Origin of the sequence: Nonomuraea fuscirosea (assembly GCF_003001935.1) — a bacterium.
Classification (GTDB): Bacteria; Actinomycetota; Actinomycetes; order Streptosporangiales; family Streptosporangiaceae; genus Nonomuraea; species Nonomuraea fuscirosea.
This window is the reverse complement of sequence record NZ_PVNG01000013.1, coordinates 1-228,331: the sequence shown is the minus strand read 5'-3', so window position 1 is coordinate 228,331 and position 228,331 is coordinate 1. Positions and strand designations below refer to the sequence as shown.

198 protein-coding genes and 1 riboswitch (1 of these 199 cut by a window edge) are annotated in these 228,331 nt (G+C 71.6%); of the genes, 103 read left to right on the top strand and 95 right to left on the bottom strand.

Translation table 11 applies throughout. The features are described from left to right. A protein-coding gene (locus B0I32_RS29240; RefSeq protein WP_146178351.1) for a DUF6493 family protein crosses the window boundary here: on the top strand, positions 1–299 show its final stretch. 2,749 nt of this gene lie to the left of the window's left edge; 299 of the gene's 3,048 nt are visible here — the last part of the coding sequence; its start codon lies off the left edge, out of view; the stop codon is at positions 297–299. A 404-nt stretch (positions 300–703) separates the two neighbouring features. Here B0I32_RS29240 and B0I32_RS29235 read toward each other — a convergent pair whose 3' ends face one another. Together B0I32_RS29235 and B0I32_RS29230 are read right to left on the bottom strand one after the other, a co-directional pair. Continuing rightward, a complete protein-coding gene (locus tag B0I32_RS29235; RefSeq protein ID WP_106245222.1) occupies positions 704–1,813 on the bottom strand; it encodes a DUF5925 domain-containing protein in 1,110 nt (369 codons plus the stop codon). A 58-nt stretch (positions 1,814–1,871) separates the two neighbouring features. After that, positions 1,872–3,596 carry a serine/threonine-protein kinase gene (locus tag B0I32_RS29230; protein WP_181307898.1) on the bottom strand — a complete coding sequence of 575 codons (1,725 nt, stop codon included), beginning with the start codon at positions 3,594–3,596 and terminating at the stop codon, positions 1,872–1,874. A 95-nt stretch (positions 3,597–3,691) separates the two neighbouring features. Here B0I32_RS29230 and B0I32_RS29225 point away from each other — a divergent pair, with 95 nt between their 5' ends. The 6 genes from B0I32_RS29225 (at position 3,692) to B0I32_RS29200 (ending at position 12,429) form a co-directional block, all read left to right on the top strand. Next, positions 3,692–5,557, top strand: coding sequence for a CASTOR/POLLUX-related putative ion channel (locus B0I32_RS29225; protein ID WP_106245220.1), 1,866 nt, complete (start codon positions 3,692–3,694; stop codon positions 5,555–5,557). Positions 5,558–5,589: 32 nt separating this feature from the next. Beyond that, positions 5,590–6,528 carry an S-methyl-5-thioribose-1-phosphate isomerase gene (gene mtnA / locus B0I32_RS29220; protein WP_106245219.1) on the top strand — a complete coding sequence of 313 codons (939 nt, stop codon included), beginning with the start codon at positions 5,590–5,592 and terminating at the stop codon, positions 6,526–6,528. A gap of 82 nt (positions 6,529–6,610) precedes the next feature. Beyond that, positions 6,611–7,369 (top strand): peptidoglycan recognition protein family protein, encoded by a 759-nt coding sequence (locus tag B0I32_RS29215; protein ID WP_106245217.1) that lies wholly within the window; start codon positions 6,611–6,613, stop codon positions 7,367–7,369. 90 nt (positions 7,370–7,459) lie between these two features. After that, positions 7,460–9,295 carry a methylmalonyl-CoA mutase subunit beta gene (locus tag B0I32_RS29210; protein WP_106245215.1) on the top strand — a complete coding sequence of 612 codons (1,836 nt, stop codon included), beginning with the start codon at positions 7,460–7,462 and terminating at the stop codon, positions 9,293–9,295. Then, positions 9,292–11,445, top strand: coding sequence for a methylmalonyl-CoA mutase (gene scpA / locus B0I32_RS29205; protein ID WP_106245214.1), 2,154 nt, complete (start codon positions 9,292–9,294; stop codon positions 11,443–11,445). The genes B0I32_RS29210 and scpA overlap by 4 nt, the downstream gene beginning before the upstream one ends. Before the next feature lie 30 nt (positions 11,446–11,475). Beyond that, entirely contained in the window at positions 11,476–12,429 is a 954-nt protein-coding gene (locus tag B0I32_RS29200; RefSeq protein ID WP_106245212.1) for a hypothetical protein, read from the top strand. 28 nt (positions 12,430–12,457) lie between these two features. Here the strand turns inward: B0I32_RS29200 and B0I32_RS29195 are convergent, their stop codons facing one another. Then, on the bottom strand, positions 12,458–14,497 hold the full coding sequence (locus B0I32_RS29195) for a serine/threonine-protein kinase (RefSeq protein WP_106245210.1): 2,040 nt from the start codon (positions 14,495–14,497) through the stop codon (positions 12,458–12,460). 111 nt (positions 14,498–14,608) lie between these two features. Between B0I32_RS29195 and meaB the strand changes: the two genes are divergently transcribed. The 4 genes from meaB to B0I32_RS29175 all read left to right on the top strand — a co-directional run bounded on the left by meaB (position 14,609) and on the right by B0I32_RS29175 (position 19,714). After that, on the top strand, positions 14,609–15,568 hold the full coding sequence (gene meaB / locus B0I32_RS29190; RefSeq protein WP_219912044.1) for a methylmalonyl Co-A mutase-associated GTPase MeaB: 960 nt from the start codon (positions 14,609–14,611) through the stop codon (positions 15,566–15,568). A 282-nt stretch (positions 15,569–15,850) separates the two neighbouring features. Continuing rightward, complete coding sequence (locus tag B0I32_RS29185) at positions 15,851–17,971, top strand: CehA/McbA family metallohydrolase (RefSeq protein WP_245956100.1); 2,121 nt, start codon at positions 15,851–15,853, stop codon at positions 17,969–17,971. A gap of 52 nt (positions 17,972–18,023) precedes the next feature. Continuing rightward, entirely contained in the window at positions 18,024–18,644 is a 621-nt protein-coding gene (locus B0I32_RS29180) for a TetR/AcrR family transcriptional regulator (RefSeq protein WP_106245206.1), read from the top strand. After that, positions 18,632–19,714 carry an acyltransferase family protein gene (locus B0I32_RS29175; RefSeq protein ID WP_106245204.1) on the top strand — a complete coding sequence of 361 codons (1,083 nt, stop codon included), beginning with the start codon at positions 18,632–18,634 and terminating at the stop codon, positions 19,712–19,714. Before B0I32_RS29180 ends, B0I32_RS29175 begins: the two co-directional genes overlap by 13 nt. A gap of 151 nt (positions 19,715–19,865) precedes the next feature. On the opposite strand, the gene B0I32_RS29170 is transcribed toward B0I32_RS29175, so the two are convergent. Then, complete coding sequence (locus B0I32_RS29170; protein WP_106245202.1) at positions 19,866–21,632, bottom strand: AMP-dependent synthetase/ligase; 1,767 nt, start codon at positions 21,630–21,632, stop codon at positions 19,866–19,868. A gap of 337 nt (positions 21,633–21,969) precedes the next feature. On the opposite strand from B0I32_RS29170, the gene B0I32_RS29165 reads away from it, so the two are divergent. After that, entirely contained in the window at positions 21,970–23,655 is a 1,686-nt protein-coding gene (locus tag B0I32_RS29165; protein ID WP_106245200.1) for an ABC-F family ATP-binding cassette domain-containing protein, read from the top strand. Between the two features lie 37 nt (positions 23,656–23,692). Then, positions 23,693–24,673: a hypothetical protein gene (locus B0I32_RS29160; RefSeq protein ID WP_146178350.1), complete on the top strand. Its 981-nt coding sequence runs from the start codon at positions 23,693–23,695 to the stop codon at positions 24,671–24,673. Between the two features lie 86 nt (positions 24,674–24,759). On the opposite strand, the gene B0I32_RS29155 is transcribed toward B0I32_RS29160, so the two are convergent. The 3 genes from B0I32_RS29155 to B0I32_RS61050 all read right to left on the bottom strand — a co-directional run bounded on the left by B0I32_RS29155 (position 24,760) and on the right by B0I32_RS61050 (position 26,590). Continuing rightward, on the bottom strand, positions 24,760–25,026 hold the full coding sequence (locus B0I32_RS29155; protein WP_106245197.1) for a TFIIB-type zinc ribbon-containing protein: 267 nt from the start codon (positions 25,024–25,026) through the stop codon (positions 24,760–24,762). A 58-nt stretch (positions 25,027–25,084) separates the two neighbouring features. Beyond that, a complete protein-coding gene (locus B0I32_RS29150; protein ID WP_106245195.1) occupies positions 25,085–25,942 on the bottom strand; it encodes an aminoglycoside phosphotransferase family protein in 858 nt (285 codons plus the stop codon). A 519-nt stretch (positions 25,943–26,461) separates the two neighbouring features. Next, positions 26,462–26,590: a hypothetical protein gene (locus B0I32_RS61050; RefSeq protein ID WP_281262624.1), complete on the bottom strand. Its 129-nt coding sequence runs from the start codon at positions 26,588–26,590 to the stop codon at positions 26,462–26,464. Positions 26,591–27,225: 635 nt separating this feature from the next. On the opposite strand from B0I32_RS61050, the gene B0I32_RS29145 reads away from it, so the two are divergent. Further along, entirely contained in the window at positions 27,226–28,113 is an 888-nt protein-coding gene (locus tag B0I32_RS29145; RefSeq protein WP_106245193.1) for a TIGR03619 family F420-dependent LLM class oxidoreductase, read from the top strand. Between the two features lie 60 nt (positions 28,114–28,173). On the opposite strand, the gene B0I32_RS29140 is transcribed toward B0I32_RS29145, so the two are convergent. Genes B0I32_RS29140 through murQ form a run of 3 tightly spaced genes read right to left on the bottom strand, consistent with a single transcriptional unit; the run spans position 28,174 to position 30,605 of the window. Next, positions 28,174–28,554, bottom strand: a complete 381-nt coding sequence (locus tag B0I32_RS29140) for a VOC family protein (RefSeq protein ID WP_106245191.1) — start codon at positions 28,552–28,554, stop codon at positions 28,174–28,176. 9 nt (positions 28,555–28,563) lie between these two features. Then, a complete protein-coding gene (locus B0I32_RS29135; protein WP_106245189.1) occupies positions 28,564–29,670 on the bottom strand; it encodes a serine hydrolase domain-containing protein in 1,107 nt (368 codons plus the stop codon). Between the two features lie 35 nt (positions 29,671–29,705). Further along, positions 29,706–30,605, bottom strand: coding sequence for an N-acetylmuramic acid 6-phosphate etherase (murQ, locus tag B0I32_RS29130; protein ID WP_106245188.1), 900 nt, complete (start codon positions 30,603–30,605; stop codon positions 29,706–29,708). 57 nt (positions 30,606–30,662) lie between these two features. Between murQ and B0I32_RS29125 the strand changes: the two genes are divergently transcribed. Next, a complete protein-coding gene (locus tag B0I32_RS29125) occupies positions 30,663–31,775 on the top strand; it encodes an exo-beta-N-acetylmuramidase NamZ family protein (protein WP_106245186.1) in 1,113 nt (370 codons plus the stop codon). Between the two features lie 2 nt (positions 31,776–31,777). On the opposite strand, the gene B0I32_RS29120 is transcribed toward B0I32_RS29125, so the two are convergent. The 8 genes from B0I32_RS29120 to B0I32_RS29085 all read right to left on the bottom strand — a co-directional run bounded on the left by B0I32_RS29120 (position 31,778) and on the right by B0I32_RS29085 (position 40,700). Beyond that, the gene (locus B0I32_RS29120) at positions 31,778–32,635 is read right to left on the bottom strand and encodes a GNAT family N-acetyltransferase (RefSeq protein ID WP_106245184.1); all 858 of its coding nucleotides are present in this window, start codon (positions 32,633–32,635) and stop codon (positions 31,778–31,780) included. Further along, the gene (locus B0I32_RS29115; RefSeq protein ID WP_106245183.1) at positions 32,635–33,645 is read right to left on the bottom strand and encodes an ABC transporter ATP-binding protein; all 1,011 of its coding nucleotides are present in this window, start codon (positions 33,643–33,645) and stop codon (positions 32,635–32,637) included. The genes B0I32_RS29120 and B0I32_RS29115 overlap by 1 nt, the downstream gene beginning before the upstream one ends. After that, on the bottom strand, positions 33,642–34,640 hold the full coding sequence (locus B0I32_RS29110; RefSeq protein WP_245956099.1) for an ABC transporter ATP-binding protein: 999 nt from the start codon (positions 34,638–34,640) through the stop codon (positions 33,642–33,644). Before B0I32_RS29110 ends, B0I32_RS29115 begins: the two co-directional genes overlap by 4 nt. A 2-nt stretch (positions 34,641–34,642) precedes the next feature. Then, positions 34,643–35,548 carry an ABC transporter permease gene (locus tag B0I32_RS29105; RefSeq protein WP_106245179.1) on the bottom strand — a complete coding sequence of 302 codons (906 nt, stop codon included), beginning with the start codon at positions 35,546–35,548 and terminating at the stop codon, positions 34,643–34,645. After that, positions 35,545–36,552, bottom strand: a complete 1,008-nt coding sequence (locus B0I32_RS29100; protein ID WP_106245178.1) for an ABC transporter permease — start codon at positions 36,550–36,552, stop codon at positions 35,545–35,547. The genes B0I32_RS29105 and B0I32_RS29100 overlap by 4 nt, the downstream gene beginning before the upstream one ends. Before the next feature lie 3 nt (positions 36,553–36,555). Then, positions 36,556–38,388, bottom strand: coding sequence for an ABC transporter substrate-binding protein (locus B0I32_RS29095; RefSeq protein ID WP_245956098.1), 1,833 nt, complete (start codon positions 38,386–38,388; stop codon positions 36,556–36,558). Between the two features lie 145 nt (positions 38,389–38,533). Then, entirely contained in the window at positions 38,534–39,511 is a 978-nt protein-coding gene (locus B0I32_RS29090; protein WP_106245174.1) for a zinc-dependent alcohol dehydrogenase family protein, read from the bottom strand. Position 39,512: 1 nt separating this feature from the next. Next, entirely contained in the window at positions 39,513–40,700 is a 1,188-nt protein-coding gene (locus B0I32_RS29085; protein WP_106245420.1) for a M20 metallopeptidase family protein, read from the bottom strand. 53 nt (positions 40,701–40,753) lie between these two features. On the opposite strand from B0I32_RS29085, the gene B0I32_RS29080 reads away from it, so the two are divergent. After that, entirely contained in the window at positions 40,754–41,542 is a 789-nt protein-coding gene (locus B0I32_RS29080; protein WP_219912043.1) for an HAD-IIA family hydrolase, read from the top strand. 147 nt (positions 41,543–41,689) lie between these two features. Then, positions 41,690–42,100: a hypothetical protein gene (locus tag B0I32_RS29075; protein ID WP_146178349.1), complete on the top strand. Its 411-nt coding sequence runs from the start codon at positions 41,690–41,692 to the stop codon at positions 42,098–42,100. A gap of 21 nt (positions 42,101–42,121) precedes the next feature. On the opposite strand, the gene B0I32_RS29070 is transcribed toward B0I32_RS29075, so the two are convergent. The 3 genes from B0I32_RS29070 to B0I32_RS29060 all read right to left on the bottom strand — a co-directional run bounded on the left by B0I32_RS29070 (position 42,122) and on the right by B0I32_RS29060 (position 45,928). Next, positions 42,122–42,655 carry an NADPH-dependent FMN reductase gene (locus B0I32_RS29070; RefSeq protein WP_181307896.1) on the bottom strand — a complete coding sequence of 178 codons (534 nt, stop codon included), beginning with the start codon at positions 42,653–42,655 and terminating at the stop codon, positions 42,122–42,124. A gap of 175 nt (positions 42,656–42,830) precedes the next feature. Beyond that, entirely contained in the window at positions 42,831–44,861 is a 2,031-nt protein-coding gene (locus B0I32_RS29065; RefSeq protein ID WP_106245170.1) for an ABC1 kinase family protein, read from the bottom strand. A gap of 137 nt (positions 44,862–44,998) precedes the next feature. Then, positions 44,999–45,928, bottom strand: a complete 930-nt coding sequence (locus B0I32_RS29060) for an acyl-ACP desaturase (RefSeq protein WP_106245168.1) — start codon at positions 45,926–45,928, stop codon at positions 44,999–45,001. 77 nt (positions 45,929–46,005) lie between these two features. On the opposite strand from B0I32_RS29060, the gene B0I32_RS29055 reads away from it, so the two are divergent. Beyond that, entirely contained in the window at positions 46,006–46,446 is a 441-nt protein-coding gene (locus tag B0I32_RS29055) for an NUDIX domain-containing protein (RefSeq protein WP_106245167.1), read from the top strand. 15 nt (positions 46,447–46,461) lie between these two features. On the opposite strand, the gene arfB is transcribed toward B0I32_RS29055, so the two are convergent. Next, positions 46,462–46,869 (bottom strand): alternative ribosome rescue aminoacyl-tRNA hydrolase ArfB, encoded by a 408-nt coding sequence (arfB, locus tag B0I32_RS29050; protein WP_106245165.1) that lies wholly within the window; start codon positions 46,867–46,869, stop codon positions 46,462–46,464. Positions 46,870–47,037: 168 nt separating this feature from the next. Between arfB and B0I32_RS29045 the strand changes: the two genes are divergently transcribed. The 3 genes from B0I32_RS29045 (at position 47,038) to B0I32_RS29035 (ending at position 50,105) form a co-directional block, all read left to right on the top strand. Then, positions 47,038–47,865, top strand: a complete 828-nt coding sequence (locus B0I32_RS29045; RefSeq protein WP_106245164.1) for a hypothetical protein — start codon at positions 47,038–47,040, stop codon at positions 47,863–47,865. Further along, entirely contained in the window at positions 47,862–48,461 is a 600-nt protein-coding gene (locus tag B0I32_RS29040) for an HAD family hydrolase (RefSeq protein WP_106245162.1), read from the top strand. The genes B0I32_RS29045 and B0I32_RS29040 overlap by 4 nt, the downstream gene beginning before the upstream one ends. An 87-nt stretch (positions 48,462–48,548) precedes the next feature. After that, the gene (locus tag B0I32_RS29035; protein WP_106245161.1) at positions 48,549–50,105 is read left to right on the top strand and encodes an alkaline phosphatase D family protein; all 1,557 of its coding nucleotides are present in this window, start codon (positions 48,549–48,551) and stop codon (positions 50,103–50,105) included. A 772-nt stretch (positions 50,106–50,877) separates the two neighbouring features. On the opposite strand, the gene B0I32_RS61045 is transcribed toward B0I32_RS29035, so the two are convergent. Next, entirely contained in the window at positions 50,878–52,869 is a 1,992-nt protein-coding gene (locus B0I32_RS61045) for an efflux RND transporter periplasmic adaptor subunit (RefSeq protein WP_106245160.1), read from the bottom strand. A 196-nt stretch (positions 52,870–53,065) separates the two neighbouring features. Between B0I32_RS61045 and B0I32_RS29025 the strand changes: the two genes are divergently transcribed. From B0I32_RS29025 to B0I32_RS29000, 6 genes are read left to right on the top strand one after another with little or no spacing between them, the layout of a single operon-like run. Further along, positions 53,066–54,154, top strand: a complete 1,089-nt coding sequence (locus tag B0I32_RS29025) for an efflux RND transporter periplasmic adaptor subunit (protein WP_245956097.1) — start codon at positions 53,066–53,068, stop codon at positions 54,152–54,154. After that, entirely contained in the window at positions 54,151–54,906 is a 756-nt protein-coding gene (locus B0I32_RS29020) for an ABC transporter ATP-binding protein (RefSeq protein WP_106245158.1), read from the top strand. The genes B0I32_RS29025 and B0I32_RS29020 overlap by 4 nt, the downstream gene beginning before the upstream one ends. Next, on the top strand, positions 54,903–56,153 hold the full coding sequence (locus tag B0I32_RS29015) for an ABC transporter permease (RefSeq protein WP_106245157.1): 1,251 nt from the start codon (positions 54,903–54,905) through the stop codon (positions 56,151–56,153). Before B0I32_RS29020 ends, B0I32_RS29015 begins: the two co-directional genes overlap by 4 nt. Positions 56,154–56,163: 10 nt before the next feature. After that, positions 56,164–56,700, top strand: coding sequence for a hypothetical protein (locus B0I32_RS29010; protein WP_106245155.1), 537 nt, complete (start codon positions 56,164–56,166; stop codon positions 56,698–56,700). After that, positions 56,697–57,389, top strand: a complete 693-nt coding sequence (locus B0I32_RS29005) for a response regulator transcription factor (protein ID WP_106245153.1) — start codon at positions 56,697–56,699, stop codon at positions 57,387–57,389. The genes B0I32_RS29010 and B0I32_RS29005 overlap by 4 nt, the downstream gene beginning before the upstream one ends. A gap of 10 nt (positions 57,390–57,399) precedes the next feature. Continuing rightward, positions 57,400–58,962 (top strand): sensor histidine kinase, encoded by a 1,563-nt coding sequence (locus B0I32_RS29000; protein ID WP_106245152.1) that lies wholly within the window; start codon positions 57,400–57,402, stop codon positions 58,960–58,962. Between the two features lie 92 nt (positions 58,963–59,054). Here the strand turns inward: B0I32_RS29000 and B0I32_RS28995 are convergent, their stop codons facing one another. Then, positions 59,055–60,434: an FG-GAP-like repeat-containing protein gene (locus B0I32_RS28995; RefSeq protein ID WP_106245150.1), complete on the bottom strand. Its 1,380-nt coding sequence runs from the start codon at positions 60,432–60,434 to the stop codon at positions 59,055–59,057. Between the two features lie 269 nt (positions 60,435–60,703). On the opposite strand from B0I32_RS28995, the gene B0I32_RS28990 reads away from it, so the two are divergent. Beyond that, positions 60,704–61,933 (top strand): cytochrome P450, encoded by a 1,230-nt coding sequence (locus B0I32_RS28990; RefSeq protein ID WP_106245148.1) that lies wholly within the window; start codon positions 60,704–60,706, stop codon positions 61,931–61,933. Here the strand turns inward: B0I32_RS28990 and B0I32_RS28985 are convergent. From B0I32_RS28985 to B0I32_RS28975, 3 genes are all read right to left on the bottom strand, one after another. Further along, complete coding sequence (locus tag B0I32_RS28985; RefSeq protein ID WP_219912042.1) at positions 61,921–62,136, bottom strand: hypothetical protein; 216 nt, start codon at positions 62,134–62,136, stop codon at positions 61,921–61,923. The genes B0I32_RS28990 and B0I32_RS28985 overlap by 13 nt on opposite strands. Positions 62,137–62,373: 237 nt before the next feature. Then, on the bottom strand, positions 62,374–63,795 hold the full coding sequence (locus B0I32_RS28980) for an MFS transporter (RefSeq protein WP_106245415.1): 1,422 nt from the start codon (positions 63,793–63,795) through the stop codon (positions 62,374–62,376). 78 nt (positions 63,796–63,873) lie between these two features. After that, positions 63,874–64,470: a TetR/AcrR family transcriptional regulator gene (locus B0I32_RS28975; RefSeq protein ID WP_106245147.1), complete on the bottom strand. Its 597-nt coding sequence runs from the start codon at positions 64,468–64,470 to the stop codon at positions 63,874–63,876. 140 nt (positions 64,471–64,610) lie between these two features. Here B0I32_RS28975 and B0I32_RS28970 point away from each other — a divergent pair, with 140 nt between their 5' ends. From B0I32_RS28970 to B0I32_RS28945, 7 genes are all read left to right on the top strand, one after another. After that, the gene (locus tag B0I32_RS28970) at positions 64,611–65,615 is read left to right on the top strand and encodes a LacI family DNA-binding transcriptional regulator (RefSeq protein WP_106245145.1); all 1,005 of its coding nucleotides are present in this window, start codon (positions 64,611–64,613) and stop codon (positions 65,613–65,615) included. Positions 65,616–65,829: 214 nt separating this feature from the next. Next, positions 65,830–67,182, top strand: coding sequence for an ABC transporter substrate-binding protein (locus tag B0I32_RS59005; RefSeq protein WP_219912041.1), 1,353 nt, complete (start codon positions 65,830–65,832; stop codon positions 67,180–67,182). Then, complete coding sequence (locus tag B0I32_RS59000; protein ID WP_219912040.1) at positions 67,179–68,078, top strand: carbohydrate ABC transporter permease; 900 nt, start codon at positions 67,179–67,181, stop codon at positions 68,076–68,078. Before B0I32_RS59005 ends, B0I32_RS59000 begins: the two co-directional genes overlap by 4 nt. Position 68,079: 1 nt before the next feature. Further along, a complete protein-coding gene (locus B0I32_RS28960; RefSeq protein WP_106245144.1) occupies positions 68,080–69,048 on the top strand; it encodes a carbohydrate ABC transporter permease in 969 nt (322 codons plus the stop codon). Positions 69,049–69,084: 36 nt separating this feature from the next. After that, positions 69,085–71,571, top strand: a complete 2,487-nt coding sequence (locus tag B0I32_RS28955) for a CBM35 domain-containing protein (RefSeq protein WP_106245142.1) — start codon at positions 69,085–69,087, stop codon at positions 71,569–71,571. 66 nt (positions 71,572–71,637) lie between these two features. Next, on the top strand, positions 71,638–73,272 hold the full coding sequence (locus B0I32_RS28950) for a glycoside hydrolase family 13 protein (protein ID WP_181307892.1): 1,635 nt from the start codon (positions 71,638–71,640) through the stop codon (positions 73,270–73,272). 89 nt (positions 73,273–73,361) lie between these two features. Continuing rightward, complete coding sequence (locus B0I32_RS28945) at positions 73,362–74,828, top strand: SulP family inorganic anion transporter (protein ID WP_219912063.1); 1,467 nt, start codon at positions 73,362–73,364, stop codon at positions 74,826–74,828. 33 nt (positions 74,829–74,861) lie between these two features. On the opposite strand, the gene B0I32_RS28940 is transcribed toward B0I32_RS28945, so the two are convergent. Further along, on the bottom strand, positions 74,862–75,512 hold the full coding sequence (locus tag B0I32_RS28940; protein ID WP_106245410.1) for a biliverdin-producing heme oxygenase: 651 nt from the start codon (positions 75,510–75,512) through the stop codon (positions 74,862–74,864). Between the two features lie 431 nt (positions 75,513–75,943). Here B0I32_RS28940 and B0I32_RS28935 point away from each other — a divergent pair, with 431 nt between their 5' ends. The 6 genes from B0I32_RS28935 to B0I32_RS28910 all read left to right on the top strand — a co-directional run bounded on the left by B0I32_RS28935 (position 75,944) and on the right by B0I32_RS28910 (position 81,872). Next, a complete protein-coding gene (locus B0I32_RS28935) occupies positions 75,944–76,783 on the top strand; it encodes an STAS domain-containing protein (RefSeq protein WP_245956096.1) in 840 nt (279 codons plus the stop codon). Continuing rightward, positions 76,783–77,148 carry an STAS domain-containing protein gene (locus tag B0I32_RS28930; protein WP_106245139.1) on the top strand — a complete coding sequence of 122 codons (366 nt, stop codon included), beginning with the start codon at positions 76,783–76,785 and terminating at the stop codon, positions 77,146–77,148. The genes B0I32_RS28935 and B0I32_RS28930 overlap by 1 nt, the downstream gene beginning before the upstream one ends. After that, positions 77,145–77,546 (top strand): anti-sigma regulatory factor, encoded by a 402-nt coding sequence (locus B0I32_RS28925; protein ID WP_106245137.1) that lies wholly within the window; start codon positions 77,145–77,147, stop codon positions 77,544–77,546. The genes B0I32_RS28930 and B0I32_RS28925 overlap by 4 nt, the downstream gene beginning before the upstream one ends. Positions 77,547–77,652: 106 nt before the next feature. Then, positions 77,653–78,666, top strand: coding sequence for an ATP-binding protein (locus B0I32_RS28920; RefSeq protein ID WP_106245136.1), 1,014 nt, complete (start codon positions 77,653–77,655; stop codon positions 78,664–78,666). After that, positions 78,653–80,311, top strand: a complete 1,659-nt coding sequence (locus B0I32_RS28915) for an ATP-binding response regulator (RefSeq protein WP_106245134.1) — start codon at positions 78,653–78,655, stop codon at positions 80,309–80,311. Before B0I32_RS28920 ends, B0I32_RS28915 begins: the two co-directional genes overlap by 14 nt. Then, the gene (locus B0I32_RS28910; protein ID WP_106245132.1) at positions 80,304–81,872 is read left to right on the top strand and encodes a fused response regulator/phosphatase; all 1,569 of its coding nucleotides are present in this window, start codon (positions 80,304–80,306) and stop codon (positions 81,870–81,872) included. The genes B0I32_RS28915 and B0I32_RS28910 overlap by 8 nt, the downstream gene beginning before the upstream one ends. A 53-nt stretch (positions 81,873–81,925) precedes the next feature. Here B0I32_RS28910 and B0I32_RS28905 read toward each other — a convergent pair whose 3' ends face one another. Together B0I32_RS28905 and B0I32_RS28900 are read right to left on the bottom strand one after the other, a co-directional pair. Continuing rightward, entirely contained in the window at positions 81,926–82,936 is a 1,011-nt protein-coding gene (locus B0I32_RS28905; protein WP_106245131.1) for an ABC transporter ATP-binding protein, read from the bottom strand. After that, complete coding sequence (locus B0I32_RS28900; RefSeq protein WP_245956095.1) at positions 82,920–83,921, bottom strand: ABC transporter ATP-binding protein; 1,002 nt, start codon at positions 83,919–83,921, stop codon at positions 82,920–82,922. The genes B0I32_RS28905 and B0I32_RS28900 overlap by 17 nt, the downstream gene beginning before the upstream one ends. A gap of 130 nt (positions 83,922–84,051) precedes the next feature. Here B0I32_RS28900 and B0I32_RS28895 point away from each other — a divergent pair, with 130 nt between their 5' ends. Genes B0I32_RS28895 through B0I32_RS28865 form a run of 7 tightly spaced genes read left to right on the top strand, consistent with a single transcriptional unit; the run spans position 84,052 to position 91,691 of the window. Further along, on the top strand, positions 84,052–85,260 hold the full coding sequence (locus B0I32_RS28895; RefSeq protein WP_106245407.1) for a dipeptidase: 1,209 nt from the start codon (positions 84,052–84,054) through the stop codon (positions 85,258–85,260). Next, the gene (locus tag B0I32_RS28890) at positions 85,260–86,837 is read left to right on the top strand and encodes an ABC transporter substrate-binding protein (protein ID WP_106245127.1); all 1,578 of its coding nucleotides are present in this window, start codon (positions 85,260–85,262) and stop codon (positions 86,835–86,837) included. The genes B0I32_RS28895 and B0I32_RS28890 overlap by 1 nt, the downstream gene beginning before the upstream one ends. 5 nt (positions 86,838–86,842) lie before the next feature. Next, entirely contained in the window at positions 86,843–87,796 is a 954-nt protein-coding gene (locus tag B0I32_RS28885) for an ABC transporter permease (protein WP_181307889.1), read from the top strand. After that, positions 87,793–88,647 (top strand): ABC transporter permease, encoded by an 855-nt coding sequence (locus tag B0I32_RS28880; protein ID WP_106245126.1) that lies wholly within the window; start codon positions 87,793–87,795, stop codon positions 88,645–88,647. The genes B0I32_RS28885 and B0I32_RS28880 overlap by 4 nt, the downstream gene beginning before the upstream one ends. Continuing rightward, positions 88,644–89,813, top strand: a complete 1,170-nt coding sequence (locus B0I32_RS28875) for a M24 family metallopeptidase (RefSeq protein WP_106245125.1) — start codon at positions 88,644–88,646, stop codon at positions 89,811–89,813. The genes B0I32_RS28880 and B0I32_RS28875 overlap by 4 nt, the downstream gene beginning before the upstream one ends. 23 nt (positions 89,814–89,836) lie before the next feature. Continuing rightward, positions 89,837–90,676, top strand: coding sequence for an alpha/beta fold hydrolase (locus B0I32_RS28870; protein ID WP_106245123.1), 840 nt, complete (start codon positions 89,837–89,839; stop codon positions 90,674–90,676). 19 nt (positions 90,677–90,695) lie between these two features. After that, complete coding sequence (locus B0I32_RS28865; RefSeq protein WP_181307888.1) at positions 90,696–91,691, top strand: Lrp/AsnC family transcriptional regulator; 996 nt, start codon at positions 90,696–90,698, stop codon at positions 91,689–91,691. A gap of 13 nt (positions 91,692–91,704) precedes the next feature. Here B0I32_RS28865 and B0I32_RS28860 read toward each other — a convergent pair whose 3' ends face one another. Further along, complete coding sequence (locus B0I32_RS28860) at positions 91,705–93,066, bottom strand: phenylacetate--CoA ligase family protein (RefSeq protein WP_106245120.1); 1,362 nt, start codon at positions 93,064–93,066, stop codon at positions 91,705–91,707. Positions 93,067–93,205: 139 nt separating this feature from the next. Here B0I32_RS28860 and lon point away from each other — a divergent pair, with 139 nt between their 5' ends. From lon to B0I32_RS28825, 7 genes are all read left to right on the top strand, one after another. Then, positions 93,206–95,569 (top strand): endopeptidase La, encoded by a 2,364-nt coding sequence (gene lon / locus B0I32_RS28855; protein ID WP_106245118.1) that lies wholly within the window; start codon positions 93,206–93,208, stop codon positions 95,567–95,569. Between the two features lie 571 nt (positions 95,570–96,140). Next, complete coding sequence (locus B0I32_RS28850) at positions 96,141–97,103, top strand: methionine ABC transporter ATP-binding protein (RefSeq protein ID WP_106245116.1); 963 nt, start codon at positions 96,141–96,143, stop codon at positions 97,101–97,103. Continuing rightward, a complete protein-coding gene (locus B0I32_RS28845) occupies positions 97,100–97,756 on the top strand; it encodes a methionine ABC transporter permease (RefSeq protein WP_106245114.1) in 657 nt (218 codons plus the stop codon). Before B0I32_RS28850 ends, B0I32_RS28845 begins: the two co-directional genes overlap by 4 nt. Before the next feature lie 8 nt (positions 97,757–97,764). Further along, on the top strand, positions 97,765–98,598 hold the full coding sequence (locus B0I32_RS28840; protein ID WP_106245113.1) for a MetQ/NlpA family ABC transporter substrate-binding protein: 834 nt from the start codon (positions 97,765–97,767) through the stop codon (positions 98,596–98,598). Between the two features lie 135 nt (positions 98,599–98,733). Next, positions 98,734–99,315 (top strand): hypothetical protein, encoded by a 582-nt coding sequence (locus B0I32_RS28835; RefSeq protein WP_146178348.1) that lies wholly within the window; start codon positions 98,734–98,736, stop codon positions 99,313–99,315. 183 nt (positions 99,316–99,498) lie between these two features. Then, positions 99,499–101,034 carry an AMP-binding protein gene (locus B0I32_RS28830; RefSeq protein ID WP_106245110.1) on the top strand — a complete coding sequence of 512 codons (1,536 nt, stop codon included), beginning with the start codon at positions 99,499–99,501 and terminating at the stop codon, positions 101,032–101,034. 152 nt (positions 101,035–101,186) lie between these two features. Further along, a complete protein-coding gene (locus B0I32_RS28825; protein ID WP_106245109.1) occupies positions 101,187–102,437 on the top strand; it encodes a S1C family serine protease in 1,251 nt (416 codons plus the stop codon). A gap of 66 nt (positions 102,438–102,503) precedes the next feature. On the opposite strand, the gene B0I32_RS28820 is transcribed toward B0I32_RS28825, so the two are convergent. The 8 genes from B0I32_RS28820 to B0I32_RS28780 all read right to left on the bottom strand — a co-directional run bounded on the left by B0I32_RS28820 (position 102,504) and on the right by B0I32_RS28780 (position 111,172). After that, complete coding sequence (locus tag B0I32_RS28820) at positions 102,504–103,244, bottom strand: ABC transporter permease (protein WP_106245107.1); 741 nt, start codon at positions 103,242–103,244, stop codon at positions 102,504–102,506. Then, positions 103,237–104,118, bottom strand: a complete 882-nt coding sequence (locus tag B0I32_RS28815; RefSeq protein ID WP_106245105.1) for an ABC transporter ATP-binding protein — start codon at positions 104,116–104,118, stop codon at positions 103,237–103,239. The genes B0I32_RS28820 and B0I32_RS28815 overlap by 8 nt, the downstream gene beginning before the upstream one ends. Next, positions 104,115–104,543, bottom strand: a complete 429-nt coding sequence (locus B0I32_RS28810) for a winged helix-turn-helix domain-containing protein (RefSeq protein ID WP_245956094.1) — start codon at positions 104,541–104,543, stop codon at positions 104,115–104,117. Before B0I32_RS28810 ends, B0I32_RS28815 begins: the two co-directional genes overlap by 4 nt. Next, complete coding sequence (locus tag B0I32_RS28805; protein ID WP_106245103.1) at positions 104,540–105,160, bottom strand: hypothetical protein; 621 nt, start codon at positions 105,158–105,160, stop codon at positions 104,540–104,542. The genes B0I32_RS28810 and B0I32_RS28805 overlap by 4 nt, the downstream gene beginning before the upstream one ends. An 82-nt stretch (positions 105,161–105,242) precedes the next feature. Next, positions 105,243–107,168, bottom strand: coding sequence for an amino acid ABC transporter ATP-binding/permease protein (locus B0I32_RS60100; protein ID WP_245956112.1), 1,926 nt, complete (start codon positions 107,166–107,168; stop codon positions 105,243–105,245). Positions 107,169–107,176: 8 nt separating this feature from the next. Then, a complete protein-coding gene (cydD, locus tag B0I32_RS28790; protein WP_245956093.1) occupies positions 107,177–109,213 on the bottom strand; it encodes a thiol reductant ABC exporter subunit CydD in 2,037 nt (678 codons plus the stop codon). A gap of 6 nt (positions 109,214–109,219) precedes the next feature. Next, positions 109,220–109,987 carry a cytochrome d ubiquinol oxidase subunit II gene (locus B0I32_RS28785; RefSeq protein ID WP_106245101.1) on the bottom strand — a complete coding sequence of 256 codons (768 nt, stop codon included), beginning with the start codon at positions 109,985–109,987 and terminating at the stop codon, positions 109,220–109,222. 12 nt (positions 109,988–109,999) lie between these two features. Beyond that, positions 110,000–111,172, bottom strand: coding sequence for a cytochrome ubiquinol oxidase subunit I (locus B0I32_RS28780; protein ID WP_106245099.1), 1,173 nt, complete (start codon positions 111,170–111,172; stop codon positions 110,000–110,002). Between the two features lie 88 nt (positions 111,173–111,260). On the opposite strand from B0I32_RS28780, the gene B0I32_RS28775 reads away from it, so the two are divergent. Then, positions 111,261–111,596 (top strand): helix-turn-helix transcriptional regulator, encoded by a 336-nt coding sequence (locus tag B0I32_RS28775; RefSeq protein ID WP_106245097.1) that lies wholly within the window; start codon positions 111,261–111,263, stop codon positions 111,594–111,596. Positions 111,597–111,620: 24 nt separating this feature from the next. Here B0I32_RS28775 and B0I32_RS28770 read toward each other — a convergent pair whose 3' ends face one another. After that, a complete protein-coding gene (locus B0I32_RS28770) occupies positions 111,621–112,295 on the bottom strand; it encodes a permease prefix domain 1-containing protein (RefSeq protein ID WP_106245096.1) in 675 nt (224 codons plus the stop codon). A gap of 100 nt (positions 112,296–112,395) precedes the next feature. Here B0I32_RS28770 and B0I32_RS28765 point away from each other — a divergent pair, with 100 nt between their 5' ends. From B0I32_RS28765 to B0I32_RS28755, 3 genes are read left to right on the top strand one after another with little or no spacing between them, the layout of a single operon-like run. Next, positions 112,396–112,749, top strand: a complete 354-nt coding sequence (locus tag B0I32_RS28765; RefSeq protein WP_106245402.1) for a VOC family protein — start codon at positions 112,396–112,398, stop codon at positions 112,747–112,749. Continuing rightward, positions 112,746–113,081, top strand: coding sequence for an ArsR/SmtB family transcription factor (locus B0I32_RS28760; RefSeq protein WP_106245094.1), 336 nt, complete (start codon positions 112,746–112,748; stop codon positions 113,079–113,081). The genes B0I32_RS28765 and B0I32_RS28760 overlap by 4 nt, the downstream gene beginning before the upstream one ends. Continuing rightward, entirely contained in the window at positions 113,065–113,505 is a 441-nt protein-coding gene (locus B0I32_RS28755) for an SRPBCC family protein (RefSeq protein WP_106245093.1), read from the top strand. Before B0I32_RS28760 ends, B0I32_RS28755 begins: the two co-directional genes overlap by 17 nt. Before the next feature lie 60 nt (positions 113,506–113,565). On the opposite strand, the gene B0I32_RS28750 is transcribed toward B0I32_RS28755, so the two are convergent. Further along, on the bottom strand, positions 113,566–114,951 hold the full coding sequence (locus B0I32_RS28750) for a pentapeptide repeat-containing protein (RefSeq protein WP_181307886.1): 1,386 nt from the start codon (positions 114,949–114,951) through the stop codon (positions 113,566–113,568). Positions 114,952–115,055: 104 nt separating this feature from the next. On the opposite strand from B0I32_RS28750, the gene B0I32_RS28745 reads away from it, so the two are divergent. Beyond that, positions 115,056–116,744, top strand: coding sequence for an ExeM/NucH family extracellular endonuclease (locus B0I32_RS28745; RefSeq protein ID WP_106245090.1), 1,689 nt, complete (start codon positions 115,056–115,058; stop codon positions 116,742–116,744). A 171-nt stretch (positions 116,745–116,915) separates the two neighbouring features. Beyond that, on the top strand, positions 116,916–117,290 hold the full coding sequence (locus B0I32_RS28740) for a thioredoxin family protein (protein WP_106245088.1): 375 nt from the start codon (positions 116,916–116,918) through the stop codon (positions 117,288–117,290). A 66-nt stretch (positions 117,291–117,356) separates the two neighbouring features. On the opposite strand, the gene B0I32_RS28735 is transcribed toward B0I32_RS28740, so the two are convergent. From B0I32_RS28735 to B0I32_RS28725, 3 genes are all read right to left on the bottom strand, one after another. Then, positions 117,357–118,124 (bottom strand): SAM-dependent methyltransferase, encoded by a 768-nt coding sequence (locus B0I32_RS28735; RefSeq protein ID WP_106245086.1) that lies wholly within the window; start codon positions 118,122–118,124, stop codon positions 117,357–117,359. Positions 118,125–118,308: 184 nt separating this feature from the next. Beyond that, positions 118,309–119,646 carry a class II 3-deoxy-7-phosphoheptulonate synthase gene (locus B0I32_RS28730; RefSeq protein WP_106245085.1) on the bottom strand — a complete coding sequence of 446 codons (1,338 nt, stop codon included), beginning with the start codon at positions 119,644–119,646 and terminating at the stop codon, positions 118,309–118,311. A 91-nt stretch (positions 119,647–119,737) separates the two neighbouring features. Then, the gene (locus B0I32_RS28725; protein WP_106245083.1) at positions 119,738–120,934 is read right to left on the bottom strand and encodes an FAD-dependent oxidoreductase; all 1,197 of its coding nucleotides are present in this window, start codon (positions 120,932–120,934) and stop codon (positions 119,738–119,740) included. Positions 120,935–121,053: 119 nt separating this feature from the next. Here B0I32_RS28725 and B0I32_RS28720 point away from each other — a divergent pair, with 119 nt between their 5' ends. Together B0I32_RS28720 and B0I32_RS28715 are read left to right on the top strand one after the other, a co-directional pair. Then, positions 121,054–121,908, top strand: a complete 855-nt coding sequence (locus B0I32_RS28720) for an anti-sigma factor (protein WP_106245081.1) — start codon at positions 121,054–121,056, stop codon at positions 121,906–121,908. A 154-nt stretch (positions 121,909–122,062) separates the two neighbouring features. Next, on the top strand, positions 122,063–124,303 hold the full coding sequence (locus B0I32_RS28715) for a M64 family metallopeptidase (protein ID WP_219912039.1): 2,241 nt from the start codon (positions 122,063–122,065) through the stop codon (positions 124,301–124,303). Here the strand turns inward: B0I32_RS28715 and B0I32_RS28710 are convergent. From B0I32_RS28710 to B0I32_RS28675, 8 genes are all read right to left on the bottom strand, one after another. Beyond that, positions 124,247–125,242, bottom strand: coding sequence for a phosphotransferase family protein (locus B0I32_RS28710; RefSeq protein ID WP_106245080.1), 996 nt, complete (start codon positions 125,240–125,242; stop codon positions 124,247–124,249). The two genes, B0I32_RS28715 and B0I32_RS28710, sit on opposite strands and share 57 nt — an antisense overlap. A 20-nt stretch (positions 125,243–125,262) precedes the next feature. After that, positions 125,263–126,261 carry a LacI family DNA-binding transcriptional regulator gene (locus tag B0I32_RS28705; RefSeq protein WP_106245078.1) on the bottom strand — a complete coding sequence of 333 codons (999 nt, stop codon included), beginning with the start codon at positions 126,259–126,261 and terminating at the stop codon, positions 125,263–125,265. Then, positions 126,242–127,654, bottom strand: a complete 1,413-nt coding sequence (locus tag B0I32_RS28700; protein ID WP_106245077.1) for a GH1 family beta-glucosidase — start codon at positions 127,652–127,654, stop codon at positions 126,242–126,244. The genes B0I32_RS28705 and B0I32_RS28700 overlap by 20 nt, the downstream gene beginning before the upstream one ends. Continuing rightward, positions 127,651–128,481 carry a carbohydrate ABC transporter permease gene (locus B0I32_RS28695; protein ID WP_106245075.1) on the bottom strand — a complete coding sequence of 277 codons (831 nt, stop codon included), beginning with the start codon at positions 128,479–128,481 and terminating at the stop codon, positions 127,651–127,653. The genes B0I32_RS28700 and B0I32_RS28695 overlap by 4 nt, the downstream gene beginning before the upstream one ends. Then, positions 128,478–129,434 carry a carbohydrate ABC transporter permease gene (locus B0I32_RS28690; protein WP_106245074.1) on the bottom strand — a complete coding sequence of 319 codons (957 nt, stop codon included), beginning with the start codon at positions 129,432–129,434 and terminating at the stop codon, positions 128,478–128,480. The genes B0I32_RS28695 and B0I32_RS28690 overlap by 4 nt, the downstream gene beginning before the upstream one ends. Positions 129,435–129,494: 60 nt before the next feature. Then, entirely contained in the window at positions 129,495–130,832 is a 1,338-nt protein-coding gene (locus B0I32_RS28685) for an ABC transporter substrate-binding protein (RefSeq protein ID WP_106245072.1), read from the bottom strand. Positions 130,833–131,099: 267 nt separating this feature from the next. Beyond that, positions 131,100–132,566, bottom strand: a complete 1,467-nt coding sequence (locus B0I32_RS28680) for an RNA polymerase sigma factor (RefSeq protein ID WP_106245070.1) — start codon at positions 132,564–132,566, stop codon at positions 131,100–131,102. Positions 132,567–132,618: 52 nt separating this feature from the next. Continuing rightward, entirely contained in the window at positions 132,619–133,059 is a 441-nt protein-coding gene (locus B0I32_RS28675; RefSeq protein WP_106245069.1) for a YciI family protein, read from the bottom strand. A 294-nt stretch (positions 133,060–133,353) separates the two neighbouring features. Between B0I32_RS28675 and B0I32_RS28670 the strand changes: the two genes are divergently transcribed. Then, positions 133,354–135,345 carry an ATP-binding cassette domain-containing protein gene (locus B0I32_RS28670; protein WP_146178347.1) on the top strand — a complete coding sequence of 664 codons (1,992 nt, stop codon included), beginning with the start codon at positions 133,354–133,356 and terminating at the stop codon, positions 135,343–135,345. 110 nt (positions 135,346–135,455) lie between these two features. Continuing rightward, positions 135,456–137,441, top strand: coding sequence for an ABC transporter ATP-binding protein (locus B0I32_RS28665; RefSeq protein WP_106245067.1), 1,986 nt, complete (start codon positions 135,456–135,458; stop codon positions 137,439–137,441). A 116-nt stretch (positions 137,442–137,557) separates the two neighbouring features. Here the strand turns inward: B0I32_RS28665 and B0I32_RS28660 are convergent, their stop codons facing one another. From B0I32_RS28660 to B0I32_RS28630, 6 genes are all read right to left on the bottom strand, one after another. Beyond that, complete coding sequence (locus tag B0I32_RS28660) at positions 137,558–138,322, bottom strand: DUF6928 family protein (protein WP_106245065.1); 765 nt, start codon at positions 138,320–138,322, stop codon at positions 137,558–137,560. Between the two features lie 160 nt (positions 138,323–138,482). Then, complete coding sequence (locus tag B0I32_RS28655; protein ID WP_106245063.1) at positions 138,483–139,079, bottom strand: hypothetical protein; 597 nt, start codon at positions 139,077–139,079, stop codon at positions 138,483–138,485. Positions 139,080–140,114: 1,035 nt separating this feature from the next. Further along, on the bottom strand, positions 140,115–140,429 hold the full coding sequence (locus B0I32_RS28645) for a hypothetical protein (protein ID WP_106245062.1): 315 nt from the start codon (positions 140,427–140,429) through the stop codon (positions 140,115–140,117). Between the two features lie 516 nt (positions 140,430–140,945). Then, positions 140,946–141,647, bottom strand: a complete 702-nt coding sequence (locus B0I32_RS28640) for a CHAP domain-containing protein (protein ID WP_181307884.1) — start codon at positions 141,645–141,647, stop codon at positions 140,946–140,948. A gap of 12 nt (positions 141,648–141,659) precedes the next feature. Next, positions 141,660–141,796, bottom strand: a riboswitch (cyclic di-AMP (ydaO/yuaA leader). Between the two features lie 117 nt (positions 141,797–141,913). Then, positions 141,914–142,867: a Gfo/Idh/MocA family protein gene (locus B0I32_RS28635; RefSeq protein WP_219912038.1), complete on the bottom strand. Its 954-nt coding sequence runs from the start codon at positions 142,865–142,867 to the stop codon at positions 141,914–141,916. 97 nt (positions 142,868–142,964) lie between these two features. Next, the gene (locus B0I32_RS28630; protein WP_106245059.1) at positions 142,965–143,786 is read right to left on the bottom strand and encodes an aldo/keto reductase; all 822 of its coding nucleotides are present in this window, start codon (positions 143,784–143,786) and stop codon (positions 142,965–142,967) included. A gap of 98 nt (positions 143,787–143,884) precedes the next feature. Here B0I32_RS28630 and B0I32_RS28625 point away from each other — a divergent pair, with 98 nt between their 5' ends. Together B0I32_RS28625 and B0I32_RS28620 are read left to right on the top strand one after the other, a co-directional pair. Continuing rightward, complete coding sequence (locus tag B0I32_RS28625; RefSeq protein ID WP_106245057.1) at positions 143,885–144,829, top strand: hypothetical protein; 945 nt, start codon at positions 143,885–143,887, stop codon at positions 144,827–144,829. 2 nt (positions 144,830–144,831) lie between these two features. Next, positions 144,832–146,001, top strand: a complete 1,170-nt coding sequence (locus B0I32_RS28620; protein WP_245956111.1) for a DUF6716 putative glycosyltransferase — start codon at positions 144,832–144,834, stop codon at positions 145,999–146,001. Positions 146,002–146,054: 53 nt separating this feature from the next. Here the strand turns inward: B0I32_RS28620 and B0I32_RS28615 are convergent, their stop codons facing one another. The 5 genes from B0I32_RS28615 to B0I32_RS28595 form a co-directional block, all read right to left on the bottom strand. Continuing rightward, on the bottom strand, positions 146,055–147,299 hold the full coding sequence (locus B0I32_RS28615; RefSeq protein ID WP_219912037.1) for a polysialyltransferase family glycosyltransferase: 1,245 nt from the start codon (positions 147,297–147,299) through the stop codon (positions 146,055–146,057). Beyond that, positions 147,296–148,279: a glycosyltransferase family 2 protein gene (locus B0I32_RS28610; protein ID WP_106245053.1), complete on the bottom strand. Its 984-nt coding sequence runs from the start codon at positions 148,277–148,279 to the stop codon at positions 147,296–147,298. The genes B0I32_RS28615 and B0I32_RS28610 overlap by 4 nt, the downstream gene beginning before the upstream one ends. Before the next feature lie 25 nt (positions 148,280–148,304). After that, entirely contained in the window at positions 148,305–150,341 is a 2,037-nt protein-coding gene (locus tag B0I32_RS28605; RefSeq protein WP_106245051.1) for an N-acetylneuraminate synthase family protein, read from the bottom strand. 71 nt (positions 150,342–150,412) lie between these two features. Further along, positions 150,413–151,090 (bottom strand): response regulator, encoded by a 678-nt coding sequence (locus B0I32_RS28600; RefSeq protein WP_106245049.1) that lies wholly within the window; start codon positions 151,088–151,090, stop codon positions 150,413–150,415. Next, on the bottom strand, positions 151,087–152,568 hold the full coding sequence (locus B0I32_RS28595) for an ATP-binding protein (RefSeq protein WP_106245047.1): 1,482 nt from the start codon (positions 152,566–152,568) through the stop codon (positions 151,087–151,089). The genes B0I32_RS28600 and B0I32_RS28595 overlap by 4 nt, the downstream gene beginning before the upstream one ends. Positions 152,569–152,676: 108 nt before the next feature. Here B0I32_RS28595 and B0I32_RS28590 point away from each other — a divergent pair, with 108 nt between their 5' ends. Continuing rightward, positions 152,677–154,020, top strand: coding sequence for a cation:dicarboxylate symporter family transporter (locus B0I32_RS28590; protein WP_106245046.1), 1,344 nt, complete (start codon positions 152,677–152,679; stop codon positions 154,018–154,020). 15 nt (positions 154,021–154,035) lie between these two features. Here B0I32_RS28590 and B0I32_RS28585 read toward each other — a convergent pair whose 3' ends face one another. Both B0I32_RS28585 and B0I32_RS28580 read right to left on the bottom strand, forming a co-directional pair. Beyond that, a complete protein-coding gene (locus B0I32_RS28585) occupies positions 154,036–155,403 on the bottom strand; it encodes a sensor histidine kinase (RefSeq protein ID WP_106245044.1) in 1,368 nt (455 codons plus the stop codon). A 114-nt stretch (positions 155,404–155,517) separates the two neighbouring features. Further along, positions 155,518–157,011: a glycoside hydrolase family 13 protein gene (locus B0I32_RS28580; RefSeq protein WP_106245043.1), complete on the bottom strand. Its 1,494-nt coding sequence runs from the start codon at positions 157,009–157,011 to the stop codon at positions 155,518–155,520. A 416-nt stretch (positions 157,012–157,427) separates the two neighbouring features. On the opposite strand from B0I32_RS28580, the gene B0I32_RS28575 reads away from it, so the two are divergent. Next, on the top strand, positions 157,428–158,681 hold the full coding sequence (locus B0I32_RS28575; RefSeq protein ID WP_245956091.1) for a right-handed parallel beta-helix repeat-containing protein: 1,254 nt from the start codon (positions 157,428–157,430) through the stop codon (positions 158,679–158,681). Positions 158,682–158,713: 32 nt separating this feature from the next. Further along, positions 158,714–159,013, top strand: a complete 300-nt coding sequence (locus B0I32_RS28570; protein WP_146178346.1) for a hypothetical protein — start codon at positions 158,714–158,716, stop codon at positions 159,011–159,013. 13 nt (positions 159,014–159,026) lie between these two features. On the opposite strand, the gene B0I32_RS28565 is transcribed toward B0I32_RS28570, so the two are convergent. Next, positions 159,027–159,704 (bottom strand): response regulator, encoded by a 678-nt coding sequence (locus tag B0I32_RS28565; protein ID WP_106245038.1) that lies wholly within the window; start codon positions 159,702–159,704, stop codon positions 159,027–159,029. 18 nt (positions 159,705–159,722) lie between these two features. Further along, a complete protein-coding gene (locus B0I32_RS28560; protein WP_106245037.1) occupies positions 159,723–161,066 on the bottom strand; it encodes a sensor histidine kinase in 1,344 nt (447 codons plus the stop codon). 157 nt (positions 161,067–161,223) lie between these two features. Here B0I32_RS28560 and B0I32_RS28555 point away from each other — a divergent pair, with 157 nt between their 5' ends. Further along, positions 161,224–161,895, top strand: a complete 672-nt coding sequence (locus B0I32_RS28555) for a DUF998 domain-containing protein (RefSeq protein ID WP_106245035.1) — start codon at positions 161,224–161,226, stop codon at positions 161,893–161,895. Here the strand turns inward: B0I32_RS28555 and B0I32_RS28550 are convergent. Continuing rightward, on the bottom strand, positions 161,867–162,580 hold the full coding sequence (locus tag B0I32_RS28550; RefSeq protein WP_106245033.1) for an SDR family oxidoreductase: 714 nt from the start codon (positions 162,578–162,580) through the stop codon (positions 161,867–161,869). The two genes, B0I32_RS28555 and B0I32_RS28550, sit on opposite strands and share 29 nt — an antisense overlap. Beyond that, entirely contained in the window at positions 162,577–163,737 is a 1,161-nt protein-coding gene (locus B0I32_RS28545; RefSeq protein WP_106245032.1) for a thiolase family protein, read from the bottom strand. Before B0I32_RS28545 ends, B0I32_RS28550 begins: the two co-directional genes overlap by 4 nt. A gap of 296 nt (positions 163,738–164,033) precedes the next feature. Here B0I32_RS28545 and B0I32_RS28540 point away from each other — a divergent pair, with 296 nt between their 5' ends. The 9 genes from B0I32_RS28540 to B0I32_RS28500 all read left to right on the top strand — a co-directional run bounded on the left by B0I32_RS28540 (position 164,034) and on the right by B0I32_RS28500 (position 171,542). Then, complete coding sequence (locus tag B0I32_RS28540; RefSeq protein ID WP_106245030.1) at positions 164,034–164,636, top strand: ACT domain-containing protein; 603 nt, start codon at positions 164,034–164,036, stop codon at positions 164,634–164,636. A 68-nt stretch (positions 164,637–164,704) separates the two neighbouring features. Then, positions 164,705–165,253, top strand: a complete 549-nt coding sequence (locus B0I32_RS28535; protein ID WP_245956090.1) for a MaoC family dehydratase — start codon at positions 164,705–164,707, stop codon at positions 165,251–165,253. A 10-nt stretch (positions 165,254–165,263) separates the two neighbouring features. Then, entirely contained in the window at positions 165,264–166,427 is a 1,164-nt protein-coding gene (locus tag B0I32_RS28530) for an acyl-CoA dehydrogenase family protein (protein WP_106245029.1), read from the top strand. Between the two features lie 50 nt (positions 166,428–166,477). Continuing rightward, positions 166,478–167,665, top strand: coding sequence for a cation diffusion facilitator family transporter (locus B0I32_RS28520; RefSeq protein WP_181307882.1), 1,188 nt, complete (start codon positions 166,478–166,480; stop codon positions 167,663–167,665). An 81-nt stretch (positions 167,666–167,746) separates the two neighbouring features. Further along, entirely contained in the window at positions 167,747–169,261 is a 1,515-nt protein-coding gene (locus B0I32_RS28515; protein ID WP_245956089.1) for an acyltransferase family protein, read from the top strand. Beyond that, positions 169,245–169,382 (top strand): hypothetical protein, encoded by a 138-nt coding sequence (locus B0I32_RS57920; RefSeq protein WP_181307880.1) that lies wholly within the window; start codon positions 169,245–169,247, stop codon positions 169,380–169,382. The genes B0I32_RS28515 and B0I32_RS57920 overlap by 17 nt, the downstream gene beginning before the upstream one ends. Positions 169,383–169,687: 305 nt before the next feature. After that, positions 169,688–170,872: a hypothetical protein gene (locus B0I32_RS28510; protein ID WP_106245026.1), complete on the top strand. Its 1,185-nt coding sequence runs from the start codon at positions 169,688–169,690 to the stop codon at positions 170,870–170,872. A gap of 146 nt (positions 170,873–171,018) precedes the next feature. Continuing rightward, positions 171,019–171,285, top strand: a complete 267-nt coding sequence (locus B0I32_RS28505; RefSeq protein ID WP_106245390.1) for a type II toxin-antitoxin system Phd/YefM family antitoxin — start codon at positions 171,019–171,021, stop codon at positions 171,283–171,285. Continuing rightward, entirely contained in the window at positions 171,282–171,542 is a 261-nt protein-coding gene (locus tag B0I32_RS28500; RefSeq protein WP_106245024.1) for a Txe/YoeB family addiction module toxin, read from the top strand. The genes B0I32_RS28505 and B0I32_RS28500 overlap by 4 nt, the downstream gene beginning before the upstream one ends. Before the next feature lie 40 nt (positions 171,543–171,582). Here B0I32_RS28500 and B0I32_RS28495 read toward each other — a convergent pair whose 3' ends face one another. Next, positions 171,583–172,866, bottom strand: a complete 1,284-nt coding sequence (locus B0I32_RS28495) for an ABC transporter ATP-binding protein (RefSeq protein ID WP_106245022.1) — start codon at positions 172,864–172,866, stop codon at positions 171,583–171,585. Positions 172,867–173,250: 384 nt separating this feature from the next. On the opposite strand from B0I32_RS28495, the gene B0I32_RS28490 reads away from it, so the two are divergent. Next, on the top strand, positions 173,251–174,276 hold the full coding sequence (locus B0I32_RS28490) for a LacI family DNA-binding transcriptional regulator (protein ID WP_106245021.1): 1,026 nt from the start codon (positions 173,251–173,253) through the stop codon (positions 174,274–174,276). After that, positions 174,273–175,214: a carbohydrate kinase family protein gene (locus tag B0I32_RS28485; RefSeq protein ID WP_106245019.1), complete on the top strand. Its 942-nt coding sequence runs from the start codon at positions 174,273–174,275 to the stop codon at positions 175,212–175,214. The genes B0I32_RS28490 and B0I32_RS28485 overlap by 4 nt, the downstream gene beginning before the upstream one ends. Before the next feature lie 28 nt (positions 175,215–175,242). On the opposite strand, the gene B0I32_RS28480 is transcribed toward B0I32_RS28485, so the two are convergent. Further along, entirely contained in the window at positions 175,243–176,454 is a 1,212-nt protein-coding gene (locus B0I32_RS28480; RefSeq protein ID WP_181307878.1) for an MFS transporter, read from the bottom strand. A gap of 164 nt (positions 176,455–176,618) precedes the next feature. Between B0I32_RS28480 and B0I32_RS28475 the strand changes: the two genes are divergently transcribed. From B0I32_RS28475 to B0I32_RS28465, 3 genes are all read left to right on the top strand, one after another. Then, positions 176,619–177,533, top strand: coding sequence for a sugar kinase (locus B0I32_RS28475; RefSeq protein WP_106245016.1), 915 nt, complete (start codon positions 176,619–176,621; stop codon positions 177,531–177,533). A gap of 140 nt (positions 177,534–177,673) precedes the next feature. Beyond that, entirely contained in the window at positions 177,674–178,294 is a 621-nt protein-coding gene (locus B0I32_RS28470; protein WP_106245015.1) for a bifunctional 4-hydroxy-2-oxoglutarate aldolase/2-dehydro-3-deoxy-phosphogluconate aldolase, read from the top strand. Positions 178,295–178,489: 195 nt separating this feature from the next. Next, positions 178,490–179,395 (top strand): D-isomer specific 2-hydroxyacid dehydrogenase family protein, encoded by a 906-nt coding sequence (locus B0I32_RS28465; protein WP_106245013.1) that lies wholly within the window; start codon positions 178,490–178,492, stop codon positions 179,393–179,395. A gap of 27 nt (positions 179,396–179,422) precedes the next feature. Here B0I32_RS28465 and B0I32_RS28460 read toward each other — a convergent pair whose 3' ends face one another. The 7 genes from B0I32_RS28460 to B0I32_RS28430 all read right to left on the bottom strand — a co-directional run bounded on the left by B0I32_RS28460 (position 179,423) and on the right by B0I32_RS28430 (position 188,703). Further along, complete coding sequence (locus B0I32_RS28460; RefSeq protein WP_181307876.1) at positions 179,423–181,534, bottom strand: serine/threonine-protein kinase; 2,112 nt, start codon at positions 181,532–181,534, stop codon at positions 179,423–179,425. Positions 181,535–181,682: 148 nt separating this feature from the next. Further along, complete coding sequence (locus B0I32_RS28455) at positions 181,683–182,825, bottom strand: cytochrome P450 (protein WP_146178345.1); 1,143 nt, start codon at positions 182,823–182,825, stop codon at positions 181,683–181,685. A gap of 333 nt (positions 182,826–183,158) precedes the next feature. Further along, positions 183,159–183,959 (bottom strand): IclR family transcriptional regulator, encoded by an 801-nt coding sequence (locus tag B0I32_RS28450; protein WP_181307874.1) that lies wholly within the window; start codon positions 183,957–183,959, stop codon positions 183,159–183,161. A gap of 99 nt (positions 183,960–184,058) precedes the next feature. Beyond that, positions 184,059–184,802, bottom strand: a complete 744-nt coding sequence (locus B0I32_RS28445) for an XdhC family protein (protein WP_219912036.1) — start codon at positions 184,800–184,802, stop codon at positions 184,059–184,061. A gap of 229 nt (positions 184,803–185,031) precedes the next feature. After that, entirely contained in the window at positions 185,032–187,380 is a 2,349-nt protein-coding gene (locus B0I32_RS28440) for an aerobic carbon-monoxide dehydrogenase large subunit (RefSeq protein WP_181307873.1), read from the bottom strand. Further along, on the bottom strand, positions 187,377–187,838 hold the full coding sequence (locus B0I32_RS28435) for a (2Fe-2S)-binding protein (RefSeq protein WP_106245005.1): 462 nt from the start codon (positions 187,836–187,838) through the stop codon (positions 187,377–187,379). Before B0I32_RS28435 ends, B0I32_RS28440 begins: the two co-directional genes overlap by 4 nt. Before the next feature lies 1 nt (position 187,839). Then, positions 187,840–188,703 carry an FAD binding domain-containing protein gene (locus B0I32_RS28430; protein ID WP_106245004.1) on the bottom strand — a complete coding sequence of 288 codons (864 nt, stop codon included), beginning with the start codon at positions 188,701–188,703 and terminating at the stop codon, positions 187,840–187,842. A gap of 85 nt (positions 188,704–188,788) precedes the next feature. Between B0I32_RS28430 and B0I32_RS28425 the strand changes: the two genes are divergently transcribed. After that, the gene (locus B0I32_RS28425) at positions 188,789–189,697 is read left to right on the top strand and encodes a LysR family transcriptional regulator (protein ID WP_106245002.1); all 909 of its coding nucleotides are present in this window, start codon (positions 188,789–188,791) and stop codon (positions 189,695–189,697) included. A 66-nt stretch (positions 189,698–189,763) separates the two neighbouring features. Here B0I32_RS28425 and eda read toward each other — a convergent pair whose 3' ends face one another. From eda to zwf, 4 genes are all read right to left on the bottom strand, one after another. Next, entirely contained in the window at positions 189,764–190,375 is a 612-nt protein-coding gene (gene eda / locus B0I32_RS28420; protein ID WP_106245000.1) for a bifunctional 4-hydroxy-2-oxoglutarate aldolase/2-dehydro-3-deoxy-phosphogluconate aldolase, read from the bottom strand. A gap of 121 nt (positions 190,376–190,496) precedes the next feature. Beyond that, positions 190,497–191,462 (bottom strand): glucokinase, encoded by a 966-nt coding sequence (glk, locus tag B0I32_RS28415; RefSeq protein ID WP_106244999.1) that lies wholly within the window; start codon positions 191,460–191,462, stop codon positions 190,497–190,499. A gap of 216 nt (positions 191,463–191,678) precedes the next feature. Beyond that, positions 191,679–193,622, bottom strand: coding sequence for a phosphogluconate dehydratase (gene edd / locus B0I32_RS28410; RefSeq protein ID WP_106244997.1), 1,944 nt, complete (start codon positions 193,620–193,622; stop codon positions 191,679–191,681). Between the two features lie 35 nt (positions 193,623–193,657). After that, positions 193,658–195,169 (bottom strand): glucose-6-phosphate dehydrogenase, encoded by a 1,512-nt coding sequence (gene zwf, locus B0I32_RS28405; protein WP_106244995.1) that lies wholly within the window; start codon positions 195,167–195,169, stop codon positions 193,658–193,660. Positions 195,170–195,312: 143 nt separating this feature from the next. Between zwf and B0I32_RS28400 the strand changes: the two genes are divergently transcribed. Then, complete coding sequence (locus B0I32_RS28400; protein ID WP_106244993.1) at positions 195,313–196,539, top strand: ROK family transcriptional regulator; 1,227 nt, start codon at positions 195,313–195,315, stop codon at positions 196,537–196,539. Positions 196,540–196,685: 146 nt separating this feature from the next. Here the strand turns inward: B0I32_RS28400 and B0I32_RS28395 are convergent, their stop codons facing one another. After that, a complete protein-coding gene (locus B0I32_RS28395) occupies positions 196,686–197,387 on the bottom strand; it encodes a DUF2470 domain-containing protein (protein ID WP_106244992.1) in 702 nt (233 codons plus the stop codon). A 74-nt stretch (positions 197,388–197,461) separates the two neighbouring features. Between B0I32_RS28395 and rpsD the strand changes: the two genes are divergently transcribed. Together rpsD and B0I32_RS28385 are read left to right on the top strand one after the other, a co-directional pair. After that, positions 197,462–198,076, top strand: coding sequence for a 30S ribosomal protein S4 (gene rpsD / locus B0I32_RS28390; protein ID WP_106245387.1), 615 nt, complete (start codon positions 197,462–197,464; stop codon positions 198,074–198,076). Positions 198,077–198,078: 2 nt separating this feature from the next. Further along, positions 198,079–199,293 (top strand): low temperature requirement protein A, encoded by a 1,215-nt coding sequence (locus B0I32_RS28385; RefSeq protein ID WP_106244990.1) that lies wholly within the window; start codon positions 198,079–198,081, stop codon positions 199,291–199,293. A 97-nt stretch (positions 199,294–199,390) separates the two neighbouring features. On the opposite strand, the gene B0I32_RS28375 is transcribed toward B0I32_RS28385, so the two are convergent. Next, positions 199,391–200,272 (bottom strand): ion transporter, encoded by an 882-nt coding sequence (locus B0I32_RS28375; protein WP_106244988.1) that lies wholly within the window; start codon positions 200,270–200,272, stop codon positions 199,391–199,393. A gap of 115 nt (positions 200,273–200,387) precedes the next feature. Between B0I32_RS28375 and B0I32_RS28370 the strand changes: the two genes are divergently transcribed. After that, entirely contained in the window at positions 200,388–200,696 is a 309-nt protein-coding gene (locus B0I32_RS28370; protein ID WP_106244986.1) for a DUF4190 domain-containing protein, read from the top strand. 12 nt (positions 200,697–200,708) lie between these two features. Here the strand turns inward: B0I32_RS28370 and B0I32_RS28365 are convergent, their stop codons facing one another. Then, on the bottom strand, positions 200,709–201,332 hold the full coding sequence (locus tag B0I32_RS28365; RefSeq protein WP_106244984.1) for a TetR/AcrR family transcriptional regulator: 624 nt from the start codon (positions 201,330–201,332) through the stop codon (positions 200,709–200,711). Positions 201,333–201,410: 78 nt separating this feature from the next. Between B0I32_RS28365 and B0I32_RS28360 the strand changes: the two genes are divergently transcribed. The 4 genes from B0I32_RS28360 (at position 201,411) to B0I32_RS28345 (ending at position 206,606) form a co-directional block, all read left to right on the top strand. After that, positions 201,411–202,157 carry an ABC transporter ATP-binding protein gene (locus B0I32_RS28360; RefSeq protein ID WP_245956088.1) on the top strand — a complete coding sequence of 249 codons (747 nt, stop codon included), beginning with the start codon at positions 201,411–201,413 and terminating at the stop codon, positions 202,155–202,157. After that, on the top strand, positions 202,157–202,882 hold the full coding sequence (locus tag B0I32_RS28355) for an ABC transporter permease (RefSeq protein WP_106244981.1): 726 nt from the start codon (positions 202,157–202,159) through the stop codon (positions 202,880–202,882). Before B0I32_RS28360 ends, B0I32_RS28355 begins: the two co-directional genes overlap by 1 nt. 97 nt (positions 202,883–202,979) lie before the next feature. Beyond that, positions 202,980–205,019 (top strand): spermidine synthase, encoded by a 2,040-nt coding sequence (locus B0I32_RS28350; RefSeq protein ID WP_106244979.1) that lies wholly within the window; start codon positions 202,980–202,982, stop codon positions 205,017–205,019. Positions 205,020–205,409: 390 nt separating this feature from the next. Further along, positions 205,410–206,606, top strand: a complete 1,197-nt coding sequence (locus B0I32_RS28345) for a cytochrome P450 family protein (RefSeq protein ID WP_106244978.1) — start codon at positions 205,410–205,412, stop codon at positions 206,604–206,606. Between the two features lie 96 nt (positions 206,607–206,702). Here B0I32_RS28345 and B0I32_RS28340 read toward each other — a convergent pair whose 3' ends face one another. Beyond that, the gene (locus B0I32_RS28340; RefSeq protein ID WP_106244976.1) at positions 206,703–208,283 is read right to left on the bottom strand and encodes an LCP family protein; all 1,581 of its coding nucleotides are present in this window, start codon (positions 208,281–208,283) and stop codon (positions 206,703–206,705) included. A gap of 133 nt (positions 208,284–208,416) precedes the next feature. Continuing rightward, positions 208,417–209,508 (bottom strand): neutral zinc metallopeptidase, encoded by a 1,092-nt coding sequence (locus B0I32_RS28335; protein ID WP_106244974.1) that lies wholly within the window; start codon positions 209,506–209,508, stop codon positions 208,417–208,419. A gap of 570 nt (positions 209,509–210,078) precedes the next feature. Between B0I32_RS28335 and B0I32_RS28330 the strand changes: the two genes are divergently transcribed. Beyond that, entirely contained in the window at positions 210,079–210,948 is an 870-nt protein-coding gene (locus tag B0I32_RS28330; RefSeq protein WP_106244972.1) for a LysR family transcriptional regulator, read from the top strand. 274 nt (positions 210,949–211,222) lie between these two features. Here the strand turns inward: B0I32_RS28330 and B0I32_RS28325 are convergent, their stop codons facing one another. Together B0I32_RS28325 and B0I32_RS28320 are read right to left on the bottom strand one after the other, a co-directional pair. Then, positions 211,223–212,572 carry a sensor histidine kinase gene (locus B0I32_RS28325; RefSeq protein WP_106244971.1) on the bottom strand — a complete coding sequence of 450 codons (1,350 nt, stop codon included), beginning with the start codon at positions 212,570–212,572 and terminating at the stop codon, positions 211,223–211,225. Then, positions 212,565–213,239: a response regulator transcription factor gene (locus B0I32_RS28320; RefSeq protein ID WP_106244969.1), complete on the bottom strand. Its 675-nt coding sequence runs from the start codon at positions 213,237–213,239 to the stop codon at positions 212,565–212,567. The genes B0I32_RS28325 and B0I32_RS28320 overlap by 8 nt, the downstream gene beginning before the upstream one ends. Before the next feature lie 127 nt (positions 213,240–213,366). Between B0I32_RS28320 and B0I32_RS28315 the strand changes: the two genes are divergently transcribed. From B0I32_RS28315 to B0I32_RS28305, 3 genes are read left to right on the top strand one after another with little or no spacing between them, the layout of a single operon-like run. Then, the gene (locus B0I32_RS28315; protein WP_106244968.1) at positions 213,367–214,548 is read left to right on the top strand and encodes a LolA family protein; all 1,182 of its coding nucleotides are present in this window, start codon (positions 213,367–213,369) and stop codon (positions 214,546–214,548) included. Further along, positions 214,545–215,516 carry an ABC transporter ATP-binding protein gene (locus B0I32_RS28310; protein ID WP_245956087.1) on the top strand — a complete coding sequence of 324 codons (972 nt, stop codon included), beginning with the start codon at positions 214,545–214,547 and terminating at the stop codon, positions 215,514–215,516. Before B0I32_RS28315 ends, B0I32_RS28310 begins: the two co-directional genes overlap by 4 nt. Beyond that, a complete protein-coding gene (locus tag B0I32_RS28305; RefSeq protein ID WP_106244966.1) occupies positions 215,503–216,492 on the top strand; it encodes an ABC transporter permease in 990 nt (329 codons plus the stop codon). The genes B0I32_RS28310 and B0I32_RS28305 overlap by 14 nt, the downstream gene beginning before the upstream one ends. 160 nt (positions 216,493–216,652) lie before the next feature. On the opposite strand, the gene B0I32_RS28300 is transcribed toward B0I32_RS28305, so the two are convergent. Further along, the gene (locus B0I32_RS28300) at positions 216,653–217,375 is read right to left on the bottom strand and encodes a YcnI family copper-binding membrane protein (RefSeq protein ID WP_106244964.1); all 723 of its coding nucleotides are present in this window, start codon (positions 217,373–217,375) and stop codon (positions 216,653–216,655) included. A gap of 48 nt (positions 217,376–217,423) precedes the next feature. Then, the gene (locus tag B0I32_RS28295) at positions 217,424–217,960 is read right to left on the bottom strand and encodes an MFS transporter (RefSeq protein ID WP_245956086.1); all 537 of its coding nucleotides are present in this window, start codon (positions 217,958–217,960) and stop codon (positions 217,424–217,426) included. A 148-nt stretch (positions 217,961–218,108) separates the two neighbouring features. On the opposite strand from B0I32_RS28295, the gene B0I32_RS28290 reads away from it, so the two are divergent. After that, a complete protein-coding gene (locus B0I32_RS28290; RefSeq protein WP_245956085.1) occupies positions 218,109–218,564 on the top strand; it encodes a hypothetical protein in 456 nt (151 codons plus the stop codon). On the opposite strand, the gene B0I32_RS28285 is transcribed toward B0I32_RS28290, so the two are convergent. The 3 genes from B0I32_RS28285 to B0I32_RS28275 are packed head-to-tail and all read right to left on the bottom strand — an operon-like array spanning position 218,561 to position 220,933. After that, positions 218,561–219,322: an ABC transporter ATP-binding protein gene (locus B0I32_RS28285; protein WP_106244961.1), complete on the bottom strand. Its 762-nt coding sequence runs from the start codon at positions 219,320–219,322 to the stop codon at positions 218,561–218,563. The genes B0I32_RS28290 and B0I32_RS28285 overlap by 4 nt on opposite strands. Before the next feature lie 5 nt (positions 219,323–219,327). Next, positions 219,328–220,116 (bottom strand): ABC transporter permease, encoded by a 789-nt coding sequence (locus tag B0I32_RS28280; protein ID WP_106244960.1) that lies wholly within the window; start codon positions 220,114–220,116, stop codon positions 219,328–219,330. Continuing rightward, positions 220,109–220,933, bottom strand: coding sequence for an ABC transporter permease (locus B0I32_RS28275; RefSeq protein WP_245956084.1), 825 nt, complete (start codon positions 220,931–220,933; stop codon positions 220,109–220,111). Before B0I32_RS28275 ends, B0I32_RS28280 begins: the two co-directional genes overlap by 8 nt. Before the next feature lie 226 nt (positions 220,934–221,159). On the opposite strand from B0I32_RS28275, the gene B0I32_RS28270 reads away from it, so the two are divergent. The 3 genes from B0I32_RS28270 (at position 221,160) to B0I32_RS28260 (ending at position 224,962) form a co-directional block, all read left to right on the top strand. Beyond that, positions 221,160–222,161 (top strand): alpha/beta hydrolase, encoded by a 1,002-nt coding sequence (locus B0I32_RS28270; protein WP_181307871.1) that lies wholly within the window; start codon positions 221,160–221,162, stop codon positions 222,159–222,161. A gap of 100 nt (positions 222,162–222,261) precedes the next feature. After that, positions 222,262–223,098 (top strand): siderophore-interacting protein, encoded by an 837-nt coding sequence (locus B0I32_RS28265; RefSeq protein ID WP_106244958.1) that lies wholly within the window; start codon positions 222,262–222,264, stop codon positions 223,096–223,098. Between the two features lie 142 nt (positions 223,099–223,240). Further along, complete coding sequence (locus B0I32_RS28260; RefSeq protein ID WP_106244957.1) at positions 223,241–224,962, top strand: protein kinase domain-containing protein; 1,722 nt, start codon at positions 223,241–223,243, stop codon at positions 224,960–224,962. A 186-nt stretch (positions 224,963–225,148) separates the two neighbouring features. Here the strand turns inward: B0I32_RS28260 and aceA are convergent, their stop codons facing one another. Next, a complete protein-coding gene (gene aceA, locus B0I32_RS28255) occupies positions 225,149–226,435 on the bottom strand; it encodes an isocitrate lyase (protein ID WP_106244955.1) in 1,287 nt (428 codons plus the stop codon). Positions 226,436–226,692: 257 nt separating this feature from the next. On the opposite strand from aceA, the gene B0I32_RS28250 reads away from it, so the two are divergent. Next, positions 226,693–228,165 carry a helix-turn-helix transcriptional regulator gene (locus B0I32_RS28250; protein WP_425438117.1) on the top strand — a complete coding sequence of 491 codons (1,473 nt, stop codon included), beginning with the start codon at positions 226,693–226,695 and terminating at the stop codon, positions 228,163–228,165. Positions 228,166–228,331 lie beyond the last annotated feature (166 nt).

Genomic DNA, 228,331 nt, shown 5'->3' with positions numbered 1-228,331 from the left:
TGCTGGTTCGCAGGGCGGGGCTGAGGACGGGGCCGGTGTTCGAGACGCTGGAGGGGGCGGCCGGGCTCGGGGCGCATCGGGAGGTGTGGGGGATCATGACGGGGTTCCTGACCGCGTATCTGCCCGGGCCTGGGGAACGGTCGCATACCCGGCACACGCAGGCGCTCACGTTCGCGCTGCGGGCGGCGCGGTGGGCGGGGGCGCGAGGAGCGGTGGGTTGCGTGGCGGAGATCGCGCGGCGCAGGGCCTCGAACAACTTCGTCCGAGAGGCGCGTCGGCTGCACACCTATCTCACCTGACCCGCCTCTCGAACAACTTCGACCGCGAGGCGCGCCGGCTGCACACCTACCTCACCTGACCCGCCTCCGGACCCCGGCCTGGCGCTCATCCCGCCCTCCCCGGTGCCCGCCCGGCTTGGCGTCTGTCTGCCCCAGCGCACCCCTGCCCCGATAAGGACATCCGCCGCCGACCGTCGGAGCGCAAGTGGGCCCGTCCGGGATCCGGCGGGAGCGCGGGCTGTGCCGGGCACCGGCCGTGCGGGGCCGTGCGGGGCCGTGGTGTCCGGGATCCGATGAGACCGGTCATGCCGGGTGGTGCCCGACGTCCGGTGGGACCGATCGTGTCGAGCCGGGCGACCCGCGGTTGGAAGAGTCCCGCGCTCTGGGTAGGAGCGCGGGAAGCGGAGTTCAGGCGGGGTGGGGGGTCAGAGGTAGAGGCCGGTGGATTCGTCGCCGGGGGTCGGGACGATGTCGCGGCCCGCTCGCAGCGCGTACAGCTGCGCCAGGGTCGCGCCCGACGGGCCCACGCCCTCCTTCGAGCCCAGCCACGTGACCGCCTCCTCCTTGCTCAGCGGGCCCACCTCGATCTGGGCCAGGCAGCGGCCCGGGCGGACGACGGCGGGGTGGAGGCGGGCCAGGTCCTCGTTCGTGGTGATCGCCACGAGGACGTCGCGGCCCTGGCCGAGCAGCCCGTCGGTCAGGTTGAGCAGGCGTGAGAGGCCCTGCCCCGCCTGTGCCTTGGCACCCGAGCTGATCAGCTCGTCGCAGTCTTCGAGCACCAGGAGGCGCCAGCGCTGCGCGTCCTCGTCGGTGTCGTAGCCGACGGCCACCTCCATGAGGTAGCCGGGCTCGTTGAACAGCCGCTCCGGGTCGAGCACGCAGTCGACCTGGCACCAGTCGCGCCACTGCTTGGCCAGCGAGCGCAGCAGGGTGGTCTTGCCGGTGCCCGGCTCCCCGTGGAGCAGGATGAGGCGGCCGTTGACGTCGGCCGGGGTGATCGACATCAGCCGGTCGAGGGCGGGGCGGACCTTGGCCGAGTAGTTGGCGCTGATCTCGGGCCACGGCTGGGCCGTGATCGGCTTCTCCGACCGGGTGCCGCCGTGCATGCCGCGCCACCAGAAGCCCATCTCGATGTGGTCGACGTCGGGAGCGGCCTCCTCCGCGCCGTCGATGCTCTCCGCCAGCACGGTCTTGGCCAGGTCCTCGTCGACCGCCGTGACGCTGACGGTCGCGGTGCGGTTGCGGTGGCGTACGACGCGCAGAGTCCAGCCGTCGCCGCAGATCAGCCGGGATTCGGAGCCGTCCTCGACCCGCGCGGTGCGCAGCACGCGACCGCCCGCGGGGGTCAGCGTGGCGTCGGGCCGCACCCGCTCCAGGTTGGCCAGCCGCGACCACGGCTGCGTGCCGGTCGCGAACGGTGACAGCGCCAGCGCGTCGATGACGTCGATGGCGGAGTCGGCGTCGTCGATCCAGATGTTCATCGGAAGCTCGGAGGAGTCCGGGCTGGCGAACGGCACCTCCCTGATCACAGACATACCGTTAATGATCTCCGTCTCGGCGCCGGATGTCGAAGGGTTTTGACTGCGAAACCGCTCAGTTCTTCTCGAGCTTACCCGTCTGGGTCACCAATCCGAGGCCCGGCACGTCGCGCCAGGTATAGGTGAGGGCGTCTCCGTCCCGATCCAAGGTGATCGTCCCGGGGACGCAGCCGCCCTCGTTCGCGCCCAGGGAGAAGGTGAGACGGGTCTGCTCCACCTTGGTCAGCGTGATGGTGCCCTTGCAGTCGGCGCTCGCCCCCTTCTCCGCCCATCCCGCGGTGGATTCGCCCTCCCGCAGGTCCACCTCGTTGTCGGCGCCGCCGGGGCTCATCGGGTTGGTGCTGGTGGTGTGCCCGCGCCAGTCGCCCTCGAAGGCGGCGGGGATCTTCAGGTCGGGGTCGGCCGTGGGCGTTTCGCTCTCGCCTGAATCCGTCGGCGTGTCACTGGCCGTCGGACTCGCCGTCTCACTGGGAGTGGGCTCCGGGGTCGTCTCCTCCTCCGTCGTCGTCCGGGAGTCCGCAGGAGAGGGGGAGGTGTCGGTGGTGGAGGTGGCCGGCGGCGTGCGTTCCGCTCTCGTGCCGGACGAAGGGTTCAGCATGAGGACGGTGCCGCCGGCCACGCCCAGGGCGATCACCGCCACCACCACTCCGATCAGCACGTTGCGCCCAGGAGGTCGGCGCGAGGTGCCCGCCGTGGTCTCCGCCGGGGACCGCGGACCGGCCGGCCCTCCGTCCCGTGGACCAGTACCAGTAGGTCCTCCGCCCTGCGGACCGGTCGGCCCTCCGTCCTGTGGACCAGTACCGGTAGGTCCTCCGCCACGCGGACCGGTAGGTCCGCCGTCCCGAAGTCCCGTCCTCTGTCCCTGGAACGCGGCGGGCGGAGGACCCGGATGATGCGGATGACCTTGAACGGAGCCGGGGCCGACCGCGGTGCCAGGGGTAACGATGCCGGGAGCGACGGTGCCGGGAGCGACGGTGCCGGGAGCGACGGTGCCGGGGCCGACCAGGGACATCATCAGGTCCCGTGCGGAAGGCCGCAGCGCCGGATCCTTGGCCAGGCACGACCCGATCACCTCCCGCAGCCGCGCCGGCAGCGGCGACAGGTCCGGCTCGGCGTGCAGCACCCGATGTAACACGGCCGGTACGGTGTCGGCGCCGAACGGGCTCGTCCCCGACGCCGCGTACACCATCGACGTCGCCCACGCGAACACGTCGGAGGCGGGCGAGGCGGGCACGCCGGAGATCTGCTCGGGCGCCAGGTAGGCGGGCGTGCCGATCAGCCCGGACGTCATGGTGGCCGCGCCCTCGGCCCTGGCGATGCCGAAGTCGACCACGCGCGGCCCGTCGGGCCCCAGCAGCACGTTGGCCGGCTTGAAGTCGCGGTGCACGATCCCGGCCGCGTGGATGGCGGCGAGCGCGGTGGCCGTGCCGACGACGAGCCGTTCGAGGTCGCCGCCGCGCAGCGGGCCGCGTTCCCGCACCCGGTCGGCCAGCGAGGGGCCGTCGACGTATTCGCTGACCACGAAAGGCCGCGGCCCGTCGGTCGAGACGTCGAGCACGCGCGCCGTGCAGAACGAGGCGACGCCCTCCAGGGCGTCGAGCTCGCGCGCCAGGCGGGCCCGTGTCTCTCGGTCACCGGTGTTGAGCAGCTTGATCGCGACCGGTTCGCCGTCGCCGGAATGGGCGAGGTAGACCACGCCCTGCCCGCCTTCGCCGAGGCGCCCGGACAGGCGGAACCCGCCCAGTGACGCCGGATCGTCGGGGGTGAGGGGCTGCGCCATGGCCGATACGTTACCTGTCGTCATGCGGAAGGAAAGATCCACCGGTACCTTGTGTCGTCGGGTGAAATCACTCCTTACGCGGAGGTATCGGGGAAGTGTCCAAGGTCACGTTCCGTGAACGGGCGCGTTACTGGTTCGACAACACCATGTCCAAGGGCACGGCCTCGCTGATCGGCTGGCTCGCGGTCGTCTCGGTGGGTCTGATCGTGCTGGTGACGGCGTTCACCCTGTGGCTTGCGCCCAATGAGCCGGACGGCGTGTCCCACGCCGGCGAAGTGCTCTGGATCGCTCTCATGCACGCGCTCACCCCGAGCCGGGTGGCCAGCGACAAGGGCTCGCTCGGGTACATGGCGGTGATGTTCGCCGGCTCGCTGGGCGGGCTCTTCATCGTGAGCATGCTCGTCGGCCTGCTGTCGAACGGGCTCAAGCAGAAGGTGGACCGCCTGCGCAGGGGGCGCTCGCGGATCGTGGAGTCCGGCCACACGGTGGTGCTCGGGTGGTCGGACCAGATGTTCACCATCGTGACCGAGCTGGTCAAGGCCCAGGCCAGCCAGAAGGGCTCGGTCATCGCCGTGCTGGCGGACCGTGACAAGCTCGCCATGGAGGAGGACATCCGCGAGCACGTCGGCGACCTCGGCAGGACCCGCCTGGTGTGCCGTACGGGCAGGCCGACGGAGCCGCGCGACCTCGACCTGATGAACCTGGCCGCGGCCCGTTCCGTCGTGGTGCTCTCGCCCGAGGGCGACGACCCCGACGCCCATGTCATCAAGATCCTGCTCGCCCTCGCCAAGCGCGACGGCATCCACCCGCCGGTCGTGGCCGGGCTCACCTCCAGCCGCAACGCCGCCGCCGCCCGCCTGGCCGGCGGGCCGGACGTGCATCTGGTCGACTCCGACGACACCGCCTCGCGGCTCATCGTGCAGTCCTCGCGCCAGTCGGGCATGTCCGTCGTCTGCATGGACCTGCTCAACTTCGACGGCGGAGAGATCTACCTGCGCACCCCCAAGAAGCTCGTGGGGGTCACGTACGGGGACGCGCTGCACGCGTACCAGACGGCCTCCGTCATCGGCCTGCGCCGGCCGACCGGCGTCGTGCTGAACCCGCCGGGCGACACCGTGATCAACGTCGACGACCAGGTCGTCGTCATCGCGCACGACGACTCCCACGTGCGCCTGGCCGCCGGCAAGCCCAGCATCGACGAGTCCGTCATCGCCGAGGCCCCGGCGACGCCCACCGCGACCGAGCGCACGCTCCTGCTCAACTGGAACGGCCGCGCCGAGCAGATCGTGCGCTACCTCGACGGCTACGTCGCCCCGGGATCGGTCCTGGAGATCGCCGCCGACCATCCCAAGGCGGGCACGAACCTGGCCGGGCTGCGCAACCTCACGGTGAACGTCAAGGACTGCGACACCACCGACAGGTTCGCCCTAGAGTCGCTCGGCGTCGGCCTCTTCCAGCACGTCATCGTGTTATCCGACGACCGCTTCGACGCCCACCACTCCGACACGCGCACCCTCATGACGCTGCTGCAGCTGCGCGACATGCAGAGCACGCTCGGCGAGCACTACTCGATCGTCAGCGAGATGCACGACGAGAGCAACCGCGCCCTGGCCGAGGTGACCGAGGCCGACGACATCGTGATCAGCGACACCGTGATCGGCCTGCTGCTGGCCCAGCTCGCCGAGAACCGGCACCTGGCCGACGTCTTCGGCTACCTCTTCGACTCGCGCGGCTCGGAGATCTACCCGCGGCCCGCCGGCGACTACGTCACGCCGGGCTCGGAGGTGACGTTCTCCACCGTCGTGGAGGCGGCGCGGCGCAGGGGCGAGACCGCCATCGGCTACCGCGACGCCGCGACCAGGAACGATCCGCCCCACTACGGCATCGTGCTGAACCCGGACAAGACGCGGCCCATCGTCCTGGCGGAGCAGGATTCCGTGATCGTCCTGGCCGAGCGCTGAGCCCGGGCGCCGGGTGGGTTAGCGTTCCTGCTGTGAGGACCATCGACTGGGTCGACGGGGCCGTCGAGCTCGTGGACCAGACCCTGCTCCCCGACAAGTGCGTGATGCTGCGCATCAGCACCGTCGCCGAGCTCGTCGCCGCCATCAAGCGGCTGGCCGTGCGCGGCGCCCCCGCGCTCGGCGTGGCCGGGGCGCTCGGCGTGGTGCTGGCCGACGGCGACCCGGTCCTGCTGGCCGAGCTGCGCGCCGCCCGGCCCACCGCGGTCAACCTCGCCTGGGGCGTCGACCAGGCCGCCGCCCACCTGGACGAGGGCAGCGAGGCGGTGCTCGCCGCCGCGCTGCGCGTGCGCGACGACGACCTCGCCGCCTGCGTGGCCATGGGCGAGCGCGGCGCCGACCTGCTCGAAGGCGACCGGCTGCGCGTCATGACCGTGTGCAACACCGGCGGCCTGGCCGCCGTCGAACGCGGCACCGCACTCGGCGTGGTCCAGACGCTGCACGAACGCGGGCGGCTGGCCGAGGTGCTCGCCCTGGAGACCCGGCCGCTGCTGCAGGGAGCCAGGCTGACGACCTGGGAGCTGGCCAGGATGGGGGCGCCGCACCGGCTCATCGCCGACTCCGCGGGGCCGTACCTGCTGGCCAGGGGCGAGGTCGACGCGGTGCTCATCGGCGCCGACCGGATCGCCGCCAACGGCGACACCGCCAACAAGATCGGCTCGTACGCGCTCGCCCTCGGCGCGGAACGGGCCGGCGTGCCGTTCATCGTGGTCGCGCCCGAGTCCACCATCGACGCGAACACCCCCACCGGCGACCAGATCGAGATCGAGGACCGCGGCGCAGACGAGATCGTGTCCGTCAGGGGCGTCCGGGTGGCGCCCGAGGGCACGCGGGCGCTGAACCCGGCGTTCGACGTGACGCCGCACGACCTGATCAGCGCGATCGTCACGGACCGGCGGGTCATCAGGCCCTAGACGAAATCGCCGATCTCCAGGACCTGTCCGCGCCCGCCACGTTACGCTCAGTGGTCCCGGCAGCGACCCTTCGGAGATCACCGTGGCCATCGACCTGGTGTTACGGCGCGATTGGAACGCACGCGCTCCGCGCGGCGACTACACACAGCTCGACTCCACCAAAGGGGTCAAGGTTCACTACACGGGTGGAAGGGTCGATCCGGACATCGTCTCCGACCACGCCCGCTGCGTCGCCCTGGTGCGGTCGATCCAGGGCTCCCACATGGACGGCAACGGCTGGATCGACATCGGCTACTCCTTCGTGGCCTGCCCGCACCGCAAGGTCTTCGAGGGACGCGGCCTGCACCACCTGCCGGCCGCGAACGGCCCAGGGCTCAACGCCGGCCACTACGCCGTGCTGGGCCTGGTCGGCAACGCCGGTCTCGTCCAGCCGCCCGACGGGATCCTGCACGCCGTCCTGGACGCGATCCAGCACGTACGCGACCGCGGCCGCGCGGGCAGGGAGATCAAGGGACACCGCGACGGCTATGCCACCGACTGCCCGGGCGAGCCCCTCTACGCCTGGGTCAGGCGCGGCGCCCCACGCCCAGGGCAGAGCGGGCCTTCCGCGCCTCCGTTCCCCGGCCGGCTGCTGACCTACCCGCCGGTGACGCGCGGGCAGGACGTGCGCACCTGGCAGGAGCAGATGCTGCGGCGGGGCTGGGAGCTTGAGGTGGACGGCGCGTACGGGGCCGAGTCCCGTGACGTGTGCCGTCGTTTTCAGCGCAGCCAGGGCATCGACGACGACGGGGTCGTGGGGCCGGTCACGTGGCGGCTGACGTGGGAGGCGCCGGCCCCCTGAGCCACCGGTCGTCCGAGGCGCGGGTGACCTGGAACACAGGGGGTGGCCCGGGATTACTCCTATTCCGGCATTCCGCCTACTATCCGAATCATGGAACTGGCAGCGGGATTCGCGTCCATCTCGCGGGACGACTGGCGCGCGCTGGCGGCCGAGGTCCTGCGCAAGTCGGGGGCCGAGGCCGGCGCGCCGGAGGAGGTGCTGTCCAGGACGACGTACGACGGGATCACGGTCGCGCCGCTGTACGACGCGGACGACCTGCCGGGCGCCCCGGGGGTGCCCGGCGCGACCCCCTACGTACGCGGTTCCGCGACCGCCGCCGGCTGGGACGTCCGGCAGCGGCACGCCGTGGCCGACCCCGAGGCCGTGCTGGCGGACCTGGAGAACGGCGTCACCTCGCTCTGGCTGGTCGTCGGCCCGGACGCGATCCCGGTGGGCGAGCTTGGCACGGTGCTGCAGGACGTCTACCTCGACCTCGCCCCGGTCGTCCTGGAGGCGGGCGAGCTGACGGCGGAGGCCGCCGAGGCCCTGTTCGAGCTGGCCGCCGCCCGGGACGTCACGCCCAGCGGCAACCTGGGCGCCTCCGCCGCGCGCGGCCCCGCCGGGATCGAGCTGGCGCGGCGCTGCGCCGCCGGGTTCCCCGGGCTGCGGGCCGTCACCGTGGACGCCACGCCCTACCACGACGCCGGCGGCAGCGACGCCGAGGAGCTGGCCTGCTCGATCGCGGCGGGCGTCGCCGAGTTGCGGGCGCTCACCGGCGGCGGCCTGTCCGCCGGGCAGGCGCTCGGGCAGATCGACTTCCGCTACGCCGCCACCGCCGACCAGTTCGCCACCATCGCCAAGCTGCGCGCGGCCCGCCGCCTGTGGGCCAGGGTCGCCGAGGTCTGCGGCGCGCCCGAGGCCGGTGGCCAGCGGCAGCACGCCGTCACCAGCGCGGCCATGATGACCGCGCGCGACCCGTGGGTGAACCTGCTGCGGACGACCCTGGCCTGCTTCGCCGCCGGCGTGGGCGGGGCGCAGGCGGTCACCGTGCGGCCGTTCGACGCCTGCCTCGGGCTGCCCGACGCCTTCTCCCGGCGGATCGCCCGCAACACGCAGTCGCTGCTGCTGGAGGAGTCGGGGCTGGGGCGGGTGCTCGATCCCGCCGGCGGCTCCTGGTACGTCGAGCGCCGCACCGCCGACCTCGCCGAGGCGGCCTGGACGTTCTTCCAGGAGATCGAGGCGGCCGGCGGGATCGCCGCGGCCGGTGACCTGGTGGCCGGCCGGATCGCCGCCACCCGGGAGCGCCGCGCGGACGACATCGCGCACCGGCGCTTCCCGATCACGGGGGTGAGCGAGTTCCCCGACCTGCACGAACGCCCGCTCCGCCGCCCGGCCTCACCAGAAGGCCCGCCATCGGAAAGCGGCGCGCCCCAGGGCGGCGCGCCCCAGGGCGGCGCGCCCGAGGAAGGCGCCCGGCTGAGGGAGGGCGGCGGGCCGCTCGCAGGTCGCGACGGCCTTCCGGTGATCCGGTACGCCGAGCCGTTCGAACGGCTGCGCGACCTGGCCGACGCCCTGCCCGAGCGCCCCAAGGTGTTCCTGGCCACCATCGGCCCCCTGTCCGCCCACACCGCCCGCGCCGCGTTCGCGGCCAACCTGTTCCAGGCGGGCGGCCTGGCCACCGAGACCTCCGGCCAGGGCACCGACCCCGAGCAGATCGCCACCGCCTTCGCCGTCAGCGGCGCGTCGGTGGCCTGCCTCTGTTCGAGCGACAAGCTCTACGCCCAGCACGCCGCCGCCGTGGCCGCCGCCCTGCGCAAGGCGGGAGCGAGAAAGGTGTGGCTGGCGGGGAAGGGACACTACGAGGGCGTGGACGCCAACCTCCACGCCGGTTGCGACGCGCTGGCCGTCCTGCACGAGACCTACGACGACCTGGAGGTGACCCGATGATCCCCGACTTCTCCGGCATCCCGCTGACCCCGCTGCCGGGGCGGGCGGCCGAGAGCGCGGACGCGGAGGGAGAGGTCTGGGAGACCCCGGAGGGCATCGCGGTCAAACCCCTCTACACCGCCGCCGACCTCGACGGCCTCGACTTCCTGCGCACCTACCCGGGCGCCGCCCCCTTCCTGCGCGGCCCGTACCCGACCATGTACGTCAACCAGCCCTGGACGATCCGCCAGTACGCCGGCTTCTCCACGGCCGAGGACTCCAACGCCTTCTACCGGCGCAACCTCGCGGCCGGCCAGAAGGGCCTGTCGGTGGCCTTCGACCTGGCCACCCACCGGGGCTACGACTCCGACCACCCCAGGGTGGCGGGCGACGTGGGCATGGCGGGTGTGGCCATCGACTCCATCTACGACATGCGGCAGCTGTTCGACGGGATCCCGCTCGACCGGATGTCGGTCTCCATGACCATGAACGGCGCCGTGCTGCCCGTGCTCGCGCTCTACATCGTGGCGGGCGAGGAGCAGGGCGTCGCGCCCGAGCAGCTCGCGGGGACCATCCAGAACGACATCCTCAAGGAGTTCATGGTCCGCAACACCTACATCTATCCCCCGGCGCCGTCCATGCGCATCATCTCCGACATCTTCGCCTACACCAGCGAGAAGATGCCGAAGTTCAACTCCATCAGCATCTCCGGCTACCACATCCAGGAGGCCGGAGCCACGCTGGACCTGGAGCTGGCCTACACCCTCGCCGACGGGGCCGAATACCTGCGCGCCGGGGTCGGCGCCGGCCTGGACGTGGACCGGTTCGCGCCGCGCCTGTCGTTCTTCTGGTGCATCGGCATGAACTTCTTCATGGAGGTCGCCAAGCTGCGGGCCGCCCGGCTGCTCTGGGCCAGGATCGTGTCCGGTTTCGGGGCGGAGAACCCGAAGTCGCTGAGCCTGCGTACGCACAGCCAGACCTCCGGCTGGTCGCTGACCGCGCAGGACGTCTACAACAACGTCGCCCGCACCTGCGTCGAGGCCATGGCCGCGACCCAGGGCCACACCCAGTCGCTGCACACCAACGCCCTGGACGAGGCGCTGGCGCTGCCCACCGACTTCTCCGCCCGCATCGCCCGCAACACCCAGCTGCTGCTGCAGCAGGAGTCCGGCACCACGCAGGTGATCGACCCGTGGGGCGGCTCCTACTACGTCGAACGCCTCACCCACGACCTGGCCGAGCGCGCCTGGGCCCACATCGAGGAGGTCGAGGCGGCGGGCGGGATGGCGCGCGCCATCGAGGCGGGGTTGCCCAAGCTGCGCATCGAGGAGGCGGCCGCGCGCACGCAGGCCCGCATCGACTCCGGCCGGCAGCCGGTGATCGGGGTGAACAAGTACCGGGCCGACGGTGACGAGGTCATCGACGTGCTCAAGGTCGACAACAGCGCCGTACGGGCGCAGCAGCTCGCCAAGCTGGCCCGTCTCAGGGCCGAACGCGACCCCGAGGCCGTGGCGCGCGCCCTCGACGCGCTCACCAAGGCCGCCGGGCATCCCGCGCCCGGCCTGGAGCACAACCTGCTCAAGCTGGCCGTGGACGCCGCCCGAGCCAAGGCCACCGTGGGGGAGATCTCCGACGCGCTGGAACGGGTGTTCGGCCGGCACGCCGAGCAGGTGCGTACCATCACAGGGGTGTACCGCGACGAATCGGGCACGGCCGGCAACATCGAGCGCGCCCGTGCCGCCTGCGACGACTTCGCCAAGGCCGAGGGGCGCCGCCCGCGCATCCTGGTGGCCAAGATGGGCCAGGACGGTCACGACCGCGGCCAGAAGGTGATCGCCACCGCCTTCGCCGACCTGGGCTTCGACGTCGACGTCGGCCCGCTGTTCCAGACGCCGGAAGAGGTCGCCAGGCAGGCGGTCGAGGCCGACGTGCACGTGGTGGGCGTCTCGTCGCTGGCCGCCGGGCACCTGACGCTGGTGCCCGCGCTGCGCGCGGCGCTGGCCGAGCTCGACGCCGCCGACATCATGATCGTCGTGGGCGGCGTGATCCCGCCGGGCGACCACGACGAGCTCCGGGCCGCGGGCGCCGCCGCGATCTTCCCGCCCGGCACGGTGATCGCCGACGCCGCCCTCGACCTGCTCCGGCAGCTCACCGCCCGCCACGCCGCCTGACCCCCGCCGCCGGCGGCTATCATCCTGCAGATGATCGAGGAGCTGATACGCCGCGCGGCGGCCGGCGAGTCCGCCGCGGAATACGAGCTCGAACAGCTGGCCGCCGAGACTCCGGCAGCGCTCACCCCGCACCTGCCGGACCTGCTCGCGGCCGGCTCCTGGTTCTCGCCGAAGCTCTACCGCACCGCCGGCGACGACATCCAGCAGGCCGTGGTCACCATGATCGACGAGGGCGGGTCAGACCTGAACGCGTTGCTGCTGATCCTGGCGCACGCGCGCGGCCCCGTCGCCGAGAACGCCTTCCGCCGCTGGCGGGACCAGCCGCCGCCCGGCGCCGGCGAACTCTTCATCGGCCCGGCCGACTACATGGTCGAAGGCGGCTGGACACTGGAGGACGGCCGGGTTCGCGACCTGTGCGGGCGGACCGCCTACGCGCTGCGGCCCGATCCCGACCGGACGGTGGAACCTCCGGACCAGGGCGAGTGCCCGTGGTGCCGCGCCCCGCTGTGGACGGTGCTCGACGTCGACACCGGCGACCCGCGGGTCGCCGAAGCGCTCGCCCACACCGGCTGGGACGGCCGGCTCAGGATCGTCACCTGCCAGGGGTGTTACGCCTACACGACCCTCTACTCCACGGTGAGCCCCGATGGCCGATCCGGTCTCTCCGGCCATTCGGCGGCACCCGTCCGCGTCATCGACGACCAGAGCCCGCCCATGACCCTGCGCAAGGTGCCGGCAGAGCTCCTCACCGATCCCGGCATGTCCGCCGGCGGCTGGGACATGACGACCCCGTCCATCGGCGGACACCCCGGATGGATCGGCGACGCCGAGTACCCCGCCTGCCCCGCCTGCGCGCGGACCATGGACTACATCGGGATGGAGGAGGCGCAGGACCCGGAAGGCGAGCCCGTCGCCGAAGGCACCACGTACCTGTTCCTCGACGCGTCCTGCGGCCTCGCCGCCACGATCTACCAGCAGACCTGACCCGCGCAGCGGCGCCGCCCCGGTGCGGTCAGAACGTGCTCTGGTCGCACATGGCGACCGCGATCGTCCGCTGGGCGGTGACGGGGGAGGTGATCCGCAGCGTGACGCTGTGGGTGCCTCCCGTGCTCCGCAGGGGGCGCGGCGCGTTGAGGTAGCGGCGGCCGTTCTCGGCGATGAGCGCCGTGGCGCGGCCGGTGGCGGTGCCGTCGACGAGCCAGGTGTAGCTGAACGTCACCGGCCCGCCCGTACGGCGGATGATCGCGCGCAGCGTCGCCTGGCCGCCGGCCCAGCAGTCGCCGTTCCTGGTGCCGCCCGCCCGCAGCGAGGTGACCCTGAGCCCGTCGGGCCCGCCGGTGGCGGTGCCGTCGGGCAGGATGCTGGGCGTGCCGTCCGTCTGCGGGGTCGGCCTGGTGGCGCGGGTACGGCGGGGGGACGACGTGCCGACCGGCTCGGTCGTGGCGCCGGTGGTGGTCACCGGCGCGCTCTTCGACTTGGGGGTGGGCTCGGTGGGGGTGAGCCAGATGATGGCCGCGGCCAGCGCGCACACGCACAGGCCCGAGATCGCGGCGATGATCACCGTCTTGACCCGGCGTCCCTTCGCCCGGCGGGCCGGCGCCCGTCCTTCGCCGGTCCCGGGAGGCGCGCCCCCGCCGCCGTTCGCGGCGGGCCCGCCGTCGTAGGCCGGGGCCTGCTCGAACGCCCCCGCACCCGCTCCCCGTCCGTGCTGTCCCTCGAACGGCCGGTCGTGACGGACCTCGTGCTGCCCGGTGGCGGGCGAGTAGGCCAGGCGGTCCTGGGCCGAGGCCGCGGGGGAGTACGCCAGCCGGTCCTGCGCCCCTGTGTCCCTTCGCCCGGCCGCGGGTCCGGCCGCGGGTCCGGCCGAGGGCCCGGCGGAGGGAGCGGCGGAGGGAGCGGCGACCGGGGCGGAGAGCGGCGTCGAAGCCTGCCGTTCCTGCGGCCCGAACCCGGCGGGCGGCTCGACAGGGGAGGAGAGGTCGAACAGCGCCTGCATCGGCGACGTGGCCGCCCCTGGCCCCTCATGCCCGGCCCCGGGCGACGGGTGTGCGCCCTGACTCGCGCTTCCAGGCGCGGCGTGGCCCCGGCGGGTGGAGCGGCGGTCGCGTGCGGGGAGGCCGTGCGCCGCCCCGGGGTCCTGGGCGCCCTCGTGCGGCTGGTCGAGGGTCTGCTGCCAGGACGCCGAGACACGATCGGGTGTGTGCTCGCCCACGAGCGGCCCGGCGGCCGCCTGGGACGCCTGCGTACCCGCGTTCGAAGGGGAGGGCCGGCGGGAGGGCGCGGCCAGGCGGAGCAGGACGTCGCGCATCGCGGGCCGCAGCGACGGATCCTTGGCCAGGCAGGCCGGCACGATCTCGCGCAGCGGCCCGCTCACCTCCCCGAGCTGCGGCTCCTCACGGAGGATGCGGTTGATCACCGCGGGCAGCGAGTCGTCCCCGAACGGCGGCACGCCGGTGGCCGCGTACACGAGGACCGACCCCCACGAGAACACGTCGGCGGCGGCCCCGACCGGCTTCCCCGCGAGCTGCTCCGGCGCCATGTACGCGGGCGTCCCCACGATGTTGCTGGTCGCCTTCATCCCCGAGCCCAGCGCCCCGGCGATGCCGAAGTCGACCACCCGCGCCCCGTCGGGCCCGAGCAGGACGTTGGACGGCGTCAGGTCACCGTGGACGACGCCCGCCTGATGGATCGCGTCGAGCGCGGTGGCGGTCGCCACGGCGATGCGCTGCAGCTCCGCCGCGCCGCGCCGGCCGGCCTGCTGCAGCGAGGGCCCGTCCACGTACTCGGACACGATGTACGCCCGCCCGCTGGTCGAGGCGTCGAGCACCTGCGCGAGGCAGAACGGCTCGACCCGGCGCGCGGCGGCGATCTCGTTCGCCAGGCGTTCGCCCACGGCCAGCCCCTCGCGCAGCACCTTGACGGCGACGGGGGTGCCGTTGCGGGCCTGACCGAGGTAGACGACACCGTGGCCGCCCGCGCCGAGCCGCCCGACCAGCCGGTAGGGTCCCACCGCTGCCGGGTCGCCCTCGCGGAGGGGTTCGACGTTGGGCATGAGGGGAGTGACTCCTGTGACGGCTGAGACAGAACTCCAGCACCCTACTGGCAAAAGTCAAGACTTGTCAGAAGTTAGGCTGATCTAACTGGGAAGAAAGGGGCGATTCGGGTGCATTCGCTGGAGAACTACGCCGACGGCGTACGGGCCGGTTCGCGTACCTGGATCGCCCGCGCCATCACGCTTGTCGAGTCGGCCAGACCCGATCACGTGGCCCTGGCCCAGCGGCTGCTGATCGAGCTCACCCCGCTTTCCGGACAGGCCCGCCGCGTCGGCGTGTCGGGCGTGCCTGGCGTCGGCAAGTCCACGTTCATCGACGCGCTCGGCACGCGCCTGACCGGCGAGGGTCACAAGGTCGCGGTCCTGGCCGTGGACCCGTCCTCGACCAGGACGGGCGGCAGCATCCTCGGCGACAAGACCCGCATGGCCCGCCTGTCCGCCGACCCCGCCGCCTTCATCCGCCCCTCCCCGACCTCGGGCACCCTCGGCGGCGTCACCAAGGCGACCAGGGAGGCCATGGTCGTCGTGGAGGCGGGCGGCTACGACGTCGTCCTGGTCGAGACCGTCGGAGTGGGCCAGTCGGAGACCGCCGTGGCCGACATGGTGGACACGTTCCTGCTGCTCACCCTGGCCCGCACCGGCGACCAGCTGCAGGGCATCAAGAAGGGCGTGCTGGAGCTGGCCGACGTCGTCGCCGTCAACAAGGCCGACGGCGAGTACGAGCTGCCCGCCAGGAAGGCGGCCCGCGAGCTGTCGGGGGCCCTGCGCATGCTCCGCTCCGACTCCGCCCCGCCGCCCGTGCTGACCTGCAGCGGCCTGACCGGCGACGGACTGGACAAGCTCTGGCGGCAGGTGCTGGCCCACCAGGACGGCCTCGACCTGGCCGCCAAGCGCCGCCGCCAGCAGGTGGGCTGGACCTGGACGCTGGTGCGCGAGCGGCTGCTGGCCGAGCTGCGCGACGACCCGGCGGTCACGGCGATCGCGGCGCAGGTGGAGCGGGCGGTGCTGGCGGGCGACCTCACGCCCGCCCTGGCCGCCGACCGGCTCCTGTCGGCGTTCAAGCGCCCCTGACACCTCGCGTCCACGCCGGCCGCCGACCGGCTCCCGTCGGCGTTCAAGCGCCCCTGACGCGTCGCGCTCCGCTCGGCGTTCGAGCGCCTCCGACACCGCCCGACCGGCTCCTCCCGGGCATTCAACCACCCCTTGTACGCCCCCTCGGAGCAGCATCGAGCACCCCCGGGTGGAGATACACTCTCCCGGGGGTGAACTTTCCCCCACCCCCTCTTCCCGGCCGCCCGGACCGTTCCTGTGATCCATGCCACGATGGCGCGCAACGACGTGGGAAGGGCTCATATGAGTGCGGATTCGATGCTGCCCGGAGGGGTGACGGACGCTCTTGAGGAGTACGGGCGCCTCCTTGAGGAGCACGGCATCACCTGGGGTGAGCCGGAGATCCATTACGTGAAGTTCTTCGCCCGGCGCAGGGTGTTGCGCCCCGCGCTGTTCGACCGGTTCTGGGAGCTGGTCCATCAGGCCGTCGCCGAGACCCATCCGGACGAGCCGAGAGACCGGCTCGCCGCCCGGCTGGCCGAGCCCGACTACGACCGCGTCCTGCGCGACACCCTCGACGGCGAGCTGCCCGCGCACCTCTACGCCATCAGGATCGGGGAGGAGGGCGCCGTCCTGGAGGGAGCGGCGCGCACGGTCCTGCTGCCCTCGCCGAGGCTGCCGCCGCTCGCGGGCGACGAGGACGGCCCCGGCCCGCGCCGGGCCGCTGAGGAGCGGATGTCGCTGCTCATCGACTCGCGGCGGGACGAGCCCTGCCTGGTCGGCGTGGACGACACCCAGCGGCTGCTGCCCGCCCGCGGGGCCTGGCTGGTCGAGGTGGACCAGGACAGCATCGTCGTCGTGGACGGCGTCCGCGTCCGCCTCGACACCCTCCTGTGCCCCATCCCGTCGTCCCGGCTGCGCCTGGTGTCCGGGACGCCCTGCCGCTGGAGCGTGGTGAGCGCCGACGGCGCCGGCTGGTTCCCGCCCGGCGTCCCCAACCGCCACGACTACCACGACCGCCCGTACTTCCACGGCGACGACCTGCTCGTGGACGTCCCGTGCATGCCGCTGACGATCACCGTGGCCAGGGGCATGGAGTACGGCGCCGCCACGCACGAGCTCACTCCGATGCCCGGTGAGGAGCACGTGGTCGAGCTGGCCCCCGAACGCCTCTACGACGCCGCCGCGGCCGGCTGGTACGGCGGCGACCTGCACGTCCACCTCAACTGGGCGGGCGACCTGGTGGCCGAGCCCGCCGACGCGGCCGCCGCCCAGCACGGCGAGGACCTGCACGTGCTCAACCTCCTGGCCGGCAACGTCTCCGGCCGCCGGGTGTACGACCGCGAGGCCCTGGAACACTGGACCGGCAAAGACCTGCCGTGGTCCGACGCCACGCACGTGGCCAGGATGGGCGTCGAATACCGCAACGACCTGCTCGGCCACATCTACGCCTTCGGGCTGCACTCGGCCCCCGGCCGCTACCACACCGGCTTCGCGGGCGACGCCGACTGGCCGCCCAACGCCGACGGGCTGCGCGAGCTGCGCGGGCTCGGAGCGCTGGTGGGCTACAGCCATCCCTTTCGCACGCCCATCGGCGACGGCGACCCGCCCAGGGGCGTCGTCTCGCCCGTGCCACGCAACTGCGCCGCCCGCGAGCTGGTCGCCGACGCCGCGCTCGGCCTGGTGGACAGCCTCGACGTGCTCACCCACGCCTCGATCCCGGCCACGGCCGCGGTCTACCGGCGGCTGATCGGCGCGGGCAACCGGATCGCCGTGACGGCGGGCACCGACGCGATGATCTCCTTCACCCGCTCCGACAACCAGTCGAACCCGCCCGGCTGGGCCCGCGTCTACGCCCGCGTCAAGGGGGAGCTGAGCGCCAGGTCGTTCGCGGCGGCCGTACGCGCGGGCCGCACGTTCGCCACCACCGGCCCGTGGCTGGAGCTGACGGTGAACGGGCACGGTCCAGGCCACGTGATCCAGGCCCGCAAGGGGGACCGGATCAGCGTCACCGCCAGTGCTGTGGGGCCCGAGGTGGCGGCCGTGCGCATCCGAACCGCGGACGGGGTCAGGGCGGGGGCCGAGCGGCTGCCGCCCGAGCCCGGCCGGCAGGGGCACGAGCGGCTGACCGTGACGGCCGAGCTGGAGGTGGACGCGCCGACGTACGTGGTGGCCGAGGTCCTGTGCGACCCGCATCCCCGTACGCTGACCTCGACCGGATACGCCCTGACCAGCCCCGTGTACGTGGACGTCGGCGGCCGGCCGGTCGCCAGGCGCGAGGACGTGCTCTGGTGCCTGGAGTGGCTGGACCTGCTGGAGGACCTGATCAGGCAGCACGGGCGGCTGGCCAGCGCCTACCAGTTCGGCGACCACATGTCCCTGCTGCAGCAGGCCAGGAGCATCTACCAGGCGCGGCTCGGCTGACCCACCGAAGCCGTAAAAAGGGCGATTCATCCGTGTGTGCTAGATTTTGGCCATGCGGTCAGAAAATGAACCGTTCGGCCAGAAGCCGCGGTCCTTCATCGAGGAGGCCAGGCGCGCGCAGATCGTGGGCTCCGCCGTCGCCGTCATCGCGGAGGCGGGGTTCGCCAAGGCGTCGCTCGCCCGGATCGCCGAGCACGCCGGCGTCAGCAAGGGCGTCATCTCCTACCACTTCGCCGGCAAGGACGAGCTGATGGAGGAGGTGGTGCGGCATTCGTACGAGGGCGCGGCCGAGCACGTGGCGGCGCGGATGGAGGGGCTGAGCACGGCGACCGAGCTGGTCAGGACGCACATCCTGGCGGTCGCCGAGCACATGCGCGGCCACCGCGACCAGATCAAGGCGCTGGGGGAGATCTTCAACAACCTCAGGACCGCCGACGGATCGCCCCGCTTCGGGATCAACGGCAACGAGGAGCTCTACCGGATGCTGGAGCACCTCTACCGGCTCGGCCAGGCCGCCGGCGAGTTCAGGCCGTTCGACACCCGCGTCATGGCCGTCACCCACCAGGCCGCCGTCGACACCATGTTCGCCTACTGGGTCGCCAACCCCGATCACGACCTCGCCGCACACGCGCGCGAGCTCGCCGACCTCATCGAAAGGGCATGCCGCGCATGAAGGCGGAGACCACGACCAGGCTCTACGCCGTCGACAACCTCAGGATCGTGCTGACCGCGCTGGTGGTCACGCACCACGTCGCGATCACGTACGGCAACCTCCCCCTCTGGTACTACGTCGAGCCCGCCAAGGACCCCAGCGGCCTCCTGCTCGACCTGCTGGTGATGTTCAACCAGGCGTTCTTCATGGGGTTCTTCTTCCTCGTCTCCGGCTACTTCACCCCCGGCTCGCGCGACCGCAAGAGCGGCGGCGCCTTCGTGCGCGACCGGCTGCTGCGGCTGGGCGTCCCGCTGCTCGTCTTCGTCCTGCTGCTGCGCCCGCTGCTGAACGCCGCCGGGTACGCCGAGGCCGACGGGATGTCGTACGCGGAGTACTACCTGCGCACGTGGGACCCGGGGCCCATGTGGTTCGTCGAGGTGCTGATCGGGTTCGTGCTGGTCTACGCGGCGTGGCGGAGCCGGCGGCAGCCGATGGAGGCGCGCGTCGTCCCGCTGCGGCTGTCCTGGGTCGTGGCCTTCGTGCTCGGGCTCGCGGCCGTCACCTTCCTGTGGCGCATACCGGTGCCCACCGGGACGTACGTGCCGGTGCTCGGCCTGCCGTCGCCGCAGTACCTGCCGCAGTACGCCGCCATGTTCGTGCTCGGCTGCGTCGCCTACCGCCGCGGCTGGTTCGAGACGCTGCCCGTGCGGGCGGGCCGGGCCGGGCTCGTCGCCGCCGGCGTGGTGAGCGTGGTGCTGGTGCCGGCGGCGCTGACGACCACCGGCGCGCTGTCCTCGGCCCTGATGACGCTCTGGGAGTCGGCCTTCGCGGTCAGCATGATCATCGGCCTGACGGTGCTGTTCAGGGAGCGCTTCGGCGAGCAGGGACCGCGCGGCAGATTCCTGTCGCGGCACGCCTTCACCGTCTACATCATCCACCCGCTGGTGCTGGTCGGGCTGGGCTGGGGCCTGCGCTGGCTGGACGCCGTCGCGATCGTGAAGTTCGTCATCATGCTCGCGCTCGCGCTGCCGCTGTGCTGGTCGCTGGCCTACCTGGTGCGCTCGCTGCCCGGGGCCAAGAAGATCCTCTGACCCGCCCGGGCCACGGATCGGGCAGCGGATCCGGTCCGCGCGTCCGAGCCGCGGATCCGGGCAGCGAGCGGGGGAGGAGCCGGGCGGTGCTCGCGGCCGCCCGGCGTCCGTGCCCGGTCAGGTGTAGAACAGTCGAGCACCTCACGCCCGGTCAGGTGTAGAAGGAGTCGAGCACCTCCGCGTTCCGCTCCTCGACGGCCTTGCGCTTGATCTTGAGGCTGGGTGTCAGCTCGCCCGTCTCCACCGCGAAGTCGGCCGCCAGGATCGCGAACTTCTTGACCGTGGCGTAGCTGGCCTCGCCCGCGTTGACCTGGTCGATCGCCTTCTGCACCTCCTCGCGCATGCGCGGATGCTCGCGCAGCTGCTCCGGGTCGTCCGGCAGCGACTCGGCCCGCGCCCACGGCCCGGCCACGTCCATGTCGAGCGTGACCAGCGCCGTGACGTAGTTGCGCCGGTCGCCGTGGACGAACACGTGCGACACGTACGGGCAGGCCGCCTTGATCCGGCCCTCCAGGTACGTCGGCGCGACGTATTTCCCGCCCGAGGTCTTGATCAGCTCCTTCTTGCGGTCGGTGATGCGCAGCCGCCCGGCCTCGTCGATCTCGCCGATGTCGCCCGTGTGCAGCCAGCCGTCCCGCAGCGCGGCGGCCGTCTCCTCGGGCAGCCCGTGGTAGCCGCGCATGATGCCGCGCCCGCCGATCAGGATCTCCCCGTCGTCGGCGATGCGCACCTCGGTGCCGGGGAACGGCGGGCCGACCGTGCCGAACTGTACCGACTCCGGGCGGTTGAGGAAGCTGCCCGCCGACGACTCCGTCAGGCCGTACCCCTCGTAGATGGTCAGGCCCGCCGCGTCGAAGAACTCGGCGATGTCCTGCGACAGCGGGGCGGCGCCGGAGATGAACAGGCGGATCCGGCCGCCGAAGCGCTCGCGCAGCTTGGCGAAGACCAGGCGGTCGGCCAGGGCGTACTCGGCGCGCATGGTGATCGGCAGCTCGGCGCCGCGCTGGCGGGCCCGGCTGACCCGCAGCCCCGTCCTGCGGGCCCAGGTGAAGATGCGCAGCTTGAGGCCGCCTTCGCGGTGCATGTTCGCCACGACCGTGTTGTGGATCTTCTCGAAGATGCGCGGCGCGGCGGCCATGAGCGTCGGCCGCACCACGCCGAGGTTCTCCGCGATCTTGTCGAGGCGGCCGTCGATCACGGTGGGCACGCCGAGGTCGATCATCACGACCTCCAGCAGCTTGCCGAACGAGTGCGACAGCGGCAGCCACAGGAAGTGCAGGTCGTCGGGGGAGATCAGGTCGAGCTCGCGCACCGCCTGGCCGGTGTAGAGCCAGTTGTCGTGGGTCAGCTCGACGCCCTTGGGCCGCCCGGTGGTGCCCGAGGTGTAGATCAGCGTGGCCAGGTCGTCCTGGGCGATGGCGTCCACCATCGCGTCGTAGTCGCGCCCGCCCGCGGCCGGGGCGCGGCTCACCGAGTCGAGCGTGATCACCCAGCCGTCGTCACTCGGCGAGCCGTCGACGACGATCACGTGGGTGACGTCGGGGAGCTCCTTGCGCACCGATTCGAGCTTGGCGACCTGGTCGTCGTTCTCGGCGATGACCAGGGTGCTGCCGGAGTCGGTGATGACGAAGGCGGACTCGGCGGCGGTGTTGGACGGGTAGATCGTGGTCGTGGCCGCACCGGTCGCCAGGACCGCCAGGTCGCAGAGGATCCATTCGAGGCGGGTGGAGCACAGGATCGACACGCGGGCGCCCGGGCCCGCGCCCAGCTCGGCCAGGCCCAGCGCCAGACCGCGTACGCGCTCGTCCACCTCCCGCCAGGTCAGCGAGGTCCACCCGTCGCCTTCTGGCACACGGTACGCCTCGGCGTCGGGGGTCGCCGCGATCCGGTCGCGGAGCAGGGAGGGAATGCTCGACATGCCTGACCTCCAGGGGTGTTGGCCCCGACTCTAGGACCACGGCGGCGTCCCAGTCGATGGGTCGCGCTCACGGACGGGCCGGTTGCCAGGTGATCGGGAGGTCGCATAGGCTGCTGCCGTCTTATCGCCGAGCCGTGGGGGCAGCCGACGTGAGGATCTGAGGTCGCGGGCACCGCGCCGTTCCGCCCTGTCGTGGGCATGCGCGCGTACACTCCTGGACCTCTCGCGGATCTTCTCCGTCGTCCCGCCGGCCTGTTCCGGCTCCCTGGTGTCGCGTGCGTCTGCGGTGTTTCCCGCCAAGTCACGAAATTTCGACTTTTGTGATGGGAATCGCCTTATGTCTATGTCCATCGTCGTCGATCAGGTCTCCTTCGCCTGGCCGGACGGCACCACCGTGCTCAACAGGCTCGACGCCGCGTTCCCCGCGGGCCGCACCGGGCTCATCGGGCTGAACGGGTCGGGCAAGTCGACCCTGCTCAGACTGATCGCCGGGGAACTCACCCCGGCCTCCGGGTCGGTGTCCGTCCAGGGAGTCGCCGGCTACCTGCCGCAGAACCTCCCGCTCGGCGCCACCCGTACGGTGTCGGACCTGCTGGAGATCAGCCGCACCCGGGCGGCCCTGCACGCCATCGAGACCGGCGACGCGGCGGAGGAGAACTTCGCCGCCGTCGGCGACGACTGGGACGTCGAGGAGCGCGCCAGGGCCGAGCTGGACCGGCTCGGCCTGCCCCACGTCGGGCTGGACCGCACGGTCGGCACGCTGTCCGGCGGCGAGACCGTCATGGTCGCGCTGGCCGCGCGGCTGCTGAAGCGGCCCGACGTGCTGCTGCTCGACGAGCCCACCAACAACCTCGACCTGGACGCGCGGCGCCGCCTCTACGACGCCGTCTCCGCCTGGCAGGGGGTGCTGCTCGTGGTCAGTCACGACCGGGCGCTGCTGGAGCTGGTCGACCAGATCGCCGAGCTGCGCGAGGGCTCCGTGCGCATGTACGGGGGCAACCTCACCTCTTATGAGGAGCAGGTCGAGGCGGAACAGCAGGCCGCGGAGCGCTCCGTGCGCACCGCGGAGGGCGAGATCCGCCGCCGGAAGCGCGAGATCGCCGAGACCGCGATCAAGATCGACAGGGGGCGGCGTTACGGCAGGAAGGCGTTCGAGAACAAGAAGGTGCCGAAGATGGCGGCCGGCGCGCTCAAGCGCAAGGCCCAGGTGAGCGCGGGCAAGCAGCGCGCGCTGCACGCGGAGCGGCTGGAGGAGGCCCATGAGCGGCTGAGCGAGGCCGAGCAGGCCGTGCGCGACGACGCGGAGATCCGCATCGAGCTCCCGGGGACGGAGGTGCCCGCGGGCCGCACGGTCCTGACCCTGCCGCTGGAACCCCGTCCCGCTCCCGCCGAAGGCCCGGATGCCGACCCGGATGCCGACGCGGGTGAGGGTGCGGGTGACGGCAGGGATGCCGACGCGGGTGGCGGCGCGGATGCCGGTGCGGGTGACCGCAGGGCGGCCGTTCTGGAGACGCTGGTCGTGCGCGGGCCCGAGCGGATCGCGCTGGTCGGCCCCAACGGCTCGGGCAAGACCACGCTGCTCAAGCGGATCGTCGCGCACGGCGCGCACGTGCCGGTCCGCTACCTGCCGCAGCGGCTCGACCTGCTGGACGACCGGCTGAGCGTGGTGGACAACGTGCGCGCGATGGCCCCGTCCGCCTCCGTGAACGAGGTACGCGCCCGCCTGGCGCGCTTCCTGTTCCGGGGCGAGCGGGCCGAGCGGGCCGCGGGCACCCTGTCGGGAGGCGAGCGTTTCCGCGCCACGCTGGCCGCCCTGCTGTCGGCCGAGCCGCCGCCGCAGCTCCTCCTGCTCGACGAGCCGACCAACAACCTCGACATGGCCAGCGTCAGGCAGCTCGCGCAGGCGCTGGCGGCCTACCGGGGCGCGCTCATCGTGGCCAGTCACGACCTCCCGTTCCTGGAGGAGCTGGGGATCACCCGCCGGCTGAGGCAGGATCGGGACGAGGGACTGGCGGAATCGTAATTGACGGTTGGGGATCAACCCGACGATAGTGTGGCAGGTGGCTACACCCCGTTTGATCTCCTGTGTTCTCGCGCTGGCGACGCTCACGACCGTCGGGGCATGCTCCACGGGCCCGGCGTCGCCGACCGGTGGCGAGCCGAGGGTCACGGGTGTCGCGGGCGGCCAGGGCGCCGCCCCCGCCGGCACCGAGGCCGGGGCGCCGAGCCCGGCGGCGCTGACGCCCGAGGCGTACAAGAGCGAGCTCGAGACCCGGCACAAGGCGATGTCCGGCGCGATCACCTCACTGGCGGGGGCGCGCGGCGTCAAGGCGCTGGACAAGCGCGTGGGCCGGGCCGAGGAGGCGCTGAGCGGCGCCGCCGACGCGCTGTCCGCGCTCGCGCCGCCCGAGACCGTGCGCGCCCAGCACGAGGCGTACGTGAGCAGCCTGCGTGACTTCGCCACCGCGCTCGGCGCCACCGCGGGCAAGGTCGGCGCCCGCGACCTGTGCACGTCCTCGGCCGTGTTCACCGACATGGACGACAAGCTGACCGCGCTCGACGAGGCGGGCCAGGCGCTCCAGGAGGCCGGCGACTACCCGGCCGACATCGTCAGCGTCAAGGCCGCCGGCAAGAAGAGCAGGCGGCTGGGCAACGGCTCGTTCCTGCGCAAGGGCACGCTCAACGGCCGCGGCTCACTGGAGATCGACAACGGCGGCAGCCGCGACGCGGTGGTCACCGCCGTGCGCGGCGGCAGCAAGGCGTTCAGCGTCTATGTGCGCAGGAAGGCGAAGTTCAAGGTCAAAGGCGTGCGCGACGGCAGCTACAAGATCTACTTCACCCACGGCTCCGACTGGGAGGGCAAGACCAAGGCCTTCACCCGCGACTGCAGCTTCGAGCGGTTCGAGAAGACGGTGAAGTTCAAGACCACGTTCACCGCCACGCAGATCCGCTGGCACGACTGGCGGATCACGCTGCACGCGATCACGGGCGGCAACGCCCGCACCAAGCCCGTGGACCCGGACGACTTCCCCGGCGGCTGAGCGACGGAGCGCGGCGCGGCGGCGGGGGCACCGGCCGGGAGGCCGCGCACCTCGCGTGCGCGGCCTGTCCGATCAGAGGGAGCCGATCAGGTGGAGAACAGCATGCCCACCCAGCTGCGCTGACCGCGGCGGTGGCCGTAGTGGCCGCCTCCGTGGTGCGGCGCGCCCCAGGCGGGGCCGGGGCCGGGGCCGGGGGCGGGCGGGGGAGCGGCGTGGTACTGCGACTCCATCCGGGTCAGCGTCTCGAGCTCGCCGTAGTCGAGGAAGATTCCGCGGCAGTTGTCGCACTGCTCGATGTGGACGCCGTTGCGCTCATAGGTCCGCATGCTTCCGCGGCACTTAGGGCACTGCATCTAAGTCGCACTCCTTGGCTTCGAGGTCTCAGGGTGAAACCTACCGCGCGCAACCCCGTCACGCTCGGACGATTCTGTTGCACGATTCGACCAACGAATGTTCGACCTCGTCGAGTTCCCGATGTTCGCGCCAGGCGTTGACCACGGCCACGGCGGCCAGTTGCACGGTCAGCGCCCTGGCGGGCACGTCGAGCCGCTGCCAGGGGTCGTCGCCCTGGCCGAGCGCGGGCCCGCCGGAGGCCAGATAGGCGCCCAGGAACCGCTCCCACACGGTGGGGGCGAGCAGCCCGGCCGCGTACCAGGCGGCCGGCCTGGCCAGGTCCCAGGCCGGGTCGCCGAGGCCCAGGTCGTCGACGTCGATGAGCAGCCAGCGGTCGCGGTGGACGAGCTGGCCCAGGTGCCAGTCTCCGTGCGTGAGCAGGGCCGGCATCGGCCGCGGCTCGGGCAGCTCCTTGAACGCCCGCCTGACGAGCTGCTCGACCGGCCCGTCGCCGGGCATGCGGGCCACCGCGCGGGCGGCCCTGGCGGGCCCTCCGGCGGCCGGCAGGCCGGGCATCAGCGTCAGGGGGACGGCGTGCAGCCGGGCCAGCAGCCTGGCACCCTCCTCCCACGGCGCGTCCACGGGGTCGTCCTCCTGCGCCACGGGCCGGCCCGCCGGCCACACCGTGACCGCGCGCCCGCCCGCCGACAGCACCTCGGGCTCCAGCGGGGCCAGCATCACGCCGCTCACCGCGGCCGACGCCGCCGCCTTCAGCCTCGGCCGTAAGTCCCCGGCGTCGTCACGCGCCGAGTGGGCCTTGACCACGACCTCTCCTCTGCGCAGCACCACGACGTCGGTGCGCGTCGGATGTAACACGGGCTCGCCCGCGCCGCCGTACGCCGCGGCGATGCCCGCGAGCTCCTCCTCCAGACCCACCCGTACAGAGTAAGGGGGCGGTGGCCCGGCTCAGGTCCGGCGGCGGGGTCGTGGTTCCCGGGCGGCGAGAGTGAACCTACTCGTTGGTATGATCCTTTACCGCACCAGGCAAGCGCTCTCCGGGACGACCTCGATAAAAGGTCGAATGCGGAGGTGAAGCGCGATCCACCGAAATATGTCGTGATGCTGTGACGAAGATGCCCCTTTCGAAAAATGTCTTGGTATCGACATAATGGGATTCGGCTGGCTGGCAAATTAGACATTTCGCAACACCTTGCCAGTTCGCACCGTGACCTTGTAGTCGGGTCTGTACGTTGCGTAGATCTGAAGAGGCGCGTGAAACGGCGAGGCGAGGCCGGCGACGGGCGAGCACGGCCGCTTCCGCGACTCTCCGAGGGGTAACTCAAAGGGGGAAGGGGCCCACCGTGGTCCGGCCGGGCGATGGCCGGGGTGAACCCCTTCCGGGTTATCTGGCGGCCCTGCGGCCGCGCCGGCGGTAACCGGTGCGGCCCGGGGCCGTCAGCTCCGCCACTTGTCCACCAGGTCCATGATCAGCCTGGCGACCGCGGCGGCGGCGGCGACGATCGTGGCGCGCCGCGTCGTGTTGTCCTTCCCCGGATCCTCGGGCCTCTTCCTGTGGCGGCACATGGCCACCTCCCTGATCTCAGCTCTCTTGGGGGAGAGCGGGCGAGGCCGACCCCATGGGGGCGGTCGGCCGGGCCACCGCGCGGCGACCCACCGGTGAGATCACCGACGGACTGGTGCAGATCAGGGAGTGTCGCAGGATGTCCTGCAGCACGGCAGAAACCTACCGTGTGTGAGGGACGAACTCCGGGAGCGAGCGGGTGTGAAAGGTCCTCGCGACGGCGGTAGAATCCGGGACCTTCGCGGGTGGTCGCGCGGCGATGCGGCCGACGGACGATTTCCCTCCAGAAGGCACCGACCAGGGCGATCCTGGCCAGAGCGGTAATAGTGATCTTCGCCCCGAGAATCGGCGGTCATTGCTGTCGGGCCCTCGGGCCATTCGGTGTGAGCTGTGTCACATCTGCCGGCTTCGGCGTGTCGCGGCCGGATGACAGGGTCGCGAACAAAAGAGCAGAGCCGGGCTCATCTCTGCGCCCACCGGATGAGCGGCCCTTTTGCACGTGCAGATGAAATTGTCAGAGCGACGGACACCCGTCAAGCACGTTTCCAGGACGATCACATCGTCTCAGGACATGAGATGGCCATCGGGTGAAGCAGGCGCCTGTCGGCGGCGAACGCGCGTCGGACAAGATAGGACCATGAGAGTCGGTTTCGCCGTACCGCAGTCAGGGGCGTGGGCCACGCCGGGAAACATGCGCCGGGTCGCCGTCCGGGCCGAGGAGTTGGGCTACGCCGAGCTCTGGACGTTCCAGCGGCTCCTCTACCCCGTCGGGCATCCCATGGGCCCCACCTACCGCGCCGTGCACGACCCGCTGATCACGCTGGCCCACCTGTCGGCCGTGACCGGCAGGATCGGGCTCGGCGTCGCCGTGCTCAACGCGTACGCGCAACCGGTGGCGCTGGCCAAGCAGCTGGCCACGCTGCAGACGCTGTCGGGCGGCCGGGTCACCGCCGGGCTGGGCCTGGGCTGGCTGCCCGAGGAGTTCGCCGCGGCCGGCGTCGACATGGCCGGGCGCGGGCGCAGGGGCGAGGAGTTCGTCGAGGTGCTGCGTGCGGCGTGGCAGGACGACGTGGTCGCGCACGAGGGCGAGTTCTACCGGGTGCCGCCCGCCCACATCGACCCCAAGCCCGAGCCGGGCCCGCCGCGGATCCTGCTCGGCGGCACCGCCGACGTCGCGCTGCGCCGCGCGGCCCGGCTGGCGGACGGCTGGGTCAGCTCCAGCAGGGAGGACCTGTCGGCCATCGCCGGGCGGATCGCGCTGATCAAGGATGAGCTGGCCGCGGCCGGGCGCGACCTGGACGCGTTCAGGTTCGTGGTCCGCGGGGTCACGCGGGTGCGGGCGGCCGACGAGGACCGTCCGCTGAGCGGCACGTACGACAAGATCCGGCGCGACGTGGCCGAACTGGCCGGGAAGGGCGTCACCGACGTCTTCCACGACCTGAACTTCGACCGCGAGATCCCCGAGTCCGATCCGAAGGAGGCGCTGCGCCGGGCCGAGGAGGCGCTCGAAGCCCTGGCGCCCTGAGGCGGGACGTCGCCGGCCGCACGCTTCATGGCGGCTACCGGCCCCACGCCTCGGGGGCGGCTACCAGCCGCCGTACGGCACCGTGATGATCTCCAGGTTGTGCCCGTCGGGGTCGGACCAGTAGAGGCCGCGCCCGCCGTCGTTGGTGTTGATCTGCCCAGGCCGCTGATGGTAGGGGTCGGCCCAGAAGGTCAGGCCGCGCTCCTTGATCCGGCCCCAGATCTCGTCGAACTCGGGCTCGCTCACCAGGAACGCGTAGTGCTGCGGCGGCACGTCGCCGTCGGCCCTCGCGACGTCGAGCGAGACGCCGTTGCCGAGGGAGACGACCCGGAACGGCCCGTAGACCGGTGCGGGCTCCAGCCCGAGTATCTCGACGAGGAAGGCGGCGGTCGCGTCCCTGTCGGTGGCCGGCACGATCGTGTGGTTCAGATGCACGGGCATGCCCGCAGATTACGCCGGACGGGTCTCCCGCGCCGGGAGGTGGCCTGCCAGGCGCGCGGCGAGTTCCGCCACCGCCCCGCGCAGCTCCCTGACGCCGTCGCGGCCGCGTACCGGGTGCACGGCGTTGGTCAGCAGCACCATGGTCAGCCGGCGGGCGGGGTCGACGACGAGCGAGGTGCCGGTGAAGCCCGAGTGCCCGTACGCGTCCGCCAGCGGACCGGCGATGCCGGGATCGCCGATGCGCACGCCGAGCCCGTGCCGGAACGGCGCCCCCGCCACCCCCTGGTCGCGCGTCATCTCGGCCACGCTCTCCGGGCGCAGCACGCCCTCGCCGCCCAGCCGCAGCGCCTCGCCGAAGGCCAGCAGGTCGGCGGCGGTCGCGAAGACCCCGGCGTGCCCGGCCACGCCGCCCAGCGCGTACGCGGTCTCGTCGTGCACCTCGCCCCTGACGCAGCCGGGTCCGGGCCGCTCGGGTTTGAACTCGGTGGCCGCGATCCGCTCCAGCAGCGCGGGCTGCGGCCGGTAGCCGGTGTCCGGCAGCCCGAGCACGCTCGTGATCCGGTCGCGGACCAGCACGTCCAGGGACGCGCCACCGGCCAGCTCGGCCAGGCGGCCGGCCATGACCATGCCGACGTCGCTGTAGAGGTAGGGCCCGCCTGCCGGGTGCGCGACCGGCGTGCTCAGCATGGCGGCCATCCTGGCCCCGGCGAGCCGCTCCGCCGTCGCCGGCGTGAGCGGGCCGGGCAGCTCGTCACCGATGCGGCGGCCCGCGGGCAGGCCCGCCGTGTGGGTGAGCAGGCGCCGCGGCGTGATGCTCCGATCGGCCGCCGCGATCCGGCCGCTCACCGGCTCGTCCAGGTCCAGCCGGCCCTCCTCGGCCAGCGAGAGCAGCACGACCGTGGTGAACAGCTTGCTGATCGAGGCCAGGTCGAAGATCGAGTCGTGACCGACGGGAGGCCGGTCCGCGGCCAGGCCGCCTTCCGCGCCGGCGTACCGGACGAGCTCCCCGGCGGCGGCCGCGGCCACCACGGATCCGTCGACGGCGATCAGCGCGACCGCGGCCGGGCAGACGCGCGGCACCGCGTCCGCCAGGATCGCCTCAAGGCGATCGGACATCCCCACCCCCATGAAGAAATCGGCCGCCCGGGACCTCAGCCGCTCAAGGCGTCGCTGAGGCGTTCCCCGTGCGACTCCAGCAGCGCGCGGGCCGCCTCGGCGTCGATGCCGTGCTGGATCATCAGGACCGCGATCTTCGCCTGGCCGCCAGCCGCGTCCAGCGCCGCGACCGCGCTCTCCTGGTCGGCCCCGGTGATGTCCCTGACCATGCGCAGCGCCCGTCCCGCGAGCTTGCTGTTCATCGCCGACATCTCGATCATCTGGTTCCCGTACGTGCGGCCGAGCTTCACCATGGAGATCGTCGAGATCATGTTCAGGACGAGCTTCTGGGCCGTGCCCGCCTTCAGCCGGGTCGAGCCGGTCACCACCTCGGGCCCCACCACGACCTCCACGGCGTGCTCGGCGGCGGCCGACAGCGGCGCGCCCGCGTTGCACGACAGGCCCACGGTCAGCGCGCCCCTGGCGGCGGCCTCGGCCAGCGCGCCCAGCACGAAAGGAGCCCGCCCGCTGGCGGACACGCCCACCACCGAGTCGAGCGGTCCCACCTCCAGGTCCTTCAACGCGGCCGCGCCCGCCTCCGGGTCGTCCTCGGCGCCCTCGACGGAGCGGGTCAGCGCGTCGGGCCCGCCGGCGATGATGCCCTGGACCAGCGACGGATCGGTGCCGAAGGTGGGCGGGCACTCGCTGGCGTCGAGCACGGCCAGCCGGCCGGACGTGCCGGCGCCCACGTACAGGAGCCGGCCGCCCTCGGCCATCCTGGCGGCGATCGCGTCGATCGCGGCCGAGATCGCGGGGACGGCGGCGGCGACCGCGGCGGGCACGGCGGCGTCGGCCTGGTTCATCAGCCGGGCGATCTGCTCCGTCGGCAGCCGGTCGATCTGGCTGTAGCGGGGATCGCTCTGCTCGGTGGACAGCTCGGGTAGCGGATCAATCATGTCGCTAATTTCCACCCTCTACTTCTCTCTTGTAAATATCTTTCAGACAATGGGTTCATGCAACATGTGAGAACCGGAGCAGAACGGCTGGCCGCGGATCCCTCCCTCGCCGGAGGCTCCCGCCTCGGCCTGATCACCAACCCGACCGGCGTGCTGCCCGACCTGACCGCCACCCCCGACGCCCTGCTGGCCGCGGGGCTGAAGCTGACCGCCCTGTTCGGTCCCGAGCACGGCATGCGCGGCACCGCCCAGGCGGCGGGCAGCGAGGGCGACACGGTCGACCCCAGGACCGGGCTGCCGGTGTACGACACCCACAAGCTGTCCGGCGAGCCCCTCGACCGCGTGGTGGCCGCCTCCGGCGTCGACACCCTGGTCTTCGACATCGCCGACGTGGGCGCCCGCTTCTACACCTACGTGTGGACCATGTACGACCTGATGGAGTCGGCCGCCCGGCTCGGTCTGCGGTTCGTGGTGCTCGACCGGCCCAACCCGCTGGGCGGCGAGGTGCAGGAGGGGCCGCTGCTCGACCCGGCGTTCGCCAGCTTCGTCGGCCGCTTCCCGCTGCCGCTGCGGCACGGCAGGACCGTGGGCGAGCTGGCCGGGCTGTTCGGGTTCGACCTCGACCTGACCGTGGTGACCATGGAGGGCTGGCGGCGGGACATGACCCACCACGACACCGGGCTGCCCTGGGTGATGCCGTCGGTCAACATGCCGACTGCGGACACCGCGCTCGTCTACCCGGGAACCGGGCTGTTCGAGGGGACCAACTTCTCCGAGGGGCGCGGCACGACCCGGCCGTTCGAGCTGATCGGGGCTCCGTACGCCGACGACAGGTTCGCGCCGGCGCTGGCGGCGCTCGGCCTGCCGGGCGTGCGGTTCAGGGAGACGTGGTTCACCCCGACCTTCCACAAGCACGCCGGCACCCCCGTCCGCGGGGTGCAGCTCCACGTGCACGACCGCCGGGCCTTCAGGCCGGTGCTGACCGGTCTGTCCATGCTGCACGTGGCCCGTACGCTCTATCCTGACGACCTGCGCTGGTGGGGCCCCGACCTGTTCCTCGACCACCTGTGGGGATCCGACACCCTCACCAGGGGCCTGGAGGCCGGTGAAGATCCGCGCGAGCTGTGCCCGCCGCCGGGCCGCCCTGAGGGACACCTGCTCTATACGTGACATCACGCCAGATCGCGCCGGTAGAGCCAGAAGACGCGTTCCGCTCGCGCGCCGACGGCGCGCGAGTAGAACCGCAACGGCCCCACCCACCCGATCTGGGCGCTGTCCTGCCCGGCGGCCCGCTGGTCGGCCAGGCACCGGCGCAGCAGCACCCGGCCGAGACCCAGCCCGCGCGCGTCCTCGGCGGTGCCCATCGGCCCGAACCAGGCCGGGCGCGACCCCCACGCGGCGAAGCCGAGGATCCGGCCGTCGCGCTCGGCGTAGTGCAGCCCGGCGGCGTTGACCGCCTCCCAGGCCCACCGCTCGTTCCAGTGCTCCTCGACGAACGCGGCGACGCGCTTCCTGTCGTCCCCGGCCGCGTGGACGGTGACCCCCGACTCCGCCAGCCGGGCCACCTCGTCCGCCACGGATAGGTCGGCGGCCCGGAGATCCGCCGTCATGTTCCAGGCCACGTGGTAGCGCTCGTAGCCGAGGCGCTCGGCCAGGCAGGCGGCGGCGGTGTAGCGCACGTCGATCCCCGGCCAGGCGTAGCACGGCGGGTTCCCGGCGAAGCGGGCCTGGCGCGCGCCCTGCTCGCGCAGCCACTCCTCGGCCGCGCGCACGAGCGCCGTGCCGCGGCCCTCGCCCTGCGCGGAGGGGTGCACGGCGAGCAGGTCGATGTGCCCGGCCTGCGGATCCTTCTGCGAGATCGAGGCCATCACCACGCCGCCGTCAGTGGCCAGCGCCGTCCACCGCCGCCCGGCGGGAGGCCGCCACAGCGCCTCCGTCAGGGCCACGGCCTCGCCGGCGTCCAGCGTCAGCGCGGCCGCGGCGGCGCGGGCCGCCTCGGCGGGCTCCGCGGCCCGTACGGCGTGGGACATCACACCTCGCTCATCGGCCGGGCGATCACGTCGCGGCGCTCGGGGTAGAAGCACGCGTGCTCCTGCGGCGCCCCCTCGGTGATCCGCAGCAGCGGCCGCTCCTCGGCGCACCGCTCGCCCCTGAACGGGCAGCGGCGGGCGAACAGGCAGCCCGCGTCGGACTGGCTCTCGTCCAGCGACTCCAGCGGCATCACGGGCTGCTCGCCCGGCTGCTCCAGGCCGTGCAGCACGGGGATGGCCGACAGCAGCGACTGCGTGTACGGGTGCACGGGATCGGCGATGATCGTGTCCACGGCGCCGCGCTCGACGACCTGCCCCCGGTAGATGACGTACAGCTCGCCGTCGGCGCCGATGTAGCGGGCGGTGGCCACGTCGTGCGTGATGAACAGCACGCTGACCCCGAGCCGCTCGCGCAGGTCCTTCAGCAGCGCCAGGATGCCCAGCCGGAGCGAGACGTCGATCATCGACACGGCCTCGTCGGCGACCAGCATCTCGGGGTCCACGGTCAGCGCGCGGGCGATGACCACCCGCTGGCGCATGCCGCCGGACAACTGGTGCGGATAGCGCGACAGCACCGTGCCGGGATCCAGCCCGACCAGCGACAGCACCTCGGCCGCCCGCTCCTCGATCCACGCCCGCGAACGCCCGGTCTGCCCGGCCCGCAGGGTCAGCGGGGCGTGCAGCGTCTGGTGCACGGTCCTGGTCGGGTTCAGGGCCGAGTACGGGTCCTGGTGGATCATCTGGATCTTGCGGAAGTGCGGCTGGCGCTGCTTGTGCTTGAGCCCCGACATGGGGACGCCGCCGATCTCGATCTCGCCCTCGTCGTACGTCTCCAGCCCCGCGATGATCCGCCCCAGCGTGGTCTTCCCGCACCCGGACTCGCCGATGAACGAGGCCGCCCCGCCCTTGGGGATGGCGAAGTCCACGCCCCGCAGCGCCCGCACCTCGCGCGCGCCGAGCATCTTGCCCCGCTGCTTGAAGGTCTTGACGACCCCGGTCCCGGTGATCATGCGTGCTCCTTCACCGTCACGGCGTGGCAGGCGACCGTCCTCGGCCCGCGCTCGCCTTGGTCGACCTGGGGCGCGGGGTCCACGTCGTCGCACACGTCCATGCGCAGCGCGCAGCGCTCCCTGAACACGCAGCCCTGCTTGGGCACGGTCGCCAGCGTCGGCGGGCGTCCCGGCAGCGCCCGCGCCTCGTCGATGTCGCCGACGAGCCGGGGGATGGCTTTGATCAGCCCCTTCGTGTACGGGTGCTGCGGCGCGCCGAGGACCTCCCTGGTGGGGCCCTGCTCGACCAGGCGGCCGCCGTACATGACGGCCAGCCGGTCGGCCACCTCGGCCACCACGCCGATGTCGTGCGTGATGACCAGCGTGGTCAGGCCGCGCTCGGCGTGCACCTCACGGACGATCTTCAGGATGTTCGCCTGGGTGATCATGTCCAGCGCGGTCGTCGGCTCGTCCAGCACCACCAGGTGCGCGTTGAGCACCAGCGCCAGCATGATGCCGACCCGCTGGCGCATGCCGCCGGACAGCTCGTGCTGGTGCGAGTCGAGCACCCGGGCGCCGTCGAGACCCATCCGGCCGAGCAGCTCCTGGGCCTCGCGCACCAGCCCGCGCAGGTCCTCCACGCCGTGCGAGCGGCCGAGGTCGAGCAGCTGCTTGCCGACCGTCTTGAGCGGGTTGAGCGAGTTCTGGGCGGCCTGGAAGACGTAGCCGATGTGCCGGCCCCTGGCCTTGCGCAGCTCCTCGCCGGCCAGGCCGACCACGTCGCCGAGCCCGTCGATCTCGACGCTGCCCGCCGCGATCCTGCCGGGCGGCTGGACGGCGTTGAGCAGGGACAGCGCCAGCGTGGACTTGCCCGAGCCCGACTCGCCGACGATGCCGGTGATCGTGCCGGGCTCCAGCGTCAGGCTGATGTCCCTGACGGCGGGCAGCTCGCCCGCCGGGGTCTTGTAGACGACCGTCAGGCCGCCGATGCGCACTCCCGGCGCTTGTGTACCCACCGTTACTCCTCGCGCAGCCGGGGATTGAAGATCTCGTCCATGGCGTCGACCACGAGCACGATGCCGAGCGTGAGCAGCAGGATCGCCAGCAGCGGGGCCAGCAGGTAGCCGAGCGCGTTCGGTGTGATCATGGCGCCGGCCTGGAACACGGCCAGGTTGAGCATGACGCCCCAGTTGTCCGACTCGTACGGCAGCACGCCCAGGAAGAACAGGCCCACCTGGGAGTACACCGCACCGGTCACCGAGATGAGCATGTTCATCGCGATGTACGGCGCCATGCTCGGCAGCAGTTCCTTGCCGATGATGTGCCTCGTGGACAGGCCCAGCCCGCGCGCCGCCTCGATGAAGCCGCGCTCGCGCAGCGACAGCGTCTGGGAGCGCACCGCCCTAGCCACGCCGCCCCAGCCGAGCAGGCCCAGCACCAGGCCCATCTGCAGCGGGCTGCCGAACTGCCACACGGTGGCCAGCACCAGCAGCAGCGGCAGGCCGGGGATGGTGAGCTTCATGTCGGTGAACCGCATCAGCACGGTGTCCCAGCGGCCCCGCTTGAAGCCGGAGAACAGGCCGATCGCGGTGCCCACGACGACCGTGATGACCGCGGTCACCGCGGCGGTGAGCAGCACGTACCGCGAGCCGGTGATGACCAGCGCGAGCACGTCCCTGCCCTGCGGGTCGGTGCCGAACCAGTGCTCCCAGCTGGGCGCCTGGGTGATCGCGTTCGTGTCGGAGGGCAGGTGCTCGGGCAGCACCATCGGCCCCACGACCCCCATGAGGATGAAGCCCGCGATGATGACGACCCCGACCAGGCGGCTGGGCTTGCGCCGCATCACCCGCCACACGCCGCGCCAGAAGTTGCGGCGCATCTCCGAGGCGGCCGAGCCGGTCTCGGGAATCAGCGTGGCACTCACGACGCCTCCTCTCCGCTGCGCACGCGCGGGTCGATGACCGTGTAGAACAGGTCGGCCACGATGTTGGCCAGGATGGTCCCGACGGTGATCAGCAGGAACGCCCCGCCCATCAGGGCGTAGTCGCGGTCGGTGACGCTGCTGATGAGCAACCAGCCGAGCCCCGGATAGTTGAAGATCTTCTCGATGAAGACCGCGCCGCCGAGCAGCAGGCCCAGCGACAGGGCGAGCATCGTGAACAGCGGCAGGATCGCGTTGCGCGCGATGTAGCGGAAGACGATCGAGCGCTTCACCCCGCGCAGCTCGGCGGCCAGGATGAAGTCGTCGCCGAGCACGGTGACCACGCTCGACTTCATCGCCAGCACCCATCCGCCGTAGGCCGACAGCGCGTACGTGAGCACCGGCAGCACCGCGTGCTCGACCAGCGAGCCGATGTACGGGCCGTTGAAGCCCGGCTCGTACAGGATGTCCACCGAGCCGTCGGCGGGCAGGATGGGGATGAGCGTGGCGAAGATCACCACCAGCAGCATCGCCAGCACGTACTGCGGGATGCCGTGCAGCAGCGAGCCGGAGATCGACAGGGCGTCGCCGAGCTTGCCGGTGCGCTTGATGGCGGCGTACACGCCGAAGATGATCCCGACCAGGAAGCTCAGCAGCGTGCCCACCAGCACCGGGACGATGGTCCACTTGGCCGCGTCGGTCAGCACGTCGAGCACGGGCGTCCCCGGCCTGGTCACCGAGACGCCGAGGTCGAGGCGGAGCAGACCGGAGATGTAGTCGGAGTACTGCTGCCAGAGCGTGCCGTCCGGCTGGAAGCCGTAGAGCACCTTCACGGCCTGCTGGGCCGCCTCCGGCGCCATCCCCTGCTCGATCAGCTTCTCGTAGCGGGCGGCCATGGGGTCGCCGGGGATGTTGTTGACGATGAAGAAACTGATCGTCGCGACGACCAGGATCATGACGAACCCGCGGGCCAGGTGGCCCGCGAGTCGCCGTGTGATGAGCGTCATAGGCTACTGCTTCGCCTTGATCAGACCCTGCTGGATCCACACGCCCGAGGGCAGGACGCCGGTGCCCATGCGCAGCACTTCGTCGTCGTGCGGCCAGCCGGTGAAACGGTTGTTGTTGACGAACTGGGCGTTGATGTAGTCCCAGAGCTGGATGACGGGCAGGTCCTGGTTGGCGGCCTTGGCCAGCTTCGCCATGATCGGCTTGGCGGCCTGCTCGTCGGCGGAGTTCAGCTGGCCGGTCAGCTCACCGGGGTTGATCTTCTCGCCGTCGACCTCGATCTCCTCGGGGCCGCCCATCCAGTTGTTGTTCTTGCCGGGGGCGCTGTGCGTGACCTTGCCCGCGACGTTGCTCCAGCCGTTGGAGGCGCCGTAGAGGCGCTGGAAGATGTCGTACGGCGCGGGGCCGAGCGCCATCAGCCAGAAGCCGACGTCGTACTTGCCGGCGGCCAGTTCCTCCAGGTAGAGCGGGTAGTCGGCGGTCGTCACGACCTCGGCGTCCACGCCGGCCTTGACGAGCTGGCTCTTGATGTTCTCCTGGGCCGACAGCCAGTCGGAGAACCCGGACGGCGCGTGCATGGACACCTTCCACGGCGAGCCGTCGGAGAGCGTCCACTTGCCGTCCTTCTTGACCAGGCCGGCCTCCTTGAACTCGGTCTCGGCCTTGGCCACGTCCGGCTTGTACTGCTCAAGCTGCGGCACGGTCTCGGGGATCCACGCCTGCGCCGCCTTCTGGTGGATGCCGCTCGTCGTCGCGGCGGGCGTGCCGCCCTCGGGCGAGGCGACCTTGGTGACCTGGTCGCGGTCGATCAGGTAGGCCAGGCCCCTGCGCACGTGGACGTTGTCGTACGGCTTCTTGGTCTGGTTGAAGGCCATGCCGACGGCGACGGGGGAGTAACCCTTGATGACCTCGTTGCCGGAGGCGGCCTTGATCCGGTTCATCACGTCCGTCGGGGCGGCGGTGAAGCCGGCGTGGTCGAGCTTGCCCTGGGTCAGGTAGTTCCAGATCTGCTCGTTGCCGGTGTAGTTGAGGAACTTCACCTGCGCCGGCGCGACGTTGGCGGCGTTGAAGAAGTACTTGTTCCTGACCAGCAGCGCCTCGGAGGGGTTGACCCGCTCCAGCACGAACGGGCCGGCGGAGACGTCCTTCGGCGGGGCGAAGGAGATCACCTTCTCGCCCAGGCCGGTGATCTCCTCGCGGGCCTTCTCGGCGTCGGCGCCCTCACCGCGGGCGGCCTTCAGCTTGTCCCAGAAGTCCGCGGGGAGCACGCTGCTCCACACGTGCGCGGGCAGGATCGTGGTGTCGAGCACGCCGCGGGCGAACTTCGGACTGGGGTTGGCCATGTCCTGGGTGATCTTGACGGTCTGCGGGTCGACGACCTCGACCTCCGCGGCGGCGCCCGCCGCTCCCGGCGTGGTCGAGAAGGCCGTGCTGCCCTGCGTGTAGGCGATGCCGATGGACATCTTGACGTCCTCGGCGGTGACCGGCTTGCCGTCGGACCACTTCGCGTTCGGCTGCAGCTTCAGCGTGATCGCGGAGTTGTCGTCCGCGAGCTCCCAGCTCGCCGCCAGACCCGGCAGCGCCTTGTTCGGGTCGGTCAGGTGGTTGACCACCCAGCCCAGCTTCATGGAGCTGTAACCCGGGAAGGAGTTGCCCTTCGGGTTGTACGGGTTGGCCGGGGCCGAGGCCTCAAGGCCGGGCCGGTTCACGTCGATCGTGGTGAAGAGTCCGCCTCCACCGCCGCCCGAGCCGCCGGACTTGTTGGTCGTACCGCCGCTGCACGCCGCTGTCGCGGTGGCAAGGCCCAGCAACGCCACTACCGCTGCCAGTCGCTTCATTTGCCGCTCCGGGGGATGTCTCTAGGGATTGACCGGACATTACGATCGCGTCGAACCAGCGTCAATAATCTCCAGTGGTTGTGAGGCTAATGTAACTTTCCTTCATGAGTGTACGAAGTGGTGCTAAGCGCCATCAAGCATTCGGTCAGGTCTTTACCAGCACGGCCGCGCCGTTGACCTGGTCCGCGGCCAGATCGGCCAGTGCCCGCCCGGCCTCCTCGAAGGGGTAGGGCGTCGTCGTCACCCGCGGCGGATGCGCCAGCGCGAGCTCCAGATACGCCCGCCCGTCGGCCCTGGTGTTGGCCGTCACGCTGCGCAGCGTCCGCTCCTGGAACAGGTGCCGCTCGTAGTTCAGCGACGGCACGTCGGTGAGGTGGATGCCCGCGACGGCGAGCGTGCCGCCCCGGTCGAGTGCTTCGAGCGCCGGTGGTACCAGGGTACCCACGGGCGCGAACAGAATGGCCGCGTCGAGCGGCTCGGGCGGCCGGTCCCCGGCCGAGGCCGCGCCCAGCTCAAGGGCCAGCCGCCGGGAAGCCTCCGACCTGCTCACCGCGTGCACGGTGGCGCCCTGCGCGATGGCCGCCTGCGCGGTCAGATGGGCCGAGGCGCCGAACCCGTAGATGCCCAGCCGCCCGCCGGAGGGCAGGTCGCACCGCGCCAGCGCCCGGTAGCCGATGATCCCGGCGCACAGCAGCGGGGCCAGCCACTCGGCGGGACGGTCGTCGGGCAGGGGATAGACGTAATCGGCCGGCGCCACGAGATAGTCGGCGTAGCCGCCGTCGGCGTCCCACCCGGTGTAGGTGGAGTCAGGGCACAGGTTCTCCATGCCGCGCAGGCAGTAGCGGCACCGGCCGCACGTCGAGCGCAGCCAGGCCACGCCCACCCGCGCGCCGGGTGTGCCGGCCCCGCCCGCGACGCGGCCCACCACCTGGTGCCCGGGGGTGGTCCTGGGCCGCCGCGGTGCCAGGTCGCCCTCGGCCAGGTGCAGGTCCGTCCGGCACACGCCGCACGCCTCCACCTCCACCAGGACCTCGCCGGGCCCCGGCTCGGGCACCTCCCGCTCGATCAGCGCCAGCGGCCGGGACGCCATCGGCCCCGGCCGGTCCACCACCCAGGCCCGCATGTCAGGACAGCCGGGAGAAGGCCAGCGACGCGTACAGCGCGGCCCCGTCGGGCAGCACCGCGTCGTCGAACTGCGCCTCGGGGGAATGGTTGTAGGGCGCCGTCGCCGGGTCCCTGCCGGGCGGGCAGGCCCCCAGGAAGACGAACGCGCCCGGCACGTTCTCCAGCACGTACGAGAAGTCCTCCGACCCCATCACCGGCTGCGGCGAGACGAAGTAACGGCCGGGACCGAACAGCTCGCCCGCCGTCGCGCCGACGAACTCGGCCTCGCCCTGGTCGTTGACCGTCACCGGGTAGCCCATGCCGAGCGCCGTCTCCACCTCCAGCCCGTGCGCCGCGGCCACGCCCCGCACGACCTCCTCCAGCCGCCGCTTGACCAGCGCCCGGTTCTCCTTGCTGAACGTGCGCACCGTCGCCTCGAACCTGGCCTCGTCGGGGATCACGTTGTCCGCCGACCCGCCGTGGAAGCTGCCCACCGTCACCACGACCGGGTCGAACACGTTGAACGTCCTGGTCACCATCGTCTGCATCGCGGTCACCATCTCGCAGCCCGCCTGGATCGGGTCCAGCGCCATGTGCGGGGTCGAACCGTGCCCGCCGCGCCCCTTCACCGTCACGGCGAACACGTCCGCCGCCGCCATGATCGGCCCCGGCCGCGACGCGAACAGGCCCGGCGGCAACATCGACGACACCACGTGCATGCCGTACGCCGCCACCGGCCGCGCCCCCGCCGCGTCCAGCACGCCCTCGCCGATCATCTGCTTGGCGCCGTCGTGCCCCTCCTCGCCCGGCTGGAACATGAAGATCACGTCACCGGCCAGCTCGTCGCGCCGCGCGCTCAGCAGGTGCGCCGCCCCGGCCAGCATCGCGGTGTGCAGGTCGTGCCCGCAGGCGTGCATCTGGCCGGGCAGCTGGGAGACGTAGGGCAGGTCGTTCTTCTCGGTCACGGGCAGGGCGTCCATGTCGCCCCGCAGCAGCACCGCCGGCCCCGGCCGGCCGCCCCGCAGCACGGCGGTGACGGAGCTGAGCGTCTTCCCCGTGGTGATCTCCAGGGGCAGTCCCTCCAGCGCCGCCAGCACCTTCTCCTGCGTACGCGGCAGGTGCAGGCCGAGCTCGGGGGTGGTGTGCAAGGAGTGCCTGAGCCGGACGAGCTCGTCCCGCATGTCCTGGGCGGATTCGATGAACGACATGAAGAACATTGTTCACGTGCCGGGCGGGAAGTCGATAAGGCGCGCTCGGTACCATGGGCCGCGTGACTCAGCGTAAGCGGATCGACTCCTGGTTGTCCGACATGGACGGCGTGCTCGTCCACGAGGGACGTCCGGTCCCAGGTGCGGACGAATTCATCAAAAGGCTCAGCGAGTCCGGCCGGAAGTTCCGGGTCCTGACCAACAACTCGATCTACACCCAGCGGGACCTGTCGGTACGCCTGGCCGGCGCCGGACTCGACGTGCCCGCCGAGTCCATCTGGACCTCCGCGCTGGCCACCGCCCAGTTCCTCGACGACCAGCGGGCGGGCGGCTCGGCGTACGTGATCGGCGAGGCCGGCCTGACCACGGCGCTGCACGAGGTCGGCTACATCCTGACCGACCTCGACCCCGACTACGTGGTGCTCGGCGAGACCCGCACCTACAGCTTCACCCAGATCACCCGTGCCATCCGCCTCATCGAGGGCGGCGCCCGCTTCATCGCGACCAACCCCGACCCCATCGGCCCCTCCACCGAGGGCTCGCTGCCCGCCTGCGGCGCCGTCGCCGCGCTCATCACCAGGGCCACCGGGGTCGAGCCCTACTTCGTCGGCAAGCCCAACCCGCGGATGATGCGCAGCGCGCTCAACGAGATCGAGGCCCACAGCGAGACCACGGCCATGATCGGCGACCGCATGGACACCGACATCGTCTCCGGCATGGAGGCGGGGCTGTTCACCATCCTCGTCCTCACCGGGGTCACCCAGCGGCACGAGATCGACCGCTTCCCCTACCGCCCCTCCCTGATCGTCGACTCCGTGGCCGACCTCATCGAGCTGATCTGAGGCCGCCGGGGGAGAATCCTCTACCCCGCTGAGATGGCGGGTGGACAGATCCGTACCCGCCGTTCTCCTCCGGGTGGGCAGCACCGCTCACCGGCTGCGACGATGTCCTTACAGGTACCTGGACGGCCGGCAAAGGGGGAGGTGGCGGTGGACATGCGGGCGGAGATCCTCGACTTGAAACTCCGCGTCGATGATCTTGAAACCACGATGGAACACGGTGGCGAACTCGAACGGCAGGCGCTTCTCCTGCACGACATCGCCGAACGGTCGCTGAAGCTGCAGGAGGGGATCGCGCAGCTGCAGGCCAGGCTGGACCAAGGCATGATGCTGACCAGCGAGGAGTTCGCCGCGTTCGGCATCGAGATCGCGGGCGTGCGCAGGGAGGTGTCGCAGCCGGCGGTGATGGAGAGCGTCGAGGACATCCGGATCTGGATCGCCGGCGAGGTCGACGCCTTCAGGCAGCAGTGGCGGCGCGAGATGGACTTCCTGCGCTCCGAGACGATGGACATGAACATCAAGCTCGACCGGCTGCTCAAACGCACGCCCTGGGACACGTGACGGCTGCGGGGGCGGTCCCGGCTAGAGCGACAGCACCGGTTCCATGACGTCCGACGGGCACAGCCGCCGGATCACGGCGCGCACCTGGTCACGCAGGTCGGGGACGATCAGCTGGCCGTCGTCGCCGAACAGCGGCCAGGCGGGTGAGATCACCAGCTCGGCGCCGCTCACGACGGCGCCCGCCCCCAGCAGTTGCTTGTAGAGCTCCGCCTGCGCCCACATGGCCCCGCAGGCGCGCGCGCTCGCGCTCATCACCGCCACGTGCTTGCCCGACAGCCCGTCCCTGGCCGACATCCAGTCCAGCGTGTACGTCAGCTCCAGCGGCAGCAGACTGTGCTCGGGAGCGGTCAGCAGCACCCCGTCACCGCCCGCGACCAGGGTGAGCAGCTCGCGTGCCGCGGCCGGGACCGGCCCGCTCCGGTACGGCGGGATCTCCTCCAGCCCGCGCCACACCTCGAAGCCGACACCGTCCGGCAGTTCGCCGCCCGCCGCGTCCAACAATCTGGTGATGAATGACCCCGCGTGGAGACTGGCGGCGATCCCGATGATTTTCACCCACTGCTCCCAAGGGGTTCCGGTGTTACCGAGAACCTGCCCGATGCCGCGGATGTCCAAGACCACGGCCGGGTCAAGAGGCGCACAGCCTTTGCCGTCCGCGGGGACACGCTGGTAGATCCGTCTACCGGGCGCCCGTCCCGCGCGCTCGCCTGCCGGGTGCTCGCGCGTTCGCCTACCGGGCGCTCATGCGTTCGTCGGACGCCCGGGGGCGGCGGAAGACGAGCGCCAGCACCCGCAGCCCCAGGATCGCCGAGATCACCAGCAGGTTGTAGCCGATGAGGTGGAGCAGGCCCGTCGAGCCCACCACCGGGGCCCCGCCGTCGGTGCCGAGGAGGATGACCGCCATCAGCCCGGCCGTCGCGCCCAGCACCGTGAGCAGCACCTGGTGCAGCAGTCCCGTCACGTAGCGGCGGTCGCGCTCGTCGGCCAGCAGGCGCACGTTGACGGCGAAGCGGCCGTGCTCGGCGGCGCTGGCGATCCGCTCGACCCGGCGCGGCAGGCGGCGCAACATCGGCACCAGCGCGGTCAGCTCATGGGTGAGCGACTCCTTGATCGTCTCGGGGGTGACCTGCTCGCTGAGGTAACGGCCGGCGAACGCGCGGGCCTCGCCGATCAGGTTGAAGCCGGGCGACAGGCGCACCAGCGTGCCCTCCAGGGTGGCCAGGGCGCGGAAGACGGCGGCCACCTCGGGCGGGATCGACAGGCCGTACTCCGAGACGATCCTGAACAGGTCGGTGAACATCCGCGCGCTGTCCATGCCGGGCCCCAGGTGCCTGGCCATGAACTGGCCGAGGGCCCGTTCGAGGGCGGGCTCGTCGATCTCCTCCGGCCTGGGCACGACCTCCAGCAGCGCGTCCGTGACGCCCAGGGGGTCCTGGCGGTTCATCGCGAGCAGGAAGCGCTGGAGCGCCGAGCGCACGGAGCCGTCGAGCCGGCCGACCGAGCCGAAGTCGAGCAGGCCCAGCGTGCCGTCGTCGAGCAGCATGAGGTTGCCCGGGTGCGGGTCGGCGTGGAAGACGCCCTCGACCAGGATCTGCCTGAGCAGGCAGTCGAGCAGGTCGCGGGCCAGGCGCGGACCCTCTTCCGGCCCCGCCGCGGTGACCGGCCGCCCCGACAGGCGCTCCATGACCAGCACCCGCTCCGAGCACATGGCGCCGACCGGCGCGGGATAGGCGACGGCCGCGCCGCCTCCGTTCCGGAGGTCGCCTGCGCCTGCGAGGTCGGCGGGTTCGGCGGAAGTGCCGCGGGAGGCGGAGACGGCGGCCATGTTGGCGGCCTCGACGCGGAAGTCGAGCTCCTCCCTGATCGCCGTGGCGAACCCCTCGGCCAGGTCGCGCAGGCCGAGCGAGCGGCCCCACCGGGTCCTGCTCTCCAGCGTCGCGGCCAGCCGCCGGACGATCTCCAGGTCCTTGCCCACGACCGCCTCGATGCCCGGCCGCTGCACCTTGACCACGACGTCCGCGCCGGAGCGCAGCCGGGCGGCGTGCACCTGCCCGATCGAGGCGGCGGCCAGCGGCGTCCGGTCGAACTCGGCGAACACCTCGTCCACCGGCCCGCCCAGCTCCGCGCGCAGCACCGGCTCGATCTGCTCCCACAGGGCCGGGGCGACCTGGTCCTGCAGCCGTCCGAGCTCCTCGACGAACTCGGCGGGCAGCAGGTCACGCCGGGTGGACAGCACCTGCCCGAGCTTGACGAACGTCACCCCGCCGTCGTCCAGCGCCGCGCGCAGCGACGCGGCCAGGCGCAGCTTGCCCGAGCGGTCGTCCAGCCGCTCGCCCCGCCCGCGCAGATAGGGGCCGAGGCCGTGCCTGACGGCGATCCTGGTGATCTGGGAGTAACGCCGGCCCCGGGACAGGCGGCCGCGTACGGACCTGGCCAGCTCCAGCGGCCCGGGCAGCGAGCCGGGCGGCACCAGCGCCTCGGCCACCACCAGCAGCGTCATCGGGATGAGCACCATGCACATGAGGACCAGCAGGAGCATGCCCAGGGCGGCCGCGTCGGGCGGCCGCGTGCCGTCCATCGGGCCGATCGTGCCCAGGATCGGCTCCAGCACCGGCTGCGCCAGCCCGAACGCGAGCAGCGCGGCCAGGAACGTGCGCAGCGCGCCGAACCTGACATCCAGCAGCCGCTGCGTCGCGACCGCGAGCAGGATGATGGTCAGCAGTGTGGCGATCCCGACGACCACAGCGGTGGGAATGTCCATGGGCCAGGATCCTCCCACGCCGACACGAGTGTCCCGTCATGTTCCTTGTCAGGGGAAATCGACGTGCTCGTACCGGTATCGCCGGGCGAGGGCGCGCACGCCCGGCGGTTCGCCTCTGTTCGGTCTCGTCCGTTCGCTCAGCCTCGGGCGGCGGCGCGGGCGCGGCGCTCCTCGCGGCGCTCGACGAACTTGGCGGCGGTGGCCTCGGTCCTGGCCAGGAACGCGGACAGCTCCTCGCGTGCCTTCTCACCCTCGGCGTCGAGCCCGCTCTTGTCGAACACCGACCACTGGCGCAGGACCGGCATGAGCACGTCGTCGAGGTGCAGCCGCAGGTCGTAGATGCCCTCGTTGGCGATGATCAGGGCCTTGCGGGCGAAGCCGTCCATGCCCTGGCCGGGCATCTGGAAGGTGGTGACCACGTCGGTCACCGCGCGCATCGTCTGGTTGGGGTCGAGCTCGAAGGCCGCCTTGAGCAGGTTGCGGTAGAAGAGCATGTGCAGGTTCTCGTCGGCGGCGATCCTGGCCAGCAGCCGCTCGCAGCCCTCGTCGCCGGAGGCCCGGCCGGTGTTGCGGTGCGCGATGCGGGTGGCCAGCTCCTGGAAGGAGACGTACGCCAGCTGCTGCAGCATCGTGTCGTACTCGGTGACGAACCCGCTCTCCATGTGCGCCATGCGCGCCCGCTCCAGCGCCACCGGGTCGACGGCGCGGGTGACGGTGAGGTAGTCGCGGATGGCGGTGCCGTGGCGGTCCTCCTCGGCCGTCCACCGGTGCACCCACGTGCCCCAGGCGCCGTCACGGCCGAAGGTCGTCGCGATCTCGTGGTGGTAGCTGGGCAGGTTGTCCTCGGTGAGGAGGTTGACGATGAGCGACACGCGGGCCGCTTCCGGGATCTTGGAGTCGGCGTCCTGCCACGCCTCGCCGCCGTAGATGCCGTCGAAGTCGCGGCCCTGGCTCCACGGTACGTACTCGTGCGGGAACCACTCCTTGGCCATCTTCTCGTGCCGGTCGAGCTCTCCCGCGACCACCGGCTCGAGCTCGTGGAGGAGTTCCGTCTGAGTCATCGCCATCTATGATCTTCTCCTTCAGGTTACGGTACCGTAGGTTAGGCTACCCGAAGGACATACCGGTCAAATAGGGTGGTTGTATGCGACCCAGTGTCCGTGGTGTCCTGCTCGACCATGACGAACGGCTGGTCCTGTTCCGGCGCACGGTGCCGGGGCGCCCGCTCTACTGGTCGGTGCCGGGCGGGCACGTCGAGCCGGAGGACGGCTCGCTGGAGGACACCCTGCACCGGGAGCTGCTGGAAGAGCTGGGCGCGACGGTGTACGCGGTGACGCCTCTGGTCACCGTGTCGTACCCGTGGCGGGGCGAGGTCAAGACGCAGCATGTTTTCGGCTGCAGGTTGAAGACGATGGACCCGGAGCTGCGTCACGGGCCGGAGTTCGAGGACCCGGCGTACGGGCTGTACGAGGTGGAGCACGTTCCCCTGGCCCGCTCCGAGCTGCACGCCAGGAACCTGATCCCGCAGGCCGTGGCGGGCTATCTCGCCGCCCTGGTCACCCGGTTGCCGCGCCTGATCCCCTGATCTCGTACCGGGGACTCAGGGGTCGCGGCGCAGGCGCTTGACGTCGGAGCGGTGCTTCTTGGACTTGATCCGCCGCTCGACGGCGCCCCTGCTCGGCTTGGTGGCACGGCGGCGCTTGGGCGGCGGGGCCACGGCCTCGCGCAGCCGCTGCGCCAGCCGGTGCAGGGCGGCCTCCCGGTTGCGCAGCTGGGAGCGGTATTCGGAGGCGGCGATCGTGATCGTGCCGGAGCCCAGCCGCTCGATCGCCCGCGCCTTGAGCGCAGGCGTCAGCGCGGTGGTCGCGGCCACGTCGAAGGTCAGCTCCACCCGGCTGTCGGTGGTGTTGACACCCTGGCCGCCCGGACCTGAGGAGCGGGAGAAGCGCCAGACGAGCTCGACGTCGGGGATGACGATCGAGTTGTTGACGACCAGCGGGCCGGGCATGGGTGGGGCTCCTGTTCGGGAACGAGCGTTCTTCAGTGACATGTCACCGTATCGGGGCGACCTATGCCGCCCCCAGTGGTTTTCTCCCGCCGGCACCTGGTTGACGGCCGGGTGCAAGCGGCGTATGCCAAAATCGCGCGAGAAGATCACGGGGCAGGGGAGGCGCGGATGGCGGGCATCGTCGGCGTTCACGGGATCGGCAAGTACAACTATTACCTCCAGGCCGGCCGGTCCGCCACGGGCGCGGCCGAGGCGATGCGGCGCAAGTGGGACCGCTACCTGCACGCCGCGCTCGGCGGCGAGGCGCGGGCGTACTTCGCCGAGATCGCCTACTTCTCCCACCTGCTGTACGACGACGACGGCCGTGACGCGGCCGTGCCGCGCCGGGCGGCCGCCGCCATGGAGCTGCAGGCCCAGCAGGTGCTCATCGGCTGGGCGCGCAACCTCGGCGTGGGCGAGCACGTCACCGGCGTGCTGAAGTCGGCCACCGGCTGGCTGCTCAACCGGCTGGACGGCAGGTCGGCGGCGTTCGCCAAGCTGTTCGCGCCGGAGGTCGCCGCCTACCTCACCGACGCGGCCAAGCGGGAGAAGTCCCGGCAGGCGGTGGCGGAGGTGATCAGGCGGAACCGGCCCAAGGTCGTCATCGCCCACTCGCTCGGCAGCGTGGTCGCGTACGAGGCCCTGTGGGCGAACCCGGACCTCGAGGTCGACCTGCTCGTCACCCTCGGCAGCCCGCTGGGCATGCGCAACGTCGTGTTCGAACGCCTCCTGCCCGCCCCCGTCAACGGCCGCGGCGAGCGGCCCGCGGGCGTCGGCCGCTGGGTGAACATCGCCGACAAGGACGACATCGCCGCCATCCCGCCCGCGCTGGCCGCCAGCTTCACCGGCGTGGACGTCGAAGAGCTGGTGAACCTCGACTGGATCGACTTCCACACCGTGGAGAAGTACCTGGGCTGCCCGGCGCTCGACCCGCATCTGCGACCATTCGTGGCATGACGTGGATTGTCTTCGACTACGGCGGTGTCCTGTCCCTGCCCCAGCCCGAGTCCGACGCCGACGCCATGGCGCGGGCCGTGGGAGCCGAGCCCGGCCCGTTCAAGCTCCGCTACTGGGAGCACCGCCTGGAGTTCGACCGGGGCGGCCTCAGCCCGCACGCCTACTGGTCGGCCGTCCTGGACAGACCCGCCACCACGACCGAGGTCGCCCGGCTGGTCGCCAGAGACGTGGCGAGCTGGGCCTACCCCGACGAGGGCACGGTCGCCCTGCTCGACGACCTGCTCACGGCGGGCCGCGACGTGGCGCTGCTGTCCAACGCGCCCGTCTGCGTCGGTGACGGCCTCGACGAGCTGCCCTGGATCGCCGCGATCGGGCACCGCTTCTACAGCGGCAGGATGGGGCTGGTCAAGCCCGACCGGGCCATCTACGACCACCTGGCCGCCGCGCTCGGCGCCGACCCCGCCGAGATCGTCTTCATCGACGACCGGGAGGAGAACGTCGAGGGGGCGCGGCTGGCGGGCATGACCGGCGTGCACTTCACCGACGCCACCGCGCTGCGCGCCGCCCTCCCGGACGTCCCCGGTCCCGTCCACTGACCGCACGTTCGACCGTACCGATGCTGTTCACCCGCGCTTGACTCCGCTGTCACGGCGGAGTCAGCGCGGGCGGCGATACCTGATGACGTGGACCGCAGAGCCTTCCTGACAGCGGCGACAGCCGGCCTCCTCCTCCCGCAGCCCGCCGCCCCGGCGGCGGCCTCCTCGTCCAGAGCGCTCAGAGCCGACCCGTTCACGCTCGGCGTGGCCTCGGGCGACCCCTCGGCCGACGGCTTCGTGCTGTGGACCAGGCTCGCCACCGACCCGATGAGCGGGGACGGCCGCGGCGGCATGCCCTCCCGCGACGTGGCGGTGGACTGGCAGGTCGCCACGGACGAGCGCTTCTCCAAGATCGTCGAATCCGGTACGGCCACCGCCAGGGCGCGCGCCGCCCACAGCGTGCACGTGGAGCTGAAGGGGCTGCGGCCGGGGCGCGACTACTTCTACCGGTTCAGGAGCCAGGGCCGCCTCTCACCGGCCGGCCGCACCCGGACGACGCCGGCGGGGGAGACGCCGCTCACGTTCGCCGTGGCCGCGTGCGCGCACTACGAGCACGGCTACTACACCGCCTACCGCCGCCTGGCCGAGCAGGAGCCCGACCTGGTGGTCTTCCTCGGCGACTACATGTACGAGTACGGCCCCAGCGGCTACACCGCCCTGGCCGGCCGCGTCCGCACCCACACGCCGGGCAAGTGCCGCACGCTCGCCGGCTACCGGCTGCGGCACGCCCAGTACAAGAGCGACCCCGACCTGCAGGCCGCGCACGCGGTGGCGCCGTGGCTGGTGTCGTTCGACGACCACGAGGTGGAGAACAACTGGGCAGGCCCCGTCTCCAGCACCGGCGCGGCGGGGTTCGAGCAGCGCCGGGCGCAGGCGTTCCGCGCGTACTACGAGAACATGCCGCTGCGCGGGGGCAGCCTCCAAGGGGCGGTGCTGCGCGTGAACCGGCGCGTCTCCTGGGGCACGCTGGCCCGCTTCCACCTGCTCGACACCCGGCAGTTCCGCGACGACCAGGCGTGCCTCGACGGCGTGCGGGCGGGCTGCGACGAACGCCTCTCCGACCGGCGCACGCTCCTCGGCGCCGACCAGTGGCGCTGGCTGGAGAGCGGCCTGAACGGCTCCACCACCCGCTGGAACCTGCTCGGCCAGCAGATCCTGATGGCACAGCGCGACTTCAAGGTCGGGCCGGGGCGCGAGGTGAACCTCGACTCCTGGGACGGCTACGCGGCCGAGCGCACCCGGCTGCTCGGCTCGCTCTCGCGTACCCCGAACCCGGTGGTGCTGACCGGGGACGCGCACATGCACCACCTGGCGGAACTCAAGACCGACTTCGACGACCCCGGCTCGCCGGTGGTGGCCAGGGAACTGGTGGCGTCGTCGATCGCCAGCGACGGGGACGGGTACCGGGACCGCACGTGGATCGCGGAGGCCCTCCAGGAGAACCCACACATCTCGTACATCGACCAGCGGCGGGGGTATCTGATGGCGCGGCTGACCAGGGACGAGCTGTCGGTGGACTTCCGAACCCTGGACTACATCTCCCGCAAGGGCGCCCCCGCCAAGACCTCCCACCGCATCACCATCCCGTCCGCCAGCGCCACCACGGCCGCAGCCGCCCACGCCGCCCCACCCCGCACCGACTGAAATCCCACCCGCCCGTCGGGTCGCCCGCGTGCTGCGTGCGGGTCTCCTGTGTGTCCGGCCGCCCTACCTCCGCACGGGGCGCGCGCCCGCGCTCCACGCCTGCGCCGCGTGCCGGGTCTCCCGCGCGCCGAGTCTGCGCGCGGTCTCCGTGCTCGGCCCTACCTCCCGCACGTCTGCGCGCCTCACGTCTGCGCTGGGTGCCTGCGCCGCGTGCTGGGTCTCCCGCGCGCCGAGCCCTGTGCGCAGGTCGGCGCTACCTGCCGCACGTCTGTGCCTCACGCCTGCGCTGCACGCCTGACTGCACGCCCGGGCTGCGTGCCTGCGCTCCACGCGCGCGGTGGACTCCTGCGCTGCGTGCTGCGTCGCCCGCGCGTCGAGCTTGCGTGCGGGTCTCCGTGTCCGGCCGCCCTACCTGCCGCACGCCTGCGCCGCGCGCCCGCAGTGCACGCCTCCGTCTCACGCCCGCGCTCCACGCCCATCCCTGCGTTCGTCCGCACGCCCGGCTGGGTCTTGGCCGGGCGGGTGGTCTTGGGGTGGCTGAATGTCGGCTGGGAGGAAGCTGAGGGTTTGCTCAACCGCTTCGGGCCCTCCGAGGTTCTTCGGCGGTCCTTGGCGGGTCCTTCGAGGGCGGTAAGCGGATCGTCTGAGGCACTTCGGGGGCTTTGGTGGGTGTGGTGGGACCCGGCCGGACTCCGGATGGCAGGTGGTTGGAGTCCGGCCGGGTCGGTGACCGGGCCGGGCGGGCGGGTGGTTGCCGTCCGGGCCGGTCGGCTCAGGTGCCGGGCCAGTTTCCCTCCGGGAACTCGCCCGACGTGCCATCCGACAGGACCACCTGGTCGCTTTCGACCAGGCCCGAGACGACCTCCACGTACTGGTCGCCGCGCACCCCGGTCCGCACCACCTTGGCCGTGTCCTGATCGCCGGATCGTACGGTGACCACCTGTGTGCCGTCGGAGCGGCTGCGTACCGCTGCGGCGGGGACGTAGATCGTGTCGCTGGCCTGGTCCGTCGTGATCGTCACCGACGTGGTCTGACCGAGCATGAGCCCGGTCGGCGGGTCGTCGAAGGCGACCGTCACCGGGTAGCGGACGAGCCGGCCGTCGACGGTCGCGGTGGGCGCGATGGCCGTGACCGTCCCCTCGTGGCGTTCGTCGCCGCGCGTGGCCAGCGTGACCACGGCCTTCTGGCCGAGTTTGAGCCGGCCCACGTCGGATTCGGTGACCATGGCCTGGACCTGCAGCTCGTCGAGGTCGCCGAGGCTGATGAAGGTGCCGGTGCCCGCTCTGTCTCCGGTCCCGCCCGCGACCGAGAGGACTGTGCCGGCTGCCGGGGCCACGATTCTGGTCGCCCGTACGGCGTCGGCCGCCTGCTGGAGGGCGGCCTCGGCGCGCTCCACCTCCACCGCGGCCTGCTCCTCGCTCAGGCCGCCCTTGGCCTGCGACCCCGCGCTCCCCTCAGCACCGGTGGTGTCGGCATACGTGGCACCGGTCCCCGTGCTGCCTGTCCCCGTGGTGCCGGTTCCAGCAGCACCGGTTCCTGTGGTCCTGGTCTCTGTGTCACCTGTGCCAGTGTCACCTGTGCCTGTGGTGCCCGCGGCCTTGGTGGTGCCCGCAGCGCCCGTGCCGCCGCACGAACCCTGGGAGGGGTGGCCGGAGCCGGTCGATGGCTTGCCGCCGCGTGTGGGTTTGCCGGTCGCCGATGGCTTCGTGCCGCCCGTGGGTTTGCCGGTGGCCGTGGGCTTCTTGGTGGACGGCTTGGCGCTGGTGGGCGGCCCAGCAGGGGGTCCGGTGGGGGTTGTGGTGGCGGGCCGGTCGGGTGGGGCGGCGGTCATGGAGGGGTGGCTTCCTGGGTGCTCGGTGCCGCCGTCCGAGGAGCCACCGGTCGGCCTGGTGGTGACGGTCGCGGTCACCGTTGCTGTGGCTGTGGCCGTGACGGTCTCGGTCACGGTGACCGTCACCGTGGGCCGGGGCTCGGGTTCCGTGGGGTCCGGCGTCGGCGTAGGTGTCGGCTTGGGCGTCGGGTGCGGGCTCCTGCCTCGTGCCGGGCCCGCCCCAGGATCCGCCTTCGCGCCGTACGGCTCCTCGGGTCCGTAACCCCCGCCGGCGCCCCGCGCGGTGCCCGCCGCCACGTCAACCGGGCCGTTCCCGGTCACGTCCACCGGCCCGTCTGCGGGCCCGTTCACCGCACGGTCTGCTGAGCCGTTCGTCGGGACGGACGTCGTCGAGCCGCCGGACGGAGCGGGCGTCGCGCCGGTGGGGACCGGTGTCGTGCCGGTGGGAATCGGGGTAGCGCCGGTGGGGACGGGCGTCGCACGGCCCGTGCTCGCGGGCGTCGTCGCGTTCTTCCCGGGACCGGCCGTGGGCACGCAGGTGGCGGGAGTCCTGTCACCGCCACCAGTCGTGGGGGCCGCCGCGGCCTCGTCCCTGGCTTCCTCGGCCGCCGCCAGGTCGGCCTTGGCCGCCGTGTACGCCTCCCTGGCCGCCCGCCCGTCGATCCTGGCCAGCACCTGGCCCTTCTTCACCTTGGCCCCGACCTTGACGGACACCTTCGTCAGCGTCCCCGAAGAGCCGAACGCCAGCTCCCTGCGCGAGCCGTCCACGGTGTCACCCGCCGCGCTCACCGCGGCCGTGACCTGCCCGCGCTGGGCGGCGGCCAGCCGTACCCGGACGGCGGGCGGAGTGTCGTCGCGCAGGGCCAGCGCCAGGCCGGACCCGGCCACGAGCACGGCGAGGGCGAGCCCGCCCAGCGCGAAAGTCCGTCTCATGAGGGGCCATCCTGACCCAGCAGGATCGCGCTGAGCTGTCAGCACCCTCAGAGTCTCCTGAGTGCCCGCGCGGGACGCCGGCTTGTCAGCGAACGTTCAGGCTGCTCGCGGCTGCGGCGCAGCATCGTGTGCAAGGGTCACCGCCGTGAAGGTGTCGATCAGGCGCAGAGCGCTGATTACCAACGGAGTGCTCACGGTGCTCCTTCTGGGCGGCGCCGGGCTCGCCTACTCCCAGCTCGGCACGGGCCAGGCGTCGGGGGAGAGCGCCGTGCGGACGGTGACCGCCTCCCGCGGCTCGGTGACCGCGTCGGTGTCCGCCTCGGGCGCGGTCGAGAGCTCCCGGTCCAGGGCGCTCTCGTTCGGTACGAACGGAACAGTGGCGAAGATCTACGTCAAGCCCGGGGACAAGGTGGCCAAGGGCGACCTGCTCGCCAAGCTGGACGACACCGCCGCCCAGGAGAGCCTATCGGCGGCCAAGGCCGCGTACGACAGCGCCCTCGACGACGGGACGGACACGGCCCGGCTCTACGCCGCCTTCGTCAAGGCCCGCAACGCCTACCGGGAGGCGCGACGCACGGTCGCGGCCACCGTGCTGAAGGCGCCGTTCAAGGGCACGATCACGGCGGTGAACGGCTCGGTCGGCGGCACGAGCACAGGCTCCGGCGACGGCTCGGGATCAAGCTCAGGTTCGGGGGCCGGCTCCGGGTCGGGTGGCGCGACGTCGGGCGGTACGACGTCCGCCGGCTTCGTCGAGCTGGCCGACACCACCAAACTGCGGCTCGTGGGCACCTTCACCGAGTCGGACGTCGGCCGGCTCAAGCAGGGCCAGGAGGCCACGATCACGTTCGACGCGCTGCCCGGCGTGACGGCCGCCGGCAAGGTCACCCAGATCCAGCCGGTCGCCTCGACCAGCGACAACGTGGTCCGCTACCCGGTCACGGTCACCTTCGGCGAGGTCCCCGGCCAGGTCAGGCTGGGCCAGACGGCCACCGTCGAGGTCGTGGTGGGCCGGGCCGACGACGTCGTCACCGTCCCCTCGACGGCGCTGTCCACCAGCGGCGGCCGCAGCACCGTCACCGTGCTCCGCGACGGCCGCCAGAGCAGGGTCCCGGTCGAGGTCGGCGTGCGGGGGAGCACGCTGACGGAGATCGAGTCCGGCGTGTCGGAAGGCGATCTGATCGTGCCCCCGGCGCCCGCGAACGGCACGACGGGCGGCCAGCGCCAGTTCGGCGGCGGGGGCGGCTTCCCCGGTGGCGGCGGCGTGCCGGGCGGAGGCAGGCGATGACCGTCCAGGAGGAGAGCCCCGCGCCCGTGCTGCGCGTACGCGACCTCGTCAAGGAGTACGGCGAGGGCGACGCCCGGGTACGCGCCCTGCGCGGCGTCAGCCTGGACGTCGAGCGGGGCGACTACGTGGCCGTCATGGGCGCGTCCGGCTCGGGCAAGTCCACGCTGATGAACATCCTCGGCTGCCTCGACGTCCCGACCTCGGGCACGTACCTCATCGACGGCGCCGACGCCGGCCGTCTCGACGAGCACCAGCTCGCCGTCCTGCGCAACCGCAGGGTCGGCTTCGTCTTCCAGTCGTTCAACCTGATCCCGCGCATGAGCGCGCTCGCCAACGTCGAACTGCCTCTCGTGTACGGCGGCATCCCCCAGGCCGCCCGGCGCGAACGGGCCCTGGCCGCGCTGGAGCAGGTCGGCCTGACCGACCGCGTGCACCACGAGCCGAACCAGCTCTCCGGCGGCCAGCAGCAGCGCGTCGCCGTGGCCAGGGCGCTGGTCACCGCCCCCGCGCTGCTGCTGGCCGACGAGCCGACCGGCAACCTCGACACCGCCTCCACCGGCGACGTCCTGGAGATCATGGACCGGCTCAGCGCGTCCGGCCGCACGATCGTGCTGATCACGCACGAGGACGACGTGGCCGCGCACGCCAAGCGGGTGATCAGGCTGGTGGACGGCGAGGTCGTCGAGGACCGCAGGCAGGCGCCGGTGGACGGCCCGCCGCCGCGGCTGCCCCAGGGCGAGGACGCCGCGTGAACCGGATCGAGATCCTCCGCTTCGCCCTGCGCGGCCTGCTGGCCAACAAGCTGCGCAGCGCGCTGACCACGCTCGGCATCCTCATCGGGGTGGCCGCGGTCATCATGCTGGTCGCCGTCGGAGAGGGCTCCTCGCGCAGCATCCAGCAGAACATCCAGCGCCTCGGCGCGAACACGCTCACGATCTCCCCGTCCTTCTCGGGCGGCGGGGGTGGTGGCGTACGCGGTCCGTCGGGCGGCGGCGGGAACACCGGGCCGCGTACCCAGGCCAGGCAGCTCAGCCTGGCCGACGCCAAGGCGCTGACGGACCGGACGCTCGCCCCGTCCGTCAAAAGCGTCTCGCCGATCGTCAACGCCCCCTCCGCCACCGCCGCGTACGGCGCCGCCAGTCACACGATCGCGCACTTCGTCGGCACCTACCCCAGCTACTTCGAGGCCGTGAACAAGCCCGTGTCCGAGGGCACGTACTTCTTCAACGACGACGTCCTGGCCGCCAGGAAGGTCGTGGTGCTCGGCCGGACCGTGGCCGGGGAGCTGTTCGGCGACGCCGACCCGATCGGGCGGCGGATCAGCGTGTCCGGGGTGCCGTTCACGGTGGTCGGCGTGCTGAAGGCGTCGGGCTCCACCGGCATGCAGGACGCCGACGACGTGGCCGTCGCGCCGCTGCCGGCCGTGCAGCAGAGCCTGAGCGGGTTCGGCCCGCTCGGCCAGATCGTCGTGCAGGCCACCGGGGCGGGCACCACCACGACGGCCCAGGCCGAGGTCACGGCTATCCTCAACCAACGACACGGCATCACGAACGACAATCCCGACTACCGCATACTCAACCAGGCCACGTTGCAGGAGACCGTCAGTGAGGCGACCGGCACCTTCACCGTGCTGCTCGGCGCCGTCGCCGCGATCTCGTTGCTGGTCGGCGGCATCGGCATCACGAACATCATGCTCGTGACGGTCACCGAGCGCACGCGCGAGATCGGCATCCGCAAGGCCATCGGGGCGCCCAGGAGCGCGATCCTGGGCCAGTTCCTGATGGAGGCCACGTTGCTGAGCCTGGTGGGCGGGCTGTCCGGGGTGCTGGTGGCGTTCGTGGGGACCAGGTTCAGCGTGGCCGGCATCGAGCCGGTCCTCGTGCCGTCGTCGGTCGTGCTGGCGCTGGGCGTCTCCCTGGCGATCGGGCTGTTCTTCGGCAGTTATCCCGCCAACAGGGCGGCCAAGCTCAGGCCGATCCAGGCCTTGCGCGACGAGTAAGGAGAAGGACATGTCCCACCTGGACTCCTCGCCGTTCCCCGGCGACCTGCGGGAGGAGCTGGCCGTCCGGCCCGTCAGGGGCCCGTCGAAGCTGACGATGACGCTGGGCGCGGGCGTGGTGCTGGTGGCCGGGATCCTCGTCGGCATCCAGGCGCAGAACCTGTTCGGCTCCGCCGGCGCCGCCGCCCAGCTGGGCGCGCAGCAGCGCTTCGGCGGCCAGCCCGGCGCCGCCCGCCAGCCGGACGCGAGCCGTCAGCCCGGCGGACGGCAGCGCATGGGCGGTGGCGGGGGAGGAACAGCCGGCACCGTGGAGAAGGTCGAGGGCGGCAACGTCTACGTCAGGACCACGGACGGCGCCACCGTCACGGTGAACACCACCGATCAGACCACGGTGCGGATCTCCCGCCCGGCCAAGGTCGCCGACCTGCGGAAGGGCAGCACGATCGTGGTACGCGGCCAGCAGGGCGCCGACGGAGCGGTCACCGCCGACTCGATCAGCGAGGGCGGTCAGGGCTTCCAGCGCCCCCAGGGAGGAGGCCCGCGATGAACGCACCCGAGGCCAGGCTGCTGGTGGTCGACGACGAGCCCAACATCAGGGAGCTGTTCTCGGCCAGCCTGCGCATGGCCGGGTTCGAGGTGCTGACCGCGGCCGACGGCAAGGAGGCGCTGCGGGTGGCCGAGGAGAGCTCGCCCGACCTGGTGATGCTCGACGTGATGCTCCCCGACCTCGACGGCCTGACGGTGGCCGGCCGGCTGCACTCGCGCGGCCGGCGGGTCCCGGTGCTGTTCGTGACCGCCAAGGACACGCCCGAGGACAGGATCGCCGGGCTGGGCCTCGGCGAGGACTACGTGACCAAGCCGTTCAGCCTGGAGGAGGTCATCGCCAGGATCAGGGCCGTGCTGCGCAGGACCCGGCGCGGCACGCCGCCGCCGAACCGGATCCGGGTCGCCGACCTGGAGCTGGACGAGGAGAGCCACGAGGTCTGGCGAGACGGCGTGCCCGTTCGGCTGTCGCCGACGGAGTTCAGGCTGCTGCGGTACTTCATGCTCAACACCGGCCGGGTCCTGTCGAAGACGCAGATCCTCGACCACGTCTGGAACGGCGACTGGCGCACCGACGTCGGGCTCGTGGAGTCGTACGTGTCCTACCTGCGCCGCAAGGTCGACACCGGCGAGCGCAAGTACCTGCACACGCTGCGCGGGGTCGGCTACATCCTGCGCCCGCCCCGCATATGACCGCCCGCATATGACCGCGCCCAAGAAGCCGCCGCTCCCGCCGCGTCCCGGGAAGAAGCCGCACGCGCGGTCCGGGAAGAAGCCGCGCCCGTACGCGCGGCTCAGGAAGCAGCTGGCCAGGGCGCCGCTCTGGCTGCGCCTGGTGTCGGCGACCCTCCTGCTGGTCACCCTCGCCATCACGCTGACCGGCCTGTTCGCCGTACGACTGCTGCGCAGCTACCTCGTCGAGCGCGTCGACCAGCAGCTCCGCGTGGCCGCGCTGCCGCGAGACCCGCCCCCGCCGGCCGAACCGCGTCCCGACGGGCGCACTCAGCGCTTCTTCGGCCTGTTCCACGGCGTCGTGCTCAGCCCGGGCGGTGATCTGGTCCGGATCATCAGCGAGTCCACCGAGACGAACACCCCCGACCTGCCCCGGCTCACCGCCGCCGACGTGATCGCCATGCGAGGGCGCCCCTTCACGGTGGAGTCGCGTTACGCGGACGGCCCCAGCTGGCGGGTCGTCGCCGTGCCGACGCGCGGCGGTCTGACCCGGATGACCGCCATCAGCCTCGGCGACGTGGACGCCACCGTCTCCCAGCTCTTCGTCATCGTGGCCGCGGCCGGTGGGGGCACGCTGGTCGTGCTCGGGTTCGCCTGCTTCTGGCTGGTACGCAGGAGCCTGCGCCCGCTGGGCGAGATCGCGCGTACCGCGAAGGACATCGCCGGCGGCGACCTGTCGCGCCGCGTGCCGATGTGGGCCGGCACCACGGAGGTCGGCAAGCTCGGCCGCTCGCTCAACGCCATGCTGGCCCAGATCGAGGTGGCGGTGCGCGAGCGGGAGGAGGCCGCCGAGTCGGCGCGCGAGTCCGCCACCGCCGCCCGGCGCTCCGAGGAGGTGATGCGCCGCTTCATGGCCGACGCCTCGCACGAGCTGCGCACGCCGCTGACCTCGATCAGGGGGTTCGCCGAGCTGTTCCGGCTGGGGGAGGAGAAGGAACTCGCCGAGGCGGTACGGCTGCTCAGCCGCATCGAGGGGCAGGCGGCGCGGATGGGGCTGCTGGTGGAGGACATGCTGCTGCTGGCCCGGCTCGACCAGCGACGCGAGCTGGCGACCCGGCCCGTGGACCTGCTCAGCCTGGCCGCCACCGCCGTGATCGACGCCCAGACGCTCGCCCCCGACCGGAGGATCGAGCTGGTCCGGCTCTTCGGCGGCGAAGGCGACGTCGTCGTGACCGGCGACGAGCCACGCCTGGCCCAGGTGATCAACAACCTCGTCGCCAACGCGCTCACCCACACCCCGCCCGGCACCGCGTTCCAGGTGCGCGTGGGCGTGGACGGCGACCGGGCCGTGGTGGAGGTGGCCGACGAGGGGCCCGGGTTCGCGGAGGAGGTGGCGGAGCGGGTGTTCGAACGCTTCTACCGCGCGGACCCGGCGCGGGCGGCGGGCGGGGCGGGGCTGGGGCTGTCGATCGCGGCCACGCTGGTGGAGGCACACGGCGGTATCGTCGTCGCCGAGAGCGAACCGGGCAAGGGCGCCCTCTTTCGGATCATCCTTCCGGCACGTGACGGCGAACCTCGGCCGAAGGGCGCGTGACGGCGACCTCAGCCGAAGGGCGTGTTATGGCGAACCTCAGCCGCAAGGCTCGTGACGGTGAGCCTCAGCCGAAGGGCTTGTGGCGGCGGGCCTCAGCCGAAGGCGTAGCCGTACAGGCCGGTGCCCTCGCTGAGCGGGCGCACCTTGCCCAGTTCCAGCCCTGACCGGCGCCGCCCGGGGGCGTACATGACGAGCCCCTGATCCGGCGCCGCCACCACCAGCCCGTCGAGCGCGGGCCTCCCGGCCGTCAACGACCGGTACCGCCAGCCTCCCGGCAGGGCGGTCACCTGGGCGCCGAAGTCGCGTCCTTCGCCCTTCACCAGCAGGTTCCCCGCCCGCGTCAGCCCACCCGAAGACCGCCCGGCCAGCACCTGGACGGCCTTCTCGCCCGGCACGCCGACGGCCAGCTCGTCGTTGCCGTCGCCGTTGAAGTCCCCGGCGGCCAGCGACGCCCCGAACCGGTCGTAGTAGCGAGGTTTCCCGTCGAGCGAGTTCTGCGACCACGCCTGGGTCCTGTCGGTCCTGAGCCCGCCGGACGAGCCGTACAGCACGTCCACCGTGCCGTCGCCGTAGTCCATGGCCCGCTGGTTGGCGCTCAGTCCCTCGCCGGGCACGCCGATGGCCAGGTCGTCGTCGCCGTCGCCGTTGAAGTCCCCGGTCGCGAGGGCGGCCCCGAAGCCGTCCCACTTCTCGGCGGCGCCCTTGATCCCCGGCGTGCTCTGCGTCAGCAGCCGCGCCCGCCGCCCGCGCACGTCGATCACGGTGACCGAGCCCTGCCCGTCCGCCGTCACGCTGTCCGCCGGCGCCCCGACCACCAGCTCGTCCCGTCCGTCGCCGTCGAAGTCACCGGTCGCCAGCGACGCGCCCCACTGGTCGGTGACGGCCGCCGCCTGCCGTACCCACGACGTCTTCTGCGTGATCTGGTACGGCCCGCGCCCCTTCATCCAGTACACGGTCACCGCCCCGCCCGGCCGGTGGCTCGGCGCACCCACGACCAGCTCGTCCCTGCCGTCCCCGTCGAGGTCGCCCGCCGCCAGCGCGGCCCCGAACCGGTCGCTGGACGGCTTCGCCAGGGCCAGCTCCGCACCGGCCACGAGCCCGTCCGGAGAGCCCTTGAAGATCTGCACGACCCCGTTGCCGTCGCCGCCCGGCACCCGCTCGCCTGCGAACTCCTCCGACACCCCCACCGCCAGGTCGGCGCACCTGTCGCCGTCGAAGTCCCCGACGGCCAGCGCGGACCCGAACGCGTCACCCGGCTCGGCGCCGTCCTGGGTGAGCTTCACCTTCGCGCCGGAGCCGTACATGACGGTGACCGAACCGGCTCTGGCGGAGTCGTACGGGGCGGCCACGGCGAGGTCGGGCCGGCCGTCGCCGTCGAAGTCGAGCGGATGGCCGCCGCACGCGCGGGTGGCGGCCGGGGAGACACCTGAGGCGAGCGGAAGAACCAGACAGGCGACGAGCAAAGCATTCATACCGGAAGTAATGACCAACCAGCTCGAACCCCACCTGAACAGCACGAGAACGGCCCAAGAGGCCAGGATGCACATCCCACTCGCCGGCATCCAGACCGAACTCCACCCCCGTTCCCAAGGCCCAGCGTTCCTGCTCCCGGGGCCCGCGCGCCGCCACATCCGAGCGCCGCGCTCCTTGGTCAACTCAACCGGGTGACGGCCGGCACTTCTGGCCCGGTCGCCCGGTTCTGCGGGCCTTTCGAAGGGCGGGAACGTGCCAGGATAGACGGGTGGACATCGACCTCGCGGATCTGAACTTCTGGCGGAAGAGCCTCAAGGAGCGTAATGAGGCTTTCGCCCAGCTTCGGCAGTTGGAGCATCCGGTGTTCTTCCCGGAGAAGAAGGTGCCGTTCCTCCGTTCCGGCAAGGGCTTCTACGCCCTCGTCCGGCACGCGGACGTGATCGAGGCCAGCCGCAACGCCAAAATCTTCTCCAGCGAGCCCGCCGTCACCAACCCCGAGCCGCCCGGCTGGGTGAAGCAGGTGTTCGGCGAGTCGATGGTCAACATGGACGACCCCCGCCACGCCCGCCTGCGCCGCATCGTCACCCGCTCCTTCAGCCCCAAGATGCTGGCCGGCCTGCAGAGCGACATCGAGACGGCGTGCGCGCGCATCGTCGACGACGCCGTCAAGGAGGGGCCGGGCGACTTCGTCACGCAGGTGGCGGCCAGGCTGCCGATCCACGTCATCTGCGACATGCTCGACATCCCGCAGGAGCTGCGCGAGCAGGTGCACAAGCATGTCGACATCTCCACCGCCTACACCGGCGTGCGCCCCAGCCTGGCCCGCAGCGTGCAGATGGCCGGCCAGAACATGCTGGCCCTGCTCGCCCTGCAGCGCATGGTCATCAAGCTCGGCCACGAACGCATCGCCGAGCCCAAGGGCGACCTGGTCTCGCTGCTGGTCAACGCCAACCCCGACGGGGAGAAGCTGACCGACAAGGAGCTCGGCTCGTTCTTCGCGCTGCTGCTGGTCGCGGGCAACGAGACGGCCAGGAACACGATGGCGCACGGCATCAGGCTGCTCACCGAGAACCCGGCGCAGCGCGAGCTGCTCATGAGCGACTTCGACGCCCACATCAACAACACCATCGAGGAGATGGTCCGCTACGTGTCGCCCATCATGCAGTTCAGGCGCACGGTCACCGAGGACTACTCGCTACGCGGGCTGGAGCTGAAGAAGGGCGACAAGGTCGTGCTCTTCTACGGCTCCGCCAACCGGGACGAGTCGGTCTTCCCCGACCCCGACACGTTCGACATCACCCGCGAGACCAAGCCTCACGTCGGTTTCGGCGGCCCCGGGCCGCACTTCTGCCTCGGCGCCAACCTGGCCAGGCAGGAGATGCGCACGATGTTCCGCGAACTGCTCACCCGCCTGCCGGGCATCCGCTCGGTGGGCGAGCCCGAACTCCTGCTGTCCAACTTCGACAACAGCGTCCGCAGCCAGTCCTACACCTTCTGACCCCGCCCCCCGGGGGCGTCGGGACCGCCGAGCCGGGTCCGGTTGTGGCCGGGGTCGATGAGCAGCTTGGTGTGGCCGTCGCCCGCGTGGCGGGTGGCGTAACTGCGCATCAGCTGGTTGAGCGCGGCGTTCGCGAAGAGCGGATCGAACCTGCGCCCGGCGAGGCGTTCCCGCAGCGCCGCCGGCTGTTCTGGGCTGGTCATCTCCAGCGTTTCTGCCTCGACGCCGTCGTCCCAGGCCGGGGCGCCCTGACGGGTCGTCGCGATGCCCCGCCAGCCACGTCGGGCTTGCGTCTAGAAAACGTGACACGCGACACTACGAGAACGCGCCGGGGCCTGCCGAGGGCCTGTCACGGGCTGGGGCTGGGGGTATGCCGATGGGTGTCGTGAGTCGGCCGGGGTCCGGCGGGGGACGCCGGAGGTCTGGCGACGATCCTGAGATCAGGAACGGTCGTCGTCATCGTCGGCGGTCAGGACGTTCGTCCTGATGGTGAAGAAGGTGATCAGGGCCGCCACGACCATCAGCGCGGCACTGATCAGCATGGCCATGCGGAAGCCCGCGTCGAACACCGCCGGCTGCTGGAACGCGTCGCCCACCAGGCCGACCAGGGGCGGGACCGCGGCCACCGCCAGGAGGCTGCCGGTGCGGGCCACCGCGTTGTTGACGCCGCTGGCCGTGCCCGCGTAACGCTCGTCGGCGGTGGCCAGGACGGTCGCGGTCAGCGGGGCGACCGTCGCCGACAGGCCGAGCCCGAACACGAACACCGCGGGGAGCACCTGGAACGGGTAGGACGCGCCGAACCCGATCGTGCTCATCGCCAGGAACCCGCAGCCCGCCACCAGGATGCCGAGCGTCATGGGCCAGCGCGGGCCCACGCGTTTGGCCAGCTCGCCGGCCCGGGCCGACAGCAGCATCATCAGGATCGTGGTCGGCAGCATCGACAGGCCGGCGGCGATGGGCGAGAACCCGGAGACCACCTGGAGCTGCACCACCAGCAGGAAGAACACCACGCCCATGGCCGCGTACATGATCAGCGTCACCACGTTGACCGCCGTGAAGACGCGGTCGCGGAACATGCCCACCGGCACCAGCGCGTCGGGTGACCTGCGGATCTGGACCGCCACGAACGCCGCCCCGGCCACCGCCCCCGCCAGCAGCGGCAGCCACGCCCCCTTCCCGATCAGCCCGTAGGTGATCCCGGCCAGCGCCAGCGCCGCCAGCACCGCGCCGAGCACGTCGAAGCGCCCCACCGCCTGCTCGTCCCTGCTCTCCGGCACGTGCCGCAGCGTGACGAAGACGATCAGCGCCGCGAACGGCAGGTTGATCAGGAACGCCCACCGCCAGCCGGCCGTCTGCACCAGCCAGCCGCCCAGCAGCGGCCCGATCGCGCTGGCCACGCCGCCCAGCCCGGACCACACCCCCACGGCCTTCGGCCGGTCGTGCCGGACGAACGACGCCTGGATGATCGCCAGCGACCCCGGCGTGAGCAGCGCCCCGCCGATGCCCTGGAGGGCGCGGGCGGCGATGAGGAACTCGATGTTGGGCGCCAGGCCGCACAGGGCCGAGGCGATCGCGAACCAGACGGTGCCGATCAGGAAGAGCGTGCGCCGGCCGTAGCGGTCGCCGAGCGAGCCGCCGAGCAGGATCAGCCCCGCGAGCGTGAGCGTGTACGCGTTGATCGTCCACTGCAGGCCGGCCATGCCCGCGTCGAGCTCGCGGCCCAGGAACGGCAGCGCCACGTTGACCACGGTGCTGTCGAGCAGCGCCAGCCCCGACCCGAGCACGGTCGCGCCGAGGATCCACCGGCCGCGCGCCGACTTGAGCTCGACGTGGTCGTGCGCCGCGTCCGGGAGGTTGGTCATGGAGCCCATCCTGTCATCGGCCCCCGACACTTCCATCGCCCGGCCCGGCCCTCGCGCCCGCCGTGCCGGTGGACGGGGTCAGTCGCTGGCCAGGGCGCGCAGGACGAACTCCGACACCGCGGCGGCGGCCGCCTCGACCGTCACGTCGCCGCTGATCAGCGGGAGCCGCTCGGCGCCGATGACGGCGAGGACCATCCGGGCCGTGGCGGGCACGTCGAGCACCCGGAAGTCGCCGGCCTCGACGCCGCTCTCCAGGATGCCGGCCAGGATCCGCTGCATCGGCGCGACATGCTCGGCCAGCCGCTGGTAGGCGTCCGGCCCCAGGGCGGCACTGAGGTCGGCCGCGCCCGGATGCGGGTGGGCCAGCAGCCCCGCCAGCTGCAGCCGGACGAACACCCGCAACCGGTCGGCGGGACCGGCCCCGGCGGGCAGCTCCTGCTCGTAGGCGTCGATGAAGTACTGGGTCACCCGCTCGGTGAACGCCAGCAGCAGCGCCGCCTTGTCGGGGAAGTAGTTGTAGAGGACGGTCCGGGTGATGCCGGCCTCGCTCGCCACCTCGGTCAGGGAGATGGCGTCGATGCCCTGCACTCTCGACAGGCGCGAGACCGCCTGGAGGATCCGGTCGCGCGTCTGGGCGCGGTGCTCGCCGATGGTCGCGGCCTGGATGCGGGGCATGCGTCCATCGTAAGCCGGGCGCCCGCCGGCGTTCCCGGCACTGCGCCGATCAGAGCTCCGGCTCGGCCTGCCCTCAACCGGTTGTCGATTTCTTGCGTAACTCATTCCCATTCTTGCAGTACACGTTGTAACATCGCCTCATGCCGAGACGACTCTCCGACGTGGCCGCCTTCGCCGGCGTCAGCGTGGCCACCGTCAGCCGGGTGCTGCACGACAAGCCGGGCATCGCCCAGGCCACCCGCGACTCCGTGCTCACCGCGCTCGACGTCTTCGGCTACGAGCGGCCGCAGAAGCTGCGCAACCAGCGCGCCCCGCTGATCGGGCTCGTGCTGCCCGAGCTGCAGAACCCGATCTTCCCCGCCATGGCCGAGCTGGTCGTCACCGAGCTGATCAGGCGCAACCTGCTGCCCGTCCTGTGCACCCGCACCGCCGACGGGCTGCCGGAGGCGCACTACGTGCAGATGCTGCTGGCCCAGGACGTCGGCGGCATCGTCTTCATCGGCAGCAGCTACGCCGACGCGGGCGCGGCGCAGGTCAAGGAGCTGCGCGCGCGGAAGCTGCCGATCGTGCTGATCAACGCGGCCGACGAGAACCTCGACGTCCCCCGCGTGTGCGTGGACGACGGCGTCGCCGTACGGCAGGCGCTCGGCCACCTGCGTGCCCTGGGGCACGAGCGGATCGGGCTGATCCTGGGCCCGGTCGGTCATGTCCCGTCCGCGCGCAAGCTCGCCGCCTTCGGGAGGGAGGCCGCCGAGCGCGGTGATCCGGGGTGGCGCGCGCTCGTGGCGCACACGATCTTCACCATGGAGGGCGGCGCCACCGCCGCCGCGCGCCTGGTGGGCGAGGGTGCGACGGCGCTGGTGTGCGCCAGTGACGCGCTCGCGCTCGGCGCCATCAAGGCCGTGCGCAAGCAGGGCCTGCGCGTGCCGGCCGACGTGTCCGTGGTCGGGTTCGACGATTCGAGCCTGATGAGCGTCACCGATCCGCCCTTGACCACCGTGCGCCAGCCCGTCGCGGCCATGGGCGGCGCGGCGGTCGCCGCGCTGATGTCGCAGATCAACGGCCATGTGGTGCCTGTCGACGAGGTGCTGTTCGACCCTGAGCTGATCGTGCGGGGTTCCACGGGGATGTGTCCCGCCCGCTAGCTCTGAGCCGCTGTCAGTAAATTTCATATCACAGCAAGATTCTTGCGGCACGCTATGGACATCCGGCGAGCGCGGTCCTACGGTTCTGGCAACACCTCGGCGCTCGGAAACCTCCAGGCGACATGCCGGTCATCACCACGTGACACCAGCGCGCACCGCTGGCGATCCGGGCTGCCCAGGTGCGGAAGTTCCCCCACGGAAGGGATCGCTTGGGATGAAGCGCGGCAGAGCCCTCGGGCTGTCACTGGCCGTCTGCGCGACGCTGGCCTGCGCGGCATGCGGCGGCGGGGCGCCGCAGGGGCAGGAGCCCGCGGGCGGTCCGGTGACCATCACGGTGAACGGCCTGCCCCCGGCCACCGACGAGTACAACCGGGCCGTCTTCGAGGAGAACGTCAAGGCGTTCGAGGCCCGCTACCCCGACTACCGGATCGAGGCCAAGGAGGGTTTCATGGACCCTCAGACGTTCAGCGCCAAGATCGCCGGCGGTCAGCTGGAAGACGTCTTCTACGTCTACCTCACCGACGCCCAGAACCTCATCGCCCGGCGTCAGGTCTCGGACGTCAGCCCGTACCTCGCGGACTTCCCCGTCACCAAGGCCTACAAGCCGGGCCTGATGCGGGTCTTCTCCGACGACAAGGGCAAGGTGTACGGCCTGCCCGACGACAACTACTCCCTGGGCCTGCTCTACAACCGCGCCCTGTACAAGAAGGCCGGCCTCGACCCCGACAAACCCCCGCTCACCTGGGCCGAGGTCCGCGAGAACGCCAAGAAGCTGACGGCGCTCGGCGACGGCGTCGTCGGCTACGGCGACTACAGCAAGTCCAACATCGGCGGCTGGCACTTCACCGCCGAGATCTACTCCGTCGGCGGCGACGTCGCCGTCAAGGACGCCACCGGCGCCTGGAAGCCCGCCTTCAACAGCGACCAGGGCCGACAGGTGCTGCGGCAGCTCAAGGACATGCGCTGGACCGACGACACGATGGGGAAACGGCAACTGCTGGAGTACGACGACCTGGTCAAGCTCATGGCCTCGGCCAAACTCGGCCAGATGGTCGGCTCGACCGGCGACCTGACCAACACCGTCACCCGGTTCAAGGCCACGTACGACGACTTCGGCATGGGCCCGATCCCCGGCGGCCAGGGCACGCTCGGCGGCGGCTCCGGCTACATGTTCAAGGCCGGCCTCAGCCCGGAGAAGATCAAGGCGGGCCTGGCCTGGCTGACGTTCAGGAAGAACCCCGACCGCATCGACGCCGACAACGCGCGGGCCGCCGCCAAGGGCCTGCCCGTCGGCCTGCCCGAGCCGAACGTGTGGACCGGCGACTCCGAGCGCAAGCAGCGTGCGGCGACCGAGAAGCACGCCACCGTCCCCACGAAGAACTTCGCCCCGTTCGCCGCGGCGCTCGGCCGCGTCCCGGTCAAGCTGGAGCCGCCGAACGCCCAGCAGATCTACGCCGTGCTCGACACCGCCATGCAGAAGGTCCTCACCGACGCGAACGCCGACGTCGAGGCGCTGCTGGCGGACGCCGAGAAGCAGGTCGGCCAGATCCTGGCCACGGTCAAGTGACGGCCGTCCCCGCGCACCGCGGCCGCCGCAGGGGGGCCTGGCTGCGCCGCAACCTGCACGCCTGGGCCTTCCTGGCGGCCGGCGTCGCCTGCTTCGCCCTGTTCTCGTGGTACCCGCTGGTCAGGGGGATCGTCCTCAGCTTCCAGCAGGTCAACTTCGTCACCGACGCGGTCTGGGTGGGCTGGGACAACTTCCGCGCCCTGTTCGACGACCCGCTGTTCTTCACCGCCTGGGCCAACACGCTGGAGTTCACCGGGCTGGCGCTGCTCTTCGGGTACGCGGTGCCGTTCGTGGTGGCCGTCGTGATCAACGAGTTCCGGCACCTCAAGGGCTTCTTCAGGATCGCTGTCTACACGCCGGTCATGCTGCCGCCGATCGTCAGCGTGCTGCTCTGGCAGTACTTCTACGACCCCGGCAACGGCCTGTTCAACTCGATCCTGACCGGTCTCGGCCTGCCCGCCTCCGACTGGACGCAGTCCCCGAAGATGGCCATGATCTCCCTGGTCCTCGTCTCGACCTGGGCGAACATGGGCGGCGCCACGATCATGTACCTGGCCGGCCTGGCCACCATCCCGAGCGAGCTCTACGAGGCCGCCGAGCTTGACGGCGCGAGCGTGCGGCAGCGCGTCAGGCACGTCGTCCTGCCGCAGATGCGCTTCATCCTGCTGGTGCTGCTCCTGCTGCAGATCGTGGCGACCATGCAGGTCTTCATCGAGCCGTACCAGCTGACCGGCACCACCAACCCGGACACGATCACGGTGCTAGTGCTGGTCTACCGCTACGCCTTCACCGTCAACAACGACTTCGGCCTGGCCGCCGCGATGAGCGTGCTGCTGTTCGTGGTGCTGGGCGCGTTCTCGGCCGCGTACCTGCGCCTGACCCGCGACAAGGATTGAGATGACCCTCACCACCGTGCGCCGCCCGGCCGCCGTCACGGGGCCGCCGCCCCGGCGGGCCCGCCGGTCACGGCCGGCGCGGCGCGAACCCGCCGCCAGGACGCTGATCTCCGAGGCCGACCTCAACCGGGGCCACCGCCGCGTCCTCTACTGGGCCGCGCTGACGGCGATGGCCGCGCTGTTCCTGCTGATCTTCCTCTTCCCCCTGTACTGGATGATCACCGGGGCCATGAAGGCGCCCGCCGAGCTGGCCGAGCCGGTGCCGACGCTGGTGCCGCGCGCCTGGCACCCCGAGACGTTCGCGGTCGCGTGGGAGCGGCTGGACCTGGGCCGGTTCCTGCTCAACACCGCCTTCTACACGGCCGGCGTCTGGCTCGTCACCCTCGTGGTGGACGTGGCGGCGGCGTACGCGCTGTCGCGGCTGCGACCCGTGCTCGGCAAGCTGGTGCTGGGTCTCATCCTGGCCAGCCTCATGCTGCCGGCCGACGCGCTGCTCGTGCCGAAGTACCTGGCCGTGGTGGACGTGCCGATCTTCGGGGTCAACCTGGTCGACTCGCCGTGGGCGCTGTGGCTGCCGGCCGCGGCCAACGCCTTCAACGTCTACGTGCTCAAACGTTTCTTCGACCGGATCCCCGGCGAGCTGCTGGAGGCGGCGGCCATCGACGGGGCCGGGCGGCTGCGCACCCTGTGGAGCGTCGTGCTGCCGCTGTCGCGGCCGGTGCTCGCCGTCGTGTCGATCTTCGCGATCATCGGCTCATGGAAGGACTTCCTCTGGCCGCTGCTGGTTTTGCGTGACCCGCAGGCGCAGACGCTCAGCGTGGCGCTGAGCCGGCTGGCCATGACCGGGTACGTGCCCCAGAACGAGATGTTCGCGGCGCTCGCCATCGCCTCCGTCCCGATGATCGTCATCTTCATGATCTTCCAGCGCGGCATACTCAACGGCCTGTCGGCCGGCGCGCTCAAGGGCTGATCCACCCCCCACCCCGAGTAAGGAGCCCGGTCCGCCATGCCAGAGAACACGCTGCCCGGAAACACGCTCACATCACTGTTACTTGCCCTCCTCCCCGCCATCGCGCTCGCCTTCGTGGCCCTTCCGGCCGCGCACGCCGCCACCCGCACCTACCAGGCCGAGTCGGCCGCCCTGTCCGGCGGCGCGGCCGTCAGCACCGAGCACGCCGGCTACACCGGCAGCGGCTTCGTGGCCGGCTACACCGACGGCAACAAGGGCCGCGCCGCCACCACGTTCACCGTCACCGCCGCCACCGCGGGCCCGGCCACCGTCGGCCTGCGCTACGCCAACGGCACCACGGCCACGATGTCGCTGTCCGTGTACGTCAACGGGACGAAGATCCGGCAGATCTCCCTGCCGGCCGTCGGCGCCTGGAACGCCTGGGCCACCAGGGACGAGACGTTCACCCTCAACGCCGGCCAGAACACCATCGCCTACCGCTTCGACGCCACCGACCTCGGCAACGTCAACCTGGACAGCATCACGGTCGCCGACCCGGTGGCGGCGCTGCCGTACGAGATGGAGACCGCGTTCCTGTCCGGCGGCGCGAGCGTGGCCACCGCGATCGGCGGCTACGCCGGAACGGGGTACGCGACCGGGTTCACCACGCCGGGCGCCCGGGCCATCCGCACCGTGACCATGCCGGCCGCCGGCTCGGCCGCCACCACGCTGCGCTACGCCAACGCCACCGGCGGCGCCAGGACGCTCACCGCGTACGTCAACGGGCTCAAGGCCGGCCGTCTCACCCTGCCCGCCGGCTCCGGCTGGCTCACCCTCACCCACACGCTCGCTCTGCGCGCGGGCCTCAACCTGATCGGCTACCAGTACGACAGCGGCGACACCGGCGGCGTCGCCCTCGACGGCATCACCGTCGCCGGCGCCGGCACCCTCGCCGCCAGGGGAGCCACCGTCCCCTACACCGAGTACGAGGCCGAGCAGGGCACGACCAACGCCTCCGTCATCGGCCCCGATCGCGCCTACCTCACCCAGGCCGCCGAGTCGTCCGGCCGCCGCGCGGTCAAGCTCGACGCCACCGGCGAGTACGTCCAGTTCACCCTGACCAGGCCGGCGAACTCGATCGTCGTGCGCCACATCGTCCCCGACAACGCGGCCGGCACCGGCACCACCGCGCCGCTGGCCCTCTACGCCGACGGCGTCAAGCTGCAGGACCTCACGCTGAGCTCTGCCTACAGCTGGGTGTACGGCGCCTACCCCTACGGCAACGACCCGGCCGGCGGCAGCCCGCACCACTTCTACGACGAAGTCCGCGCCCGCATCCCCGCCCAGCCCGCCGGCACGGTGCTGAAGCTGCAGAAGGACGCCTCGTCCAGCGCCGCCTACTACGTCATCGACCTCGTCGACACCGAGCAGGTCGCCGCCGCGCTGCCCATGCCCGCCGACCACCTGTCCATCACCTCCTACGGAGCCGTCGCGAACGACGCCGGCGACGACACCGCCGCGCTCAACGCCGCCATCTCCGCCGCCCGCGCCCAGGGCAAGGGCGTGTGGATCCCGCAGGGCACGTTCGTCATCGGCGCCCGCGTCAACGTGGCCGGGGTCGCGGTGCGCGGCGCGGGTCAGTGGTACAGCACCGTGCGCGGCACGAACGGCAAGGGCGGCTTCTTCGCCACCGGCTCCGGCGTGCAGATCGCCGACCTGACCATCGCCGGCGACGTCCGTTACCGCGACGACGCCGCCTTCGACACCGGCATCGAGGGGAACTTCGGCACCGGCTCGCTGGTGCACAACGTCTGGATGGAGCACGTCAAGGTCGGCATGTGGATCGACTCCGGCACCGACGGCCTCTACGTCGCCGGGGTGCGCATCCGCGACACGTTCGCCGACGGCGTCAACATCCACGCGAACGTCCGCGACACCCGCTTCGACCAGAGCGTCGTCCGCAACACCGGGGACGACGGGCTGGCCATGTTCTCGCAGGGCGCGGCGGTGACGAACTGCGCGTTCACCTTCAACACGGTCACGCTGCCGATGCTGGCCAACGCGGTCGGCGTCTACGGCGGCTCCGGCAACCGGGTCGAGGACAACCTGCTGTCCGACACCGTGACCGCCTCCGCCGGCATCGCGATCAGCACCCGCTTCGCGCCGGTGCCCTTCAGCGGGACCACCTCCGTCCGGCGCAACACGCTGACCAGGACCGGCGGGTACGAGCCCAACTGGGGAGCCCAGCTCGGCGGCCTGTGGATCTACGCCGACACGGCCGACATCACCGCGCCCGTCGTGGTCCAGGACGTCACCGTCAGCGACAGCCTCCACCAGGGGCTGCTGCTGAGCTGGCAGCGCACCATCTCGGGCCTCACCCTCGACAACCTCACCATCGCCGGGGCCGGCACGTACGGCATCGAGGCCGCCGCGGCCGGCAGCGCCGTCGCCGGCGGCGTCAGGGTCACCGGGGCCGCGTCGGGCGGCCTGAACAACCTCACCGGCTACACCTTCGTCCGAGGCCAGGGCAACAGCGGCTGGTGACAGCCACACCCAGGGGGCGTCCCGCGGGACGCCCCCTTCCCCCTCCGTCCGACAGTCAGGAGCCACGTGTCCCACCCCCAGCCGTCCGTGCCGTCCGCCGCCTGGTGGCGTACCGCCGCGATCTACCAGATCTACGTGCGCAGCTTCGCCGACGGGAACGGAGACGGCGTCGGCGACCTCGCCGGGCTCCGGCGGCGCCTGCCCTACCTGCGCGACCTCGGCGTGGACGCTCTCTGGCTCACCCCCTGGTACGTCTCCCCGATGGCCGACGCGGGCTACGACGTCGCCGACTACCGCGACATCGACCCCGTCTTCGGCACGCTGGCCGAGGCCGAGCGGCTCATCGCCGACGTGCACGCGCACGGCCTGCGCCTGCTCATCGACCTGGTGCCCAACCATTGCTCGGCCCGGCACCCCTGGTTCGTCGAGGCGCTGGCGGGCGGGCCGGCCCGGGAGCGGTTCTGGTTCCGCCCGGGACGGGGACGCGACGGCGAGCTGCCGCCCAACGACTGGCGCTCCTACTTCGGCGGGCCCGCGTGGACGCGGATCGAGGACGGGCAGTGGTACCTGCACCTGTTCGCCCCCGAGCAGCCGGACCTGAACTGGGAGCATCCCGAGGTGCGGCGCGAGTTCGAGGACATCCTGCGCTTCTGGCTGGATCGCGGGGTGGACGGGTTCCGCGTGGACGTGGCGCACGGGCTGGTCAAGAAGGGCGGGCTGCCGGACGTGGGGGAGGAGCCCGACCCGGCCGACCTGCCGTACCAGGACGTGGACGGCGTGCACGAGATCTACCGGTCGTGGCGGCGGGTCGCCGACTCCTATCCGGGTGAGCGGGTGTTCGTCGGCGAAGTGTGGCTGCCGACCCCCGCCCAGTACGCCCGCTACCTGCGGCCCGGCGAGCTGCACTCGGCGTTCAACTTCGAGTTCCTGTGCGGCGCATGGGAGCCGGGACCCGTCCGCGAGGTGATCACCGCCACCCTGGCCACGCACGAGAGCGTCGGCGCGCCGCCCACCTGGGTGCTGTCCAACCACGACACGATCCGCCACGTCACCCGGTACGGCCGGGAGGAGACGGTCTTCGACATGGGGGACAAGCGCCACGGCGCGCCCAGCGACCTGGAGCTGGGCGTCCGCAGGGCCCGCGCGGCCGCGCTGCTCACGCTGGCGCTGCCCGGCGGCGTCTACGTGTACCAGGGCGACGAGCTCGGGCTGGCCGAGGTGGAGGACCTGCCCGATGAGCTGCTGCAGGACCCCACGTGGGAACGCTCCAGCCACACGGACCGGGGCAGGGACGGCTGCCGGGTGCCGCTGCCCTGGTCGGGCGATGAGCCGCCGTTCGGCTTCTCGCCGCCAGGCGCGTTCCGCGCCCCCTGGCTGCCGCAGCCGCTGACCTGGAAGGGCCTGACCGCCGCCGCCCAGGCCGCCGACCCCCGCTCGATGCTCTCCCTCTACCGCGCCGCGCTGGGGCTGCGCCGCGACCTGCTCGCCGGGCTGACCCCAGAGCTGACGTGGCTGGACACGGAGCCCGGCGTGGTGGCCTTCGCCAGGGAAGGGAGATTCGCCTGCTTCGTGAACTTCACCGGCGCTCCCGTGCCGCTGCCCGGCCAGGTCCTGCTCGCCAGCGCGCCGGTCGAGGACGGGCTGCTGGCCCCGGACGGCTGCGCCTGGGTACGGCTCAACCCGCGCCGACCCGTACGGTAAAGTCGCCGGGGCTCTGAACAGGAGCGCTCGTCTCGCGCAGAAGGAACTTCTTGCCCAGCCCCGCACCCGCAGCAGCAGTCCGCAAGCCCGTGTTCGCCCGCCCGGCCTGGCTCCACCCCAGGGTCGCCCGTACCGAGTTCCTCGCCGGGCTGGTCGTGGCCCTCGCCCTCATCCCCGAGGCGATCTCGTTCTCGATCATCGCCGGCGTCGACCCCAGCGTCGGCCTGTTCGCCTCCTTCACCATGGCGGTCGTCATCGCGGTGGCCGGCGGACGCCCGGCGATGATCTCGGCGGCCACCGGCGCCATCGCCCTGGTCGTGGCGCCGCTGGCGCGCGAGCACGGCTTCGGCTACCTGATCGCGACCGTCATCCTCGGCGGCCTCATCCAGATCGTGCTCGGCGCCCTCGGGGTGGCCAAGCTGATGCGGTTCGTCCCGCGCAGCGTGATGGTGGGCTTCGTCAACTCCCTGGCCATCCTGATCTTCATGGCGCAGGTGCCGGAGCTGGTCGGCGTGCCGTGGGCGGTCTATCCGCTGCTGGCCGGCGGGCTGGCGCTGATGGTCTTCTTCCCCCGCCTGACCAGGGCCGTTCCCGCGCCGCTGGTGTCCATCGCCGCGCTCACCGCCATCACCGTCGGCGCCGGGCTGGCCGTCCCGACGGTCGGCGACCGCGGCGCGCTGCCTTCGGCGCTGCCCGTTCCCGGCCTGCCCGACGTGCCGCTCACCCTGGACACGCTCACCCTGCTGGCCCCGTACGCGCTCGCCTTCGCCCTGGTCGGCCTGATGGAGTCGCTGATGACGGCCAAGCTCGTCGACGACATCACCGACACCCGCTCCAGCAAGACCCGCGAGTCCATCGGCCAGGGGGTGGCCAACATCGTCACCGGCCTCTTCGGCGGCATGGGCGGCTGCGCCATGATCGGCCAGACCATGATCAACGTGAAGAACGGCGCCCGCACCCGGCTGTCCACGTTCACCGCCGGGACGATGCTCATGGTGCTGTGCATCGTCTTCGGGCCGTGGGTGTCGCAGATCCCGATGGCCGCCCTGGTCGCGGTGATGGTGCTGGTCTCGTTCGGCACCTTCGACTGGCACTCCGTCGCCCCGGCCACGCTGCGGCGCATGCCCGCAGGGGAGATCACCGTCATGGTCGTCACCGTGGCCGCCGTGGTCGCCACGCACAACCTGGCGATCGGCGTCGTCGCCGGGTCGCTGACCGGTCTGGTGATCTTCGCCCGCCGTGTCGCGCACCTGGCCCAGGTCTCGGCCGTCGTCGACCCCGACGGCGAGCAGGCCGTCTACGCCGTCACCGGGCAGCTCTTCTTCGCCTCCACCGGCGACCTGGTCACCCGGTTCGACTACGCCGGCGACCCCCCGCAGGTGGTCATCGACCTGTCCGGTGCCCACATCTGGGACGCCACCTCGGTCGCCGCCCTGGACGCCGTGCAGGCCAAGTACGCCGCCCGCGGCAAGACCGTGCGGATCGTCGGCCTGAACGAGCCGAGCGCGGAGATGCACGCCAAGCTGTCCGGCGAACTGTCCGGAACAGCCCATTGAGCACCGGCCCGCCGCTACCGGCGGGCGGGTGCGTCAGGCCGCCGCCCTGGCCAGGTGCGCCAGGTCGCCCAGCACCTCGGTGTTGAGCTGGTAGGCCAGCTTGACCTCGCCGATCATCCGCTCCCGCTCCCGCTCGCCGAGCCCCGTGCCCAGCTCGTCGAGCCGGGAGCGGTACTCGGTCTTGAACCGCGGCAGGCTGCCCAGCTCGTCGAAGAGGTAGAAGTCGACGCCGCCGCCCTTGGCGTAGCCGTAGATCTTCTGCAGCTCCATCCGGATGAACTGCCCGCCCGAGAGGTCGCCCAGGTAGCGGGTGTAGTGGTGGGCCACGTAACCGGCCGGCCAGTCGGCCACCTGCTGGATGCGGGCCACCAGCGTGCGGGTGGACTTCGACGGGGCGATCCGCTCCCGCCAGCCGGAGCCGTAGATCGTGGCGAGGTCGCGCTCCAGCGCGGGCTCCCGGTAGAGCTCGGGAAAGACGAAGCGGCCGGCCACCGGGTGGTCGGCGAGTGCGCGCGAGACGCCGTCGAGCGCGGTGTAGGCGAAGTAGTGTTGAGCCACCATCTCGCCGTAGTCGTGCTCGCTCAGCCGGCCGGCCATCAACGCCGAGAGGTAGCCCTCCGACTCGGCGGACTCGTGGTCGGCCCAGGTGGCGGTTCGCAGGGTCTCGGAGAACGACGCGGTCACGCGGCCCACCTCTCGTGCTGACGTTTCATGACGAAGTGTCACAAACGCTGGTATCCGGCGTCAAGCTGATGACGACACCATGTCAGCAAATCCGGCCTCTCCTCTTCAGTACCCATGAACGGCGCCGTCAAGTGCTCGGCGCTCCGAGGACCCTGTGTGACGGGCACTTCACCGGCTCCGAGGGCGGAGGAGCATTCGTCCGCCCCGCATATAGTGAAATCCGTCCCGGATACGGGACGCTCAACGGCAAAACCTCCATTTGTCGGGCGGTCCACAAGTAAGAGATCGTTTTTCGCGGATGTCGTGAAGGCGGCCCGGAGCGCACGGTCGTACACGGTCGGTGACGCTGGAGAGCCCCCCAATGGAGTGCCTGATGCCGATAAATCGCACTAGCATACGAGCATTGCTGACCGCCCCTTCTGGAGTGATCCTTGTCCGTTCAAGCCGACACAGCCAGGCGACGTATAGAAGAACTGCTCAGAACCAATGAGGAGCAGATCATCGGCCGCTGGGCCAAGATCGCCAAGGCGTCCTCTGAGGAGCTCTCGGAGCTCTACCGGGCGCTGCTCGCCTCGCTCGACGAGGGCAAGAACGACCTCGCCGACATCCGCGGACTGCTGGCCGACCTCTCCCGGTCGCGGGCCCGCGCCGGCTTCGCGCCCTCCGACACCGCCAGGGCGGTGTTCGGGCTGAAGGAGGTCGTCTTCGAGCTCGCCGAGTCCGACGCCGACTGGGCCGAGGCGGCCGGCGGGCTGGTCTGGTTCTCCCGGCTGATCGACGACCTGGGGCTGTACACGTTCGAGACGTACACCGACGCCCGTGAGAAGATCATTCTGGACCAGGCCGAGCAACTGCTCGAACTGTCCACCCCGGTGGTCAAGATGTGGGACGGCATCGTGGCGGTGCCGCTGATCGGCACCCTCGACTCCGCCCGCACCCAGGTCGTGATGGAGAAGCTGCTGCAGACGCTGGTCGACACCGGCGCCGAGCACGCGATCATCGACATCACCGGCGTCCCCGCCGTCGACACCCAGGTCGCCCAGCACCTGCTGAAGACCGTCGTCGCCGCCCGCCTGATGGGCGCGGAGTGCGTCATCTCCGGCATCCGCCCGCAGATCGCGCACACCATCGTCACGCTCGGCGTCGAGTTCGGCGACATCGTGACGAAGGCCTCGCTGGCCGACGCGCTCGCGCACACCTTCAGGCGCGCGGGCATCGAAGTGGGCCGGGCGCGTCAGGCGCACGTCTCCATCCGGGCGGAGAACGCCTAGTGCAACGCGTTCCCGTACTCAAACTCGGTGACGTCCTCATCGTCTCGATCCAGATCGACCTGGAGGACCAGAGCGTGCTCGCCCTCCAGGAAGACCTCGCCGACGCCGTGGTGGACCACGGCGCCAGGGGAGTGATCATCGACATCACCGCCGTGGAGATCGTCGACTCCTTCATCGGCCGGATGCTGGCCACGATCGCCGGGATGTGCCGCATGCTGGACGCGCAGACCGTGGTCGTCGGCATGCGGCCGGCCGTGGCCATCACCCTCGTCGAGCTCGGGCTGTCGCTGGGCGGCGTCCGTACCGCACTCAATCTGGAGAAGGGGGTCGCGCTCCTGGACCATATCCGGAGCGCGACGCCGTGACCGGTGAGCGCGAGGTCGTCATCACGAGCAGCGCCGACGTCGTCGCCGTGCGCCAGCTCGTACGGAGCGTCGCCATCGAGGTGGGCCTGTCCCTCGTCGACCAGACCAAGATCGTCACTGCCGCCAGCGAGCTGGCGCGCAACGCCCTGGTGTACGCCGGCGGCGGTGACGTACGCATCCTGGTCGTCGAGAACGGCCACCGGCGCGGGCTCAAACTGATCGTCACCGACGACGGCCCCGGCATCCCCGACCTCGAACTGGCCCTGACCGACGGCTGGACCACCGGGAACGGCCTCGGGCTCGGGCTCAGCGGGTCGCGCCGGCTGGTCGACGAGTTCGACCTGCTGTCCGGGCCGGGAAAGGGCACGACCGTGACGGTGACCAAATGGGCCCGATGACACGGGACGCGGTGACCTGGGATCCGGCGGTCCGGGATCGGGCGGTCCGGGAAGCGGTGACCTGGGATCCGGCGAGCCGGGATGCGGTGGCCTGGGGCGGGGTGACATGGGCGCGGTGACCGGCCCCCGCGTGGACGACTGGATCCGCGCCGAGGACCCCAGCGCCGTCGGAGCGGTCCGCCGCAAGGCCGTCGGGCTGGCCGAGGCGGCCGGGTTCGACCCGGTGCTCGTCGGGCAGACCGCCGTGGCCGTCAGCGAGGCGGTCTCCAACCTGGTCAAGCACGCCGTCGAGGGCACGGCCATGGTGCGCCCCCACCCGGAGGCCCCCGCCACCGTGGAGCTCATCTGCCTGGACCGGGGGCCCGGCATGGCCGACGTGGCCCGCGCGCTGCGCGACGGCTACTCCACCTCCGGCACCCTCGGCATCGGGCTGGGCGCCATCTCCCGCATCGCCTCCGGCTACGACGTGCACTCCCTGCCGGGCCGGGGCACCGTTCTGGCCATGTACTTCACCGCCACCGGCACGCCCCCGCCGCCCCTGCGGGCCAGCGGCGTGACCCGGCCGATCGGCGAGGAGCCCGTGTCCGGCGACGGCTTCGCGATCGTCAGGTCGGGCCCGGCGACGACCGTGCTGGTCTGCGACGGGCTGGGGCACGGCCACATCGCCGCCCAGGCCTCGAACCGGGCGGTGGAGCTGTTCCGCGACGCGAGCGAGCAGGAGCCGCTGGACATCGTGGCACGCCTGCACGCCGGCATGTCCGGCACCAGGGGCGGCGCGGTGGCCGTCGCCCGCGTCGATCCGGGCGGCGTGTCCTACGCCGGCCTGGGCAACGTCTCCGGCTGGGTCGCGCACGCGGAAGGACGGCAGGGCATGGTGTCGGTTCCCGGCATCGCGGGGCATCGAGGAGGCCGGCTGCGCCAGTACTCCTACGAGCTGCCCCCGTACGCCATCGTGATCATGCACACCGACGGGCTGACCGACCGCTGGGACCCGGCGACGATCCCCGGTCTGTTCACCCGCACCCCGGCGGTGATCGCCGCGGGGCTCATGCGGGAAGCGGGCAGCAGGCGCGACGACGCCTGCGTGGTGACGGTGAGGCCGGCCCATGGCGCCCGCTGAGCTCGTCCGCGTCCGGCTCGACGCCGACCAGGACGTCTTCGTCCTGCGCCGCATCGGCCGCGCCGCCGCCGAGCTGGCCGGGCTGGACCAGCAGGACCAGATCCGGGTGGCGACGGCGCTCAGTGAGGCCGGCCGGGAGGTCTACGGCCCCGGATCGATCGCCACGATCGCCCTCGACCACCAGCGGCTGCTCATCACCCTGGAGCACACCGGGCGCTCCGACCCGGCCGGTTCCGAGGGCCTGACGCTGGCCGGCCGGCTGGTGGACTCGGTCGTGCTCGGCGAGCACAGCGTGACGCTGTCCAAACGGCTGCGCTTCCGCCCGCGGGGCGTCCCCGTCGAGGAGATGCGGGCCAGGCTGGCCCGCCTCTCGCCGGTCTCCGCGCTGGACGAGCTGCGCGAGCAGAACAAGGAGCTGGCCGGCGCCCTGGAGGACGTGCTGCGGCTCAACGCCGAGCTGCAGGAGACCAACTCCGGCGTGCTGGCGATGTACAACCAGCTCTCCGACGAGCTGGAGGAGACCAACAGGGGAGTGGTCGCCCTCTACGCCGAGCTGGACGAGAAGTCCAGCCTGCTGCGCGAGACCACCGACGCGCGCAACCGCTTCTGGGCCACCGTCAGCCACGAGCTGCGCACGCCGCTCAACTCGGTCATCGGCCTGGTCAGGCTGCTGACCGGCCCCGGAGGCGACGACCTCACCGAAGAGCAGGAGCATCAGGTACGGCTGATCGGCAGCTCCACCGAGACGCTGCTGGAGCTCGTCAGCGAGCTGCTCGACATGGCCAAGGCGGAGTCGGGCCGCCTGGACCCGCAGCCGGCGCACGTGAACCTGCCCCAGCTGGCCGAGCAGCTGCGGATGACGATGCGCCCGACGAGGGAGCAGGCCGGCGTCGAACTGCGCCACGACGTCGCCCCCGAGGTCGCCGAGCTGTACGCCGACGAGGGCATGCTGGTCAGGATCCTGCGTAACCTGCTGTCCAACGCGCTGAAGTTCACCGAGCGCGGCGAGGTGGCGCTGGCGGCCCGCCTCGACGACGGCAAGAACGAGGCCGTCATCACGGTGCGCGACACGGGCATCGGCATCCCGCCCGACCACATCGACCGCGTCTTCGAGGACTTCTACCAGATCCCCGGCTCCCTGCAGGTCAGGTACCGGGGGACGGGGCTCGGCCTGCCGTACGCGCGCAGGCTCGCCGAGGCGCTCGGCGGCACGCTGGAGCTGGCCAGCGCGGAGGGCCAGGGCACCACGGCCACGCTGCGCCTGCCTCACTACAGCGGGCCGCCCGAGCTGGAGCGGGTGCTGGTCGCCGACGACGACGAGGTGTTCCGCGCCGCGGCCCGCCGCATGCTGTACGGCTTCGCCACGCACATCGACGAGGCCCCCGACGGAGCCGTCGCGCTGGAGCTGATGGCGGCGGACCCGCCAGACGCGGTCCTGGTCGACCTGCTCATGCCCCGCCTGGACGGCAACGTGCTGCTCCAGCGGATGGCCGAGGACGACCGGTTGCGCGAGATCCCCGTGGTCGTGGTGACGATCGCGCCGCAGCACGCCCCTGACAACAAGAAGGTGTTGTCCAAGCACGGTCTGCGCAGGGAACAACTGCTGCACGCCATCCGCGGCGCGAGGGGGGCGAAGGATGCCTGAGACGGCGACCGTCATGGTGGTCGACGACACGCCGACGAAGCGGTACATCCTGTCCAGCTGGCTGCGCCGGTCGGGCCATACCGTGATCGAGGCGAGCGGCGGCGAGGAGGCGCTGACACTGCTCGCCGCGCAGCACGTCGACCTGGTCGTCCTCGACGTGCGGCTGCCCGACATCCCCGGTTACGAGGTGTGCGAGCGGATCAAGGCCGACCCCGCGACCGCCGCGATCCCGGTGATCCAGGTCTCGGCCAACGCCATCACCGTGGCCGACCGGGCCGAGGGGCTGGAGCGCGGCGCGGACGCCTACCTGGCCGAGCCGATCGAGCCGGCCGAGTTCGCCGCCACGGTCGAGGCCATGCTGCGGTACTACCGGGCGCGCTGGCGGGCCGAGCTCATGGCCAGGCGCCTGGCCGGGCTGGCGGAGGTGACGCTGCGCATCAACGAGTCCGAGACCTTCGACGAGCTGCTCACGGTGGCCGTCGAGGGCTCGGCCGAGCTGCTCGGCCGCTACTGCGGCACCCTGGCGCTGATGCCCGACGGGCGGACCCGCCGCTACCGTGCCCGGCCGGGCGAGCGGGCCGCCGCCGCGCCCGCCGGGCCCGACCTGCTCGACCGGCTCAGCCGGATGGTGCAGCGGGAGGCGGCCCGCACCCACGTGTTCACCCTGCACGCGGAGGAGTGGCGCGGCCTGCTGCCCGACGTGCGGATCGAGGGCAGCAGCACGGGCGTGCTCTGCCGGACGAAGAACTCGGAGGCGCCCCTCTACCTGGGGGTGGAGGCCGAGCCGCCGCTGGACACCGACGAGGTGAACCTGCTGCGCCAGCTCGGCCAGGAGCTGGCCCTGGCGGTGGACGCGCGGCGCGCGTACGCCGAGGAGCACACGATCGCGCTCACGCTGCAGCGCAGCCTGCTGCCCACCCGCATCCCCGAGGTGCCCGGCCTGCAGGTGGCGATGCGCTACCAGCCGGCCGCGGACAACATCGAGGTGGGCGGCGACTTCTACGAGGTGCTGCCGATCGACGAGCGGGTGCTGGTGGCGATCGGCGACGTGGAGGGCCACTCGCTGCACGCCGCGACCGTGATGGCCGAGCTGCGGCACGCCATGCGGGCCTCGTTCATCGGCCAGGTGGACCTCAGCGCCTCGCTCGACCTGCTCAACCAGATGATGCGGCGCTACCACCCGCGCATGACCGCCACGCTGTGCCTGGTGCTCATCGACCCGGCCACGGGGGAGATGGAGGTGGCCAACGCCGGGCACATCCCGCCGCTGTTCGCCGGTCCCGGCTGCGCCTACCACAACCTGGGCAACCTGCTGCTCGGGGCCCTGCCCGAGTCGTACACGGTGGACCGGTTGAAGCTGCCGCCCGGCGGCACGCTGCTGCTGTTCACCGACGGGCTCGTGGAGGACCGGCACATCTCGCTGGACGAGAGCATGGAGGCGGCCAGGCGGCTCGCGGAGGTCGTCGAGGACGACCTGGAGGAGTTCGCCGACCGGATGCTGGCCGCGTTCGGGGCCCGCGAGGACGACGTGGCCCTCGTCGTCGTCCGCCGGGACCCCTGACCCGGGACGCCCGACGGGGCCCCTGACCCGGGACGCCCTACGGGACCCGTGACTCAGGAGGCCCGCTCCGCGTAGTGGCAGGCGGCGTGGTGGTCGCCGCCGTCCGGTCCCGGCTCCAGCACGGGCTCCACCTCGGCGCACCGCTCGGTGGCCTTCCAGCAGCGGGTGTGGAACCGGCACCCGGGCGGCGGCGCGACCGGGCTCGGCGGATCCCCGGCGAGCATGATGCGCGAGCGCCCCTTCAGCCGCGGCTTCGGCACGGGAGCCGCCGACAGCAGCGCCATCGTGTACGGATGCGCCGGCGCCCCGTACACCCCGGCCGCCGGCCCGGTCTCGGCCACCCGCCCGAGGTACATCACCCCCACCCGGTGCGACACATGCCGCACCACGGCCAGGTCGTGCGCGATGAACACCAGCGCCACCCCGAGTGTGCGCTGCAACTCCGCGAACAGGTTGACGACCTGCGCCTGCACCGACATGTCCAGCGCCGAGACGGGCTCGTCGCAGACGATCACGTCGGGCTCGGTGGCCAGGGCCCTGGCGATGCCGATGCGCTGCCGCTGCCCGCCGGAGAACTCGTGCGGGAACCGGTTCATCCGGTCGGGGGACAGGCCCACCAGCGTCAGCAGCTCCCCGACCCGGTCGCGCATGGCGCGCGAGCCCTGCGCCAGCCGGTGCACGCGCAGCGGCTCGGCCACGATGTCGTGCACCGTCATGCGCGGGTTGAGCGAGGTGAGCGGGTCCTGGAAGACCATCTGGACCCGCCGCCTGATGTCGCGCGGCACGCCGCCCCTGGTGAAGAACGGCCGGCCGCGGAAGGTGACCTCGCCCTGGTCGGGACGTTCGAGGCCGACGAGCATGCGGGCCAGGGTGGACTTGCCGCAGCCGGACTCGCCGACGATGCCCAGCGTCTCGCCGGCGTACAGCTCCAGGTCCACGCCCGCGACCGCGCGCACGCCGCCGCCCCTGGACAGCAGGCCGCCGCGGTAGGTCTTGTGCAGGTCGACGGCCCGCAGCACGGGCTCGCGGGCCTCAGGCTCACGGACGTCAGGCGAGGGCGCCATCGAGCATCTCCTCCGAGTGGTGGCAGGCGGTGTGCCGGCCCGCGCCGGTCCGCAGCGGCGTCAGGGCGGGCCTGGTGGTCACGCACACCTCGCTCGCGCGCTCGCAGCGCGGCGCGAAGGAGCAGCCGGGCGGCGTCTCGGCGGGGCTGGGCGGCGCGCCGGGGATGGCGCGCAGCTCCGAGGCGGGGGTGTCGAGATCGGGGATGGCGGCGAGCAGAGCCTCCGTGTACGGATGCGCGGGCAGGTCGTAGATCGCCTCGACCTCGCCCCGTTCGACGATGCGGCCCGCGTACATGACCGCCACCCGGTCGCTGACCTCGGCGGCGACGCCGAGGTCGTGGGTGATGAGCAGCACCGCGGTGCCCAGGTCGCGGCGCAGCCGGTCGATCAGCTCCAGGATCTGCGCCTGCACGGTCACGTCGAGCGCGGTCGTCGGCTCGTCGGCGATGATCAGATCCGGCTCCAGCGCCACGGCCATGGCGACCAGGATCCGCTGCCGCATCCCGCCGGAGAACTGGTGCGGGTAGTCGTCGACGCGCCTGGCCGCGGCCGGGATGCCGACCAGGTCCAGCATCTCGATCGAGCGGGCCCTGGCCTGCCGCCGGGACAGGCCGCGGTGCACCCGGTACAGCTCGCCGATCTGGTCGCCGATGCTGAGCACGGGGTTGAGCGCCGACAGGGCGTCCTGGAAGACGAGCGTCATCTCGCTGCCGCGCAGGGCGCGCAGCTGGTCCTCGCTCATCGCGAGCAGGTCGCGCCCGCCGAGCCTGGCCCTCTCGCAGCGAACCCGGGCGCCGGGCTGGTCGAGCAGGCCCATGACGGCCTTGGCGGTGACGGATTTGCCCGAGCCGGACTCGCCGAGCAGGGCGAGCGTCTGGCCGCGCTCGATGGTCAGGTCCACCCCGCGCACCGCCGGGATCTCGCGTCCGTGGGCGGTGAACGTGACGTGCAGGTCGCGTATCTCCAGGACCGGTGGCTCGTTCACCGCACCCCCTCCTATGATCATGACGAAACGTGGCGTTAACAAAGTCTGTGATGCCGGAAAACAACTCCAATATTGTCTTTCGCGCCTGATTCTGGCAAGCTGCCCGCAATTGGACAAGAGGGGTTACCAGATGCTGGAAGCTGCGAAGAGCTACAAGGGCTACCGTTCGTACGAATACCTGGAGGCGGGTGTCGACTACCGCCGGTTCGACCTGGCGCCGGAGCTCGGCCGGGTGCCGGCCTACCAGGGGCCCGAGCTGACCTCCGAGCAGAGCGAGCGCGTCCGTCGCCTGCTCACCGACAGCCTGGTCGTCTCCCTGCACGACCACCCGTCGATCTTCCCCGACGACATCGGCCAGACCGTGGACTACAACCGCACGGCCCGCCACCACACCGGCTACGAGGGCCTGGCCCGCTCCGGCATGACCGTCGTCTTCGACAACCTCATGGACGGAACCTGCTGCATCACCAGCCAGGCCGGCTGGAAGTGGAACGACGTGGTGGCCGACATCGGCATGCGCCTGTCGGACCTGGCCCACCAGGACTACCTGATCAAGGTCGAGCGCCTGGCCGACGTGCGCGAGGCGCACGCCAGCGGCCGGATCGGCCTCGTGCTCGCCCTGGAGGCGGCCACGATGATCGAGAACGAGGTCGACCGGATCGACATGCTGTACGGCTTCGGCGTCCGCCAGATGGGCATCGCCTACAGCGAGGCCAACACCCTGGGCAGCGGCCTGAAGGAGCGCGGCGACGGCGGGCTGACGCTGTTCGGCGAGAAGGCCGTGCGCCGGATGAACAAGCTGGGCATCGCCATCGACGTCTCCCACTCCGGCGACCAGACCTCGCTCGACACGATCCGCCACTCCGAGCGGCCGATCCTCATCACCCACGCGGGCGCCCGCTCCGTCTGGCCGACGAACCGGATGAAGCCGGACTCGGTCATCAAGGCCGCGGCCGAGCGCGGCGGCGTGATCGGCCTGGAGGCGGCCCCGCACACCACGCTGTCGCCCGACCACCCCCGGCACAGCCTGGAGTCGGTGATGGACCACTTCACGTACTGTGTAGACCTGGTCGGCATCGACCACGTGGCCTTCGGGCCCGACACGCTGTTCGGCGACCACGTGGGGCTGCACGACACGTTCGCCGAGCACCTGTCGCTCAACGAGGCCCACGCGGGCCAGGCGTACGAGAAGGTCCCGTACGTGGACGGCCTGGAGAACCCGGCCGAGTGCTTCTGGAACATCATCTCGTGGCTCGTCACCCACGGTTACTCCGACGACGAGATCACCAAGGTCGTCGGCGGCAATGTCATGCGCGTGCTGGAAGAGGTCTGGATCTGATGAGACGTGCGGTCCTTCTCACCGCGCTGGCCGTCGCGCTTACGGCCTGCGCTCCCAGCGTGCCCGGCTCCTCTGGCTCCTCCGGCTCTCCCGGCGCGCAGGCGCCCGCCAGCGCCGACCGGCTGACCATCGGCACGACCGCCGACGTGGTCAACTACAACCCGCTGGTCGGCAACAGCCGGACGGACTCGTGGGTCACCGACCTCATGTACCCGAAGCTGACCCAGATGGACGCCACCGGCAAGCGGATCCCGTACCTGGCGACCGAATGGTCCTACTCCGAGGACGGCAAGACCGCCACCGCCAAGCTGCGCGACGACATGAAGTGGTCCGACGGCAAGCCGGTCACCGCCTCCGACGTCGTGTTCTCGGTGACGGCGGTGCAGAAGGAGAAGTTCGGCGTGGTGGCCGGGCTCATCACCGCGCTGGACGAGGCCGAGGCGGTCTCGCCGACCGAGGTGCGCTTCAAGCTCAGCCGCCCCGACGGGACGTTCCTCGACAACGTGGGCTTCTGGCTGCCCGTCGTGCCCGAGGACGTCTTCTCCAAGGCGCCGAGCGTGCAGAAGTTCGCCAACGACAAGGACTGGGTCAGCGCCGGCCCGTTCAAGCTGACCAAGGTCGAGCGCGGCCAGCGCTACATCATGGACCGGGTGGACGACTTCGGGCCCGGCAAGCCCACGGTCAAGCAGGTCGTCTTCCGCGTCTTCCCCGACGTCAACACCGAGGTCCTGGCGCTGCGCAACGGCGAGATCGACATGATCGGCAACGTGCTGCCGCCGGCCACCGCGACCGAGCTGAAGAGCGACACCGCGGTCAAGCTGCAGGAGATCCCGTCGCTGGGCTGGGCGCACCTGCAGTACAACACCAAGCGCAAGCCGCTCGACGACGTCCGCGTCCGCCAGGCGCTGGCCCACGCCGTGGACTACGAGGCGATCAGGAACATCGCGCTGAAGGGCTTCGCCAAGTCCTCCAACTCCAGCGTGCTGACGCCCTCGCTGCCCCAGTGGACCGACCAGGCCTCGAAGGAGTACGCCTTCGACCCCGAGCAGTCCAAGAAGCTGCTGGCCGAGGCCGGGCAGACGAACCTGCGCCTGGGCATGATCTACGACCAGGCCGACCCGAACATCGCCCGCTGGGCGCCCATGGTCCGCGACGCGGCCAAGAAGGCCGGGATCACGATCGAGTTGCAGGGCCTGGAGCGCAACACGTACCTGGACAAGACCACCAAGCGGGACTTCGACATCTACGCTGGCTCGTGGGCGGTCATGGACAACCCGCCCGCCAACCTGGGGCTGGCCTTCAAGAGCGGCGGGTTCATCAACTACGCCCAGGTCGAGGATCCCAAGCTGGACGACCTGATCGACCAGGCGCAGCGGGCGCTCACCCAGGAGGAGGCCAAGCCGCCGATCCAGGAGGCGGCCCGGATGATCCACGACCAGGTCTACGACAACGTCCTGTACGTCGAGACGTTCAACGTCGCCCACTCCGCCAAGTGGACCGGGTTCCAGCCGATGCCCAGCGAGCTGCTGTCCATCCTGAACCCGCTCTCCCTGGCCGCGGCGAAGCCGGCGGGCTGATCGGCATGCGCTTCATCGGCCTCCGGCTGGCCCGCGGCCTGCTCACCCTCTGGTTCGCGGTCACGGTGACGTTCTTCCTGGTCCGTCTGCTGCCAGGAGATCCGGTGCTGGCCGTGGCCGATCCGAACATGACCGAGGAACTGCGTCAGAAGCTGCTGGCCGACTTCGGCCTGGACAAGCCGCTGGCGGCGCAGTACCTCGACTATCTCGGCCAGCTCGTGCAGGGCAACCTCGGCATGTCCTTCCGCCAGTCGATCCCCGTGACGACCGTGCTCATGGAACGGCTGCCGTGGACGCTGATCCTGACGATCTCGGCCATGGTGGTGACGATCGCGCTGGGCATCCCGCTCGGCGTGCTCGCCGCCACCAGGGCCAAGGGCTGGCTGGACCGCGTCATCCAGCTCACCGGCGTCACCGCGCAGTCGCTGTTCGTGCCGAGCGTCGGCATCCTGCTCATGTACGTGCTGGGCGTCTGGCTCGGCTGGTTCCCCATCGGCGGGGCGGTCGACCTCGACGCCACCGGCCTGGGCGCCACGCTCAGCATGCTGCACCACCTGGTGCTGCCGTGCCTGTCGCTGGTCTTCATCCAGCTCGGCGGCTACGTGCTGACGATGCGGACCACGCTCATCGAGGCGCTCGGCGAGGACTACGTCTCCCTGGCCAAGGCCAAGGGCGTGCGGCGGGGGAAGGTCGTGTGGAAGCACGCGCTGCGCAACGCGTTGCTGCCCACCACCACGATCGCCGGGCTGCAGCTCGGCACCCTCGTCGGCGGCGCGGTGCTGACCGAGACGATCTACGCCTATCCCGGCATCGGCCGCGCCATCTACGAGGCCGTCGGCCAGCTCGACTTCCCCGTCCTGCAGGGCGCGTTCGTGCTGCTCGCGGCCGCCGTGGTGGCGGCCAACCTGATCACCGACGTGGCCTACGGAATCCTCGACCCCAGGGTGCGTACCTCATGACGGCAGCCGCCGTGGAACTCACGCCGCGCCGGCGGACCTGGTCCTCCTTCCGCCGCAACCCTCTCGGCGTGGCCAGCGGGCTGCTGCTGCTCCTGCTGGCCCTGGTCGCGATCTGCGCGCCGCTGATCGCGCCCTTCCCCGAGGGGTACGGCGCCGACACCTCCCAGCCGCCCTCCTCCGCCCACTGGTTCGGCACCGACGACATCGGCCAGGACGTCTTCGCCCAGGTCGTCTGGGGCACCAGGGTCAGCATGGCGGTCGGCGTCAGCGCCTCCGTGCTGGCCATCGTCATCGGCCTGCTCATCGGCGTCTGCGCCGCCTACTTCCGCCGCCTGGACACCCCGCTCGGCGTGCTGGTGGACCTGTCGCTGTCGCTGCCCGTGCTGCCGCTGATGATCCTCGTCGCGGCGCTGGCCGGGCCCAGCGTGCGCACGCTGGCCGTGGTGATCGCGCTGTTCAGCTGGCCCGAGGTGGCCCGCGTGGTGCGCTCGCAGGCCCTGGCCATCGTGCCGATGCCGTTCGTGTCGGCGGCCAAGGTCGTCGGCGGCTCGTCCCTGTGGATCGTGCGCAAGCACCTGCTGCCCGGCGTCGTCCCCGTCGTCGGCGTGTCCGTCGTGCTGACCACCTCCCGCGCCGTGCTGTCCGAGGCCGGGCTCTCCTTCCTCGGGCTCGGCGACCCGAACAGCTGGTCGTGGGGCACGATCCTGCACAAGGCCCAGCAGTCCGGCGCGCTGGCCTCCGCCTGGTGGACCACCCTGTTCCCGTCGCTGGCCATCCTGCTGCTCGTCCTGTCCACGACGCTGCTCTCCGTGGCCTACAACGACGCCCGCAACCACAGGAGCGACACATGACCTTCTCCCAGCGGCTGCCCGGCGCCTTCTACGCGGGCGCGCTCGACCGGGTACGAGCGGAGATGTCCCGCGAGGGCCTGTCCGCCCTGATCCTCGACGACCCGCTCGACGTCGCCTACCTCACCGGCTTCCACCACTTCCCGAACGAGCGGCCGGTCGCCTGCTGGCTGCCGCTCGACGGCGAGCCCGTGCTGCTCGTGCCCGACCTGGAACGCGAGTACGCCCTGGACCAGCGGGCGCGGGCCGAGATCGTGGCCTACCCCGAGTTCCCCGGCGTCAGGTCGCCGTTCGCGGTCCTGGCCGCGCACGTCCCCGCTCCCGGCGCCGCCGCGTACGCGCCCTCGACCAGCGTGGGCCGGGTGGAGGCGCTGGCCGAGGCGTTCCCCTCGACCCGCTGGAGCGCCTCGGGCGCGCTCGGCCGGGTGCGGCTGCGCAAGCTGCACGAGGAGATCACGCTGCACGAGGAGGCCGCCCGCATCGCCGACCAGATGATCGAGGCCGGCGTCGAGCTGGTCAGGTCGGCCGTCGAGGCGGGCGGCGAGCTGCCCACCGAGACCGAGCTGGCCGGGCACGTCATCTCCCACGGCTCCCGCCTCATGTACGCCAGGCACGAGGACGTCGTCGTCGTGCCCATGCTGACCGGCGGCCTCGTCTACGGCGGTCCCAACTCCGCCCAGCCGCACCGCCTGCCCGGCGGCGACCGGCTGCGCGCGGGGGAGACGTTCATGCTCTCGCTCGGCTGCGCCGTCGGCGGCCGGTTCGTGGAGAGCGAGCGCACGTTCGTCATCGGCGAGCCCACCCCCGAGCAGGCCCGCTACTACGAGGTCGTCCGCGAGGCGCAGGAGACCGGCACCGAGGCTCTCGTCCCCGGCATCACCTGCGAGGAGGCCAACCGCCGCTGCCTGGCGGTGATCGAGCGGGCCGGGCTCGCCGAGCACATCAGGCACCGGCAGGGGCACGGCATCGGGCTCGGCTTCCACGAGCCGCCCTGGCTGTCCTACGGCGACACGACCGAGCTGGCCCCCGGCATGATCCTGTCCAGCGAGCCCGGGGTCTACGTGCCCGGCCACGCCGGATACCGCATCTCCGACACCGTCCTGGTCACCGAGTCAGGGCCGCGCCGGCTGACGGCGTACCCGCGCGAGCTCACCGACGTCATCATCTGATCATCTGTTCTGGAAGGACCGTCTTGTTCGTCGACATCAACGGCAACCGGCTCAACGTCGAAGTCCTCGGCGAGGGCGACGACGTCATCATCGCCCACCACGGCGCGCCGGGCCTCGGCTCGCTCGCCGAGCCCAGGAGCAGCTTCGGCCGGCTCGCGGACGCGTACAAGGTGGTCGTCTTCGACGCCCGGGGATCAGGACAGAGCGGGCAGAACGGCCCGTTCACCCACGAGCAGTGGGTCGCCGACGTCGAGGGCCTGCGCCGGTGGCTCGGCGTCGAGCGCGTCGTCATCGCCGGCGGCTCCTACGGCGGCTTCATCGCCATGGAGTACGCCGCCCGTCACCCCGACCGGGTCAGCGCCGTCGTGCTGCGCGACACCTCCGCCGACAACGCCAACCAGGACCTGGCCATCCGCAACGCCGCCGCCTCCTCCCGGGTCACCATCGACCGGGCCAAGCTCGACCGGATCATGTCCGGCACCGTGCGCGACGACGACGACCTGCGCGACTGCTGGCGCGAGATCCTCCCCCTGTACGACCACGACTACGACCCCGGCGCGGTGGAGCAGCGCGTGGCCGCCACGCCCTACCACTACGCCACCCACAACTACGCCTTCGCCGTCAACCAGCCGAACTACGACATCAAGCACCTCCTGCCCGGCATCACCGCGCCGACCCTGATCACCGTCGGCCGCCACGACTGGATCACCCCCGTCGAGTGCAGCCGCACCATCGCCGGCCTGATCCCCGGCTCCGAGCTGCGGATCTTCGAGAAGTCCGGGCACTCGCCGCAGGTCGAGGAGGCCGAACTGTGGGAGGCCACCGTGCGCGGCTTCCTGTCCGAGGTGCGCGACCGGGGCTGAACGCGCGATGATGCCTCCGATGGATGATCTCGACGACCTGGACCGCAGGATTCTCGCCGCGCTCCATGTGAACGGCCGTGCCAGCTGGACCGACATCGCCCAGCTGCTCGGCATCTCCACCACCACGGTGGCGCGGCGGGCCCAGCACCTCATGGGCGCGGGCCTGGCCCGCGTGGCGGTGCTGCCGCACCTGGAGCACGAGGGGCCGATCCACGTGTTCCTGGTGCGGCTGACCTGTGCGCCCGGCAGCCAGCTCAGAGTGGCCGGGCTTCTGGCGAAAAATCCGGACATCCGATACGTCACCATCGTCACCGGCGGCTACGACATCGTCTTCGAGCTGGTCGCGCCCAAGCACCGCGACCTCTACTCGATGCTGGTCGACTACGTGCACTCCGTGCCGGGGGCGCAGCAGAGCAACGCCGACCTGGTGCTGCACACGTACAAGGTGAGCTACGACTGGAGCGTGCCCGTCCTGGGCGAGAAGGCGGCGCCGTTCGCACTGCACCGGCCCGTCCACACCTGCGAACGCGGCCACCTCGACGACGTCGACCGCGAGGTGCTGGCCGCCCTGCGGGAGGACGGCCGGGCCAGCTTCCAGTCCGTCGGCCGCCGCCTCGGCATCAGCGAGAGCACCGCCAGGCGGCGGCTGGAGTCCATGCTCGACCGGGGCTGCGCCAGCGTCACCACCTTCATCCCGGCGGCGGCGCTCGGCTACGAGGCCGAGATCCTGCTGTGGCTGACGGTCGAGCCGAGCATGCAGGAGAGCGTGGCCGAGCGGCTGGCCGGCGAGCGCGGCGTCCGCATGATCGCCTCCACGCTGGGGCAGGCCTCGCTGGTCTGCGAGGTGATTGTGCCCACCACCGCCGACCTGCACCACTTCACCTCCCGCACGCTGGCCGCGGTGCCGGGGATCCACTCGTGGACGGCGGGTGTGCAGGTGCTGACGGTCAAGCGCGGCTTCCTCATGGTGCCCTGGGCGGAGTCGCGCATCGACGCCGCCCTCACCCCCACGTAGGCCCTACCGGGTCCTACCGGGTGTAGCGGTGCTTGGCGCCCGGCGGGAAGTAGTCGGGGTCGCCGGCCTCCCGCAGCCGGACGAACGGCATCTGCCGTCCGGCCGGCACGTACGCGGCGAACTCGCTGTTCAGCCGGAGCAGCTGGGCCAGGATCGACGCGCCCGCCGCCTGGGCGATCTCCTCGGAGGGCCGCTCGCCCGGCGCCAGCTCCACCGTCACCGTCAGGTGCCGGTCGTGCCGCTCGTCCTCGGCCACCTCCAGCACGAACTTGCCGGTGACCGACCCGCTCACCTCCGCCTGCTCCAGGCCGATCGCGATGTTCTCCGGGTAGACGTTCGCGCCGTAGTAGGACACCGTGAAGTGGCTGCGGCCGAAGACGTACACGAAGGGCCGCTCGGGGCCCTCCCGCTCCGGCCGGTAGCCGTGGGCGCGGACGAACCCCAGCAGCTCCTCGTACGGCAGCACGCCGCCCTCGTCGGCGATGTGGTAGCGGACGAGCGGCACGCCGTTGTCGCCGGAGAACAGCAGCGTGCCCTGGTGCTCCTCGAAGTAGCGGACGTCCGGGTCGTACTGGACGAGGGTGGGCAGCCTGGACTCCCCGAACAACTCCCTGGCCAGGCCGGGGCGGGCGGCCAGGAAACGGCGGATGCCGACCGACAGCGCGGTCTCGTTGCCCAGGACGCCCGCGTCGGCGGTGCCGTACAGGGAGGCGACGCCCCGCACCGGGTCGGCGATGCCGGCCCGCTCGGCGACCAGCGTGCGCCACTCCTCGCTGAACACCTCGCCCGCCGTGACCAGCTTGACGTTCCACTCCGCCCAGGGCAGGTCCTCGCCGTCGACGACGTTCTTCAGGAACGGCGGATAACCGAGCAGCACGACCTGGTCGAAGTACGGGGCCAGCTCGGGCAGCACCCGCGCGATCTCCCGCCGGTCGGAGCCCGGGGCGACCACGGTGATCGGGTAACCGCGCTCGGCCAGGTGACGGCAGCACCCGAGGGTGAACAGGCCGCCGACCCAGGTGCCGAGCGCGAAGCAGACCACGGCGAGCGTCCGGCGCTCCCGGGCCTGGAAGGAGTCCCTGAACACCTCCTCGAACCGCTCGGCGATGACCCGCTCGTCGCCCGCCGAGCGCGGCCAGAACGACGGCGTGCCGGTGGAGCCGGACGAGACGGCGATCATGTCCCCGATCACGCCGTTCCTGCACAGGTCGGGCAGCGGGTGCCGCAGGGTGTAGGTGTCCTTCGTGGTCATGGGCAGGCGGGCGAAGTCGTCCAGCGTGGTGATCTTCTCGGGGTCCACCTGCTGCTCGGCGAGGAACCTGCCGTAGGCGGGCACGGTGGCCGCCACCTCGTGGAAGAGCGCAACCGGGTCCATTGGCCGACTGTACGACGGGACCCGCTTTCGATGCGGCGCTTACATGATTACGATCGCCGTGAGCGAACATCGGCAAGGAAGGGAACACGATGGGGCTCCGATGAGTTGAGCCGGTATAACTCAACCCTTGGGAGTTCGTATGAGTGAGAGCTTGATCCTCCCGGTCCTGCCGCTGGACGACGAGGTCGTGCTGCCGGGCATGGTGGTTCCGCTGGACCTGTCCGACTCCGAGGTGCGCGCCGCGATCGACGCGGCCCGTGCATCCGGTGGCAACAAGCCACGGGTCCTTCTCGTTCCCCGGATCGACGGCCGTTACGGCGCCATCGGCGTTCAGGCCGTCGTCGAGCAGGTCGGGAGGCTCCCCGGTGGCGAGCCCGCCGCCGTCGTGCGCGGCGTCAACCGGGTCAGGGTCGGCACCGGCACCACCGGTCCCGGCGCCGCGCTGTGGGTCGAGGCCGACACCATCGACACCGTGGCCGTCGGCGAGCGCGCCCAGGAGCTGGCCAAGGAGTACAAGGTCCTGGCCACCACCATCCTGCAGAAGCGCGGCGCCTGGCAGGTCGTCGACCAGGTCAACCAGATCGACGACCCGTCCGTGCTGGCCGACAGCTCCGGCTACACCCCGTGGCTGACCACGGCGCAGAAGGTCGAGCTGCTGGAGGCGGCCGACCCGGCCGACCGGCTGGCCAAGCTGGTCGAGTGGTCCCGCGACCACCTCGCCGAGCTCGACGTCGCCGAGACGATCCGCAAGGACGTCCAGGAGGGCATGGAGAAGCAGCAGCGCGAGTTCCTGCTGCGCCAGCAGCTCGCCGCCGTGCGCAAGGAGCTCAAGGAGCTCAACGGCGACTCCGCCGAGACCGAGGAAGAGGACTACCGGGTCCGGGTGGAAGCCGCCGACCTGCCGGAGAAGGTGCGCGAGGCCGCCCTCAAGGAGGTCGACAAGCTGGAGCGCACCTCCGACCAGTCGCCCGAGACCGGCTGGATCCGCACCTGGCTGGACACCGTGCTCGACATCCCGTGGAACGAGCGCACCGAGGACAACTACGACATCGCCGGCGCCCGGGCCGTGCTCGACGCCGACCACACCGGCCTGGCCGACGTGAAGGACCGCATCATCGAGCACCTGGCCGTGCGCAAGCGCCGCCAGGACAAGGGCCTCGGCGTGGTCGGCGGCCGGCGCAGCGGCGCCGTGCTGGCGCTGGCCGGCCCTCCCGGAGTCGGCAAGACGTCCCTGGGCGAGTCCGTGGCCCGCGCGATGGGCCGCAAGTTCGTCCGCGTCGCGCTCGGCGGCGTCCGCGACGAGGCCGAGATCCGCGGCCACCGGCGCACCTACGTCGGCGCGCTGCCCGGCCGCGTCGTCCGCGCGATCCGCGAGGCCGGCTCGATGAACCCGGTCGTCCTGCTCGACGAGGTCGACAAGGTCGGCGCCGACTACCGCGGCGACCCGACGGCCGCCCTGCTCGAAGTGCTCGACCCGGCGCAGAACCACACGTTCCGCGACCACTACCTGGAGGTCGAGCTCGACCTGTCCGACGTGCTGTTCCTGGCCACGGCCAACGTCCTGGAGGCCATCCCCGGGCCGCTGCTCGACCGCATGGAGATCGTCACCCTCGACGGCTACACCGAGGACGAGAAGGTGGCCATCGCCCGCGACCACCTGCTGCCCAGGCAGCTGGAGCTGGCCGGGCTGACCTCCGAGGAGGTCACGGTCGAGGACGCGGCGCTGCGCCGGCTGGCCGCCGAATACACCCGCGAGGCCGGGGTCCGCTCGCTGGAGCGCTCGGTCGCGCGGATCCTGCGCAAGGTGACCGCCAAGGGCGAGCTGCCCGTCACCGTGGGCGAGGCCGACCTGGTCGACTACATCGGACGGCCCAGGTTCGTGCCGGAGTCGTCGCTGCCCGAGGCCAAGCAGCGCACCTCCGTTCCGGGCGTGGCCACCGGGCTGGCCGTCACCGGGGCCGGCGGCGACGTGCTCTACGTGGAGGCGTCGCTGGCCGACCCGGAGACCGGCGAGACCGGGCTCACCCTGACCGGCCAGCTCGGCGACGTGATGAAGGAGTCGGCCAGGATCGCCCTGTCCTACCTGCGTTCGCACGGCGCGGAGCTGGAGCTGCCGGTCACCGCGCTGAAGGACCGCTCGGTGCACGTCCACTTCCCCGCGGGCGCCGTGCCGAAGGACGGGCCCTCCGCCGGTGTGACCCTGACGACGGCGCTGGCCTCGCTCCTGTCCGGGCGGCTGGTGCGCGGCGACGTGGCCATGACGGGTGAGATCTCGCTGACCGGGCGGGTGCTGCCGATCGGCGGCGTCAAGCAGAAGCTGCTGGCGGCGCACCGGGCGGGCATCACGACCGTCCTCATCCCGGCCCGCAACGAGCCCGACCTGGACGACGTGCCCGAGGAGGTCCGCGCCGAGCTGACCATCCACGCGGTCAGCGACGTGCGCGAGGTCCTGGACATCGCGCTCGCCCCGGCCTCGGTCGCCTCGACCTCCGTGGCCGCCTGACCGTCCGGCTGAGAGGGCCTCGTGATCTTCTGATCACGGGGCCCTCTTTGGGAACTATGGAGCGCGCCGCGCACGTTCTCCCTCATGTCACCTTCCGGCATTAGGAGCGATATGGGCAACATGGGCGTCCCGGAACTTCTCCAGCTGCTGGTGATCGGCGCCGTGGTGTTCCTCATCGTGCGCCTGGCGATGCGCCTGCGCCGGAAGTAACGGCGCTCGTACCGTAGTGTGAAGTAGCGGAGCGTGACACAGATCACGAAACCGACGGGGAATAGCGGAAATCGCCCGGCCGTTACCTAGGGCGTGAACGAGGCAACCGCGACCGCGAGCAGCGCCCCAGGAGGCGCCCTGGATCGCCGTGCGTGTACGGGGCGAATGCCGGCCCGTTGAAGCAACCCGTCCGCCCGTTCTCTCCGAAGGTCGTCATGATCACACCTGGTTACGTGCTGCGCAGGCTGAGCCACCTGCCGTTCCACCCCGGCACCCGCTGAGCCTCCCGGGCTCTTTCCTTCCAGGTGATGTACGTTTCCGCGGCCCCGCCACAGGCCGCCCTCAGTCGTGGGGATTCTCCGTGATCCAGGCTTCCGGCCTGCGCAAGCAGTACGGCGACACCGTCGCGCTCGACGGCGTCGACCTGCACGTGCGCGAAGGCGAGATCTACGGCGTGCTCGGCCAGAGCGGCGCCGGCAAGAGCACGCTCCTGCGCTGCGTCAACCTGCTCGAACGCCCCACCGCGGGCACCGTCACCGTCGCGGGCCAGGACCTGACCGCGCTCGGCAGCCGGGAGCTCAACCGGGCCAGGCAGCGCATCGGCATGATCCACCAGCACTTCGCCCTGCTCTCCTCGCGCACGGTCGCCGGCAACGTCGCCTTCCCGCTGGAGGTCATGGGCGTGCCCGCGGCCGAGCGCGAGCGCCGCGTCGCCGAGCTGCTGGAGCTCGTCGGCCTGGACGGCCGCGGCAAGGACCGCCCGCACCAGCTCTCGGGCGGCCAGAAGCAGCGCGTCGGCATCGCCAGGGCGCTGGCCGGCAACCCGGCGGTGCTGCTGTCGGACGAGGCCACCTCGGCGCTCGACCCGGCCACCACGCAGTCGATCCTCGCCCTGCTCAAACGGCTCAACACCGAGCTCGGCCTGACGATCCTGCTCATCACCCACGAGATGAACGTGGTCAAGAGCGTCTGCGACTCGGTCGCCATCATGACCGGCGGCCGGATCGAGGAGTCCGGCGCCATCGCCGATCTGATCAGGACGCCCGGCTCCCGCCTGACCAGGGAGATCTTCCCGCTGCCCGAACCAGGGCCGGTCGGCTCGGTGACGCTCACGTTCACCGGCGACCCGCGCCAGCCCGTGGTCTCGGAGGTGGTGCGGAAGTTCGACGTGGACCTCAGCATCCTCGGCGGCTCCATCGAGGACCTCGCGGGGGGCTCGGTGGGCCGGTTGCGTGTCGCGCTGGAGGGCGCGGACACAGGGGCGGCGCTTTCCTACCTGCGTGAATGCGGGCTGATCGTCGAAAGGGCGGGGGAGGCCGCGTGACCTGGGAAGAGATGCTGCCGTTGCTCGGGCCGGCGACCGTCGAGACCGCGCTGATGGTCGGGTGGTCGACGCTGTTCACCCTGCTGCTCGGGCTGCCGCTGGGCGTGGCGCTCGTGGTGTTCGACCGGGGCGGGCTGCGGCCGGTCCCGGCGCTGAAGTCGGGGCTCGGGTTCGTGGTGAACGTCGGGCGGTCGCTGCCGTTCATCGTGCTGATGATCGCGATCATCCCGTTCACCCGGCTCGTGGTCGGGACCACCATCGGGACGGCCGCGTTCGTGGTGCCGCTGACCGTGGGTGCGGTGCCGTTCTTCGCCCGGCTGGTCGAGACGGCGCTGCGCGAGGTCGGCGCGGACGTGGTGCAGGCCGCCCAGGCCATGGGCGCCAGCCGGGCCACGATCGTGCGCAAGGTGCTGCTGCCCGAGGCGCTGCCCGGCCTGATCGCCGGGCTGACCGTGACCGTGGTGGCGCTCATCGGCTATTCCGCCATGGCCGGCACGCTCGGCGGGGGCGGGCTGGGGGACCTCGCCGTCCGCTACGGCTACCAGCGCTTCGAGACGCTCCTGATGATCGTGACCGTCGTCCTGCTGCTCGTCATCGTGCAACTGCTGCAGAGCCTGGGCGACTGGGTCGCCCGGCGCCTTTCGCACAAGTAAGGAAAATCATGAGAATTCACCGCTTTGTAGGTGCCGTCGCGCTGGCTCTGTCGCTCGCCGCATGCGGTACGTCGCAGTCCGCCACCGGCACCGGCGCCGCAGCCGCCGAGGGTGCCGACGCCGTGATCAAGGTGGGTGCCAACCCGGTGCCGCACGGGGAGATCCTCGACTTCGTCAAGCAGAACCTGGCCCCGGCGGCCGGGCTCAAGCTGGAGGTCGTGGAGTTCACCGACTACGTGCAGCCGAACGTGCAGCTGCAGGAGGGCCAGCTCACGGCCAACTTCTTCCAGCACAAGCCGTACCTGGACGACTTCAACGCCTCCAAGGGCACCGACCTGACCTTCGTCGCGCCGGTCCACCTGGAGCCGCTCGGCCTGTACTCCAAGAAGATCACGAACGTGACGGCGCTGGCCGCCGGCGCGACCGTGGCGCTGCCGAACGACGCCACCAACCTGGGCCGCTCGCTCAAGCTGCTCGCCGACAACGGCGTGATCAAGCTCAAGGACGGCGCGGGGACCGCGGCCACCGAGCGCGACGTCGTCGACAACCCCAGGAAGCTGCAGTTCAAGCCGTTGGAGGCGGCCCAGCTGCCGCGCTCGCTGGAGGACGTCGACGCCGCGGTGATCAACGGCAACTACGCCATCGAGGCCGGGCTGAAGCCCGCCACGCAGGCGCTGGTGCTGGAGAAGACCGAGGGCAACCCGTACGTCAACGGCCTGGTCGTCCCGGCCGGCCACGAGAAGGACCCGAACATCGTCACCCTCGGCAAGCTGCTCCAGGACCAGAAGGTCAAGGACTTCATCAAGCAGAAGTACGAGGGCTCGGTCATTCCCGCGGAATGATATTGCACAATCGCGGACATGATCGGGAATATCACATTATCCGACGCTTGATCGTATTAAGTGCTTTGTAAGTGGGGCGCAATGCGGTGGGCGTACCAATGCGGTGTCAGTCAACCTCTCCCGAGGAGGCACCCAGTGAAATTCGTGTCCCGGATTTTGCTCGGCTTCACCGCCGCCGCCGTGGTCGCGATCGGCGCGCCCGTCGCGGCGAACGCGTCCACCACATCCGCAACAACCGCCGCTTCCTCCTACGACGGCTGGGGACCCTATTTCTCCGCCGACCACAAGGCGAAGGCCTATGGTCACGTGTCCGTCGAGAAGAAGCGGTTCAAGCACTGGTACTGGAAGACGGACGTCGTCAAGAAGCGCGAGTGCCGCAAGGACCACAAGGGTCACCGGCACTGCAAGTGGGTCGTGAAGACGTTCAAGAAGAAGGTGTGGGAGTGGCGTTTCGACTCCTTCTACTCCGTGCACAGCACGCTGCAGAACGACAAGTGGTGGGGCAAGAACAAGTGCGCGTGGGAGACGTTCAAGGTCGTCAACCACAACGGTTCCTCGTACTTCAGGACCTTCTCCCAGTGCGGCAAGCACCGCGGGCACTCCTCCTTCCACGGTAAGAACGCCGCGCACATCTACGTCAACGTGAGCCGGGGCGGCCACCACCGTCCGACCGGCCACTACTCCGGCTGGCAGGACGTGTACCACGCGGCCGTCTGATCGCCTTTCACCGGCACACCGCGAAAAACACCGCGAAAAAACACCGCGAAGCCGCGGCCTCGACGAGGAGGCCGCGGCTTCCGTCGTTCCCGGACGGGTTCCGACGCGCCGGAGCAGCGCGCCGGGGTTCGTTCGCGGGAGGATCCTGGCGCGGCGGGCGATCAACCGAATACTGTTCTAATCATGCATCCGGGAGTCATCGCAGCAGTCACCCCCGACAAGCCCGCTGTGATCATGGCGGGCTCCGGCCGGGTCGTCACCTACCGCGAGCTGGACGAGGAGTCGAACCGGCTGGCCCACCTGTTCCGCGCGGCGGGGCTGCGGCCGGGCGACCACGTCGCCTTCATGCTCGCCAACCACCCCCTCTTCCTGGCGGTCGCCTGGGCCGCGCACCGCTCGGGCCTGTACTACACGCCGGTCAGCTCGCGGCTGCAGGCCGACGAACTGGCCTACATCGTCGGCAACTGCGGCGCCCGGGTGTTCATCTCCAGCGCGGACCTGGCCGGCGTCGCCACCTCGATCACCGCCGCCACGCCGGGCGTCGAGCTGCGGCTCATGCTGGACGGCGTGGCCGACGGCTTCACGTCGTACGAGGAGGCGGTGGCGGGGCAGCCGGTCACCCCCGTCGAGGACGAGTGCACGGGCGGCGACATGCTCTACTCCTCGGGCACCACGGGCCGCCCGAAGGGCGTCAAGCTGACCTCCTCGCACGGCCCGCTGGACGAGCCCGGCATGCTGTTCAAGCTCATCCAGGGCCTGTTCGCGCCGTCCGCCGACAGCGTCTACCTCTCGCCCGCGCCGCTGTACCACGCCGCGCCGCTGCGCTACAGCCTGACGTTCCAGCGGCTCGGGGCCACGGTGGTGGTGATGGAGCGCTTCGACCCCGAGCAGTACCTGGCGCTGGTGGAGCGGTACGGCGTGACGCACTCGCAGCTCGTCCCGACGATGTTCATCAAGATGCTCAAGCTGCCGCCAGAGATCCGGAAAAAGTACGATCTCTCCTCGCTCGCTTACGCGATCCACGCCGCCGCCCCCTGCCCCGTCCCCGTCAAGGAGCAGATGATCGACTGGTGGGGCCCGATCGTCCACGAGTACTACGCGGGCACCGAGGGCAACGGTTTCCTCTACGTCGGCCCCGGCGACTGGCTGCGGCACAAGGGCACCGTCGGACGCTCGCTGCTCGGCGTCGTGCACATCTGCGACGAGGACGGCGACGACCTGCCGGCCGGCGAGCACGGCACCATCTACTTCGAGAACGGCGGCCGGTTCGAGTATCACGGCGACCCGGGCAAGACCCGCTCCGCCCAGGACCCCAAGGGCCGGGGCTGGACCACGCTGGGCGACATCGGCTACCTCGACGAGGAGGGCTTCCTGTACCTCACGGACCGCCGCTCGTACATGATCATCTCCGGCGGTGTGAACATCTACCCGCAGGAGGCCGAGAACGTGCTGTCGGTCCACCCGAAGGTGGCCGACGTCGCGGTCTTCGGGGTGCCGGACGAGGAGATGGGCGAGCAGGTCAAGGCCGTGGTCGAGCCGGTGTCCATGGACGAGGCCGGGCCGGAGCTTGAGGCGGAGCTGATCGCGTACTGCCGCGAGCGGCTGGCCCACTACAAGTGCCCCAAATCGGTGGACTTCCGGCCCGAGCTGCCCCGCCACCCGACGGGCAAGCTCTACAAGCGCCTGCTCAGGGACGAGTACTGGCCGGCGGGAAAGTAAAAATCTTGCCGCTTTTTCCGGCCGGCGGCGGTCGTCCCACCTCGATCGATAAGGCCGTCGTCAGACGCCGCCGCCTCCCGGAATCATCCCCTTAACCAGCTCTTACGCGGGACTTGACATCCTTGATTCATCGGGATTCGAGGAGATGACAGATGAACGCGAACGAGCCTCACGAGCAGGGCCCGCAGGAGAAGGGCGCCGGTGGGTGGAGCCAGTTCGGATCCGCCCCGCCGCGCCCCGGGGGCTTCCCCCGGCGCGACACGATCGCCATGGAGATGCCGCCACCACCCCCGGCCGCGCCTCCACTCAAGCACCGGTTCACCACCGGCCAGAAGGTCGTCGCGGGGCTCGCCATGGCCGCCATGGCGATCGGCGGCGGCGCCGTGGGGGCCGTCGTCGCCACCTCGTTCCAGCCCGAACCGGTGGCCAGCAGCAGCGCCAACACGCCGAGCCCGGTCTTCAAGTCGGCCGGTGACCCGCTCACCGTGGCCGAGGTCGCGGCCAAGGTGCAGCCCACCGTCGTCATGATCCAGGGACAGACCGGTGAGGGCTCGGGCGTGGTGCTGTCGGAGGACGGGCTCATCCTCACCAACAACCACGTCGCCGTGGGCGCGGGGCAGGGCGGTCAGATGACCGTCAAGTTCAGCGACGGCAAGACGGCCAAGGCCACCGTCGTCGGCACCGACCCCGCCACCGACCTCGCCGTCATCAGGGCGGAAGGCGTCTCGGGGCTGACCAAGGCCACGCTCGGCGACAGCGACCAGCTCAAGGTCGGCGACGCCGTGCTCGCCATCGGCAGCCCGCTCGGCCTGGACGGATCCGTCACGGCCGGCATCGTCAGCGCCCTCGACCGCACCCTCAACCTCGGCAACGACCAGCGGCAGCAGATCCCGCCCGGCTGGGGTCAGGAACAGCAGCAGCAGAGCGCGCCCACGACGATCGGCGGCGCCATCCAGACCGACGCCTCCATCAACCCGGGCAACTCCGGCGGCGCGCTGGTGAACGCGGCGGGCGAACTGGTCGGCATCAACACCGCCATCGCCTCCGAGGCCGCGGGCGGCGGCGTCGGCTTCGCCATCCCCGTCAACACCGCCAAGCAGGTCTCCGACCAGCTCATCCGCAACGGCAAGGTCAGCCACGCCTTCCTCGGCGTGAGCGTCACCGACGCGACGGGCGACGTGCCGGGAGCCCTCGTCCGTCAGGTGACCGCCGGAAGCCCGGCGGAGAAGGCCGGACTGCAGCAGGGCGACCTCATCACCAAAATCGGCGACAAGGCGGTTGACGGAGGCGATACCGTTGTCGGGCAGGTCAGAGGTTTCAAACCGGGCCAACAGGTCAAGATCACATATATGAGGGACGGCAAGACCGCCGACGTCACCGTGACCCTCGATGAGAACAGATAACAGGACCCCCTCATGGACGGGTGTGCCGTTGAGATCGCTGCGGACTCGGCGGCACACCCCCCCAGTTCAGGAGAAGCGCCGGCCCTCGTCACGGCGGTAGGCCCAGCCCGCCGCCAGCGCCGCCAGCACGGTCCACACCGCCAGCGAGACCAGCGCCACCGGATCGGGCGTGGTCTGCGCCATGACCGCCCAGAGCAGCTCGGCCACGCCCCTGGTAGGGGTGAACGGCGAGACGACCTGGATGAAGTCCGGCAGGATCGCGGGCGGCAGCAGCAGCCCGCCCAGGATCGCCAGCGGGAAGAACAGGATCTGCGACACCGCGATCGCGCCCTTGGCCGCCGTCAGATAGCCGATGAGCAGGCCCAGCAGCATGAACGGCACGGTGCCCGCGACCAGCACGCCCAGCCCCGCCAGCAGCTGCGGCGCCGTGAACGTCGCCTCGGTGAACAGCGCCCCGACCACCAGCACCGGAACCGCCGAGGTCACCGTCGTGACGAGCGTGGCCAGGATCCGGCCGGTGAAGTGGGCCGCCGGCCCGGCGGGCAGCGTGCGCAGGTAAGGGCTCCACGGCTGCTCGCGGTCCTGGGCCACGGTGATGCTCAGCCCGATGAGCGCCCCCGACATCGCGCCGAAGAACATCAGCGACCCGGTGGCCATCGTGGCGGCCCGCGGATCCTGGCCCGCGAACGGCACCACGAACGCCACCATCGAGATCGCGGGGAACAGGGCGCCCGCGATCAGGCCGATGGGCACCCTGACCTGTTCGAGCAGGAGGTATCGGGTGTGCGCGAGGGCCAGGCTAGACATGCGCGGACTCCTTCGTGGTCAGGGCCAGGAAGGCCTCCTCCAGGGTGGTCGGCCTGATCTCGAGGCCGGAGAACGGCGTGCCGCTCCGTACGAGCTCGACGACCAGCCGGTCGGGATCGGTGGTCACCAGGGTGGTGCGGCCGTCCACGCGCTCGCTGCCGAGCACGCCCGGCAGCTCGGGCAGGTCGCCGGCCACGAGCGAGACGCGCCGCACGCCCACCAGATCGCGTACGGCCCTGACGGTGTCGTCGGCGAGCACGCGGCCGGAGCCGATCACGACCACGCGCTGCGCCAGCGCCTCGATCTCCTCCAGGTAGTGGCTGGTCAGCAGGACGGTGCCGCCATCCTCGTGGAAGGACCTGATGCCGTCCCACAGGGCGTGCCGCGCCTCGACGTCGAGGCCGGTGGTCGGCTCGTCGAGGAACACCAGCCGCGGCCGGCCGGCGAACGCCAGCGCCACGGCCAGCCGCCGCCGCTGCCCGCCGGACAGCCCGCCGACCTGCCGCCCGGCCAGGTCGTCCAGCCCGAACCTGGCCAGCAGCTCCTTCCGGCCGGCCCGCTCGCGGAAGTGGGCCGACACGAAGTCGACGATCTCCTTAACCCTTAACGACTCGGGCAGCCCCGTCTCCTGCGGCGTCACCCCGATGCCGCGCCGCATCACCGGGTCCAGCGGCGAGCCGCCGAACAGCTCGACCGTGCCGGACGTGGGCCGGCGCAGCCCGGCGAACAGGTTGATCAGGGTGGACTTGCCCGCCCCGTTGGGGCCGAGCAGCCCGACCAGCTCGCCCGCCCCGATGTCGAGCGAGAGCCGGTCGAGGGCCAGGACCTGGCCGTAGCGGCGGGTGACCTCGTGTGCCCGGGCAAGGACCGTCATGGTCTTCCTCCAGCGTTGTCCAGCAGCGCACGGACCGCCTTCGTGTACTCCTCGAAGGCCAGCCGCCCGCGCTTGGTGAGAGCTACGAACGTGACGGGGGTGCGGCCCCTGTGGGTCTTGTTGATCCGGACATATCCGGCGTCTTCCAGCTTGGTCAGGTGCACCGACAGGTTGCCCGCGGTCATGCCGAGCAACTGCTTCATCGAGTTGAACGCCATCTCGTCGCCGTCGGGCAGGACGTTGAGCGTGGCGACCACGCGCAGCCTGGCCTGAGCGTGGATCACGGGGTCGAGCTCGGGCACGCCGAGCTCGGGCCCGTGACGATCGGGCACGTCGCGATCGGCTGCGGTGCCGCCGGGCCCGTGGCGATCGGACGCGGTGCCGTCGGGCTGGGTGTCGCCGGGCCGGGTGTCGTCGTCGCTCACTTGTGACGCCTCAGCCACAGCCCGATGACGATGAAGCCGCCGCCCAGCAGCACGGCCGTGAGCAGCGCGTGCCAGCCCGCGCCGAGCAGCACGCCGAGCGCGTCGACGCCGGCGACCCAGGCGCCGACGAAGAACATCTGCCAGTTGCTCCAGACAGCCCCGCCGGCCATGTGCAGGACGGCCACCACCATGAGCGAGCTGCCCGCCCAGAGCAGGCCGCTCTCCTCCGGAGGCAGGTGCGGGCTGAGCCTGAGCGCGATGACCGTCATGAGGAACATCCCGGCGAACCACGCGTAGCCGTACATCGCCCCCTTCGTGGCGGAGCCCCCGCGCACCAGCCGGTTCATCCGCACCATGCCGAACACGGCGAACGTCCCCGCGACGACCTGGCCCGCCATGAGCACGCCGACCGCCTGCATCTGCGTGATCGGCGCGTAGGGCTGCCCGTCGAGCCCGTAGTGCAGGAAGAGCGCGGTGAAGCCGAACAGCCAGGCCACGCCCCACGGCACGTAGAGCAGGACGGTGTCGGCGTAGAGCATCTTCACCGTGGCGGCGTTCTGCTCCTCCATGACGCGGAGCATCTCTTCAGGGCTCGGCGCGCGATCGTCGTCCACCATGCAAACTCCTCGAGTCAACAAACTAGTTTGCATCATAAACCTGATGGCGCCGCAAACGCCATCGGGAGCGGTGAATCGCGCCTTACCGCCGGGTGAGGACCTCGGACTCCCACAGGTCGCGGTAGTAGCCGGGCACCGAGACCAGCTCGTCGTGCCGGCCCCGCTGGACGACGCGGCCCTCCTCCAGCACCACGATCTCGTCGACCAGCTCCAGCCCCTTGAGCCGGTGCGTCACCAGCAACGTCGTCCGCTCGCGGGTCACGTCGAGCAGGTCGCTCATCAGCCGGTCGGCCGCCTCCTCGTCCAGCGCCTCGGCCGGCTCGTCGAGCAGCAGCACCGGCGGGTCGTAGAGGAGGGCTCTGGCCAGGGCCAGCCGCTGCAACTGGCCGCCGGACACGGTCCTGCCGTCCTCACCCAGCTCCGCGTCCCACCCGGTCCGCTCCACCCACTCGCCGAGCCGGGCGTCGCGCACGGCCTGCGACAGCCGCTCGTCGTCGGCCTCCGGACCGGCCAAACGCAGGTTGTCGCGCAGGCTGGCGCGGAAGATGTAAGGGTCCTGGGTGAGACCGGTCATCAGCGTCCGTACGTCGTCGCCGGACAGGTCGCGCAGGTCGGTGCCGTTCACCCTGACCGCGCCCGACTCGGGCTCGACCAGCCGCATCAACGCGGCCAGCAGGGTGCTCTTACCGGCCCCGCTGGGACCGACGATCGCGACCCGCTTGCCCGGCGTGAGCCGCAACGACACACCGTCGAGCGCCGGCCGCCCACTCGCCATGGCCGGCGGCACCACATCGCCCACCGGCGGCACCACACCGCCCACCGGCGGCACCACACCGCCCGCTTGCGGCACCACACCGTCTGACTGCGGGAGCCGCCCGTCGCCGCCCGGTGCGGGGACGCCGCTGTCCGGCGAGCGTGCGTCGCCGGGGGAGGGGAACGAGGAGGCGTCGCCGGGAGCGGAGGGGCGCCGGCCGGGGGCGGGGCGGGGTGACGCGTCGCCCATGGCCGTGAGGTCGTCGCCGTCGTGGGCGGGGTGGCGTACCACCAGGTTGTCGATCTCGACGGTCAGCGGGCCCTCCGGGCGGGGGGCGGGTGCGGGCGGTTCGGTGGTGGCCGGGGCGGTGGCGCGTATCTCGCGCAGGCGCCTGAGCGCGGCCGTGATGCCCGCCATCCGCTCGCCCGCCGCCGCCAGGGGCAGCACGGGCTCGAACGCGACCAGGGACGTCAGCGCGAGCACCGCCGTACCGACCGAGCCCGCCCCCGCCCTCTGCGCGATCAGCACCACGGCGGCCACCGTCAGCCCCTGCACCAGGGTGCCTCCGGCCAGGGCGGCGGCGTGCACGCGGGCCTGCCGTCGCTCCAGCGCCGCCAGCGCGCCGTCCGCGGCCAGGGCCCTGTCCAGCGCCTGCCCGTCGGCGCCGTACGCCGCCAGGTCGGCCGAGCCGTGCACCAGGTCGGCCACCCGGCCCGCCAGCGCCGCCCGCGCCGGGGCGATCCTGGCCGACCAGCGCCTGGCCGCGGCGGCCGTGCCCGCGGGCAGCAGCACCCCGGCCACCACCAGGCCCGCCACCAGCACCAGCGCCGACACCGGCAGGATCGTCAGCCCGACGACGACGGCGGCCAGTCCCGCGATCGCCGCCGCCGCGGCCGGGAGCAGGCAGCGGACGAGCAGGTCCTGTACGGCCTCGGTGTCGTCCACCATCCGGCTCAGCAGGTCGGCGCCGCCGTGCCGGGGCCGCTGCGGCGGGATCAGCGCCTCGTACAGCCGCTCCCTGGTGCCGGCCTGGGCACGGAGGGCGACGTCGTGTCCGGTGAGGCGCTCGGCGTAGCGGAAGACGCCCTTGCCGGTCGCGAACGCCCTGGTCGCCACGATCGCCACGCTCAGCGCGGCCAGCGGCGGCTGCTCGGCGGCCCGCGTGATCAGCCAGGCCGCTGCGGCGATGAGCCCCAGCCCGGCCAGATCGGCCGCCGCCCCGGCCAGCACCGCCCAGAAGAGCCGCACCCCCATGCGCCGGTTCACCGCCCACCCCTTTCCCGCCACGCCACCGTCACCCGCTCCTGCACGCCACCCGCCGATCCGGCCTGCGCCGGGTCCGCCTGCGCCGGGTCCGCCTGTGCTGGGTCGGCCTGTGCTGGGTCGGCCTTCGTCGGGTGCACCGATGTCCCATCGTCAGGCGGCGAATCTGTAGATGCCGGGTCCGTGCCTTGCGGGTCGGAAGGTGTCGGGTCCGCGTGTGTGGTGCCCGGGTGGGTGGTGCCGGAGGGTGGGGTGGCGGTGTCGGAGACGATGTGGCCGGCGTGGATGCGGATGACGCGGTCGGCCAGGTCGATCATGGCGGGGCGGTGGGCGACGATGATCGCCGTGCGGCCCCTGGACAGCTCGGCGGTGCCCGCCACCACGGCGGCCTCGCTGCGGCCGTCCAGGCGGGCGGTGGGCTCGTCCAGCAGCAGCACCGACGCGGCGGGGCGGCAGAACGCCCTGGCCAGCGCGATGCGTTGGCGTTGGCCCGCCGACAGGTTGGTGCCGCGTTCGCCGAGGACGGTGTCGAAGCCCTCCGGCAGGTCCGCGACGAAGTCCGCGTGGGCCGCGCCGGCCGCCCGGCGTACCTCGTCCAGGGAGGCCGAGGGCGCTCCCAGCCGGATGTTGTCGGCCACCGAGGTGGCGAACAGGTGCGGCCGCTGCGCCACGAACGCCAGCCGCGCGCGCCACCGCGTCAGGTCCAGCTCGCGCAGGTCCACGCCGTCCACGAGGACCCGCCCCTCGGACGGGCTGATGAAGCCGAGGACGAGGTGGAGCAGGGTGCTCTTGCCGCCGCCGCTCTCCCCGACCAGGGCGACCCGCTCGCCCGCGCCGATGGTGAGCGACACGTCCTCCAGGGCCGGCACGTCGCGATCCGGGTAGCGGACGGTCACGTTCTCGAGCCGGATCTCCGGCGTGCCTTCGAGACGGGCTCCCGGCGCACCGCCGGTTCGGAGGTTCGGGCCGCTCGCGGGGACGCCGGTGCCGGGGTCCGGGTCACTCGCGGAGGCGCTCATTCCGGGGTCCGGGTCGGCTGCGGAGGCGCTGGTGCCGGGGTCCGGGTCGGCTGCGGAGGCGCCGGTTCCGGGGGCCGGTTCGTCGGAGGTCCGGTCCAGGACGGCGAAGGCCGCGTCGGCGGCGGCCACGCCCTCCATCGAGGCGTGGAAGCGCGTCCCCATCGCCCGCAACGGCAGGTAAGCCTCCGGCGCCAGCAGCAGCACCAGCAGCGCCGTCGTCAGGTCCAGGGACCCCCCGAGCAGCCGCAGGCCGATCGGCACCGCCACCAGGGCCAGCGACAGCGACGCACAAAGCTCCAGCACGAGCGACGACAGGAACGCCACCCGCAACGTCCGCATGGTGGCGCCCCGGTGCGCGTCGGCGATCTCCTTGATGACGGTGGCCTGGTAGCGGGCCCGGCCGAAGGCGCGCAGGGTGGGCAGGCCGCGGACGACGTCGAGGAAGTGTCCGCCGAGCCGCGACAGCGCCAGGTACTGCCGTTCGGTCACCGCCTTGGTGGTCATCCCGACCAGCGCGCCGAAGATCGGGATCAGCGGCAGCGTGATCAGCACGATCACCGCGCTGCCGAGGTCGGCGGCGAACAGCCGGATCAGCACCGCGACCGGCACCACTGCGGCCACCGCGATCGACGGCAGGTAGCCGGTCAGGTAGTCGTCGAGCCGGTCGAGGCCGCGCCCGGCCAGGGTGACGAGCTCGCCCGAGCGGTGCGCGGCGAGCCGGGCGGGGCCGAGCTCGCGCAGCCGTTCCAGCAGCCGGTGCCGCAGCGCGGACTTCACGCCCGTCGCGGTGCGCCCGCCGAAGATCCCCTGCGTCCACGCCAGCAGCGCCCGCGCGCCCACCGCCGCCGCCAGCACCGCGAGGGCGGCGGCGGTGAAGCGGCCGGACAGCACCCCCGCCAGCAGTTCGGCCTGCACCAGCACGAGCAGCCCCGCCAGCAGGGCGGCGGCCATGGTGACGCCCAGGTGGCGGCGCACGGAGCGCTCGGCCCGCATGAGCGCGAGAAGATCCTTGTGCACGTTTCCTCAGAAGAACGACGGGAGGAGCCGGACGGCGTCCTTACCTGGCCGGAAAGTGCGCCATACCCATACTTGCGCGCCCAGCATGATGGGTGCGAACGGCAGGACCATGAGACTGAGCACATTCAGCGTGGCAGGCGGCGCGCTGTGCGCCAGCAGGTACGGCATGGCGCCCCCGAGCACCCCCAGCGCGGGCAGCGCCGCGACCAGAGCCGTCCCCAGCAGCACCCGCCCCGCCCTGGTGACCCCGAACACGCCCGGCAGCCGCCAGCCCAGGAACGTCCATCCGTGGAAGGCGAACAGCAGCGTCACCACCACGCCCAGCATGAGGCCCACCGGATGCACGGGGGAGGCGGCGAAGCCGGTGGCGGCCGCGTACAACGTCATGCCCCAGCCCACCGACAACCCCAGGGAGCCGAACGCGATCGCGCCGTCCCAGAAGCCGCGCCACAGGGCGCCGTCCAGCCGGCGGCGGAACCACAGCCCGGCGTCGCGCAGGACCCAGCACAGCAGCATGGCCACGACCAGCGGATACAGCCCGAACAGCACGTCGTGTTCGAGCAGCGGGTAGACGCCGAACAGCGTCCCGGCCACCGCCACCAGCCACACCTCGTTGGCCAGCACGTACGGGGCCACGGCGGCCACCATGCGGTCCCGGTTCGCGCGGGTCCTGCCGAGCACCGGCAGCAGCAGCCCGACGCCCAGATCGAACCCCTCAAGGGCGAAATATCCGGCCAGCAGCACCGTGAAGACGGCGAACCAGATCACTTCCATGCTCAGCACTCCTCAGTAGCTCAGCGCGGGGGCGCGCGTCTCGTCGGCGGTGGCGCCGAGGTCGAGCCCGTACGGGCCGCGCCTGATCACCCGGGCGATGAGGACGTAGTCCACGACGGCCAGCAGCCCCAGCACCGCCGCGAACCCGATGAGCGAGCCCGTGACCATGCCGGAGGTCAGCCCCGGCGACAGGGCGTCGGCCACGGTGAGCCGCTCCCAGATCATCCAGGGCTGCCGCCCGATCTCCCTGGCCATCCAGCCCAGGATCGACAGCACGAACGGCAGCGGCGTCATCGCGATCAGGATCGGATGCGTCCACCGGAGCCGCGGCAGGACGGAGATCATCGGCAGCATCACGAGCAGCACGACGAGCCCGAGCAGCTGCCCGATCTCGATCATGAAGCCGAGCCCGACGGCGGCCAGCGGGTCGCGGCCGGAGCCGAACTTGCCCTCCGCGACGCCGCCGAACTGGGCGTACCCGAAGCCCATGGCCAGGAAGATGCCGACGGCGGCGGTGACCACGCCGGTGCGCAGGGACCGGGTGAAGAACTCCACCTCGGGGGTGCGCCGGCGCAGCCGCCACGCGCTCGCGCCCACCAGCACCATGCCGCCGGTGAACAGCCCCGCGCCGATCACGTGCGGGAAGGAGAAGACGAGGGCCTTGTTCGTGAGCAGGGCGCCGAAGTCGGTCAGGTGCATGCGCCCGCCGCCGACCACCGCCCCGGCCGGGTTCTGCAGGAACGAGTTGGCCACCATGATGAAGAACGCGCTCGCGTACGCCGTCAGCGTGACCGCCCAGATGCAGGCCACGTGCGCCCACCTGGGCAGCCGCCCCCACCCGAAGATCCATAGTCCGAGGAACGTGGACTCCAGGAAGAAGGCGATCAGCGTCTCCATGGCCAGCGGCGCGCCGAACACGTCGCCCGCGTACCGCGTCAGCCCGCTCCAGGTGAGGCCGAACTGGAACTCCATCACCAGCCCGGTCACGATGCCGAGCGCGTAGTTGATGACGTAGACCTGCCCCCAGAACCTCGTCATGGCCTCGTGCACCGGCCGGCCCGACCGTGCCCACCGCGTGTGCATGATCGCCACCAGCGGCGCCAGGCCGAGCGTGAGCACCACGAACAGGAAGTGCAGGCTGCCCGTCACCGCGAACTGTGTCCGCGCCAGATCGACTACGTCCATCACCGCTCCGTCGTCGTACGTCTTCTTATGAGTAGCCAGTCTACATGTAGTCTGTCTACATGAGGGATCGGTGTTTAGGATCGGAGTCATGAATCCGGACGCGCTTCGCGGGCACATGGACGCGCTGCTGCTCTCAGTTCTGGAGCGGGAGCCGCTGCACGGCTACGCCATCATCGAGGCGCTGCTGGAGCGGAGCGGGGGCGCGCTCAACGTGCCCACCGGCACCGTCTATCCGGCGCTGCGCCGGCTGGAGCGCATCGGCTACCTGTCCAGCGAGTGGGCGACGGTCGGCGGGCGCAAGCGCCGCACCTACCGGCTCACCGCCTCGGGCCGGAAGCAGCTGGAGGGGGAGCGGTCGGCCTGGCGGGAGTTCACGAACGTGATCGGCGGCGTCCTGCGCGCCGAGGCGACCGCCCAAGGCTGAGCGGCAGGGAGTCTCAGAGCGGGCTCAGGCGGTCCGTACGGACGCCCGCGTGATCCGCACGCACCGGGTGGCGCCGTAGACCTGCAGCCCCCACATCGCCAAGGTCACCAGGTTGGCCAGCAGGGCCGGCAGCGCGGTGAGGGTGTTGGGGGAGGCGGCGCCGGTGCCGTACGACAGCACCAGGCTCAGCCCGAAGGTGACCGGCAGCGCCGTCCAGACCAGCACGCCCAGCGACCTGGTCGCCAGCCGCGGCCGGCGGATCCAGCGCGAACCCCGGCTCAGCGCGAACGTGACGAGGCCGCCGTACACGCCGACGCCCAGCTGCACGACGTCGAGCAGCCGCGAGACGACCGGCCACCAGGCCGGCTGCGACGCCCACGCCTGCTCGGTGGCCGGGTAGAGCCGCCACAGCACCGACCACATGGCCACCGTGATCGGCACGCTGACGAACAGCAGCAGGCCCAGCCGCCGCCCCGAGTGCGCGGTCAGCTCGGCCTGGTAGCCCGGCGCGATCTCGGCGACGGCCCCGAACTCCGTCACCGCCAGCCGCTCCGCCTCCGCCCGGCCGAGCCCTTCGGCCTCCAGCGCCTCGGCCGTGTCGAGCAGGCTGTCGCGGGCTTCGACGACCAGGTCCCGCTTGGGTCCGTGCGGGCCGGCCAGGGCGTCGTCGAGCTCGGCCACGTAGTCGTCGATGAGCATGCCCCCCAGTCTACGAAGGCCGCGCTCGGGGTCCCATCCGGGAAGCCCCTGATATTTCCGGGCTTGTCATGTAGGAAAAATCCTACGTATAGTGGCCGGCATGCCGATCTCATCGATCCTCACCGTCACCGTGCCCGTCACCGACCAGGAACGGGCCCTCGCCTTCTACACCGGCGTGCTCGGCTTCGAGGTGCGCACCGACAACCCGTTCCCCATGGGCCGCTGGCTCACCGTCGCGCCCAAGGGCGCCGAGACCTCGTTGCTGCTGGCCGCCTGGTTCCCCGACATGCGGCCGATCGGCGGCCTGGTCGTCGCCGCGCCCGACCTCGACGCGCTGGCCGCCCGGCTGGCCGAGCACGAGGTCGCCTTCGAAGGGCCGGACCCGCAGCCGTGGGGCCGTCAGCTGCTCTTCCACGACCCGTTCGGCAACGGCTTCGTGGTCAGCCAGGCGTGACGGCCGACCACGTCTTCACGGCGCTGGCCAGCCCGGCCAGGCGCGAGCTGCTGCGGCTGCTGCTCGACGAGGGCGCGCAGCCCGCCGGCCGGCTGGCCGAGCGGTTCGACATGAGCAGGCCCAGCGTGTCGGAGCATCTCAAGGTGCTCAAGGACGCCGGGCTGGTCGCCGAGAGCCGCAGGGGCAGGGAACGCCACTACCGGCTGGAGGCGGGGCCGCTGATGGAGATCCGCGACTGGCTCAGCCCGTACGAACGGTTCTGGCGGGAGCGGCTCGCCGGCCTCGTGACCCTGCTCGACGAGATGGAGGACGACGATGTCCCGCCCCGCTGACGACAAGAGCGCGATCAGGCTCGATCAGTTCATCGCGCACCCGCCCGCCAAGGTGTGGCGGGCGCTCACCGAGCCGGAGCTGGTCGCCCGCTGGCTCATGCCCAACGACTTCAGGGCGGAGGTGGGGCACCGGTTCACGTTCACCACCACGCCCAAGAAGCAGGTCGGTTTCGACGGGATCGTGTACTGCGAAGTGCTGCGGATCGAGCCGGAGAAACTGCTGAAGATCAGCTGGAGCGACGGCGGGAGCGCCGACTGGACGGTCACGTGGCGGCTGGAGCCCGAGGGGAAGGGCACCCGGCTGTTCCTCGACCACGAGGGCTTCGACCCGGGGGACGAGCTCCAGCAGCTGTCGCGGCGCATCATGGGCGGCGGCTGGCCGCGCCACTTCGGCGCCATCGAGGCCATCGCGGCCGGCCTCTGACGGCCTCTGACAGTCTCTGACGGCCGCGCCCTCCAGGAAGGCGCCTGCCGGGACCCCGGCTCAGCCGGTCCAGGTGGAGTGGACGGGGACGGAGGGTAAGGCGGGTGCGCCGGTGTGGCCGGTGGCGTGGGAGGCCGTGCTCCACAGCACCGCCGCCGCGGTGATCGCCGCCACCAGCGCGCACCACGCCGCCGCCCGCCCCATCCGCATGCCGTACCCGCAGACGAGCCACGACACCGACAGCCACCACCCGTGGCCGGCCTGGCGGCGCATCTCCATGGCCGCGAACGCGAAGTCGGCCGCGGTCGCGCGGTCGCTCGGCCGCAGGCCCGCGTAGAGGGAGGCCAGGCTGTCGGGCGAGGCGCCGGTGTCGCCGGCGTGACCGTGGCCGCGCCTGGTGTGCTCGTCGGCCAGCGCGCGCCGCCGCGAGAACCAGCGCAGCATCGGCCAGCGCAGCCCCACCTGGACGCCGCGCGGCGTGAGCGCGAACGTGCAGTCCTTGACCCGCACCCCCGACGGATGGGCGAGCCCGGCGAACCGGCACGACGACAGGTCGAGCCCGAACAGCTCCAGGCTGGCCGCCTCGACCTCCCGCAGCGAGGTCAGCGTGGACCTGCCCCGGCCCGTCACGGTGGCGGGCCCGCGCAGCCGCGCGCCCTCCAGGTCGGCCTGCGCGTCGGTGAGCCGCACCGTCAGCGGCCCCGTCACCTCCACGCCGCGCAGGTCGACGCCGCAGCGCGTGACCACCACGTCGAGCAGCCCGTCGGCGCGGGCCCTGGCCGCCGACAGCCGGCCGGTGGCCGACAGGTACGCGTCGGCCGCGAAGTGCGCCGCGTCGAACCCGGCGTGCCCGCTGACCTTGCGGAACGACAGCGTCCGGCCGAAGCGCGCGCCCCTGAAGGCGGCCCCGTCGCCGAGCCTGGCGCCGTCGAAGGTGGCGTAGCCGTCGAACCTGGCCCGCTCGCACGACAGCCCGTGCCCGAACACGGCCTGGCTGAACAGCGCGTCCCTCGCCATCACGGCCCGGTCGAGCGAGACGTGACCGCGCACGGTGACGCCGTGGAAGGACAGCTCACGCCGGAACCGCACGCCGGCCAGCGACACGTTGCCCTCGAAGCGGGCGCCGAAGAACGAGGCGAGCCGGTCGAACGTGGCGCCGTCGAGCGACACGTCGCCCTCGAACGTCACCCCGGCCAGCTTGACGTCGCCGGTGAACCTGACCCGGTCGAGCCGGGTCCTGCCGGGCCTGGCGCCGGTGGCGTCGAGCACCCTGGACAGCAGATCGCTCGTGACGGTGGTGCCGCGCAGGTCGAGCAGGCGGCCGGGGGACAGCGCGCCGAGCGCCGCGCCGAGTTGTTCTGGGGACAGATGTGCCAGGCAGAGGCCGGACGGCCGGCCGGCGATTCCGGTGCAATCAGCAGAATGCGCGCAGGTGACCCAGTCCATGCATGGGTGATACCCGCCGCGGCCGATGTCAAGGTTCGGTGATTTCATGTTCTATCCACTTTTATGTGGAATTATGCGATCTAAATTGGCTCTAAAGTGCGTGCATGCGAGCTTTATCCCAAGCCTCCTTGGCCGCCCTTCTCGCGGTGGCCTTGTGCGCCGGTCCCGCGGCCGCCGAACCGGCGGCCCCCTGTGACACCCCGGCCACCCACCGCATCAACCAGGTGCAGGGTGACGGTGACGCCACCCCGCTGGCCGGCCAGACGGTGCGGGTCGAGGGGATCGTCACCGGCGACTTCCAGCGCTCCGACCAGCTCAGCGGGTTCTTCCTGCAGGATCCGCGCCCGGACGCCGACCCGCGGACGTCCGAGGGGCTGTTCGCCTTCGCCAGGGACTCGGTCAAGGACGTCAAGCCCGGTGACCGGGTCCTCGTGACCGGCCGGGCGACCGAGTTCAACGGCTGGACCGAGCTGTCGCCGGTCACCGCCGTGGACGTGTGCGGCACGGGCAGGGTGAAGGCGCGGTCGTACCGGCTGCCCTCCGACGGGCTGGAGCCCGTCGAGAACATGCTGCTGACCTTCCCGCAGCCGCTGACCGTGAGCGAGCACTACAACCTCGGCCGCTTCGGCGAGGTCGTGCTCTCCTCGCAGGGCCGGCTGTTCCAGCCGACCGACCGCCGGGGCGTCGACGCCGCGCTGAACGAGCGCCGCTCCCTGCTCGTCGACGACGGCTCCACCCGCGAGAACCCGGCCACCCTGCCGCCCATCGTGCGCACGGGCGACGTGGCCGCCGGCGTGACAGGCGTGCTCGGATACGGATTCGGCGCCTACCGCCTGCAACCCACCAAGCCCGTGAACTACCTGAACGCCAACCCGCGCCTGCCCAAGCCGTTCCCGGTCGTCGGGAACGTCAAGGTGGCCTCGTTCAACACGCTCAACTGGTTCACCACCCTCGGCTCCAGAGGCGCGAGCGACGCCGAGGAGCAGCAGCGCCAGCTCGCCAAGCTGGTCGCCGCGCTCAAGGGGCTGAACGCCGACGCGGTGGCCCTCATGGAGGTCGAGAACAACGGCCAGACCGCCCTGCAGGCGCTCGTGGACGCCGTCAACGCCCAGGTCGGAGCCGGTACGTACGCCGCACTCGCGCACCCGTTCCCCGGCACCGACGCCATCCAGGTCGGCCTCATCTACAAGCCCGCCAAGCTGACCCCGGTCGGCGCGGCGAAGTCCTCGCAGGACGCCGTGTTCAGCCGCCCGCCGCTGATCCAGACCTTCCGCAGGAAGGGCGGCGGCCAGCCGTTCACCATGCTGGTCAACCACCTGAAGTCCAAGGGCAGCTGCCCGTCGAGCGGCCCCGACGCCGACCAGGGCGATGGCCAGAGCTGCTGGAACCCCACCCGCGTGGCCCAGGCCCAGGCGCTGCTCGGCCTCGTCGAGGACCAGGACCTGCCCAACCCGATCGTGCTCGGCGACCTCAACGCCTACGGCGAGGAGGACCCGATCGACACCCTGGAGGCGGGCGGCCTGACCAGCGTCACCAAGCGGTTCGTGCCCGAGCCGCTGCGCTACAGCTACCTGTTCGACGGGCTGGCGGGCGAGCTCGACCACGCCCTCGTCGGCAGGCAACTGCTCAAGCGGGTGACGAGCGCGACGATCTGGCACATCAACTCCGACGAGCCGCGCATCCGCGACTACAACCAGGAGTTCAATCCGCCCGGCCTCTACCAGCCGGACGCCTACCGCTCCTCCGACCACGATCCGCTGGTCATCGGCCTGACGCTGCCCGGCGGCCACTGATCCATGACGGGCCCCCTGAGGGGGACACTGAAGGGGACCCTGACGCGGGCGCGGCAGGCACGGGGCCGCGCCCGCCCGCCGGGCATGGAATGCTGGTGATGGGTACGTGGTTGACTCGAATGCATTTCAGCGACAAACCGCACGACAGCGACAACGAGCGAGGAGCCACTTGTGGCGACCATCGAAGTAACAGAGAAGAACTTCAACGACATCGCCGACAAGGGGATCGTGCTGCTCGACTTCTGGGCCGAGTGGTGCCCGCCGTGCAAGAAGTTCGGGCCGATCTTCGAGCAGGCGTCCGACAAGCATGGCGACATCACCTTCGGCAAGATCGACACCGACGCCGAGCAGGGGCTCGCGCAGGGATTCGACATCACCTCGATCCCCACGCTGATGGCGATCCGTGACGGCATCGTGGTCTTCGCCCAGGCCGGCGCCATCCCCGGCCCCGCGCTCGAAGACCTCATCCGCCAGGTGAAGGCGCTCGACATGGACGCGATCAGGGCCGAGCTCAGCGAGGAGCTGAAGAACGCCCAGCAGAACTGACCCCTCGCGCGAAAGACCCCGCCCTCACGGGCGGGGTCTTCGCATGTCCGGCGGAGGATCCGATCGTCAGGGCTTGCGGCCGACCCCCACGTAACCGAACGTGATGCCGTTCCCCGGCGCGTCCGGGTCCTCCGGGCGCCAGCCGTTCGGGTACGTCAGTCCCGGCTCCGCCAGCTCGTAGCCGTCGAAGAAGCGCAGGACCTCCTCCCGCGTGCGCAGGTTGAGCGCGGCGGTGGCCCGGCGGTAGATCTCCAGCGCCTGCGGGGTGGTGTCCGGGGTGCTGTCCACGGCGTGGCTGATGACCAGGTGGCTGCCCGGCGCGCTGGCCTCGCGCAGCTTCGTCACCACGTCGTAGGCCTCGTCGTCCGGGATGAAGTGCAGGATCGCCAGCATGAGGAACGCCACCGGCTGCTCGAAGTCGATCATCGTGCCGAGCCTGTCCAGCAGCGCCTTGGGCTCGCGCACATCGGCCTGGAGGAAGTCCACGTTCTCCCGCCTGGCCAGCAGCGCCCTGCCGTGCACGCACACCACGGAGTCGTAGTCCACGTACACCACGCGCGCCTCCGGGGCGATCTCGTGGGTGTTGCCCTGCGTCGGCAGGCCGGCGCCGAGGTCCACGATCTGCCGGACGCCCTGGTCCACCAGATGCCGCACGGCCCGGCGCAGGAACGCCCGGTTCGCGCGGGCGCCCTCCTTGGTGTGCGGGAAGGTCTGGAGGATCTGCTCCGCGGCGGCCCGGTCGGCCGCGAAGTTGTCCTTGCCGTCGAGAAAATAGTCGTACATTCGCGCGACGTTGGGGACGTTCGGGTCGACCCCCTCTGGAGCATTATCCACGGATCATCTCCCGAAAAATTAGTGTCTTTCGGGGCGATCATAGCCCTGGAGTCACAGGGTTCACCGGCGGTTCGTCACGTACGGCAATGAGACCTGAATCACTTTCACCTCAGCCGCTCACCGCGAAGGCCCGGCCGGGTGAGGGTCGCCGCCGGAGGGCCGGCGGCGACAGGGCGACGGGAGGTCAGCCGCGGTAGAGCTCGGCCACGCGGAAGGCCAGGTCGAGCGACTGGCTGCGGTTGAGCCTGGGGTCGCAGGCCGTCTCGTAACGGGTCGCGAGGTCGGTCTCGCCGATCTCGTGCCCGCCGCCGACACACTCGGTCACGTCGTCGCCGGTGAACTCGATGTGGATGCCTCCGGGGTGCGTGCCGAGCGAGCGGTGCACCTCGAAGAAGCCCGCCACCTCGTCCAGCACGTCGTCCACGCGGCGCGTCTTGTGCCCGCTCGGCGCCTCGAAGGTGTTGCCGTGCATCGGGTCGCAGATCCACGCCACCCGGGCCCCGGTCGCCGTGACCTCCTTGACCAGCGCGGGCAGGTGCTCGCGGATCTTGGCGGCGCCCATGCGGGTGATGAACGTGAGCCGCCCCGCCTCGTTGCCCGGATTGAGCTTGTCGATGAGCGCCAGCGCCTCGTCCGGCGTCGTCGTCGGGCCGAGCTTGACGCCGATCGGATTGCGGATCTTGGAGAAGAACTCGACGTGGGCCCCGTCGAGCTGGCGGGTGCGCTCGCCGATCCAGACCATGTGCGCCGACACGTCGTAGGGCAGGCCCGTACGCGAGTCGATGCGGGTGAGCGCCTGGTCGTAGTCGAGGATGAGAGCCTCGTGCGAGGAGTAGAACTCGACCGTGTGGAACTCCTCGGGGTCGGCCCCGCAGGCCCGCATGAACGCGAGCGCCTGGTCGATCTCCCTGGCCAGCTGCTCGTAACGGCGGCCGGCCGGCGACTCGCCCACGAAGTCCTGGTTCCAGGCGTGCACCTGGCGCAGGTCGGCGTAACCGCCCTTGGTGAAGGCCCGGGCCAGGTTGAGCGTCACGGCCGAGGAGTGGTACGCCTTGAGCAGCCGCCACGGATCGGGCCGGCGCGCCTCGGGGGTGAAGTCGAACCCGTTGACCATGTCGCCCCGGTAGGCGGGCAGCTCCACCCCGCCCCGGGTCTCGGTGCCCTTGGAGCGCGGCTTGGCGAACTGCCCCGCGACCCGGCCGATCTTCACCACCGGCACCCGGCCGGCGTAGGTCAGCACGATGGCCATCTGCAGCAAGGTCTTGAGCTTTTGGCGCACGTTGTCGGCCGTGGCGCCGGAGAAGGTCTCGGCGCAGTCGCCGCCCTGAAGGACGAACGCCTCACCACGCGCGACGGCGGCCAGCTGCTCCTTGAGCTGGTCGCACTCGCCGGCGAAGACCAATGGGGGCAGGCCGCCGAGCTCGGCGACAACCTTGTCGAGCTCGCCGCGGTCTGGCCAGTCAGGCTGCTGCGCCGCGGGGAGGGCTCGCCAGGTATCGAGATCCACTAGATTGCTGCTCACGAGATACGAGGGTATTCCACTGGCTCGGCCCCACCGACCCCCATGTCCACGTTGTGAGAATGCGGTTATACCTGTACGAACCCAGAGGCAGTCAAAGTTCCTTTACCGCCACGTGCTCGGGTCTGACACCGTGGCCGATGAAGCGCGGCGCCAGCAGGCCGACCAGCGGGAATCTGGTCAGGTCACGCGGCAGCCTGGTCGGGTCGAGCCGCCGGTTCAGCGCCGGGCCGATGACCCGGTTCTGCACCAGCCGCTGGGCCGCCTGGGTCACCCTGGTCGGGAGCATGCGCCGGCGCTGCAGCCGGTGCAGCGTCCGCTCGGGGATCGGCGCGCCTGTCCTGAGCGCTCCGGCCAGCAGGTTGGCGGTGGCGACCGCGTCCTGCACGGCCAGGTTGATGCCGACCCCGAAGACCGGCGACATGGCGTGCGCGGCGTCCCCGATGCACAGGAATCCCGGCCGGTGCCAGCGGCGCAGCCGGTCGAGCCGGACGGTCAGCACGCTGACGTCGTCGTAGCCGCCGATCCCGGCGACCCGGTCGGCCAGCCACGGCATCAGCCTGGCCACGGGCTCGCGCAGCGCGTCGATGCCCTGCCGGCGCATCTCGTCGTAGCCGCCCTTGAGCACGAGATAGGCCAGCTGCCAGTAGCTCTCGCGGTTGATCGCGACCATCATGCGCCCGTCGGCGAGGCGCAGGAACGTGTCGTCCCGGTCGGTGTCGTGGCGGGGGAGCCGGAACCAGACCACGTCCATCGGCGCGCCGAGGTCCTCGGGCACCAGGCCCGCGCGGGCGCGCAGCGCCGAGTACCGCCCGTCGGCGGCGACCGTCAGGTCCGCCCTGATCTCGTGCTCGCCTGATCCGTCGCGGTAACGCAGCCCGCGGACGGCGCCGCCCTCGCGGATCAGGTCGTACGCCTCGGCGTTCATCAGCAGCCGGAAGCCCGGATAGCGCTCGGCCGCCGACGTGATGAGCGTGAGGAAGTCCCACTGCGGCACGAACGCGATGTACCTGTACGTGCCCCGCAGCCCGCGCAGGTCGGCCAGCCTGACGTCGCCGGCGTCGGTGACCAGGCTGATCTCGTACGCCTTGCGGTGCGGGATCTTCATGAACTCCGGCGCCAGTCCCAGCTCGTCGAGCACCTGCAGCGTCGAGGGGTGGATCGTGTCACCCCGGAAGTCGCGCAGGAAGTCGCCGTGCTTCTCCAGCAGCGTCACCTCGACGCCCGCTCTGGCCAGCAGCAGGGCCAGCATCGCGCCGGCGGGTCCGCCGCCGGCAATCACACACCCCATAATTCATCACCCAATGAGATTGTCTCATGTCGCCGGAAAAGAGCAAGGCCGGGACCATCCGGCGTGCCCGAACGGCCGAAGTACATGCGTGAGCCGCCTCTCACACCAGGGAGTGGACGATGAAGGATGAACTCCACACCCTCTCTGGCGCCTACGCCGTGCACGCACTGCCGTACGCCGAGTGGGTGCGGTTCGAGCAGCACCTGCACGTGTGCCAGGGCTGCTCGGACGAGGTACGACGGTTGCGCGAGACCGCCGCGAAACTGGCCGAATCGGTGGCCGAGCCGCCGCCCACGGCACTCCGCGGCCGCCTGCTCGCCGCCGCTCACCGCTCCCGCGACCCCGAACACCGCCCCGGGCTCTGGAGGGACCCGGCGGCCTGGCCGCACACCACCGCGATCGAGCCGCCCGTCACCGGCGACGGGCCGCACCGCACCGCCGAGGGGCCGTACGTCGCCGCACCCGGCCCGTACCTCGTCGCTGACGGCGGGCTGCCGGTGCCGGGGCGGCGGCGGACGAGGGTCATGGCGGCGCTGACGGCCGTCTGCGCGGCGGCGGCCGTCGCGCTCGGCGTGGTCGCCTTCGACGCCCGGCGCGACCTGGAGGAGGCCGCCACCCGGAACGAGCGGCTGGTCGCGGTGCTGGCCGCGCCCGACGCCGAGACGCTGCGCCGGCCGATCGCCGCCGGCGGCACGGGCACGATCGTGGTCTCCCGCGACGCGGGCGGCGTGCTGTTCACCTCGTCGGGCCTGCCGGAGCTGCCCGCCACGAAGGCGTACGAGCTGTGGCTGATGGACCCGCGCGGCCCCCGCCCGGCCGGACTGCTGCACCGGGGCGCGGACGGGATGACCGCGCCCCTCGTGCTGGTGGCGCTGCAGCGCGACGATCGCGTCGCGCTGACCGTCGAGCCCGCCGGCGGCTCCGACCACCCGACCACACGCCCCATCCTGCTGGCGGAACTCCCGCGCGCCTGACCGCGCGGGCCCGAGCGCGCGGCCCTGTCTGGACGGGTTCTGATCAGGCGGCCCCGACCGGAACGGGTCTGATCGTGACATGTCCCCGAACGAGATGGTTTCGACCGTGATGGGGGATGGACGCGCGGGCCGTGGCGGTCCGATAGTGCTGATCATGCGTATCTTCGCGGCCCTGACTCTGGCCGCCGCCATGTTATGCGTCTCTCCGGCCGCCCAGGCGAGCGCCGCCCAGGCGAGCGCCGCCGAGCCGGGCTCGGCCACGGTCGTGCCCGTGCAGGTCACGGGGACGACCGCCAAGCGGTTCAACCTGATCGTCATGGGTGACGGCTACACCGAGGCCGAGCAGGAGAAGTTCCGGGCCGACACCGACCGGCACCTCAACGTCATGTGGTCGATCGAGCCGTTCAAGTCCTACCGCAACTACATCAACGTCTACCGGATCGACATCGTCTCCGGCGAGTCGGGCATCAGCTGCGACCCCGGGCTCGATGCCCCGCGCCGGACGACCCCGCTGAGCATGGGCTTCTGGGGCCAGTGCAACCCGGGCAGCGTCCAGCGCCTGATCACCATGGACAACACCGCCGCCACCCGCTACGCCAACCTGGTCACCGGCACCTCCTCGGCCAACCGGCAGATCCTCGCGCTGGGCAACAGCGGCACGTACGGCGGCGCGGGCGGCTCGTACGCCACCGCCTCCGGCAGCAACAGCATGTCGGCCCTGATCAGCCCGCACGAGCTGGGCCACTCCCTGGGCGGGCTGCAGGACGAGTACGACTACTACCAGCGCGGCGTCCCCGGCGGCCCGTACGCGGGCCCCGAGCCGTCCAGCGCCCACCACACGCTGCTCACCGAGCGCGAGATGCGCGACCAGCGCAGGAAGTGGTGGCGCTGGCTGGGCGAGCCCAGCGAGTCCGGCGGCCCGATCGGCCGCTACGAGGGCGGCATGTACGCGACGACGGGCGTGTGGCGGCCCAGCGCGCACTCGATGATGAAGACCCTCGGTTACTACTTCGACCAGGTCAGCCGCGAGGTCATGGTGCGCAGCATCACCGCCAAGACGATGGTCGTCCAGGACGCCACGCCCTCGGGCGCGCCGGTCGGCGCCGACCGGGTGCTGTGGGTCGAGCCGATGCGCCCCGTCGGACACTCCCTGGTCACCACCTGGAACGTGGACGGCCGGGACCTGCCGGGCGACCGTGACACCCTCGACCTGCGCCCGCTCGGCCTGGCCCAGGGCCGGCACACGGTCACCGCGACCGTCTCCGACCCGACCGCGTTCGTCCGCGACCCGGACGTCAGGGCGGCCATGACGAGGACCCGCACCTGGACGGTGGACACCGCGATCACCACCCCGCCGGACGCCGCCGAGCCCGCGTTCGTCTCCTCCACCCCCACCGACCGGCCGCTCGGCCGCGCGGACGTCGTGTACGTGGAGACCACGCACCCCGCGCAGACCGTCCCCCAGGTCACCTGGACGCTGAACGGCGCCCGGTACGAGGGCACCGACCTGGACCTGGGCGAGCTGGACCTGAAGCCGGGCACGCACACCCTCACCGCCGCCCTCGGCGGCCAGACCCTGACCTGGACGATCGACGCCACCGGACCGGCCACCGCGTACGAGCTGTCGCGCCCGCTGGCCCGCTCCGGCCACACCTACGTCTACAACGGCCCCTTCACCATGCGCCTCACCGGCACCGACGACCAGGACGGCTACGTCGTGTCGGAGTCGCGGGTGGACGGCGACGGCTGGTTCAACTACTTCGGCTGGCCCACCTCGTCGCAGCTGCCGTGGACGTTCTCGGAGCAGGGCACGACGATCGACTCGCTCGTGTACGGCAGGCTGCCGCGCGGCCGGCACACGATCGAGTACCGCTCGATCGACGCGGCCGGCAACGACGGCGATCCAGGCCGGTTCACCGTCACCACGATCGCTCCGCCGCCCGCCTGCACCCGCACCGTCACCGGCGTGCACCGCGGCGCGCTCGTCGTGTCCTCGGGGGTCACCTGCCTCGACGGCGCCGAGGTGACGGGGGCGGTCACGGTCAGGCCCGGCGCCTCGCTGGTCGTCACCGGCGGCCGCGTCACCGGCGCGCTCACCGCCGCGGGGGCCGCGCAGGTGCACCTGCTCGGCGCGCGCGTCAGCGGCGCGCTCGCCGTGAGCGGGGCGGGCAACCTCACCGTCGTGGGCGCCGACCTGCGCGGCGCCGCGCTGCTCAGTGGCAACACCGCGCCGATCCTGTCGGGCAGCACCATCGCGGGCGCGCTCGCCTGCTCGGGCACCATGCCGGTCGACCTCGGCGTGCCGAACACGGTCAAGGGCGGCGGGGCGTGCGCCGACCTAGCCGACGGCTCCAGGGGACGTGCGTACGAGGCGGTCGAGCACCCCGCTCAGTGAGGCCGTCGCCTGGTCGCGGACCCTGGCGTACTCGTCCTCCGGGTACTGCCGGGGTCCGTTCTCGATCAGCAGGATCAGGTAGAGGTAGGCGCGGTAGAGGTCGAGCCGGATCATCGCGGCCGGCGTGAGCTCCAGCGGCGTCACCTCGCGGTAGCCCGCCAGCAGCGGATCGTCCTCGGTCAGCTCGCCGAAGATCGTCGGGGTGACGAACTCGGCGAGCGGGTCGCCCCAGAAGGCGCGCTCGTGGTCGATGATGGCCTCGATCCGCGGCGTGCCGCGCAGGTCGAGGAAGACGTTGCCGGCCCACACGTCGAAGTGCACCAGCCGCGGCGTGGTGACCTCGTCCAGCGCGGGCGCGGCGGCCTCGAACACCTCCATGATCCGCGCGGCCGGCAGCGGCAGCGGCGCCGGGTAGCGCTCGGTGTCGCCCAGCAGCGCCGCCACCATGGCCAGGAACGCCTCCCGCCACGTCGCGCCCACGATGCCGGCGTGCGGATAGCCGAACACCTCACCCGTCACCGCGTTGAACCGGGCCAGGTGCGCGCCCAGCTCCCGGCGCAGCGCGGCCTCGCCCTCGGGCTTGACGTCGTTCCACGACACCCCGTTCAGCGCGGCCAGCAGCAGGTAGTCGCCGCCCAGCACCGGGTCGTCGAAGCCGGCCCGCAGCAGCCCCGCCACCGGCACGCCCGCCTCCAGCGCCAGGCCGATGGCGGCGGCCTCCATGCGCAGCAGGTTGGTCTCGTAGCTGAGCTGCCGCAGGTCGGGCGGCGGCGACAGCTTGAGCACCACCTCCCGCCCGTCGTCCAGCTTCAGCCGCCAGACGGCGTTGGCGTAGCCGTCGGTCAGCTCGGTGGCGCTGGCGACACCCGTGCCCACCGCCCGCCGGACGAGCGCGTCCAGCTCGGCGGGCGCTAACCGGCGCTTGGTCCTGCTGTCCACAAGGACCCCTCTCGCGAATGTCAGGCGGACTCGCGCCGCACCAGGTGGGTGTCGAGGATCACGACGGGCTGGCGCAGCTGCTCGCCGTTGATCCTGGCCACCAGCAGTTGCGCCATCTGGCGGCCCATCGCCTCGGTCGGCTGGTGCACGGTGGTCAGCGGCGGGTCGGCGTGCAGCGCGGCCTTGGAGTCGTCGAACCCGATCACCGCGACGTCGCCGGGGACCGCCCGGCCCTGGGCCTTGAGCACGCGCATCGCGCCCAGCGCCATCGGGTCCGACGCGGCGAAGACCGCGTCGAGATCGGGATGGGCCCGCAGCAGCTCGGTCATCGCGGTGGCGCCGCTGTGCTCGGAGAAGTCGCCGTAGGCCACCAGCTCCGGCAGGCGCGAGGGCAGCAGCGCGTCGCGGTAGCCGGCCAGCCGGTCGACGCCCACGCCCATGTCCTGGGACCCGGCGATCGTGGCGATGGCGGTGCGGCCGAGGCCCAGCAGGTGTTTGACCGCCTGCCGGGCTCCTGCCCTGTTGTCCATGTCCACGTAGCTGTAGGGGTCGAGGCCGACGGGCCGGCCGCCGAGCACGGTCGGCACGCCCATCGCCTCCAGCCGCCCCGGCAGCGGGTCGGCGCCGTGCAGCGACAGGAGCAGCACGCCGTCGACGTGCTGCCCCGTCAGGTAGTGCTCCAGCCGCGCGTGCTCCTCCGGGGTGCGCGCCATCGCCAGGATGAGCTGCAACCCGGTCTCGGCCAGCGCCGAGCCGATGCCGCGGATCGTGCCCGCGAAGTACGGCTCGTCGAAGACCCGGAACTGCGACTCGGACACCACCAGCGCCACGGTGTCCGTGCGGCGCGTGACCAGGGCCCGCGCCGCGCGGTTGGGCACGTAGCCCAGCTCGCTGATGGCCAGCTCGACGGCCTCGCGGGCCTTGGCGCTGACGTTCGGCGAGCCGTTGATGACTCTCGACACCGTGCCCCGGCCCACGCCGGCCCGGGCAGCGACTGCCTCAAGAGTCGGTCGGTTCATGTGGCCTATTCTGCCGGATGATCTCCGCGTACCAGAGCGCGCTGTCCTTGAGCAGCCGTTCCTGCGTATCGAAGTCCACATGGACCAGGCCGAACCGCTTGCCGTAACCCCAGGCCCACTCGAAGTTGTCCATCAACGACCAGGCGAAATACCCCTCCAGGGGCACCCCCGCCTCGATGGCCTCCTTGCACGCGCCGAGGTGCGCCTCCACGTACGCCCGCCGCTCCCGGTCGTGGATCCGGCCGTCGGCCAGCACGTCGTCGAAGGCGGCGCCGTTCTCCGAGACCACCATCGCGATCGGTGGGTAGTCCCGCATCACCCGGGTGAGCACCTCCACCAGGCCGTCCTCGTCGATCTCCCAGCCCATCGCGGTGACCGGCCGGCCGCCGTTGACGAACGACACGTGCTCGCTGCCCACCCACGGGGAGGCGGAGTCCGTGGGGGCCGCCGCCGCCGACGCCTTGCCGCCCGGCGCACCAGAGACGGTGAAACGGCTGTAGTAGTTGACGAGCAGCAGGTCGATCGGCGCGCCGATGGTCTTCATGTCGCCCGGCTGGATGAAGTCGTCCGGCTCCACCCGCAGGTCCGCCAGCACGTCCTCCGGATAACGCCCGGTCAGCAGGGCGTCGAGGAAGAACCGGTTCTGCAGCCCGTCGATCCGCCGGGCCGCGTCCAGGTCCCGCTCGCTGTCGGTCTCCGGGGTGACCGCGTACAGGTTCACGCAGCCGCCGACACGGCGGGCGTTCATCGCCTGCACGGCCAGCCCGTGGGCAAGGTTGAGGTGGTGCGCGCCCCTGATCGCGTTCTCCGGCTCACGCCTGCCCGGGGCGTGCTCCCCGGAGGCGTAGCCGAGAAACGCGGCGCACCACGGCTCGTTGACGGTGCTCCACGTGTGCACCCGGTCCTGCAGCGCCTCGTGCACGGCCGCCGCGTAGTCCGCGAACCGGTAGGCCGTGTCACGGTTCGGCCAGCCGCCCTGGTCCTCCAGCTCCTGGGGCAGGTCCCAGTGGTAGAGGGTGAGCCAGGGGTCGATGCCGTGCCCCAGCAGCTCGTCGGTGAGCCGCCGGTAGAAGTCCAGGCCCTTCTGGTTGATCGCGCCGGAGCCGGTCGGCTGGATCCGCGGCCACGACACCGAGAACCGGTAGGCCGTCAGCCCCAGGTCCGCCATGATCGCGACGTCTTCCGCGAACCGGTGGTAATGATCCATGGCAACGTCACCATGATGGCCGTTCAGCACCCTGCCCGGCGTCTTGGTGAAGGTGTCCCAGATGGAGACGCCGCGCCCGTCCTCGGCGACGGCCCCCTCGATCTGGTACGCCGACGTCGCCGCGCCGAACGAGAAACCAGGAGGGAAGCACAGGTCGGAACGTGTCTGTTCCTCTTGAGTCGTCACGCCTTGACCGCACCTTCCATGAGTCCGCCGACGATTTGGCGGCCGAATGCGACGAATACCGCGATGAGCGGAATGATGGACAGCGCCGTGCCCGCGAAGATCAACGTGTAGTTCGTGGAGAACCTGGCGTTGAGCGAGGTGATCGCGATCTGCACGGTCGGGTTGTCCGGGGTGAGCACGATCAGCGGCCACATGAAGTCGTTCCACATGAGCATGAACGTGTTGATGCCGAGCACGGCCATCCCGGGCCGCACGGCGGGCAGCACGACGTTCCACCAGATGCGCAGCGTGGCCGCGCCGTCCACCCGGGCGGCCTCGACCAGCTCCATCGGCACGGCCTGGCGCGTGTACTGCGTCATCAGGAACACGCCGAACCCGTTGAGCAGGTACGGCAGGATGACCGCCTTGAGCGTTCCCGTCCACTCCAGGCTCACCATGAGCCGGTAGAGCGGCACCACGCCCATCTGCTGCAGCGGCACCGCCATCGTCAGCAGCACGAGCACCAGCAGCAGGTTGCGGCCCTTGAAATTGAGGTTGGCGAACGAGAAGCCCGCCAGCGTGGAGATGATCACCACGGAGACGGTGACGACCGTCGCCACGATGAACGAGTTCGTCAGTCCCAGCAGGAACTTGGCGTCCTCGTTGTTGAGCACCGCGACGATGTTCTCGCCGAGGTTGCCGCCCGGCAGGAACGGCGGCGGCACCGAAACCGCGTCGGCGTTGGTGCGCGAGGCGATCACCAGCATCCAGTACAGCGGGAACGCCGACAGGAAGACCGCCACGCCCAGCATGACCCTGGTGAGGATGGTCGGTGACCAGTTGGTCATTTCGTGCCCCCGATCCTGCGCACGAACAGGAAGTTGATCGCCGCTCCGATGAGAATCAGCAGGAACAGCAGCCAGGCGGCAGCGGCGGCGTAGCCGTAGTCGAACTCGCGGAAACCCTGCTTGACGATGAACATGGCCACCGTCTGGAACTGGCCCTGCGAGCCGCCGTCGACGTTGCCGTTGTAGAACGTGGTCGGCTCGGAGAACAGCGTCAGCCCGCCGATCGTCGAGTTCAGCACCACGAAGATCATGGTCGGGCGCAGCATCGGCAGCGTGATCTGCCAGAACTGCCGTCGCCTGGACGCGCCGTCGATCGCGGCGGCCTCGTACAGGTCGCGCGGGATCGTCTGCATGCCGGCCAGGAAGATGATCGCGTTGTAGCCGGTCCAGCGCCAGTCGACCATGGTGGCGATGGCGATCCAGGACGGGACGCGCTCGGCCCGCCAGTTGGTGTTCTCCACGCCGAACGCGCCCAGGATCCAGTTGACCAGGCCCCAGTCGCGGGCGTACAGCTGCGTGAACACCACCGCGACCGCGACCACCGACGTGACGAGCGGCAGCAGCACGCTCATCCGGATCGCCAGGCGGAACCGGAAGCGCTTGTTCAGCGCGTTGGCCAAGAACAGCGCCAGCAGCATCTGGGGGACGGTGGCGATGAGGAACATGGCCACCGTGTTCACCACGGCCCGCCAGAAGTCGTCGTCCGCCAGCAGCGCGGCGTAGTTGTCCAGCCCGGCCCACTCCGTGGTCCCGGCCAGGTCGTAGTCGTAGAGCGAGTAGTAGAGCGTGAAGGCCAGCGGGAACAGCCCGAAGGCGGCGAACAGAATGAAGTAGGGAGACACCAGGGCGTACGGCATCGCCTTGACGTCCATCTTGGAACGCCAGCGGCGGCCTGGCGGACGATCACGGCGATGACTGTTCCGTGCCGCCCGCGTAAGGGTGTCGAGGCTCATACCAGACCTTTCAGCGGCGACATGCCCGGCCCGCCGGTGGCGGGCCGGGCGGGACGGTCATCAGCCCGCGGCCTTGACCGCGTCGTCGACCAGCTGCTGCCAGGCCTTGTCGTAGGGGACGGAGCCGTCGTCCATGCCCTGGATGACCGACTCGATGGCGTTCTTGACCTGGGCGTGCTTCACGCCGAGGAAGACCGGCTGGAGGCTCGACGCCGACTTGGCGAAGATCTCACCGATGGGGGCGTCGTTGAAGAACTCGTTCTTGGCGCCCTGCACCGCGGGGTCCTGCTGCGCCTTCGTGTTGCTCGGCATGTTGCCGAAGTCGGTGAAGATGCTCGCCTCGGTCTGCGCCTGCGTCAGGTAGTCCGCGACCTGCGCGGCCTCCTTCGGGTGCTTCGACTGCTTCGGCACGGCCAGCCAGGAGCCGCCCCAGTTCCCGCCCCCGCCGGGCACCGAGGCCACGTCCCACTTGCCCGCGCCCGCGTCGCCCGCGTTGCCGCTGACCACGCCGAGCATCCAGGACGGGCAGCCGACCGTGGCGAACGCGCCCTTCTGGGTGCCCGCCGCCCACTCGTCGGTGAAGTTGCGCAGCTTGGCGGTCAGGCCCTGCTGGCTCATCTTCGAGGCGAAGTCGAAGCCCGTCCGCACCGCCGGGTTCTTGTCGACGATGAGGTTGTTGTCCTTGTCGAAGTAGGTGACGTTGCCGTTCTTGGCCGCCTCCTGGTAGAGGACCACCTGGTAGAGGGTGTTGGTCCCGTCAGCCCACTTGGTGTCCTTGACCTTCGCCTGGAACTGCTGGCCCACCTTCATGAACTCGTCCCACGTCGGCCACAGCGCGCTGACCTCCTCACGGTCCGTGGCCAGGCCGGCCTTCTTGAACAGGTCCGTGCGGTAGCAGATGCTCATGCCGCCGATGTCGGTGCCGAGGCCGAACAGCTTGCCGTCGGCGGCGACGCCGTTCTCCCACTTCCACGCCGGGAAGTCGGCCTTGCGCGACTCCAGGCCGTGCTCCTTCAGGTCGGCCCACCACTCCGGGTGCGCCTTGGCCAGGCCCATGCCGCCCTCGTCGATGCCGACCACGTCACCGGCGCCGTTGCCCGCCTGCAGCCACTGGATCATCTGCGGCCAGTACTGCTGCTCGAACTGGTCGGTGAGGTGCTCCTCCTTGATCTGGATGTCCTTGTGCTCGGCGTTCCACTTCGTGATGGCGTTCTTGTAACCGAAGTTGGTGCCGCCGCCGAAGGTCTGCACGCGGATGGTGACGGGCTCAGCGGCCGCCGACGAGGTTGGAGCGCTGGACTCCGGGGTGCTGCCGGAACCGCAGGACGCGACGGTGAGCGCCGCCGCGGCCAGGGCCGAGGCCACGGCAAGACCGCCGCGACGCTTGCTGATCATCATGGTGGACCCCTTCTCGGGTGACTGGTTGGGGAGTGCACCGCGGCACACGCTCCGCCGCGGTGGGAGTCTTGGGAGCGCTCCCACAAAGGGTGCACTTAGCCGCTCTGCCCGTCAATCCCGCGAAACGGAACCGTTACCAATGGGGCGGTTTAGCAGCCTTGAACAGGACATATGGTCTGAAACTTCGCAAAGGCCCGTTTGGGAGCGCTCCCATCTCAAGAGGCACCATTCGTGCCACATTCAGGGCAATGTCACCCAGAGTGAGTCTCAGTCGGTCCCGGCGGGCGACGTCCGGGTGGCGCCTTCTGAAGCGCCGGTGCCGGCGCGTTCCTCCACGCCGGTGCCGGCGCGTTCCTCCACGCCGGTGCCGCAGCCGGCGGCGCGTTCCTCCACGCCGGTGCCGCAGCCGGCGGCGCGTTCCTCCAGCAGGGCGCGCTCACGCGCGTTACGGGTCATACCCGCCGCCCGCTCGAACTCCGCCCGCGCCTCCGCCGTCCGCCCCAGCTTGACCAGCAGATCCCCGCGTACGCTCGGCAGCAGGTGATAGTCCTTCAGCGACGGCTCGTCCACGATCTGGTCGAGCAGCCCGAGCCCGACCGCCGGCCCGTACGCCATCGACAGCGCCACCGCCCGGTTGAGCTCCACGACGGGGGAGCGGGACAGGCGGGCCAGCGACTCGTACAGGCTCGCGATCCGCACCCAGTCGGTCTCCTCGGGAGCGGTCGCCCGCGCATGACAGGCGGCGATGGCCGCCTGCAGCGTGTACGGCCCCAGCCCCGCGCCGACTTCCCCGCCTCCGCCCGCTCCTCGACCTCTGCCCCGTTCCGCGTCGCCACCCGACCCTGCGACAGCTTCGACGGGTGCCGCACCCTCCGCCCTGGACAGCTCCTCGGCCCGGTCCAGCGCGGCCAGACCGCGGTTGATGAGCAGCCGATCCCACTTCGCCCGGTTCTGCTCCAGCAGCAGGATCGGCTCACCCGACGGACCCACCCGGGCCGCCGCCCGGGACGCCTGGATCTCCATCAGCGCGACCAGGCCGTGCACCTCGGGTTCCGCGGGCATCAGCCCGGCCAGGACCCGGCCCAGCCGCTGAGCGTCCGCGCACAGACCGGGCCGCATCCAGTCGTCACCGGCGGTCGCCGAGTAGCCCTCGTTGAAGATGAGGTAGATGACCCCCAGCACGGAGGACAGGCGCCCGGCCAGCTCGGCGCCCTGCGGCACCTCGAACGGGACCTTCCTGTCGGCGAGCGTCCGCTTGGCCCGGACGATGCGCTGCGCCACGGTCGCCTCCGGCACCAGGAACGCCCGCGCGATCTCGTCGGTGGTCAGCCCGCCGAGCACCCGCAGCGTCATCGCCACCCGCGCCTCCACCGACAGCGCCGGATGGCAGGCGGTGAAGACCAGCCGCAGCAGGTCGTCCTCGATCTCGTCGACCTCGGGCAGCTCCTCCTCCAGATCGAGACGGTGGCCGAGCTCGACGAGGTTGCGCTGGAGCCGTTCGTTACGCCGGATCAGGTCGATGGCGCGCCGCTTGGACACCGTCATCAGCCAGGCGCCCGGATTGCGCGGCACGCCCGACTCCGGCCACTGCTCCAGCGCCGCGACCAGCGCGTCCTGCGCCAGCTCCTCGGCCAGGCCGACGTCGCGCACCAGACCGGCGAGCCCGGCGATGAGCCGGGCCGCCTCGATCCGCCAGACCGCCTCGATGGCGCGGTGAGTGTCCGTAGCCGTCACCGGCCCATGAGACCAGCCCGCCCCACACCCCCGCAACCCGCCTCAGCGGTGGTCAGGCGTCGGGCTGGTCCACGCCGAGCCGCTCCCGCAGCGCCTCCTCGCGCTCACGCTCCTCGGCCGGCATCGAGTCGTCCGGTACGTCGGAGGCGTCGAACACCCGCCACACGTCCAGCCCGATCCCGTCGTGCCCCGGCGGCACCGGCACCCGCAGCGCCCACTCGATGGCCTCCTCACGCGACTTGACCTGGATCAGCCAGAACCCGGCGATCAGCTCCTTGGCCTCCGCGAACGGCCCGTCGATCACACTCGCCTTGCCACCGCTGTAGGCGATCTGCGCCCCTTGCGAGCTGGGGTAGAGGCCCTCGCCCGCGAGCAGCACCCCCGCCTTGGCCAGCGACTCGTTGTAGGCGTGCATGTTGTCCACGAGCTCCTGGCTGGGCAGTTCCCCCGCCTCGGTCTCGGGACTGGCCTTACCCACGATCATGAACTTCATCGCTCTGCTCTCTTTCGCTCGTGAACGGGCGGCCACCTCGCTTGCCGCCTCTTCGTCAACGCGTCGAACGACACAACGGCGAATCGACAGCTCCGGTGCACATCTTCTGCGGCCTTTCGGCACCGCCCCCGAACCCCCGCCGCCCAGAACCTACTCAATCCCGGCCGCCCCCTGACACCGAAGGGGATCGCACGCGAATTCCAATTCGCCCACATTGGTTTGACCGACGCCACATCGCCGGGTTACGGTCGCGTCCATGGCAGACCAATACATCCACATCGGATTGAGATACCGATGAAGTACGCCGCGCTGCTACGACTGGCCGGGACACGCAGACTGCTGCCGTTCATGCTGCTCAGCGCAGGTGCGGCCACACTCGGCCCACTCAGCACGGTGCCCCTCGGCCTCCTCGTCTCCCACGGGGGCGCCATGCCGCTGATCACGCTGCTGCTCGCACTGCTGGCCCAGGAACTCTGCACGGCACTCCGCGAACCGACCGGAACCGCCACGGCCCGCCGAATCGACGGCGTCCTCCGAGGCCGCGTACGCACCGTCGCCTCGAACCTGCCGCTCGCCCTCCTGGAAACACCGGCGACCCAGGCGGACCTACGGCTGGCCCTCCACGGCCACCGTGGCAGGACACCGGGCACGGCGGCGGTGGCCGCGGCCGGCGAGGCGAGCCGCCTGACCTCCGCCCTGCTGGGTGCGGCGATCCTGGCGCTGCACGTGTGGTGGGCGGCGCTCCTGGCCCTGTCACTCGCCCTGCTCCAGAACCGCCGCATCGCCACCATGCTCGTCGGCCCCGGCGGAGCCGACACCCTGGCCGACAGCCCCGCCCAGGCCCGCCGCCGACGCCGCGCCGACTACCTTTCCGAGGTCGCGGGAGGCCCGGGCGCCGCCAAGGAACTGCGCGTCTTCTCCCTCCAGCCCTTCTTCATCGACCGGTACGTGACCGCGATGCGCGCATTCCTCACCCCGCAGTCACGCGGCCGACGAGCCGTGGTGCGCGGATACGGAACGGTGTTGGCCCTGCAGCTGCTCTCCGCCGCCGGCACGTTCGCCCTCCTCGCCTGGCACACCGGCACGGGCCTACTCGGCCCCGGCGATCTGGCGCGCTGCGTACTGGCGGCCCTCCTGGTCTTCGCCTACGGCGCGGGCAGCCACCAAATGTTCGAACTGGCCCACGCAAGCGAGCCCTACAACGCCACCCTGCGCCTCCTCACCCCCACCCGACACCGATCCACACCCGACCACGCCACCATCGCCCCGGAAACCACCAGAAACCCACGCGCACCGAAAGACGTCTCGTCCGTCCGCACAGTGCGTATCGGCGACGCCTCTGCACCGGAAAGTGCCTCGCTCGCCCGCCTGGCGACGGACGAGGACGCCTTCGCACCGACCCGCACCTCGTCCATCCGCGACGGGAGCGTTCTCGCGCTGGACGGAGTCACGTTCGCCTATCCCGGTGCCGCGACCCCCCTCCTCCGCGATCTCCACCTCCACGTCCACCCGGGCGAACGGCTGGCCATCGTCGGCCGCAACGGCGCCGGCAAGACCACCCTGGCCAAGCTCCTCACCGGCCTCTACACCCCCACCACCGGCACCGCCACAATCGGCACCGCCACCCCCGGCACGGGCACCCCCGGCACGGGCACCCCCGGCACGGGCACCCCCGGCACGGGCATCGCCACTTTCGGCACCGATACCAGCACCGGAACCACCGGCGTCGCCACCACCACTTCCGCCACCGCGGCGGCCGTCTTCCAGGACTTCATCCGCTACCCCCTCTCCCTCCGCGACAACGTCAGCCTGGGCGACCCCGCCTTCGACGGCACCGACGCCGACGTCCTGTCCGCCCTGGAGTCGGCCGACGCGCTCGACCTCCTAGACGTCCTCCCCGACGGCCTGGACACTCCGCTCTCGCGCGCCTTCACCAGGGGCCGCGACCTGTCCGGCGGCCAGTGGCAGAAGGTGGCGCTGGCCCGAGCCATGTACGCGCTCCACCCGCACGGACGCCAGATCCTGATCGTCGACGAACCCACCGCTCACCTGGACGCCCGAGCCGAGCGCGAAATCTTCGAACGCCTGCTGCAGCGCACCCGCGGCCGCACCCTGATCCTCATCTCCCACCGCTTCGCCACCGTACGCAGAGCGGACCGCATCGTCGTCCTCGACGGAGGCGCCATCGCGGAGGAAGGCGACCACGCCGAGTTGCTGGCCGCGAACGGCCACTACGCGCACTGGTACCACCTCCAGGCGAACCTGATCACCCAGGACGCCCCATGACCACGAACCCGCCCCCGGCCACGTCCCCCGAAGCGACGTCCCCCGCGACCACCTCCACGGATGCCACCTCTACCGAAGCGACCTCCGCGGGGGCCACCTCCACGGATGCCGTGACGGCTGGCGCCACCGCCACCCCGGCAACCTCCACGGGGGCCACGACCGGCGTAACCTCCACCCCGGCGACCTCCACCACGTGGGGCACCCTCCGCACCCTGCTGGTTCTCGCCTGGCACACCGATCGCCGCGCCGGCCTGGTCCTGACCACCTTCCTCCTGTCCGGCGCGCTCAGCCACGGCCTGGTCGGCGTCTTCCTCCGGGAGTTGACCGACGCCGCCACCGCAGGCCAGGCCGTCCGTGCCGCGCTCTGGGCCGTGGCGGCGGGCGCGTCCCTGGCGGCGGGCGTCGCGCTCGGCCGCGCCGAACTGGCCCTGATGCAGGACCTGGCCGAACGCATGGGCCTGTCCGTCCAGGAGGAGATCCTCACCCTCACCTCGTCCATCCCCACCATCGAACACCTGGAACGCCCCGCGTACCTCGACCGGCTGCGGACGCTGCGCGAGGAGAGCTGGCACCTGTACTTCGCGGTGTGGGCCCTCGCCCTCGTGGTGGAGCACACGGCGCAGATCGCGTTCGGCGTGGGGCTGATGGCCGCCGTACACCCGCTCCTGCTGCTCCTGCTCGGCGCAACCGTCCTGCCCTCCCTCCTGGTACGCGGCCGCGCAGCCCGCCACATCGACGCCGCCGCAGAACGCACCGCCGAGACCACCCGCCTGGAGGAAGCGCTGTCGGAAACGATCACGTCAGCCGGCTCAGCCAAGGAAGCCCGCCTGAGCGGCGCCGCACCGGTACTGGACACGATGGCCGGCCAAAGATGGGAGCAGACCTCGGCCGCTCTGACCACAGCCGGGATCCGAGCCGCCCTGCTGACGTTCACCGGCTCGGCCACGTTTCTGGCCGGCTACGTCTCGGCCCTCGGCTACACCGCCTGGCTGGCCCGAAACAGTCAGGCCACGGCGGGGGACATCGTGCTGGTGGCCACGGTCGGCGTCCAGTTCGTCACCCAAGCCTCTCGCCTGGCCTTCCACTTCGGCTCGGTCACCTCAGGCCTGCGCGCCGTCTCCCGCCTGTCCTGGCTCCGCCACTACGCCACCACCACCCACCCGAACACGACGGAGCTCTCCGTCTCCCAGCCCCCTCCCACACCGACAACGCCGGACGTCGGAACCGCTCGCCCAGCCTCGCCGGCTCCCTCCGCCGGGAAGCCCGTTCCCGAACCGACCGTCCCAGGCGGCGCCGGCTCCCGGGACGAGCAGCCGCTGGACAAGCACCTAGACCACGGCATCACCCTGCGCCAGGTGTCGTTCACCTACCCCGGCACGTCCCGCCAGGTCCTGCGTGACCTCGACCTTCATCTGCCCGCCGGATCCACCGTCGCCCTGGTCGGATCGCACGGCTCGGGCAAGACCACCCTGGCCAAGCTCCTGTGCGGCCTCTACCGCCCGGACCACGGTGAGATCCTGGTGGACCACGTCCCCGTCCGCCACCTGGCACCCGAGTACTGGCGTCACCGCATCAGCGCGGTCTTCCAGGACCTGGCCCGCTTCGAACTCACCGCCGCCGAGACGGTCGGCGTCGGCGACCTGCCCCGTCTCCACGACTTCACCGCCGTGGCAACCGCACTCACCCGCGCCGACGCCACCGATCTCATGGCCGACCTCCCGCACGGTCCGGCCACCGAACTGGGCGACACGTTCGAGCACGGCGTACGCCTGTCGGGCGGCCAGTGGCAGAAACTGGCCCTGGCCCGCGCGTCGATGCGCGACGCCCCGCTCCTGCTGGTGCTGGACGAGCCGACCGCCTCCCTCGACGCCCCGGCCGAGAGCGCCGTCTTCGCCCGCTACGCCGAAGCCGCCCGCCGCCACCCCGGCGCCGTCACCCTGCTGATCACCCACAGGTTCCCGACCGTGCGGATGGCGGACCTGATCGTCGTCCTCGACAACGGCCGCATCGTCCAGCAGGGCACCCACGCCGACCTGGTCACCCTCCCCGGCCCCTACGCGGACCTGCACACCATCCAACGCGACGCGTTCACGTGAGCTCAGCGAGAACGCCACCCGAGAACAATTCAGCGACACCCGAAAACCGGCGGCGACCGGCCTGATCCCCGGGTCTCGACCACGAAACGCACGGCCGGGACGCCCACGGGCGCCGGTCAGGCCAGCTCGTCGAGGCCGATCTCCCCTAAGGAACCATCGCCCTGAAGCCGGAAGAACCGCGGCTCTCCCATCCGCTCCCGAATCGCCATCAGCTCGGCCCGCCGCTCCTCAGAGGTGGGACCGTCGGGATCGGCGATGCTGAACCCGAGAAGCGCGACGTCTTCAGGATCGACGTCGTCCGGATGCACCTCGCCCTCGATGGTGAAGCCGAACAGCACATGCAAGGCCACCTCACCGAGCTCGAGAGGATGGAACGGCAGCGCGTACGGCTTCGGGCCGGCCCAGGCGGGATCGGGCTCGACGGGATGCAGTCCCTCCCAGAAGGGCAACTCGAAGGGGAAGGGCTCGCCGACGTCCTCGATGACGCCGTGACCGGGGGAGAGGCTGAGGGACCGTACGAGCCGGCCGTCCTCCCACACGGCGAAGGCCAGCCAGTCGACCACGCTGTGCATGGCGTGCAGAACGAGCCTGCGACCTCCGCTCGCCGCGACGAGATGGGCGGGCAGGAGGGAGGGGTTGTCCAGCATGAAGCTGTCGGCGCAGACCAGCTCGACCCCGGGAAAGCTGGTCGCATAGGCGAGATCTTCCGGCGGCCGGACGTCGTCCGAGAGATTGCCCGGCTCGGCCGGAGAGACGACCCAGCCGGGAAAGACCCGGTCGATCAGGGCCGCCGTCGCGGAGACGTCAGGCCGGTGAAGAGTGCGGAGGAGTCCGGGCAGATCACCGTCGGAGTAGGCGATCAGACTGGTTTTCGCTCCCATGCTGCGGACTCCCGTGGCTGTGTCGCGGAGGGCTTCTGAGATCACGAAACGTATCGGGCGCGACCGACAACTTCTCGCGGGTGATCAGGAGCCGCCGCTGGACACCGGCCGGCGGTCCGGCCGTCAAGCCGCGCTACTCGCGAGCGTCGCCGCCTGGAAATCAGCGCGCCCGAGCCCTTCGGCGGACCCAGGTGGCTCCTGCCAGGACGATCGCCGCCGCCAGTACGGCGATCACCGTGACGCCGGTCCGGTCAGGGGCGGGTGCGGGTCCGGCATCGACCCGGACAGGGGTCCCGAGGGCGGTGATCAGTTCGGGAGTGAGCGGCCCCATGCCCTGGGTGCGGTCGGAGAGCCGCAGCGGGTGGTCGCCGGCAGGCAGGCGTCGGTTGCCCGAGCACATGGTCGTGGCCAGCCCCGAGTCGCGGGTACGGGCGAACACCAGGTAGCGAGCACCTTTCACGAACTCGTACCCGCAGGCCGCCCCCTGCGCCTCGGTGAACACCTCGACCTCGGCGTTCGGCGTGCCCTTGTAGACGTGGTCGCCACGGAGCCTGGCGGTGACGGCGCCGCCGTTCAGCATCGGCTCGTCCACGCGGACGTCCGTGACGGTCGCGGTGAAGACGGCCGTCGCCTCGCTTACCTGCTGCTTCGGTGTACGTATCGCGCAGCTGCAACCCGCAGCGGCGGTAACCGGACCGGCGGAAACCAGGAACAGTGCCGTCGCCATGGAGAACGCCGCGAGCACGCGCATCATCATGCCTTCATGACGTGCCGCGGACGTGATCGGTTCGACATGATGTGCGCTGGGAGCGATCGGTCGCGGAGGAGCGTCGTTGAGCAGGACAGTGCCGGTGATGTTCGGGGACGCGATGTTCTGGGCCTATGACGTGGCGCTCGGGGTTCTCTTCGTCGAAGCGGCGCGGGTCGGTGCGGAGGCGCCGGCGGATCTCCGGCCCTCGTGGTGGCCGGAGCTGGAGCAGGATCTCCGCACCCATGCGTTGGCCGGCAGCAGTTGCCGGTACGCTCCCTCCCGCCTCCGGCTGAGCGACATTGGCACTACGGAACGCCGGCCGGCCGGATCGTGCAGGGCGGATAGGCACCGGCACGTGGTCGCAGGGATAGCGGCCGCGTTCAAGGCAGGTGCGCTGACCGCCGATGCCGCACTGGAAGCCCGCAAGGTCGCTCAGGCCGATGACAGTCCGATAGATGTAAAGAGATCTACCTTCAGGCATAGAGGGCTCGCGAGATCCACCTGCGCCACAGCCGGCCGAGCGAGTTCACGCGCAGGCGTGACAGCCTCCGAGCTGGCTTTGCGTCCAGCCGTGCGCCCGCCGCACCTCTTCGAGGATGGTTGGTAGATCGCACTCGGCGAGAGCGGCAGCCACGACCGGCCCGGACCCGAACTGCGGCGGTATCTGGGTCACCACGCTAGGTTGAGCCGCCACCCTGCCGTATCGACATTCGTGGCGGGAATAGGCGTACCACTGCACATGTCGCATCCGCTCTCGTCACTGATCGCCGGAGCACAGCCGTGTCTCCGACCGTGCAGCAAGTGCTCAGCAGATTCCCTGGCTCGCAGTCACCGACATGTCCGGAGGCTGGGTAGCCATGCGAGTCACCTTCGTGCCCAAGAACAGCGGCCGGTTCAACGTGCGTTGCGGGGAGACCTTGGAGGAACTGGCCGGGAATCTTCACGCCGAGAGCAGGCACCAGGATTCACGGCAGCCTGCGGTCGGAGCCACCGCTACAGACCTTCCACCGAGGTAGCTGAGAAGCCCTGCGGTGACTGCTGTCAGACGCGCGCATCCCTGATGATCAGCTCGCCGATTCGGACCAACCGCGCGACGTACGTTCGCCCTTCGCGGCGACGCAGACGCGGGAGCAGTGCCCGCAGATCACGGGCGCACTCCTTCACGATTCGCAGCTGACGATCGTTCAGCACGCCCCTCTGACTCCCGACATAGCTGGTGATCGGGCCTGCTATGCAGGAATCAAGATAGACGACCGGCTTGTCGTAGATGTCCACGCCACGCAGGTCGTCGGGGAAGGGCAGGCCCATGTGCTCCGCCCAGAGGACGCAGACCTCGTCGTAGACCGCCTTGTTCACTCGCCGGCAGGCGCGACGCCCACCGGGCAAGCGACCCCGGCGCCTCCCGATCCCGCAGTAGCCGCTTCTGTCGCGGTGGAGGTGCTGGTCACCGGCCGAATCACCTGACGGTCCTCCTATGCGCTTCGCGGCTACCAGGCTCGCCAGCCCCGTGTCCTTACGCCTTGTGCGTACGACTCGGCCGCGCCCTGTTGTGTCATTCTGGGCGATCTACCATCCAGTCGGCTACTGCCTCGCTGGGTCGATGGCCGGCCCCGTCTTCCGCTGACGACTTGAGTGCCTATCTCGGTGCTCAGGGCCGGGGGTTTCGACGGCGAGCGGAGCGAGCGGGGGGTCGGGGGATCGAAAGGGGGCGGTAGCTCCCTTGGGGAGTGCTGTCTGGAACCTCGTGGCGCGAGGCGCCCCATCGTGGAAGGCCTTGCAGTTGCCCCCGAAGCCCTCGCGCGGGCCCCGTATCCCGGAAAGGCGCGAGCGCGCGCCCCACAGTGGGGCGCGCGCTCGTGTCGGCGGGGTGTGTCAGGCGGCGTACTCGGGGTAGCCGTAGCCGACGACCTGCGACTTCGGACGGATGCGCTCCTCGACCTTGCCGTTGCCGGTGTTGCCTTCGATCGTGGAGATGGTGCCGTTCTGGTTGTCCTTCACGACGAAGCCGACGTGCTGGATGTCGCTGAGGGACTTGCCGCCCTTCCAGGAGAAGAAGACCACGGCGCCGGGCCTGGCTTCGCTGCCGAAGCGGTGGTTGGCCTTGAACCACTTGGCGTGGGCGACGGTGTAGGCGTCCCAGCCGACCTGCGGGCGGGCGCCGGTCTGCTCGCCGACCCAGGAGACGAACATCGAGCACCAGGCGGCGTTCAGGTACGCGTTGCGGTTGCCGCCGTCGCGGGCGACGGTTTCGGCGGCGCGCTGGGAGTTGGCGTACCACTGCTGGTACTTGGTGCCGCCGCCCGAGGAGTTCTCGGAGGTGCCGATCTGGGCCTTGGCCAGGGACAGGACCTGGTCGGCCGTGACGTTGACCTTGGTCTCCGCGCTCTTGCCGCCGGCCTCGTGGGCGGCGACGGCGGTGTCCGGGTGCCTGGCGGCGGTGGCCGCGGCTACTCCGGTGGCGGTGTCGGCGTTGGCCGCGATGGGGGCGCCGAGTGCGGAGGCCAGGATGGTGGCGCCCAGGAGGGCGCGGGTGATGCCGGTTTTGGGCGCAGCGGTAAGACGGTACTTGGCCATCGAGGGGGTTACTCCTTGCTTCCATGCCGCTTACCGGGTTAGCTGACGGGTTCGGGCGTGGAAGCTGCCCTACGGCACCGAGGTGCCGATTCACCCCAAGGACGTGGGTCCCCGGTTCCGTACGAAGACGGATTCAGCGGTCACAGGACGATCCTGTGATCTTTCGTGCGATGGTCAGACATAGCCGGACAAACCGGGCGTATGCCTCAAGGTGCCTCATAAGGTAATACATGAGGCAAGAGGATTACAAATCCATAAAAGCGCAGTCAGGTGAGTTGTCTGCGCGCGTCGGCCAGAAGTCCCATCATGGCAAGGGATTCATCAAGCGGCATGATCGAGGATTCGGTCCTGCCATCGGCCGTGGCGGCGCGGACTTCGCGAAGCTCCCCGGCGTAACCGTTGTCCGCCGGATCGAGCACGTGCTCTTCCGGCTCCATGGAGGGCCCGGTGAGGAGGATCCGCTTCGGCGCCCAGAACGGCGCCGGGATGTCCGCCCGCATCCGGGTACCCACAACGCTGGCCATGTTCGGGTAATTCCCCAGCAAGGAGGCCGCCACGAGAGCGTGCCGTCCGCCCGGGTAGAGCAACGTCCCGGCCACCTCCGCGTCCACCCCGGTCGGGGCCAGGGAGCCGGTGACGTGCAGGCCCGAGGGCGTGCCGAGGAGCAGCTGAGCCAGGCCGAACGGGTAGATCCCCAGGTCGAGCAGGGCGCCGCCGCCCAGCTCGGGCGCCCACAGGCGATGCGCGGGATCGTACGGGGCGGCGAAGCCGAACGTGGCCTGCACCGAGCGGAGGTCACCGAAGCGCGGATCGGCCGCGATCAGCCGGATGAGGGGGTTGAACCGCATCCACATCGCTTCCATCAGGAACACGCCCGCCTCGCGCGCCAGCCGCACCATCTTCTCGGCGTCGTCCACGCTCGCCGCCAGCGGCTTCTCGCAGAGCACGGCCTTGCCGGCCGCGATGGCGGCCTCGGCCACCTGGAGGTGCTGGGCGTGCGGCGTGGCCACGTAGACGGCGTCGATCGCCGGATCGGCGCACAGCCGCTCGTAGGAGCCGTAGGCCGACTCCGCCCCCAGCGTGGCGGCCAGGGCCTGCGCTCTGGCCAGGTTCCGTGAACCGACGGCGCCGACCCGCATGCCCGGTTCGGCGGCGATGGCCGCCCCCACGGTACGCGCGATGCCGCCGGTCGCCGCTATTCCCCAGGTGAATTCTCGCACGCCGCAGATCGTACAGGAAAGGTAAAAAGATGGTTATGTGGGGATAAATCGGGACAGCCCGAAAGCCTCTCCCGTCACAAAAGCAGTGAACCGCCAATCACGTCACGTTGAACGTGTCCGGGTCAGGACCGATCCGCTGCCCCCTGTTCATCGCCCCGATGGCCGCCATCGTCTCCGTGTCGAGAATGAAGTCGAACACGTCGATGTTCTCCTTGATCCGGGCCGGCGTCACCGACTTCGGGATGACCACGTTCCCGAGCTGCAACTGCCAGCGCAGCACGATCTGCGCCGGCGTCCTGCCGCACTTCTCCGACAGCACCGTCAGCGCCGGGTCGGTCAGCAGCCCCTTGCCCTGCCCCAGCGGGCTCCACGCCTCGGTGAGGATGCCGTTGGCCTCGTGGAAGGCACGCAGCTCGCGCTGCTGCAGGTACGGGTGCAGCTCGATCTGGTTGATGGCCGGCGTGATGTCGGTCTCCTCCATGAGCCGGGTGAGCGCGCCGACGGTGAAGTTCGACACGCCGATGGCCTTGGCGCGCCCGTCGCGGTAGATCCGCTCCATGGCCTTCCACGCCTCGACGTACTTGTCCTGCCGCGGCACCGGCCAGTGGATGAGGTAGAGGTCGACGTGGTCCAGCCCCAGCCGGGTCAGGCTCTCGTCGAAGGCGGCCTCGGCGCGGCCGTGGTCGCCGTTCCACAACTTGGTGGTGACGAACACCTTCTCGCGCGGCAGCCCGCTCGCGCGGACGGCCCGGCCCACCCCCTCCTCATTGCCGTACGCGGCGGCCGTGTCGATGTGGCGGTAGCCGGCCTGGAGCGCGGTGGCGACCGCCTGCTCGGCCTCGTCGGCCGGCACCTGGAAGACGCCGTACCCGAGCTGCGGGATCTGCACGCCGTCCGTGTTGAGCAAGAGCGAGTTCATACACCCCATTGTTCATGCCGCGTTCCGGCCGGCTTAAGCCGGTGGGGCTACCTTGAAGCGGTCGTGAACGGCCCATCACCCCGCTGGGAGGGCAAGGAGTGGTCGAACAGGCGTCGGCCTGGGTGGAGTCCCCGCTCCAGATGCTGTGCGCCGTCGAGGCCCACCACGCCGGGCTGCTCGGCCCCGCGACGGCCGTCGTGCCCCGCGCGGGCCTGCGGCCGCTCCAGGCCACGCGGCGTGAGCTCAGCGTGCTGGAGCTGCCCGGCGGCCTCGAACTGGCCGAGCCGCGCGAGCGCATGCCGGGACGCGTGCGGGCGGTCGGGGACGCCTTCTCCGGCCGGGTGCAGCTGCGCTGGCTCACCTCCAGGACCGGCCGCGTCGTCATCGTGGACGACGGGCTGGCCACGCTGCGGCTGCTGGAGCTGCTGGCGGCGGGCCCGTACTGGCCGCTGCTGCGCGCCCGCGCCCGGTCCACCAGGGCACGCGCCCTGCTCGGGCTGGCCGCCGCGGTGCGGTTGCGGCTGAGCGAGGTGGCGGTGTTCACCGCGCTGCCCGTGGCCGACCGGCTCGAAGCGGCCGTCCGCCGCGCCGGCGTCGATCTCGTACGGCACGACTTCGCCTGGCTGCGCGCCCAGCCGCCGAGCGCCGAGGGCCCGTCCGAGCGCACGGTCGTGCTCGGCACCTCGCTGGTCCGCAACGGCCTCGTGCACCGCGACCACTACCTGCGCTGGCTGACCGACCTGGCCACCCGCGAGCCCCTGGCGTACTACCCGCACCGCCGCGAGGACCCCGTGGACGTCGCGCTGATCCGGGACCGTCCCGGCATCACCGTCCACGACGCCGGCGTGCCGGCCGAGCTGACGTTGCGCGGCCTGGACGCCGGCCAGCGCGTGCTCAGCCTCCCCTCGACCGCGATCACCTCGCTGCGGATCCTGCTCAGCCCGCGCGGCGTCGCCGTCGAGCCGGTGGACGTACCCGATGACTGGTGGACCAGCAGGGCGGCACCCGCCCTGCGCTCGCATCTGACAGGAGTGTCCGGTTGAGAGTGCTGGCGGTCGCCGACTCCGACTCGTATCTGAAATGGGCCGCCTGCCTGCTCGGCGACCTGCCCGAGGGTTGCGTGACGGAGCTGGTCGTGGTGCGCACGCCGATCGCGCCCTCGCCCGAGCAGATCGCCGCGGCCGTGAGCGGCACGCGGGCCGAGGGGCCGCCGCCGCCGGTGTTGTCCGCACGCTCCGTGCGGCGGCTGGCCGAGCGCACCCGGCCCGACGTGATCCTCGTGGCCTGTACGGGCCCCGTGGTGGACGTGCTGGTGGCCGAGGTGCTCGACGGGCTGCGCCCGCGCCCGGTGTTCGTCAGCGGGCTGCCGGGCATCTCGGTGCCCGCCACCGAGAAGGCCTGGCTGTTCCGCAGCGGCTGCGACCTGTTCGTGGTGCACAGCGAGCGGGAGGTGGCCGAGTTCGCCGGCATCGCCGCCCGGCTCGGCGGGGGAGGGGAGCTGGGGCTGGCCCGGCTGCCGTTCCTGCGGCCCGAGGCGGGTGCGGGCGGCGGGAACCGGGTGGTGTTCGCCACCCAGGCCAAGGTGCCGCGTGAGCGGGAGCGGCGCGAGCGCATCCTGCTGTCGCTGGCCGAGCTGGCCGGACGCCGGCCCGACCTGGACGTGGTGGTCAAGCTGCGCGCGCTGGAGGGCGAGCGGCAGACGCACAACGAACGCCACCACTACCAGCGGCTGTGGCGGGAGATGGGCGAGCCGGGCCGGCTGACGTTCGCCGCCGGGTCCATGCGGGAGCAGCTGGAACGGGCGGCCGGGTTCGTCACGGTGAGCTCGACGGCGGCGCTGGAGGCCATCGCGATGGGGGTGCCGTCGCTGGTGCTGCGCGACTTCGGCGTGAGCGCCGAGATGATCAACCTGGTCTTCGAGGGCAGCGACCTGCTGGGCACGCTGGAGGAGCTGGCTCGGGGCGACTTCCGCACGGCCTCGGCCGCCTGGTGCGCGGCCAACTACTTCCATCCGGCCGGGCGCGACGACTGGACGGGGCTGCTGGCCGGGCTGGTCGCCGGGCCGCGCGTGCCCGCCAGGTCGCTGCTCGACGGCCCCGAGCACGCGGCGGCCCGGCGCAGGGCCCGGCTCCGCGTGGAGGTGCCCCCGAAGATGCTGCGGGCGGGCTACCGGGCCAAACGCCGCATGCGCCGCTACCTCAAAGCGCTGACCTGAGCCTCACCCGAAAGCGCTGACCCGAGCCCCGAGGCGCTGAGCTGAGCACTACGTCAGAGCGCTGACCTGAGCTTCCTGCGGATCCGGGTGAACGCGCCGGGCCTGGCCACCTCGGCGAGGCCCAGCGCCTCCAGGCGCCTGCGCTTGAAGTAGCGCGGGTCGAACGCGATGCCGTCGGGCCGCAGCTCGGGATAGGCGTCGGCCTGCATGCAGTAGCCCACCGCGCGCAGCAGCGCGGGCAGGTCCAGCTCGGGCGGCCGCTCGATGTGGCCCTCGGCCGACAGCCTGGGCAGCAGGGCGTCCACGATGGTGGCCGGGATCCGGTTGCTGTTCTCGTACGGGGTCAGCCGCCGCAGCACCGTCCCGGTCCCGTACGAGGCCACCGGCAGCCCGAAGTAGCGCCAGGCCGTCACCAGCCCCGTGGAGAAGCAGCCCACGACCAGCTCGGGCCGCAGCGCCGCGAAGCACACCTCGGCCGGCACGCTCTCCCCGGCCACCGTCAGCCGCACGCCCAGCGAACCGGCGGCGGCCCGCAGCAGCTGGGCGTGGCGGCGGCCGGCGGCCGGATGCGGCTTGAAGAGGACGTCGGTGTGGCCGCGCGCGACCAGGGCCTTGAGCATGCTCTCGTGCAGGCCGGCCTCCTCCTCGGGGGTGACGATGTCCAGCGCCGACAGGTACTGGCCGAGGATCATGGCCGGCCCGGACACCCCTGACACATCCGAAATTTCCGACACTTCGCGGACGACTGCCAGGAACCGCTCGGCGGGCAGGATCTCGGGGGCGACGCCGTACTCGCTGAGCAGCAACGGTTCGAGCCCCGGCACCAGATCGAGATGGATCAGCCGGTCGATCCGCCGGAAGATCTCGGCCGGCAGCGGGTCGCGGGTCGGCCCGTAGCTCATCAGCCCGTCGGAGTAGACCGAGATCGGGCAGTCCCGCACCAGCCCCGCGATCGTCCGCGCCGGCGGCACCGCGATCGACTCCAGCACCAGCTCCTCGACGCCGTCCAGCCCCCAGTGGGAGCGGATGAGCCGCTCCGTCATCGGCACCTCGATCACCCGCGCCCGCCAGTCCGACGGGTGCAGCGGCGCGATGAGCTCGTTCCACGAGCGCACCTCGTCGAAGCGCGAGCGCAGCGCGGCGAAGCCGGGCGCCCGGTCGGCCGGCGTGGCCACCTCGGGGACGGCCGCGTTGTTCGACACGACCAGGACCCGGCGGCCCGCGCCGAACCGGCCGTCGTCGATGGCGGCCGCCAGCGACATCACTCCGAACAGCGTCGAGGCGTAGAAGACCTTCACGACGTCTCCTCCCGGTCGCGGCGGACCCGGACGTGCGGGCTGGGGGGCAGATCGGGCACCAGGGCGCGCAGCGCGGCCTCGCGCTCGGCGGACATCCGCGCCGCCGACTCCGCCACCAGCTCCGGCGGCAGCGTCCGTACCATGTGCGCACCGCGCTCCTCGAAACGGACACGCAGGCCGGGCGTGAAGCGATCGCCGAGGTGCAGGTGATGGGCGAGCAGGGCGCAGAAGTTGCGCACCGCCTTGGGCCGGAACTCCGGCTCCAGGTCCTTGAAGACCAGCTCGAACGCGTCGAAGAAGTGCAGCTGCCGCTCGTCGCCCACCTGCGTCAGCGACCCGGGCACCAGGCGCCGGTAGAACACCCCGGCCAGCGACACCACCGCGAACGTGGCGGCCTCCCGGTGCAGCCGCCAGATCCACGGCCGGTCCTCCGCGGTGTGCAGCGAGCCGGGGAAGTGCAGCAGGTCGCCCAGGGAACGCCGGTAGACGCCCGCCCACGCGTACGGGTAGTCCACCATGGTGCGCACCCCGGCGGGCAGGATGGCGGCGCGCGGGTCCAGCACCGCGCCCCGCCGCGCCTGCGGAGCGCGGTGCACGACCCGTTTTCGGCCCTCGACCTGCACGTGGTCGGTGCGGACGAAGTCGCAGCCGAGCCCGTCGATGGCCGCGACGAGCCGTTCCAGGTAGCCGGGGGCGAGCCAGTCGTCGCCGTCCATGAACGTGACGTACCGGCCGGTCGCGGCCGACAGGCCCGCGTTCCGCGCGTCCGCCAGCCCCACCGCGGCGGGGTTGCGCAGCACGGTCAGCCCGGGCAGGTCATCGGCGAAGTCGTCGATGATGTCGCCCGTGGCGTCCACGGACCCGTCGTCCACGACGATGAACTCGAAGCCGGGGCGCGCGTTGCGGGACAGCGAGGTGAGCGCGTCGGCGATGAAGCGCTCGCCGTCCCGCACGGGCACGACGACCGAGAGAGTGATCAAGGGGGTTTCTCCTGGAGACGGGGGATCAGACGGTCACCCGGCGCAGGCGGGCCTTGGGGGCCTGCTCGCCGGGGAAGACGCGCTTGACGCCGTCGCCCATGGCCTGCTCGATGATGCGGATGTCACGGACCAGGTGCTCGAGACCCGACGGCTCCAGCGAGGCGGCGTGGTCGGAGCCCCACATGGTGCGGTCGAGGGTGATGTGCCGCTCCACGCAGACCGCGCCGAGCGTGACGGCCGCCAGGGAGATCTGCAGCCCGCGCTCGTGCCCCGAGTAGCCGACCGGCACGCCGTAGCGCTCCTTGAGCGTGGTGATCGTGCGCAGGTTCGCCTCCTCGGGCGGCAGCGGGTACGTGGACGTCGCGTGCATCATGATCAGCCGGTCGGTGCCCAGGATCTCCACCGCCGCGTCGATCTCCGAGAGCGTGGACATGCCGGTCGACAGGATGAGCGGCTTGCCGGTGGCGGCCAGGGCGCGCAGCAGCTCGTGGTCGGACACGCTGGCCGAGGCCACCTTGTGCACCAGGACGCCCATGTCCTCCAGGAACGCGACCGACGGCACGTCCCACGGCGAGGCGAACCAGTGCAGCCCGCGCTCACGGCAGTGCTCGGCGATCTGGGCGTACTCCTCGCGCCCGAACTCGGTGCGCTCCTTGTACTCCAGGTACGTCATCTCGCCCCACGGCGTCTGCCTGATCTGCCCCTTCTGCTCCTCGGGCACGCAGATCGCGGGAGTGCGCTTCTGGAACTTGACCGCCTGGCAGCCGGCCTCGGCCGCCACGTCGATCAGCCGCCTGGCCAGCTCGACGTCGCCGTTGTGGTTGATGCCGATCTCGCCGATGACGTAGACGGGCTCGCCGTCGCCGACCCGTACGTCGCCGATCGCCACGGGCCCGAGACGCGGCCGGGTCCGCGCCGCGGCGGCCGGCGGCTCGGGGCGGGCGGCCACCACGCGGTCGCACAGCTCGCGCACCGCGCCGTCGCCGCCCGGCCTGGTCAGCACCACCCTGGCCGCGGCCCGCACCCGCGGGTGGGCGTCGGGGGTGGCGACGGGCCAGCCGACCTCGCCCATCGGGCCCAGGTCGTTGACGTCGTTGCCGACATAGGCCACGCGGGCCGGGTCGAGCCCCTCGATGGTCAGCCAGTCGCGCAGCACGGTGCGCTTGTCGGCCAGCCCCTGCAGCACGGGGACGCCGAGCTTGCGGGCGCGGGCGGCCACCACCGGGTTCTGCTCGGTGGACATGACCAGCACCTTCACCCCGGAGCGCCGCAGCAGCGACACGCCCATCCCGTCGGAGCGGCTGACCAGCACCATCTCGCGGCCCTCCGAGTCGACGTAGGCGCGGTCGTCGGTGTGCACCCCGTCGAAGTCGGTGATGACGGCGTCCACGTCGATCGGCTCAGGCGCGTCCACGAAGGGGGCCAGCGCGCGGACGAGCTCCAGGTCCTCCGGATCGTCGATCTCGATGCCGTGCCGGGCGGGCACGGGCTGCACGGCGACCGCGCCGAAGAAGCGGTGCCCGTGCTCGCGCAGGCCGGAGGTGCGCATGACGTAGAAGGCGCCGTTCTCGCGGAACTCCGGCTCGCGATCCTGCCTGCGCGGCCGGACGGCCGGGTCGTGGTTGACGCCCGCGCCTCCGGCCGTCCAGAGGAACTCGTGCGTGGGCAGCCCGGACACGACCGAGTCGGCCTCGCCGTCGAGCACCTTGCGCACCGCCGCCGACAGGTCGGCCGGGTCGATGAACGCGCTGGTGCACTGCACGAGCACGACGACCTCCGGATCCTCGCCGAGCGCGTCGAGCGCGTGCAGCAGCGCGGACTCGCTGGAGGCGGTGGCGCCGCTCAGCTCCGCCGGCCGCTCCACGACCACCGCGCCCGCCTCCCGGGCGGTCGCGGCGATCCCGTCGTGGTCGGTGCTGACCACGACCTGGTCGATCAGCTCGGCGCGCCGGCACGCCCGCACCGCGCGGGTGACCAGCGGGACGCCCCCGACCAGGGCGAGGTTCTTCAGGGGTACGCCCGCCGAACCTCCGCGGGCGGGAACTACGGCAAGGACTCGCAAGGTGTCTCCTCAGTGCGTCGGATCGCACCCAGAAGCTAGAAGGCCGGATTGAACGCCCGGCGTCACCGTCATTAACGTTCCATGGGGATCCGGTAGAGCAACTCTGGCCGGCCCACTCCGCCGTACTGCGGGATGCGGACCGCCACCCCCAGCTCCACCAGGTATTCCAGGTAGCGCCGCGCCGTCACCCTGGACACTCCGACCGCGTCGGCCACGGCCTGCGCGCCGGCCCCGCCGGGGTGCTCGCGCAACCGGGCGGCCACGCTGTCGAGAGTGTCGCGGGCCATGCCCTTGGGCAGCTCGGACGAGCCGCGCAACGTGCCGAGGACGCGGTCCACGTCGCCCTGCCCGACCGCGGTGCCGCCGCCGCCCGCCTCCTGCTTGAACCGGGCGTACCGGGTCAGCTTCTCGGCGAGGGTCGCGTACGTGAACGGCTTGAGCAGGTATTGAGAGATCCCCAGCGACACCGCGGAGCGCACCATGGCCAGGTCGCGCGCGGAGGTGACCGCGATGACGTCGCACATGAGGCCGCCCGCGCGCACCGCCCGGCACACCTCCAGCCCGTGCATGTCGGGCAGGTAGAGGTCGAGCAGGATGAGGTCCACCGGCCGCCCGCGCAGGAAGCGCAGCGCCTCCCCGCCGGACCTGACCACGCCGGCCACCTCGAACCCGGGCACCCGCTGCACGTAGATGCGGTTCGCCTCGGCGGTGATCTCCTCGTCATCGACCACCAGCACGGAGATCGTCATGGCACCGGCAGCCGCACCGTGAACGCGGAGCCGGCCACCTCGATGGAGCCGCCCAGCCGCCGCACCGCCTGCCCGACCAGCGCCAGGCCGAGCCCGTGCCCGTCGCCCTTGGTGGTCCAGCCCTTCTCGAACGCGGCCAGATCTGCCGGTCCCGGCCCGTCGTCGGCCACCCTGATCACGACCTCCTCCTCCCCGCCCCGCAGCCGCACCTCGACCCGGCCCGCCGCGTCGAGCGCGTTGTCGATCAGGTTGCCCACGATCGTCACCAGCTCGCGCGGGTCCAGGCCCGGGTCGTCCAGCTCGCTGTCCTGGCTGATCACCAGCTCGGCGCCGCGCTCGGCGGCCTCGGCGCTCTTGCCCAGCAGCAGCGCCGCCAGCACCGGCTCGCGGACCGAGCCCACCACCCGGTCGGTCAGCTCCTGCGCCGCCCGCAGCTCCGCCGTGCCCAGCGCCACCGCCTGCTCCGTACGGCCCAGCTCCACCAGCGTGATCACCGTGTGCAGCCGGTTGGCCGCCTCGTGCGCGGCCGAGCGCAGCGAGTCGGCGAAGCCGCGCTCGGCGTCGAGCTGGCCGGTCAGCGCCTGCAGCTCCGTGTGGTCGCGTACGGTGACGACCGTCCCGAGCCGGCTGGCCGCGCTGTTGACGGCCAGCACCCGGTCACCGACCAGGTGGACCCGCTCCTCCGCGCCGGTGAGCAGCTCGCCCAGCCCCATCTCGCCCACGTGCCGGCCCTCGGCGTCGGCCGGCAGGCCGAGCAGCTGCCTGGCCGCGTCGTTGCACAGCGTCAGCGTGCCGTCCCTGCCGACCAGCAGCAGGCCCTCCCTGACGGCGTGCAGGACGGCGTCGTGGTGCTCGTGGATGCGGCCCAGCTCGATCGGCCCGAGCCCGTGCGTCTGGCGGCGCAGCCGCGCGGTGACCAGCCAGGTGCTGGCCGCGCCCAGCGACAGCGCGAGCGCGATGACGAGCGCGCCCCAGGCGAGCTGGTCGCGCAGCCTCGCGCTGATCCTATCGATCGTGATGCCGGCGCTCACCAGGGCCCGCACCCGGCCGTCCGACACGACCGGCGTCACCGCCCTCCTGGAGGCGCCGAGCGTGCCGGTGTAGGTCTCGGTGAACGTCTCGCCCGCCAGCGCCCGGCCGGTGTGCCCGAGGAACCGCTTGCCGATCTCGGCCGGGTTGGGGTGGGTGTAGCGGGTGCCGTCCGGCCGCATGATGGTGATGAAGTCGACGCCCGTCGCCAGGCGCACCCGTTCGGCGTACGGCTGCAGCCGCACGCTCGGGTCCGGCTCGTCCAGGGCGGCCAGCACGTCCGGCGAGACCGCCACGCTCAGCGCCACGGCGCTCGCCGTGCGGCCCGCGTCTTCGGTCAGCACCTCCCTGGCCTGCACCAGCACGAGCACCGCGCCGCCCGCCACGGTGACGGCGACCACGAGCAGCTGCAGAACCAGCATCTGCCCGGCCAGGCTCCAGCCCCGCATCTGAGCACTCTCCCGTGAACGAAACTTACGCAATGGTGACCTGCATCACTGGTGAGGCGCATATTCGCACATCAAGAAGGTCCCTCCAAAACGCCGGAGCAGCCCCCTATGCGCGATCGCACTCGTTATCTCTATCTGGCCGTCATCGTGGCGGTCCTGCTCGGGATCCTGGTCGGCTTCGTCTGGCCGGACGTGGGCAAGGAGCTCAAACCCCTCGGCACCGGATTCGTGGCCCTGATCCAGATGGTGATCGGCCCGATCATCTTCTGCACCATCGTGCTCGGCATCGGCTCGGTGCGCCAGGCCGCCCAGGTCGGCAAGGTCGGCGGCCTCGCCCTCGGCTACTTCATCGTCATGTCCACGGTAGCGCTGGTCATCGGCCTGGCCGTGGGCAACGTCATCGATCCCGGCTCCGGCCTGCAGATCACCGACACCGCCAGGCAGGCGGCCGAGGCCGAGGCGGCCAAGGGCGCGGAGGCGAGCACGGTCGACTTCCTGCTCGGCGTCATCCCCAAGACGGTCGTGTCGGCGCTGACCGACGGCTCCGTGCTGCAGGCGTTGCTGGTCGCGCTGCTGACCGGGTTCGCGCTGCAGGCCATGGGACCCAAGGGCGCGCCGATCCTGCGCGGGATCGAGCACTTCCAGCGGCTCGTGTTCCGCGTCCTCGCCATGATCATGTGGGCCGCGCCGGTGGGCGCGTTCGGGGCGATCGCGGCCGTCGTGGGCGCCACCGGCATCGAGGCGCTCAAGAGCCTGGCCATCATCATGATCGCCTTCTACGTCACCTGCGTGCTGTTCGTCGGCGTGGTACTGGGCGCGCTCCTCTGGGCCGTCGCGCGGATCAACCTGTGGTCGCTGCTCAGCTACCTGGGCCGCGAGTTCCTGCTGATCCTGTCCACCTCGTCGTCGGAGACCGCCCTGCCCCGGCTCATCGCCAAGATGGAGCACCTGGGCGTGAGCAAGACCGTGGCCGGCATCACGGTGCCGACCGGCTACTCCTTCAACCTCGACGGCACCGCGATCTACCTGACCATGGCCACGCTGTTCATCGCCTCGGCGACCGGCTCGCCGCTGGAGTTCGGGGAGCAGGTGGCGCTGCTGCTGTTCATGATGATCGCCTCCAAGGGCGCGGCCGGCGTCACCGGCGCGGGCCTGGCCACGCTGGCCGGCGGCCTGCAGGCGCACCGGCCCGAGCTGGTGGACGGCGTGGGCCTCATCGTGGGCATCGACCGGTTCATGTCCGAGGCCAGGGCGCTGACGAACTTCGCCGGCAACGCCGTGGCCACCGTGCTCGTCGGCACCTGGACCGGGGAGTTCGACCGCGAGCGCGCCGGACGGGTGCTGGCCGGGCAGGCGCCGTTCGACGAGGCCACACTGCTGGACGACCCCGGTGACACGCCCGCCTCCGAAGGTCCGCGCGGGGAGCCCGAGAAGGAGATGTCGCCGGCCTAGCCGTACCGGGCCCGTCTAACGCGGCTGCCGGTCCACGGCCGGCAGCCGCAGCACGAACCTCGCGCCGCCCGCGCAGTCCTCCACGCAGATCTGGCCGCGATGGGCCAGCGCCACGTCCCTGGCGATGGCCAGGCCCAGTCCCGTGCCGCCCGAGTCGCGGTCGCGGGCGGCGTCCAGGCGGGTGAAGCGTTCGAAGATGCGCTCGCGGTCGCCCACGGAGATCTCCACGCCGTCGTTCTCGACCGCCAGCACGGCCGTGCCCGCCCCCGGGCCCGGCTCGCGGCCCACCTCCACCCGTACGGTCTGCTCGGCGTGCCGCTGGGCGTTGTCCAGCAGGTTCGTCAGGACCCTGGCGAGCTGGAGGCGTACACCCTCGACCATGACCCCCTCGGTCAGGTCCGTCTGGACGGGCAGCTTGTCGCTGCGCACGGCCAGCTCCTGGCGTACCAGGTCGGCCAGGTCGACGGGCTCCTTGACCACGTCCACCCGGGAGCCGATCCTGGCCAGCAGCAGCAGGTCGCTGATGATGGCCTCCAACCGGTCGGTGTCGCGCAGCGCGCTGTCCACCAGCGCCTCGATGTCGGTGTCGTCCGGATAGAGCTGGGCGCTCTCCAGCTGGGCGCGCAGCCCGGCGATCGGGGTGCGCAGCTCGTGCGAGGCGTCGGAGGCGAACTGGCGCTGCTGCTCGGCCGAGTGCTCCAGGCGGGCCAGCGTCCCGTTGATGGAGCGGGCGAGCTGGGCCACCTCGTCGTCGCCCGGCGGCTCGATCACGCGGTGGCTGAGGTCTCCGGCGTGCACGGCGTCCAGCTCGGTCCGCATGGTCGCCACCGGCCGCAACGCCCTGCCGGTGACCAGCCACGTCGCCCATCCGGCCAGCGCGACGAGCAGGGCGACCTCCCCGAACACGACGACCTCGAGGATCCGGGTCGACAGCACCTCGGGGGTGCTGCGGCCGGCGTAGACGACGGGGGAGTCGTCGAAGAGGCTCACCCGCACCGCCGTCAGGTGCACGCACTCCGTCGGCAGGCAGGTGGTGGTGTTGACGATCCGGTTCTCGGCGGTGGGGCGCACGTCGCTGAGCGGCGGCAGGTTCCTGGCCGCGTCGCTGCTGGCCATCAGGCGCCCTCCAGGCCCGACCACCTGGATCAGGTCGACGGACGGGATGGGCACGGGGATGGCGGCGCCCGTGGGCAGGCTGCCGCCGCGCATCTCGAACGCGACCCGCTCGGCGGCGTCCCTGGTCTGGCCGAACACGCTGGCGGTGACCATGGACCGGGCCGCGACGACGCCGACGATGCCCACGGGAATGAGCACGAGGGCGGCTACGGCCGTCGCGATGAGGGTGACGCGTGCGCGCAGGGACCTGGCCCACCAGGGTGCCATCCCCCGAGGCTACCGAGAGTGATTACTCCGCTATGTCGGGCATTTGCCGTGAAAAGGGAAAGATTGCACCAACCGTCCGCGCCGGAGTGAGACGTCGGCTTCGGAGCGTAACCGTCAGCGCTGGAGCCAGACCGTCGTGTCCGGCGGGAGCATCCCGTCGGCGGCGAGCGGGCCGCTGGACAGCAGCACCTCGCCCCGCACGTCGAGCCGTACCGGCGTCTCGCCCGTGTTGAGCGCCACGACCAGCCCCGGATCGCGCTCGATGACCAGCACGTCCTTGGGGGAGTCCAGCCACGTCAGCGTGCCGCCGCCGAGCGCGGGATGCGCCTTGCGCAGCTTCAGCGCGGCCCGGTAGAGGTTCAGCGTCGAGGCGGGGTCGTCCTCCTGCGCCTCGGCCGACAGCGCCGCCCACTCCGCCGGGATCGGCAGCCACGGCTCGCGCCAGCCCAGGTCGCCCGAGGAGGTCCACGGGATCGGCACCCGGCAGCCGTCGCGGCTCTCGCCGCGCCGCAGGAACGCCGGGTCCTGGCGCAGCTCGTCCGGCAGGTCGAGCACCTCCGGCAGGCCCAGCTCCTCGCCGTTGTAGAGGTAGGCCGAGCCGGGCAGGGCCAGCATGAGCAGCGTCGCCGCCCGGGCGCGGGCGAGCCCGCCGTGGCGGGTGACGTGCCGCGGCTTGTCGTGGTTGGACAGCACCCACGTGGTGGGCGCGCCGACCAGATCGGCCTCCTTCAGCGACTTCTCGATGACGGTACGGAACGACTTCGCGTGGAAGTCCGCCATCATGAACTCGAAGTTGAACGCCTGGTGCAACTCGTCGGGCCCCACGTAACGGGCCAGCCGCTCGGGTGAGGACACCCACGCCTCGGCCACCGCCATCCGCCCGCCGGGGTAGGAGTCGAGGATCGGCCGCCACTCGCGGTAGATGTCGTGCACGCCGTCCTGGTCGAAGTAGGGCACCTGCTCGTCACCCAGCATCTCGGCCTGCGGCCCGTCCTTCTGCCCCACGTCGGGCAGCCCTTCGGCCTTGATCATGCCGTGCGCCACGTCGATGCGGAAGCCGTCCACGCCCCGGTCCAGCCAGAAGCGCAGGATGTCGCGGAACTCGGCTCGCACGTCCGGGTTGTCCCAGTTGAGGTCCGGCTGCTCGGGAGCGAACAGGTGCAGGTACCACGAGCCGTCCTCGACCTGCGTCCACGCCGGGCCGCCGAAGATCGACTCCCAGTCGTTGGGCCGGTCGCGGAACATGTACCGCTCGCGCAGCCCCTGCTTGAACCAGGGGTGCTGGTCGGAGGAGTGGTTGGGCACCAGGTCCACGATGACCCTGATGCCCCGGCCGTGGGCGTCGGCGACCAGCGCGTCGAAGTCGGCGAGCGCGCCGAACATGGGGTCCACGTCGCGGTAGTCGGCCACGTCGTAGCCGCCGTCGGCCATGGGGGAGGTGTAGAAGGGGCTCAGCCAGATGGCGTCCACGCCCAGCTCCGACAGGTATCCCAGGCGCTCGCGCACGCCGGCCAGATCTCCCATGCCGTCGCCGTCGGAGTCGGCGAAGCTGCGGGGGTAGACCTGGTACACGACGGCGTCACGCCACCAGTCGTCAGTGCCGAGCATGATTGTCCTTCTTCTGGGATGACCCGGATGCCGGGGGATTTTCTGGTCAACGATGTCGCGATCACCCGCGAGCGGTCAAGTGTAAGTTGCGGAAAGTTGCAGATCTGCCCTCGGGGGCCGGCCGGGAAGCTGAGCAGGTCAGATGAGCGCTCGGTGACGACGTTCTTGCGCAAGTTCTTCCACGGCTTTCGCCTGCGCGCTCGTCATGTTCACGGAGAGTGTGTGCATCATGCACACCGTGTACCGGCGGAACCACCCTCCCGCCCCCGGGTCCACAAGGGCTCCCACCGTCTCTAACGGCGGCGTCATGCCAAGTGAACACCTTCGTAACGTCTGTGGCGCCTGCCACGCCCATCACGCTACGGTGGCCCCTGCTGATCCTCCGTGTCCCCCAACTAGATAGTGGTGTGCCTGTTATGAGGTTGCTGTCCGTAGCCGTGATGGCCTCGCTCCTGCCTGCCGTACCGTCCGCGGCCCTCGCAGCACAGGCGGGCACCACGTACTACGTCGACTCGCGGGCGGGGAACGACGGCGCGGCCGGCACCAGCGCCGCGGCCGCCTGGAAGTCGCTGGAGAAGGTCGACGCGGCCGAGCTCAAGCCCGGCGACACCGTCCTGTTCAAGCGCGGCGGCAAGTTCACCGGGCCGCTCACGCTGGAGGCCAGCGGCACCGCGGCCAAGCCCATCACCGTCAAGTCGTACGGCAAGGGCGCCCTGGCCACCATCACCGGCGACGAGGCCGACTGCGTCAGCGTCAAGGGCGATTATTGGCGGATCAGCGGCCTGCGCGCCTCCCGCTGCCGCTGGGCCGGCTTCGCCATCGGCGGCGACTCCAACGAGCTGATCGGCGTGCAGGCCGACCACAACGTCACCGGCGTCTACGTCCCGGCGTCCGGATCGCGCAACACCATCCGCGACAGCGTCCTGACCGACAACAACCGGATGAGCGTCAACGACGAGGGCGGCGACAACGACTCCGGCGCCTTCGGCGTGCTGCTCAACGGCGACGACAACGTGGTGACCGGCAACACCATCACCGGCAGCTTCGCCAAGAGCAAGGACTACGGCACCGACGGGGCCGCCGTCGAGATCTACAACGGCGACCGCAACCGCGTCACCCACAACGTCGCGAGGAACAACGAGACCTTCACCGAACTCGGCGCCCAGAAGGGCAAGACCGCCACCGGCAACGTCTTCGCCTTCAACGTCGTCACCTCCTCCCGCAGCCGCGGCTCCTTCCTCATCACCCGCGGCCCCCGCCACGTCGTCGGCCCGGTCAAGGGCACGGTCGCCGTGCACAACTCGGTCTACCTGCCCGCCAGGGACACCATCGGCTGGTCCTGCCACGACGGCTGCTCACCGTCGATACTCAAGCTGCGCAACAACGTGATCGCGGTCGGCGGGGAGGCCGGCTGGGAGGACGGCTCGGGCGCCGACGAGGACGGCGGCGTCTACAAGGGCCGCTCCGCCCGGTTCAAGCTCGGGCCGAAGTCGGTCATGGCCGACCCGAAGTTCGTCTCCCGCACCGACCTGCGCCTGCGCCCCGGCTCCCCGGCGCTCGGCCGCGGCCTGGTGCTCACCCCGAGGTGGTACGGCGGCAAGGCGTTCGGCGAGGACGTCAAGGGCAAGGCCCTGCCCGCCGCACCCGACGCCGGTGCCTACCAGCGCTGAGCCCCGCTCCTGACGTTCTAGAGTGGGGCCCCGTGGTTCCAGATCTTCGCCAGCCGCTCGTGCGGCAGCTCGCCGAGTCCGACAACCCGCGTCGCTACTGGCACATGGGCGACGAGGACGGCCGCGCCTGGCTGTTCGAGAGCGTCGAGGGCGACGGCGAGCAGTGGGCGGTGCGCCAGGTCGAGGTCGGCGCCGACCGGACCGCCCGCCGCTACTGGTGGCGGCACCTCCAGGACGAGGCCGGCTTCCTCACCGACCAGCCGCTGGAGATCTGGGAACTGACCGAGATCCCCCGCGAGGCCTTCGAAGCCGTCTGGGAAGCCACGGGCTGACCCGGGCGGCCGGTCAGGGGCCGAGGTCGTGGGTGTCGCGGGCGTCGTGGGCCAGCACCGCGAGCTGGGTGCGGTTGGTCAGCCCGAGCTTGGTGAGCGCGCTGGAGATGTGCGCCTTGACCGCTCCGACCGACAGGTGCAGGCGCGCGGCGATCTCGGCGTTGCCGGCCCCCTCGGCCACGGCCAGCGCGACCTCGCGCTCCCGCCCGGTGAGCCGGGCCAGATGGTCGCGAGCCTTCATGGTGCGGCGATCCGCGCCGCCGGTCACGTGCGCGATCAGCGTACGGGCCACCCCGGGCGACAGGACGGGCTCACCCGCGGCGGCACGGCGGACGGCCTCGACGATCTGCTCGGGCGGCGTGTGCTTGACCAGGAATCCCGACGCGCCCGCCCGCAGCGCCTCGATCACCGTCGCCTCCGTGTCGAACGTCGTCAGCACGATCACCCGCGGGGCGCGGCCCGTACGGGCGGCCAGGGCCCGGGTGGCGGCGATGCCGTCCACGTACGGCATGCGGATGTCCATCAGCACCACGTCGGGGGCCAGCCGCTCGACCGCCCCCGGCACGTCGGCCCCGTCGGCCGCCTCCCCGACCACGTCCACGTCGGGGGCGCCACGTAACATCATCCGCAGCCCGGCGCACACCAGCGGATCATCGTCCACCAGCAGGACCCGGATCGGCGGCTCGTCCATCGGGCCTCCAACGGCTCGTCACACCTGCCACGGCAGGCGGGCCGACAGCACGAACACGCCGTCGCGTACTCCATGCTCCAGCCTGCCACCGTCGAGCGCCACCCGCTCACCGAGCCCGACCAGCCCTCTGCCTGCCCCGCCCCCCTCTGCCCGCACGCCACCCGCCCCGGCGGCGGGGTTGTCCACGGTGACGACCAGGTCGGCGCCGGGGCTGCCCTCGATCCGCACCCGCACCGGTGCCCCGGGCGCGTGCCTGCGCGCGTTCGTCAGCCCTTCCTGAACGGTCCGGTACGCGGTGCGCTGCACCTGCGCCCGCACCGACCCACCCGGGCCCGCTCCACCCGGCCTCGCCACCTCGTCCCCGACCGAGTAGTGGACCCGCTGGCCCGCCGCCTCGGCCTCCGCGACGAGGCGGGGCAGGTCGGCCAGGCCGGGCTGGGGCCGGGTGGCGGCGGGCTCGCCGTCGCGCAGGACCGCCAGGACGTCGCGCAACTCGTCCAGGGCCAGCCGGGCGTTGTCCTGGATGACCCGCGCCGCCCCGCCCACCTCGGAGGCGTCCACCGGCGGGCCCGTCCCGGCCGCGGCCTGCGACGTGCGGTAGGCCAGCGCGCCCGCGTGCACGCTCAGCAGCGACACCCGGTGGGCCAGCACGTCGTGCATCTCCCGGGCCAGCCGCTCCCGCTCGGCCCGGCGCGCCTCCCGGAGCGCGAGCCGGTGCTCCCGCTCGGCCCGCTGCGCCTCCGCCAGCTCCAGGCGGCGTTCGCGTTCCGCTCGTTGCGCCTCCGCCAGCTCCAGGCGGTGTTCGCGGGAGCGTACCTCGGCCTCCCGTCGCAGGCCGAGGAGCAGGAGGCGGCGGGCGCGGACCGCCATGCCCAGGCAGAGGGGCCCGCCGAACATGATCAGCAGTGAGGCGATCAGCACCGGCCGCTCCACCCCAGGCGGTTCGGCGAAAAGGCCGTAATAACCACAGATCACCAGGTACGAGCCGGAGACCGCCGCCGCCCGGCCCCACGGCCGGTGTACCGCCACGGTGAGGCCCGCCACCATCGCCGCGCCCACCGAAGAGGCCGAGAAGGACAGCGCGACCACCATTACGACGCCCAGCACCAGGGGGAAGCGCCGCCGCCACCACAGGGCCAGGCAGGCGGGCCCCGCCACCCAGGGGTTGATCGCGACGAGCCAGCCGGGCACGAACTCGGCGCCGGGCGGCGGATAGGCGGCGGCCTGCTCGATCGCCATGATCACCGCGAACGCGAACAGCCCCGCGTCGGCCGCCCAGTCGCGGGCCGTACGGCGCCCGGCGGGCCGGCCGTCGAGCGCCGCGAGCTGGGCCGGCAGCAGCCAGCGGGGCACGACCGTCATGCCGGGGAGCCTAATCGAGCACACACCCGCCGATCACTGGCCGATCGGCCAGTGATCGTGTCCGTCCGGCCAGTGCGCGACCCCGATCGGCTCCGCTGGACTGACAACCGCCGGCCACCATCCCCGCCCGATCCGTCCGAGACGCAGGAGAGGTTCGATGACCACCAGAAGGCTGCTGTTCTGCGGTGCGGCGGGCGCGCCGCTCTTCGTGATCGTGCTGCTCGTCGAGGGGGCCCTGCGTCCCGGCTACAACCCCTTCTACCACTCGGGCAGCCAGCTCAGCCTCGGCGAGCGCGGCTGGATCCAGATCGCCAACTTCGTCGTCAGCGGCCTGCTCATCACGGCCTTCGCGGCGGGTGTGCGCCGCAGCCTGGCGTCGTGGTGGGCGGCCGTGCCGATCGGGCTGATCGGCGCGGGCCTGATCGGCGCGGGCGTGTTCGTGATGGACCCGATGCAGGGTTATCCGCCCGGAGCCCCGGAAGGGGTCGTCTTGACCGGCAGCTGGCACCACACCGCGCACGACCTGGCGTCCCTGCCGGTCTTCTTCGGGCTGCCCGTCGCGTGCGTGGCGGTCGCGATCCGGCTCAGGGGCCGGTGGCGGCTCTACTCGGCGGTCACGGCGGTGGCGACGCTCGTCCTCTTCCCGGTGTACGGGCAGGCGTTCACGGACGACGCCGCCAACGCGGGCCTGCTGCAGCGGGTGCTCATCGTGACCGGCTGGACCTGGCTGACCCTGCTCGCCGTACACCTGATCCGCCGGGAGGACACAGCGGATCAGGCGGGCCCGTTCAGCGACCTGATCAGGCGGAGACGTCCTGAGAGGGCGTGACGAGCTCCGGATACAGCAGCTCCAGGCCGCCCGACAGACCGGCCCTGACGTTGCGGCTGACGTCGTCGGCGAGCACCTCGTACGCGCCCGCCTCCAGCCCGTCGAGCGCCTGGACCACCACGTCCTCCGGGCTGATCTTGGGGCCGGTGATGTCGGCGGCCATGTCGGTGTCGATGTAGCCGGCGTGCACCCCGAGCACGTGAGTGCCCTGCTCGCGCAGCTCCAGCCGCAGCGCGTTCGTCAGCGACCACGCCGCCGCCTTCGACGCCGCGTACGTCTTCGGCCGCGGGAACGTCACCCACGACAGCACCGACAGGATGTTCACCAGCGCGCCGCCGCCGTTGCCGGCCAGCACGGGGGCGAAGGCCCGGCTCATGGCGAGCGGGCCGAAGTAGTTGACCTCCATCTCCGTGCGGGCCGACTCCAGTCCGGGGCCGCTGATGGCCACGCCCGCGTTGTTGATCAGGAGGTCGACGTCGGCGCAGCGTTCGGCGGCGGCCGCCACGGAGGCGGGGTCGGTGACGTCGAGCGCGATCGGGGTCAGGCCCTGGCCGGTGATCGAGTCCGGGTTCCTGGCGGCGGCGTAGACCGTGCGGGCCCCGCGGTCCAGGAGGGCGCGGGCGAAGACGGCGCCGAGGCCGCGGTTCGCGCCGGTGACGAGGGCGACACTGCCGGAGATCTTCATGAGGTTCGCTCCAATATGAGGGCGTTGGCCAGGCCGCCCGCCTCGCACATGGTCTGCAGTGCGTAACGGGCGCCGTGCTCTTGCATGGCGTGGACGAGAGTGGTGGTGATGCGGGCGCCGCTGGCGCCCAGAGGGTGGCCGAGGGCGATGGCGCCGCCCTTGACGTTGACCTTGGCCGGGTCCGCGCCGGTCTCCTGCTCCCAGGCCAGGACGACGCTCGCGAACGCCTCGTTGACCTCGAACAGGTCGATGTCGGCCAGCCGCAGCCCCGCCCGGCGCAGGACCTTCTCCGTCGCCGGGATCACGCCGGTGAGCATGAGGATCGGGTCGGACCCGGTGACGGCGAAGCTGTGCAGCCGGGCCAGCGGCTTGAGGCCGAGGCGGGCCGCCGTCTCCGAGGTGGTGACGAGCACGGCCGCCGCCCCGTCGTTGATCGGGCTGGAGTTGCCCGCGGTGACCGACCAGTCGATCTGCGGGAACCGCTCGGCGTAGCCGGGGTCGGCGAACGCGGGCTTCAGACCGGCCAGGATCTCCTCCGTGGTGGAGGGGCGTACCGACTCGTCCCGGTCGAGGCCCGCCAGCGGGGCGAGCTCGGCGGAGAACGAGGCGGCGGCGGCCCTGGCGTGCGAACGGGCCGAGAACGCGTCGAGCCGCTCGCGGCCGAGCGACCACTTGGCGGCGATCAGCTCGGCGCTGATGCCCTGCGGCACCAGGCCCCCGGGGTAGCGGGCGGCCAGAGCGGCGCCGAACGGGTCGGCCCCAGGAGGCACGTTCGACCACATGGGGACACGGCTCATCGACTCCACCCCGCAGGCCACGACCAGGTCGTACGCGCCGGACATCACCCCCTGGGCGGCGAAGTGCACGGCCTGCTGGGACGAGCCGCACTGGCGGTCCACGGTGACCGCGGGCACGGACTCCGGCAGCCCGGCGGCCAGCCAGGCGTTGCGGGTGGTGTTCATGGCCTGCTCGCCCACCTGGTCGACGGAGCCGCCGATCACGTCGTCCACCAGGGACGGATCGATCCCGGCGCGCTCGACCAGGGCGCTCAGGGCATGGGCGAGCAGGTCCACCGGGTGCACCCCGGCCAGGGCGCCGCCGGGTTTGCCCTTGCCGATCGGGGTGCGTACGGCCTCCACGATCACGGCGTCGCGCATCGCGGCCTCCTTGTCAGTTGGAAAACCAAACCCACTCTAGGTGGGTTGGATTTTCCAACGCAACTCCGCGGCCCGGAGACCCGCGTCACACGGCGCGGCCGGCCGGGGTGGTCGGTGGGAGGGCTGGGCATGGGCGATGACCACCCGCTGGCCTGCGAAAACCGCAACCGCCCTTTATCGACAATCCGGACTTAACACGTCATCCTGGGATATAAGCGCAGCATGTGCGACATATGCATGGAACATCCTGGAAACCTTTGCGCGGCAATGTGGGAGCCTTCGGAAGGGAGGCGGCAATGCTGCTGCGGCTGAGGGTGTCGTTGCCGGACCGGCCGGGCGGTCTCGGTCAGGTCGCGAAGGCGCTGGGCGCGCTGGGGGCGGACATCCTCCAGGTCACCGTCCTGGAACGCGAGGCCGGCCGGGCCGTGGACGACTTCACCGTCTCCTGGCCGGGACAGGTGAGCGCGGCCGAGGTACGCGACCGGATGTCCGCCATGCCGGGCGTACGCGTCGAGGGGGTCTGGCCCACCAGGGAGATGCCCGGCTCGGCGCCCGACTACGACCTGCTCATGCACGTCGCCGCCGAACCCGCCAGGGGTTACGCCACCCTGGTGGACGCGCTGCCGGGCCTCTGCGGCGCCGAATGGTCGCTGGCGGTGGCCGACGGCGCCGTCCAGCATGCCTCCATGGCCGCGCCCGCCGAGTTCGAGCTGCCCCAGCAGCCGCCGCGGGCCATCACCGTGGACGCCAAGGAGATGCAGTTGCTGCTGCTGCCCGTCGTCACGGCCGGGCTGCACGTGGTGGTCGCCCGCGCCGACGGGCCGGTGTTCCACCGCGCCGAGGTGGAGCGCGCCGCCCGCATCGTGGACGTGGTGGCCAAGCTCGCGGGCCGCGCGTAGGCGCTCACGGCGCGCGGGTGCTCGGGGCCCGCGCGGGTGATTGACCGAACAATCATCTGGTCACTAACGTGAACGGTCTGATCGTCGGTGAACAGGAGCCGCACGTGACCGTCCACGAGCCCAGCATCGGCCGCTACTACGAGGACTTCACCATAGGTGACGTCTACCAGCACCCCATGGGGCGGACGATCGGCGAGTCGGACAACACCTGGTTCACGCTGCTGACCATGAACACCAACCAGAACCACTTCAACGCCCACTTCGCCGCCAAGGCCCCCACCGGAAAGATCATCGTGAACTCCGGGCTGAGCGTGGCCATCGTGCTCGGCCTGTCGGTCATCGACGTCAGCCAGACCGCGATCATGAACCTGGGCTGGGACGGCATCAAGCTCACCCACCCCGTCTTCGTGGGCGACACCCTCTACGCCGAGTCCAAGGTGACCGGCAAGCGGGAGTCGAAGTCGCGCCCGTACGCCGGGATCGTCACCTGCTACACGCGCGGGCTCAACCAGGACGGCGACGAGGTCATGTCGTGGACGCGGACCGTCATGGTCTACAAACGCGACGCCCCGCACGACAAGGGCTACTTCCCCCAGGCCAAGACCGGCCCGCTCTGAGAAGAGGCACATGGACTTCGAGCTGACCGACGAGCAGAAGGCGTTCCGCGAGACCCTGCGCACGTTCGTGGACAAGGAGATCCTGCCGGTGGCCACCGAGTGGGAGCATTCCGGCCGCTATCCCACCGAGATCGTCGACAAGATGAAGCGGATGGGACTGTTCGGGCTGTCCGTGCCGGAGGAGTACGGCGGCATGGCGGCCGACATGGTCTCGTTCGCGCTGGTCTTCGAGGAGATCGCGCGCGGCTGGATGGGCGTGGCCGGCACCATCGGCTCCCACTCGCTGGCCTGCTGGATGATCGCCCGCCACGGCACCGAGGAGCAGAAGCGGCTGCACCTCGCCGACCTGGCGAGCGGCGCCCGCCGTACCGGGATCGCGCTGACCGAGCCCGGCGCGGGCACCGACCTGCAGGGGATCCAGACCAGAGCGGTACGCGACGGCGACCACTACGTCGTCACCGGCACCAAGACGTGGATCACCAACGCCCGCCACGCCGACCCGCTGCCCGTGCTGGTCAAGACCTCCATCACCGAACCCGCGCACAAGGGCATGTCGGTGCTGCTCGTCGACCCCTCGTCCGCCGGCTTCGGCGTCAGCCGCGACCTGCCCAAGCTCGGCTACAAGGGCACCGAGACGTGCGAGGTGGTGCTCGACGAGGTACGCGTGCCGGTCTCGTGCCTGCTCGGCGGCGTCGAGGGGCGGGGCATGCAGCAGGTGCTCGGCGGGCTGGAGATCGGGCGGATCAACATCGCCGCCCGCGCCGTCGGCGTGGCCCAGGCCGCGTACGACGCCGCGCTGGCCTACTCGCGCGAGCGCACCGCCTTCGGGCAGCCGATCTCCGACTTCCAGGCCGTCCAGCTCAAGCTCGCCGACCTGGCCACCGAGATCCAGGCCGCCCGGCTGCTCACGTACTGGGCCGCCTCCCAGGCCGACGGCGGCAAGCGGGTGGACATGGAGGCGGGCATGGCCAAGTACTTCGCCTCCGAGGTGGCGCTCAAGGCGTCGCTGGAGGCGATGCGGATCCACGGCGGGTACGGGTACTCGCAGGAGTTCGTCGTCGAACGGCTCTACCGGGACGCGCCGCTGATGGCGATCGGCGAGGGCACCAACGACGTCCAGCGCCTGGTCATCGCCCGCGCGCTGATCTCCGGCAAGGGGAAGGTGGGCTGGTAGGGGGGGCCTTATCCTGCTCGAAGGGATGACGTGCGTGATCGGGGGATGCCATGGGTGACCAGCCGAACACCGGCCCGTCGGCGCACCACCAAGACCACGACCCCGTTCCCGACCACGACCATGACCATGACCACGACCCCGTTCCCGACCACGACCATGACCATGACCACGACCCCGTTCCCGACCACGACCATGACCATGACCACGACCCCGAGCACGGCCACGGTCACGGTCATCAGCGGAGGCGGGGGATCAAGGCGGTGCTGGGGTGGGTCGCGCACGCCGTGACCCCGCACAGCCACGACTCCGCCGGCAAGACGGACACCGCACTGGAGTCCAGCAGCCGCGGCATGCGGGTGCTGGCCATCTCGTTCGCCGTCCTCATGGTCACCGCCGCCGTCCAGGCGGTCATCGTCGTCGCCTCCGGCTCGGTCGCGCTGCTCGGCGACACCCTGCACAACCTGGCCGACGCGCTCACCGCCGTGCCGCTGGCCATCGCGTTCTCGCTCGGCCGCCGCGCCGCCACCCGCCGCTACACCTACGGCTACGGCCGGGCGGAGGACCTGGCGGGCATCATCATCGTGCTGCTCATCACCGCCTCCGCGGCCCTGGCCGGGTACGAGGCCGTCCTGCGGCTGCTGGACCCCCAGGAGATCAGGGCCGTGGGGTGGGTGGCCGCGGCGGCGGTGATCGGGTTCGCCGGGAACGAGTGGGTGGCCCGCTACCGCATCAAGGTGGGCCGGGAGATCGGCTCGGCCGCGCTGGTCGCCGACGGCCTGCACGCCAGGACCGACGGCTTCACCTCGCTGGCCGTCCTGCTGGGCGCGGGCGGCGCCGCGCTCGGCTTCCCGCTCGCCGACCCCGTCGTGGGGCTGCTCATCACGATCGCCATCTGCTACGTCCTGCGCGACGCGGCGCGCGAGATCTACCACCGGCTCATGGACGCCGTCGACCCCGCCCTGGTGGACGCGGCGGAAGACGTCCTGGCCGGAGTGGAGGGCGTGCGGCGGGTGGAGTCGGTGCGGCTGCGGTGGATCGGGCACGCGCTGCACGCCGAGGTGGAGATCCTCGTCGATCACGACATGTCGGTCGTACGCGCGCACGAGGTGGCGGTACGGGCCGAGCACCGGCTCATCCACGACCTGCCGCGCCTGCGGGCCGCCACGGTGCACACCGACCCGGACGGTCCTGACGGCGCCGACCACCACGCCCCCCTGGCCGACCACCACACCCCGTAGCCGGTCGCTGGCCGGATCCGGCGGCGCCGGCCACGGAAAGACCCCAGCATCACTCACCCCGTAACGGGTAGGTTGGGCCGGGTGTCCGCAGCCGCCCCGCACCCCGACGCCACCCCTTCCCGCGCTCCCGCCGCAGCTTCGGCACCGGCGTCCGCCCCTGCCCCGGCCTCCGCGTCAGCCGCCGCCCAGACCCCGGCCGCCGCCCAGACCCCGGTAACCGGACAGGCCCCGGTAACCGGGCAGGCCCCGGTCACCGGACAGGCTCCGGTCGCTGAACAGACCTCGGTTGCTGAACAGGCTGCGGCCGCCGCTAAAGCCCCGGCCGCCGGCCCGAGGCTCGCCTGGCTGGACGCCCTGCGCGGCATCGGCGCCCTGGCGGTGGTGGCCGAGCACCTCCTGCCCTGGTTCCTGCCCGGCCTGCGGCCCTACTGGTTCAACCTGGGCGTCTACGGCATCCTGGTGTTCTTCCTGGTCAGCGGCTACATCATCCCCACGTCCCTGGAACGCCACGGCGACGTACGCGCCTTCTGGATCAGCCGCTTCTTCCGCCTCTACCCCCTCTACCTCGGCGTCATCGTCGCGGTGCTGGCCCTGTCCTGGTGGGTGCCGGTGCGGGAGGCCGTCCCCCGTGACGGGAGCGCGGTGGCGGCGCACGCGACCATGCTGCTCGACGTCGTCAGCGTGGGCGGGGTGGCCGACACGATGTGGACGCTCTCGTACGAGATGGTGTTCTACCTGCTGGTCACGGCGCTGTTCCTGACCCGCGGGCACGATCGCAGCGGGCTGCTGTCGATGCTCTTCGCGGTGGCCGCGGTCGTGGTCGGGCTGATCGTGTCGGGGGCGGTGCTGAAGGGGGCGTGGCCGGCGTACGTGTCGTGCGCGGTGTTCGTCGTCGGGCTGACGGGCGTGGTGGCGGGCCGGCTCCGTACCGCCTCGGCCTGCGTGCTGGGCGTCATGGCGGTGGTGCTGCTGCTGATGAGCAGCCGGGTGCCGTGGCTGGGCGCGGCGGTGCTGGCGGTGATGTTCGCGGGTACGGCCGTGCACCGGTGGGAGCGCGGCACCGGCCGGCTGTGGCCGGTGGCGGTCACCGCGGTCCTGGTCGGCATCGCGCCGCTGTGGGCCATCGAGAGCGGCTGGTGGTGGGTGCAGGCCGACGTGTGGTTCACCACGATCGCGCTGGCCGGGGCCACGTTCGCGGGCGGGATGGCGCTGCGCGGCAGGCGGCTGCCCCGGGTGCTGGTCTGGTTCGGGCTGATCAGCTACTCGCTCTACCTGGTGCACCATCCGGTGCTGAAGTACTTCGTGCAGGTCAGCGGCGATCTGCGGCGGGCGGAGGCGCCGTACCAGGTGGCCATGACCGCCCTGGCCCTGGCGCTGCTCGTCGGCGTCAGCGCGCTGACCTACCGGTACGTCGAGCGGCCGATGCAGGACCTCGGCCGGCGGATCTCACGCCGATACCGTGACCGGCCCCAGGGCGGCGCCGACGCGCGGGTGGCGGGACAGGGCGCGGGCGACGACGGGGTCCTCGGCGAGCAGGAAGGCCAGGTGCCTGACCGCGTGCGCGACCACGTTGGCCAGGGTGACGCTCTGCGGTGACGGCATCGCCGGCGCCTGCCCCCTGGTGATCTCCAGCACCGGCACCTCGGTCGCGGGCAGCCAGGGCGACGGATCGGGGCAGACCGCGTACGTCAGGACGATCTTCCCGTCCGGTTCGTAGCGCCAGCTGGTGGAATGCAACACCGTGTCCGGGTCGCCGGGCGCGACCCCGCTCAGCCGGCGCGCCGTCTCGTCGGGGCTCTCCCCACGTAGCGGCCGGGTAAGGGCATGCCGATAGGCCCAGCGACTGTCGGTGCCCACCCGTAGCATGAGCGTCTCAACCGAGATCACGTGTCTTCCCGTCACCACCCCTAACTTACTGCCCATCATGTGCAGGTGCGTTCCATAGGCATATCGTCCTCGCTCTTGCACCAGCGCGGTGAGCCGGGTTGTAGTCGATGGCGTGCGAGAGAGAGGCCGACAGCCATGCCCGGTTTGCTGGTGCTGATGGGGTCGGGCGAGACGAGCCCGACCATGGTCGAGATCCACCGCGCCGCGGCGCGGACCCTGCGCGCGGGGGCGCGGGCCGTGCTGCTCGACACTCCCTACGCCTTCCAGGAAAACCGCGCCGACATCTCCGCCCGCGCCTGCCAATATTTCGCCCGCAGCGTCGGCCTGGACGTCGAGGTGGCGCCCGCGATCACCGGCGCCGACTGGGTGTTCTCCGGCCCCGGCAGCCCCACCTACGCCCTCGACCGGTGGGCCGGCTCCGGCGTGGCCGGCGACCTGCGGGCCAGGGTCAGGGCCCGCGAGGGGGTGACCGTGCTGGCCTCGGCGGCGGCCTGCACGGCGGGCCTGGCCACGGTGCCGGTCTACGAGATCTACAAGGTGGGCGCCGAGCCCCACTGGCGCGAGGGCGTCGACCTGCTGGAGCCGCTGGGGCTGCAGGCCGTGCTCATCCCCCACTACGACAACGCCGAGGGCGGCACCCACGACACCCGCTACTGCTACCTGGGCGAGCGCCGGCTCTCACGCATGGAGCGCGAGCTGCCGCCCGGCACCGCCGTGCTCGGTCTCGACGAGCACACGGCGCTGGTCATCGATCTGGAGAGCGAGTCCGTACGCATCGCGGGCCGGGGCGGCCTGACCGTGCGCCGCCCCGGCGCGCAGACGGTCCTGCCCAGCGGCACCCGCCTCGACCTGGCCGAGCTGCGCCGCCTGGCCGAGGGCGGCGCGGGCGGCCCCGTCCCGGCCCTGCCCGAGCCGGAGAGTCTGCCCGCCGAGGTGACGCTGGAGGAGTCGATCCAGTCCTGCGAAGAGCTGTTCAAGGCCGCCGCCGACCGCCCCGACCTGGTGGCGGCGGCGCAGGCCGTGCTCGACCTGGAGGCGGAGATGGTCAAGTGGGCCGCCGACACGGAGGAGGACTCCGGCGGGGTCGAGCAGGCCAGAGAGCTGATGCGGCTGCTGATCGCCCGCCTCGGCGAGCTCGCCGCGACCGCCGCCCAGCGCTCCCAGGCCCTCCCGTCCCTGGTCGAGCCGCTGCTCGCGCTCCGGGCCGAGCTGCGCGGCCAGGGCTGCTACGACGTCGCCGACGCCCTGCGCGCGGCGTTGACCCGCGGCGGCGTCACGATCGAGGACACCCCCGACGGCTCCCGCTGGACGACCGCATGACGGCCGACCTTCCATGGACGGCGGCGGCCTCGGCAAAGACAGGGTAAAGTCGTCTCATCACTCCACGTAGTCGAGTGGTCACTATTGAGCGTCTTTGGCGGCCCTCTCTTCAGGAAGGGGTGTACATCATCATGTACACTGTCGATATGAAGGTGATGACCATGTCCGAATCGCGAGCTAACTATGCGGCTACTCTCGATGCCGTCATCGACGACCAGGAAGAGGTCCTCATCACGCGCCCAGGCGGGGAAGGCGTGGTCATGGTGTCTCAGCGCGAGTATGAGTCGATGCGCGAGACGCTCTACCTGATGGCCTCCCCCGAGAACCGCAGACGACTGTCGGAGGCGATCGCCAGTCTGGAGGCCGGCGGCGGCACTGTCCGTGAACTAGTCGATGGGGACCTCACTCCGTGAAGATTCTCTTCGCCGAGCTAGCCTGGGCGGACTACTGCTACTGGCAGCGAGAAGATCGGCGCATCCTCAAGAGGATCAACCAGTTGATCGCCGACATAACCCGGAACGAAAACGAAGGCATTGGCAAGCCGGAACCGCTGAAGTATGAATGGTCTGGCTACTGGTCCCGGCGTATCACCTCAGAGCACCGGCTCGTCTACCACGTCACCGACGATCTCGTCATGATCGCCGCCTGCCGCTATCACTACGAGAAGTAGCGTCCGTCGGTCGGGAACGCCTGGCGCGAAGCGGTCCCGGCTAGCGGCGTGGGGGGTCGATGCGGGTGCCGTCCGAGGTGAAGATCATGATGCGGGAGAGGTCGACCGCCACCTTGGCGGCGTCGCCGGTGCGCCAGACGGGCCGGTTGCCGAGGCGGACGATCAGGTCGGAGCGGCGGTGGATGCCGCTGTTGGTGTTCTGGCCCACCTGCTCCTGGTCCTGCGGCTCCGGCACCCGCGGCGAGAAGAGCCGGCGCATCATGCCCGACACCTTGCCCGTCCCGTTCCTGGCCCCGTTGACGCGCCGGCGCTGGTCCGGCGGCTCAGGCACCGGCACGGCGGGCATCCCGCACTCCAGGTACGCCAGCCACTCGTGCCCGTGGTACTCCAGCGCCCGCACCCGCCCGTAGAAGGACGGCCCCTCGTACGACTCCGGCACCGGAGCCAGCCCGTCCGGCCGGAGCCCGACCAGGACCTGCCCGCCGGTGTGCTGCGAGATCGCGTACGCCCTGGGATCGCTCCACGGCAACGTGAGCCGGTGCGGGCCGAAATCCAGCATGACGTACTGGTTCTGCGGTGTCCTGACCCCGGCCGCCAGAAGGTTCAACTGCTGGGAGTTGAGGAAGGCCGCCACGAAGGCCGTCGCTGGATCGTTGTAAATCTGGGCCGGAGTGCCGACGTCCTGCAGGACGCCGCGGTTCAGGATCGCGATCCGGTCCGCCAGCGTCAACGCCTCCACCTGGTCGTGCGTGACGTAGATCGTGGTCACGCCGAGCGACCTGACCAGCGAGGAGATCTCCATCCGCAGCTCGGTGCGCATGCCGGCGTCCAGGTTCGACAGCGGCTCGTCCATGAGGAAGAGCTTCGGCTGGCGCACGATCGCCCGGCCCATCGCCACCCGCTGGCGCTGGCCGCCGGAGAGCGTGCCGGGACGGCGGTCGAGGGTCTCGTCGATGTGCAGCGCCTTGGACAGCTCGGTGACGCGCTCGCGCACCATCGACGGGTCCGACTTGGCGATCTCCAGGGGAAAGGCGATGTTCCCGCGTACGGTCCTGTGCGGGTAGAGCGCGCCGTTCTGGAACACCATCGCCACGTCACGGTCGCGCGGGGCCAGGTGGTTGGCCATCTCGCCGTCCAGCCACAGGTCGCCTTCGGTGATCTCCTCCAGCCCGGCGATCATGCGGAGCAGCGTGGACTTGCCGCATCCTGAGGGGCCGAGGAGGACGAGGAACTCGCCGTCATCGGCCTGAAGGCTCAGCCGGTCGACTGCCAGGTAGCCGCCCGGATACACCTTGGTCACTTTGTCGAGAACGACCGAGCTCATGGGCCCACACCTTGCGTGTCACCTGGGACGAGGCTGATTGAAGAGGTAGTACATCGCGGTTTAACGCTACATGTCCACCCTGGAGATAAAGAATCTCATTCGGCGGCGTTTCGGTCAGGGGTTTTGGGCATCCGTACGCCGTTATTTCCGTATTTCGGGTTAGAAAGGGCTTGCGTAAATTTGCGGAAAGAGATTTCATATGGGGAACCGTCCGGGGGAGGCACGCGTTGCGCGCAGGGGAGACGATGGTCGCTCGGCAGCCGGATGCGGTGATCCACCAGGCCGGGACCCGCGCGCGCCACGACGTCTCAGGAGAGCTCACGATCGCCTCCGATGTCCCTGTAGCAGCGGATTCGGCCGCCCGGCGGAAAGTAAAGTAAGGGCATGAACGGTCACGCTCGTCTCGCCGACATCGCCGCCCAGGCCGGGGTGAGCGAGGCCACCGTCAGCCGGGTGCTCAACGGCAAACCCGGGGTCTCGGCCGCCACCCGCCAATCGGTGATGACCGCCCTCGATCTGATGGGCTACGAGCGCCCGCCCCGGCTGCGCCAGCGCAGCAACGGGCTGGTCGGCCTGGTCACGCCCGAGCTGGACAACCCGATCTTCCCCGCGTTCGCGCAGGCCATCGAGAAGGCGCTGACCCAGCACGGCTACACGCCGGTGCTCTGCACCCAGCTGCCCGGCGGCGCGCCGGAGGACGAGTTCACCGAGCTGCTCGTCGATCGCGGCGTCAGCGGCATCGTGTTCGTCTCCGGGCTGCACGCCGACACCACCGCGCGGATGGACCGCTACACCCGCCTCACCGACCGCGGCCTGCCGATCGTGCTGGTCGACGGCTACAGCGAGCACATCGACGCCCCCTTCATCTCGCCCGACGACCGCCTGTCCGCGCGGCTGGCCGTGCAGCACCTGGTCGACCTCGGCCACGAGCGGATCGGCATCGCGCTCGGGCCGCCCAGGTTCGTGCCGGTGATCAGGAAGATCGAGGGCTACCGGCAGGCCATGACACAGCTGCTCGGCGCGGGCGACGCGGACGACCTGATCGCCCACTCGCTGTTCTCCGTCGAGGGCGGGCAGGCCGCCGCCGCGCAGCTGCTCGACCGCGGCTGCACCGGCATCGTGTGCGCGAGCGACCTGATGGCGCTGGGCGCGATCCGGGCGTGCCGGCAGAAGGGGCTGTCGGTGCCGGGCGAGGTGTCCGTGGTCGGGTTCGACGACTCGCCGCTGATCGCGTTCACCGATCCGCCGCTGACGACCGTGCGCAAGCCGATCGGGGCGATGGCGTCGGCGGCCGTGCAGACCCTGCTCGAAGAGGTCAACGGCGCCCCCGCCAAACACGTCGAGCTGATCTTCCAGCCCGAGCTGGTCGTCCGCGGCTCCACCGGCTCAGGGCCGCTGGTCAACCGGTGAGCGGGCACGACGTCCTCGTCCTCGGCGGGGCCGGGGTCGACACGACGGTCTACGTGCCCGAGCTGCCGCTCCCGTACCGCGACACCTATCAGGTGCCGCCGGTCACGGACCGGATCGGCAACACCGGCGCGGGCGTCGCGCTCGGCTGTCACGCGCTCGGGCTCGGCGTCGCCTTCGCCGACCTCATCGGCGACGACCCGCAGGGCGCGCTGATCCGCCACGCGCTGCGCGACCTCGACTGCCGCTGGGGTCCTGCTGAGGCGGGCACCCGGCGCAGCGTCCTGCTCGTGGGTCCCGACGGCCGGCGCACGTCGTTCTACGACGCGAAGGCGACGCCCGGCGAGCTCATGCCCAGGCAGTTGTACGCGGACGTGCGCCCCCGCCACGTGCACCTGTCGATCATGGACTTCTGCCGTCACCTCATCCCCGAGTTCGACGGCGTGCCGCTCTCCACCGACCTGCACGACTGGGACGGCGCCGCCGGCTACCAGAAGGACTTCGCCTACGGCTGCGACCTGGTCTTCCTGTCGGCCGCGGCCCTGCCCGACCCGCCCGCCGTCATGCGCGACCTGATCGCGCGCGGGCGCGCCCGCACGGTCGTGTGCACGCGCGGAGCCGACGGCTGCCTCGTCCTGACCCGCGACGAGGTGCTCGTCGGCGGCGGCGCGGGCGAGGCGCGCGTCCCCGAGGGTGAGGTGCTCTTCCGCGAGGGCGAGGTGCGGGCCTTCCCGGCCGCGCCGCTGCCCGGTCCGGTGGCCGACAGCAACGGCGCCGGCGACGCGTTCGTCTCCGGGTTCCTGTACGGGAGCCTGCGCGGCGAGCCGCTGGAGCGGTGCGTCCGCCTCGGCGCGGTCGCGGGCGCCCACGCCTGCACGGTCACCGGAACCCACGAGTCCCCGATCACCGAGCCGCTGCTGCTCGCCAGAGCCGCCGGCTGAACCCCTCAGGCGCCGGCCGGATGCCCGTTCAGGCGTCGGCCGGGCGGCCTCTGTCCAGTTCTCGCCAGGTGCGCAGGACGAACGGCGGCACCGAGATCAGCACGTAGACCACGGTGAAGGCGAGCAGGGTGGTCCCGAGGCTGGTCAGCGTGGACAGCGCCCCGGCCAGCAGGCCGCCCACCGGCATGCCCGCGTACGCCGCCGCCGTCATCGCCCCGATCACCCGTGCCCGCATCCGTACGGGGATCCGGGCGTACTGCAGGATGCCCAGAATGGGGTTGATCGCGCCCGCCGCGAACCCGGACAGGGCGGTGACCGCCATCGCGACGAAGAACGGCGCGTCCAGGGCCAGCACGAGCACGCGCGGCACCCCGGCGACCAGGAAGCACAGCCCGTACGTCAGCCGCATCGGTAATCGGCTGCCTACCGCCCCGTACACCACCGTCCCCGCCACCGCGCCGGCACCCAGCGCCCCCGTGAGCAGGCCGAACGCCCGCGGATCGCCGACCACGTCGCGCGCGTACAGGGCCAGCAGCACCTGCGTCACACCGGTGTCGAGCAGGTTGACCACCACGATCATCGCGGTGGCGCTCAGCTGCAGCCGGTCCCGCCACAGGAACGCCAGCCCCGCCCGCAGGCCGTCCAGATAGCCGCCGCGCTCCCGTTCGCGCTGGACCACCCGCGGCACCCCGCCCGCCACCAGCAGCGCGGACAGCAGGAACGTGACCCCGTCCACGAACAGCGGCAGGCTCGGCCCGAGCCAGAGGATCAGCACCCCCGCCAGCGGCGCGCCCACCATCGCCGACCCCCGGTACACCCCGTCGTAGGCGGCGGTCGCCCGCTCGATCGGCACACCGGCCAGCGCCGCGAGGTCGGGCAGCATGGCCTTGCGCGCGGTCTCCCCGGGAGTGGAGGCCGTCCAGCGCAGGAACAGCAGCACCAGGAGCAGCGGATAACTCAGGCCGCCGGTCAGGAACAGCACCGGCAGCGCCAGCACGAGCAGGCCGCTGACCAGGTCGGACAGCACGCTCGTGACCCGGAACCCGAGCCAGTCCACCAGCGTGCCGCCGAAGGCGGCGGAGATGACGATGGGAAAGGTCATCGCGAACGCGGCCAGCCCGGTCAGGGCGGCGCTGCCGGTCGTGTCCAGGACGAACCACGGGACGGCGAGGATGGAGAGCATGTTGCCGGTGGTGGACAGGGCGTTGGCGGCCAGCAAGGTGATGAATGGACGCCTCACGAGTGATGCCCCCGCACTGTTCTCCTGGTTCAGCGTCACTCAGGGGCGGCTCGTGGTCAAGGGAACCGCCTGCGGGGCTGGTGACCGATAAGTCGCAATAAAGGTGATTTGATAGTACGGCTCGCCGCCCCCGGTGGAGCAGAGACGATCGAGGAGCTCGAAGCGTGAGTGTCGTGGTGTGCGGTGAGGCGATGCTGCTGATGCTGGCCGAGCCGGGCATCCCGCTGGAACGCGCCACCACGTTCCGGCGCTCCGTCGCGGGAGCGGAGACCAACGTGGCCGCCGGCCTGGCCCGGCTCGGCCACGAGGTGCGCTGGCTCGGCCGGGTCGGCGCCGATCCGGCCGGCGCGTCCGTGCTGGCCATGCTGCGCGCCGAGGGCATCGACACCCGCCACGCCGTCACGGACCCGTCCGCGCCGACCGGGCTGCTGCTGCGTGACAGCCATCCGGCCAGGGCCATCGACGTGCAGTACTACCGCGCTGGCTCGGCCGCCTCCCGGCTGGAGCCGGAGGAGCTGACGTTCGACATGGTGCGGGAGGCACGGATCGTCCACGTCACCGGGATCACGCCCATGCTGTCCGGCTCGGCGCACCAGGCCACGCTGCGGCTGCTCGACCTGGCCCGGCAGGCGGGCGCGCTGGTCTCCTTCGACCCGAACATCCGGCTCAAGCTGGGCCCGCCCGCGCTGTGGCGCGAACGGGTCGCACCGCTGCTCGGCCGGGCCGACGTGGTGCTGGCGGGGGAGGACGAGCTGGAGCTGCTCCAGGTGGATCCGGCGGGCCTGGACGGGCTCGTCGTGGTCAAGCACCGCGACAAGTTGGCCACGTGCGGCGCGCTGCGGCAGGAGGCGTTTCCGGTGCCCGTCACCGATCCGGTCGGCGCGGGGGACGCCTTCGCCGCCGGGTTCCTGTCCGGGTTGCTGCGCGGGATGCCGTACGAGGTGTGCCTGCGCGAGGCGGCGGCCGTGGCGGCACTCGTGGTGCAGTGCGCCACCGACACCGAGGGGCTCCCCGACCGGGCCGCCCTGGACCGCGCGCTGGCCGGGTTCACCGAAGCGGGGGAGACCGTGTACCGCTAGCCATCACCTGCACCGAGACCCTGTACCGCCGGCCGCCACCGGCATCGAGACGGTGTCCCGCTGACCGCCGGCTCCGGCGGGGTCGGGGAGACTGTTACCGCAAGCCGCCGCCTTCACGGGGGCGCGATCGAAGGGAAGTCATGTACCGCTGGGAGATCGTCGAGGCCGTCACCGCGCAGCGGGTGTTCGGGATCGTCAGGAGCGCGGGGCCGCAGGAGGCGGTCGCCGCCGCCGAGGCGGTGCTCGACGCCGGGCTGCGCGCGGTGGAGGTGGCGCTCACCACGCCCCGCGCGCTCACCGCCGTCGCGCGGCTCACCGAGCAGCGGCCCGATGCGCTGATCGGGGCCGGCACCGTGCTCGACGCGGCCGCCGCCCGCGCCGCCGTCGAGGTGGGGGCGCGCTTCCTGGTCTCGCCCAACCTCCACCCCGAGGTGATCCGCGCGGGCCACCGTTACGGCGTGCCCGTGTTCCCCGGCGTGGCCACGCCGAGCGAGATCGTCCGGGCCCTGGAGGAGGGGGCGGACGCGGTCAAGATCTTCCCCGCCTCCGCCGTGTCGCCGTCCTGGCTGCGTGACGTACGCGCCGCGCTGCCCCAGACGCCCGCGATCCCCACCGGCGGCGTGACGATCGACAACGCGCCCGACTGGATCGCGGCCGGCGCCGTCGCCTGCGGCATGGGCTCGGCCCTGACCTCGGGCGGCGCCCAGGCGGCGGGCGAGCGCGTCACCGCCCTCCTCACCCGCCTCGCCGAGGCCCGCTGAGCACCCGCGCCGGGGGCCGTGCGGGCGCTCGGCCGCCTGAGTACCTGGGCCGGGAGCCGTGCTGATGATCGGCGGACCTGGGCACCTGGGCCGGACCCGTCCGCATCACGTACGGTCATGGCGGCGAAGTCCCGGCATCGGGTGCGATATATGCTCACCCGTGATCAATGAGTTACGACCGGAAGGCCGCCCTCGATGACCGTCGCCGTTCACGTCGGGCCCGAGCCCGTGCCCGCGCTCATCGACGCCGTACGCCGCGCAGGCGGGCGCGTCGTGCCCCTGGAGGAGGCCGAGGCGATCGTCTACTACGGCAGCGACGACCCGGCCGAGCTGCGTTCGATGATCCACGAGGGCATCTCCTGGGTGCAGCTGCCGCACGCGGGCGTCGAACGCTGGACCACCGCCGGCGTCATCACCGACGACCCCGTCTTCACCGCCGCCACCGGCTCGTACGGCCCGCAGGTCGCCGAGCACGCGCTGGCCATGATGCTGGCCGCGGCCAAGGGGCTGTACCGGGCGGCCAGGGTGAAGAGCTGGGGGCCCAACGACTCCAGGGAGCTCGCCCGTTCGACGGTCGCGATCATCGGCAGCGGCGGCATCGGCCAGTCGCTGATCCGGCTGCTGGAGCCGTTCGGCTGCACGGTGGTGGCGGTCAGCGACCGCGGCGAGGTGCCCGGCGCGGCCAAGGTCGTGCCGCGCGCCCGTTACCGCGAGGTGCTGCCCGAGGCCGACTACGTCGTCGTCGCCGCTCCCGCCACTCCGCAGACGGCCGGCATGTTCGGGGCGGGCGAGTTCGAGCTCATGCGCGGGGACGCGTGGCTGGTGAACGTCGCCAGAGGCAGCCTCGTCGTCACCGACGACCTGGTACGGGCGCTGCGCGCGGGCCAGATCGGCGGGGCGGCGCTGGACGTCACTGACCCGGAGCCGCTGCCGGACGGGCATCCGCTGTGGGAACTGGACAACGTGCTCATCACCCCGCACAGCGCGAACCCGCGCGCCGCCTACTGGCGCGGCCTGGCCGAACGCGTCACCGCCAACGTCCGCCGCTTCGGCACGGGCGCGCCGCTCGAGGGAGTGGTCTCCCCGAAGCAGGGCTTCTAACCCGGCCCCCGTCTCCGGACCGGGTGGTTACGAGCCCAGGCTGACCTTGGCCCCGGCGCTCTGGCCCGAGTCGTGCACTTCGAGGGTCGTCGCCGCCAGGTCCTTCGGCAGTTCGAAGACCAGGGTGCCGGCGAACGACTGGCCCGCTTCGATGCGGATCGGCGTGATCTCCTTGCCGTCCTTGTCGAGCAGCTTGGTGCCGCCGTGTTGCGCGTCGTCCTCGTCGATCAGTTTCTGCTGGCCGGGGTTGAGCACCGTGGCCTCCTGGCCGACGTTCCTGACCTGTACGCCGACCCGGCACGTGCGCTTGGCCGCCGCCTTGGCCGGCTTGGGGCAGGTGGTGCCCGTCACGGTGAAGCGCAGCTTGCCGTCCTGCACGGGCCCGTCGTCACCGGCGGCAGAGGAACGGAACACCCACGCCAGTACGGCCAGCACCACCACCACCAGCACGACCGCGATCACCAGAGCGGTCAGACAGCCCGCGAACAGCCCCCGCCTCGGCTTGGCGGGCCGATAGCCGGGCAACCTTCCCGAACCGGTGGTCGAGTGGTGCGGCAGCGGTACCTGCCCCGTCTGATGGGGGAGCGGCCCCTGCCCGGTCTGGTGCAGCGGCACATGCCCGCGCGACGCCCCGCCCGTGGGCCCGGTGCGCTCAGCGGGCGGCGGCTGCTGCGGCCCGCGCGGCATCCTAGGCGTCGGCCCCGTACGCTCGGCGAGCGGCGGCTGGTGCGGCATCCGCGATGGCCTGGGCGTGGGCCCGCTGCGCTCGGCCGGCGGTGGCTGGTGCGGCATGCGCGGCGATCCGGATGTCGGTCCGGTGCGTTCGGCGGGGGGCGGTTGGTGGGGGCCGTGTGCGGAGCCCGGTGTCGGTCCGGTGCGTTCGGCCGGTGGAGGTTGCTGCAGGCGCACCTCAGGAGCCAGCGGCGGTTGGCCGGAGGTCGGTCCGGTGCGTTCGGCCGGTGGGGGCTGTTGCAGGCGTGACTCGGGGGCCAGCGGTGGCTGGCCGGAGCCGGGCCCGGGGCCGTGGCTCGGGCCGGCATGGCCTGACGCCGCGTGGCCGTGAGGGGCCTGGCCAGGGGCCGCGTGGCCGGGGACGGCTTGACCGGGGACGGCTTGACCGGGGGCAGCCTGACCGGGGGCGGCGGGGCCCGGGGCGGGGCTGTGGCTTGGAGCGGGGCCGGGGGCGTGGCCTAGTGGAGGGCCGGCGTTGGGGCCGGGGAGTTGGCCGGTGCGGTCGGGAGGGGCCAGGGGGCCGAACTCCGACGGGTTCCACGCGCTGGTCAGATGCTTGGTCGCGGCGAGCTGGGCGGCCGGCTCGTCGGCGGCGCCCACCAGTTCGAGCAGCAGCTGCTTGGCATCGGGCCGGCGCGCCGGGTCGGGGTGGATGGCCGCGGCGACCAGCCGGTCCAGCGGCGCGGGCAGTCCTCGCAGGTCCGGCGGCGCCTGGCGGGCCCTGGCCGCCATCACGTACGCGTCGCCCTCGCCGAACGGATGCCCGCCCAGCCCCGCGTACGCGATCAGCGACCCCCACGCGAACACGTCGCCCGCGGGGCTGGTGCGCCCCTCGAAGACCTGCTCGGGAGCGATCCAGCCGGGCGTGCCCATGACCATGCCGGCGTTGGTGTGGCGGGAGTTGACGTGGGTCGAGCGGGCCAGCCCGAAGTCGATCACCCGGGGCCCGGCCAGCGTCAGCATCACGTTGGCCGGCTTGAGGTCGCGGTGCACGAGCCCGGCCGCGTGGATCGCGGTCAGCGCGGCGGCCACGCCCACGGCGGCGGCGTGCAGCACGGACGGCGACAGCGCGCCGTGCTCGATGAGGTGATCCTCGAGCGAGATGCCGTCGATGTACTCGGTGACGAGGTAGAGGACGCTGCGGTCCTCGCCGTGGTCGAGCACGCGGGCGGTGCAGAACGAGGCCACCTTGCGCGCGTTGGACACCTCTTCGTGGAACCGCGCCCGGTAGACGGGGTCGGCGGTGTAGTCGCGCCGGATGGCCTTGAGCGCCACCCGGGGACCGTCGGCCGCCCTGGCGAGGTAGACCACGCCCATGCCGCCGGAGCCGAGGCGGCTGATCAGCTCATAGGGGCCGATCGCCGGCGGATCTTCCGGCTGCAGAGGAGTGCCTCCCGAGCGCCCCAACGTCGCCGTCCTCTCGCCGTCGTCATCCCGTCGCAAACCGAACCGTTCCTCCCGCCGGTTCGTCCCTGTGACAACCCGAACCGTTCCGCCGCCCGGCATCCCGTTTGTACCCCAGACTCTAACGGAGGAAGGGGCCGCCCGTTGGCCACTAGCCCTGAGCAGGGTCGCGTCGCAGCGGGCGCATCGAGACGCGCAGCCGGGTGAGGTCGATCGCATGCGGGAGCGGGCGATGCGGCGACAGCAGCCGCCCGATCGGCTTGGGGCGGGAGGTGCGCAGGATCCCGCCCAGGAACGCCGTGCCGACGGCGAGCGCCAGGCGCAGCCCGTCGCAGCCGGACATGGCCCACCACTCGTCGGCGGCGGTGCCGTCGAGCCAGATCTCGGGCGCGAACGTGTTCGCGTACGGCAGGCGCGGGCTGCGCTGGTGGGCCGCGACCGGGACGAGCACGGTGGTGCCCGTCGGCAGGGCGGTGCCGTACCAGTCGGTCTCGGTCGTGGTGACCCGCGACAGCACCGGCGCGGGCGGCCACAGGCGCAGCCCCTCGCGCAGGCAGGCGCGCAGGTGGTCGTGGTCGGCGCGGGCGGCCTTGCGATGGGCCGGGTGGGCGGCGAGCAGCGCCAGGGTCTGCGTCAGGCCGGCCGCGGTCGAGCCCAGCCCCATCAGCCAGTACGCGGCCTGCATGAGCGCGCGTGACTCGTTCTCCGGCGTCTCGGCGATCAGCCCGGCCAGGCTGCCGGGCTCGGCGCGGCGCAGGTGGTCGATGACGCGGGTGTCGTAGCGGCCGGACAGAATCTCCTGACGCCGCCTGGCCCGCCACCGGCCGGCCCGGGTGAGGTCCTCCAGCAGCCGGGTCAGCTCCTCGTCCCTGGCCGCGCCGTCGCCGTAGACGCAGCGCCTGGCCACCCGGCGCCAGCAGGCGTCGAGGCGGGCGTGGTCCACCACGCCGCCGCTCAGCTCGGCCGCCTCCTGCGCGGCGATCTCGATGAAGCGCGGGCGCAGCACGTCGGTGGGCAGCTCGAAGGCGTGCTGCTCCAGCACGGGGGTGTAGGCGGGGTCCGCGCGCGACAGCACCCGCAGCACGTCCCGCTTGGACATGATGAGCAGGACCCGCCCGCGCAGCCCGCGCACCAGCACGGGCCGGCCGCCGTAGCGGGACTCCAGCGCGGCCAGCAGCGCCCGGCAGCGCAGGGGGTCGCGGCCGTGGGTCATCTGCGCCGATCCTGGCGGCACGAGCGTCGCGGCCAGGCGCAGGCTCTCCAGCACCGTGGCCCTGGGCAGCCCTCTAGGCACGGGTGACCTCCCGCGATCCGGCCGGCGCCCGCGAGCCCGGGGCTCTCCGGGTCCTGACCCGGCGGGTCGCGGACGCCTCCTCGGTGGCCGGAACGGCGGGGACGTTCATATGCAGATGTGATCGTCCCGGGCCCGCGTCCGCAATCGAGGGTTTCGGCCAGTGGAACACTTCCGGCCTCAAGATCTGCCGCCGTTCCGGTCACCGGAACGGCTTCTCCCGCCGAGGACGGCGGCGCAGACAGCTCGTCGGAACGGGGTCAGCCGCCGAGAAGGGCAGGGGGAGCCGGCTGATCGGAACGGGGCCACCCCCGAAGCCGGCTCTTCGGGACGAGGTCAGCCGCCGAGGAAGGCGGCGGAGATGGCCTGGGCCGCGCCGCGGACGGAGATGCTCAGCTTGGCCAGCGGCGCCGCGTGGGCCGGCGCCGCCACCCCCACCGCCATCCGGATCCGCCCGCAGGGACCGAAGACCGGCGCGGCCACGCAGGCCACGCCCTCGGTGAACTCCTCCTGGCTGTAGGCGACGCCGTGCCTGCGGACCTGGGCCAGCTCGCGTTCGAGGCCGGCCAGGGTGGTGATCGTGCGGCGGGTCATCCGTTCGAACGAGCCGCGCGCCAGCACCTCCCTGCGCAGCCGCGGGTCGTAGGCCAGCAGCGCCTTGCCGGTCGCGGTGCAGTGCAGCGGCGCCCGGTCGGAGTCGTCGGAGCGCGAGCGCACCCGGTCGTGACCGTAGAGCCGCTCGACGTAGCGGGCCTCCAGACCCCAGGGGACGGCCAGGTTGACCGTCTGCCTGGTGGTCTCGTACAGGTGGAGCAGGTAGGGGAGCACGATCGTGCGGGTGCCGGGGACGCGGGCGCGCGTGATGCCGGTCATCGACTCCAGCAGGTCGCCCGGCAGGTACGCGCTGCCCACCCGCCGCGCCAGCTCCCGCGAGCACAGCACGCCCAGGATGCGGTGCGCCGTCGACTTGGGCAGGCCGGTGCTCCGGCACAGCTGCGACAGCGTGACAGGGCGCGAGGCCGCGCTGAGCGCGATGAGGAGGTCGATGCCCCGCTCCAGGCTGCCCGGCTGGGACCGGCCCTGGTCCGGGGCGGGGCGCTCGTCCGTCAGTGCTTGACCGGCCGATTCCGTCGGCATGGACATCCCTTTCGCTCGCCGAGGAGCGGCAGGGAGCTTCCCGGGGCTGCGTTGCACCTTGCATGACGTACCCGGACCGTCACGCGCTGATACCACCGCTCAGCGAAGTGCGATGACCTCCGCGTACACGGAGACCGCCACCTCGCCGGGTGTTCTGGCCCCGATGTCCAGACCCGCCGGAACGTGCACCCGCTCTCCTCCCTCCACCCGCGCCAGCACCGCCGCGCCGCGCTTGCGGCTGGCGATCAGCCCGACGTACGGCACGCCCCGCTCCAGCGCCTCGCGCAGCACCGGCTCCTCGCCCACGCCGTGCGAGGCGACCAGCACGGCAGCGGTGTCCGCGGCGATGGGCAGGGCGGCGGTGTCCGCGGCGATGGGCATGACGGCGGTGTCCGCGGCGACAGGCGGGGCGGCGGTGCCGGTGGCGGTCGGGCCCGCGGCGGACTCGACGGTGTAGCCGAGCGCCGCGCCGACCGTGACGAGAGCCCGCGCGATGGGCCCGTCGCCGTGCACCCGCACCAGTACGGGCGGCAGCACGGCCTCCAGGAAGATCTCCAGCGTGCCGCCGGACAGGCACGGCTGGCCCACCGCGACCAGGCCCTCCTCCTCATGCGGCGCCTCGGCCTCCGGCGTGATGCGCAGCAGCGTGGAGTCGCCGGTGCGCAGCAGCCGCAGGCCCTGGGCGCGGACGGTGTCGGTGGCGCAGATCCCGCCGACGAACCCCTCGATGGTCCCGTCGGACAGCACCAGCGCGCGGTCTCCCGCCTTCGCGCTGGTGGGCCGCCGCGCGCGCACGACCGTGGCCAGCACGTACGGCACCCGCGACGACCGCAACGAGGCCACCCTGGCCTCCAGATCCCGGGACCGGACGGCCTCGGGACCAGGGAAGCGAGCGGAATCCGGGCCCGGGGGATGAGCGGAATCCGGGCCCGGAGGATGTGCGGCGTCCAGACCCGGGGGATGAGCGGCGTGCGGGCCCGGCGCCCGCCCGGATGGGCGGGGCGCCGGCATGCCCAGGAACTCGGTCACGACCTCTCCTCCGCCGCGCCGCCGCGTGCGCGGCCCCGCCCGCTCACGGGATCGCCAGGTCCGTACGGAAGGGATCGCCGTTGACGACCCGCCACACGTTCGCCGGAGTGAGCGGCATGTCCGCGTGCCGCACCCCGTACGGCCCCAGCGCGTCCACCACGGCGTTGACCACGGCCGCCGGCGACCCCACCGTGGCCGACTCCCCGACGCCCTTGGCCCCGATCGGATGCGTCGGCGAGGGCGTCACGGTCGCGCCCAGCTCCCACGACGGGCACTCCATCGCGGTCGGCAGCAGGTAGTCCATGAACGAGGCGCCCAGGTGGTTGCCGTCCTCGTCGAACGCCATCACCTGCATGAGCGCCATGCCCACGCCGTCGGCCAGCCCGCCGTGGATCTGCCCCTCGACGATCATCGGGTTGATCCGCACCCCGCAGTCGTCCACCGCGACGAACCTGCGCACCTTCACCTGCCCGGTGCCGGGGTCGACGTCCACGACGCAGATGTAGGCCCCGAACGGATAGGTCAGGTTGGGCGGGTTGTAGACGGTGACGGCGTCCAGGTGGCCCTCGACGCCGTCGGGAAGCTCCAGGTTGGAGTGCGCGGCCAGCGCGATCTCGGCCATCGACCGGCCGGCGGACGGGTCGCCCACCACCGACCACTTCCCGTCGGCCCACTCCAGGTCGTCGGGTGAGGCCTCCAGCATGGCCGCCGCGACGATCTTGGCGCGGTCGCGCACCTTCCGCGACACCAGGGCCGCGGCGGCGCCGGAGACGGGGGTGGAGCGCGAGCCGTAGGTGCCGAGGCCGAACGGCGTCTGGTCGGTGTCGCCGTGCACGACCTCCACGTCGTCGGCCGGGATGCCCAGCTCCTGTCCGACGATCTGGGCGAACGTGGTCTCGTGCCCCTGGCCCTGCGACTGGCACGACACCCGCAGCACCGCCTTGCCCGTCGGGTGCACGCGCAGCTCGGCGCCGTCGGCCATGCCGAGGCCGAGGATGTCCATGTGCTTGCGCGGGCCCGCCCCGACGGCCTCGGTGAAGAAGCTGACGCCGATGCCCATCAGCTCGCCCCTGGCCCGCTTGTCGGCCTGCTCGGCGCGGAGCTTGTCGTAGCCCGCCATGTCCATGGCCAGGCGCAGCGCCTTGGGGTAGTCGCCGGAGTCGTACTCCCAGCCGGTGGGCGAGGTGTAGGGGAACTGCTCCGGCTTGAGCAGGTTGCGCATGCGCAGCTCGGCCGGGTCCAGGCCGAGCTCGGCCGCCAGCACGTCCACCATGCGCTCGACCAGGTAGACGGCCTCGGTGACGCGGAAGGAGCAGGCGTAGGCGACGCCGCCGGGGGCCTTGTTGGTGTAGACGCCGGTGACCTCGCAGTGGGCGGCCTCGATGTCGTACGAGCCGGAGAAGACGTGGAAGAAGCCGGCCGGGAACTTGGTCGGCTGCGCGGTGCCGTTGAACGCGCCGTGGTCGGCCAGCACCTTCACCCTGATCGCCTGGATGCGGCCGTCGCGCGTCGCGGCGACCTCGCCGCGCATGTGGTAGTCGCGGGCGAAGGCGGTGCTCATGAGGTTCTCCGAGCGGTCCTCCATCCACTTGACCGGCTTGCCGGTGACGATCGAGCCGACGATCGCGCAGACATATCCTGGATAGATCCCGACCTTTCCGCCGAAGCCGCCGCCGATGTCCGGCGAGATCACCCGGATCTTGTGCTCGGGCAGCCCGGCCACCATCGCGTACAGCGTGCGGTGCGCGTGCGGCGCCTGCGTCGGGCACCAGACCGTGAGCTTGCCGGTGACCTTGTCGAAGTCGGCCAGCGCGCCGCACGTCTCCAGCGGCGCCGGATGCACGCGCGGGTAGATCATGTCCTGCGCGACCGTCACCTCCGCCTGCTCGAAGAGCGCGTCGGTCCGCGCCCGGTCGCCGGCCTCCCAGTCGAAGATGTGGTTGCCGGTACGCCCTTCGAGATCGTCCCTGATCACCGGGGCGCCGGGGTCGAGGGCGTTCCTGGCGTCGATGACCGCGTCGAGGGGCTCGTACTCGACGTCGATCAGCTCCAGCGCGTCGCGGGCCGAGTAGGCGTCCTCCGCCACCACGAACGCGACCTCCTGCCCCTGGAAGCGCACCTTGTCCGTGGCCAGCACGGCCTGCGTGTCCTGCGACAGCGTGGGCATCCAGGCCAGGTTGAGCCCCGCCAGGGTCTGGCCGGTGATGACGGCCCTGACCTTCGGATGCGCCTCGGCCGCGCTCGTGTCGACCGAGACGATGCGGGCGTGGGCGTGCGGGCTGCGCAGGATGGCGCCGTACAGCATGCCGGGCAGCCGCACGTCGTCGGTGTAGTTGCCGCGCCCCCTGATGAAGCGCGCGTCCTCCTTGCGGTGCATGGGTCCGTAGCTCATCTGCCCGCCTCCGCCGCCCATCGGATCGACCGCACGATGTTCTCGTAGCCCGTGCACCGGCACAGCTGACCCGAGATCGCCTCGCGGATCTGCCCCTCGTCCGGGTCCGGGTTCCGGTCCAGCAGCCAGCGCGCGGTCAGCAGCATGCCCGGCGTGCAGAACCCGCATTGCAGCCCGTGGCACTCCACGAACCCCTTCTGCACCGCGTCCAGCTCGCCGTCCCGCTCCAGGCCCTCGACCGTGGTCACCTCGTGCCCGTCGGCCATGACGGCCAGCACCGTGCACGACTTGACCGGCACGCCGTCGAGCTGGACGGTGCAGACGCCGCAGTTGGAGGTGTCGCAGCCCCAGTGGGTGCCGGTCAGGTCCAGCTCGTCGCGCAGGAAGTGCACGAGCAGCAGCCTCGGCTCGACGTCCCTGGTGTACGGCTGCCCGTTCACCGTGACCGTGATCCGCATGTCAGATCCTCCCCGCTGCGGTGGCCAGCGCGCGCCGGGTCAGCTCGGCGGCCAGATGACGCTTGTAGTCGGCGGGCCCGCGCTGGTCGGCGCTGGGCGCGCAGTGCTCGGCGGCGATCCGCCCTGCCTCGGCGAACGCCTCCGCGCCCGGGGGCCGCCCGGTGAGGTGCTCCTCGGCCTCGGGGGCGCAGAAGTGCGCGGCGCCGACCGCCGTCAGCCCGATGCCGGCCTGCGCGATCACGCCGTCCTCGACCCTGAGCACCGCGCCCGCCGCCGCGACCGGCCAGTCGCCGACGCGCCGCTCGACCTTCTCGTACGCGCTGCCCGTCCCCGGCGCGACCGGCACGCGCAGCTGGATCAGCAGCTCGCCCGGCCCGACCGCGGTCTCGTAAGGACCTTCGTGGAACAGCCTGACCGGCACCGTACGCGTTCCGCCCGGTCCTTGAATGACGGCGGTCGCCCGTAATGCCGCGAACACCGCCGACAAATCCTCCGAAGGATCTCCTTGGCACAGGGAGCCGCCAACGGTCCCCCGATTTCGCACAATCGGGTCGGCAATAACACGCTCCGCATCACGAAATATCGGGAAAAGGTCGGTGGCGGTGGCGCTCTCCAGCAACTCCGCGTGCCGCACCAGCGCCCCGATCGCCAGCTCACCGCCCTCGACGGCGATCCGCCCCAGCTCAGCGGCCAGGCCGTTGATGTCGATCAGCGCTTCCGGCTGGGCCAGGCGGAGCTTCATCATCGGGATGAGACTGTGCCCGCCCGCCACGACCCTCGCCTCGGGGCCGTAGCGTTCCAGGAGTTCGAGGGCGTGCGTGACGCTGTCGGCCCTCTCGTATTCGAACGTCGCGGGAACCTGCATGACTGCACATTGCTGTTACCGATTTATCCCGACAATCGGTAAATAAGGCTTTCCTTAATGAGGTGCGGCGAACTATGAAGGGTGGGTGACCCTCAGCCAGCTCGGCGCGTTCGTCTTCGTCGCCCGACTCGGATCCGTCAAGGCCGCGGCACGGGCGCTCGGCGTCAGCGAGCCCGCCGTCTCCCAGTCGCTGGCCCAGCTCCGCAGGCACCTCGGGGACCCGCTGGTGACCCGCTCGGGCGACCGGATGGTGCTCACCGAGGGCGGCAGCCGGCTGCTCGGCATCGCCGCGCAGATCGTCGCGCTCGGAGCCGAGGCGGTCGCCGCCGTCCAGCCGGGCCGTCCCGCCCGCCTGCACGTGGTGATGGACGCGGCAATGGCCGAGTACGTGGCGGGCCCGCTGCTCTGCCTGTTCACCCAGCGCAAGCAGGTGGACGCCACCACCGGCGTGGCCGCCACCGCCGAGATCCCGCTGCTGCTGTCCAGCCGCCTGGCCGACGTCGCGCTCGGGGCCCAGCTCGCCGGGGACGGCCTGGTGAGCCGGCCGGTTCTGCGCTGCCGCCTCATCGCGGTCGGCTCGCCGCACGGGCGCAGGGACCACTGGCTGGTCGGCCCCTCAGGCACCGACCCGGCCAGCGACACCAGCCGCCTGCTGCGCCTGTTACGGGTCAAGGAGGCGCAGGTACGGGTCTTCGCCAACCAGACGGCGGCCTGGAAGGCGGCGGCCGAGGGCGCCGGCGTCGCGCCCGCCACCGCCCACCTGGTGGCCTCCCAGCTGCGCAGGGGCGAACTCGTCCCCATCGAGACCGCGGCGACCCCGCTGGCCGCCTACTGGTACGCCACCACCCTCGAACCGGCGGCGCGCTCGGCGGCGGCGGGCACGTTCATGGACTTCCTCACGACGCCCGCGGCCACCCAGGTCATGCGCACCCCGGACGACGGCGTCCCCCGCAGCCGCTTCCGGCCCACGGTGCACGTGTCGATCTGGAGCTGACGCCCGGCGCAGGCCCCTCTGGCACCGGCCCCGTCGCACGCCCGGGGCAGGAGCCGTACGCGCGCGTCAGCGGAGTGCGGCGGCCTCCGCGGCCAGCTTCTCCACCCGCGCCCAGTCTCCCGAGGCGAGCGCGTCCGCCGGGGTCAGCCACGTCCCGCCGACGCAGCCCACGTTCGGCAGCGCCAGGTAGTCGGGGGCGGTCTCCACGCGGATGCCGCCGGTCGGGCAGAAGCGCACGTCGGGCAGCGGCCCGCCGAGCGACTTCAGGTACGTGACGCCGCCCGCGGCCTCGGCCGGGAAGAACTTCAGCTCCTTGATCCCGCGCTCGGCCAGCGCCATCGCCTCGGACACGGTGACCGCCCCCGGCAGGAACGGCACACCGCTGGCCTCCAGCGCCTCGACGAGCGACGGGGTCGTCCCCGGAGACACGAGGAACCTGGCCCCGGCCGCCACGGACGCGGAGATGTCGTCGGCGGTCCTGACCGTCCCGGCGCCCACGGTCGCCTCGGGGACCTCGGCGGCGATCCTGGCGATGGCCTCGCGCGCGGCCGGCGTGCGCAGGGTCACCTCGATGGCCGGCAGCCCACCGGCCACCAGCGCCCGGGCCAGCGGCACCGCGGTCTCCACGTCATCGATCACCACGACGGGGATCACCGGGGCGAGATCGAGCAGGCTCATGGATGCTTCTCTCCTCATCGGCCACCACCACGGGGGCCGCTGCTAGTTCAAGTCGTGCGGTCCGGGACGGCCAAGGTCCGGCCGTCCCGCACAGGTCGTTCGGTGCGAGCAGGTGGCCCGGTCAGCTCACGAGCTCCTTGCGGGCCCGCCGGCTCAGCCAGGCCGCCGCGCCCGTCAGCGCCGGTTGCGGCGCGACGATCAACGCGGTGCCGATGCCCGCCAGGTAGGCGGCCATGTCGGGGTTGGCCTCGAACCGGGCACGGAAACCGCTGGCCCGCACGCGTTCCACGATACGGGGCAGCACCCCGCCGCCCAGATAGACCCCGCCCCTGGCCCCGAGGGTCAGCGCCACGTTGCCGGCGAAGCCGCCCAGCAGCCCGCAGAACACCTCGACGGTCTCCGCGCACAACGAGTCGTCCACCCTGGCCACGATGTCGGAGGCGGTCAGATCGGGAGCGGCGACGCCGTTCACCGACGCCAGCGCCCGGTGCAGCCGGACGAGCCCCGGGCCGGACAGCAGGTGCTCGGCCACCACGTGCGGCAGGCCCTGCGCGCGCAGCGCCCGCACCACCTCGAACTCCTTCGGCTCCACCACCGGCACCGTGACGTGCCCGCCCTCGCCGGGGATCGGGGCCCAGCCGTCGTCGACCGGCACCAGGCCGCCGACGCCGAGCCCGGTCCCCGGTCCGAGCACCGCCTTGACGCCGTGGCCGGGCGCGGGCCCGCCCAGGGAGACCAGGTCGGCGCCCTCCAGGTGGGGGAGCGAGACGGCCAGGGCCTCGAAGTCGTTCAGCAGCCGGGCGTAGGGGATGCCGAGATCGCGTACGGAGCCGGCCCAGGAGGAGTTCGTGAGCCGGTAGTCGTCGCCGTCGATCGGCCCGGCCAGGGCCAGGCAGGCCGCCCCTGGTCGCACCCCGCCCGCGTGCGTCGCGAGGTAGGCGGTGACGGCGTCCGGGAGGGTCGGATGGTCGGCCCCCGGCAGCACCGCGACGTTCGACGGGGGCGCTCCGAGCGAGGTGACCAGGCCGAACCGGGCGTTGGTCCCTCCGATGTCGGCCACCAGCCAGGGAAGGTCAAAGGCACTCACGCATACCTCCGGCGTCCGGGGCGGCGTCAAGATCGCTCGCCGTACTCCGAAGGATCCCACGACCGCCCGCGCCACCCCAGAGGGGACGGCGAGTACGTACGGGCTCTGTCAGGTCGGTAACCCCCCGAACGGACACAGCTCCCCGAACGGACACAAGCCCCCGAGCGGACACAGCCCGCCGGACCGGCGCGACCCGCCGGACAGACGTGGGACCGGTCACCGGGACAGTCCGGCCGGCCGGGCGCCGAGCGGCGCGCCCGTCTCCAGGTGCGAGGAGCCGGCCTCGGCCGGGAAGCCCAGGCCGGGCCCGTGGTGCGGCGACTCGGCGCCGCTCACGCCGAAGATGCCCGCGCCCTGCTCGGCGTGCCCCGCCATCCGGCGGAAGGCGGCGAACAGCTCGCGCCCGGTGCCGACCCACTGCGCGTCGCTCAGCGGCCGGCCCTCGGGCGCGCGCCGGGCCAGTTCCTCGGCCGGCACCAGCAGCTCCAGCGTCCCCGCCGCGGAGTCGAGCCTGATCACGTCGCCCTCGCGCACCAGCGCGATCGGCCCGCCGTCGGCGGCCTCGGGCGACAGGTGGATGGCCGCCGGCACCTTGCCGGACGCGCCCGACATGCGGCCGTCGGTGACGATCGCCACCCGCTGCCCCCTGTCGAGCAGCACGGCCAGCGGCGAGGTGAGCTTGTGCAGCTCGGGCATGCCGTTCGCGCTCGGGCCCTGGTAGCGGATGACGGCCACGAAGTCCTGCCCGTCCAGCTCGCCCGCCTCGAACGCCTTCAGCAGGTCGAGCTGGTCGTGGAAGACCTTGGCCGGCGCCTCGATGACCAGGTGCTCCGGCTTGACCGCCGACACCTTGCTGACCGCGCGGCCCAGGTTGCCCTCGACCATGTGGATGCCGCCGTCGGCCGAGAACGGCTTGGCGACCGGCCGCAGCACGTCCAGGTCGGAGCTGCCGCCGGTGACCGGCGACCAGACCAGCTCGCCGTCCACCAGCTCCGGCGCCTCGCGGTAGCGGTCGAGGCCGGGGCCGGCGACCGTCAGCACGTCGGCGTGCAGCAGGCCCTCGTCGAGCAGGTCGCCGATGAGCACCTGCATGCCGCCGGCGTCGCGGAAGTGGTTCACGTCCGCCTGGCCGTTGGGGTAGATCTTGGTGAGGGACGGCACCACTCGCGACAGCTGGGCCAGGTCGTCCCAGGTCAGCACGATGCCCGCGGCGGCGGCCATGGCCACCAGGTGCAGCGTGTGGTTCGTGGAGCCGCCGGTGGCCAGCAGCGCGACGCAGGCGTTCACGATGGACTTCTCGTCCACCAGCTCGCCGATCGGCGTGTAGTCGGCGCCGTGCGCGGTGATCTCCACCGCCCTGCGCCCGGCGGCCTCGGTGAGGGCGTGGCGCAGCTCGGTGTGCGGGTTGACGAACGTCGAGCCGGGCAGGTGCAGGCCCATGACCTCCATCAGCGCCTGGTTGGAGTTCGCGGTGCCGTAGAAGGTGCAGGTGCCGGGGGAGTGGTACGACTTCGCCTCGGCGTCCAGCAGCTCGACCCTGCCGACCTTGCCCTCGGCGAAGAGCTGGCGGGTGCGCGCCTTGACCTTGTTCGGCAGGCCCGACGTCATCGGCCCGGCGGGCACGAAGATCGCGGGCAGGTGCCCGAAGTGCAGCGCCCCGATGAACAGGCCCGGCACGATCTTGTCGCACACGCCCAGCAGCAGCGTGGAGTCGAACATGTCGTGCGACAGCGCGATCGCGGTGGCCATGGCGATCACGTCGCGGCTGTAGAGCGACAGCTCCATGCCCGCCCGGCCCTGGGTGATGCCGTCGCACATCGCCGGCACGCCGCCCGCCACCTGGGCCACGCCGCCGGCCTTGCGCACGGCCGCCTTCAGCTCCGGCGGGTACGTCTCGTACGGCTGGTGCGCGGACAGCATGTCGTTGTAGCTGGTCACGATGGCCACGCCCGGCTTGGCCGCGGCGCGCAGGGCCGGCTTGTCCTCGCCCGTGGCGCCCGCGAAGCCGTGCGCCAGGTTCGCGCAGCCGAGGTGCGCCCGCGCCGGGCCGTTCGCCCTGGCCTGCTCGCCGTCCCGGCGGATCCGGTCGAGGTAGGCGGCCCGGCTGACGGCGCTGCGCTCGGCGATGCGGTCGGTGATCTCCTGGATGAGGGTGTTCACGGGGTTTCCTCCGCCGGATCGGTTGGTTCGCTCGTTCACGCTTCCTCCTCGTGCCAGGCGCGACCGCTGCGGCCGAGCAGCTCATGCGCTCCTGCGGGGCCGGTGGTGCCGGCGGGGTACGGCTCGGGCAGGCCGGCGGTGGCCTTCCAGGCGTCCTGGATCGGATCGATCCAGCGCCAGGCCGCCTCGACCTCGTCGCGGCGCATGAACAGCGTCGGGTTCCCGGCCAGCACGTCGGTCAGCAGCCGTTCGTACGCCTCCGGCACCCGTGCCGTGAACGTCTCGCCGAAGCTCAGCGACATCGGCACCGGCTGCAGCGCCACCTCGCCCGCGCCCGGCTCCTTGGCCATGATGTGCAGCTCGATGCCCTCTTCCGGCTGCAGCCGCAGGACCAGCCGGTTCGGCGTGCCGCCGGGGAAGATGGCGTGCGGCACGTCCTTGAACTGCACCACGATCTCCGAGCGCCGGTAGGGCATCCGCTTGCCGGTGCGCAGGTAGAACGGCACCCCGGCCCAGCGCCAGTTCCTGATCTCGGCCCTGATCGCGGTGAACGTCTCCACCCGGCTGGACATCTCGGTCGTCGGCGTGGAGCCGGGTTCGTCGAGGTAGCCGGGCAGGTCACCGGCCCCGGTGTACTGGCCGCGCACGGTGAAGCGCTCCACCTCGCCGCCCGCGATCGGCCGCAGCGCCTGGAGCACCTTGACCTTCTCGTCGCGGATGGCCTCGCGGTCGTTGCGGGCCGGCGGCTCCATCGCGGTCAGGGTGAGCAGCTGGAGCAGGTGGTTCTGCACCATGTCGCGCAGCGCGCCCGCGTGGTCGTAGTAGCCGCGGCGGCCGGGCGTGCCGACGGTCTCCGCGGCGGTGATCTGGACGTGGTCGATCCACAGGGAGTTCCAGATCGGCTCCAGGAAGGCGTTGGCGAAGCGCAGCACCAGCAGGTTCTGCACCGTCTCCTTGCCCAGGTAGTGGTCGATCCGGAAGATCTGGCGCTCGTCGAAGATGGCGCCGACCTCGTCGTTGATGCGCTGCGCGCTGGCCAGGTCGTTGCCCAGCGGCTTCTCCAGCACCACGCGCGAGCGGGGCGTCACCAGACCGGCCTCGTGCGCCTCGCGGCAGAAGGGGCCGAACGTCCTGGGCGGGCTGGCCAGATAGAAGATCCGGTCCCGGTCCTCGTGCCCGGCCAGCAGCGTGGCCAGCGCGCTCCAGCCGGAACCCGCCTCGGTGCCGGCGCCGTGGCCGACGTCCACCGACACGTGGTGCAGCCGGCCGAGGAAACGCTGCCACACGCCGGGGTCGTCGACCGGGACGCTGTCGCGTACCTCGGCGTCCACCTTGCCGCGGAAGTCGGCGTCGGTCAGCCCGCCCCTGGACAGGGCGATGACGCGGGTCTCCGGGGCGAGCCTGCCGTCCCTGTCGCTGTGGTAGAGCGCCGGCAGCAGTTTGCGCATGGACAGGTCGCCCGTGCCACCGAAGACGACGAGGTCGGCGGCGTGGGTGACGGGGTGGGTGCCGGGGTGGACGGGGACGTTCGGTGGTGCGGTCGACACGGTTCCGGGCTCCGGGGGATCTACCAAGCAGGGACAGAACGGACACTAACGAGAGTTTGGGTCGTGCACAAGCGGAGTTTTGGTATCTGAGATGAAAAAGTCGTCACTTTTCATTACACAACCCCGTGTGGTTCACTTAGCCGATGCCTCGACGTACCGCAGCCGCGCTCGCCACGAGTGGCGAGGTGCTCCGCCTCATCCGCGCCGGTGAGGCCGTGACGCGCGCCGACCTGGGCCGGGTCACCGGCCTGTCGCGTCCCGCGGTGCAGTTGCGCGTCGGTGAGCTGCTCGAACGCGGGCTCGTCGTGGAGCGGACCGACGCCCCCTCCACGGGCGGGCGCCCGCCGGTCCGGCTGGAGTTCAACGCCTCGGGCGGCGTGGTGCTCGTGGCGGCGCTCGGCGCCAGCCGCACCAGAGTGGCCGTGTGCGACCTGGCCGGCCGTGAGCTGGCCGGGCGCGAGTTCGCGATGGACGTCGAGCAGGGGCCGGACACCGTGCTGCCGCTGCTCATGGACACCTGGGACGACCTGCTCGGCGACCGGCCACGCGCGATGATCAGAGGCGTCGGGATGGGCGTGCCGGCCACGGTCGAGTTCGCCCAGGGCCGTACGGAGAGCGCCCGCGTCATGGCCTCGTGGACCGGCGTGGTCATCCCGCCGATCATCCGCGAGCGCTTCCCCGTGCCCGTCCTGGTGGACAACGACGTCAACGTGCTGGCCATCGGCGAGCACCGGGGCACCTACCCCGAGCTCGACGACCTGATGTTCGTGAAGATCTCGACCCGCATCGGCGCGGGCGTGATCGCCGGAGGCGGCATCCTGCGCGGCGCGATGGGCGCGGCCGGCGAGATCGGGCACATCCCGGTGATCGACGGCGGCGGGGTGCTGTGCCGCTGCGGCAACATGGACTGCGTCGACTCCGTCGCCAGCGGCACCGCGCTGCTGCGCGAACTGCGCGGCCGGGGCAAGGACGTGCGGACCATCGCCGACGTGACGACTCTGGTGCGCGCGGGCGACGCCGAGACGATGGCCACGGTCCGCGAGGCCGGGCGGCGCATCGGGGAGGTGCTGGCCGGGGCGGTCAACATCCTCAACCCGTCGGTGGTGGTGCTGGGCGGCGACGTCGCGGAGGCGTTCGGGCCGCTGGTGTCGAGCATCCGCGAGGTCGTCTACCGCCGCTCCACCGCGCTGGCCACCCGCCGGCTGCGGATCGAGCCGAGCCGGCTCGGGGCGGGGGCGGGCATCAGCGGCTGCGCGGTCATGGTGCTGGACCATGTGCTGTCACCGGAGGCCGTGGACGAGACCATGACCCTCACGACCCTGCGCCGCACCCCGGCGCTGCCCACCCCGGTCGAGGCCGGCCAGTCCTGACCCCGGCCCGCGTCCGGCCCGCGTCCAGACCGTGTCCGGCCCGCGTCCAGCCCGCGTCCAGGCCCCGTCCAGGCCGCGCACGGGCCGGAACGCGCACGGGCCAGAACGCGCGGGTCAGCACCCGCACAGGTGAGTGCGCGCGCGGGTCAGCAGGTGCAGAGCAGGCCGCGTAGCGCCGTCTCCAGGCACAGGTCGGAGCGGGCCGGCACCGGCCAGGGGAAGCGGACGAGCGTCTCGTCCACCCGTACCGTCGCCCCGAACCGGTCCAGCTCCCACAGCCACACCTCCGCCGCCGGCTCCCCCAGCTGCCTGGTCACCCCGGCGGTGAGCTGCGTCCGGTGGGCGGAGTTGACGTGCGCGAGCACCCGCTCGGCCGTCTCCGACAGCGGGTCGGGCGCCGCCCCGAGGTAGTCGTCGGCGTCCAGCAGCCCGGACTCCTGCCCGGTCAGGTACACGACCTGCCCCACGTCCAGCCGCAGCAACCGCGGCGCGTCCGGCCGCCCGAACCGCTCCAGCGCCTCGAACAGGCTCTCGTCGGCGCTGTGCGCGGCCACCGCCACCGCCGCGGCACGGGCCTCGGCCTCCGGCACGGCCTCCGCCCAGCCCTGCACCTCCAGCAGCCCGCGCGGATGCGTCACCGGGCCGAGCTGCCGCATCGAGGTCAGGTTGACGGCCACGACGGCGTCCGCGCGCAGGCCGTGCAGCGCCTCGCCGGGCCGGACCAGCAGCACGGGACGGCCGCGCTCGTCCACCCCGCCGCGGGCGGGGGAGGGGGCGCCGTCAACGGTGAGCTTGGCGACGTCGGCGGTCGCGGCGAGGGTGCGGACCCGCTCGGGGATCGGCAGCATGACGCCTCCTTGGAGACCAATGGTGTAGGTTAGGCTTGCCTAAGTAAGGATTACCTAATCACATCGAGGTGAACGTGCGCTACACCGGCCCGAAGGTGCGACTGTCGCGTCGCGCGGGCGTCCCGCTGACCAGGAAAGCCGTCCGCTACTTCGAGACGCGCCCGTACCCGCCGGGCGAGCACGGGCGCAAGACCAACCGCCGCAACACCGGCGACTACGGCCTGCGGCTGCTGGAGAAGCAGAAGCTGCGCTGGTACTACGACGTGTCGGAGCGCCAGCTGCGCCGCTACTGGGACCTCGCCGTACGCAAGCCGGGCGCCTCGGGCGCCGAGCTCGTCACCCTGCTGGAGACCCGCCTGGCCTCCCTCGTGCTGCGCTCGGGACTGGCTCCGTCGATCTACGCCGCCCGCCAGTACATCGCCCACGGCCACATCGCCGTGGACGGCCGCAAGGTCGACATCCCCAGCTATCTGGTCAAGCCCGGACAGGTCGTCTCCGTACGGACGCGCTCGCGCCAGATGCAGCCCTTCGTCGCGGCGGCCGAGGGCGTGCACGCCGACGAGCGCACGGCCGCGTACCTGTCGGTGGAGCTGAAGGACCTGCGCTTCACGCTGGTGAGCCGGCCCGAGCGCGAGCAGATCGTGGTCCCCGTGGACGAGCAGCTCGTGGTGGAGTTCTATTCTCGTTAGCCGTGAGTGCAGCGGAAGAGCGTCACGCGAGCTGGTTAGAGCTGTTCTTCGACCTGGTGGTCGTGGTGGCGGTGATCCAGCTGGCCCACCGGCTGGCCCACCCGACCTGGCCGGACGTGGCGCTCTTCGTCGTCCTGTACTACGCGGTCTGGAGCGTGTGGACCGCCCTGACCCTGTACTCGAACGTGCGGGCCGAGCGCACCCGCATGCTCAGCATGCTGATCGGCATGTTCGGCATCGCCGTGATGGCCGCCGCCGCGCCGGACGTCGCCCGCGAGATGGACGCGGGCGGCACGCACGACGGCTGGTTCATCGCCGCGTACATCGTCTCCAGGTCGAGCGCCTCCAGAAGCCTCCAGCGGGCCGGCGCGATCATGACCGCGTGGCCCGCGGCCCAGCTGGGCGCGGGGCTGACGCCGTGGATCGCGTCCATCTGGGTCGAGGGCCCCTGGCGCTACGTCATGTGGGGCATCGGCGTGCTGCTCGACCTCGGCTTCTCCGTGGCCCGCGGCCGCCGGCCCGAGCGCATGATCGAGGAGCTGAACGAGCAGATCCGGCGGCGGATGAAGCGCGACAGGCACCTCATCAGGTCCCGCCCCGCGCCCGGCCAGTACGCCCCCGCCGTGCTGGAGCCGGTCCATCTGGGGGAGCGGCTGGGACTGTTCGTGATCATCGTGCTCGGTGAGGCCGTCATGCAGGTCGTGCTGGCCGCCTCCGGGCAGTCCTGGGGGCCGGAGCTGGCGCTGGCCGCCCTGGCGGGGTTCGGGCTGATCGTCTCACTGTGGTGGATCACCCTCCAGTACGGCCTCAGCGCCGTCCCCGGCGCAGCGGAGCGGGGGCTGAAGGCGTACGTGGCCCTGCCCGCGCACTTCGCCATGACGGCCGGCCTCACCGCGACGGCGGCCGGGCTGGGCGTGGTCGCCGCCGAGCCGGGCGCGCACCTGCACGGCGGGGCCGGCTGGGTGCTGGGCGGCGGGCTGGCGGTGTACTTCGCCGCCTCCGCGGCGCTGGGCCTGGCCCTGCGGGCCGAGCGGCGCTGGATCTGGGGCTGGGCCGTGCCCTCCGTCCTCGTGCCGCCGATCGTGGCCGCGGTGTCCGGGCTGCTGCCCGGCTGGCTCGTGGTCGTGCTGCTGCTGCTCGTGGCCCTGTGGCGGGTCGCCTACCGCCACCGCGGCGGCGAGGCCCCCGGCACCGCCCCCGACGCCGCCGCCGCGTAGTCCCGGCCGCCGGCGCGGGCCGCGCCTCCGGGAACGGCCGCGCCTCCGGGAACCGCCGCGCCTCCGGGAACGGCCGCGCCTGATCGCGGCCGGGTGGTCAGTTGCGGCCGGCCTTGGCCCGGCGTGAGCGCCTGGGCTGCGGCTCGGACCGCTCCCGCACGCCGTCAGGCAACGTCTCGCGCAGGTGGGCGACCTCCGCGCGCAGCGCGGCCAGCTCGTCCAGGATCCGCTGAGTGTGCGCCGTCGTGTCCTCGATCGCCGCCAGTTCCTCGGCCCGCTCCGCCCGCTCCTCGGCCCGCTCCTCCTCGCTCTCCTCGTCCATGGCGCTCACCACGACCGCCAGGAAGAGGTTCAGCACGACGAACGTGCACACGAGGATGAAGATGGTGAAGAAGATCCACGCCGTCGGATGCCGGCTCATCACCTCCCTGGCGATGTTGCCCCAGTCGTCGCCCGTCATCGTCTGGTAGAGGGTGAACAGCGAGGTCGGCAGGTCGCCGAAGCGATCGGGCGCGGTCTGGCCGTACAGCTTCGTGGCCATGACCGCGGCGACGTACAGCACCAGCGACAGCAGCACCACGATCGAGCTCATCCCCGGCATCGCCCGCAGCAGCGCCGAGACTACGCGGCGCAGGCTGGGCACGACCGACAGCAGCCGCAGCACCCGCAGGATGCGTAGCGCCCGCAGCACCGACAGGCCGCCGGTCGTGGAGGCGAAGGCGATGCCGACGATGATCGTGTCGAAGATGTTCCACGGGTCGCGCGGGAAGGCGGCGCGTTCGACGTAGATCTTGGCGATCAGCTCGGCGGCGAAGATGTAGAGCGCGAGATGATCGATCACGGTGAGCAGGCTGCCGTACCGCTCGACCAGGGGAGGGAAGGTCTCCATGCCGAGGGTGGCCGCGTTCAGCACGATCAGGCCGATGATGAACCGCTGGAAATGCCGGTGGGCGAGCAGGGCTCGAGTGCGTTCGCGCACGGGTGCAGGCTCCTCAGGGGTGGATCAGGTCGGCACCATGATGACGCAATATGATCAACCCGAGGACTGTGGTATAAAACCCCCCTGACTTGTCGATGTGGGGGACCATACGACCATGTCCTATCCCGACTACGGCCAAGGCCCCTACGGTCCCGTGCCGCAGAGCCACCCCAACGGCACCACCATCCTCGTGCTGGGGATCCTGAGCCTGGTGGTGTGCACGTTCATCGGCCCCTTCGCCTGGTCGATGGGCAACAAGGCGCTGCGTGAGATCGACGGCAGCGGCTACTTCTACGAGAACCGCGGCCACGTCCAGGCCGGCCGCATCTGCGGCATCATCAGCAGCGCGATGCTGATCCTCACCCTGGGCCTAGTGGCCATCGGCCTGCTGTTCGGCCTCCTCGGCGCCCTGTCGGACATCTGAGACCCCTTCGCGCTAAAGGTCGCCCAGCCCGTTCTCCAGCAGGTCGAACGCCTGGTGGGCCTGCGCCGTCAGCAGCGGCCCGATCCGCTCCCACGGCTCGCCGGCCAGCGTCATGGCCTGGGCGCGCTCGCTCAGGATCCGGGTGACGGCCAGGATCTGCGCCGCCGCGACCCGCGGGACGAGGTCGCCAGGATCGGCGCCGAGCTCGCCGGCCAGCGCCCGCGCCAGGCCCTGCTCCCGCTGGAGATGGACGTCACGCAGCCGGGCCGTCAGCGCGGGACTGTCGTTGATCACCCGTGAGAAGGCGTCGTTGCCCGCGTTGAGCCCGTAGCGCCAGTCGCGCGTCTCGATCGCGCCGAGGTAGTCGCGCCGGAACGCGCGCACCACGCCCTCTCCCGGCCCCCGCTCGCGCAGCACCTGCTGCGGCAGGTCGACCACGAGGTCGTAGCGGTCGGCGAACAGGTCCTCCTTCGTGCTGAAGTAGTTGAAGACCGTGTTGACCGACACGTCGGCGGCCCGCGCCACCTCGGCCACCGTCACGTTGTCGAACCCCCGGGCCAGGAACAGGCCCGTCGCGATGTCGGAGATGCGCTCCCGCGTCTCGCGCTTCTTCCGCTCCCGCAGCCCTTCAGCCATGCCCCCATCCTATCCAACTTGCAGTCACTCCAAAATTGTGGTTACTTAAATTTTGGAGGCGATACAATGATCAACACCATGGGTCTGAGCAAGACCTTCAAGGGCGGCGCCGAAGCCGTCAGAGGCGTCGACATCTGCGTGGAGCAGGGGGAGATCGTCGGCTTCCTCGGCCAGAACGGCGCCGGCAAGACCACGACGATGCGCCTGCTGACCACCTTGCTGCGCCCCACCGCGGGCACCGCGACGGTGGCCGGCCACGACCTGATCGGCGCGCCGAAGGAGGTGCGCCGCCGCATCGGATACGTCGCCCAGAGCGGCGCCATGCCCCCCGTCTCGCCGGTGAAGGGCGAGCTGGAGCTGCAGGGCATGCTGTACGGCCTGAGCCGGCGCGAGGTCGCCGCCAGGGCGGAGGAGGTCCTGGCCAGGATGGAGCTCACCGGCCTGGAGACCGCGTTCCCCGCCGCGCTGTCAGGCGGCCAGCGCCGCCGCTTCGACATCGCGTTCGCCCTGCTGCACGATCCGGCGCTGCTCTTCCTCGACGAGCCGACCACCGGCCTGGACCCGGGGAGCCGGGCCAATCTGTGGGACCTCATCCGCTCGCTGCGCGCCGATCAGGGCATGACGGTGTTCCTCAGCACCCACTACCTGGACGAGGCCGACGCGCTCTGCGACCGGGTGCTGATCATCGACCACGGCCGCATCGTGGCCGAGGGCGCCCCGGCCGCGCTCAAGACCGGCGGGCGCACGCTCGACGACGTGTTCCTCGACATCACCGGCAGGTCGCCGCGCGAGCAGAGTGACGTGCCGACCGGCAAGGAGGCCTGATGCCACGCGAGACGTGGGTGCTGTTCCGCCACGGGCTGAGCGTCACCCTGCGGCAGAAGGTCGGCATCGCCTTCGGCGCGATCCAGCCGCTGCTGTTCCTGGTGCTGTTCGGGCCCATCTTCGCCACGTTCGGCACGTGGGAGACGCTGGTGCCCGGCCTGATCCTCCAGCTCGGGCTGCTCAGCACGGGCATGGCCGGGTTCGGGGTGGTCTTCGACAAGCGCATGGGCGTGCTGGAACGGCTGCGCGTCACCCCCGCCGGCCGGCTGGCGCTGTTGCTCGGGCGGGTGCTCAACAACGTCGTCACGCTGGTCCTGCAGACGGCGCTGCTGCTCGCGGTGGCCTTCGCCTTCGGGCTGCGGGCGCCGGCGGCCGGGCTCGCGGCCGGCTTCGTGCTGGTCGTCGTGCTGGGGGCGAGCCTGGCCGCGCTGTCGTACGCGATCGCGCTGACGATCGACGAGAACCTCTTCGCGCCGGTGATGAGCACCGCCGTGATGCCGCTGATCCTGCTGTCGGGCGCGCTGCTGCCGATGTCGATGGCGCCGGGCTGGCTCGACGGACTGTCCTACCTGAGCCCGTTCCGCTACGTGCTGGAGGCGCTGCGCGACCTGTTCGCCGGCCGGTACGCGACCGGCACCGTGGCCGTGGGCGTGGCGGTCACCGTCGTCTTCACCGCGATCAGCCTGACGATCGGCACCCGGGTGTTCAACCGCGAACAGGAGTGAGGAAGGGCCGAACGCCCCTTTCGCCGTGAAGCGGCCGGCGTTTCTCCCGGGGCGTCGGACTTCCTTGTTTTCCGTCCGTTCACTACGGTGAGACATCATGACGCTCCAGGCGCAGAAGCCGGTCGACGACGGGGAAAAAGCACACTGGCTGGCGGTGCGGCCGAGGCTCGTCCTCGCCAGTGCCTTCATGCTCTTCCTAGAGCTGGCGCTGATCCGGTGGACCGGGTCCAACATCGTCCATCTCAGCTATTTCACCAATTTCGTGCTGCTCGGGTCGTTTCTCGGCATCGGGCTCGGCTTCCTGCGCGTGGGGCGCTCGCGGCGGCAGCCCTACTACTCGCCCGTCGTGCTCGCCCTGCTCGTCATCGTGGTGCTGACCTTCCCCGTCACCGTCGACCGCAACACCGAAGGCGTCCTGTACTGGACGAGCCTGGCCACCAGCGGGCCGCCCGCCTGGGCGATCCTGCCGGTGATCTTCTGCGCCGCGGCCGTGGTGCTCATGGGGCCGGCCGAGCTGGTCGGCCGGTGCTTTCCCGAGCTGCCCCGCCTGGAGGCCTACCGCTACGACCTCATCGGCAGCCTCACCGGCATCGCGGCGTTCACCGCGCTGTCGTTCCTGAGCGCGCCGCCGGTGTTCTGGGGACTGATCGCGGCCGTCTGCTACGGCCTGCTCCTGGTGCCCCGGCCGCCCGTGCCGTGGGTGCTCATGGTGGTCGTGCCCGCCGTGGCCGTGGTCGGGCTGCTGCTGGCCGAGACGCTCACCGCCGGGGCGCTCTGGTCGCCGTACTACAAGGTCACCACCAGGCAGCTGCAGCAGCTCGGCATCCCCGTCACCGACATCGCGGTCAACGGCATCCCGCACCAGCAGGCCGTGCCCGCCGCCGCCCGCCTGCAGTGGGAGGCCCAGTACGGCCTGCCGTACGAGCGCACCACCAAGCCGCCGAAGGACGTGCTCATCGTCGGTGCGGGCAGCGGCACCGACGTGGCGATCGCCCTGTCCAAGGGCGCCGCCCGCGTCGACGCCGTGGAGATCGACCCCAAGCTGCGCGAGCTCGGCGGCTCCGTCCACCCCGACCGGCCCTACGACGACCCCCGCGTCACCACCCACGTCACCGACGGCCGCGCCTTCCTGGAGCGCACCGGCGAGAAGTACGACCTGATCCTGTTCGCCCTGCCCGACTCGCTCACCCTCGTCTCCGGCGCCAGCTCGCTGCGCCTGGAGAGCTACCTGTTCACCGAGGAGGCCATGCGGGCGGCCCGCGCCCACCTGCGGCCGGGCGGCACGTTCTCGATGTACAACTACTACCGGGAGAGCTGGCTGGTCGACCGGCTCGCCTCGACCATGCAGCGCGCGTTCGGCCACAAGCCGTGCGTGGACGTGGTCAGCACCGCCGGGCAGCAGGCCGTGATCACCGCCGGCCTGGGCGCCGCCGACCAGCGCTGCGCCACCGAATGGCCGGGCGCGGCCGCGGGCACCCCCGAGCCGGCCGGCGACGACCGGCCCTTCCTCTACCTCAAGGACGCCACGATCCCGCCGATCTACGTCATCACGCTCGGCCTGATCCTCATCGTCAGCCTGCTCGCCGTGCGCGTGGTGGCCGGCCCGTACCGGCGGATGCGCCCGTACGCGGACCTGTTCCTGCTGGGCGTCGGCTTCATGCTGCTGGAGACCAAGAGCGTGACCGGGTTCGCGCTGCTGTTCGGCACCACCTGGGTGGTCAACGCGATCGTCTTCGCCGGCGTGCTCGTCGCGGTGCTCGCCGCCGTCGAGGTGACCCGCCGCTTCCGCGTCCCGCCCCTGCCGGTCATGTACAGCGTGCTCTTCGCCGGCCTGCTGCTGGCCTGGCTCGTGCCGAACGAGTGGCTGCTCGGCCTGCCGCTCCCGGTGCGCGCGGTGGCCGCCGTGACGGTGGCGTTCCTGCCCATCTTCGCCGCCAACGTGATCTTCGCCAAGCGCTTCGCCGAGACGGCCGACGCCACCACCTCCTTCGGCGCGAACCTGCTGGGCGCGATGGTCGGCGGCTGCCTGGAGTACGTGGCGCTGGTGATCGGCTACAAGGGCCTGCTCATCGTGGCGGCCCTGCTCTACGTCGGCGCGCTCGTCCTGCTGCCGAAGAAGAACTCCGCCCTGGTGTGACCGGCCGCCGCGAATACGGAATTGATTTCGGCGATCGCTTGACCACGGGTCAGGGGATTTGTTTTCGGCGACGGTTGATTTGTCGCCGATCGCGAGGTGAGGTAGAGGCATCAGGCTTTCCGGATAACGGTGATCGGCGCCATGAAAAGGGAAATTCAGCTTGCCCGTCGCCCGGGTGCGGCCGACCCGGGCGGCACCAGTGCGGTTCCCGGAACTCCCGCCACGGCCGGGTGAGCGCCGCACGCGCCGGCGGGATTTCCGGACAGCTCGGCGAACAGCCGGGGAATCGGCCCGCGGGTTGCCGCGTCGCCCCGCGGGCCGCTTTCATGACATGACCGGATTTCGCGCGACCCCGTTCCGACGCCGGATCGGCCCACCCGGAGAGGACGCATGCTGGAGGAGATGCTGCCCGGCCACGAAGGGCTGCTCGCCGACCCCTATCCCGCCTACGCCGGGCTGCGCGAAACGGGCGCGCCCCACTTCGTGAAACTGCGCGGCGGACTGTACGGCTGGCTCGTGACCCGCTACGACGACGCCAGGGCCGCGCTCGCCGACCCGAGGCTGAGCAAGGACCCGCGGCACGCCCCCGCCGACTGGCGGGAGGCGGGGCGCGGCCGGCCGCTGGAGGACCGCGCCGGGCTCGGCACGCACCTGCTCACCACCGACCCGCCCGAGCACACCAGGCTGCGCCGCCTGGTCTCCGTCTTCTTCACCCCGCGCCGGCTGGCGGAGCTGCGGCCGGGGATCGAGGAGGCGGCCCGCGCGCTCGCCGCCGGGCTGACTCCGGGCGACGACCTGGTGGCCGGCTTCGCCTCGCCGCTGCAGTCGGGCGTGCTGTGCGATGTGCTGGGGGTGCCGATGGCCGACCGGACGGACTTCCAGCGGTGGACCACGGCGGTGGTGTCCTCCGAGGCGGTGCCGGGGGAGAGCCGGCCCGAGGCGCTGCGGGCGCTGGCCGGCTACGTGCGCGGGCTGGTCGAGGGCAGGCGGCACGCGCCCGGCGACGACCTCATCAGCACGATCACCGCCGCCGCGCTCGACGGCGACCGGCTCAGCGAGGACGAGCTGCTGTCGATGATCTTCCTGCTGCTCGTCGCCGGGCACGAGACGACCGTCGGGCTGATCGCGCTGGGCACGTACACGCTGCTGCGCCACCCCCGGCAACTGGAGTTGCTGCGGGCCAGGCCCGAGCTGATCGAATCGGCCGTGGAGGAGCTGTTGCGCCACGACAGCCCGGTCGAGCTGGCCACCTGGCGTTTCCCGCTGGAGCCGGTGGAGCTGGGCGGCGTGCTCCTGCCCGCCGGTCAGCCGGTCCTGGTGGCGCTGGCCGCCGCCAACCGCGACCCGCGCCGCTTCGCCGACCCCGACCTGCCCGACCTCACCCGGACCGACAACGCCCACCTCAGCTTCGGCCACGGGCCGCACTACTGCCTGGGCGCCCTGCTGGCCCGCGTCACCGGCCGCGCCGCCCTGAGCCAGGTCGTCCGCCTGCCGGGGCTCGCCCTCGCGGTGCCGCGGGAACGCCTGCGCTGGCGGGCCAGCCTGACCGTGCGCGGGCCCGTGAGCCTGCCGGTGACCTTCGGCTGACCCCGGGGCTCACCCCGGCCGCCCGCGGCCCCGGGATCGTGCTCCTGGCGCCTTACAAGGGCCTTCGCCGTGACACGGCTCCCAAGAGGCGTGGGCTCAGAGGCCGCAGAGCTCGTCGAGGCCCTTGGCGCCGGCCCGCTGCGAGTTGCGGGTGGGCGTCTGCGTGGGACGCTGCGGCGTGACCGTGCGGGTCCTGGACGCCGTCACGCTCGGGGAGGCGCTGACGCCGGCCGTCTGCGCCTGCCGGGCCGGGCGCAGCGAGTCGTTGATCGCCTTCTTCGTGGCGGTACGGATCTTCGCCCAGTCCGGCCGGCCCGAGTAGAACTCCGGCGGCACGAACTGCAGGCTGGTGATCTTGGCCCCCTTGACCTTGACGGCCAGCTCGACGAGCGGCTGCACCAGGTGCCGGGGGATGTTCGTCTGGGCCAGCCGCTTGGCCGCGCCGGCGATCTTGTTGAACCTGGTCAGGATCACCGTGGGCGTGGCCTGCTGGGCGAAGGCGCCGATGACGCAGCGCTGGCGGCTCATCCGGGAGAAGTCGTCGCTGCCGACGCGGGAGCGGCCGTACCAGAGGGCCTGCTCGCCGGTCAGCTTGCGCTCGCCGGCCTTGATCACGCCGGCGGTGCCGTACAGGCCGCCCCACTTGACGTCCTGCTCCACCCTGATCCGCAGGCCGCCGATGGCGTCCACCAGGTCGGCGAAGCCGTACATGTTCATCAGCATGTAGTAGTCGATCTTGAGGTTCAGCGTGTAGCCGATGGCGTCCATCAGCGCCCGCGGGCCCTTGTTCCGGCCGCCCATGAGCTGCGGGTTGTCGGTGGCGTACTGCCAGACCTCGTTGAGCAGGCCGCCGTTGGGCAGTTCGGCCATGAAGCCGTTCGGGAACTGCTTGTGCAGCGGCGAGGACGGGGGGAAGCGGACGTGCTGGAGGTTGCGCGGGAGGCTGAACAGCACGGTCGTGCCGGTCTTGAGGTCCACGCTGGCCACGTTCATGCTGTCGGTGCGCACGCCGGTCCTGTTACCGGCCGCGTCGCCGCCTATGAGCAGGAAGTTGACCCGCTCCTTGCCGTCCCAGGGGTCCTCCGGGTTCTGGGCGACGGCGGGATTGTCGGAGTCGGGCTCCGAGGGGAAGATCGCGCCGACCGCGTCGCGCACGGTCAGCACGCTGTTGGCGGCCAGCGCGAACGGCGACATGACGGTCACGCAGAGCAGGCCCACCACGATGCCGGTCAGGATCTGGCCCTGCTGGGGCAGCTTGTTCGGCCCCAGCGCCACGTAGGAGGTCACCAGCAGCGCGAACCAGGCCAGGGCCAGCACCGAGGCGCCGATGACCACCGCGAGCATCGCCCCGTCGCCGGCCAGGCCCGCCACGTTCGACAGGTCGCCGGCCACGCTCAGGCCGTAGGCCAGGGCCCCCAGCAGCAGCACCGCGTACACGCTGACCAGGACCAAACCGGTACGGCGGTGCCCGGCCCGCAGGTGAGCGGCACCGGGCACGATGGCCGACAGCGCGGTCCAGCCGAGGACGGCGCCCGGCGTCAGCGGCTTGGCGAAGCGCGGGGCGGCGGGAGCGCCTTTGGCACGGCCGGCGCCCCGCTGGGCGCTCGGCCGCGTTCGTCGGATGGGGCGCCGTTTCTTGCCTTCTGGCACGGTGTCTACCCCATCGCGATTGCTCACACCCGGCTCCTTACGCGTCTACCAGGCAAAACTGACGTTTGCCCCCCGATGGGCACAAGATTGCCAGGATTCTAGTCCCCATATATGGACAACAGAGACATGTGCTCAACATGAGATGAACGCCACGCGGCTGTCAGGAGACCGTCGACGAGCTCGCCAGCCACGTATTGCACTGGTATGTCTTGCTCTTCTCCCACCCCTGGCGGAACCAGAGATTGTTGTTCGCCGGCTTGCCGTGGTCGCGCGGCCGGCCCGGCCAGTCGCCGACCTGACCGTAGAACCAGAACAGCCGGCTGCGCTGGGCGGTGTTCACCGGGTACGACGACGCGACCGACCGCATCCACATGCCGGCGAAGCAGGTTGCCTGGAGCTCCAGCCGGCGGCTCAGTGCCAGCTTGCCGCTCTGGCTGCTGGACTCCAGGGTCGAGGACCACCAGGAGTTCATCAGGCCGGTGATGTTCTGGACGTGGTGGCCGTACTCGTGGGCCATCATGCTGATGGTGCCGCCGTGCCAGCTGATGATCTCGCCGTACCCGGGGGCGTTGCCGACACCCGACGCCAGCGCGGAGGTGGAGGCGTAGATGGTGCTGTTGCGCGGGCAGTAGTACGGCACCATGCTCCCCGGCGACGGATAGTCGCCGCAGGCGCCCCTGCCCTTCCTGGAGGCGATGGCGTAGTTGGGCGGGCGGAACCGGATGCCCTGCTTCTCCAGGATCGGCTGCCACGCCTTGTCCATGCACCTGCCGGTCTTCAGGATCAGCGCCTTGAGCTGGCCGTGGTTGAACTGGTTGACGTTGCCGCCGCGGCAGTTGAGCCGGGGCAGCGAGCCGGCCCGGTACATCGTGTTGTTGCGCAGGCTCGTGTTCACCGAAACCCGGGCGGGCGTCGTCGGCCGCGTCGTCGGCCGCTGGGTCGGCCGCTGGGTCGGGCGTTCCGTCGGGCGTTCCGTGGGCCGCTCGGTCGGCTGCTCGGTGGGCCGGTCGCTGGAACGCTCGGTGGGCCGGTCGCTCGGATCCGGGGTGTGCTCGTACTCGTCGGGGTCGTACGTCGGGATCGCGACCGGCGTCGAGGTCTCCGAGCTCGACGCGTTGCCGATCACCGCGATCCCGATGACGAGCAGCACGAAGAGCGCCGCCAGCGACCCGAAGACGGCGCCGAGCACCCCCGCGACGCCCATCCCCGACTTCTTCTGCGGCGGCCGCTGCCACTGCTGGGGTGGCGGCATGGGGGGCGGCGGCGGAGGCGGCGGCTGTTGCGGGTACCCCGGCCCAGGCCCGTACTGCGGGCGTCCGTACGGCGGTCCCTGGGGCGGCCCCTGCGGCGGACCCGGGGGCGGACCCGGGGGCGGTCCCGGGGGCGGCCCGTAGGCCGGCCGGGCGTGCTGCGGGTACGGCTGCTCCTGCGGACGCGTCGGCGCGGGATGGTACGGGCGCCCCTGAGGCGGCGGCGGGGGCGGCGGCGGTGGTGGCGGGGGAGCGCCCTGACCGCCGTGGCCCGGCTGCCGGTAACCGGGTGGCGGCCAGGGCAACGAGGGTGGTCGCTGTGGCTGTCCTGGCCCATGTGGCGGGGGTGGATACTGCCCGTTCCCTGTCACCTTGTCTCCCCGTTTACCCCGATGAGTGCGATGCCTGCTTTGCGACTCGACTTGTCGGACCCTTGGCAAATTTGGGGCAAAAGCATACTGATTTAACACCCGTCACGGATGTAGCGGTGCTCGGTTACAGTCCGAAATCATTCGAGGTGATCTCCGCTATCTCCCGGTCCCGGCGGCGGGCGGTGTCCTAGCTTCTTTGGCATGAATCTCCAGCAGCTCCGCTATGTGGTCGCGACAGCGGAGCACCGCACCATGACCGACGCGGCCAGATCGCTCTACATCGCGCAGCCTGCGCTGTCTCGCGCGATCCGCGATCTCGAGCGTGAGCTCGGCATGACGCTCTTCGCCCGTTCCGGACGCGGGGTGGTCGTCACCGCGCAGGGACGCCGGGTGGTCAAGCTGGCGAGGGAGGCACTCGACGCGGTCCACGAGATCGAGGGCCTGGCCAACCAGAGCACGGCCACCGAGGCGGAACTCCGCATCGCCGCCACCCCGAGCCTCGAACCCGGCCTCGCCGGACGGCTGCTCCCCGCCTACGCGGCCGAGCATCCGGGAGTGCGCGTGCACATCGTCCGCTGCGACGGCCGTGACGGCGTCGTCAGCGCCATCCGGGATCAGCGGGCCGACCTGGGTCTCACCGACCTTCCCGTGCCCACCGACCTCATCACCCATCCGCTCGAACGCCAGGAGATCGTGCTGATCTCGCCGCCGGGGCTCGAACTGCCCAACCCGGTGCCGATGGGCAAACTGCACGGCATGCGCCTGGCGCTGCCCGCCCGCGGCAGCATGCGGCGCAGGGACCTCGACGCCATGTTCGGCAAGTACGCCGTCACCCCGGTCGTCGTCCTCGAGACCGACGAACGCAACGGCTGGCTCAACGCCGTACGCGCCGGGCAGGCCTCGCTGCTGTGGTACCGCGGGATGGCCGAGCAGGCCGGACGCGCGGGCCTGGTGGTGCGTTCGCTCGAACCCGCTGTGCGCCGCGTCATCGCGGTCGTGCACGCCCGCCGCCGCCTGCCGCTCATCGCCCAGGACTTCCTGGCCACCGCAGAAAAGGGGACAGCCGCCTGACCACTTTCGGAACGCTCCATCTCCATCCCCCGACGAGCCGCACCACGATCAACTGACAGGGCTTGGAAGACACCGAGCCCAGGGGGCCCGGCGACGACGCCGTGCCCCTGAGGGTCACCGGAATCCGCTGTCAGCTCCTGATCCGCAGCACCTCCCCGCGAACCCGCACCCGTGATACGCGCATGCCTCGTGCCTAGCACGCGGCCCGCCGGCTGACCAGGGTCCCGTGCCCCGACAGGACACAACCGGTCTGGCCCGCGCGCATCCGCAGGGGTCAGCCGCGGGCGACGGGCAGGGTGATCACGACCCGCAGTCCCGGCTCGGCGTCTTCGAGCGACACCGTCCCGCCGTGCGCCCGCACGGTCTCCCTGACGATGGCCAGGCCCAGCCCGGCCCCGCCCTCGTCGCGGCTGCGCCCGGTGTCGAGCCGGGTGAAGCGGTTGAAGACCCGTTCACGGTCCTGCGCGGGAATGCCGGGACCGTCGTCGGTGACCGTCAGGACGCCGTCGGCGGTCAGCGCCACCTCGACCTTGGAGGCGGTGTGGCGTACGGCGTTGTCCATGAGGTTCGTCAGCACCCGGCTGAGGTCGAGCGCGTCGCCGCGGACCACGACCGGGTCGCAGACCGTCAGCCGGGCCTCGGCGTAGCGGTCGGCGCTCTGCCGCACCACCTCGTCGAGGTCTACCGGCTCGCGCCGCGCGGGCACGCCGCCGCGCTCGTCCAGCCTGGCCAGCGCGAGCAGGTCCTCGGCCAGCCGGGACAGCCGCAGGGTGTCCTCCAGCACGCCCTCGGCCGTCTCCCGCCAGTCCTGCCCCTCCGGATGCCCGAGCGCCACCTCCAGCTGCAGCCGGATGCTGGCCAAAGGGCTGCGCAGCTCGTGGGCGGCGTCGGAGACCAGCCCCCGCTGGCGCTGCTCGGCCTCCTCCAGCCGGGACAGCATGCCGTTCAGCGTGGTGGCCAGCGAGTGCACCTCGTCGCGCGACTCGGGCACCGGCAGCCGGCGCGACCTGGCCGTGTGCGTGATGTCCGCCGCGCCCTTGCGCAGCGCCGCGATCGGGCGCAGCGTCCGGCCGATCATCAGCCAGCTCGCCACCGCCAGCAGCACCACCAGTGCCGGCGTGCCGATCAGCAGCACCTTCCCGGCGGTGACGAGGCTGGTCTGGATCTCGGAGATGGGCCTGGCCGCCACCACCGTCTGCCCCCGGTCCGCGCGCAGCACGATGACCCGCAGAAACCCCGGGATGGCGTACGGCCGCCCGTCCAGCAGCGTCGCCTTCCCCTCCGCCAGCACCTTCGCCCTGGCCCGCGCGTCCAGCAGCGGCACCAGCCGGTCGGTGCCGTACGTGACGTGCGTGATCCGCCCCCGGTCGTCGATGACCTGCACGAGCGTGCCGTCGTGCGTGGTGATCGGGCTGGTCAGCGTGCCCCCGTCGGCCGCCACCCGCACCGCCTGCGCCTGCTGCCTGGTGGACTCGTCCACGGTGTCCATCAGGGCTCGTTCCAGCACGCTGACCAGCACCGAGGCCGACAGGGCGAGCGCCAGCGCGAGCACGGCCGCGGCGGCCACCGTGAGCCTGAACCGCAGCCCCTGCCGCCGCCACCAGGCCAGCGGAGAGTCAGCCACCGTCGCCCGCCAGCCGGTAGCCCGCGCCGCGCACGGTCTGCAGCGCGTTCCTCCCGTACGGGGCGTCGATCTTGCGGCGCAGGTAGCCGACGTAGACCTCGACCACGTTGGGGTCGGTGTCGAAGGTGTCCCACACGTGCTCCAGGATCTCCGACTTCGACACCACCTCGTCGCGCCGCCGCAGCAGGTACTCCAGCAGCGCGAACTCCCTGGGCGTCAGCTCGATCGCGTTCTGCCCCCGCTCCACCTTGCGCCTGGCCGGGTCCAGCGACAGGTCCCCGGCGCTCAGCACCGACGGCCGCCGCCCGGCGTCGCGCCGCATCAGCGCCCGCAGCCGGGCCACCAGCACCACGTACGAGAACGGCTTGGTCAGGTAGTCGTCGGCGCCCAGGTCGAGGCCGTCGGCCATGTCGTACTCGCCGTCCTTGGCGGACAACATCAGGATCGGCACCCAGTTCTCCTCGGCGCGCAACTGCTTGCACACGTTGTAGCCCGACAGCCGGGGCAGCATGATGTCCAGCACCACGACGTCGTAGTCACCCTGCCTGGCCGCGTACAGGCCCTCCTCGCCGTCGTGCGCGAGGTCCACGGCGAACCCCTCGGCTTGGAGCCCCCGCTGGAGCGCGGCGGCCATCCGCCGCTCGTCCTCGACGACAAGTACCCTCATGTGGCGATTCTCCTGTTCCGGCCCTGAGACAACGCTGAGAAGGCTGAGAGCCATCTCAGACTGTCTCAGGTCCGCCACAGGATCCATGACGCAGGCTCTGAGCATCGACATACCGTTAAGGAGTGAAATGCGCAGAGGCACGTTCGTGAGGTGGGGAGTCCCGATCGCGGCCGCGGCCGTGATCGGAGCCGCGATCGGCGCCGGCCCCGTCATCGCCGCCGTGAGCGGTGAGCCCGCGCTGCCGGAACGTTCGGCGGCACAACTACTGGCCGACGCGGTGGCGGCGACCAACAAGGAGGGCGGCGCCGCGCCGATGTCCGGCACGGTGCAGCAGACGTCCTCGCTCGGCCTGCCGGCGCTGCCGTCGTCGGGCTCGGCCTCGCCGCTGAGCCTGCTGTCGGGCTCGCACGAGGTGAAGGTCTGGTTCGGCGCCGCCGACAAGCTGAGGGTGGCCATGCCGACCCAGCTGAACGAGACCAACCTGATCCTGAACGGCGGCGAGGGCTGGTACTGGGACAGCGCCACCAACACCGCGACCAAGCTGACCATCAAGAAGGGCGACACGCACACGCCGGCCACGCCGGTGCCGCAGCCCAGTGACCTGACCCCGCAGCAGGTGGCCGAGCGGGTGCTGGCCCACGCCGACGAGCACACCGCGGTCCGGGTGATCAACAACGCGGAGGTGGCGGGCCGCCCGGTCTACCAGCTCGTGCTGTCGCCCAAGGAGGAGGGTTCGCTGGTGCAGGAGGTGCGGATCGCGCTCGACGGCGAGACGTACGTCCCCCTCCAGGTCCAGGTGTACGCCAAGGGCTCGGCCGAGCCGGCCTTCCAGCTCGGCTTCACCCAGGTGACGTTCACGCCGCCGGCGGCCGAGAACTTCACCTTCACCCCGCCCCCGGGCGCCAAGGTGGAGGAGAAGACGATCGGCCTGGAGGACATGCGCGGCAAGCAGGCCGAGCAGCACGCCGAGCACGCCGAGCGCGTCGCGAGCGAGGCCAAGGTCGTCGGCGACGGCTGGGCGAGCGTGGCCGTGATCCCGTTCTCCCTGTCGGACCTGACCGCCGCGGCCACCGGGACGCCGGACGCGTCCGCGACGCCCGGCGGCCCCGGCGAGCACTTCGGCGAAGGGGCAGACCCGCAGGCGCTGCTGGACAGCGTGCTCAAGTCCGCCACCCCGGTGAGCGGCACGTGGGGCTCGGGCAAGCTGATCAAGACCAAGCTCGTCACCGCCCTGCTGACCGACGACGGCCGCCTCCTGGTCGGCGCGGTCACCCCGGAGGAGATCACCAAGGCGGCGGGCACCAAGTGACCGCCGTCATGCAGGAAGCGGGGGCGCCCTTCGGGGCGGCCCCGCCCTCCGGGGACGCGATCGTCACCGAGGGGCTGACCAAGCGCTTCCGCGGCGGCCAGGTCGCGGTGGACGCCCTCGACCTGGCGGTGCCGCGCGGCTCCGTCTTCGGCTTCCTGGGGCCCAACGGCTCGGGCAAGACCACGACGATCCGCATGCTGCTCGGCCTGGTGGCGCCCACGGCCGGCGAGTACGCGGTGCTCGGGCTGCCGCAGGCGGAGGCGCTGCCCAAGGTGGGGGCGCTGGTCGAGGGCCCGGCCTTCTACCCGTACCTGTCGGGCACGGCCAACCTCATGCGCTTCGACGCCGCCGACCCGTACGCGGTCCGCGGCACCGTCAGGCGCCGGGTCGAGGAGGCGCTGGAGCGGGTCGGCCTGTCGGCCGCGGCCGGCAAGCGTTACCGCAACTACTCGCTCGGCATGCGCCAGCGCCTGGCCATCGCCGCCGCCCTGCTCGGCCCGCGCGAACTGCTCATCCTGGACGAGCCGACCAACGGGCTCGACCCGCAGGGCACCCGCGAGGTGCGCGCGCTGGTCAAGGAGATCGCCGCGGACGGCACCACGGTCTTCGTCTCCTCGCACCTGCTGGCCGAGGTCGAGCAGATGTGCACGCACGCCGCGATCATGCGCGCCGGCAGGCTCGTCGCGCAGGGCACGATCGCTTCGCTCAACGGCGGCCTGGTCACCCGCATCCGGGTGGAGACGCCCGACGAGCCGGGAGCGGCGCGCGTGCTGGGCTCGCTCGGCCTGGCCGAGGTGCGGATCGAGGGCGGGCAGGTCCTGGCGGAGCTGGGCGGGCACGCGCCGGAGCAGATCAACGCCGCTCTGGTGGGGGAGGGCGTGGCCGTACGGGGGCTGGCCGTCGTGCGGCCGAGCCTGGAGGACGTGTTCGTGGGACTGACAGGGGAGGGCTTCGATGTCGACGGCTGAAAGCGCGACCTCGACGGCCACACGGCGGACGCCCGGCCTGGTGCCGGTGACGGAGACCATGCGGACGACCGAGCGCACGGAAGAACCCGCGACCGATCACCCCGCCGCCGGGCCTTCCGGGCCCTCCGCGCCGTCCGGCCGCCGTTCCGCGGCGCGGGCGACGTGGGCGTTCTGGCGGCTGCTCGGCTCCGAGCTGGGCCTGACCTTCCGCCGCCCGCGCAACCTGGTGATGCTGGCCGTGCTCGCCGCCGTCCCGGTCGTCATCGGTGTGACGCTGCGTCTGGTCGGCGGCTCCGACGACGGGATGGGCGGGATCATCCAGGCCGTCGCGGGCAACAGCCTGATGCTGACGTTCGTGTCGTTCTCGTTCCTGGTGCTGCTGCTGATGCCGGTGGCGATCAGCGTGGTGGCGGGCGACTCGATCGCGGGGGAGGCGGGCGGCGGGACGCTGCGTTACCTGCTGGCCGCGCCGGCCGGGCGCACCCGGCTGCTGGCCGTCAAATACCTCAACGCGGTCGTCTACGCGTACGCGGTGACGGCGGTCGTGGCGCTGTCGGCGCTGCTGACGGGGCTGGTGCTGTTCCCCGCCGGGCCGGTGACGCTGCTGTCGGGGACCACGATCCCGGTGCTGGACGGCCTGGTGCGCATCGCCATCACCGTCGGGTACGTCGGCGCCGGCATGGCGGCGCTGGCCGCGATCGCGCTGGCGCTGTCGACCTTCACCGAGGTCTCCATCGGGGCCATCGCGGGCACCATGGTGCTGGTCATCGTCTGCCAGGTGCTGCGGGCCATCCCCGAGCTCGGCTCGATCACGCCGTACCTGCTGCCGACCAAGTTCACGAACTTCGACGCTGTGCTGCGCAGCCCGATCGACACGGGGGCGCTGGCGGACGGGCTGCTCACGTTCGGGGCCTACATCCTGCTGTTCGGCACGATCGCCTGGGCGCGCTTCTCCGGCAAGGACATCACGTCCTGACCGCCGCCTGACTGCGGCCTGATACCGGGCCGTCCCCGCGCGCTCGGCGCGGGGACAGCGACGGTGGCCTGTGGCAGGCCGGGCTCCGGAGGGGCGTGCCCGGACGACCGGGTCAGGCGGACGGCGGGTCAGGCGGACGGCGGGTCAGTGGACGGGCGGGTCAGGCGGACGGGCGGCGGCGCAGCCCGAGGAAGCCGACCACCACGCCGACGATCCCCACGACCAGCCCGGCTCCGCCGAGCAGCCGGGCCGTGCCGTCCGAGGAGTCAGAGGACGACGCGGTACCGGCCGCGACCGGGCTCACCGACGGCGCGACGGCGGGAGCGGTGGTCGCGGCGGCGGCGCCCTCGGCGGCGGCGGGCACCAGCTTGAGCAGCGGCGCCGGGTGCTCGGCCTCCGTGCCGTCCGTCTTGGGGGCATCCGACCAGTCCACGACCTCGCCGCCCGAGTACGTCTGCTTCGTCGGGAACACCAGCGAGTCGACGTCCTTGGGCAGCTGCCCCATGGACACCTCGAACTCCTGGAACTCCCCAGGGGCGATCTTGCCGCCCGACCAGACGACCTTGGTGACGGCCTCCTCCAGATCCCCGTACTCGGTCTTGACCGGCGCGGGCAGCTTGCCCTCGGTCACCTTGACCTTCCATCCCGGCACGGGCTTGACGGAGACGAAGGCCAGCGGGTGGTCGGCGGGGAAGCTGACCTCGATCTTGGTGGTCGAGGCGTCGTCACGCTCGTTGGGCACCCGGAAGGCGACCTTGGTGAACCCGCCCGCCTCGGCGGTGCCCGGCTGGATGGTGACGTGGGCCAGCGCGGGCAGGGCCAGGCCGGCGGTGAGGGCGGTGGTGGCGGCGAGCACGGTCGCCGCACGGCGTACGAAGGACATGGGGAATCTCCACTTGGTGTTCGGGGGGACGGACCGGGTGTCAGAGGCTCAGGCGGGAAGTGGAGGACCCCGCCTGGCCACGCTGTGCCGGAAACCCGGCTGCAGCGGAACCACCCTGGTGTGCACGATCGCCGCGCACGGCCGCGGCACGAGAACGCGCACGGCCGCGAGCGGCGTCAGCCGCCGGCCGAGGCGGCGCAGCAGCGACCACAGCGCGGCCTCGCCGCGCGACAGCCACAGCCCCGTGAGCACCGTCGCCGTCAGGTGCGTGAGCAGCATGCCGGCGTTGACGCCCAGGCCGCCCTGGGCGTGCCCGTGCAGCGAGACATAGGCGGCGCCCTCGCCCGCGAACAGCTCGTGCAGCCCCAGCTGCGCCCCGACCAGCATCAGGTTGATCGTGCCCGCCGAGCGCTCCCTGCCGCCCAGCGCCAGCCCCAGCGCGGCCACGCCGCAGAACCCGAGCGCGGCGGTCGCCGGCGCGGGCGCCGATCCGCCGCCGAGGACGTGGGCGAGCGCGGCCAGAGCCCCGCAGACGGCGGCGAAGGCGGCCGTCCGCGCAAGCCTCAGGGGGAGTTGCGCACGCATGGGTGTGCCCCATGCTCTCACGGGGCAGGGTTGCTTGAGACCTCGAGTTCCAGACTGCTCAATGCCATGTCCGAAATTGGCATTTGTCGCTAGGGTCGTGCCGATCCACGTTGACATAGAGGTGAGAACGTTGCGGCACTTAGGTGGTTTGCTCATCGGGCTTGTGGTGACGGTCGCCGTGCTGGGAGGCGGGGGCTGGGCGGTGCAGCAGGCCGTGGGGAACGCGGCGGCGAACCCTCCCGACATGCAGAGGATATGGATCGCGCTGGGCGCGATGGCCGCCGTCGGGCTCGTCTTCGGCCTCGTGACGGCGGGCCGGATCTCGCCGCTGGCCACGTTCGTCCCGTCCCTGGTCCTGCTGGCCTGGACGGTCGTCTACGCGCTCGACATGAACCGGGCGCTCTCCCTGATCCCCTCCGAGCCCTCGGTCAACCAGATCATCCGCGACGCCGGCTTCGGCGCCAGGACCATGCTCACGACCGGCGTCCTGGCCCTGATCGGCGTGGCCCTGTTCATCCCCGTCCTGATGCCGTCGCGCTGGTCGCGCCGGCAGGACGAGCTCGACGAGGACTACGAGACCACGCCGGAGGGCAGCTACTACTAGCCGGTCCCGCTCCTGGACGCGCCGCCGGTGTAGAGGCGGGTCACCACCTCCTCGATCGACGACTCCTCGGGGGCCGTGGCCATCAGGTCGCCGAGCGTGCCGTCGAACGCCAGCCGCCCGTGGTCGATCAGCATCACCCGGCGGCACAGGCGCTCGATGTCGCCGAGGTCGTGCGTGGTCAGCAGCACGGTCGTGCCCCGCTCGGCGTTGAGCCGCTTGAGGAAGTCCCTGATGCCGTTCTTGCTGACCACGTCGAGCCCGATCGTCGGCTCGTCCAGCACCAGCACGTCCGGCGCGTGCAGCAGCGCCGCCGCCAGATCGCCGCGCATGCGCTGGCCCAGGCTCAGCTGGCGCACCGGCGTGCGCAGGAAGCCGCCCAGGTCGAGCGTCTCGGTCAGCTCGGCCAGGCGCGCGGCGAAGGCGCCGCGCTCCACCCGGTACAGGTGCCTGATCAGCTCGAAGCTGTCCTTCAGCGGCAGGTCCCACCACAGCGTCGTCCGCTGGCCGAAGACCACGCCGATGCGCCGGGCCAGCGTGGTTCGCCGGCGCGCCGGCTCCAGCCCGGCCACCCGGACCCGGCCCGTGGTGGGGGTCAGGATGCCGCACAACATCTTGATCGTGGTGGACTTGCCCGCGCCGTTGGGCCCCAGGTAGCCGACGAACTCGCCCGCCGACACGGTGAAGGACAGGTCGCGCACGGCGTGCACGACGTTCCGCTTCACCTTGAACGACCGTCCGACCTGGTCAAGCTCGATCATGTACGTCAACTCCCCGTGGATCGGTAGTGCCGGACGCCCTGCCGCCAGGCCAGCGCGGCCACCAGGGCGAGGACCAGCGCGGCGGCGGGTCCGGCGAAACGCGTGTACTCGGGCGTCCCGAAGGGATCGTCCCGGCCCAGCACGTACAGGCCCGGCTGCCAGTTGACGAAGGCCAGCGGGAGCACGTACGTCACGCCCCTGACCACGTCGCGGGCGTAGATGCCGAGCGGATACTGGCTGAGCTGATAGCTGCCGTAGGTGAAGGCGTTGACCACCTCGGGCGCGTCGGTCAGCACGAACTGCGCCGCGCCGGCGAGCGTCCACAGCGCCCCGAAGATGACGATCCCGGTGAGCACCATGACCGGGATCATCCAGCCGCGCCGCCAGTCGAGGCCGAGCGCCGTGATCGCGTACCCGAGCACGAGGGCGGCCTGGAGGATGCGGCCGAGCCGGGTGATCTGGAACCGGTCGGCGGTCAGCTGGATCCAGGCGCTGACCGGCCTGATCAGGAACGTGTCCAGGGTGCCGGTCCTGATGTGCGAGCTGACCCGGTCGATGTTGCTGACGAACGTGTCGCAGATGGTGAACGCCAGGGCGGCGGCGCCGTACAGGAAGAGGACCTCGTCGCGGGAGAAGCCCGCGAGCGTGGTCGTGTTGGCGAAGATGACCAGGATCACGGCGACGTCGATCGCGGCGGTGACGAAGCCGAGCAGGTTCATCAGCGCGAACGAGGCGGGGTAGGCGGCGGCGGCCCTGGTCCACGTCCACAGCAGCAGGAAGTACGTCCTAACCACCCTGGATCACCACCTTGTGGCGGATCGCCCTGGTGCCGGCCGTGCCGAGCCCGATCAGGATCACGGCCCAGAGCGCCTGGAGGGCGAGCGTCTGCGCCACCGCCGCCTTGCCCAGGTAGAGGTCGGTGGGCAGTTGCACCATCGCGGCCCAGGGCAGCACCGCGGCCAGGTCGCCGAGCCAGCCGGGGAACAGGTGCAGCGGGATCATCATGCCGCTGAAGAACGTGGTCAGGACCAGCGACACGACGGCCACGCCCCGGTCGTCGAGCAGCCAGCAGACCGACAGCGCGATCAGGTAGCGCCAGCCGAAGCTGACGACGACGCCGAGCGCGAAACCGGTCAGGAAGGCCAGCCAGCGGCCGGGGCCGGCCGGGAAGTGGATGCCGAACACGAGCGCGCCGACCAGCATGGGCGGGATGCCGCGGACCAGGAACAGGTACGCGGCCCGGCCCGCGTCCTCGGCGAGCGTCCAAGCCTGGAGGGGCGCGGGGCGGACGAGGTCGAGCGCGATGTCGCCGCTGCGGATGCGCTCGGGCAGGCCGAGGCCGCCGCCGAACAGCTGCATCGGGCCGATGAACGCCTGCGTGACGAAGCAGTAGGTGATGGCGTCGGTCATGTCGTAGCCGGCCAGCCCGGGGCGGGCCTGCCACAGCGCGATGAGGATGTAGGCGCGCAGGATGCCGAACACGCTGTTGGTGAACGCGCCGGCGAGCGCCGCCCAGACGTAGGTGGCGTGCTTGCGGAAGCCGTACCGGACGAGCCGGGCATAGAGCGGGATGGTTGGGCACCTCCGGGGGGTGATGGCACGGTTGCGCACCGTGCCTGGACCCGGGCACGGGTCTGTCGGGCAGGAAGCACGGAATTATCTGCGGGGTGCGTGGCGGCTCGCAACGCGAATAATCCTGGACAAATCAGACGCGGACCTGCTCGGGTCCGGTTCGCCCGCGCCCGCGGGGGCCGAAATGCGGGCGTAAGAGATTAGTTACCTACTGATGGGTAGGACGATCTTGAAAGCGGGAAGAATCATCCTCGGAGGGTCGAGCATGCTCATCGACAAGGACGTGATACCCGGTTACCCCTTGAGCTGGCAGGCCCGCGCGCTCACCGGTCTCATGCGCGGCACCCTCAAGCCGGCCTCCAGCCTGCTGATGCGCCACCCCATCGCCCTGACGGGGGCGGCCCGCCTGGGCGACCTCACCCGGATGGTCAAGGTGCCCCATCCCGAGCACGTGACGATCGAGCCGGCGGCCTTCTCCGCGTGCGGCGGGGAGTGGGTGCGCGGCGGGCCGGACCTGGACGAGGGCAAGGTCGTGCTCTACTTCCACGGCGGCGGCTACTTCTCGTGCTCGCCGCGTACGCACAGGTCCATCACGTGGCGGCTGTCGGTGGCGGCCGGGCGGCCGGTGCTGGCGCTGGACTACCGGCAGGGGCCCGTGCACCGGCTGGCGGACTCGCTGTCCGACGCGCTGGACGCCTACGACTGCCTGCTGAGCCGGGGATTCGACCCCGAGGACATCGTGCTGGCCGGCGACTCCGCGGGCGGCCACCTGACCCTGGCGACCCTGCTGGCCTTGCGCGACCAGGGCTCGCCGCTGCCGGGCGCGGCCGTCTGCCTGTCGCCGTGGGCCGACCTGACCGACGTCCCGCGCCGGGCCAACCGCTGGCAGGACCCCATGCTGCCGGCCGGGCGGGTGCGCTGGCTGGCGCGCAGGTGGACCTCGGGGCTGGACCCGTGGGACCCGCTGGTCTCGCCGGTGCACGGGGACTTCACCGGCCTGCCGCCGCTCATGATCGTGACCGGCTCGACCGAGGTGCTGCGGGACGAGGGCAGGCAGGTGGCCCGGCGGGCGCGGCTGGCGGGGGTGCCGGTGCGTTACGAGGAGTGGCCGCGGATGCCGCACGTCTTCCCGATCCTGGCCGACGTGCTGCCCGAGGCGCGGCTGGCCTTCGAGCACGTGTCGCGGTTCCTGGCGGCGGTGGGGGCGTCGTCGATGCCCGCGCCGATGCCCGCGTCGATACCTGCTGACGACTCGGCGGCGGCGTGAGACCGGATTTCGCTCGTCCGGAATGAGGTGATTGGCATACGCCGGGAAACGCGGGCAGTATAAGGTTAGGTATACCTAACTGCACCAGGGGGCTAGTTCGATGGCGAACAAGCGCACGGATCATCACCGGGGTGTGGTCCAGCGGACCGAACGCATCTCCCGCCACATGGTACGCGTCGTGGTCGGCGGCGACGGGCTGGCGGAGTTCGCGACGACGGGGCTGACCGACCATTACGTCAAGCTGGTGTTCCCGTACGAGGGGGTCGACTACCCCCAGCCGTTCAGCGTGAAGACCTGCCGCGAGACGATGCCGCGCGAGCTGTGGCCGCGCCTGCGCACCTACACCGTGCGCGCCTGGGATCCCGACTCCCGCGAGCTCACCCTCGACTTCGTCGTCCACGGCGACGAGGGCCTGGCCGGGCCGTGGGCGGAGCGGGCGGCGCCCGGGGACGAAGTGCTCATGCTGGGTCCCGGCGGCGGCTACGCGCCCGACCCCGAGGCGGGCTGGCATCTGTTCGTCGGCGACGAGAGCGCGCTGCCGGCCATCGCGGCCTCGCTGGAGGCGCTGCCGGCGGACGCCACGGCGTACGTGCTGGTGGAGGTGGACGCGCCCGAGGACGAGCTGAAGCTCGGCACGGCCGCCGACGCGCACGTGACCTGGGTCTACCGGGGTGACGGGCCCGTGGGCCCGCGGCTGGTGGAGGCGGTGCGGGCGCTGGAGTTCCCCGAGGGCGAGGTGCACGCCTTCGTGCACGGCGAGGCCGGGTTCGTGAAGGAACTGCGCCGGCATCTGCGGATCGAGCGGGGGATCGGGCTGGACCGGCTGTCGATCTCCGGGTACTGGCGGACCGGGGTCGACGACGAGGCGTGGCGCGAGGTCAAGCGCGAGTGGAACCGTCAGGTCGAGGCCGAGGAGTCGGCCGCCATCGCCTCCTGATTCCCGCCGTCTCCCGCCGGGTGGCCGCTCTCGTTCCCGCCCGGCACGCCAGGCGCGAAGAGCCACTTCAGGCCGCTATGTCACAGCATTTACTCACCTAAAGGGAACGACCGCCTTACCTCCAATACCCCTTATGTAAGACATGCGGACAGCCTCCACGGGAGCCGCCACAGTGTGCTTTGCCGTGACCCTGATCAGGAGAGGCGAAACCCGGATGGCGCGTGGGGCGAGGGACATGCCTGCCGGAGTGCGACCGCTGACGGTGGGCGACCCGGTCATCATCGGCCGATATCTACTCCTCGGCCGCCTGGGAACCGGTGGGATGGGAGTGGTGTATCTGGCCGAACACCCTCAAGGGGGCCTGGTAGCCCTCAAGACGCCGCATGCGGTGCATCTCAACGATGCCACGTTACGGGCCCGCTTCGCCGAGGAAGTGGCTTTCTCGCGGAGATTGGTCCCGTTCTGCACCGCCGCGGTCGTGGAGGACGGCACCGACAAGGACCGCCCCTACCTGGTCACCGAGTACATCCCCGGCCCCGCGCTCTCCCAGGTCGTCAAGGCCAGGGGGCCGCTCCCGCCGGACCTCGCCTACGGGGTGGCGCTCGGCGTCGCGGCCGCGCTGGTGGCCGTGCACGAGGCCGGGCTCGTGCACCGGGACCTCAAACCGGGCAACGTGCTGCTGTCCACGCGGGGCCCGCGAGTGATCGACTTCGGCATCGCACGGGACGTGGACACGCTGTCCGCGCACACGCAGGCCGGGCAGGTCATGGGCAGCCCCGGCTGGGTCGCGCCCGAACGGCTGACGGGCGGGCCCGCCGTGCCCGCCTCCGACGTGTTCGCCTGGGGCTGCCTGGTGGCCTACGCCGCCGGCGGGCACCATCCGTTCGGCGGCGGGGAGACCGACGTGCTGACCCGGCGCATCCTCTTCGACCCGCCGCGCCTGGAGAACGTGCCGGCCCTGCTCAGACCCGCCGTCGAGGCCGCCCTGGCCAAGGCGCCGGGCGACCGGCCCAGGGCCGCCGACCTGCTGCGCGCGCTGCTGGCCGCCGGCGGGGTCGGGGACCCGTGGGACCTGCGGCACTCGGTGGCGGGAGTGCTGGCGGAGATCTGGACGCCGGTGCCGTACCCGGCCGGGGGCGGGCTGGTACGGCCGGCCCGCCCGCCCGGCGACGCGGAACCGCCCGAGGACGAGGACGGCCCGCTTGTGGACCGTTCCGACAGCGAGTGCTCGACGGGCCGGGGCGAGGGCCGCGCCGGGGGCAAGGGGCGGTCCGGGGCGCGGGGGCGGGGGAGCAGGGCGAAGGCGAGGGCGCAGCTCTCGCACGCGACCTTCGCCGCCCTGGCCACGGTCTCGATCGCGGCCATCACCGTCATCGCGGCCTCGGGCGGGGACGGGCTGAGCATGGGAGGAGGCTCGCTGCTGCCCGCCGACCCGCCCGCCGTACGGCCGCAGAGCAGCGCCGCCTCTACTGTGCGGCCCGCGGCCACGACCAGGAATCCGCCGCCGGTACGGCTGACGACGACCGCGCCGCCGTCGTCGTCCGGCACGCCCACGGTGTTCGTCACGCGGACCCGTACGACGAGCCCGGTCTCCGTGCTCACGCCCGATCGCGAGCGCGGGCGCAGGAGGACCGTCGTCCCGACGTCGCACACGTTCGGCCCTGGCGACCAGGGCGGGAACGACCCAGGGGAGTGCGCGAACCCGGCCGCGCGCCGGCGCGGCAACGCCGCGGCCAGGCGCGACTGCCCGCGGCCCTCCGGCACGATCACCACGATCCCGCAGGACGGGCCGGGCGAGTCACCGGGCCCGACCCCGACCGTCACGGCCACCCCCACCCCGACCAGCGGCACCACCCTCCCCTGACAGGTCATCCGAGCCCGGCTGTCCGCCCCGTCCAGATGGTGCGGCGTTCTCCTGACAGGTCGGCCACCGCAGCCGTTCCCGTGCCGGTGCGCGTGAAAGCGGGCCGCGCCGGCGCTGGGAGCCGGCGCGGCCCGGTCGCCGGGGAACCGTCCCATGCCCTGGAGGTGACCGGCGAGATCGAAGGCGCTAGTGGCCGAACTGCTCCTCCTCGGTGGAGCCGCGCAGCGCCGTGGTCGAGGAGCCGGGCGCCACGGCCGTGGAGACCAGGTCGAAGTAGCCGGTGCCGACCTCGCGCTGGTGCCGGGTCGCGGTGTAGCCGCGCGCCTCGGCGGCGAACTCCGCCTCCTGCAGCTCGACGTACGCGGTCATGCCGTCGGCCGCGTACCCCTGGGCCAGGTCGAACATGCCGTAGTTGAGGGAGTGGAATCCGGCCAGCGTGATGAACTGGAACTTGTATCCCATGTGCCCCAGCTCGCGCTGGAACTTCGCGATCGTCGAGTCGTCGAGGTGCTTCTTCCAGTTGAAGGACGGCGAGCAGTTGTAGGCGAGCATCTGGTCCGGGTACTCGGCCTTGATCGCCTCGGCGAACTCACGGGCCACGTCGAGGTCGGGCGTGCCGGTCTCCATCCAGAGCAGGTCGGAGTACGGCGCGTACGCCAGGCCGCGCGCCACGCACGCCTCCAGGCCGTTCCTGACCCGGTAGAAGCCCTCCGCGGTGCGCTCGCCGGTGGTGAATGCCTGGTCGCGCGGGTCCACGTCGCTGGTCAGGAGCGTCGCGGCCTGGGCGTCGGTCCGCGCGACCACCAGCGTGGGAACTCCGGCGACGTCCGCGGCGAGGCGGGCGGCGTTCAGGGTCTTGACGTGCTGGCCGGTCGGGATCAGCACCTTGCCGCCGAGGTGGCCGCACTTCTTCTCCGAGGCCAGCTGATCCTCCCAGTGCACGCCCGCGGCGCCGGCCGCGATCATGCCCTTCATCAGCTCGAACGCGTTGAGCACGCCGCCGAAGCCGGCCTCCGCGTCCGCCACGATCGGGGCCAGCCAGTGGGGGGCGTCACCGTCGCCCTCCGACCAGGTGATCTGGTCGGCGCGCAGCAGCGCGTTGTTGATCCGGCGCACGACGGCGGGCACGGAGTTGGCCGGGTAGAGGCTCTGGTCGGGATAGGTGTGCCCGCCCAGGTTGGCGTCCGCGGCGACCTGCCAGCCCGACAGGTAGATCGCCTTCAGCCCGGCCCGCACCTGCTGCACCGCCTGGTTGCCGGTGAGCGCGCCGAGGGTGTTGACGTAGTCCTCGGTGTGCAGCAGGCTCCACAGCCGCTCGGCGCCCAGCCGGGCGAGCGTGTGCTCCTCCTGGACACTGCCGCGCAATCTGACCACGTCTTCGGCGCTGTAGGTGCGCTCGACGCCCTCCCACCGAGGGTCGTTGTCCCATTCGTCCTGCAGCTGCTCGGCAGCTCCCTTGAGGCGATCGATCATGGCTCACTCCTTTGTCGTCCCCTGGGGCTCACGCCGAGTCTCTGCCCTGGCCGCCCGTGACAAATAGGGCAAACCGCAGAGAAGAACCGTCGAAATTCTCACTTTGAGCATTACCTGTCGGTATTCAGCAGTGAAGAAATCGCATGTTTTACCGTTGGCCTAGACCAATCGTCTCTGCGGAAGCGGGGTCCTGGATCCCTCGGCCGCGGAGTCCCGAAAGCCTGGAAGATGAGCCGAATTTCTGTCTAAGATTCGGTATGGCCTCCTTGCTGGGCGAAGAACCGCTGTCTTTGACGCAGGAGCTCGATCTGATCGCGTTTGGCCAGCGCCTGCGTCACCTGCGCAAACAGCGCGGGCTCACGCTGTCCGACCTCGGCGCGCGCGTCAGCAGAGCCCCCAGCCAGCTCTCCCTGCTCGAGAACGGCAAGCGCGAGCCCAAGCTCTCCCTGCTCAAGTCGCTGGCCACCGCGCTCGGCGTCCCCGTCGAGGAGCTGCTGCGCCGCCAGCCGCCCAACCGCCGCGCCCAGCTGGAGATCGCGCTGGAGGAGGCCCAGCGCGACCCCGTCTACGCCGGGCTCGGCCTGCCCCGGCTGAAGGTGTCCGCGCGCGTGCCCAACGACGTGCTCGAACACCTCCTCGGCCTGTACGGCGAGCTGCGCGCCCGCCAGGCCCGCGGCACCGCCACGCCGGAGGAGGCCAGGGTCGCCAACGCCGAGCTGCGGCGCCGGCAGCGGGAGGTGGGCAACTACTTCCCCGAGATCGAGAAGGCCGCCGCCGAGGCGCTCGAAGCGGTCGGATACCGTACGGGCGCGCTGTCCCAGAGCATGATCCAGAGCCTGGTCACGCACTTCGGCTACACCGTGCACACCGCCCAGGACCTGCCCCGTTCGGTGCGTTCCATCACCGACATGCGCAACCGCCGCATCTACGTCAAACACGAGCAGCTGGGCATGCACACCCCGCGCACGATCCTGCTCCAGACGCTCGGGCACCTCGCGCTCGGCCACGACAAACCCCGCGACTTCGCCGACTTCCTGCGCCAGCGCACCGAGGCCAACTACTTCGCCGCCGCCGTCCTCGTCCCCGAGAAGGCCGCCGCGCTCTACCTCCAGGAGGCCAAGTCCGACCGGGCGCTGTCGGTGGAGGATCTGCGGGACGTGTTCGCGGTGTCGTACGAGATGGCCGCCCACCGCTTCACCAACCTCGCCACCCACCATCTCGGCCTGGTCTGCCACTTCGTCCGCAACGACGCGGGGGGCACGATCTACAAGGCGTACGAGAACGACGGCATCGTCTTCCCGGCCGACGAGCAGGGGGCCATCGAGGGGCAGCGGATGTGCCTGCAGTGGTCGGGGCGGCAGGTCTTCGCCTCGCCGGACCGCTTCTCGGTGTTCTACCAGTACTCCGACTCGCCCACCGGCACGTACTTCTGCGTGGCCCACGTCGATCCGTCGCGCGAGCGGGACTTCGCGATCACGCTCGGGGTGCCGTACAAGGAGTCGCGCTGGTTCCGGGGCCGCGAGACCACCAACCGCACCAAGTCGAGCTGCCCGAGCGGCGAGTGCTGCCGCCGCCCGCCCGCCGACCTGGCCGAACGCTGGGAGGGCTACGCCTGGCCGTCGGCCAGGGCCAACTCCCACGTGCTCGCCGCACTGCCGCCGGGGTCGTTCCCCGGCGTGGACGAGGCCGACGTCTACACCTTCCTGGAGCGCCACGCCGCCGCCGGCTGAACGCTTCAAGTCGGCAGTCGTAACCCATTTGTTATCCAAATCGGGTGTTTAGGCTGCCGTTCGCGGGCATTCTTGATCGCAGAAGTCCAGCAGAGGGCTTCCCTCACGCGTTACCGAAGCGTGCCTCTGCCTGGGCTTTTTGTCATGGGCGGAGCCGCTGGCACCT

What these genes read in the sequence shown, in the direction of transcription:
- B0I32_RS29005 (WP_106245153.1), top strand. Translation starts at nt 56,697, where the DNA reads ATGAACGCACCCGAGGCCAGGCTGCTGGTGGTCGACGACGAGCCCAAC.
- B0I32_RS28755 (WP_106245093.1), top strand. Translation starts at nt 113,065, where the DNA reads ATGTCCCGCCCCGCTGACGACAAGAGCGCGATCAGGCTCGATCAGTTC.
- B0I32_RS28565 (WP_106245038.1), bottom strand. Translation starts at nt 159,704, where the DNA reads ATGGACGAGCCGCCGATCCGGGTCCTGCTGGTGGACGATGATCCGCTG.
- B0I32_RS28395 (WP_106244992.1), bottom strand. Translation starts at nt 197,387, where the DNA reads ATGCTGCCGATCCCCGAGCGGGTCCGCACCCTCGCCGCGACCGCCGAC.
- B0I32_RS29100 (WP_106245178.1), bottom strand. Translation starts at nt 36,552, where the DNA reads ATGACGCTCATCACACGGCGACTCGCGGGCCACCTGGCCCGCGGGTTC.
- B0I32_RS28320 (WP_106244969.1), bottom strand. Translation starts at nt 213,239, where the DNA reads ATGAGGGTACTTGTCGTCGAGGACGAGCGGCGGATGGCCGCCGCGCTC.
- B0I32_RS28860 (WP_106245120.1), bottom strand. Translation starts at nt 93,066, where the DNA reads ATGGACCCGGTTGCGCTCTTCCACGAGGTGGCGGCCACCGTGCCCGCC.
- B0I32_RS28590 (WP_106245046.1), top strand. Translation starts at nt 152,677, where the DNA reads ATGCGCGATCGCACTCGTTATCTCTATCTGGCCGTCATCGTGGCGGTC.
- B0I32_RS29055 (WP_106245167.1), top strand. Translation starts at nt 46,006, where the DNA reads ATGCGACCCAGTGTCCGTGGTGTCCTGCTCGACCATGACGAACGGCTG.
- B0I32_RS28365 (WP_106244984.1), bottom strand. Translation starts at nt 201,332, where the DNA reads ATGGCTGAAGGGCTGCGGGAGCGGAAGAAGCGCGAGACGCGGGAGCGC.
- B0I32_RS28885 (WP_181307889.1), top strand. Translation starts at nt 86,843, where the DNA reads ATGCGCTTCATCGGCCTCCGGCTGGCCCGCGGCCTGCTCACCCTCTGG.
- B0I32_RS28450 (WP_181307874.1), bottom strand. Translation starts at nt 183,959, where the DNA reads ATGCCGACGGAATCGGCCGGTCAAGCACTGACGGACGAGCGCCCCGCC.
- aceA (WP_106244955.1), bottom strand. Translation starts at nt 226,435, where the DNA reads ATGATCGATCGCCTCAAGGGAGCTGCCGAGCAGCTGCAGGACGAATGG.
- B0I32_RS28690 (WP_106245074.1), bottom strand. Translation starts at nt 129,434, where the DNA reads ATGAGCCTCGACACCCTTACGCGGGCGGCACGGAACAGTCATCGCCGT.
- murQ (WP_106245188.1), bottom strand. Translation starts at nt 30,605, where the DNA reads ATGATTGATCCGCTACCCGAGCTGTCCACCGAGCAGAGCGATCCCCGC.
- B0I32_RS28295 (WP_245956086.1), bottom strand. Translation starts at nt 217,960, where the DNA reads ATGCGTGCGCAACTCCCCCTGAGGCTTGCGCGGACGGCCGCCTTCGCC.
- B0I32_RS29020 (WP_106245158.1), top strand. Translation starts at nt 54,151, where the DNA reads ATGACCGTCCAGGAGGAGAGCCCCGCGCCCGTGCTGCGCGTACGCGAC.
- B0I32_RS28465 (WP_106245013.1), top strand. Translation starts at nt 178,490, where the DNA reads ATGACCGTCGCCGTTCACGTCGGGCCCGAGCCCGTGCCCGCGCTCATC.
- B0I32_RS29165 (WP_106245200.1), top strand. Translation starts at nt 21,970, where the DNA reads ATGTCTATGTCCATCGTCGTCGATCAGGTCTCCTTCGCCTGGCCGGAC.
- B0I32_RS28675 (WP_106245069.1), bottom strand. Translation starts at nt 133,059, where the DNA reads ATGAAGTTCATGATCGTGGGTAAGGCCAGTCCCGAGACCGAGGCGGGG.
- B0I32_RS28630 (WP_106245059.1), bottom strand. Translation starts at nt 143,786, where the DNA reads ATGAACTCGCTCTTGCTCAACACGGACGGCGTGCAGATCCCGCAGCTC.
- B0I32_RS28555 (WP_106245035.1), top strand. Translation starts at nt 161,224, where the DNA reads ATGACCACCAGAAGGCTGCTGTTCTGCGGTGCGGCGGGCGCGCCGCTC.
- B0I32_RS28545 (WP_106245032.1), bottom strand. Translation starts at nt 163,737, where the DNA reads ATGCGCGACGCCGTGATCGTGGAGGCCGTACGCACCCCGATCGGCAAG.
- B0I32_RS28345 (WP_106244978.1), top strand. Translation starts at nt 205,410, where the DNA reads ATGCTGGAGGAGATGCTGCCCGGCCACGAAGGGCTGCTCGCCGACCCC.
- B0I32_RS28530 (WP_106245029.1), top strand. Translation starts at nt 165,264, where the DNA reads ATGGACTTCGAGCTGACCGACGAGCAGAAGGCGTTCCGCGAGACCCTG.
- B0I32_RS28435 (WP_106245005.1), bottom strand. Translation starts at nt 187,838, where the DNA reads ATGCGGATCACGGTCACGGTGAACGGGCAGCCGTACACCAGGGACGTC.
- B0I32_RS29180 (WP_106245206.1), top strand. Translation starts at nt 18,024, where the DNA reads ATGCGGTCAGAAAATGAACCGTTCGGCCAGAAGCCGCGGTCCTTCATC.
- B0I32_RS28880 (WP_106245126.1), top strand. Translation starts at nt 87,793, where the DNA reads ATGACGGCAGCCGCCGTGGAACTCACGCCGCGCCGGCGGACCTGGTCC.
- B0I32_RS28285 (WP_106244961.1), bottom strand. Translation starts at nt 219,322, where the DNA reads ATGATCGAGCTTGACCAGGTCGGACGGTCGTTCAAGGTGAAGCGGAAC.
- B0I32_RS28890 (WP_106245127.1), top strand. Translation starts at nt 85,260, where the DNA reads ATGAGACGTGCGGTCCTTCTCACCGCGCTGGCCGTCGCGCTTACGGCC.
- B0I32_RS29065 (WP_106245170.1), bottom strand. Translation starts at nt 44,861, where the DNA reads ATGGACATTCCCACCGCTGTGGTCGTCGGGATCGCCACACTGCTGACC.
- B0I32_RS28335 (WP_106244974.1), bottom strand. Translation starts at nt 209,508, where the DNA reads ATGCCGCCACCCCAGCAGTGGCAGCGGCCGCCGCAGAAGAAGTCGGGG.
- B0I32_RS28660 (WP_106245065.1), bottom strand. Translation starts at nt 138,322, where the DNA reads ATGGGAGCGAAAACCAGTCTGATCGCCTACTCCGACGGTGATCTGCCC.
- B0I32_RS29060 (WP_106245168.1), bottom strand. Translation starts at nt 45,928, where the DNA reads ATGGCGATGACTCAGACGGAACTCCTCCACGAGCTCGAGCCGGTGGTC.
- B0I32_RS59005 (WP_219912041.1), top strand. Translation starts at nt 65,830, where the DNA reads ATGAAGCGCGGCAGAGCCCTCGGGCTGTCACTGGCCGTCTGCGCGACG.
- B0I32_RS60100 (WP_245956112.1), bottom strand. Translation starts at nt 107,168, where the DNA reads ATGGGGGTGCGGCTCTTCTGGGCGGTGCTGGCCGGGGCGGCGGCCGAT.
- B0I32_RS28315 (WP_106244968.1), top strand. Translation starts at nt 213,367, where the DNA reads ATGCGCAGAGGCACGTTCGTGAGGTGGGGAGTCCCGATCGCGGCCGCG.
- B0I32_RS28520 (WP_181307882.1), top strand. Translation starts at nt 166,478, where the DNA reads ATGGGTGACCAGCCGAACACCGGCCCGTCGGCGCACCACCAAGACCAC.
- B0I32_RS29040 (WP_106245162.1), top strand. Translation starts at nt 47,862, where the DNA reads ATGACGTGGATTGTCTTCGACTACGGCGGTGTCCTGTCCCTGCCCCAG.
- B0I32_RS28595 (WP_106245047.1), bottom strand. Translation starts at nt 152,568, where the DNA reads ATGCGGGGCTGGAGCCTGGCCGGGCAGATGCTGGTTCTGCAGCTGCTC.
- B0I32_RS28980 (WP_106245415.1), bottom strand. Translation starts at nt 63,795, where the DNA reads ATGACCAACCTCCCGGACGCGGCGCACGACCACGTCGAGCTCAAGTCG.
- B0I32_RS28770 (WP_106245096.1), bottom strand. Translation starts at nt 112,295, where the DNA reads ATGCTCATCGACGACTACGTGGCCGAGCTCGACGACGCCCTGGCCGGC.
- B0I32_RS28355 (WP_106244981.1), top strand. Translation starts at nt 202,157, where the DNA reads ATGCCACGCGAGACGTGGGTGCTGTTCCGCCACGGGCTGAGCGTCACC.
- B0I32_RS29000 (WP_106245152.1), top strand. Translation starts at nt 57,400, where the DNA reads ATGACCGCGCCCAAGAAGCCGCCGCTCCCGCCGCGTCCCGGGAAGAAG.
- B0I32_RS28865 (WP_181307888.1), top strand. Translation starts at nt 90,696, where the DNA reads ATGGATGATCTCGACGACCTGGACCGCAGGATTCTCGCCGCGCTCCAT.
- B0I32_RS28955 (WP_106245142.1), top strand. Translation starts at nt 69,085, where the DNA reads ATGCCAGAGAACACGCTGCCCGGAAACACGCTCACATCACTGTTACTT.
- B0I32_RS28780 (WP_106245099.1), bottom strand. Translation starts at nt 111,172, where the DNA reads ATGGACGTAGTCGATCTGGCGCGGACACAGTTCGCGGTGACGGGCAGC.
- B0I32_RS29115 (WP_106245183.1), bottom strand. Translation starts at nt 33,645, where the DNA reads ATGATCACCGGGACCGGGGTCGTCAAGACCTTCAAGCAGCGGGGCAAG.
- B0I32_RS28575 (WP_245956091.1), top strand. Translation starts at nt 157,428, where the DNA reads ATGAGGTTGCTGTCCGTAGCCGTGATGGCCTCGCTCCTGCCTGCCGTA.
- B0I32_RS28270 (WP_181307871.1), top strand. Translation starts at nt 221,160, where the DNA reads ATGCTCATCGACAAGGACGTGATACCCGGTTACCCCTTGAGCTGGCAG.
- B0I32_RS28560 (WP_106245037.1), bottom strand. Translation starts at nt 161,066, where the DNA reads ATGACGGTCGTGCCCCGCTGGCTGCTGCCGGCCCAGCTCGCGGCGCTC.
- B0I32_RS28985 (WP_219912042.1), bottom strand. Translation starts at nt 62,136, where the DNA reads ATGACCAGCCCAGAACAGCCGGCGGCGCTGCGGGAACGCCTCGCCGGG.
- B0I32_RS29045 (WP_106245164.1), top strand. Translation starts at nt 47,038, where the DNA reads ATGGCGGGCATCGTCGGCGTTCACGGGATCGGCAAGTACAACTATTAC.
- B0I32_RS29095 (WP_245956098.1), bottom strand. Translation starts at nt 38,388, where the DNA reads ATGAAGCGACTGGCAGCGGTAGTGGCGTTGCTGGGCCTTGCCACCGCG.
- B0I32_RS29170 (WP_106245202.1), bottom strand. Translation starts at nt 21,632, where the DNA reads ATGTCGAGCATTCCCTCCCTGCTCCGCGACCGGATCGCGGCGACCCCC.
- B0I32_RS29155 (WP_106245197.1), bottom strand. Translation starts at nt 25,026, where the DNA reads ATGCAGTGCCCTAAGTGCCGCGGAAGCATGCGGACCTATGAGCGCAAC.
- B0I32_RS28585 (WP_106245044.1), bottom strand. Translation starts at nt 155,403, where the DNA reads ATGGCACCCTGGTGGGCCAGGTCCCTGCGCGCACGCGTCACCCTCATC.
- B0I32_RS28720 (WP_106245081.1), top strand. Translation starts at nt 121,054, where the DNA reads ATGAAGGATGAACTCCACACCCTCTCTGGCGCCTACGCCGTGCACGCA.
- B0I32_RS28360 (WP_245956088.1), top strand. Translation starts at nt 201,411, where the DNA reads ATGGGTCTGAGCAAGACCTTCAAGGGCGGCGCCGAAGCCGTCAGAGGC.
- B0I32_RS28830 (WP_106245110.1), top strand. Translation starts at nt 99,499, where the DNA reads ATGCATCCGGGAGTCATCGCAGCAGTCACCCCCGACAAGCCCGCTGTG.
- B0I32_RS28300 (WP_106244964.1), bottom strand. Translation starts at nt 217,375, where the DNA reads ATGTCCTTCGTACGCCGTGCGGCGACCGTGCTCGCCGCCACCACCGCC.
- B0I32_RS29145 (WP_106245193.1), top strand. Translation starts at nt 27,226, where the DNA reads ATGAGAGTCGGTTTCGCCGTACCGCAGTCAGGGGCGTGGGCCACGCCG.
- B0I32_RS28840 (WP_106245113.1), top strand. Translation starts at nt 97,765, where the DNA reads ATGAGAATTCACCGCTTTGTAGGTGCCGTCGCGCTGGCTCTGTCGCTC.
- B0I32_RS28540 (WP_106245030.1), top strand. Translation starts at nt 164,034, where the DNA reads ATGCTGCTGCGGCTGAGGGTGTCGTTGCCGGACCGGCCGGGCGGTCTC.
- B0I32_RS28670 (WP_146178347.1), top strand. Translation starts at nt 133,354, where the DNA reads ATGAAGTACGCCGCGCTGCTACGACTGGCCGGGACACGCAGACTGCTG.
- B0I32_RS28580 (WP_106245043.1), bottom strand. Translation starts at nt 157,011, where the DNA reads ATGCTCGGCACTGACGACTGGTGGCGTGACGCCGTCGTGTACCAGGTC.
- B0I32_RS28505 (WP_106245390.1), top strand. Translation starts at nt 171,019, where the DNA reads ATGAAGGTGATGACCATGTCCGAATCGCGAGCTAACTATGCGGCTACT.
- B0I32_RS28600 (WP_106245049.1), bottom strand. Translation starts at nt 151,090, where the DNA reads ATGACGATCTCCGTGCTGGTGGTCGATGACGAGGAGATCACCGCCGAG.
- B0I32_RS29080 (WP_219912043.1), top strand. Translation starts at nt 40,754, where the DNA reads ATGGGCCGCGTGACTCAGCGTAAGCGGATCGACTCCTGGTTGTCCGAC.
- B0I32_RS28905 (WP_106245131.1), bottom strand. Translation starts at nt 82,936, where the DNA reads ATGGCGCCCTCGCCTGACGTCCGTGAGCCTGAGGCCCGCGAGCCCGTG.
- B0I32_RS29185 (WP_245956100.1), top strand. Translation starts at nt 15,851, where the DNA reads ATGAGTGCGGATTCGATGCTGCCCGGAGGGGTGACGGACGCTCTTGAG.
- B0I32_RS28910 (WP_106245132.1), top strand. Translation starts at nt 80,304, where the DNA reads ATGCCTGAGACGGCGACCGTCATGGTGGTCGACGACACGCCGACGAAG.
- B0I32_RS28785 (WP_106245101.1), bottom strand. Translation starts at nt 109,987, where the DNA reads ATGGAAGTGATCTGGTTCGCCGTCTTCACGGTGCTGCTGGCCGGATAT.
- B0I32_RS28695 (WP_106245075.1), bottom strand. Translation starts at nt 128,481, where the DNA reads ATGACCAACTGGTCACCGACCATCCTCACCAGGGTCATGCTGGGCGTG.
- B0I32_RS29140 (WP_106245191.1), bottom strand. Translation starts at nt 28,554, where the DNA reads ATGCCCGTGCATCTGAACCACACGATCGTGCCGGCCACCGACAGGGAC.
- B0I32_RS61045 (WP_106245160.1), bottom strand. Translation starts at nt 52,869, where the DNA reads ATGAGACGGACTTTCGCGCTGGGCGGGCTCGCCCTCGCCGTGCTCGTG.
- B0I32_RS29235 (WP_106245222.1), bottom strand. Translation starts at nt 1,813, where the DNA reads ATGTCTGTGATCAGGGAGGTGCCGTTCGCCAGCCCGGACTCCTCCGAG.
- B0I32_RS28495 (WP_106245022.1), bottom strand. Translation starts at nt 172,866, where the DNA reads ATGAGCTCGGTCGTTCTCGACAAAGTGACCAAGGTGTATCCGGGCGGC.
- B0I32_RS28875 (WP_106245125.1), top strand. Translation starts at nt 88,644, where the DNA reads ATGACCTTCTCCCAGCGGCTGCCCGGCGCCTTCTACGCGGGCGCGCTC.
- lon (WP_106245118.1), top strand. Translation starts at nt 93,206, where the DNA reads ATGAGTGAGAGCTTGATCCTCCCGGTCCTGCCGCTGGACGACGAGGTC.
- B0I32_RS28260 (WP_106244957.1), top strand. Translation starts at nt 223,241, where the DNA reads ATGCGGACAGCCTCCACGGGAGCCGCCACAGTGTGCTTTGCCGTGACC.
- B0I32_RS29010 (WP_106245155.1), top strand. Translation starts at nt 56,164, where the DNA reads ATGTCCCACCTGGACTCCTCGCCGTTCCCCGGCGACCTGCGGGAGGAG.
- B0I32_RS28430 (WP_106245004.1), bottom strand. Translation starts at nt 188,703, where the DNA reads ATGCAGGTTCCCGCGACGTTCGAATACGAGAGGGCCGACAGCGTCACG.
- scpA (WP_106245214.1), top strand. Translation starts at nt 9,292, where the DNA reads ATGATCCCCGACTTCTCCGGCATCCCGCTGACCCCGCTGCCGGGGCGG.
- B0I32_RS29135 (WP_106245189.1), bottom strand. Translation starts at nt 29,670, where the DNA reads ATGTCCGATCGCCTTGAGGCGATCCTGGCGGACGCGGTGCCGCGCGTC.
- B0I32_RS28745 (WP_106245090.1), top strand. Translation starts at nt 115,056, where the DNA reads ATGCGAGCTTTATCCCAAGCCTCCTTGGCCGCCCTTCTCGCGGTGGCC.
- B0I32_RS29120 (WP_106245184.1), bottom strand. Translation starts at nt 32,635, where the DNA reads ATGTCCCACGCCGTACGGGCCGCGGAGCCCGCCGAGGCGGCCCGCGCC.
- B0I32_RS28920 (WP_106245136.1), top strand. Translation starts at nt 77,653, where the DNA reads ATGGGCGCGGTGACCGGCCCCCGCGTGGACGACTGGATCCGCGCCGAG.
- B0I32_RS29175 (WP_106245204.1), top strand. Translation starts at nt 18,632, where the DNA reads ATGCCGCGCATGAAGGCGGAGACCACGACCAGGCTCTACGCCGTCGAC.
- B0I32_RS28975 (WP_106245147.1), bottom strand. Translation starts at nt 64,470, where the DNA reads ATGCCCCGCATCCAGGCCGCGACCATCGGCGAGCACCGCGCCCAGACG.
- B0I32_RS28750 (WP_181307886.1), bottom strand. Translation starts at nt 114,951, where the DNA reads ATGGACTGGGTCACCTGCGCGCATTCTGCTGATTGCACCGGAATCGCC.
- B0I32_RS29200 (WP_106245212.1), top strand. Translation starts at nt 11,476, where the DNA reads ATGATCGAGGAGCTGATACGCCGCGCGGCGGCCGGCGAGTCCGCCGCG.
- B0I32_RS28640 (WP_181307884.1), bottom strand. Translation starts at nt 141,647, where the DNA reads ATGGCCAAGTACCGTCTTACCGCTGCGCCCAAAACCGGCATCACCCGC.
- B0I32_RS28250 (WP_425438117.1), top strand. Translation starts at nt 226,693, where the DNA reads ATGGCCTCCTTGCTGGGCGAAGAACCGCTGTCTTTGACGCAGGAGCTC.
- B0I32_RS28995 (WP_106245150.1), bottom strand. Translation starts at nt 60,434, where the DNA reads ATGAATGCTTTGCTCGTCGCCTGTCTGGTTCTTCCGCTCGCCTCAGGT.
- B0I32_RS28970 (WP_106245145.1), top strand. Translation starts at nt 64,611, where the DNA reads ATGCCGAGACGACTCTCCGACGTGGCCGCCTTCGCCGGCGTCAGCGTG.
- B0I32_RS28705 (WP_106245078.1), bottom strand. Translation starts at nt 126,261, where the DNA reads ATGAACCGACCGACTCTTGAGGCAGTCGCTGCCCGGGCCGGCGTGGGC.
- B0I32_RS29210 (WP_106245215.1), top strand. Translation starts at nt 7,460, where the DNA reads ATGGAACTGGCAGCGGGATTCGCGTCCATCTCGCGGGACGACTGGCGC.
- arfB (WP_106245165.1), bottom strand. Translation starts at nt 46,869, where the DNA reads ATGCCCGGCCCGCTGGTCGTCAACAACTCGATCGTCATCCCCGACGTC.
- B0I32_RS29125 (WP_106245186.1), top strand. Translation starts at nt 30,663, where the DNA reads ATGCAACATGTGAGAACCGGAGCAGAACGGCTGGCCGCGGATCCCTCC.
- B0I32_RS61050 (WP_281262624.1), bottom strand. Translation starts at nt 26,590, where the DNA reads ATGTGCCGCCACAGGAAGAGGCCCGAGGATCCGGGGAAGGACAACACG.
- B0I32_RS29085 (WP_106245420.1), bottom strand. Translation starts at nt 40,700, where the DNA reads ATGTCGTTCATCGAATCCGCCCAGGACATGCGGGACGAGCTCGTCCGG.
- B0I32_RS28820 (WP_106245107.1), bottom strand. Translation starts at nt 103,244, where the DNA reads ATGTCTAGCCTGGCCCTCGCGCACACCCGATACCTCCTGCTCGAACAG.
- B0I32_RS28305 (WP_106244966.1), top strand. Translation starts at nt 215,503, where the DNA reads ATGTCGACGGCTGAAAGCGCGACCTCGACGGCCACACGGCGGACGCCC.
- B0I32_RS28725 (WP_106245083.1), bottom strand. Translation starts at nt 120,934, where the DNA reads ATGGGGTGTGTGATTGCCGGCGGCGGACCCGCCGGCGCGATGCTGGCC.
- eda (WP_106245000.1), bottom strand. Translation starts at nt 190,375, where the DNA reads ATGAGCCTGCTCGATCTCGCCCCGGTGATCCCCGTCGTGGTGATCGAT.
- B0I32_RS28370 (WP_106244986.1), top strand. Translation starts at nt 200,388, where the DNA reads ATGTCCTATCCCGACTACGGCCAAGGCCCCTACGGTCCCGTGCCGCAG.
- B0I32_RS29090 (WP_106245174.1), bottom strand. Translation starts at nt 39,511, where the DNA reads ATGCGGGCCTGGGTGGTGGACCGGCCGGGGCCGATGGCGTCCCGGCCG.
- B0I32_RS28715 (WP_219912039.1), top strand. Translation starts at nt 122,063, where the DNA reads ATGCGTATCTTCGCGGCCCTGACTCTGGCCGCCGCCATGTTATGCGTC.
- B0I32_RS29195 (WP_106245210.1), bottom strand. Translation starts at nt 14,497, where the DNA reads ATGCCCAACGTCGAACCCCTCCGCGAGGGCGACCCGGCAGCGGTGGGA.
- B0I32_RS28815 (WP_106245105.1), bottom strand. Translation starts at nt 104,118, where the DNA reads ATGACGGTCCTTGCCCGGGCACACGAGGTCACCCGCCGCTACGGCCAG.
- B0I32_RS28350 (WP_106244979.1), top strand. Translation starts at nt 202,980, where the DNA reads ATGACGCTCCAGGCGCAGAAGCCGGTCGACGACGGGGAAAAAGCACAC.
- B0I32_RS28825 (WP_106245109.1), top strand. Translation starts at nt 101,187, where the DNA reads ATGAACGCGAACGAGCCTCACGAGCAGGGCCCGCAGGAGAAGGGCGCC.
- B0I32_RS28895 (WP_106245407.1), top strand. Translation starts at nt 84,052, where the DNA reads ATGCTGGAAGCTGCGAAGAGCTACAAGGGCTACCGTTCGTACGAATAC.
- B0I32_RS28510 (WP_106245026.1), top strand. Translation starts at nt 169,688, where the DNA reads ATGCCCGGTTTGCTGGTGCTGATGGGGTCGGGCGAGACGAGCCCGACC.
- B0I32_RS28960 (WP_106245144.1), top strand. Translation starts at nt 68,080, where the DNA reads ATGACCCTCACCACCGTGCGCCGCCCGGCCGCCGTCACGGGGCCGCCG.
- B0I32_RS28490 (WP_106245021.1), top strand. Translation starts at nt 173,251, where the DNA reads ATGAACGGTCACGCTCGTCTCGCCGACATCGCCGCCCAGGCCGGGGTG.
- B0I32_RS28440 (WP_181307873.1), bottom strand. Translation starts at nt 187,380, where the DNA reads ATGAGCTACGGACCCATGCACCGCAAGGAGGACGCGCGCTTCATCAGG.
- B0I32_RS28330 (WP_106244972.1), top strand. Translation starts at nt 210,079, where the DNA reads ATGAATCTCCAGCAGCTCCGCTATGTGGTCGCGACAGCGGAGCACCGC.
- B0I32_RS28470 (WP_106245015.1), top strand. Translation starts at nt 177,674, where the DNA reads ATGTACCGCTGGGAGATCGTCGAGGCCGTCACCGCGCAGCGGGTGTTC.
- B0I32_RS28805 (WP_106245103.1), bottom strand. Translation starts at nt 105,160, where the DNA reads ATGGTGGACGACGATCGCGCGCCGAGCCCTGAAGAGATGCTCCGCGTC.
- B0I32_RS28775 (WP_106245097.1), top strand. Translation starts at nt 111,261, where the DNA reads ATGAATCCGGACGCGCTTCGCGGGCACATGGACGCGCTGCTGCTCTCA.
- B0I32_RS28400 (WP_106244993.1), top strand. Translation starts at nt 195,313, where the DNA reads ATGCCTCGACGTACCGCAGCCGCGCTCGCCACGAGTGGCGAGGTGCTC.
- B0I32_RS28655 (WP_106245063.1), bottom strand. Translation starts at nt 139,079, where the DNA reads ATGATGATGCGCGTGCTCGCGGCGTTCTCCATGGCGACGGCACTGTTC.
- B0I32_RS28265 (WP_106244958.1), top strand. Translation starts at nt 222,262, where the DNA reads ATGGCGAACAAGCGCACGGATCATCACCGGGGTGTGGTCCAGCGGACC.
- B0I32_RS28915 (WP_106245134.1), top strand. Translation starts at nt 78,653, where the DNA reads ATGGCGCCCGCTGAGCTCGTCCGCGTCCGGCTCGACGCCGACCAGGAC.
- B0I32_RS28765 (WP_106245402.1), top strand. Translation starts at nt 112,396, where the DNA reads ATGCCGATCTCATCGATCCTCACCGTCACCGTGCCCGTCACCGACCAG.
- B0I32_RS29230 (WP_181307898.1), bottom strand. Translation starts at nt 3,596, where the DNA reads ATGGCGCAGCCCCTCACCCCCGACGATCCGGCGTCACTGGGCGGGTTC.
- B0I32_RS28550 (WP_106245033.1), bottom strand. Translation starts at nt 162,580, where the DNA reads ATGAAGATCTCCGGCAGTGTCGCCCTCGTCACCGGCGCGAACCGCGGC.
- B0I32_RS28685 (WP_106245072.1), bottom strand. Translation starts at nt 130,832, where the DNA reads ATGATGATCAGCAAGCGTCGCGGCGGTCTTGCCGTGGCCTCGGCCCTG.